The organism is Candidatus Nitrospira allomarina, assembly GCF_032050975.1.
GTDB classification, from domain to species: Bacteria; Nitrospirota; Nitrospiria; order Nitrospirales; family UBA8639; genus Nitrospira_E; species Nitrospira_E allomarina.
Genome location: NZ_CP116967.1, coordinates 922,672 through 1,153,357, shown reverse-complemented (window position 1 = coordinate 1,153,357; position 230,686 = coordinate 922,672). Strand labels below are relative to the sequence as shown.

Sequence of the window (230,686 nt, the reverse complement as noted above, 5' to 3'; positions counted from 1 at the left end):
TGGCGGGCAATATCGCGGAATGGGTTAATGATTGGCTGGGACCAGATTATTACCCCATCATGCCAGCAAGAAATCCGCCTGGTCCCAAATCGGGGCGATATAAAGTTGTACGGGGCGGATCATGGAAAAGTCGACCAGTCATGTTGCGGTCAGCGACTCGTGGAGGAGCCATTCCAGAAGAACGGTCAGCGAACATCGGCTTCCGCTGTGCTCAATCCTTCCCCTAATACGGCTAATTTTTCTCAACTTCTCGGAAACCTGTCATTAGGCCAGCGTATCAACGGGATCAGGGCAGGTAGGCCATAAAGCCTCTCTGCCCTGTATTCACAAGTGCTGAGCTATTAATGTGTAGGAGTATGAGTCACGGTAAGATTGAAATGCGCGTCTGAATATCCCCGAACTTTTACATGGACCGCGGTCCCGTTGGTGGGCACATCAAGGACGCACTTTTCTTCCGCACCCGAGAGATAAGGACGACAATCATAGGCAGTCGTTGTCGGATTCTGGTTGAACCGAACATAGAGATCGGGATCACCGGGACTAGCTTCTCCATGCATAACCACTTCCACTAATGTTCCGGGAACCACCATAAAGGGGCCATAGGTTTGCTCTGCATTCTTGGCCACACTTTGTCCGACAAACGTTTCCGTTTTTGGTCCGCAGGCTATGGGTCCCGGCGGTTCGTCGGGTCCCTGACAAATTGCGGTATCAATGGTGAATCCCTGCGCAGGGCCATACAAACACGCTGCCCCATTTTTATCGATGTTGGTCAGGGTCAAGGTCCAATCCCCTTTACCGTTACATTGCGGATAATGCATGACCGAGAAGGCATCGTAACTGGTTAGCGGTCGCCAATTACTATCTTCGAAACAGGTACCCGAATCCGGGCGGGTATGCTCATGCCGGAATCCAATCGTATGACCTAATTCATGTCGCAATATCCCCTGTAACGATAGCTTGCCATTTGGATCCAGTTGAAAAGAACTGTTATCCACCAAGACATTTCGCGAGGACCGTTGCTCATTCGGGAAAAAGGCTCGAGCCAGATATTGGCCATTCACGTTGACCGGGCGTACATCAAAAACCACATTCGGGTTAGACGCCGTGCAAGAATCATCCTCTCCTCCCACATAAATGAAATCAACGGCAGCCACCGCCTCCCATGCATTTCCGGCCGCCTCCATGTCGGACTTCATTTTTTCATAATTCGCGCCAAAGGTTTTACTAACGCAGTAGGTCAGTTGCCGTTTTTCTATAGAATTCCACACTGCGTCCTGACCATTGACTTGATGAACGGTTAATTTCGTTCGAACCCCCTCGCGAGAGTTGATCGACTCCTTTATTCGAGTTTCAAAAAATTCCTGTAGAAGTTTTTCATTGAGAATGGGGGTATCACCGTTCACAATATATTTCCCACCTTCAAATGGTTCCTTATACGTTTGGGCTTTAAACTCCTCAAAGGTTTTATTTTTCCACTCGTCTCGTTTCTGTTCTGCGTTATCCGACAAAATTTGCTTGCCCTGGTCCGGAGAATTTTTGTGCCCACTGTCAACAGCTGGTCGTGGAGTCGTATGGAGTTGGGAACAGGCAGTCAATCCGATGACCATTCCTATCACCGTCAATGTCTGATTGAGAAAAATTCGACAATTTTTCATAATTCCACTCCTTTGAAAGTAATGATGAACCTCCCTGCTGATCAACAGGAGAACCCCGGGAACCACTAGATGCCGTCTAACCCAAAAAATATTCGTGGAGAATAAAAGTTGATCATGGAGGACAGGGCTCAACCTTTACGTTGATCAAATCCACTCCCTCGCCGAGTTGTTGAATCTGCTCAATTATTGAATGAGCCGAAACCACATCAGCAAATTCCGCGCAGAGCCTCGTCTCCCCTTCTATTCCAATACGTTGCTCAACCAATCGCCGGACCTCCCCGCGTTCCTGGGCGGACTTGAGAAGTGTGCGAGAGTCGGCCAACACCTCGATGGCCTGATCAGGTACGCCTTTCCCACGCGAAAGAGCATAGACCGCAATACTTTGAGGAGCAGGAGCTAGGGTTTCAGGAGGCTTGGCCTCTGCACACCCCTTGCTGGCCCCCATCATCATGACCCCAATGGCCAACAAGGTCAGGCCCAGTCGAAGAGACCCAATTAACCCGGTTTGCCTAAAAGGAAACAGCCGAGGATCTCCCAATGGTGTGTATGTCATAAGGTATTCCTTTCATAAAGCAAGACCTATTCCCATGATAATGTAGTATGACATACATGGGGGGGTTAAGAAAAAACCTAGGGAATAGCCACCTCGTATTCTTCTTTGCCGTTCTGTCACCTTATCTTTGCCTATTCATACATTCTCTTTTTCGATACACTTTGTATCTAAATAGATAAAATCCTCAGTAAAAAATTCATTCGGGGACGATATCCCTTTGGACCATTGGCTCTCAAAATTTCCGTAAGCCTCATGACCAATTAAATAAATATCTCCCTAAGCCATTTTATTTGGACGGGCATGGACCACTACCAGGAAGTAGGCAATCCCGTCGGAATGAAATGGTTTTGAAGAAAATTCCTATTTCTAAGAACTTAAAGGAGGGGCAGGAGCACGAGTCACCAAATAGTGCAAAATCACCTGATGACTATCACAGGGCTCAAAGCCCACATCGGACTCCTGAGTAACAACAACCGCTGCAGGGAGCAGTTCCCAATGACGTAAATCCGGACGTACGGTATTCTGAAACACTGTGGGAGCAACTTGCATTAACTGCGTGCCACCCAGAATGGACAAGGCACACAAATCATCACTGCCTCTTCCTCCAAGTGACGCTGCCCCCGCACATCCACCAACAGCCACACCGACCCCAAGAGAAAAAGGCACTAATCCATAAACCACGCCGACAGGTAAACGAATCCAACTCTGAATGTTCAAAAGAGGGTGGTAAGCATGATCATGCCTGTGCGCGATTTTTGCAAACCAACTTTCCGTTGAAAGACGTAGGCCCGTTTCAGAAACACACAACTCCTGAAAAGGGGGCTTGGGATGAATCACAAAGTATCCATTGGGGGCACCAAACAATTTGAAATCCCACTCGACCTCAGGAAAGCGACCAATTCCATAGACCTCCCACCGGGGGGTAGGACGAGCACCCTGATCCAGCCTGATCACCTGTTTTTGGGCAAACGATTGAAGAGCATGAGGCACATGCAGAAGAAAAGAACTGGTGGGCTCCGCCAGCCTGAACCAGTCGGTTCTGGCATCTCCTGGTTCACCAAGGACTTCCCATAGCACGGCGGAAAGCACAAGATTGACAGGGTCTTCACCAAAATTATACAACGGGGCGAACAGTTCATGGTCCAACCGCCGTAATTCCACTTTTGCATCCTCGACATGTCCGGTCCTCAGATAACTCGCGGCAAGCAAAACGCTTAAATATGCCCGCTCATACGATTCCAACACATAATCCGTAAGCACCCCATCAGATAAAAAGACCCCGGCCATTTCACGAGAGAAAGAAAATGTTTTATCGCGAAATCCAAATTGGGCTTCTTCCGTATACTCAATGACTGCGGCATCGCATTTTTGGGAAAAGGCCAGGCTTAATAGATTCAACACCTTAATCCGATTTGACCAATCAACGTCGGAACGAAGAATCCCACATTCATCCTTAAATGTTGGTTGTACCTCTCGCATCTGGCAACCCAATATGGAAAGAAGGAGGATCACCCCCGCCCATCTCCACATACACAACCCCCGACCGAAATGCGAAGGGAAAATTACCTTTTTCGGTTCTGGGCTACTGCGAGAGTCTTTCATACTTCCGGCGTTAAGGCAGGATTCATTCAATCTGGCTTTCATCCAAAGGAAGGAATATATCAGACTACAATTGAAGATGTCGGTTAAGATGCGGTCATTTGTTAGTAGCACGGATGGAAGAATCGCGATCCAAGATCCAAACGTAGGGGGAGGGAATAATGCGGTCTTAAGGCATTGCTCATTCTGATGGGCAATCCCATAACTGAAGAGACGGTGAATTCATAAGCATTACGATTGTCATGTTCCCGGACAGTGAAAAATTTGTCCAAGATTTCCGGAAACTTTTCTCACACCTCACGAGCGTAGATACTATGAATAGACTGCCTTCTAGATTTTGATGTAGTGCCTCGCCATAGGATTCAACTTTAGAACCATCAAAAAAAGCAACATTGGCTGCCTGTGAACTGGCGGAAGAAAAAAGAAGTCGGGCGACGCCAGCAACGCGGATCATACCCAACAAGCTCACACGGTATGTGCCGGCTATTAAAGGTCAAGAGAACAAGAAGAAGCCTACCACCTTTACAAATCCAAGACCATAAATTAAATGCCAGAAAAGGGTGGGGGGTAAGTCCTTTTGATGTGATTATGGCCTTCCCCACAACTCTTCCAAACGCTGCGAACGTCCACAATTCCATTTATAAAACTTGTACCGGACGGGATTTTTTTTATAAAAATCCTGATGATAGTCTTCGGCAGAGAAGAAGACCGAAAACGGAACAATCTCGGTCACGATTGGTTGCGGAAATGATTTGGAACTCTCCACTGCCAGCTTGGATTCGTCGATTGCCATTTTTTGGTTTTCGTCATGGTAGAAGATTGCGGTTCGATATTGATCGCCATGATCACAGAACTGGGCATTCGGCGTGGTAGGGTCAACATTATGCCAAAACACCTCCAACAGACGTTGATACGTGACCTTGGTAGGATCGTAGGTCACTTCAACGGCTTCAGCATGCCCAGTTCCTCCGGCCGACACTTGCTCATAAGTTGGATGGGATAGGTGTCCTCCCGTATATCCAGAGACTACAGATACCACCCCATCAACTTTTTCATACACCTCTTCCATGCACCAGAAGCAGCCTCCGGCAAATGTGGCTTTAGCATATTGAGTCTTTTCTGTCGCAAGACTCACTTGAGAGAAGGCCGCCACTCCCCCTATCAACAGTGCCGCCAATCCAATGCTGAATGAAAAGTACCGGATTCGTTTCATCAAGGCCTCCATTTTTTCACCCATTCATTTAAGAACTGAGGGGCTTTGAGGAGTTAAAAATATACATCTTCCCGTCAAATGTGCGTACTCGTTAGTCTCAAGAAACTGAATATCATTACGGGGCCTGATTCTTTCGACATTACGAGGCTTTTCATAATCCCAAACTTCTCGCCAAACTCCCATACTTGGTGAGATGAAAAGTAGTAAAAATATGTATTCACTATTTCCCACATCCATTTTTGGGATCATACCGTTTTGAACATGCAGCCGTCGTTCGCGCCTTACAATACCTTTAGGGTAACACCATGTCATTATATCGTTTTAGGCATCCTTTGTGACTTTTGGATACAGATTTTCGATTATTTCAGGATTTCAAAAGCGAGATAGACACCTGATTCACCGAATTTCCGGGGTGGCCGCTATCTGCCTCCACTTTCTATCGTTTCTTTATCGCCACAATTCCTTTGTGGTTATAAAAGCACAGGGAACCTGTGTCTGGAATCCCCCAGATTCACTCAGGTTTCTCGCACATGGGAAAAACTTTCCAACTCCAAAATTGTTGCAATTTGAAATATTAGCAATGAGATCAACTCTCTTATTTTTCTTCTAACAAATATTTGCAATTTTGGAGGAAATTTCTGCCCATTTTGCCCTACGGCATCTGAGTTGCTAACCGATAAAGATGAGAGAAAAAACATAACGAAGGGGGCAGGTGATGGTGCGGACTGTTCTCTGGTTGGTTATGGGATGTCTACTTCTCCCATTTGCAAGCGATTCAGCCTTTTCTGCGGATACGATCCCGCACGTTGATCGATTAGGTCTGCGAACCGATTCACATTCCAATGCATGTGGCTCTCCAAACTATTCCTCTTTAGGACGTTCTTCGCCGTTCTTCTCCCCAAGCACGCCCTGTACTGTATCGAAGAATGAATATGCTCTCACTCGTTTCAACTTTAACCAAAAACGTGAACCGTTCAACCTTCAGAACGCTCGCGATATGCCCTCGCTGGTGAGCCAAGGTGGTAGCAGTTTGTATGAAGCATCAAATGATATTCCTCTTTTTCATGATGCCCTGTCCGCTGGAGTCCAGATGATGTATAGGGATCCCTTTGTAACGGACAACTCCGCAACGCCGTTAACCAACCGCATGGGAGCTCAAATCGTTCTTAAGGGGACCACAGCCAGTATGAAGTATCAAGCTCAGTATGGCTTCTCCGGGCAAGAAACCGGGAACACTTCACTGACGACGCCCAATGATCGGGTAGGAGGAAAACTGGCATGGGAATGGAATCTTCCGTTCGTCACTCCCCAAATTGAACTCAGCCGATTCACTAGTAATGTGGAGGGAGATCTCTCTCGTTCTCAAACCGTCGCTAACCAACAAAAATTTTCTTTGCTCTTGTCCGCTCCCAATTGGCCCAGCCTATCCCTTGGGTATGCCAGGCAGCAAAAAGACATTTTCACTCGTCCTGAGGGGCCTCTCTCCAATGTGATTAACACAGAAACCGTTTCCGCGAACATGTCGTTTCTCCACGGGGCGGGCAAGGGGGATTGGTCCTCTTATTATAAAACGTCTCAAAGTGAATATGGAGAGAATGGGTCAGAGGAGGAATTTGGATCAAAATTGGGTGGCACCCTGAATCTGTTAGAACCGGTAGATCTCACGCCCCAGTGGGGGTTTATCCGGCGAGTCAATTCCCGTGGCACGATGGCCAACGATCGGTTCTTTGCCAAGCTTGGTTCGAATTTTCGAGTTTCCCCAACTTCGACTCTCAAACCGGGAATTGAATTCGCCCGGGACCTGAATCGTTTTGATGCACTTCGTACTGACACGCTGGCGGCAAAACTTGGCTACGCCTACCTTGCTGTGGATGATTCCCTGCATGTTTCGATTCTTGGACAATATATCCTCAACCAACGCTCTAATATCCCCGCCAATCCTCAAATATACGACGTCTCCCTGTTATTCAAAAAAGACGTTCGGGACTACTTACATCTGAACCATCGCCAACAAACCCTCAGCCTCAAAATCGCACACAACCAGCAAATGAATAACTCTTCTTTTCAAACCCAATACGGCCAAACTTCTGCCATGTTGCTCGTGAGCATCATTCCCTGAGTACGTAGAGTCTCCCCTTACCTCACAAACCAATATTCCCATGACTTTCGAGAGGCATAGGCACAACGTATTTTCCATTCAACCCAGAATCGAAAAATGGAGTGTTCAGAATGGTCCATCCAGCAGGGCTACTCCTGATTGGACAAGCTAAGAATACTAAGAAGGAGGTGAACAGCCCTTTTTCCGAATTATTAAGACCTTTCTTAAAAATGACTTCTTTCAAGAAGGGGAGAGCAGGCAAAGGGAAAATGAGGTATACCCAGAGCAACACGACCCCATACGCAAAGCCAGAATGTCGAAATGGCATGAGCAGAAAGCAGGCCTTGCTGTTAGCCCTACAAATTTTCCAATAGGAGAGGCCCGCTTTAATTAGTATGAATAGTTCCCTGAAATTAAGAACTCTCTGCGAAATACGATTACGTAATTGTTCTGTCTTTTCTCCTTATAAATATAGAGGAGCCTATCCTGCCAATAACAGGCAAGACGGTGGAGAGAGCTTTTGGTTCGACTTTATGGGTTCAGGGGAAGAAGCATTTCTTGTTGAATATTTTTCGGTACGGGTTGAATTTTCATAGGAGGAAATCCGGTCGGAGGAATGATTTTCATCGCGGGCTCACTATTTCCCGCCGGAGTTATCGGCATGTCTCTAGTATTGGCTGGGGAAATTTGCATGGATGCTCCGGGCGCAGGTGGACGAATCTCCATAGGAACATTCCTGATGGCGAACACCTGTCCACCGAACCTTCGCTTCCCATGAGATTGCCGTTCAGATCTGGGCACATTCTTATTCATCTGACTTTCACTCTCCCTATCTAACCCATGGCTTCCTAACCCGCTTTTTGGGACTGCACTGGCCTTTTGCCCCGAAGGTTCCCGTTCCCAGTCTTTAACCTTCTTATCCGATAGGGATACTTCCGGTGAGACCTTAGCCATCACATGGAGTGTGGTGATTTGTCCAGCCGCATTCAATGTAAAGGCATAGTCCCACTGACCCAAAATTTTCGAGAGTGCCCTGTGCAAGGGTTCATTCTGTAACCTCACCGAAATGACTTTCTCCAATTCTGCATCCGGTGCCACATAGTCAAGGCCCAATTGTTTTTGCAACTGACCAAGGACTGTGCGCAGAGATACCTGGTGCAACTGACCAGTCAATCCTCCGGAATCGACATGAAGCGGAACCTGTCGATCAGTGGCCAACACCATATCCGGCAAGCCGCATAGACTGATGCCCAGAAGTACTCCGCCACACACCATGAAGAAGTGGCGTCCGCTCCCTAGCTGTCGTTGAGCTTGATATGTCATCGTTCACCCCTACATGTTACCCAGACCAATCACTTTTTGAAATTTGAGGCAACTGGTGATGTTATTCCCACCCATCTTATTTTTGTATTTCCCAGTTCACCGGGGTACTGCCCGGAAACCCCACCGAACCAATTTTCAACCCATCCATCAGCCACACTGCCACTTTGCCATTCGTTCGATTTTGCAAGATCACATCTCCCTTACCATCTCCATCCGCATCACTCACCTGCCTAATGTCCCATTCAAGAGGTATGCCTCCTATAAAACCTGCCAAGGGTGTCGTCACCCCGTTCATCAGCCACACCGACACCATTCCACTTTTCTTATTGCGCCAGATCACATCCCCTTTACCGTCCCCATTGACATCTCCAAGTAGTTGAATCTCCCAATCCAGTGAAGTGCTTGAGGGAAAGCCCACCGCGGTAATGGTCAACCCGTTCAGTAACCAGACCGCCACTGTGCCATTCGTCCGATTCTGCCAAACCAGGTCGGCCCTCCCATCGCCATTGATGTCGCCCACTTGCTCTATTTCCCACACGGTTGGAGTGCCTCCAAGAAAGCCGACAGAGCGAATCGACAGCCCATCCATAAACCATACAGTCACCATTCCACTTTTCTTATTGCGCCAGATCACATCCCCTTTGCCATCCCCATTGATATCACCGATCCCCTTAACTACCCATTCGGCTGACACACCACCGGGAAAGCCGAACGATTGTATTGTCCCCTCCTTCATTAGCCAAATACCCACCACTCCACTTATGGTGTTCTGCCAAAGGATGTCGCCTTCACCATCACCATTAATATCTCCCACCTGCTTAATCTTCCATTCTGTAGAAGTACTTCCCGGGAAACCGACTGACGTAATGGTTAGCCCATTCATCCGCCAGACAGCGACTTCACCGCTACTCGCATTGCGCCAAAGCACATGAGTAGTCGGAGGCGTGATATCGGGAGCGGGGCCCTCCGCTGGTTGAACGATGACGGAATACATACTGCCACTCCCCCCGCTGGCATTGCCCCCGAGAGTGATCGTCCCGGCCGGAAAGGCCCGAGCATAGAGGTGGAGAGTCGTATCCGAGGTCACCAGATTCTTGCCCGTATCGGTAAAGCTGCTCAACCATGACGGTTTTGGCGTGAGCCGCACGTCATAGGCCACCGTGACGGACACCGGCTGATTCACCGTAAAGCGGAGGAAGGCGGCCGTCGTGGCCGCTTTATCATTATTGGCCGTTTGAATATAGGCCGCGCCCTGCACACTCGTGGGGACCGAGGTAAATGTATAGGCGCGGTCGCGATACACCGTCCCCCCGGCTTGGAGGCCGACGGCGGACACGCTATACGCTGACCCACTAGCGACGGTCAGATTTGAAATACTGAGCGAAGAGGGCGGCGGCGGACTCGAGGAACCGGAAGAGTTGGAGGACGGTGCAATATATTTTTTCACCTCGGGGGAGGGAAGACTTTCATTGCCCGAGGCATCGAAAGCCGTAACCGTAAAATAGTGCGTTTTGTCCGTGAGTAAGTTGGTATATTGATGGGTCGTGATCTTCCCGACCGTCGTGGGAACCCCATAGACCCCGGGGTTGGTTCCTCGATAGATCCGATACCCCGCTAAATTGGCCTCTTGATTGGCGGTCCATTGGAGGGTAGCCGAATCACTGGTGGCGGCTTGTGCCCCTTGCGGGAGAAAAAGGAGACAACTGCCAAGTATACACCACGCTAGACACTTTTTTAGACGACTCGCCGCACGAACATCGGACATGGGATACCTCCTTCGCACACATACAGAGGCCCCATTCCCGCACGTCTCCCTTTCTTCGGTAACCCGGCTATCAGAAATTCTGACCCGTGGCTTTGCGTCCCCACTTCACAATGGGTTTGCCTTTATCGGAAAGAGGCCACTCGTTTATGCTGTGTTATGCCATCTTCGTTCGAATGATTCAAGCTCGCTCTTGAATGGGAGAAGACACAGGCTCTTGTTACTTCACGGGCTTTTATCGGTGGATCTCCAAAAGCCTTTAAGGCATGAACCAGGCGGGGGAAGTTGGCGAATTCTTCTGGCACTTGCCGTCCAATCATGATCGTTCTTGAACGGCACGTTTGCCAGGTCTTCTTCCTTCTCCTTGAGACGTGCGCAAGGCGTGAAGGCTCAAAGCTTACTTGACGAGGCCCTCTGGTTTGGAATACGAAAAGATCCATTCGCGAAGCTTTCCTTCACCGAAAGCCCAGACGACATCGCATCCCCTTCCAGGACCCACCTGGGATGCAGGGTTTTGATCATGGCCTTCGGCGTCGGATAGATGCGGACAACCAAACAAAAAGCTCAATAGATGGATCGAATTCTTCCAACACAACATCATTGGACCACAGGTTGGACGATGACGGAATACATGCTACCGCCCTCCCCACCGGCATTGCCCCCGAGAGTGATCGTCCCGGCCGGAAAGGCCCGAGCATAGAGGTGGAGGGTCGTATCCGAGGTCACCAGGTTCTTGCCCGTATCGGTAAAGCTGCTCAACCACGACGGTTTTGGCGTGAGCCGCACGTCATAGGCCACCGTGACGGACACCGGTTGATTCACCGTAAAGCGGAGGAAGGACGCCGTTGTGGCCGCTTTATCATTATTGGCTGTTTGGATATACGCCGCGCCCTGCACACTCGTGGGGACCGTGGTAAATGTATAGGCGCGGTCGCGATACACCGTCCCCCCGGCTTTGAGGCCGACGGCAGGCACCCCATACGCTGCCCCACTAGCGACGGTCAGATTGGAAATGCTTAATGGGGGCATGGTTGGAGTGGCAACAGTACTGGTAACGAGCGCTGAGGGTTGAACAATGACGGAATACATACTGCCACTTCCCCCGCTGGCATTGCCGCCGAGAGTGATCGTCCCGGCGGGAAAGGGCCGAGCATAGAGGCGGAGGGTCGCATCCGAGGTCACCAGATTCTTGCCCGTATCGGTAAAGCTGTTCAACCACGACGGTTTTGGCGTGAGCCGCACGTCATAGGCCACCGAGACGGACACCGGTTGATTCACCGTAAAGCGGAGGAAGGCCGCCGTTGTGGCGGCTTTATCATTATTGGCCGTTTGAATATAGGCCGCGCCCTGCACACTCGTGGGAACCGTGGTAAACGTATAGGCGCGGTCGCGATACACCGTCCCTCCCACGCGAAGACCGGCGGCGGACACGCCATACGCTGACCCATTGGCAACGATCAGGCTGGTAATCGCTAATGGGCCCGTGGTTGGATTATCGACAGTGGTAGTAACTGGCGCTGAGGGTTGAATAATGACGGAATACATGCTGCCGCTCCCAACCCCGGCGTTACCCCCGAGAGTGATCGTCCCGGCCGGAAAGGCCCGAGCATAGAGGTGAAGGGTCGTATCCGAGGTCACCAGATTCTTGCCCGTATCGGTAAAGCTGTTCAACCATGACGGTTTCGGCGTGAGCCGCACGTCATAGGCCACCGTGACGGACACGGGTTGATTCACCGTAAAGCGGAGGAAGGCCGCCGTTGTGGCCGCTTTATCATTATTCGCCGTTTGAATATACGCCGCGCCCTGTACACTCGTGGGGACCGTGGTAAACGTATAGGCGCGGTCACGATACACCGTCCCCCCGGCGCGAAGACCGGCGGCGGACACGCCATACGCCGACCCAGTAGCGACGGTCAGGTTGGTAATCGCTAATGAGCCCGTGGTTGGATTGGTTGTGGAAATAGTTGTTGGCGGCGTAGTTGGATTGGCGACGGTTCCGGTAACCGGAGCTGAGCTTGTGGTATTGCCTGCCGCATCGCGGGCAATCGCGGTCAATGTATATTGACCGGAAACCAATCCAGTCGTGTCCCATATTTGCGAGAAAGGGAGTGTCGTATCCTCCGCCCCCAGATTGCTCCCATTGAGTCGGAATTGTACACCCACCACTCCAGTATTATCTGTGGCGATGGCCGATACGGTAACGGTGCCACTCAGGGACGTCCCATTTTGGATGCCACTCAAGGCTACCGTGGGAGGCGTGATATCGGGAGCGGGGCCCTCCGCTGGTTGAACGATAACGGAATACATACTGCCACTCCCCCCACCGGCATTACCCCCGAGAGTGATCGTCCCGGCGGGGAAAGCCCGAGCATAGAGGCGGAAGGTCGTATCCGAGGTCACCAGATTCTTGCCCGTATCGGTAAAGCTGCTCAACCACGACGGTTTTGGCGTGAGCCGCACGTCATAAGCTACCGTGACGGACACTGGTTGATTCACCGTAAAGCGGAGGAAAGCCGCTGCCGTGGCCGCTTTATCATTATTAGCCGTTTGGATATAGGCCGCGCCCTGCACACTCGTAGGGACCGTGGTAAAGGTATAGGCGCGGTCGCGATACACCGTCCCCCCCGGCTTGGAGGCCGACGGCGGCCACCAGGTACGTGGCTCCACTGGCAACGGTCAGATTCGAAATACTGAGCGAGGAGGACGGCGGCGGACTCGAGGAACCGGAAGAGGGGGAGGACGGTGCGATATATTTTTTCACCTCGGGGGAGGGAAGACTTTCATTGCCCGAGGCATCGAAAGCCGTAACCGTAAAATAGTGCGTTTTGTCCGTGGGTAAGTTGGTATATTGATGGGTCGTGATCTTCCCGACCGTCGTGGGAACCCCATAAACCCCGGGGTTGGTTCCTCGATAGATCCGATATCCCGCTAAATTGGCCTCTTGATTGGCGGTCCATTGGAGGGTAGCCGAATCACTGGTGGCGGCTTGTGCCCCCTGCGGGAGAAAAAGGAGGCAACTGCCAAGCATACACCACGCTAGACACCTTTTTAGACGACTCGCCGCACGACCATCGGACATGGGATACCTCCTTCGCACACATACAGAGGCCCCATTCCCGCACGTCTCTCTTTCTTCGGTAACCCGGCTATCAGAAATTCTGACCCGTGGCTTTGCGTCCCCACTTCACAATGGGTTTGCTTTTATCGGAAAGAGGCCACTAGTTTACGTTGTGTTATGCCATCTTCGTTCGAATGATCCAAACTCGCTTTTGAGTGAGGAGACACGTGACCAATTACTTCACGGGCTTTTATCGGTGGATCCCCAAAAGCCTTTAGGCATCAACCAGGCAGGGAAGGTTGGAGAATTCTTCTGGCACTTGGCGTCCAATCATGATCGTTCTTGAACGGCACGTTTGCCAGGTCTTCTTCCTTCTCCTTGAGACGTGCGCAAGGCGTGAAGGCTCAAAGCTTACTTGACGAGGCCCTCTGGTTTGGAATACGAAAAGATCCATTCGCGAAGCTTTCCTTCACCGAAAGCCCAGACGACATCGCATCCCCTTCCAGGACCCACCTGGGATGCAGGGTTTCTCCAGCATGGAGCCCTCATGGCAGGCAAGCCTGATTCCAAGAGCTTTAAAAGATCACCCCAGCGACGTTCTACACCTGAAGAAGATAAGCCATAATCATTGGGTGGAACGATTTTGTAGAGGAATCGACCATACGGGCTTACCCGCCGTCCAAATAGGCCCGGGCAAGACCAAGCCTTTTACATTTTGACATCCACGAGCAAGGCGATGGCCTTACGGATTTGCTCACGCGCACCAAGAAGGACGAGGACATCACCTGGCTCCAGAATCGTTTCGTGAGAAGGATTGGATTGCGTCACGCCATCCCGTGTAATCGCAATCACCGAAGCGCCTGTCCGTCCATGGATATGCAACTGCGTCAATGGTTTCCCCAACGCGGGAGAATCGTTTTCCACCCGACAGGTATCGACTTGCACATCAGCCAATGTCCCAGCACGCAGATGGTGTGCTAACTCAGGGAGCTCCCCTCTCCGGAGTAGGAGATACCCTTCCCGACGAATTTGTTCAACTTTATCTTGAATCCTGTTCTTCGGCGTCTGATAGGTACGCAGAACCAAGGCAAAAATTTCAATTGATGTTTCGAATTCTTCCGGCACGACATCATTGGCTCCTAGTTCTTGAAGGTCCTGCAATTCCTTTAAATATCGTGTTCGTACGACAATATGAAGATTGGGATTCAGTTGTCGTGCTTGTTGAACAATTCGGCGCGCGCCAAAAGGGTCAGAGGTAGCCACCACGAGTACTCGCGCCAATAAGATGCCGGCTTGAGTCAACACTCTGGGATTCGTCCCATCCCCATAGAGCATGGTGCCCCGTCCCTTTTTTTGATCAGCCTGCACGACATCAGGATTGACGTCCAGCACCACAAATGGAATCTCCATATCACTTAAAACCCTGGCAAGATTCCGGCCATTTAAGCCATAACCCACGATAATGACATGGTCTTTGACTTTAATCTTGATACTTTGCCGCACATTGACCTGACGTCGAGGGAACCAATGTTTTAGGCGGTCAAGAGCCTCAGTTCGTCTAGCCAGGCGGGGAGCCCATTGAATCAAAAATGGCGTAATTGTCATGGACAACACCGATACTGCAAGAAATATATTATAGGCATGGGTATTCAATAATCCTTCTCCCTGCCCCACCCGGGCCAGGATAAAGGCAAACTCTCCCACCTGCGCTAATGCCACCCCCGTTAATAATGCAGTAGAAACGGGAACTCCAGCAAGGAATACCGCTCCGGTTCCTGTGAGGAACTTGCCTAACACGACAAGCACCAATAATCCCATCACCAAAATGGGAAATTCCGCGATGACCGAGGGATTCATTAACATCCCCACTGAGACAAAAAATAAACTATTAAAACTATCCCGAAAAGGAATGACTTCGGCCAGTGCCTGATGACTATATTCCGATTCAGAAATCACTAGCCCCGCGATAAATGCGCCTAGAGCCAATGACAATCCCGCGAGGGAAGTCAACCAAGCCGTTCCCAGCCCCAATACAATAATCGACAGGAGAAATAACTCTCGACTTCGAGTCCCCACAATAAGATGAAGAACATGAGGGACAAGAACCCGAGCAGCCAACACGATCAACCCCACAACCAAAACGGATTTCACGAGCGTTTCGACAATGACCCCGGTCTCCCCTTGGGAACCCGTTCCCAGTACCGGAGTCAGTAAAATCATAGCCACAACGGCTAGATCCTGAAAAATAAGAATCGCCATGGTCGCTTGCCCATGCAACGCATCCATTTCTCCTCGATCTCCCAGAATCTTAAGGACAATGGCGGTGCTGCTCAACGACAACAACAGTCCCCAGAAAACCGATTCTTCCCATGATCGACCCAGAAACCAACCCCCAAGTGCTACAACACTCAGCATACTTAAAATTTGCAGGGGACCTCCAACCCATAAGAGCCTTCTGGAAGCCCGTATTCGCGAAAGAGAAGTTTCCAAGCCTATGGTAAATAGCAACAATACCACACCGATTTCGGCGAGAGTTTCGACTTGGTGTAGATCGGAAATGAGGTTCAGGCCGTAAGGCCCCACTAAGGTGCCAGAAACTAAAAATCCCGCAACTGCCGGTAGCCGGAGTTTTTGAAAAACAAAAACAACCAGAACAGAAATAGAAAAAATAATGAGGACATCCCGTAGGATGTGGACTTCACTCATCTTTTGGGGGTGCGGCTCTGGGCAATGACTCCCATGCAGGGTATTTCCAGCAATATACGAGAACAGGATAAAGGAGACGGGGATGATCTCAAGAACCCATCATCCCTCGGATTGAGAATAATGTCCACTCTGCGCTGCGCCCCACTCAACGGACATGGGCCAATGCTAGTTCCGGTAAGATCGTAAGAAGAATCGAGATGGGTCCTTCCAGGCCCATCCCGATTAGTCGAGAAGATCAAGAGACGTTCACAAGCGGTCTGAAGAGGAAAAATCCTGAAAGAGCCAGGGGGCCTCCTGAGCCCTGCGTTTTTCATAAGCGGCAATTGCAGATTCGTGTTGAAGCGTGAGCCCTATTCCGTCTAATCCCTTTAACAAACAATCCTTGCGAAATGGATCCAATGCGAACGAATACGTTTCCCCTTCAGGAAGGGTGACCACCTGCTGAGCCAAGTCGACTGTGATGTGATATTGGTCGGTATGGGCTACCCGGTCAAATAAGGTTTGGATGTGTTCTCCTGGAAGCTCGACGGGAAGAATTCCATTCTGGAAACAATTATTGTAGAAAATATCGGCAAAACTCGGAGCCAGAATACAACGAATGCCATAGTCCAACAAAGCCCATGGAGCATGTTCCCTTGAGGACCCACACCCGAAATTTTCACGGGTCAACAAAATCGTGGCCTCTTGATAGCGCGGTTGGTTGACAAAAAAATCATGATCCGGAGACCCATCCGCACGTCGCCGCCAATCGGCAAACAATCCCTCTTTGAGGCCGGTGCGATGGATCGTTTTCAAATATTGTTTCGGGATGATTTGATCCGTATCGACATTTCCCCGATTTAACGGAGCGACCGTTCCCGTCAATATAGTAAACGCTTGCATATCTATCTCCCGTGTTATGCTAGAGGAAGTAATGGCCATCCTGTAGACAAAAGAATCCCCTCATGAATCTCACAGCTTCCAGTCACGAATATCCACAAAATGTCCTTCAACCGCAGCAGCAGCAGCCATGGCAGGGGAGACTAAGTGCGTCCGTCCGCCTTTACCCTGACGTCCCTCGAAATTTCGATTACTGGTTGAAGCACATCGTTCTCCCGGTGTGAGCACGTCCGCATTCATGGCGAGGCACATACTGCACCCCGGTTCACGCCATTCAAACCCCGCTTCGCGAAAAATCCGATCCAACCCTTCTTCTTCCGCTTGGTGTTTGACTAACCCTGATCCTGGGACCACCATAGCCTTGACACTTGGAGCGACGCGCTTTCCTTTGACATACCGAGCCGCCACCCGCAAGTCCTCAATTCGTGAGTTTGTGCAGGATCCGATGAAGACTCGATCGACCCGGATGTCACATATAGGGATGCCAGCTGGCAACCCCATATACGCTAAGGCCCGTTCTGTGGCCATCCGCAATTTTTCATCCGCAATGGATCCAGGATCGGGCACATGGCCATTCACATCAGTCACCATTCCAGGATTGGTCCCCCAAGTCACTTGAGGAGAAACATCTTCTCCTCGCAGCTCAACAACCTTATCAAACCTGGCTCCAGGGTCGGTTTTCAAATTTAGCCAATCCGACTTGGCCTGTTGAAACAGCGCTCCTTTCGGACTGAGGGGTCGGCTCTTCACGTATGCGACCGTCGATTCGTCTGGACTGACAAGACCAGCGCGCGCTCCCGCTTCAATAGACATGTTACAAAGGGTCATCCGGCCCTCCATTGAAAACGATCGGATCACCGAACCCGTATATTCCACGACAAAACCGTTTCCACCACCAATACCAATTTGCCCGATAATCGCCAGAATCACATCTTTGGAAGAACAATAGTCAGGAAGCCTGCCCTCCACACGAATTTCCATAGTTTTTGGTCGTTTTTGAACCAAGCATTGCGTCGCCAGCACATGCTCGACCTCTGAAGTACCAATACCAAACGCCAAGGCGCCAAACGCTCCATGAGTGGAGGTATGAGAATCTCCACACACAATTGTCATCCCCGGTAGCGTCAACCCTTGTTCAGGTCCGATCACATGAACAATGCCTTGCCGGATATCCTCCATCCCATAATACGTTATTCCAAATTCTTCGCAGTTGCCTTCCAAGGTTGAAATTTGCAAGGCACTCATGGGATCGGCAATACCCTGCGACCGGTCGGTGGTTGGAACATTGTGATCGGGAACAGCAAGCGCCGCGGTTGGACGTCGTGGCCTTCTTCCGGCTAACCGAAGCCCTTCAAAGGCTTGAGGAGAAGTCACTTCATGCACCAAATGTCGGTCAATATATAATAAGGTTGTTCCATCTGGTTCTTCACGAACCACATGTTGATCCCAAATCTTTTCAAACAATGTTTTGCTTGCCATGGAATGTATCCTTCTTTTTGAAAATTTGCGGACTCTAATTATCTACATTCATCCCCTTCTGGCAAGAGCCAGGAAGAGTTTTTTCCAGAGTTGTATTCATCTCCGCCTTTTCTTTGTGGTCTTTTAAGACTTCTGATATACTTTTCCCTGCGACAGGGGACAATCCAACCTTATGGCTCCACCTGCTAACTACTTAGGTGGAAATAAGTGAGTGCCGACAACGATTCATCCAGCCCAGAACCAAATTTAAGTGGTTTCCGGCCAATCGTGAACAACGACCAAACGTCGATACATCCATAAAGCAGCAAAGGTTATCTATTTCCCCTGGAGCGAAGAAAGACTCTAACAATCCTAATTCCGAATCCGCCATTGTCGCCCACCCTCTGAAATTAATAGGTCTCAACACTTCACATGGGTATATTCAATTATTGTATTAGCCATTTTTCCCAAGATATGGCCATCGATCTGGGAACCTCTTCTACCTTAATTTATATCAAGGGGAAAGGGATTGTCCTGAACGAACCTTCCGTCGTGACAGTTGAGACAAACTCAAAAAAACTTCTCGCGGTTGGGGAAGAAGCGAAGCGAATGATCGGTCGAACCCCGGGCAATCTCACCGCCATTCGTCCCATGCGAGAGGGTGTAATTGCTGATTTTGACATGACGGAACACATGTTACGGCACTTTATCCAAAAAGTTCATCGCGGGGGAACTCTCCTCAGGCCACGCATCATTATTGGTGTCCCGTCCAGGATCACACAAGTCGAACAACGTGCCGTCAAGGAATCGGCTGAGCTCGCTGGTGCCCGTGAAGTTTATCTCATTGAGGAACCGGTTGCCGCGGCTATTGGGGCAGGATTACCGATTACCGAGCCTTCCGGCAACATGGTCGTCGATATCGGAGGAGGCACTACCGACATCGCCGTGATCTCCCTGGGAGGCATTGTATACAGTGAATCGGTCCGTATCGCCGGCGACCAACTAGATGGAGCGATCACAAGCTATCTCAAGCGGGAATACAGCTTATTAATCGGCGAACATATGGCAGAACGCATCAAGATGGAAATCGGCTCAGCCTACCCTCTGCCTGAAAAAAAGCAAATGGCCGTCAAAGGGAGAGATGTAGTATCCGGCATCCCCAGAACGATCCTCGTTGACGACAATGAAATACGAGAAGCGTTACAAGATTGCCTCACCACCATCATCCGAGCCATCCGTCTGGCCTTGGAAAACACTCCGCCTGAATTGGCAGGGGATATTATTGACCGGGGGATCGTGCTGACCGGAGGCGGATCGATGCTTCAAGGGCTGGATAATCGACTACGTGAAGAAACGTCTTTACCCATTGTCACGGTCGATGACCCCTTAACCTCGGTTGTCTTGGGAGTAGGGAAAACTCTTGAGGAATTCAGCCTCCTTCGGAAAATTTCCTCGCATTCCAGGCTGAATCCCTGAGCTTCCCTCAATTTGCATGCCTCGATCAGAGCCAAATTTTCCCATATCCACAAGTATCCGGCGAGTCCTAGGAGTTATCTTCATTCTATTCCTCGCCCTCCTGCTGTTTCTGCCTCGACAATCTCAGGAATGGTTAAGTCATGTGGGAGGGCCTTTCGCCCGAATTCTTGAAGTCCCTCTTCATGTTGTCGCCTCGATACAGAGTTCTATCGGTCACGCCTGGGACCAATACATCGACTTACAAAATGTTTGGGAAGAAAACCAACAGCTCAAGCAGGAAGTTCAGCGCTTACAAGGTGAGCAGAATACTCTTCGAGAACATGCCATCATTGCCGTGCAATATCAACAATTGCTGGCGTTTCAGAAAACCACACCCATGACGACCCTTCCGGCTCGAATCATCGGCCGGAACGTGTCCAATTGGTATCGGGCGATGATCATCAATAAAGGTAACCAAGACGGCGTTCATCCGGAAATGGGAGTCATCACCGATGCCGGAGTGGTAGGTCGTGTGGTACGAGTAAACCCCACGACGGCCGTCGTGCTTCTGCTTTCCGACCCCAACGTCGCGATTACCGGGATGATCCAAAAAAGCCGGGATGAGGGTCTGGTCCAGGGAACGCCTCAAGGAACCATTCAAATGAAATATCTGCCTCCTCTATCGCCTGTCCAACCAGGAGATCCAGTGGTCACATCTGGATTAACGGATGATTTTCCCCGTGGACTCCAAATTGGCCGGATTCAACAGGTTACCAAAGCCGATACCGACTTATTTCAATTGGGTGAAATTGATCCAATTGTCGATTTTGCCAACCTGGAAGCGGTCCTGGTTATTACCTCATTTCAGCCTGCTCCCATTTCTTCTTTACCAAAACCGCCTGTCTCGCCTTCTCCCTAATATAATCTCGTGACTATTTTTCTCGACATCCTTTTGTGCTTTGGAGTGGTTCTGGCTCAAGCCACCTTTAGCACCCTTCTATCCGCCAAAGGAATTTACCCTGACCTATGTTTCATTCTAGCCTGTGTAATAGGATTTCACTCAGGAGAATACAAAGGACTCAGGATCGGACTGACGGTGGGACTTTTCCAAGATTTATTCAGTCCTGGCGGTATTGGGCTCAATATGATCTTAAAGGGACTCGCGGGAGCCCTGGCCGGCGTCACGACCCACACGTTTTCCACCGTCACCAGTCCCGCTATCTTGCTTGTCAGCTTTGCCCTGTCGGTAGGTTGCGGATTGGCCTCTCTCGTCGTGGCATATCCGGTTCTAGATGCTCCGATACTTTTTCAGGCTCTCTCCTCCCGACTTCTCCCACAAGGACTCTATAATAGCCTCCTGACCTTAGGAATATTCTGGGTTATTAAGTACATTGGCCCATCGCTGAGTATGGTACACTTAGGACGGGGACCACGATAAGACCCGCACAATGCTGGACACTTCCCGCCAGGCTAATGAACTTGCCGATATTCAAAATCGGTTAATATTCGTCAAAATCGGATTTCTGATGCTATTGGTGTTGCTGGGGTTACGCCTTTGGCAATTGCAGGTGCGAGACGGATTGCACTATCAAGAACTTGCCCGCGACAATCGCACTCGATCCATTGTCTTAGAACCGGCTCGAGGACTTCTATATGATCGGAATGGTGAACTCCTCGCCAATAATATCCCCAGCTTCCAACTGTATGTTTCTTTGGAAGACATACAGGACCGTGAGGCCCTTTTGGCTCAGTTACCCCATTACATAGATATTGACCAACAAGAGATTTCCAATAAACTTTCAATAAAAAGCCGAAGAGGCCGAGTCAAGATCAAAGCCGACATTACGCTAAAAGAGGCGGCACTCATAGAATCGCACCGGCTTGAACTCCCCGGTGTGGTAATTCAGCCGGAATATCAGCGTCACTATCCCCTTAACAATTACGCCTCGCACGTCCTGGGGTACGTGGGTGAAATTTCCGAATCACAGCTTAAAGACCCGGAATTTTCCCATCTTCAGGGAGGACGCATCATTGGGCAAAATGGAGTGGAGCGAACATTTGATGAATATCTTCTTGGAGAAACCGGAGAGGAAGTGATTGAAGTCGATGCCTTGGGGTATCCAAAACGATCTCTCTCAGTTCGTCGTCCCCTGGCCGGGGATGACCTGTACCTGACGATCGACATTCGACTTCAGCGCCTCGCAGAGGACCTTCTTGGACAGGAAGCGGGGGCCATTGTTGCCCTGGATCCGTGGAATGGGGACGTTCTGGCTCTGGCGAGTAAACCCGGGTTTAATCCTAATGATGTTTCAGGAGGGATTAGTGCCAAGGATTGGCAACGATTTCTCATGGATACACGCCACCCTCTCACCAATCGCGCCATTCAAGGGCAATATCCTCCAGGGTCGGTATTTAAAATCATTATGGCCGCAGCCCTCTTGGAGACTCACACCCTCAGCGCACAGGAAATGGTACCCTGCCATGGAACCTTTCCTTTTGGAAGGCGAGTCTTTCGTGATTGGAAGGCGGGAGGCCACGGTCAGGTCGACTTAACCAAAGCTATCGCGGAATCGTGCGATGTCTACTTTTACAAAGCCGGCAATCAATTGGGCATTGATCCCATCGCCACCTATGCTCGTCAATTCGGATTAGGTGAAAAAACCGGAATTGCGCTCCCTTCCGAACGGTCGGGTCTTGTTCCATCCTCAGAATGGAAAAAAAGGGTCAAACGGGAACCATGGTATCCTGGCGAAACCATTTCCATTTCTATTGGACAAGGGTTTTTAACCGTGACTCCCATTCAGATGGCCAAAGTTGCGGCCATCGTAGCAACCAATGGACGAGTGGTCCAACCCCGTTTGCTCAAAGCCTCTCGACTTCGGCGAACCGGCACACTCAAAGAAAAGCCAGAGCCACCCATTCGACAATTGGGTATTCCTCCCCAAACGTTTGCCCATATCAAGGAAGGATTGGCGGCAGTCGTCACGAAGGGTACAGCCAAACTGGCGCAATCAGAATTCGTGAGCATTGCAGGCAAAACTGGAACGGCGCAAGTTGTCGCCCTGAAACCGGATGGAGACAAGGACAAAAACAAGGAGCCTCAAAAAGAATTTCGAGACCATGCGTGGTTTGTGGCCTTTGCTCCCGTCGAACACCCGAAGATTGCCGTGGCGGTATTAGTTGAACACATGGGGCATGGAGGCTCAGCGTCCGCCCCCTTGGCCAAGACCATCATCGAAGCCTATATGGGCTTTGAGACAACCCAAGAGCCTTCTCTTTGATAAGGAATTTGCTCTCGTAAGGATGGAGAATAACGCATCTCATGTCATTAATGAACGACAATGTGAATCGCCGCGGACTGGATACCTTCGATTGGTGTTTCCTGGGTGTCATTATGGCGATTATCTCTTTGGGCATCCTATCCATTTATAGCGTGACCAACCCTCAGTCGGGGACCGGATTCCCTATTTATCTCAAGCAGGCCACATGGATGATGGTTGGTTCCTTAGCCTTTCTGGTCGCGGTCGGTATTGACTATCACAAGCTCGCCCGGCTGTCATATGTGCTCTATGGGATCGGACTGATCTTACTTATCATCGTGTTAATCGCCGGGAAAACCAGTAGGGGCTCTCAACGATGGATTCCTCTCGGCCCCTTTGCGGTCCAGCCCTCAGAATTCATTAAGATTCCATTGCTACTCATGCTGGCAGCCTACTATGGGGCCACCACCCGTGAAGGCTGGGTTCGTCGATTGATCATACCTGGACTGATCGTACTTCCAGGATTTTTGCTTATCCTCAAGCAACCTGACCTGGGAAGTAGCTTGGGCTTTCTGGCCATTTTTCTTGTGGTGATTCTCACGGTAGGCATGAAATCCAAGGCCTTTGGGTTTGTGATTCTGGCAGCCCTAATGTTGTTCCCCTTTGCCTGGGGCGGGGTCTGGGGCTCCCTTCATGAGTACCAACAGGATAGGATTCTCAGCTTTGTTGATCCCAATTCTGATCCTGGTGGCAAAGGTTATCACGGGCTTCAATCGCGCATCGCCATCGGTTCAGGCCAATTATTGGGAAAGGGATTATATGGGGGAACCCAAACCCAATTTAAATTTCTTCCTGAGGGCCATACCGATTTTGTGTTTGCAGTATTCGCAGAGGAATGGGGCTTTATTGGGTCAATAGTCTTACTTTCCCTATATATTCTCTTATTTTTAATGGGTTTAGAAATCGCGTTGAAAGCCAAAGACATTGTCGGGACTCTCTTGGCTGTCGGAGTGGTAACCATGATAGCCTTTGGAGTTGTCGTCAATATTGCCATGACATCCGGTCTGGCCCCCGTTGTGGGCATTCCCCTTCCTCTCATGAGCTATGGAGGCAGCGCCATGGTTGTGAATCTTACAGCTCTGGGACTCTTGCTCAACGTGAAACGGAGACGTCTGTCACTCCTTTAGGTATCATGTACCCTATGGCTTAATTTTGATAGCGTGGGCCAGGAAATCGCACAAAGAGGGAAACAACGGAGAATATGAATTGGAAAAGTCCCAGAGCCGTGGATTTTTTCACATACTTGCGGGAACAAGGAAGTGGGCACACAGAACCATTCTCAAATGGTTCCATAACAATATTCATTTACAATTATTGACAGAATGGGCACAAAGCTATTTCAGATTTGGACAGGCAGATCCAACAAATTGGCTCAGCCACCTCAGCGACATCTCTTCACCAAGAATGTTGACGAAAAATAGCTTCTGGTCCCTTCTGAGAATGTAGGGAGATCACTATGGGAGTAGAAATTGCGATTAGTGTCACTCGTGAAGAAACACGGGTTGCCGTGCTCGACAATCGTGTCGTAACAGAATTGTATGTCGACCGTCCAAGAAAAAAAGATTTTGTCGGGGACATTTACAAAGGCAAGGTCATTAAAGTTTTGCCGGGTATGCAAGCGGCCTTTGTCGATATCGGGCTGGATCGGGCCGCATTTATCCACGTATCTGATCTATCGGTCGGAACCGAACCGGGGGACACACTTGTGGACAGTGAAGAGGATGAACGCAGTCAGGAGGTGCCGCGCCCTCGACGCCAAACCGCACGTCCCATCGAAAACCTGTTGACAGAAGGACAAGAACTTCTTGTCCAAATTTCCAAAGGCCCCATCGGCACGAAGGGACCTCGGATTACCACGTACGTCTCACTCCCCGGGCGTTTTTTAGTGCTCATGCCCAATGTCGACCATATTGGCGTGTCGCGAAGAATAACGAACGACGAAGAACGTCATCGGCTGAAAGATCTCATGCGGCGTATCCGGAAACCCGAATATGGATACATTGTCAGGACCGTGTGCGAAGACGTACCAGAAGAGGATTTGCAAACAGACGTCAGATTCTTGAGCGCCTTATGGGAAGACACGCTTAAAGCGGCCAACAGCCAACCTGCTCCATCCCTTTTGCATACGGATCTGTCCCTCCCGCTCCGGGTGGTGCGAGACCTATTCACCAAAAAAGTCGATCGACTATTAATTGACGCTAAAGCGGACTTTGAGGAAGTGAAAGATTTTGTCCGTCGCTATCTTCCCGAACAAGCGGCGCGCGTTCATTTCTATGACAAGAAGCAGGAAGGATTATTCGATCACCTCGGGATCGAATTGGAAATTACCAGAGCCCTGAGTCGGAAGGTCTGGCTTAAGTCCGGAGGACACATTGTTATTGATCACACAGAGGCCATGACGGTGGTGGACGTCAATACGGGCCGATTTGTGGGAAAACGCGACCAGGAAGAAACCATTTTAAAAAACAATCTGGAAGCCGCAAAGGAAATTGGCTATCAGATTAAATTACGAGGCATTGGGGGCATAATCATCATTGATTTCATTGACATGGAACGGGAACGGAACCGTGAAAAGGTGTATCAGGCCACCCTGGACGCCCTAGCGGGCGATAAGGCTCAAACACGTATCTCCCGCATTTCTGATCTTGGGCTGATCGAGATTTCCCGTGAACGTGTCCGCGAAGATCTGTTACGGACGTTGTCGGAAATTTGTAGTGACTGTGAGGGGAGAGGATACACCAAATCCACCATGACGGTGGCGTATGAAATTTTTCGGGATATCCGGCGCATCGGAATGACTCGTGGACAACCACAACAAATTGTGGTTGGTGCCAACCCCAAAGTTATTGAGCTCATTTTCGAAACCGAACACAGTAGCATTGAACAACTCGAACAGGAATTTCAACAACCAATATCATTTGAGGCGGATCCTTTACTCCACCTTGAGCAATATGACATCGTCGTGGTAGGAAAATTGACGTCACGTGCCGAATCCCGCACCGCATCCTAATCACGAGAGAACGATTGAATTATGAACGATGCCCTCCATGATCCTTTCTCATTATCCCTAGCACTTGTCTCCAGGAAGAGAAAGGAAGGGGGACATAGATTTTTCCTTCAACCCTGGAAAAATCAGGAGGTCTTTATCCTTCGGAGTCCAATCCGGAGCGTTTTCTGGTTGGAGAGCCATGCAGGCAGACCATTTCACGATGATCTCCGGACTCGTATTCGCCATCCTCACAAAGGATCTGGATGACTGCACCCCTGCAAGGCTGGTTGGAACTTCTGGCAGTCAAAGGACTTGGCCCTGTTACTTACACCAGACTCATCAACAGATTCGGCTCACCAGAAGCCATTCGATCCTTGAACGCCCACACACTCGTATCAATAGGTGAAATTTCTCCATCATTGGCCAGGGCCCTTCATCAACCCATATCTGCTGAAGCACAAGATCACATTGCCAAAGAATTGCAGGCCGTGCAGGATGGGCGATACTCTATCCTGACACTCGCAGACGCTCACTATCCGCCCCGATTAAAAACCATCACGGATCCTCCTCCGGTACTCTGGTATACAGGCCAGCTCCAGGACCGCGATCAACAGGCCCTTGCCGTAGTCGGTTCAAGAAAAGGCTCGCACATCGGTCGAACATTCACGCGACAACTGAGCGGCGATTTAGCTGCACTGGGCTTTACGGTTGTGAGTGGCCTGGCCAGAGGCATTGATGCGGCGGCCCACGAAGGCGCACTCGCCACATCTGGGAGAACCCTGGCGGTCCTGGGATGCGGCATTAACCGCACCTATCCGCCTGAGCACGGTCCGCTACGACAACGCATTGAACAGCAGGGAGCTGTTCTTTCTGAATTTCCCATGGGGACCCCTCCACATTCTTACCATTTTCCTCAACGTAATCGGATCATTAGTGGACTCTCACTTGGTGTGATCGTCGCGGAAGCCACCTCACGCAGTGGGTCCCTCATTACCGCTCGGATGGCCTTAGAGCAAAACCGTGAAGTCTTTGCCGTACCGGGAAATGTGACCAATACGTTGACTCGCGGCCCTCACCGCCTTATTAAAGAGGGAGCGAAATTAGTCGAAAGTTCTTTTGATGTTGTGGAAGAAATTCTTCCTATGTTAGAACCCTCCTTCCGGGAGCAACTCGAGAAGCAACAAGGCGCGCTTCAGCCTCAGTCTTCCGCGCCTTCACTAGGGGCAGAGGAACAACATCTATTTGACTGTCTTTCACTTGAACCTGTTTCCTTAGATGATTTAATCACTCAATGCACCTATGCCCCATCTGAAGTCATGAGCATTCTCTTGTCTTTGGAGATCAAAGGGCTTATAAAGCAGATACCGGGGCTGCAATATCTCCGGATGAGCATTCGATAGTACGCAATTCATCCTTCCCCTGTGGGAAATGTGCTCGTGAATAATTCATGACTTTCATCACTGTCTATGGCTAGATCACTCGTCATCGTCGAATCGCCCACCAAGGCAAAAACCCTATCCAAGTATCTTGGGCGTAATTACCAGGTCATTGCCTCAGTCGGTCATCTCAAGGATCTGCCGAAAAGCAAACTCGGGATTGACCTTGAGCATAATTTCGATCCGCAATACATCGTCATTCGTGGAAAAAGTAAAATTCTTAAAGAAATCAAAGCCAGCGCAAAAAAAGCCAAAGAAATTTTCCTGGCGGCTGACCCCGACCGTGAAGGCGAAGCCATTGCCTGGCATATTGCCGAGGAACTCAACGGTAACGGGCAGCAAATTCATCGGGTTCTTCTGAATGAAATCACCGAAACAGCTGTGAAACGGGCACTAAAAACACCCAGCACCATCGACATGAAAAAGGTGAATGCTCAACAAGCCCGCCGGGTATTAGACCGCCTTGTCGGTTATCTCCTCAGTCCGCTGTTATGGAAAAAAGTACGCCGCGGCCTGAGTGCGGGGCGAGTACAATCCGTTGCGGTTCGGGTTATCTGTGAACGGGAGGCGGAACGAGAGGCTTTCCAACCTGAAGAGTACTGGTCCATTACCGCGACCCTTGTCGGTCAGCATCCACCGCCATTTCAAGCCAGACTCCATGAGATTGATGGGGAACGAGTCACCGTCCGAACGGCAGCGGAGACGGAGCAAATTCTTCAGGATTTAGCAGATGCCTCGTTTGCGGTTTCACACATTGATCAAAAAGAAAAACGTCGAAGTCCATCGGCCCCCTTTATCACCAGTCGACTCCAACAGGACAGTGCCAGAAAACTGCGTTTTCCCGCAAAAAAGACCATGATGTTGGCACAACGCCTTTATGAGGGCATCGAGATTGGAAAAGAGGGTCAAGTCGGACTCATCACCTATATGCGGACAGACTCTACCCGCATCGCTCCTGAGGCCATGGACGACGTCCGTGGTTACATACAAGATACATTTGGACCACCCTATCTTTCTGCCCAACCGAATGTGTACAAAACACAAAAGGCCGCGCAGGAAGCACATGAAGCTATCCGGCCCACATCTACCAAACGTGACCCGGAAAGCCTTCGAGAATTATTAGAGCCTGACCTGTACAAACTTTATAAATTGATTTGGAACCGGTTCGTCGCCTCTCAAATGACACAGGGACTCGATCTCGTCACGCAAGTTGACGTCAAGGCGAAACGGTATACCTTTCGGGCAAGTGGAACCGTTGAAAAATTCGACGGCTACCGTCGGGTCTATCGAGAAGAAATCGAACAACCCACAGAAGGGATTTCTTCCAGCGAGGAGAGTATGTCGACCGCCAGCCTCACCCTACCTGATCTTTCAGACGGGGAATCCCTGACTCTTCAGGAAGGTTCGGAAGAGGGGATCATATCGAAACAACATTTCACTCAACCTCCACCTCGATATAACGAAGCCTTGCTTATTCGAGAGATGGAAGAAAAAGGGATCGGCCGACCTTCGACTTATGCCACCATTATTTCCACCATTCAAGACCGACATTACGTGGAAAAGGAGGAGGCGCGCCTACGACCAACGGAATTAGGGAGATTAGTCAATGACCGTCTAGTGAGCCATTTTCCTGATGTGTTCGACGTGGAATTCACCGCGAGAATGGAAAATGAACTGGATAGCATCGAAGAAGGTGAAAAGGATTGGGTCACCGCGGTGAAAGATTTTTATACCCCGTTTATCAAAGATCTGGAATCCGCTGAAGTGAACATGGAGGATCTCAAAGGCAAGGAAGAGCCCACGGAAGTCCCTTGCGACAAATGTGGCAAGCAGATGGTAATCAAATGGGGTCGCAATGGTCATTTCCTTGCTTGTCCCGGCTACCCTGAGTGCAAAAATACGAAAGAATTTACCAAGGATGAGGACGGAAGCGTTCAAGTCGTGGAGACAAAAGTTGAAACGACTGATGAAGTCTGTACGAAATGTGGCAGCGGGATGGTGGTCAAGAGAGGCCGATTTGGAAATTTCCTCGCCTGCTCTCAATACCCTGAATGTAAAACCACCAAACCCTTAAAGCTGGGCGTCAAATGCGCTGTCAAGGATTGCGGGGGGGACCTGGTTCAAAAACGCACAAAAAAAGGCAAGACATTTTATTCCTGCAGCAATTATCCTACCTGCACCTTCGCGATCTGGGATCGACCCATCAATCGTCCCTGTCCACAGTGTCAGGCTCCATTCTTGATCGAAAAAATCAGGAAACAAACGGGAAGCAGAATTCTCTGTCACAATGCGGAATGCGGATATGAGGAGATAGCGGCACCAACGGAGAAAAACCCGGAACCAGCTTAAGATCCGACCGCAGGCTTGATGCCTTTCTGATGCTCAAAGACTTTGATGGGCTCACCTTTGCCGTGAATAAATTCTTCGGTCACCAACACCTCTTTCACCTCCGCCTGGGACGGCAGTTCATACATCAAGTCCAACATCACCGACTCTAAGACCGCCCGAAGTCCACGTGCTCCTGTTTTTTGCAGATGGGCTTTTTTGGCAATGGCCAATAATGCTCCATCGGCAAACTTTAATTTCACTTTATCCAAGGACAATAACTTCTGATATTGCTTGATCAAGGCGTTTTTGGGTTCCGTTAAAATGCGGACCAATGCCGGTTCATCCAATTGATCAAGAGCCGCGACAATCGGCAAACGACCGATAATTTCAGGAATCAATCCATATTGCAGTAAATCTTCCGGTTCCACTTTGGAGAATAAGTCACCAATTTGATGTTGACCACGTATCTGCACATCGGCGCCAAAGCCCATCCGCTTTTGGTTCAACCTCCGCTCAATGATGGAATCCAATCCCACGAACGCCCCACCACAAATAAATAAAATATTAGTGGTATTGACTTGAATAAACTCCTGATGAGGATGTTTTCTTCCTCCTTGAGGGGGCACATTGGCCACGGTCCCTTCAATGAGTTTTAACAAGGCCTGCTGGACACCCTCACCTGAAACATCCCTCGTAATTGAAGGGCTATCGGCCTTGCGGGTGATTTTGTCAATTTCATCAATATACACGATTCCCCGTTCTGCACGCTCAACTTCATAGTCTGCAGCCTGCAGAAGTTTTAAGATAATATTTTCAACGTCTTCACCGACATACCCGGCTTCCGTCAGCGTCGTCGCATCTGCAATGGTAAATGGTACATCCAGGTAATGGGCTAGGGTCTGGGCAAATAGAGTTTTTCCTGTTCCGGTTGGTCCGACAATAAGAATATTGCCCTTTTGAAGTTCAACATCTCCGATTTCAGTTGCTGATATACGCTTGTAATGATTATAAACGGCTACCGAGAGAACCTTTTTTGCCTGATCCTGGCCGATAATGTATTGATCAAGATGTTGGTGAATATCCACCGGTTTGCACAGTTTCGCCGAAATTTCCTGGCGAGACTCCTGCCAATCCTCGGAGATAATTTCATTACACAAGCCGACACATTCATCACAAATATAGACGGTCGGACCCGCAATGAGTTTTCGAACCTGATCACGGTTCTTGCCACAGAAGGAGCAACGAAGATTGGCTTCGGACTTCGCTTGTCTCGCCATAAGAAATGCCTCCTTTGCCCTTAATCCTTACTTTTTGAACCTGACTTGGGGTCGTCTTTGTGCCCCTTTTCCTGACTTCGGATGATGACCTCATCAATTAACCCGTACGCTTTGGCTTCTTCCCCCGACAAAAAATAATCCCGTTCGGTATCTTGAGAGATTCTATCCAGAGGCTGCCCTGTATGATAGGCCATAATTTCATTCAATTTTTCGCGGATTTTTAAAATCTCGCGGGCATGAATATCAATCTCCGTCGCTTGGCCCTGAAATCCTCCCATAGGTTGATGAATCATCACGCGTGCATTGGGAAGAGCAAAACGCTTACCTTTTGTCCCTGAGGTTAACAACAAGGCTCCCATGCTCGCCGCCTGACCTAGGCAGATCGTGTTGATGGGCGACCTCACATATTGCATCGTATCATAGATTCCCATTCCGGCCGTCACACTTCCCCCAGGCGAATTGATATACAGATGAATGTCCTTTTCCGGGTCTTCGGATTCCAAGAACAACAGCTGTGCAATAACAACATTCGCGAACACATCATCAATCGGGGCTCCGATAAAGATGATCCGGTCTTTCAAAAGACGTGAGTAAATATCATATGACCGTTCACCACGATTCGTTTGTTCAATAACCATCGGAATGAGCATTCCCTGAGACCTCCTCGTGTTGTAAATAGGTATCAAATACAGATATCAGAACAGGTGTATTCAGCAGGGTGGAACGACTTGTTAACCCTGAATGACCGCATTTTGATAAACGAACTGCAAGGCTTTTTCCGCTTTCATCCGCTCGCGGAACTCCTCCTGAGCACCCTGCCCCCCAGCCTCGACCATGCGTTGAATTTCACCAACCGGGAGTTTTAAAGAGGAGGCCAGTTTTTGAATTTCGGCGTTCACTTCATCTTCAGTGACATGAAGGCCTTCCTTCTGAACGATCGCATCCAGAATTAAACTCAGCTTCACACGCCGTTTAGCTTCCGGATGCAATTCTTGTTGGAGGCGCTTAGCCTCTTCTTGTAATCTCAAGGGTTCTTCCACGTCATCTTCACGATGAGCATGGCGGTGGTCCTTCAGCATTTTTTGTCGGATAAGCGTCTGAAGCTCACGTTCAATCAGGACCTCGGGAATTTCAAAGTGGTGCATCTGCAACAAGCGTTCAATCACCTGATCTTTATACCCTTCTTCAAGATCCTGTTTCAGGAAATTATCCAATTGGGTGTTGATGGTGGTTTTGAGATGCTCCAGTGAATCGTAGTCGCCGCAATCCTTGGCGAATTCATCATCCAGTTCCGGGAGTTTCTGCTCTTTCACCGCATCAATCGTCACCTTGAGGACCATCGTCTTTCCGGCAAGGTGAGCATCAGGATGATTGGCGGGAAAGGTTTGCGGAATATCAATCGTGTCACCGGCCTGTTTTCCGATGAGATACTCATCTAACTCCACACCCAGAATCGGCGACTTGGACCCAATGTGCAGAAGATGCCCTTTTTTCTGAGTTCCTTCCAATGGCTGGTCCTCTACAAACCCCTCGATAGACAACACCGCATGCAATCCTTCACGAAGAGGAGTTCCCTCCGGAACCACGTCAAGCTCGGCATGCTGCTCCCGTAGGCTTTGAAGAGCCTTTTCAACCTGATCATCTGTAACCGTTCGGGCATCCCGTTTCAAGGAAATAGGATTCGGTGGTCGATAATCCCCTAATTGAATAGTGGGCTTTATTTCCACAGTAGCCGTAAAGGTAAATGGGCTATTGGACTTCACTTTCATTCGTTCCAGGGGGGGAATATCAACTAGGATAGGGACCACCCCGGCTTCCTTCACCGCTCGTTGGTAATAATCAGGCACCAGCCGCTGCACGACATCTTGCTCAACAAGATCGGCATACCGTTTTTCTAATAACGCGATCGGCGCTTTCCCGGGACGAAACCCAGGGATTTTGGCTTGACGCCTCAACTGGGCATACACCTTTTGAAATTCGCTTTTGACGGCTTCTTCGGGAACTTCAATTTTTAACGACCGTTTCACCGGCCCGAGCTCTGTCATTTCTAACTTCATAAGAGCATTCATCCTTGTAAAAAAACACAATAAAGAATATAGATGTTAAGAAATGGTGCGAGAGGGGGGACTTGAACCCCCACGGTCACCCACGAGATCCTAAGTCTCGCGCGTCTGCCAGTTCCGCCACTCTCGCCCGCAACCGTTTTCTCCTCATTCCATTGAATTTGAAAGAGGTTTTCTTCCCTGGAATCTTCAGGGGAAACAAGACCGCTGCACTCGACCAAGCCTCCCTATTATAAAACGTCCATCTCCTTCAGGCCATCCTAAAATTCAGGTAGCAAAAATAGTCCTCCCGGAAGCGCCTTACCTACATTCCGAGTTGGTCGGAGGGAGATATTATGAACGATTCAATGGTCCACCTTCTTAACCCGATCGGATGCTTCATCTCCCCCTCATCAAGTAATAATGCTACTCGATTAGTATGGGGTGAAGTGTAAAAACCCCCTCACCAGCCAAACTATACCCACAATTAGAAGATTAGAACAGACTAATGACCACATGCGCATTATCATGGGGAACAAACACCACACACCTGCTTTCCCAACCTTTCTATGGATTTTCCCTCTTGATCGACTCGAGTGAGTTGGGTAAGGTACCACTCTATGACCTTAAAACAGCTCTATCACGATATTTACCAGAAATTTCTGGATAAAAAAGATAAATATCAAGGGTATGACTTTCAAGAGTCACCGGTAGGGTCCGCAACCCCTCCCTCACCCACTTTTGCGGATCACGTCAAATGGTGGACCTGGAATCGTCCTAGTCGGCTACAAAAAATCAGGCAGGACCGGGATCAGCGACAACAGGACATCATTAATATCCAATCCCCTCCGCCAAGCAAAGATTAAGAACTGCGGAGCATTCCCTCGCCTCATGCAGAGTTTCTTCCAGGCCACAGTTCGGCTGTACCATCAAGCGCTACTCGCCTCGATCCAATCCTTCACACGCGCTTGGATCCTGATTCCGGTCCTCCTCGCCTTTGCCTTAGGCCTCGTGCTTGTCACCTCTCTCATCGCTCCGCTTGGTATGATCGGAGGATTTATCCTGGGTGCCCTCAATGCCCTTGTCATTGGATCCACCCTTAGCCTGACCGAACAGGCCGTCCTGGGCGCACGTCGTGTGAGTTGGCCGGATATCCTCCCAAGTATGGGGCAATATTTTTGGGAGGTCATTTCTGTTGGATTTATGGTCTGGTTTCCATTGTTATTCCTCGAAATGGGACTTCAAACCAATCCCTACCAACCGTTGATCAGCACCGCCGTATTTTTCTTAATTTTCGTCTTACTGAATCCCGTACCTGAAGTAATTTACCAGAGCCGGAACGGATCCGCCCTCGAGGTTGTTCGGGAAAGTTATGATTTTGTCGTTGAAAATTGGATCGAATGGTTTTTGCCTGTGGCCCTCGTCTTCGGCCCATTCGGCCTGTCATTTTTCTTTGAAATGTCCAGCCAGGCGGGACGGCGGGGGGGGTTGGACTTCTGGCACCTCATCACGCTGCCTTTTTCCGTGTTATCTGAGTGGCTCTCTTTGTTAGGGATGTCCTCCGACATGAGTTTTGTTATCGTCCTCGGACTCACTCCCATTGTGACCGTTTTCATGCTCTTCTTTCGAGGCCATTTGTTTTCCGCCCTGCATCGATCCTCACGACGCCAACGAATGTTCCAATCCCGAACCTTATGATAAAGGGAAGGCATGAAACGTGAAGTTTTGAATGGCCGGAAACAGGATGGGCGTCCTCTCCCTATCCCTTCCTCGTCCTACTCATCAGTATTCCCTCTGCTTGCTTGTCGCCCTCAGACCCCCATGGTAAGATGGCAATCTTTCACCAAACAGATCCCCGGTGAAAAAGATAACGAAGATGGGATGAACAGATCCCCTCCAAAAGACAAACGGCTTCAGAGGTTCAGTCGCCGCAACGTAGATACCCATTCGCGGAGAGGTGCGAGAGTGGCCGAATCGGCGTGACTGGAAATCACGTGTGCCAGCAATGGTACCGTGGGTTCGAAACCCACCCTCTCCGCCATATTTGGTCCGACGTGAGGATCGCTGATATCCTCAAACGATGATTTTCACCGATTCGTGAGGCGATGGACCATCGAGACTGCATTTAGGGGCTGGGCCCTGTGCGACAGAATCCTGCAAACCCCGCCAGGTCCGGAAGGAAGCAACGGTACGCGGGCTAGTCTGTGTGCCGCAGGATCACCTGGCCCCGACTAACTTTATCGGCTGGCTCTCCGTGCATTGGTACCGGACGTCAGTCTTCGAGGGTACTCCAACGAACCGCTCTTTTCGTGATTAACGCGAATTATGGAATTTCAAGTTTCCGCACGGAAATACCGCCCGACCAATTTTCAGGAAGTCCTGGGGCAGTCCCATGTCGTGCAAACACTCACCAATGCAATCGACCGCAGACGGGTCGCCCATGCCTATGTTTTCTCCGGCATGCGAGGAGTCGGCAAAACCACTGTCGCGCGCATCCTGGCCAAATCCCTTAACTGTGAACAGGGTCCCACCAGCCATCCCTGTGGAACCTGCCCAAGTTGCGTCGAAATCACCCGAGGCAATTCGGTGGATGTCATCGAGATTGACGGAGCGTCGAATACTGGCGTGGACGATGTCCGTGAACTGCGTGAAAACGTTAAATTTGCACCATTTCATGGCACCTACCGTGTCTACATCATCGACGAAGTCCACATGCTGTCCAACTCGGCTTTTAACGCCCTGCTTAAAACACTGGAGGAACCCCCGAGTCATTCCGTCTTTATTTTTGCGACAACTGAAGTTCATAAAATTCCTGCCACTATACTTTCACGCTGTCAGCACTTCACCTTTCGACGCATTTCCCGCTTAGAAATCATCACGCAACTTCGCCACATCGCCACCCAAACGGGAGTGACTGTGGAGGATCGAAGCTTATCGGCACTGGCTCGAGCCAGTGAAGGCAGTATGCGAGACGCGTTGAGCCTCCTGGATCAAGCCGTTTCCTTCGGTGGAGAACGCATCCAGCATGGCGATTTGGAAATGTTGATTGGGTCCGTGCCCGACGAACTCGTCCGACTCATGATTGACGCCATCCTGGGGCACCAGGCCGCCCAAACAATGGCTCTCGTGGGGCAGTTGGTCGACCAGGGTTTTGATGTCCGGGTGTATTGCCGGGAACTGTTAGAGCGATGCCGCAATCTACTGGTGGCTTGTGTGGTACCATCACGCTCACAAGTGCAAACCCTTCTTGAATTAGGAGACGAGGAGGTTGATCAGACCATCTCGCAAGCTCAACAACTCTCCGAGCCCTATTTACAGGCCCTTTTTGCCATTTTTTCCAGAACAGAGGACAGTCTTCGAGGAAGCTCCCATCCACGGTTTCTAATTGAAGCCGCCGTGGTACGCGCAGCGATGCTTGATCCTGTGACAGTACACTCCGCCATGATTGAACAGAAGGCCGGCGCACCCCCTCAAGCATCCGTCCTACAAGCAAAGGTATTGACACCCGTTGCCTCGACTCCGCCTCCCGCACACCCTGTTAAAGTCCAAGCGCCTGCGGATAAACCGGTGACTCCTCCAAGCCAGACCCGTCCCAGGCCCGGTGGCGGTGCCACAACGATGTTTCCTTCCTCAACACCACCAGGTGCGAAAAAGTCGATACCGACAACGGCCTCATCTGCCAACAGCGAAACCTCGGTGGCCTCTCCCAAAACGGCTGCTCAACCTTCGTCGGGCCCACCCGTGACATTAAACTGGGAACTCGTCGTTGAGCGCATGATTAATGACCATCCTAATATCGGGAGCTTCCTGGAGAAGGGGAGTGTCGTAACCATGACAGCAGACTCCGTCGTCCTGGGTTATTCCAAAAAAGATTCGATTGCTCGCTGGAGGACGGACAAACCCGAAAACCGCGTGCTGATTGGTCAAATATGTGAGGAATTCGCCGGTCGGCCGATAAAAGTCCAAGTCATTGAATTTCAAGATGGCCAAGCTTACCCGCCGTCAACCGGGGAATTACGAGCAAAAAAAAAACTTGAGCAGGACCAGGATCTCATTGAAAACGTGAAAGCCCACCCACTGGTGAAACAAGCATTGGAACTATTTGGGGGAGAAGTCGTATCGGCAGAAAGAACCCCGCAAAACGAGGAGGTACGTTAATGTCTAAAAATCCATTCTCCAACATGGGCAATCTCTTAAAGCAAGCCCAGGCCATGCAGGAAAAAATGGGAAAGATTCAAGAGGAGGCTGCCACGAAAACCGTCGAGGCGTCAGCCGGAGGCGGGATGGTGACCGTGCAAGCTAACGGCGCCATGCAATTAACCAAGCTGACCATCGATCCGGAAGTTTTGAAATCCGGCGACCATGACATGTTACAAGACTTAATCGTCGCCGCCTCCAATGAAGCGTTGCGAAAGGCGAAAGAGCTGATGGCCGAAGAAATGAAATCCCTCACCGGAGGGATGGGCATTCCCGGCATGTTCTAATTTACCAAGCGAGGTTTATCATGCTGGAAACCACTCCGACCAAACACACCAGAGCCAATGGCCAACCTCAAGGGCTGGTCGCTCGCCTCAGCCGGGAACTCGTACGATTGCCAGGCATTGGGCAAAAAACGGCTCAACGATTGGCCTTTCATCTCATGAAGACGGAAAAAGAAGAGGCATTACGGCTGGCCGATGCTATTCGTGATGTGAAAGAAGGGGTCTCCTTCTGTACCCAATGCCGGAATATTGCCGAAGGCCCGCTCTGTGAGATTTGCCTGGACCCGAAACGTGACTCCACGACCATCCTCGTGGTGGAAGAACCCAGCACCCTGTATGCGATCGAACAAAGCCGGGCCTTTCGAGGCCTCTATCACGTGCTCTATGGAGCGCTCTCTCCACTGGACGGCATCGGACCCGCAGATATCCGCACCCATGACCTGGAAAACCGGGTCCAAAATGGAGCATTCAAGGAAGTCATCGTGGCCACCAACCCCACGATTGAAGGAGAGGCTACCGCCATTTACCTGACCAAGCGATTAAAACCCTTGGGGGTCAAGGTCTCCCGTATCGCCTATGGCATTCCGGTCGGCATGGATATCGAATATGCCGATGAGGTCACCCTACTCAAATCCATCGAAGGCCGCCGCGATCTCGGGTAGCCGGGACCACACTACCGTTTCGCCAAAACTTTCTGTTCAATTTGTTCGAACTGCTGGGGGAAGTAGCCCAACCACACCCCAACCTGTCTGATTTCATCCCGCCATTTTTTCTCATATCCCCCCTCCGCCAACGCAAACCGGATGAAATCCCTCAGAATCTGACTGACTTTGTCCCCTTCCACGCCATCCGCAAACAATTTGGGAATCGTGAACCCTTGCGACAAGCGAAGAAGGTTATCTTTTTCTTGCGAGGGAAGATCCAAATGACGAAACACGGCACGAAGCCGCTTGAACTCGGGATCGTTCGCTCGTTCAATCGCGCAGACAAAAAGGCCACCCAGATTATAGCGTTCCATGGGAGAGAGGGATTCTCCTCCGGTTTTCGTCTCGGCTGAACGGGTAGGGGATGGAACTGACCGACCAGGTGTCGGGGCCTGTGGATTCTTCACTTGTGCCGGCACATTCTTCTTTTGGGAAACCGAATGCTCTTCCCTGGTGGCCACAGATTTCGAAACAGAGGGCTGTGGTGCATCGATTGTTTTCTTCACCACCGAATCCTTCTTCTTGAGAGTCGGCGATTTAGGAGCAGCGGGCCTTTTGGCTGTGGGCTTGGTAACCGCTTTCACCACGTTCTTCTTTGTGGTGGTCTTCTTCAATGCAGGTTTTGTGGCAGACCCACCTTTTGAAGAAGTCGGTTTGGCTTTCGTTGTCACAGCTTTTTTAGAGCCAACCGTCTTTTTACCGGATGTTCGTTTTGAGGCAGCCTTTTTCTTTCCCAACGCGGTGCTGGCTTTTACCTGTTTTTTCGTTGCAGCAGATTGAGAAGTCACGGTCTTTTTTTTGGTTACAGATGATTTCTTCGAAGATGGCTTTAAAGCCACGCGACGAACAGATTTCTTTTGAGCCATGCAGAATCCTTTCTATGAATAAATCGATAAAGGAGCGAAAAAAATGAACCAACGGTTGGATTTCCAAAGAAATGATAGCCTTTCCATCGTGTTCCAGCAATACGTTAGGGAAGAACGAACCCAATTAAAACAACCTCCACAGGATGGACCTGGCAGCCCATTCACAAAAACCTCTTGAACATTTTGAAAATTCCTGTGATGCTCAAAGGCCATTCAAAAAGTTTCACCTCTTACAGAGCATACCTTACCCATCCAGCGGTTATCGGCCTCAAAACCCATATGAAAGTTTTCATCTCCCATTCCCATAAAAATAAAGCTCGCCTTAGCCATTCGAGAACAGGCCTTGGGGCCCACACATCCTGATGTCGCCACCAGCCTAAACAAATTGCCGGGTCTCTATCGCAGCCAAGGGAAATACCCCGGCGCCGAGCCGCTCTACCAGCACGCCTCAACATTTTGGAAGAAGCCCTGGGATTAAAACATCCCAACACACGAACTGTAAGAGAAAACTATGTATTTACAGAAAAAGATGAAGGGTGAAAATACTTAAAAATGGATGAAATCACCTAGAACAATCGATAATGCCCAGGGGCAAGCGAATTTCGCTCTCCCTCTCCCACTGTGGAGAGGAAATTCTGAGAGTTTTAAATCTGTTTTGGGACGTACCGAGACAACGGAGCGGAAACGACCAGTTGGCAGGATAGTCAAAATGGCCATTCAGCACGGCCGCAGCAATCGAAGGGACGAAACGTACTCATGTACGTTGAGTTCCTAAGTGAGGCGAGAACAAAGCTGATGGCCATTTTCACCATCCTGTCAGGGCAAGACGCCACTGGCCAGGACAATTTCGCATATATGATCCAACCGTTCGATATGCTCATACGCCGACCAGGGATCGGAAGCCATCGAGCAGACTCCGTGATTGGCCTGACCAACAATATCGTAATCGCCTGCCGGATTGGTTTCTGTGACACCTAAGGCCTTAGCCGTCGCTTCTCCAAGTTCGCTACTGATGGCAGGAAGGGCTGGCACCGTTGGGCCAATCCGGGTATAGCGGTAAATCTCGGGAAAGTCTTTGCAGATTTTCTGGAGATCGAATCCTCGATAGATCGCTCCGACCACATGGGTAGGATGCACATGTACCACCGCACGAGTTCGATTCATCCCTCTGGTCAAGAGATAATGCATATGCAGTTCACCGGAAGGATTGGTTCCGGGAGCAACCTGCAACTTCCCGTCTACGAACTTAATTTTGACCATATGCTCAGGGTGGACAATCGTCTTTCGCCAGCCTGAGGGAGTGACGTACAGATACACACTCTTCGCGCGCCGGAGGCTACAATTTCCATCCCGGGTTGTAATCCACCCGCGCTCATAACACCGCCGTAACACATCGCCTATGGCCGTAATCATAGAATCATTTCCCCTCCGTTATTGTTGAATAGGCCTTCGTTTCCTCCGGTCAAGTGTACCATCCCGTTTTCTTTTCGTCTTACCCTTTCACAGAACACAGATCTGGCTTTTATGAGACATGCTCCCGTGGGCATACAGAGAGAACTCACTGCTTCCGATGTGCAACGAAAGCAGTCCAGGAACGTGAGAACCGGGGTGGATCGCTCCGATATACGTGTCGCGTGGTATTTAATGGGTTACAATTCTTCCGGGTTTCGTCCCCAGGTCTCGGAAAACACAAACTCCCTCAAAGACTTGCGAGACCGTGGTGCCAATTCCCGTTCACGAAGCGGGACCGGGAGGGTAGATGCATCCCCCTGGTACCCGATGGCGATTCCGGTTACGGCTTCATGGCCGGCAGGAAAAGCATAGCGTTCGCGAATGGTGTGAGGAAGGATCCCGGCCATTTGATGGACCACCAGGTCCATGGCTGTAGCTTGCATGACCAGATTTCCTACGGCCAATCCGACATCATGATAGGCATGGCGGTTGACCTGTCCATTATGATCAAAATGGAGTTTTGCCACCGTGAGCAGAAGGAGTGGAGCGCGTTTCGCCCAGATTTGATTTCCCTCCACCAGACAACTCAGAAGCTTCTGATGGTTTTCGGGGTGCTCGCTTGTCGCAAGAATAAAGACCCAGGGCTGTTCGTTAAAACAGGACGAAGCCCATCGTGCTGCTTCCAACAAGCTTTGGATTTTCTCTCGCTCGACCGGTTGATCGGCAAACGCCCTTGGACTCCAGCGCCGACGCAACAGGTCATGAATGTGAAATTGAACGTCTGCTGGTTTTTCCATGAGTTCTCCTGATGAACTTTACGCCACTTCACTTGTCTTGATGATTCGGCCTTATGGAAGACGCCACTGACCACATTCTTCGGGTTCCGGAATGCGCCAGGCGGGCTCCTCCACAGGGATTAATTTGAGCTTGTCGGGATGCGGACGTAAACCATACGAGAGATCAACTTCAGACCTATCAGTGTGGTCTCCGCATAGACAGCAATCTGATTCATCCATATCAGCGTACAATAGTTCCATAAATTCATGATCCCAGAAATACCGATCCGTCATTGTGTCGAATTCCACTAGCCCAAACCGATATCCCCCCAACATGGCAAATGACAACGATTCATCATGAACCTGATCGTTGTGCCAGAGACAATAATTTTTAAGGCTTTCGTATAGTAGAAGCCAATGATAGTCCGTCAATCGATAGACCATCGATGCCTCATGGGCAATCAGCAATTCCTCAAGCGTGATGAGGGCACTATAGGGCGTAAACAACATCCCGACGGCCGGATACTCCACTAACCAGGCGTCGGTATCATTGTGAGATGCGACACGCCGTACGGCTTGAAGTTCGTAGTTAAGCGCCTGACTCACAAACGGAATAAACACGGCATCAGGTTGAGTCCGAAAATACAGCATTGCTGGTGTTACAAACAGATAAACCTTGTCTAATTTTCGTGCAGAGCTTGCGTCACGAGGTCCGTAATGGCGTGCAATTGGAAAGGCTTATCGATGGTGTGTTGAGCCCCTAACCGGCGAGCGAGGTCCAATAGATCGAGTTTGGCTCGCTCACTTCCGCCCGACATGGCAATAATTTTTACCTGAGGAAATTCACGCCGCAAATCCAATATGGTTTCAAGCCCCTCCTTTTCGGGCATAAGAATATCTAAAATAATGAGATCGGCAGGGTGGTTGCGATATTCCTTGATGCCTTCGACTCCGTTTGAGGCACAGTCCACAGTATATCCCTGGTTTTCTAGGGCTTGCTTCAACAGATCACAAACCTGCCGATCATCATCCACAACAAGAATGTTTGCCATAACTTTGTCTCTTTCCACGCCTTACTCCTGATGGTCATCTCCCTCTTCCGCAGGAAATGACACATCACGGACTGTGCGACCAACGTTGAATCCTTTATAAAATTACGGTTTGGGTCAAACTGACAACATCTCGACTGTCAAACAGGACACCAACAATAGATTATCCGTTTTTGAGATTCATGATTATTGAATAGCCATCCCGCAATGGCCTGCACTTAGAGGGCATTTTTATGACCTGCCACAAACTCAAAGAACCGTACCTTCCCCATTTATACCTTTTCCGATATCTCAAGACTCGGCTAAGGACGAAGATGTTTTGTCTAGGACGTGGCGAATAATCGGAACCAGGTCCCGGATCGCCAATGGCTTCATTAAATAGCCCTGAATACCCAATGCCTTCGCTCGTTCCGCAGAGATCACATGACTGAACCCTGTACACAATATGATGGGGAGATCCGGGCGAATTCGCAGAAGCTCACGGGATAAAGCCTCACCGGTTAATCCTGGCATCGTCTGGTCAGTAATTACGAGATCAAAACGATGAGGGTCTTGCCTAAATGTCCTCAGAGCTTCGATGGAACTCGTGTGGACTTCCACGGTATATCCCAGTTGCGTGAGAAGTTCCTTCCCTAGACGCACAATCGTCTCTTCATCATCTACAAATAACACTGATTCTTTCCCAGTCGGAATGGCTTTTTGATCATACACAGGTTCTAAGGCCTGGGTCGGAACAGTCGGGAGGTACACATCGATCGTCGTCCCCTTGTTTACAATACTATCAACGACAATAGCCCCTTTGTGACCCGTAATGATTCCATGCACCACGGCCATCCCCATACCAGACCCCTCGCCTATCGGCTTGGTGGTAAAGAAAGGGTCAAAGAGCCGTTCAAGTACCTCAGGAGTCATGCCCAAACCGGTATCTTTCACCGTCAACCGAACATGCGGACCAATATGTAATCCCGAAATTGCTCCGGTGAGTTCCTCTGTCACCTCCAGATCTTCCAGGGAGACCGTCAAAATCCCGCCGTGTTCCCGCATAGCATATTCGGCATTGGTGCATAGATTGATAATGATCTGATGCATTTGGGTTGGATCCGCAAGAATGGTGGCCTCCGTGTTCAATACTTGACGGATCTCAATGGTCGTGGGAATCGTGGATCGTAAGAGTTTTAGAGCTTCCCGGATGACCATGTGGAAAGGGGTGGGTTTCTTCCCCTGACCGGCTTGACGACTAAAAGTCAAAATTTGAAGCACCAAGTGTTTGGCTCGATGCCCCGCGGTCAGCACTTCCTGCAAATTTCGTTGAGTACGGCTTTCCTTTGGCACGGTAGCCAAGGCCAATTCGGTATAGCCCAAAATTGCCGTTAAAATATTATTAAAATCATGGGCGATGCCGCCTGCCAACGTCCCAATCGCTTCCATGCGGCTTGATTGTCGAAATTGACGCTCGGTTTTCGTCAGCGCCTCTTCCACGCGCTTCCGCTCTGTAATATCCTCGGCCACCCCCGCAAGACTTAGTAAATCTCCATTTGCTTTTCGAATAGGAACCGTTTGTATTCGCACCCACCGCATGGAGTTATCCGGTCTTACAATCCGGCATTCTCCCTGAACCCCATGCACATCCGGTGCAAATTGGGGTTTGTGAAATCGAGGTTGATCGAGATGATGAATCGCATTCCATAGGCTTTGAGGATTTTCCAAAAGACTGGCACAGCTCCGACCCCAGACGGTTTCATATTGAGGGCTGATATACCAGATCTCAGACTGGTCAGGGGCAAAGACCCAAAAAACTTCTTTTATATGGTCCACAAGTTGCCGAAATCGTTCATCCCGCTCCGCCAGCGCGATCTCCAGTCCCTTTGTGTATTCCGTCAGTTGGTCGCGGAACGTTCGACGGAGAGTACTCAGCAATTCTGATGTGGACGCTTCCCGTTTAAGATAAGCAACAGCCCTCTCACCAATGGCATCTTTAGCTGAATCCAGACTAGCAAAGGCCTGACTCAGGATCATCTGAATCTCTGCATTGTTCGTCCTAAGAAGAGAAAGCAATGACACTTCGGAAACATCCGGCGTCTGCACATCGACCACTGCGACCGCAAAGCTTCCACATTTCGCATATTCCGAAGCTTCCGCGGCCGTCCTGGCCCCTACCACCTGATAGCCTTCCTCACCTAGAACATGGACGAGCACTTCCAATTGATCAGGACGGTCTTGCACAATGAGGATTTGCAACCATTCCCTTCGCATCGTCATATATTCCTCCATTATGTCCTACCGTGCAGAACCGTGTGCGTGCCCCTGGAATTTATTCGAAGATGTATTGGGAGCTTTCTGCCTTAGAGGTGTTTGAACCATGACTTTCCAAGCCAGAATCCCCTTGGATTTTCACCTCTCCTCGAGTTACTCCGGCGCATCATACTTCCGCATCGATGACCCAGGATGTTGTTTCGCTCACAGGATTGTTCGCCGCTCATGGCCACCGGAACCAATCCCTCGTATTTCCCGATCATCCGGCCCCATCATAACAATCCCGGGATTAATGGTCACGCCCCTCCTCATCAACAAGAAGAAATAGGGGATACCGGGAAAACGAATATCGGGGAGGGGTCCACTGGCTATCCCGATCGCTCCTCCTGTGATATCCGGAAAAACGGTGCGTCACGGTCCGGTGCACCAAGACGTCACTATACAGTCGAAATTGCTCAATAGCAGAGGATGCGTATCAACAGTTGGCCATTCAGGGAGTACGGCAAGCCCCCTAGAGACAAAAGGGAGCGTGAGAAAGGTTAGACATTTTCCTAAAATTAAGGAAGGGAAAAAACGTGCAGGAAATTTAATGAAGGGCCACTTTGGTTCCTTCAAAACTCATGAGATGTCGCCACCTATCTTTCTCCAGCCAATGTCCGCTCTTTCGAACCAGCCTTGACCGCCAAGGCAATTTCCTCTTGAATCACTTCGGCCATTTTGCGTCGATTGTCCGCATCGCGAATAGGTCTCCCGACGACTAAATAATCGGCCCCGGCTCGAATGGCTTCAAATGGAGTTAACGAACGTTGATGTTCATGGGTGTTCTGTCCGGCAGGTCTCACACCTGGAGAGACAATGAGCGCCTTCCCACCAAACCGTTCTCTCAGAATTCCTACATATTTTCCTGAGGCGATCAAACCATCGCACCCTTGGGCCATCGCCATTTCGGCTCGCCATAAGACGTAGTCATCCAGAGAATGAAAACGTGCAGGCTCTCCTGGTCGCACACTCAACATCCCCAGATCTTGAAGATCCTTTTCCCCCCAACTCGACAGGAGCGGAACGGTCAAAATCTGTATGGACCCGGCGCCCCGACCCAGCACTGCAGCTTTGGCTGTGGCATGATTTCCAAATATGGTAAGAAAATCAACTTCAAGATCCGCCGCCAGATTCACCGCTCGGCGTACGGTTTCATCAATGTCATTCATCTTCAAATCTAAAAAGATCCGGCAATTTTGTGCACGTAATTCCTTGATAAAATCCGCATTAACCGCCAGAAATAATTCCAGGCCGATTTTATAAAACCAGGCGGCACCCTCTAAATCCTTCACATACTGACGGGCCTCCTCTAAGGAGGGAACATCAAGTGCGACAATTAACCGTTCCTGGATGGGGATATCCATGTTCATTCCCAATTCACCATATCCGCCAGCGCTTAAACATTCATGGGAATGAGCGGATGAGGAAACTATATACAGCCCAAGGAAAGAGAGCCGTGGGCATTATCCCAGGCTTTCATTCCAGTAAATAGCCACACACCCAATTTCCGCATGAACCTGCCATAATTCTTGTTTTATCAACAGTGGAGAGTGCCATAACCAATGGGTGAACTCAAGCCACATCACATCGAGGCCAAACCTGCCCTGGATGACTCATTGAGCCGAACCAATTCGCCGAAAATCCCTGGACCTGCAAAGGTTTCCTGGATCGATTCCCATGCACACCCTACCCCACAGGATACGTATCCCACTTATTACGGTTCTGTCATACATGGCAAAAACGCCGATTCCGGGAACGAAGCCGAATGGGGCCAGCGGTCTTCTCAATTTAACGTCTGGTGGAATCCGAATGTGGAGGTTTGGAGACAGATACTTGGTCTATTAAAGGAAACAGAGCGAAAAGTCAGGGGAAATTCGCCAGCACAGTTGTCGGTAAGTTCCATCTCCTAGAGTATACAGGTCAGAGTTGTGTATCCATTTGGATAATTGTATGTATCCAAACAGATATCAAAATTTCATTTTTTCATATAAGTAAATCAATAACACAGAAGCTTTTCCTTGCAAAATTTTCACAAAATCACATTTTTTCCAATGGCTTATCTCCGGACCGATTCAACATATACCGTAATTGGTACGTAGATTGCGTGTTCAAACATCATAAGCCCACTCTCAGGAACATCGGCGCTGAGGGGTAATTACCCCAGACATGAGGTCAAACCATGGGACACGCATCCCCGATACCATTTTCTTCCTCTTCCCCCATTCTCGTTGTCGACGATGAACAGGATATTGTCCTGGCTTTACGAGACCTTTTGGAAGCCGACGGGCATCACATTAATGTGGCTTCAACAGGCGGCACCGCATTGGAATGCGTAAAACTTCACTCGCCTAGTGTGGTAATCCTTGACGTCAAACTCCCTGACATGGATGGATTACTCGTTCTAGAGAAGATGACAAAAGCGGTGCCAGGTCTTCCCATCATTATTTTGTCGAGTTACACCACTCTCGATGATGTGACCGGCCCCCTTGAGGAACAGGGCGCCTTTGCCTATCTCCATAAACCCATCAACCGTTCAGAAATTAGAACCACGGTGCGTCAAGCACTCAAGGCTTATGCCCTGGCAAAAAAAATGGAACGCGCCCGGCACGCCTTATATGAAAGCGAAATCCGCTTTCAAGCCGTTTTTCAGGCAGCCACTGATGCCATTGTATTAGCCGACCACACCGGCCGCATCATGTCCTGGAATAAGGCTGCTGAATCGATGTTTGAATACACCGCCGAGGAAATGTTCGGAAAACCACTGACACTGATCATGCCCAGTCGCTACCGGGAAGCTCATACCCAAGGCATGAAACGGCTACAGACAACAGGCGAATCTCATGTCATCGGGAAAACGGTCACACTCCATGGATTAAGAAAAAGCGGGGAGGAATTCCCCATCGAACTCTCTTTAAATTCCTGGATGACAGGGACACATCCTTCCTATTCCGGATTTATTCGGGACCTCTCGTGGCGAGAATCAAAAAAGGAAAGGCCGTTGGAGTATCAGAACGTATGAGCCCCATGGGCATGGCTCTTTGTTTTGAGCGGTGAGGTAAAGAGAATCGGTTGCACCAGCATGAGCTGAAGAAGAGCAATCCCAAATGGGTTGTTGTTCTGGTGCGAACATTAAATGCTTCCTGCCGTGAAATCCTTCCAACATCACGCGGATTCTTAGTGGGGAAAACCCAATGAAGATTTGAATTTAGTCCCTCCCCTTTACCAATGAGACTCCTTTGGTTCACTTGCCATGCACATGTTAGCCCACTTTGGAAACACACGTTTTTTGGTCGATGATTTTCCTTACATTCAGGTTCCCTGAAAACTGGTTGAGCCTGTACATTTCCATCGCAAGATTTCCACACAATCCAAAAATTAAATGTCAGTCGGATTTTAATGTAGCAAGGGCTGGCTCAAGCCTTGAAAGATCATCATTCAAAAATCTCAGATCGGTTGAAAATATGTCGTACTTTTTTAATTCAGGCAAAGGAACGAACCGTATATTTTTGATCTCTGGAGAGCGGGGGCGTATGTGCCCGGAATTCAGTCTCGCACGGAAAATTGCGAACCCGTCCTGTGGAGCACAGCGGAAGTAAAAGTGCAATCGAAAGGGGCCGGGTTCTTCCGGAAGATAAGGAATAGCATCAATCCTAAGGAGACTGTTCACCCTAATGGCGATACCGAGTTCTTCGGACATTTCCTTGCAAAGAGCTGCCTGTATAACATCGTCAGGCGATGAAGTATTGCTTGGCCTGGTCGGATCTCCGGGAGTCGATTCGAGAGACCCGCCAGGAAGACCCCATGCCCCTTTAGGCCGATAACTGTGCTCAACTAAGAGCACCTCCGGAGGGGATGAATTTTCGTCGATCATGACGGCTATTGCCCCCACTACCCAGCTTCTGGCAAGCAACCCTTTAAAAAATCCTGCCACCCGTGGAGGAAACAGCCTCCAAATATAAAGAGCAAAACGATGGAGGTGGGGGTGATGCTCAATAAACCGTGTTAACCATGCGAACATATCTTTTTACGTAATCTATGAAAAGCCAAGTCAGCACGGAAATTTGGTGAATATTTCAAGAGATCCGTTGATTTTTTTCCAAGTACTTGTCCTTTTGTCTTATCACTATGCCTGGGGTCAATAACGCCAATACACTATGCCTAACTTTCTAAACAAATTTAATCCTCAGGTTTGGGTCAAAATTTATCCCTTGGTTTTTCCACTTCCATTTGATTCACGATAGCTATCGGCTTATATGCCACACAGCGTTGCTACTTGATAGTTTAGGGCCGCTACCGCCGATGGTACCTTTGCCCAAAGAAGAAATAGAATCTGGGCAAAATTTCTCAATCCTTTTGATTCGAATTTTTACGCTCATACGCAACAGAATGAGAGGATTCAATCCTGTAAGGATCCCCTTCCGGAGGTAAACCTTTCAGAACGAGACATTTAAAACTTTCATTGCCCGTAAAGCAGCTACAGAATTTTTCTGTACCAGGTCTTAGTTCATCCTGAACATTGAATACCCATCCTAGATGACCTAGCTGCGGGGCTATCCACCGGTAGATGGTTCAGTCGTTGGTCCTGAGAATGGTAAATCTGACTATTCGTTAAAAATAACACTTGAGCATCGGAATGGCCCCACAACAATTCGATATGCTCATCTCAGGCTCGGTTTCTAAAGAGGCAATCAACATAGGTAAGGTTGTCAGAAACTTGCCCCAAATCCTGGACCAGTGAGTCCGGCAAGCAAATAAAGGAAACTGAAGAAGTAAGTGATGTGCCTAAAAGGAAAGAGGAAATTGACTGGCTGGGGGACCAGGAATCGAACCTGGGTTCTAAGATCCAAAATCTTATGTCTTGCCCCTAGACGATCCCCCAACCGAACAGGCACTTTAAGACTTACGGGTCTAAAGCGTCAAGATCTTTCCAGGTCAGTACACACGCCCGTACACGATCCAATGCCGATCATCCGGGACATCTACCATCAAGCGGCTTAAATTAAGCTCAGCGAGGTGGGCAGCCACCTCATCCTCAGTAAAGGCCGCTAACAGGGAATGAAAGAAATCCTGCTGTAATCTTTCTGGTTCATGAGCCGCATACTGGTCAACGAGCGCCTGTGCTTCCTCGGGAGAATCCGGACGAAGGAGGTCCATGACCAGCACTAAACCGCCGGGCTTGATCAATTTTTTTATCTCATACCAAAATCGTAACGGATTAGGAACATGGTGGGCCAAACTGTTCGACATCACGGCGTCAGCTGGAGTAGCCAATCTGACGTCTTGAAACCGTTGGGAGAGAAACTCTATTCGATGAGCTAACCCGGCTTGCTTCACCGCCTGTTCCGCCCAGGTGATCATGGGAACGGAGGCATCAATTCCTGTAATCCGACAGGTGGGAAGATTCCGGGCCAGGCGGATGGCGATATCACCGGGGCCGCACCCCAAATCCACAACATGAGGGCCATCACGGTCCTCATAGAGTCGAAGAAAGGTATCCACAAACCCCTGATTTTCTTCTTGAAAATCAGCCTGGGCATAGGCCTCAACTTGCTCCGGATCATCCATAATTTCCGGTTCGAGAACCCGTTCCATCATTTCAAATTCCTTTTTTTTGGCTACGTCACGACCCACACACCATCACCTTGCCGTACTCGGCCTTCGGACAAGACTCGAGCATACAATCGGCTCCATCCGGGGTGTTGCAGGTGCGAGATCCGAAAAAAGTCGCCATTCACAAACCATTGCGCATTATGACGACACGGTTCACAATAACTTGTCAGTGTGATCTGCACCTCTTCTCCAATTTTCAGATGGTCACCTGGTTTCAGCTGTGTCCAGTTTAGTCCGGCTACGGTGAAATTTTCTCCCGAGGCTCCAGGGTGAACGGTGTGTCCCTCTTGCTGTAAGGCCTCCAGGACCTCAAACGAGAACAGGCATAAGGCCCGATCCGGGCCGCCATGCAATGCCCGATTCCGGTGTCGGTCCCCATCCATCCCTTTGAACGTGATCCACGCCTCGGGCACGGGCAGTTTGGGGAGTCCACCTGGAGAACGATTAATTTGATAGAGATACGCCACAGAACCCATAAAAATCTTGACATCACCGGCATACTCGTCCGAGACGAAGAGGATGGTAGCCATCGATCGAAAGGATGGTCAAGCAGGACTACATCAATCACGGTGACCCTTCGATTAAAGTCTGAACAAAGCTTGTGATTTTTTGAAAATAGGAGGTTCCCCCAACAAACGGCACATCATTATGTTCCGCACCCACTACCACAAACCATTGCTTAGGCTCATGTGCTGCATCATAGACCTGCCGCCCCAGTGCCACCGGAACAATGGTGTCCTTTTCGCCATGAATCACCAATAGCGGACGCCTGAGCTTGGCCAACTTTTCAGTCAGATTGAAGCTCGCATTTAGCAACCATCGGGCGGGCAATCCTAAGTAATGGTGGTCCGACATAGCCTGGATAGAAGGAAATGCCCCCTCAAGAATGACTCCGGCCGATGGCCGGAGAATGGCCACTTCACCGGCCACACAAGCGCCCAAAGACCGTCCAAACACGACAATCCGGCTCGAGGCAATACCACGTCGGTTTAAGACATAGTCATAGGCGGCCAGGGCATCCTGATACATGCCTGGCTCTGAAGGAGTGCCGGTGCTCCGGCCATAGCCACGATAATCAAAGATGAAAACAGATAATCCTCGCCGATACAGCTGACGGATATTGTCTAATCGATGACTAATATTACCGGCATTCCCATGACACCAGAGAAGCACAGGCTTGGTCGGTCCGGCGTTAACAAACCAGCCGAATATGGTAACTGACTCATCAACCGGGAGCCACACCTCTTCTAAAGGCAGTCCACTGAGACTTGCCCAATTCCGGTCTTCCCAAGAAGAGGGTTGAAATACAAAGACTCCTTCAAACATCGGCCTATTGTAACAAGACGGGGACACCAAGACGGATAAAAAATGCTAAATTAGAGTATTCTTCCAGAAGATATTTCTTTTACCATCCGAGGATCTTTCACGATGGCTACTTATGCAATTGGAGATGTACAGGGATGCGTTCAGGCCTTACACCGTCTGATTGAAAAAATTCGCTTCAATCCGTCATCCGATCGTCTCTGGTTCGTTGGAGACTTAGTCAATCGAGGACCGGCCTCCCTGGAAGTGCTTCGCCTCATCAAGAAGCTAGAGGACTCGGCCATCACCGTGTTGGGCAACCATGACCTACATCTTCTGGCGGTGTGGGCCAAGGTCACCACTCTAAGTCGAAAAGACACCTTACAACCGGTACTCTCGGCACCCGATGTGGATGAATTGCTCACCTGGTTGCGATTTCGACCCCTTGCCCACGTCGAAAATGGATATTGCCTGATTCATGCCGGCCTCTTACCTTTTTGGTCCATATCCCAAGTCCTGAAATTAACTCGTGAGGTGGAGGAAGCCCTGCGGGATGATGATTTTCACCAGCACCTACCGGCAATCTATTTTCGAAAACCCATTGTGTTTTCCCCCCACCTGAGCCTTGACGAACGGTTAGGCCTCACGACCAATGTCCTGACACGCCTGCGGGTCTGCACCAAAGAAGGAATTCCTGAGTTCTCGTTTAAGGGGCATCCCCACGAGGCCCCTCCGGGGTTTATCCCATGGTTCCAAGTTCCCGATCGAGCGACACAAGAGGACACCATTATTTTTGGTCATTGGTCAGCCTTAGGAGTCGTGGAAGGACCACGCGTGTTCGCGATCGACGGTGGATGTGTGTGGGGACGGGAACTCGTTGCCCTTCGCCTGGAAGACAAACAACTCTTTCGCGTCCCCTGCTCAAGGATATAATCAGATCACCCGACCCGCCGTATGAGCCCGGCAGTCCAGGCTTTTCCATATACGCCAGATCCCCCTGCTGTTCTATCAAAATTCCATCATTACCTTTTCATGTATCTGATGAGATACATTCTGTATCCATTTAGATACCAAGTGATTCATCCTTCCCCTCTGCCCTTGTGTGGGCCTCAAATTTTGTTAGCACCATATATTGCTGAATAATTGTTGGCATTTTCTTCCTAAGATTTATTCAAGTTCTTCAGGCACCTCTCTTGCTTGAATCCATAGGTACCACCGGGAAGCGTAATTGCGATGGAAAGTGAACAATCCTGAAGACTTAAGGGGCACCTCACCACTTCACTTCTTTTAAGAAAGGGATCCACATGATGAAATCCACTCTCCAACAGAGAACCAATTCATCCCCGAATAACCCGGCTACCGCCCACAGAAAAATTCGCCGACGACATACCCGCATCCATTTGGATTCCCTCAGACCTGATCCGCCGGCCTACTGTGCCGACACACTCGCTCAATGTCCCAAATGCCAAGGCCTTGTGCATCAAGAGGGTGGAGAAACTTCGAATGAAACCGTGGTCCGATGTCTTAATTGTGGGTGGCAACCGCATTATCAGACTCCCATAATTCGTGAAACGGCAGAATCCAGGTTGATTCGCTCACTTACCACCCAGTTTGTTTCAGAATACGAGTGGCATCGCGTACCATAAAGTTTTCACAGCCATAGTCATTCGGTGCCAGAGTGGTCTTGGGAAGAGTTGCGAACGCCAGGTATTTCTTCCAGTATTCTAGAGAGACTTTCCCATTCCACCTGAGTATCCCTCCTAGACAGTTACCCTCTAGCCCGCTCCTTTGACCCCTATCCACTTAATTTCCTGCTCATTTCTGACCAGGAAATTTCCCGCCATTTTGAGACGAACCTGCAATCGGTATTACCCTTGCTTCTTTCCAATATTTGGGTGAGACTTCAGGGTGAACGTTGCGTTTGCGCCTCCAACAGGGAAACGCTGAGAGAAAAAAGAAATCCTTCTAGATGAAAGATCACAGCCTAAATTGGCGATGAATGGAAGCCCGGAATCTACCCCTTACTAGGAGCAAAGTATAAGAAGGAAAATCTTTATACCCGGACACCCGGCAATGTAAGCACTTTTTTTATCATTTCGAATGAATCAACAATCAACCATTTCCTGACCATATGGTAGAACAAACAACCTTCTAAACGTCCCTGAGACATGATGAACCACTTGAGGGCTATTTGCCACCGATCAGCCTATTGGAGCTATGGGAGGAAGCCTGTCTGGGTAATCATTTGTGTGGGAATTTTCCTCAACCTATCCCCTGTCACCTCTGCGCAGGAAGTCGCCATTCTGAAGTCGGCAGACATCAACGCCTATTCTGAAGCCATTTCCGCATTTACATCCGCTCTCCCATCCACTATTCAAATTATCAGGGAATATGACCTCCAGGGGGATATGGCAAAGGGCCGCCAGCTAGCTCAGCGCATCCGCGCATCAAATGTAAAGGTTGTGCTGGCCGTGGGATTAAAAGCGGCTCTTGCTGCCAAACTCGAAATTCCGGATATTCCCGTCATATTTTGTTTGGTTCTTGATCCGGAAAAATATGGTTTGCCGACCACCAACATGGTCGGCCTCTCTCTGAAGGTCCCGTTTCGCCAACCCCTAAAATCCTTACACGCTTTGGCACCGAAGGTTTCACGCATCGGAGTACTTTTCGATCCGCAAAAATCACACGAGATGCATAGGCAGCTTCTCCATGACGCTAACGCATTGGGTATCCAAATCCTCTCCGAAGAAATACACCAAGAACAAGATGTCGCTTCCGCACTCAATGCCCTCAAAGATCGCATCGATGCCTTATGGCTTTTACCGGACAGTACCGTTCTCACCGAAAGCACACTGGACTTTTTGATAAGCACGACCTTGGAAGCCAATATTCCCGTCGTAGGTTTTTCCTCCGCGTTAGTGCGTAGCGGCGCCGTAATCGGTGCGTATGTCCATTATGCGGACATCGGCACCCAAGCTGCTCAGCTTACTCAACAGTTAGCCAGACAAACGCCTTCATCTGTATTGGGAACGATTATTCCTCCTAAACGCGTCCATCAATCCATCAATCAAAAGTCTGCAAGGTATTTGGGCCTGTCTCTGACCCCAGACGTCCTGAGGCAATTTGATGAGCGATTTTAGGCCCCAGCTGCCCCAAACCTCATCGCCTCTCCAAAATGACCCCACCCCAATGCCGCGGGGCTTTCTCTCATTACGAGCAAAATTTTCATTATTTGTGAGTTTGGTCATTGTTCTTGCCTGCTCTAGTCTCAGTGGATATCTCATCCAACAAGAAGCCGAAGTCATGAAAGGCGCACTTCTCAAAACCGGAACGATTCTGGTTAAAACACTGAACAAAGTCAGCGTCAATCGACTCATCATTCAAGATACCCACTATTTAGAGACCATGTTGGATGGCGCGTTATCGGCACCGGAAGTTATTTATGCCATCGCACGAGATCAGCACGGTCACGTACTAGTCGGAAAATCAAAAGGAAAATTGGTGAATACCACCAATCTGACCCGTGACGAAACGCGGCCCATATTCCCGGATGATTCCCTCACGGAAGGACTGCTTAGGCCACCTTCTCAAAATCCCAAAAACGAGCCACTTGTGACGGTCTTACATACCTCACCCCATAAGGAAGGGCTTCTTCCTGATAGGTCGGCAGAACGAAAGGGAGCAGAAAAATTCCGAATCGGATCAGAAACCATTTATGATTTGGCTCTTCCGGTCTATCGTCAAGAGAGACGTCTCTCGACGATAGAACTGTTGGCGTCAGAAACCCTTCAGGACAGTCGCAGGATTTCCACCAAACCGTCCGCCATCATCGGCATTATCCAAATCGGTATCACCACCACACACATGCAACAATCGCTCAATCAAACGGTGTGGCACATCGGGCTCCTCACCGTGGGAATCATCCTCGTGGGTATTTTTCTCACCATTCTGTTAGCTAATCGCATCGTCACACCCCTTCATCATTTAGCAGTTGCCTCTAGAAAAATCGCTGAAGGAGATTTTTCCGTGACGGTCACGACAGACACCCAGGATGAAGTGGGACAACTCACCACCAGCATCGATCGGATGGCACGGGCCCTCCAACAACGTGAGGAAGCCATCTCTCATTATGTTCACACCATCACGAAGCAGGTCACGCAACTCAGTACGTTGCACCAAACCGGAATTGTGATTACTTCGACACTCGATGTCCAAAAACTGTTTTCCACCGTCCTGAAGCTTCTTCGAAAAAATCTGGGATTCCAACGTATGATCCTCGTCCTCCAAAATCCTGCAGGCACGAAAGCCAGGGTCTCCGATGTGTCAGGGGTGGCTCTGGAATTAGAGAAGCGAATTCGACACCTTGAATTTCCCATTTCTCCTGGAAGCATAGATGAAACCCTTTTACTCCACGGACGTCCGGTCTTGGCATACGATCTGGAGGAAATAGCCCATCAGATGAGTCCTCTCATTCTCCCCATCTGTCGACAAATGGAAGTGATCTCTTTTGTGTGCGCCCCGCTGCTGAGTCATCAACGCGTGCTGGGATATCTGGGAGCCGATCGGGGCCATCAACGCTGCACGCAGGAAGACCTGGATTTGCTTTTGACCATAGCCAGTCACGTGGCGGTGGCCATCGACAACGCACAAACCTATGAGGAAGTCGAAAAGCTCGCTCAAACTCTCGAAGAACGAGTCAAAGAACGCACGCAAGATTTGCAGTCCGCCAATGAACGTCTTCAGGAATTAGACCGGTTAAAGTCTTCCTTCGTGTCTATTGTCTCACATGAACTTCGCACGCCGATGACCTCTATTAAAGGGTTGGTGGAAAACATGTTGGATGGCTTGGTCGGCGATCTGAATGACCGACAATCATTCTATCTCGAGCGGATGAAATACAACATCGAACGACTCACTCGGATGATAAATGATCTCTTGGATCTTTCCCGCATCGAAGCTGGCCGCATGGACTTGCACCAGAGCCCCGTTAACATGGGCAGCCTCGCCAGGGAGGTGGTGGAAACGTTGCAATCTATCGCGCAGGAACGTTCCCTCATTCTCGAAGCCCATATTTCCGATCCCATCGGTTTCATCCAGGGCGATCGGGATAAGCTCATTCAGATTTTTACCAACCTCATCAACAATGCCCCTCAAATTTACAGAACCTCCCGGAACTGTGAAAGTGGAAGTCAAGCAGCGGGACGACGGGATGATTCAAACATGCGTCATTGATAGCGGCTGCGGCATTCCTCTCGAGGAACAACAGACGATTTTTGAACGGTTTTACCGGGGGCAATCTTCTGAAATGAAAAATCGGGGAGCTGGGCTCGGCTTGGCTATTACGAAGAGTTTAGTCGAGCTGCACGGCGGATCGATTTGGGTGGAAAGTTTTCCCGGTGAGGGTAGTCGCTTCTGTGTTATCCTGCCCGTAACACACTCGACCACACCCTCCTAAGAATCACCAATGCGGTCTGTCAAAAACGTATCCGTTTAGATACAACAGTTATCTAAACGGATACATTTTTAATTTTTAAAGGCCCTTCTTTCTTCGAAAAACAAGCATTTACTCAAGCCTATAAATTGCAGAGCTTTTTGAATGGGTGGAGGAACGTAGGGATTTTCTAGGTGACTTTTTCTTCCAAAATTTTACAATCCTCTGATTCGCCTTTGAAGAAAGGAAACATGTCAACCTTGTCCACGAAGCCGCGCATTTTGCTCGTGGATGACGACACCGACATCCTTCTTGCCCTCTCTGACTACCTTCTCCAGGAAGGCTTTGAGGTGGATTCTGTAGGAACCGGAGGGGCCGCCCTCCAAAAAAGTTCGACATCATCCTATGATATCGTGCTTCTCGATGTTGGACTTCCAGATCGGGATGGCATTGAAGTGCTCAACGAACTCTCTCAGACGCATCCACATCTTCCCGTCATTCTGTTGACCGCCTTTACCTCCTTACGAAGGACTGCCCATCCGGACATCCTCGAGAAAGCTTTTGCTTACCTCACCAAACCCTACCAACGGCAGGAAGTTAAATCCGCCATTCATCGAGCCTGTTTGGCACGAAACATCGCGATCGCAGGGTGGCAAAGCTCTTTCGCACCTACTCAATCCATTGCCACCTTTCCTTCCCTTCTTCAACCAAGCTCAACGGGGGCTTCCCTTCATGACGCCACGCAACACCCATTGAACCTCACCGCCTATGAACAGCTAGCAGAGTATGCTCAACTGATGCAATTCGCTTTTGATCATGTACCCAATGGAATCATGGTGGCGGATTCGGATAAACGCTTACGTTTTGCCAATCAGGCGGCTTGCGACTCCTTAGGATATACACAGGAAGAACTTAAAACCCTGCGTATTCCCGACATTGCCCCCTACCATGACAATGAAAAATTCCAACAACGCCTGGAAAGCTTGCGGAAGGGTCAACCTTTATCCTACCCATCGATCCACCGTACCAAAAATGGCCAGGAGTTCCCTATTGAGATTTCAGTGTATCTACTCAATTTTCAAGGCCAGGAATTTACCTGCGCAGTGACACGTCCTGCAGTGGAGAAATCACCGAAGGCCTGAATTTTTTTCGCATTCAGGTCCTCAAACCACTCCTGACACGGCGGAGCCTGACATCATGACATTCGTTAACCAAGCTCATATGCCTGAACCTGTCCGCAAAAAAATGATAGCAAGTCAGAGGAATTGAATACGACTACTCAGGAAGGAACGAAAAAACATGAGGGTCTTTTGAGTTTAGCTGAGGAAAAAAATCGTGGGGTTAAGCAAGGCGCGACCCTCAATGATCAAGCTGGCATTCAGAATGCCTTTCAGAAGCTTACAATTTTCAGGATATCGCTGTGTCTGTTTTAAAGCCTTCCTCTGTTCGGCGGCGGATCTGAAACCCCATTTCTTCATCAATGACCGAAGCAACCGCCCACTTGGCATTCTTTCAAAAGAGGAAAAACCTCCAGCCTTCTGATATTGGGAACTTCTTTCCCCCTCATCCAACCCGGACCCACCACCACGGTTTTTACACGCCCGGCACAAGGTTTTTCAGTTGCTAAGGGCTTATGGTGTTTTCCATGTCCAACCTGACAGATTCCCCCTATGCCCATAAATTGGTTTTCTGGAAACCAGCAGGCGGTTTTTCATGGGGATATCAGTACGAATCCCAGCATTCAGACCAATTCCAAATAGGACAATGGGTCCTCATTCCCCTTTACCAGTCAATAATTGGTCGTTTGAACCTTGAGGAGTCTTTCCCCGGTTCCTCGAAATCTCAGAATGATCAGGAACTCTCAGTCTCCTGCTGAATGCCTTTTTGTTTGAGGAGCCGGGAGAGGTAAGTGCGTTGAAGCCCAAGGAGTTCTGAGGCTTTGGTTTGGCTCCAGTTGCTTCGACGCATGGCCTGCTCCAAAATGCGGGTACCGAATCGGTCCAGGGATTCATGGTAGGGGAGGTTATCGATCTCATCGAGTTCGTCTTTTCCTCCCCCCAATCCCAAGAGATCTGGAGAAATCTCTTCCTCTACTCCCAACACCACTGCTCGAGCGATCGCATTGTCCAGTTCCCGAATATTGCCGGGCCATGCGTAGCATCGCATCGTTTTAATGGCAGACTTTGAAAAACTCCGCTTCCGTTTTTTCATTTCCCGCATGTGGCGGGCTAAAAAATGTTCGGCAAGAGGAATGATATCTTCGGGACGATCTCGCAATGGTGGCAATAACAAGTTCACGACATTCAGCCGGAAATACAGGTCTTCCCGAAAGGTCCTCTCTTTAACCGCTCGCTTCAGATCCTTGTTGGTGGCCGCAATCACCCGAATGTTGACGCGGACCAATCGCGTCCCACCAACCCTGGGGAACTCATGATCCTGAAGCACCCGGAGTAATTTAGCCTGAAGCCCCAGCGGCATATCGCCAATTTCATCCAGGAAAACGGTTCCCCCATCCGCGGCTTCGATTTTCCCTTTCTGGAGAGAGTCTGCACCGGTAAACGCGCCCTTTTCATGCCCAAAGAGTTCGTTCTCCAAGAGGGTTTCCGTGAGAGCCACACAATTGATGATACTGAACGGCATATCCCTCCGGTCGCTCCATTGGTGAATGGACCGGGCAAACAATTCCTTTCCCGTCCCGCTTTCTCCCAGCAGCAACACCGTGGCATCAGCTTCGGCAGCCCGTTTTGCCAACTCCACCATTGAATGCACCTGAGAACTATTCCCTATGATCTGGCTATACCGGCTTTCCACCTCCGTGCGCAACGCCGCAACCTGCCGCCCTAATGCTTCCCGCGTTAGGACCTTTTTAAGGACAATGGCCAGATGGTCCAGCTCAATAGGCTTCGTGAGAAAGTCATACGCTCCGGCTTTCATGGCTTCAACGGCTTTGGAAATTGTGCCATGAGCCGTCATAACCACGACAGGCAACGGGAGGCACTCTCCTCCGCCAAATGTCTGAGAATCAGCCTCTCCACTCTTTTTCACACTCATTTTGGCTAATTGGTGCAACACTTCCATGCCGGCCATCTGTGGCATTTCCAAATCCAACAGCATAAGGTGAGGAAAGTCCTGCTCATATTTCTCCAACGCTTCTTGGCCATTTCCAGCGGATATCGTGTCATAACCCAAGGCCTCTAAGCGGTCTGTCAGCATGAGGACAATGTCGGGATGATCATCGACAATGAGAATTTTCTTTTTCATGAGGGTTCTCCTCCTTAAGCCCGCACCTGATTATCCCGTATCAATAAAGTCGCAGCCACCTGAGAATACCTCACCTGCCAAGCGCCTCCAGCACGGCTGCGGCCAAAAGCGGAACCATCAATTCATGATGACCGGTCAGCGCATAACCCTTTCCACCTTTTTGCGTTGGCCGTTTGACAACATTGGTCATCGGCCGGTAATGGGGGAGAAAATCCATATTCACCGTTGTGATCTGTTTTAAGGCTCGTCCCAGATTTCGCCCCAACGTTACGGTTTTGAGAAAGACTTCCGGCATCATGACCGCTGATCCCAAATTGATGTACACGCCCCCTTCCATCTTCGACACCACTGCGGCCAGCTTGCGAAAATCCAATAACGAGCCGCCACCAATCGCTTCACCATTTGCCTGGGGATGCATGTGAATAATATCGGTCCCGATCGCCACATGCACCGTGACGGGAAGACCAAGTTGCGCACCGGCCGCCAGCAAACTCCTTCCCCGATGTGGAAATTGCCTGGGATACTTCAACAGATACCGGCCGACCGCTTCTCCAATACCCAAACCCTGTTGCCATCCCTGCACAATCGCCTCATTTAATATGCGCCCCGTGTCCTCTGCCATGCCAAATCGTCCGGAATCAATTTCGGCTTCGACCTCTTCGGAGGTTTGCCCAAGGTAGGCTATCTCAAAATCGTGAATAATGACGGCTCCATTCATGGCCACGGCAGTAATCACACCCTTGCGCATCAGGTCCACGACAATGGGATTAAGACCGACCTTGGTTGGATGGGCGCCCATGCCGAGGATCACCGGTTTTCCCCGTCGTCTGGCATTCACGATCGCCGCCACCACGGCTCTGAAAGTTTTGCCTGCTAAAATATCCGGTAAGGTTTTAAGGAAGGCTTGAAAGGAACCAGCACGTTGCCAGGGTGAACCAAAATCCGCCATTTTCACTTTGGAATGACGGGTTTGAAGCGGGTAGGTGCGAAGCCGGGCGAGATTCAGCTTCGGAGACGTACCGGTCGGCAATGATTTAGCCCTGGTCACCAAAAAGACGCTCTTCAATAAATTCGCACAACACGTGACCCAGCGTAATATGACATTCTTGAATACGTGCCGTCACCGAAGAAGGGACCCGAAAACAATAATCGACGAGATCTCCCACCTTACCCCCGGTGGCGCCTGTCCAGGCCACGGTGACAAGGCCTCTGTCCGTAGCCGCTTCCACACCGCGGATCACGTTCAGGGAGTTCCCGCTGGTGCTAATGGCAATAGCCACATCCCCCTTGCGGCCATGCGCCTTTATTTGCCGGGAGAAAATATCCGTATAGTCATAATCATTTGCAATACAGGTAATGGCAGCCATATCGCAGGCTAACGCCAGGGCAGGAAGGGGATCTCGATCGCGTCGGTACCGACCCACAAATTCCGCGGCAAGATGCGAGGCATCCGTCGCACTCCCACCATTCCCAAAGAGCAAGACCTTTCGGCCTTCACGAAATGCACGGATCAGCAATTGACCAATTTCAACGACACGTTCCGCGTGGGTTCGGATAAATTCATTTTTGACATCGGCACTGGTTTCAAAGGCCTGAATGACCGCATCAATATTCATCGTGGCCGATTCTATCAGGATAGGAATCAAATTTCACACTGTGCGAAGAAAATACCGGGATTCCACGTTGAGAGCATAATATCCAGCATCGGTTTTCTTGCCGGACTCCTCAACCGATGATATAGTCGATTCATTGTGAGTGCCCATATCCCCACCAAAGCACTCCTACTCGCCATTCAAGCCGACCCTACGTCCGCCATCGCCATTGTTCGGCACTTGAATCCTGACATGGTATGTTTTTTTCTGCATGAGTCCCATAAACAGGTCGTGGAATCTCAGATCCCTCCGGCCTTGTCACGCATGCCTCAGCGTTGGGACTGGATCTTCACTCCTTCCCCTGAAAGTTTTTCTGCATGCCAGAAAGCCCTGGCTCATGGGCTTGGCCCTTTGTTAACGACCTGGAACGTGATGCCCGGGGAACTGGTGATTGATATTACCGGCGCGACCGTTGGCATGGCTTCCGCCATGGTGCTGACAGGATTTCCCTTTTCCACCAAAGTGTTGTCGTTTCCCGGCCATCCTTTTCCATCTGCTGACCAGGCCGTCGAAGCGATCACCAAATTGTTGTCGCAATCTGAAGCCTCTGCCAATCCTTGGGACGAAGAAGCGCCGCATCTGCGACACGAGACTTGCTACCATTTCAATCATGGTTCTTATGATGCGGCCGTTAAAGGGTTTCACACGTTGGAACACCGAATCAGCGGCGGGCTAAAACCATTTTATCGGGCCCTGGCCGATGTGGCACAGGGCTATGGCCTGTGGGATCAACTCCTGTATCGTCCTGCCTGGGAAAAATTAAAAGGCGGGATCAAAGCCTTGGAACTGGCTTCCGTGTGGGGCGGCCCTCCGGGCATGGATCGCCTCATTCACCTCCTCAAAGCAAACCTCACGTTCCTTGAACGAATCGTGCTGGATTCGAAAGATATTAAGCCTGCGGTGGCTCTCGACTTATTGGCATGGGCAAAACGCCGTGGAGATCGCGGGCGGGATCTAGAGGTTGCCACTCACGTCCTCCTTCGAGCCTTGGAAGCCTTTGCTCAATCCCGTTTGTATACCCAGTACCAACTGAAAAGTTGGGATGTGAACCTCGAACAACTCCCGGAGGACCTGCGAGAAACCTGTCGCAGGCAATATCTGAATGAAATTGATGGGAAATATCGCCTTCCTCTCCAGGCGCAATTTCAGGCGTTAGATGCGCTTGGAGATCCCATGGGGCAACGCTTTGTCACAGATTGGCCTAAAATGAAATCCTTATTTGATGCTGCTGACCATGCCCTACTGGGTTACGGATTTGAACCCATTAAACCGGAACGCTACCACCAGCTCTATGAACTGGTGATAAAATTAAGTGGGGTGGCTCCCACCGACCTACCAGATTTTCCAACCATGAATGTGTAGGGGAGGCGACCGGCCGGAATGGAGGTTCGGGTCTATTATGAAGATACAGATTGTGGAGGAGTCGTTTACTACGCCAACTATCTAAAATACTTTGAACGAGCCCGAACGCATTACTTCGATAGCCATGGCCTGTCGGTTGCCGCATTAATACAAGAAGGAACCGAATTTCGCGTGATACGCGCTGAACTATCCTATCGATCAGCCGCCACCTATGGAGACATCCTGGAGGTCGAGACGACGGTAGCGGCCGATCGACGAACGTCTCTCACGTTTTCCCATATCATCAAAGAACGCACCAGCAAAAGATTGGTCGTGGAAGGATCGGCAACCCTTGTGGCCGTGGATACCAACGGCAAAATCAAACGCCTCCCACCTCCTATCTTGAAAGTCCTGGGCCTCCCCTTAGGGTTCACTTCATCCTGAGATCGGATTCCTATGGCTCTCGTCGATTCTCGACAACCGGGAATGGTGCTGACGTTTCCTCGGCTACTCTATGCGGAAGCCTTGGAGCTTCAACAGTCTCTGGTTGCCCAACGTCTCGAGGACCGTCGGCCCGACACATTGGTATTGACCGAACACGAACCTGTTATCACATTGGGACGAACAACCAAGCCTGAACATTGGGAGCCTCGCTGGACCCAACTGCAGCACATGGGGGTCCACCTTCATCAGACCGGGCGAGGCGGATCTGTGACCTATCATGGCCCCGGACAGATAATTGGATATCCGATTTTACGACTTCGCAATTTCTGTCCGGGTCCCAAAATCTATGTCCAGCAATTGGAGGAGGTCCTGATTCGCACTTTAGCGGAATGGGGGATTGCCGGATGTCGTCATGAAACGTTTCGAGGGGTGTGGGTGAAAACATCCGCCAGGCGCATGGAAAAAATTGCCTCCATCGGCGTACGAATTTCCCGTGGGGTGACCATGCACGGATTTGCCTTAAACGTGAACGTCGATCTCCAACCATTCACTCTTTTATCACCATGCGGGATTGAAGGCTGTACCATGGTTTCCATAGCAAAGAACCTTGGGAGACCAATAGAATCACACAGGGTGCGGACACAACTTGCCCACCACTTTGGGGAGATTTTTGGAATCACCTGGTTGGAAAAGCATGGACCCGGGTAGGAGCAAGAAGCAGGACGAGAGGCAAGATATTGAAAGATGCTTTCCCGTTGTCCAGCATGGCACAGGGAGGGTAATTATCGAGAAAGCCTGTATTCTGCTCATTGATGACAGCTTCGAGGCTTCAGACTCCCCAGCCGCCGCTCACGTGCAGATTGGCTCCGGTCACGTATCGAGCTTCGTCAGATAAGAAATACCGAACGGCTTGGACGGTATCCTCAACCTGACCAATATATCCTGCCGGAATTTTCTTAGCCATACCATCCAGCTCTCCCGGTGACGCGCTCCCGGAATCGATAAATCCCGGTGAAATCGCATTCACGGTAATGCCATCCGGGGCCAACATTTTCGCCAGGGTCCTGGTAAGAATGAGCACGCCGGCTTTAGCAATATAATGGGCGGTCACATGCGGTTGGGCCTCCATTTTGTCCGCGTTGGCCATGCTGAACGAAATAATGCGGCCAGATTTTCTGGCTTTCATCCCCGGCGCCACGGCCTTCGCGAGATAAAAGATCGGGTGGAGATTATTGGTGAACATGTCCGACCATCCCTCAACAGTTTCCTCAAACAGTGAGATGCGATGGTAAGGCCCGGCCCCGTTGATCAGCGCATCAATCTTGCCCCAGGCATCTTCCACATGCTGAACAAGCTGTGTTGCCGCAACAGGGTCGGAGACATCACATTGAATGGCCAACGCCTTTCCACCCCGTCCCTCGATGCCACGCTTGACTTCTTCAGCTTCCTGCCGACTGGTACGATAGCAAAGAGCCACCCTCCAACCCTTCTCCCCCAAGTCCAGCGCGATACCCCGTCCAATTCCTCTGGCCCCGCCAGTGATCAACGCCACACGGTCAATCATTTCTCATCTCTCCTGTGGTACTCGTGTAGATACTCCCGTCATTCAAAAATGAGGATTATTCCCTTATTCGCGGTTGGTCAATCGCTTGGCCAACTCCTGCAACACATTTTTGGTGCGAGAAGAAAACATCTGATTCTGCCGATCTTTCGAATCCCGGATACACATGTGAAGATCCTCCACCGTATCAAGATCACGAAGTTTCGGTAGGGTTTTTAACGATAGGCCCAGCATTTTTACCTTCTGCTCTGTAATGGCATATACCTGCTCCGTGGACCACGGTATGTTCTCAAACAGTTCCGGGACGGGAGTGCGCAGCCCGATTAAATAATACCCGCCATCCATGGTGGGACCTAACACGACATCATGATCGTGAAGACTGTCTAGTGCCGTTATAAGGAGTGGACCGTTTATGCCGGGAATGTCCGTTCCAATGACCACAACCGAACGATATGGGGGAACCGAGCGCTTGTTTGAATGCTGATGCCATGCGAGTTCCCAGATCGTCCCCTATTTGATCCCAGACCGGAATCTTGAATCGAGCCTCCATGGCCCGAAAGAAGGGATGATGGGGAGAGGGCGTTCCGGCCAGGATGCGATCATAGCCCCTGAGAGATTGGCATCGCTCCAGAATATCTAAGACGAGACTTCCGTGGAGACTGGCTGCTTCATCAGGCGTGAGAGGAGGACACAGGCGGGTTTTGACTTGACCGGCAACCGGTGCCTTCGCAAATACAATAATCGCCGATGTCGCAGGCGGGAGAGATCGGCGTCTCCCACCCTGGCTCTGGTGCGAAGGACGTGATCGACGTACAGCTGGGTCTTTACCGGACGGTGTCATAATATTGCTGAAGGCGGCGCGGATCCCATCCTAGCCAATACCACGCGCGAAGCGTCCACATGCGCACGATTGTGCGGAGAGGGCCCTGCTGTTCCCACCGTCGAAACGACGTGATGACCTTCGCTCGCAGAGTCGCGATCGTGCCAACTCGCTTCAACCGGCGGCTGAATTCAATATCTTCCATAAGAGGAATATTCGCAAACCCCCCCAACTTTTCAAACACGGAACGTCGCACAAACATGGTTTGATCGCCAGTGAAAATCCCCGACCAGCGTGACCGCAGATTCATGAGCCGGCTCACCATCCATGCATAACCAGTGTCCCGTGGAAATCGTACATCAAACCGGCCACCGACACACTGCCGATCATCCATGGCGGCTGCTATCATTTGCCTGGCATTGTCTGGCAATTGGGTGTCAGCATGCAAAAATACCAAAATTTCGGAGTTGGCCAAAGCTGCCCCGGCGTTCATTTGGGAAGCCCGCCCACATGGACCGGAAATGATCCGATAGCGGGAGTCGGATATCGATTCCAACATCTTTCTGGCCACATCCACCGTACCATCCCGGCTTCCTCCATCTACCACAATAATTTCCTCAAACCCCAGCGGAATCAAGACGGGCAACAAAGCTGGCAAAACCTTCTGTTCATTCAAGACCGGAATGATCACGGCGATGCCCATGAAAAACCTAATGGTTGACGCACGATTGGAAAGACTAAGAATTAAGAACGTTGGGCTACGAGCCGGCGGGTTTCTTGGGATTTTTGAACATAAAAAACACGACGACCCCGATGGTGCCCCAGTAAATCAGATACTTATGCCAAAATAACACTTCCCCAAAATGCATAAATGCCATCGCGCAAAGCAGAGACACCGCCATCACCGTATAACGGACAGTGAGGTTGTCCACGGAGGAATAGGCCCACATGGCCATTCCTGAAAAATAAATAATCATGGGGAAGATGCTGATTTCGGCACCGGTACTGGCGGACAGAAAAACCTGCAAAAACCCGATAAAGACCATGGCGGACCCCACCATACGCATGGCCACCTGCATCTGCAGGTTTTCTTGATCCTCCGGGTCCTCATCCCTGACTGGTGGACGGGGAGGTACTGGCTTTGGGGCAACAGGGTCGGTCGACTGAGGTTGTTCGGTTTCTGTACTCATGGTTACCACTTAAAATGTTTGCTGAGTGTAAGCCCCTGCTGGTAATAGGAAGACCCTAACGCCGATCCATATAACTGCGTGGGAATATCCCGCATCTTCTCGTAAACGACCTTAAAAAACGTCTGTCCATCATGAATACGGAAAGGCACGTCGTGAGGACGGACCTCCAAGACCACCTGGGTGCCTTTCCGGCTGCGGTTGGCATAGCCAAACCCAGGATCGAAAAACCCCGCATAATGGGTACGCAATTCCCCGCAGGCGGCTTCATACGCTACCATTTCCGATGAATAGCCAGGTGGAACCTGGATTCGTTCCTTGGATGCCAGGATATAGAACTCTTCCGGCTCCAACAGCATGGTAGCGGTGGCATTGCGTTTTAGCGGTTCCCAAAAATCGGAGGCCGCATAATGGCCAACCAGACTGAGATCAATCACATGACTGTTCTTTTTTGCCCGGTACCCCACAATCGCCTCGGAATGTTCATTCGATCCTTGCAAATCGACACTTAAAAATAGACCGTTGTTTACCCGGAGTTCCTTGGCCGATAAGGCCAGATCCATTTTCCCGGAATCTCCATTGTGATACAGCAACGGGGTCTTGCGATGAACAGCTCGCAACCCTGAATCCGAGACCATGGGTTTGCCGGACATTAATCGTAATTGGTTGAGAGCCAACCCGGCCTGCACACGTATGGTAAACGACCTGGGCACAATTTCCAAAAATAACGGGCCTTCATACCCGGAGCGAATTTCATCAAAGCCCATATGGAGATCAGTCACCACGCGGGTAAAAATATCCAATCTCCCCGTGGAACTTTTTGGATTAGTTCGACCGCGGATATCTTTGGGCAGCTTCACCCTTTCCATCAAGGGCACGAGGTAGACATGGCCCTTTTCAAGAATTGCGCCATTGGTCAGATCCATATCGTACATCACCATATCGGACCGGTAGAGGTCCTCAATGGTAAACTGGGACTGCTGATCTGAGGGTTCTGGCAGAAAACTGCTCAGGAGACGGTAGGCCTTCGTTCCCAGACGTAAATCGAGACTGGCCGGTTGAATTTGCCGGGAGGTGATGGGCACATCGGCCCGGATCACCTTCTGACGAACCAGCGCACGAAGGTGTTGAAAGGACAGAATGCCGGTCTTCCTAGAATCGACCATTAATAGTCATCCATGGCGCCGGCACCGCACATATCCTGGGATGCAGGGGCGCCGACCATGGGGAGTTCACGCCCGTTTCCCGATGATGGCTGAGGATAATGATAGGTTTTATTTTCATAATTTTTTAATACGGCCCCGTTCTCATCCAAATTCAATAAATAATCGTTAGGCAATAGCGGGATCTTTCCGCCACCTCCGGGCGCATCAATGACAAAGTGGGGAACGGCCATGCCACTCGTATGCCCCTGAAGAGATTGAATTATTTTCAACCCCGTTTCTACCGGAGTCCGAAAATGATTCGTCCCCTTGGTGAGATCGGCTTGATACAGGTAATAGGGTTTTACCCTGGCCAACAACAGTTGATGCATCAGCCGTTTCATGATTTCCGGGTCATCATTGACGCCTTTCAGCAAAACGGTTTGGGCACCCAAGGGCACCCCGGCATCCGCCAATCGACCGCAAGCCTCCTTGACCTCCGGCGTCAACTCATCCGGATGGTTGAAATGCAAATTCATATAAATTGGATGGAAGCGCTTAACGATCTCACACAATTCTGGAGTAATGCGTTGAGGGAGAGTACCTGGCACTCGGGTCCCAAACCGAATCAATTCTAAATGCGGGATGGACCGAAGGCCTTTCAGAATTCTCTCAATGAGACGATCAGGCAATAACAACGGGTCACCGCCAGAAAGAATAACATCCCGCACTTCAGTATGCTCTCTAAGATACGCCACCGCTCGATCCAGCTCACCCTTTTTGAGAAACCCCGGTTTCCCCACCAGTCGCTTTCTCGTGCAAAACCGGCAATAGATTGGACACTGGTTGGTCACCATCAACAGTACGCGATCAGGATATCGGTGGACCAAATGAGGAACCGGGCTGTCCGTATCTTCTTCCAACGGATCGTCCGGGGCATCAATATCATCCAATTCGATGGCCTCGGGAACTACCTGCTTCCAGATCGCATCCCCTTTACTTTTAATCGTGGCCAGCACGGTCGGAGTAATTCGCATTGGATAGGGCCCGACGACGGCTTCCACCTCTTTGGGATCGACCCCCAGATACTTGGCTAAATCCTTGGGTTTGGTGATACTTGCGGCGAGGACCTTTTTCCAATCATCCATAGCTTAATGATTCCTTTCATCAAGGTTGCTGGAGGGTGGCTTGGTGGTTTCCCCGGAGGGAGTTCCATGGTCTTCGTAGTCGTCCAGATATGCCAGGATATCGGATGTCTCCGTCAACACCGTTTCTCCATGAACCAACACCGGGACATAATTCTGTCCCGAGACTTCATACAAATTTTTCCGGAAAGGTCGGACATCGGGCACAATTTCATCTTCGTAGGACAGACCCAACTCAGCCAACCTCTCGCGGACGACCTGGCATTCCGGGCACCATTCCGTGTGATACAGTTTCATGCGGTTAAGAGTATCAGACATGTCAACTAGGGGTCTTCCCCATGAGATGAAAAATACATTAGGACCAAAAGAACCAGGCGTTTTGGGCCTTATGAGCTGGGGTGACTAGCCATAATGGAACAAGGAGCCATGACCGCATCCCGCATTCCATGAATAATTTTTTTATCTTTGGGACACACCGTCGCCAGGACACCGCCCAACCGGGCCTGTCCCTCATCCACGAAATAATACGGAGATAAGCGCGCCCGTCCTTCCATACTGACGACATCACCGGAATGGCTGTCGTAATATTCAACCACAACCAGTCGCCCTTTGTGAAATGTTTGAAGAATCGAAGGGCTCGTCTCAAATTGATCCAGAGCCTGGGACACGACCTCTTTCCATTGGACTTGCGACATATCATGCCCGATCGAAACGCCCCGGCTTCCCCAAGCCTGGTCGGAAAATCCTGACACTTTGATGACATACTGACGTTCTTTTTGGGTAGCTTCTCCCAACCACTGCCAATCCGACACCGCACGATTTCCATGGCGTAAGCCGGGAATCACCGCAGAAGGCGGAAGGGGTCTGGGATCCAAAATCCAGGTCTCGGGAATGATGGCACGAAGACAGTCATATGTGTCGGATTTCAATTCGTGCTCCCAAAATTTCTCCAGCATCGGATGGTGGAACAACGCTAAGGCCAGCTTTTCCTCCATCCAGGGCTTATAGGGTGGGGTGACCACAATCCGGCCTTTTTTGGCACTGTAGGCAATCAATTCCCCTTTTGGAATATTTTTCAAATCGAACAATTCGTAGAACCGGTAAATCACAGAAAGAGACTGCTCCTGTCCCTCATGGTGAATGAAAAGACCCTCTTCCGTAAATCGAATATCACGGGGATGCCCGCAATAGGCCTCCCAACCTTCCTGCCGGAGTTGGGTCACCACCCATTGCATTTCCGCGCGATAGGCTTCAGCTTCATCCGAGACCACGATGGCCACTCGCGGAGGCTGCCCGTGCAACACCCCTCGTAACATACGGGAAAACCCTTGAACCAACCCGTCGGACTGCGGCCACACGGGAAAGCCCTGCTGGGCATACATCCGACTTAGACTGGCGGTTAAGCCAATCCCTCCAGGGACGGAATCAAGTTCCGTCAGGGCCATGCCGGCGTTGGTGGGAATAAGATCGGGACGAATGACACCGGGAAGTTGATTTTTGAATCGATTCATTCGTGCAAGGGCCAGAAGATCCTCCGGCTTTCCGATATCCAGGTATTCATGAACCCACGCAGGTTGCAGACCTTTCAGGCTTTCAAGATATAACCGGTTCAACGCCTGGTAGAACACCAACAAATGTTGCCCTAATGCTTCAAAAAATTTGGCTTCCTCGGTGGAAAGCGAAAAGGGTCCGCATGCCACTCGCCAATGATTATCTTGCCCGTTCACAAATAATCCGTCCTTGAGCAGCCTGTCCCGATACAGAGGATAGGGGCTGTCAGATGTTGACGGACTCAATGGCAAAATAGGGCCGGACTGTTCTACGTGGGAAGAAATAACCGATCCTGGGTTAATCGTGGAAGACGGGTGTAACGGACCAGGCACCCTGATGTCCTTCACTCGTCGATCAAAAGAGGTTGGACCTGCCCGAAAAACTTCAATTCGAGTCTTACATGAAAAGCTTGGACCTTGATGACGGCCCTTTTGCTAGAATAAGGGAGATCGTAGCACGCTCTCTTGAAACCAGACAAGGCACGCACCCGAAGGAAATGGCGGGCCGAGTCGCCATGAAAGTTATACGCTTATGCCTCAGGCCATCCCCGTCATTCCTGGTCCACAGCTCGTCCCCTCCGCCGTCTGTTTTCGATGCGACGTGTGCTGCCGTTTCCCCGAACAAGACAGTATCCTCAGACCGTACTTTACGGAAGATGAAATTCGACAGGCCGTCACGCACGGCATCTCTCCCTCTTCCTTTCCTGATCATCGGGGGAGTCAGATTGAAGTCGTCCGACATCCCAAGGAGGAAGGATTTCTCTGCCCGGCATTTGATCCCGTCACACAACACTGTGGCATTTATGAAATTCGTCCTCTGGATTGCCAATTGTATCCCTTCGCGCTCATGTGGAATGCACAACACGAGAAAGTCGTACTTGGTTGGGATACGTTGTGCCCGTTTCTTCTTGAGCAAGCCGGGGAAGAAAACCCTCTCAGAAGAGCTGGGCAAAAACCTTCGGCATTGATCCTTCCAAAGGCATTCATGGAACAGGCCCAAAGAATTGCGAACTATCTGGAATCCGATCACGTTCTAAATTCCCTTGCCGTTCATCCTCGATTAGTGACTCCGTTTCAACAGGACGTCGTCGTGTTGCATACCCTCGACCGCCTGACCGCGACTCTCCGATCTTCCAATACACACGACAAGCGGTGACGGCCACGGATTGGCTCTTTTCCCATAGATCCTCCATCCCGTATAACTATCTTTCATGTCCATTCATCTCAGTCCATTGACCATCAAGGATCAGGCTCGTCTGAACCAGGCCCTAGCCTCAACAGGTATCGGGGGAAAAACTTCCTTGAGCACCTGGTCATTTCCACCGCATTATATCTGGAAAGATCTATTTACCTTTTCCTGGACGGACATTGACGGATGGCTGTGCCTCTTCGCGGAATATCCCGATGGGATATTTATGCCTCTGCCTCCCGTGGGGCCTTATTCATCCCTCGGATCCTCTTTCTGCAGCCCTCTCAAAAACGTGCTGAATCAAGTGACCGAGTATATGGAGACCCGGAATCGTGGATCCAGCGTGACGCGAATTGAAAACATTCCCGCTGATTTAAAAGAAGAAATTCAACAATGGGGATACACCCTCCTGCCAAAGGACTTCGATTACCTCTATTGCACTGCCGATCTCATCCAACTGAAAGGAAATCCCTACAAATCCCAACGCGCCGCGTGCAATCGATTTATTCGCGGGCACCGCATCCGGATTGCCCCGTACCAGATCACCGATCGTGATGAGTGCTTCGCCCTTTTTCACCGTTGGACCCATCAAAAGGAAGATATTCCTGTTTCCCGATTAGGACCCAACGAGAATGTGGCTCGCCTGATGCTTCGTGATGCCGCCAATGCCCATCGAGTGACACTCCAGGAGTATCGTGAACTCGGCCTCACCGGGCGAATTGTCCGTGTGGATGGAGCTGTCAAAGCGTATACGTTCGGGTTCCCCCGCTCCCCGGAGGTGTTTTGCGTCTTGCTGGAGGTGGCAGATCGATCAGTTTACGGTTTAGCTCAGTATCTTTTCCGTGAATTCTGTCGCGAGGTTCAGGCATATCCATTGGTGAATACCATGGATGATTCAGGGCTACCGAGTTTAGCAAGGACAAAACTGGCCTATCACCCCTGTCAGTTAGTGCCTAACTACATTGCCCAGCCCTTATGAGTGATCAGGATCCCCTCAGGAGAAGGTTGAATCTGTCCGCTGGCGGCATGGTCGTCCCTTGGTCATGCTCACCTATCCACCTGTATGCTCCGCTTGACAACTAGCGGTTACGTCTAGTGGACGTCGCAAGCAAAGTGCAGTCTTCCCTTCTGCATGGTTCAGGGCGGGACTGAATGGACGCTTTGATCTCTCCTTTCTAGCTCTCGTTAGCTTCGTCATAAAATGATCATGAGAGGAACCGGTGAAAATTTTGAATTATTCAACAGTCTCCCATGGAAATGCATCGATCGCACATGCAGGTTGTCCTCCCTGAAATGACACCCGTATAATGCTCTCTTAGCCGTCCATGTGTTTCGCTGTTTCATTCCTAGATGTGGGTTAAATGTTATGAAGGGTCTTGAATTTGGTATTGAACAATTCCGGGTCACCGAGGAGCCGTTCTATCAAGAGGTGAACGGGGAAATCGATCTGTTCACTGTCGGTGCCAAAAACAAAATACCAGTGATGTTGAAAGGCCCTACTGGATGCGGAAAAACCCGGTTTGTCCAGCATATGGCTCATCGACTCAATCGGCCGCTGATTACCGTCGCCTGTCATGAAGATCTGACCGCCTCCGATTTGATCGGACGCTACCTCTTGAAGGGGGAAGAAACCGTATGGGTGGATGGCCCGCTCACCCTGGGAGTCAAGCACGGTGCCCTTGTCTATCTGGATGAAGTGGTCGAGGCCCGAAAAGATACCACCGTGCTGATCCATCCCTTGAGTGATGACCGACGGTTTTTACCCATTGAGAAAAAAGGGCAGATGATTCAGGCCGTGGATGATTTTTTGCTGGTGATCTCTTATAACCCCGGGTACCAAAGTGTCTTAAAAGAATTAAAGCAAAGCACCAAGCAGCGTTTCATGGCCATTGAGTTTGGTTATCCTCCCAAAGATATCGAGACCAGGATCGTGGAGCATGAAGCAAAGATTTCCAGGGACGTGGCCATTCGGTTAGTCAAATTGGGTGAAAAGGTACGAAATCTCCGGAACCATGGCCTGGAAGAAGGTGTCAGTACCCGGCTGTTGATTTACGCGGGGACCTTGATGCAACAAGGGGTGGCCCCCGACCGGGCCTGCGATGCCGCCATTACCCGCCCGATTACGGACGACACCGACATGCAACGCAGCATTCAGGAACTCGTCAAGGCAATTTTTTAATCCGAACTGCCAACACGAGACAATCCATGCCTGCGGACGGGACGGGACGCTCAAAAAAAATATAAAGTGCGTGTCCCAGGCTTTAGAAGTTTAAAAAAAATCCTTCTGATAAGACCGCCCAATTGGATCTCTTTTTAACAAGAATCCAGGAACTTCTAATCGACTGTCAAGCTATCCCCGACTAAATTCGCGATTACCAGGAATCCGCTGTTTGTCTGGGAATAGGTATCCTTTCTATTTCCTGACCTGACTTAATTCGACCGGGTTAAAGTGCTACCGGCGTTCGAGGAAAAATGGCCTTAAGGTGCTTCATTCAAGGTTTCGATCAACCGATACGGTTAATGGATTACCGAGACAAACCATCCTCAGATGACCCCGAGAGAACCAGAGATCACGGTATGAAGCCTAAACTGACCAACAACCCCATGTATACCCTGCTTCGAGACGGGAAAATTACTGAATTCAATGCCCGGTTTAAGTCCGGTGAGAAACCTGATCTAAGTAATTGCGATTTCCGGAATGTGGATCTGCGCGGCATTGAAGCGGCAGGCATGGATTTCCGGGGAAGTTATTTCCGGCAGGCCGATCTTCGAGGAGTAGATCTTTCCCAATGCAATTTAGAAGGGGCCAGCATTCACGGCACCAAGATCTCCGGCACGCTTTTTCCCAAAGAACTCAGTGCTCCGGAAATTCTTCTTTCGAACCAGCAGGGCACGCGTATGCGCTATGGCGTATAACAGTTCGTCCTTGGTCTGATCCGTCTTTCACGCAGCATCATTTCTTCTTCGACAGCATCCCACAAACGAAAAAGGCCTCCAGGGCTTTCTTTCCTCGCCCAGGCTCATTCGTTGACACCTTTCGCTCCTCAACTTACACTGCTTTTCCCAAGAATCGGTCAGGGAAGCCTCATGAATCAACCCCAGAACATTATCGCTATCGTCTATGACTTCGATCATACGTTGAGTCCGCATTACATGCAGGATCACACGATTCTGCGGCACGCTGAACTTGACCCGTCCACATTTTGGAAAAGCTGTACCGCCCTGATCGAAGCCCGGGATTATGATCAGGAGTTGGCCTATATGAAACGAATGCTGGAAGAACCCTGCATCCGGACGCTTTCCAATCAGGACCTCCGTGGCATGGGCAACCAATTGTCCTTTTTCCCAGGGGTCCCCTCATTTTTTGAAGAACTCAATGGGATCTTAAAAAAACCCAAATACGAGGAAGTGCCCATCCGCTTGGAACATTATGTTGTCAGCTCCGGACTCAAGGCTATTTTGGAAGGAAGCGTGGTCGCCAGCCAGGTCCGCGCCATTTTCGGCTGTGAGTTCGACGAGGAAGACGGGCACATCAGCTTCCCCAAACGCACCATCAGTCATACGCAGAAAACCCAATTCCTGTTTCGGGTCAACAAAGGACTGACGGATTTAAAAGAGGATGTGAACGACCATATGCCTGAGGAAAGCCGCCGGGTGCCGTTCCGACAAATGATCTATGTAGGCGATGGACCGACAGACGTCCCCTGCTTTACCGTCATGAAAAGAAATGGCGGATTCGCCTTGGCGGTCTATAATCCGGAGGATCAGACCCGTCGGTCATTCGAAAAATGTTATCAGCTTACCTTCCACGCGGACCGGGTCCATTTCATGGCGCCCGCGGATTACCGGCCTGGAAGCCATCTCCGTCTCATTCTGGAAAAACACATTGCCGAGGTTGCCGATAGAATTGTCGATAGTCGCCGGCAAGGGATTGAAGGTTCCCGTGTGCCTGCTCCTCTCCCATAATCGTTCTTTCCAATTTTTAACATTCTTTCCTTCCCGGTCGTTATTGCCGCCCGATTGCGCAACACTTGTGGCTCAAGTATTGTAAAATGAGATAAAGATTAGACAGAGAAGGCCTTCCCACCAGGAGGTGGACCATGCACATTGTCGAAAGTATTTTTATGAAATTGTTTCGTAAGGTTGTCGGCGTTTCCTGTTTTTTTCGCACTGCGACGGCCCTTGTTCTTATTGGCCTGTTCAGCAGCATCTGTTGGGCGGACGATCCGTTTGGTAACTCGACCCTGGCACCCAATAAAGACGACATGATCAAAGATATGGCGTTTGACCAGGTCAATTGGAAACGCCCGCAAGGTGTCTTTACGTGGATTACCATGGCGACGGGATACGACACACCTTGGGATTCCCTTGGACGGCCAGGATGGATGACTACGGGGGATGCGTATGTTGAGCCCGTTAACCCGGGCGTTTCGGAATTCCCATTAGACACGCAGATGTTTTACATTGTCTTCGAGGCGCAACCCTTAGACGCCCCTGGTCAATTCGCAGCTGCATGGTTTCGAATGAAGGATGGGCAAGTGACGTCGAATACGCCAGTCGGAAAAGACGTGATCGAACTGGAAATGAATCAGCGATCCGGATACTTTCTTATTTCAAAGCCGCCAGAGGGATGGGAACCGGGGAAGTATCAGGTCAAGATTTTTTATGGTTCTCCGGGCCAAGCGTTGCATGCCGTTAACGTTATCGGCACCATGGAATTTACAATCAAAGGGTAAACCCTAAACCTCCGGAACGTTTAAACGTGTTACGTGGGTATTCATTTGATAGGGAATACCTCCTTCCTCCGTTTGTAACAGACTGGTTTCCACACAAAATCACCCATGAAGATGGGGGATCTAGCCTAATCTTTCTGCAGGTTTGTTGGTTTCGCGCTCCATAAATTTACAGAAAAATCAACGCGAGGGATTGGGTTCGGGGGCAGGAGAAAGCGGCTGGGAATCGGATGGGCGGCGGGAACGAAGAATTTCTTCCAGGGTGAGCAGGGCATCACGCCCGGAATTGGTTTCAAATCCTTTCGATAGGCTTGTGTCAGCATAGGTGTGTCCCTGTTGCTGCGTGGCACTCTGGCTCAAGCTGCCAGACCAGGGACGGGGATCTTTCGAACCATGCTTCCGACCCCAGGCCGCCAGGCAAGCCTTGGCAATGATCTTATTAAGCGGCGCCGGATTGTACAGCATCTTTTTGATGTTCCAGGGCGTCAAACTGAGCGGGTTGTAGCCCTTCGATAAATACCCTTCCGACAATAATCGTTGCTCCAAATCCGTATTGGGCTGGATTCCTAGGAAAAACATCAAGGGAAACACCCGGTCTTCTCCCAATATCGAGGCCACTATTTTGTAGGACTCGATACTTTGGAGAAGCGTCTCTTCTGTTTCGTCCGGGGAATTCAAGGAATAATTGAGAATGACCCGCCCGTTGAATCCCGCTTCCTTTAGATATCGGCATCCGTCATACAAATGTTCAAGCTTGAAGCCCATATGCATGCTGTTCAGGACCTTTTGCGAGCCTGCAGTGATCGCGACCTCTAAATCTCCCACTCCGGATTGCACCATCAGTTTGGCCAACGTTGGATTAATCAGGGAGGTCCGGACGTATCCCGACCATTCAATATGTAATTGTTGAGAGATGATCCGTTCCAGGATTTCCGTACATTGGGGGTAGGCATCCTTGCCGGTGATGAACTGCGCGTCGGTAAACCAAAACCGTCTGGCTCCCCATTGATGGTAATACTGAGCAATGTCCTTCACCACATTTTCCGCCGGGCGATAGCGCACCCGTTTGCCTTCAATATAGGGATAGAGACAAAAAGCACAATCATACGGGCAGCCGCGTTTGCTCTGCACGCCGATACATTCGCCGATATATTCACGGTATTGTGGAAAGATTGACGTGAGATAAGGAATATCCACGGAGAGCGCATCTAACAGGGCCGGCGTATTTTTGGTGCCCTTGGTGACCCTTCCCTGCTCTTTGATAATGAACCGTTCTTCACCAAGAGGCTCGCCGTTCAGGACTTTGAGAATCGCGTCCTCCCCTTCTCCCAGAATACCAATGATGCCTTCCGGCAATTTTTCAATAAGCTGATCCGCAAAGGCCGTGAACGCTCCGCCGCCGATCATCATTCCGATTGAGGGAAATTCTTTCTGAATCAGCCAGGGATACGAAAGGTTATTCCGGATATCCGTGTAATAGCGATACAGATTCTGCAGGCCTTGGAAGGAGGCCACCACTCGCTTCAGGGGATTGCTCGCGTAATAAAAATTAAACGCATGCTCGAGCGAGGCATCGCCTTCATGCGGAGAAAAAATCTGGATATCCCGCCATGAGAAACACACCAATTCCGGCTGAAAAGCCTTGGTCACTTCCCGTAATTGTGCTTGACGTTGATCCGGAGGAAATAAGGAGAGATCCAGAATCTGCTGACGCACATCCGGCCGGCGCCGGTGGATGAAGTCAGCCAGGTAGGTAATCCCGGTGGGATAAACCTTTTTACAGGGGAGAAAGACGTAGAGGACAGAGTTCATCGTGCTATTTCACCGCCACATGAATGGCGACAATTCCACCGGTCAGATTGTGATAGTCCACTGATTGAAACCCGGCTTCCTTCAGTAATTGGGCGAGCCGTTTTTGGTCCGGGAAATTGCGTATTGACGCCGGTAGATATTCATACACCCCCGTACCATCGCGAGCCACCTTGGTGCCGATCCAGGGGAGCAAATGAAAGGAGTACCAGTCGTAAAGCTTTCGCAGGCCGGCTGAAACCGGACGGGAAAATTCCAGGCACACAAAGCGACCCCCCGGTTGCAATACCCGGCAGATTTCCAAAAGCGCTTGGGGAAGATTTCCGACGTTGCGAATACAAAATCCGGCCGTCACCGTATCAAATGTGGCAGACGGAAAGGTGAGATGCTCGGCATTCATCTGCAAACAGGTAATACGGTTGGCCAAGCTCTGGGACCGGACTTTATCCTGGCCCACACGCAACATGGCTAAATTCAAATCCGCTGCGATAATTTGGCTCGTATAGTGGAGATGTTGATCCACTAAGATTGCAAGGTCGCAGGTTCCCGCACCCAAATCCAACGCTCGTGTCCCAGGGATGTCAGGTATGTAGGAAATCGCCTTGCGCTTCCAGGAATGGTGCAGGCCAAAACTCAGAAGAGAATTATTCAGGTCATAAAATTTGGCAATGGCCGTGAACATTCGCTGGACGGCCTGCTCCCGAGCCGGACCGGTCCATGTGGACGCCGCTTTGCCAGGGATGTCAATTTTATTCATGACAGGAACCATTCCAAGGACCTAGCACCCGATCTTAAGTCTTGTCAAGAATTCAACCCTTCAGAAAACTGGAGGGAACAATCAAAGCCTGCCAACACATTGCGGGGAAAAACCGGAAAGGGAATTAAATAAATAGGGTGGTTTCCGCACCGGAGCAGGCAGAAATAATTGCAGGCAAGCCCATTACTTCATCGACCCCTTGAGTGACCGCCTTGGCATCGACTCCCATATACTCAAGTCCCGCACTACAGGCGACTAATTTGAACTGGCCGACCTGACGGGCTTCCTCAAACATGTCCGAAATGAGCGGAACTTTGCGTTCACGGATCAACCGGGCCACTTCGGGAGCTTGGGCGGCATATTCCGGAGGAAAATCCAATTCATTTAACCGCCCTTCCGCCAACTTTTTGATGGTCCAGAACAACAGCACCACCATCACATCTTTCCCCATCGCGGAAGCCGTTAATCCCAGCGTGGCCACTTGATGGAGCTTATCGTAGGTCGCATTATGTGCATAAATGACAAATCGTGGCTTACCCCCCATGGCGCGTCATTTCTCCACTTATGACGGAAACCACCCCAGCTTGCGGATGTGCCTCAGCAGCCCCTAACTCACAACCAACGTTTTTGAATGCCATAGTATTACCGTCTTGTGGGACGAATTAAAGGCTGTGGTTTGCGTCGAGTGAGGGTCCAATTCTCTTCCTCATATAACAAACAGCATTTCATCCGACCACAGACCCCGATCCGATGGCTATCCATGCCATTCATGGGTGCGTCAGCCCGACCGCGAGGGTAGACGGGCTTAAAATCGGTTAAAAAGCTGGAGCAACAGAGCACCAATCCGCAGGTATCGACGCCACTCAGTCGAGCGGCTTCCTCCCGGCTTGAAATCTGGCGCATCTCAATTCGGCATCCAAATCGCCTGGCCAGATCTTTGACCAGTTGGCGAAAATCAATCCGATCATCGGCCGTATAGGTGAAGGTAAGTGATCGCTGGGCAAATGAACCAAACACTTCCACTAACGTCATGCCGAGCCCCAATTCGGCAATTCGTTCCTGGCAAAACTCCTCACCCTCTTGGGCCAAACGCAGCTGGCGCACAATCTGGCGTTCATCTTCTTCAGTGGCTTTTCGAATAATCTGCCGCATCACCCGCATCGGCGGGGTAAACGGGAGGAATTGAGGAGGGAGATAGACTTTGCCAAAGGTATGGTCGTTGTCTAAATCCAACAAGACCCAATCACCGACTTTCACGGTATGATCATCGGTCCGGGTTTTTTTTACCTCTCCCAGATCCCGTACTTTGACACCAACCACTGCAACTTCTTCTATATATTCTTTTTCGTCTTCAGAATCCTGCACCATGAATCGTGGCCTCCCTTTGCTACCAAGGAATACTGTAGGCGTGAAGATCAATCATACCGGACTTACTGGAAGAGGCCAAGCAGGAATTCTGGTGGCTCAAACCTGGGTACCATACCCCGTTCCCGACTCACACCGGCTATCGATGTTTTCGCAGAAAGGGAGGAGGGGCATGATCCAACTGGTATAAACCGATTGGTGTCAGTTGATCCGCCAGATGAGACACCAGGGTTTCCCCGTTGGGGCCGGCTCCAAACACATCAAACGCCTGGCCGAAATGATAGCGACAGCCAAACGGTTCCAGTTCCTGCTTAAGACTTTCAGGAGGATCCCAATTCGCGGTGAGCAAGGCCGTACGGGCCGGGTTACGCCCACTGAACATAAAGGATAAATGATCGGGGTACCAATCCGCACCCCCTGTCGCATAGGAGACAAAGAGTTTGGCTTGAGCCGTTCGACACAACTCGGCTAAATAGGCATTGGTCAAAAAGCCGTTTTCTCCCACCTCCAACCAGGTTCCCGGAGGAGAGAGACAGGCATATGCCGCATAACTCCGGACTTCTTTGAGTTGTTGTTGCGAGGCAAAAACCAAGGGAATCGGACCGTACTTTGACACGAGATTGGCCATGACCTTGCCTTGCAAAGCCGAGCGGCCATCATTGGTCGGCCCGCTATCGGCATGCACCAGCGTGTTCCGCCCCCGGTCCGCCACCAAATAACAATTTCGTGGAAGTTCCACATCACATGGATCTTCACCGAAAAACGGTACGGATATTACCTGGGCGTCCCCTATACGCCAGCTTTCCCCATGAGCCAGCTCTCTGACCTGCGAAAAGCCTAACTCTCTCAGAAGGGACAGATAATCAAAATGCAACGCTTTCCGGTTGCGTCGACTCGGCACAAAGATCGGCACATCTTTAGGCAAATGGTACAAAGTGCGAGGATCGACATGGTCGTCATGGTCGTGAGTGAGAAAAATTCCAGCCGGGCGCGGAAGCAGGTTTGCCCACAGGGACGGAACAGGCGACTCCGCAAACCATGGCATGAGCCAGGGATCAAACCATAAAAAATTATCCTGGTGGCGATACATCAAAGCCGCATGTCCCAGGTGCACCACATCTTGATCCCGCGTGACTTTACGCCAATGTGCTTCAAGGGAGGTGTTAGGAGCGATGGCCAGACAATCATGGTCTTTCAATAAGGTAAAGAGCTGCGCCAATTGCCGTTCAAGATCTCGCCCGCCGGCCTGGGCCACGGCTTGAATCTCCCCCATCGAATGCCGGCCAGTGAGAAAACCAAGGAAATGCCCTACATTCGGCCCGATTGGCCGCTCAAACCCGAACGGGATCGCTTGCCGGGTGACGGAGTTAAAAATCCGCAACCCTCCATACGTCATCTTGGCCGAAGCTGTGGAATTTTTGGGATAGTCCCAGTGAAAGGTCCCATCGGATTTCCGTCCGCACTGAATATGCCGTTGTAGGGCAGGACGAGATTGCACTACTTCCGCATAGGCGTCCTCCAAACGACGGGGTATTTGAGGGTCATCTACGGAGGCACGTTGGGCCATGATGTCGCTGATGGCGGTCTCGATACCGCTCATCATGATCTCATGCACCTGATGAAGACTACTGACGACTTCCGGTTCCACCCCGCCCAAAAACGGGAAAGGTCCTGGCGGTTCGGTGCTCTCCAATTGAACCCAGACCCACGGGTTCAGTCCAACATGCTGCGTGGGATCAATGGTCGTCCAAGGATTCATGGCAAGATGAGAGGGAGAGAGAACTGTCTCGTATACTGCGAAGGGAAGGAACCGCGAGGGTTCGACCCTGTTCTATCGCAATTGGATTGAGGGTTCAAACAACACCTGAATGGTATTCTGATCCGGATCAGAAAGATAAAACGAATAACTGCCGTCGCGATGTTGCTTCAAGGGTTTCACAATCGTATGGCCCTGTGTTGTGGCTTCCGAAAATAGCGCGTCCACACTTGCCGGAGAATCCATTAAAAACCCCAGATGATCCAACGGGTGAACCTTGGAGAGGTTTAATTGACTCAACTCTTCAGAAGTCACTTGATGCAGTGCGAGATTATCATAGCCCGTACTCAGGTAGACATTCCCGGGATCTGGCTGCCACACAACTTTCATATCAAAAAGTCCTTCATAAAACCGCTGGGATGCCTGAACATCCCGCACCCGTAAGGCCAAATGGCGAAGTCCGAGGGTTTTTCTTTTTTCCTGCATCTCAATTCCGTCAAATGGATGAAGAGTGAGACCATATCGCCCACGAGTATTTTTGGAGAAAGGCATCATACCCAGGACCCCGGGAGGGAGCAAGTTGCCGAACAAACGTCAAGAATTCTAAGGTCTGTTGAAAATCGCACCTTTATCTGTTTTTTTCTAAAATCCCACCTGTCGATCCAACGGTTCACGATGACAACAGGTGGAATGGTCAACGGCTTCTTCTGGCGAGGCCAAAGCGGACCCTGTCGAATCTCAGTGTGGCCATATGGTTCAACTTTCCCTCCCAAACCTTTGACCTATCATTCATGATCAACCGGAATTATGGTATTTTAGTAATCGAATCATTTAAAAATTGTGGGATTGCCAGAAAAAACTGGAGGAAAAAATGGTAGGAAGGATGTGGAATCGAGGGGTAGGGTGTGTTGGGATATGGACGGGCCTACTACTCATCGCTGCAGTTTCCAGCACGGTTAGCGCTTCTGAGCCTCCGCAGGAAATTGTGGGAAAAGACGGCGCCCCGATGGTCTTGATTCCTGAAGGAGTCTTTCCCATGGGTGTGCCCAAGGCGGCCCGGGATGGGGGACTTGACGAACGGCCGAATCATGACGTGTTTGTAAGTAGTTTTTATATGGATAAGTACGAACTCACCAATGGGCGGTATCTTCAATTCGTAACTGAAACCGGACACCGGACTCCCCAACATCCCACGGATCAAAAGAAAGGACTGTGGAAAGGAAACATGATGCCCGAGTCGATCACCGACCTTCCAGTCATCAACGTGGACTGGAAGGATGCGGAAGCCTATTGCCACTGGGCCGGGAAACGCCTTCCTACCGAAGCCGAGTGGGAAAAAGCAGCAAAAGGACCCAACGACTGGCGTTTTCCTTGGGGTGACGTCGAACCCACGCTGGAACATTTGAACTTCAATCAATCGTGGCGGGGAGAGGCCACGTTAACCCAGGTGGGTATTTATGAAAAAGGCAAAAGCCCCTATGGCATCTATGATGTGGCGGGTAATGTCTGGGAATGGGTGGCCGACTGGTACGAAGCAGACTATTATGCCAAAAGCCCTGCCCGGAATCCCCCAGGACCCGAAACCGGCCAATATAAAGTATTGCGGAGTTCAGGCTGGCAGGGGGAAACCCCACAGGTACGAATTTTTACGAGGATCAAAAGTCTTCCAACGGACCGGAATAATTCCACTGGATTTCGATGCGCCCAGGATGTGCCTGCTCCATCAGGCCAATAAATTTTTCACCCCTCTGTAAGGTACCACCATGAGCGGTGAACAACTCAATGTCGGCTTTCAGGGACTCCGGGTGGGGGCTCTTGAAAGCCGGATGGCCACGGAAATGGAACGGCTGATTATCCGGCACGGAGGTGTGCCTAATGTCGCCCCGTCGATGAGGGAACTCCCACTATCGGACAATCCTCAAGGGCTGGAATGTGGCGATGCCTTGTTGGCAGGTCAGGTCGACCTACTGGTTCTACTCACCGGTGTAGGATTTCGGACTCTGCTGGATGTTGTACAAACCCGGCATACTCGCGAGGCGATCATTGCCGCCTTGCGCAACACGGTGCTCGTCGTGCGGGGTCCCAAACCAGCCCTGGTATTAAAAGAGCTTGGCCTTCAGCCGAACATTCTGGTCCCTGAACCCAATACCTGGAAAGATACTCTCGTCGCTCTTGATGCATCCTACCCGGATGGGCTCCAGGGCTTCCGGATCGCGGTGCAGGAATATGGAGTCAGTAACCCGAAATTTCTAGAAGGCCTGAGGGAACGGGGAGCGAAAGTCCGACCGGTACCGGTCTATCGGTGGACCTTACCTGAGGATCTGGGACCCTTGAAACATCTGCTTCAGGAAGTCATGGATGGGGGCATACCGGTTTTGTTGGTCACCAACGCCATTCAAGTGGAACATCTCGTTAAGGTGTTGGAAAAGGATGAGAAGATTAACCTTTTTAGAAAAGCGCTTCACCGCATGATGGTCGCCTCTATTGGCCATCTGGCAAGCGAACGGTTACGTCACTATGGCTTCCCCGTCGACCTCGAACCTTCCCACCCCAAAATGGGGATCCTGGTCAAAGAGGCCTCCCAAGCCGCTCACACCATTCTGACCACGAAGAATCCCCCGCCAATGAGGGATAATTCCTCGCCCTAATCCTCAGCGAACACCTCAAACCCTCACTTTCCATCGCTATCATTGTTCGAATGCCTGCTCGGGTGTATTGAGATGTCTGGGTATAGCAGCGCGACGATCTATAGTGATTCCAATGAATTTCCAAAGTCTTATTTGTCTGTATGCCCCTCCTTCCCGTTGACTGACGACTGCCGTTCGGTTCTCGGGTCTGATGCTCTCATGAGCAGGCGGGCTTTGTTTAAGCGTAGCGAGTTAGGCCGCCCTCCTAAGGCCCGCGTCCGCCCCACCTTAATGAGCCCGGACGGGGAGTCACTGGTTATGGGTCCTTTTGCCTCCACAACAAAAACCGCGCTCTTCGAGACGCATCAGACAAAACCTTGGCTGCCGGGCCGAACCCCGGCAACGCTTATACGTGCTCATCATCCCAGTGAGGAGAATGATGGGCTCAAACATGTCGTAAAATATTTTAAAAGATAAAAAGTGGAATGATACGCCACTCCACGTCACATCAAACCAGTCTTAAACCTCTCTTCGATCACAAACTTGATCGGCTTTATCCCACAAAAGGGAGGAGGGGCTTGGCTTAACCCCGGTAAGTTTCCTTTTCAGGGAATCGTTTCATCAGAAGAGGCTCTTCGTACAGGAGTTTGACCGAAAAGGTCATCACCAATCCCACCCATAACAGAATACTGTAGGGAAGCGGACTTCCCAGAGTCCAAGCCAGGGTCACCAACAAGACGCTGGTATATATGGGGTGCCCGATCCAGCGGGAAGGGCCAAGGACAATGAGTGTCCCCTGGCCGGGAAATTCCGGAAAGACCCTCACTTGTCGCAGCCCCATGGCCTGCAACGCCCAGAGGCCAAACACCCGCCACCAGCAAGTATGGCTTGAAGGCTCCAGCCTGGAGGCCACAGTGGCCCGGTGAAGGGGATCAACCCGATAAGGAAAAATTGGATTCCGGCCAGCGTCAGAAAAAGAGCGGAAGGCGATGCATTCCCATTGGCTTAATTCATAAACAGCTAATACAAGCTTCCGAAGCGTTTCGCCCCCCCTTTAAGAAATTCCATCAATCTTCCGAGGATTTTGAAGGAAGAGGTACAATGAATCTCACGACTCACAAATTGACTTCGACGTATACTGCGTCCCTCACGGGGACATTGGCCCAGACAATGATGCAGTGGCACTCGACATTCCTCAAACCCATTCTCCCGGCCGTCTTTTTTTTCGCCGGCGTGACCTATGATACCCTCACGTTAACACGCATCGATCGATTGCTGGATAATCTGATTATCCTCCTCTACATCACGCTCCTGGGCACTCTCATCATCCTCACCGGACGATTTCAACTGGGACTAATCCCCTCAACACCGGACATACCTGGCTGGAATGTCCTGAGCCTGATGCATCGGGCCCGTCCGCATTTTGGCAAGGCCATGCAATTTCTATTAGGTGGGCTGTTCAGTGCCTATGCCATCCTTTATTCCCAAAGTGCCTCATGGTCCACCTCCGCCATCTTTTTAGGAATCATTGTCGGGCTGCTCATCGCCAATGAATTTCTTTCCAAACGATATTCCAGTCTCAAAATGCTGGTGGGTCTCTTTGCGATCGTCACCTTAAGCTTTATGACCTTTTTCCTCCCTGTCCTGACGGGCTGGATGAATGCCGCGGTTTTTTTAACCGGTGCCCTCATCACCATAGCCATCGTATGGGAAACCGTCCGCCTCACCGTCCGCGGCATTCCCAACCTTCCTATCAGGGCCTCCTTGAGCATTTGTTTTCCGGCTTTTGCTCTGGTGGGTCTGTGCACCACGTTATATTTTTTAAATTGGATTCCTCCCATTCCCCTCTCCCTCAAATCCGGAGGAATCTATCATCACATCGAAAAACAACAGAATGAATACCTGCTCACCTATGAAGATGGTCCCTGGTACGCTGTGTGGAAACGGTCCGATGACCGTGTCGGAACGGACACACCCGTCTATAGCTTTTCATCCGTGTTTGCTCCGATCACCTTGCATACCACCATCTATCACCACTGGGAATGGAGACCACTCACCAAGTCGGCTGAATTCATCACCACAGATCGCATTCCCATTTCCATCACCGGAGGAAGAGAACATGGCTATCGCATGTACACCATGAAACAACGGATCCAGCCTGGGGAATGGCGGGTGAATGTGGAGACGGAAGACGGGCGACTCATCGGACGTATGGCGTTCTCAGCCGAAGCAAATTATTCGCCCTCCCAAGAGCTGACGACCATCACACAGTGAAAATTTTTCCTTCTTTCCTCGTGCATGTTTATGAGGTTATGTTTCGTCACGCCGACATGATTTCTGACAGACGTATTGCGTCGGGTCCATCACGACAAAAAAAATTAAAAAATTCCTGGAATTAATTGCTTAGACGTTGTAGTATAGATTCAATATCATCATGCACAACTATCGAAACACTTCTTGCTTACATCATTCCCTCTTCAATTTCGCTCCCGAACATCGCTTGGCATTACAGAACGATAGCGCCGATAAATTTTTCGCGTGACGTCCTACACTAATAACGGGCTCAAGGGTTCCTATTATTCACAGACTCACTGCTATCGTAGGAGTGAGCTATCACTGCGACTTCGACGTCGCATCTCATTTGAAAGGGGGTGAGTGTTTTGGCCACAAAGAAGAAAGCACCAGCCAAGAAAAAGGCTCCAGCCAAGAAAAAAGCTCCAGCCAAGAAAAAGGCTCCAGCCAAGAAAAAGGCTCCAGCCAAGAAAAAAGCTGCCACGAAGAAACGGTAATTTTCCCAGTGTGCGGACAAAACGCCGGATGGGGTATGCTCCATCCGGCGTTTTCGTAGGGTCAATCTGTTCTGCCGTCAATCAGAACAGGGGTCCTCTTAACGAGTCTTTTGTCGGTCTCCCTCATCTCCACTCGTTCCATCATTACTCCATCTCCTCTTTTTGCGGATCACAGCTCACCTCTCAATGAACGAGCAGGCTGCAGCTCTTGACTCCACGAACTCCACCTGGAATGATCCTGATCTCCACAGGTAGAGAATGAACACCAAACAGATGTTCTGCTTTTTAGGTTTTTAGAAGGGAATGTGATATGTCGCAACACACCGGTAATTTAGTCGGATTGATGGCTCTGTATGTATTCGTGGGTATCGGGACAGTACTCTTTTCCAATGGCTCCGGCTTTGCCTCGGGCGAAGAGCTGAACACACCCCACTCCCCAAAAAAATCTTCTGAATCTTCATCGGCCCCATCCCCTCAATCGGCAGAAACGGACGCTGCAAAAAAGTCGTTAGACAAGAAGGGTCAGGAAGAATTGGAGGCGTTACGGAAAAAACCGGATGAATTTCGTACGTTGATGACCGGAGTGCAGATTTTTCTCGGACGCTTTGGATATGGAGTCGGACCCTATACAGGAATTCTCGACCAAACTACTAAACAGGCCTTGAAAGCCTATCAGAAACATTCGGGGCTCTCTCAAACCGGGGACCTCGACTTTCCCACACTGAAACATCTCACCGAAGATGATCGCCTTTTAAATCGTGTGGTCCCATTCCTTCCCCCACAGACCTTTCAAGATCAGGAATGGGGACAATGGGTGGAAGTCCAGGGTTCCTGGATGCTCAAGGAAGGCAATACCGACGAGGTCCTGCAAACCTCGCGCGTCACCTGTATGAAAGAATTTAAACGATGTATCGACTCGACCGCATTCCTCGTCAATGCGAATGTGCCCCAACTCAAAGTACATACTCATGTTTATGATATACAGGAATGGGATGACGCCAACATCGTGTCGGCACCCTATGACGGGGAAGCCTGTGCCGTGAGTATTTTACGGATCTCACGGAATCCCCCGCTTGTCACTCGTTTTCTTTCTTTACAAAACAATCCAGGACCGTGCGCCAAGGTACAAGCCGAAGACCGACAATACGTTTTGGAAGATGGTCCCAAAATCTACCAGATTCTCCGGATGCAAAAGGCTGAGGCCATTCAACAAATCCTGCAAGTCACCAAGTAACCCGCTGTCATCTTGGGGCAATCGTGATCCTCATGGGAATAGGACATGGGATTTGAGGGAATCCAGGGTCAAATAGACCCGATATCCCGTGTCCTCAGAAATCACCCTCATGAAGAACCTCCTCACCGGATTGGAGGAAGGCCCTGGTTAGCCTTTGCCCCTAAATGCCCAGGAAAAGTACAGTCCAGCTACGGCAATCGTAAAGAGTTGAATGTTTTGGAGGATAGGGCTTCGTTGGGCCCCCTCCGAGGGGGGAGAGGTAATAAAGTGAAATCCTAAAAATTCGGGCGCCTGTTCCGGTGGTGTTTGCCAAGGAGGGAATAAGACCGCCAGGATGAGAAGGCCCACCATAATATAGAGAATACGAAGGTTGAGTGGCTCCTGCTTGGAATCCTTCACCGGCTTTCGATCCACCCGACTCCCGCATTTTGGACAGAACCGTCCCTGGCGAGGGAGATCATAGCCACAAGAAGGACACGACTTGGTTTCGCTCACACAGCACCTGGTTTCTGTTAAGATGATGTATGTCTCATGAGTATTGGATTTCTCTATCTTGCCCAATTTCCATCGATTCGTCCAGGCAGGTTCCGCAAAATAATTTGACTCACTTCCCACGTCATTTTTATAATTTCTCAATAGATCACGATTCAATCCCAACATCGACCCTCATTCGTTCCCTCAAACTGGTGCACGTTTCTCTCCCCATACATCGCTTTGCCCCTTTGGCCAATGCGCCATCTCCACCGTCATTCATGAATCATCTTTGTCAGGAGACACCGTGACACCCTCTTCCTTTCGCGTCCTCTCTGTAATTGGCGCCGGAGCCTGGGGAACGGCTTTGGCTCACCTACTGGCCACCAAAGGATTCAGCATCCGCTTATGGGCACATGAACCTGAGGTGGCGGAGACCATACAACGCACCAGAGAAAATTCCTGGTATCTCCCGGAGGTGGTCTTACCTAATTCCATCCAGGCCACGATCAGTCTTCCGGATTGCGTGCAGGGCACGGATGTCATCCTGCTCGCGGCACCATCTCATGCCATGGCCAATATGGTGAAGCAACTCAACCTGTTATTAAAGGAACCCCTTCCCATCATCATTGCCACTAAAGGCATTGAGGAAGGCACGCTGCAATTAATGAGTCAGGTGGTCGAAAGTCACCTCCCTGCCGTCTGGCATCCGTTCATCACCATTCTTTCCGGGCCCAGCTTCGCATCCGAAGTGAGCCGTTGGAAGCCCACCACCATTTTACTCGCCGGGCGCGATTTCAATCTGGTCAATGGTCTGCAACAAGCCTTCATCACTCCACAGTTTCGCGTGTATGCCGGACGGGATATGATCGGTGCGCAACTGGGCGGTGCCTTAAAAAATGTCATGGCCATTGGCGCCGGCGTGGTGGATGGGCTGGACCTCGGATCTAACGCGAGAGCCGCTTTAATCACCAGAGGGCTGGCCGAAATGATCCGGTTGGGCCGGGCCATGGGCGCCGATGTCGCCACCTTTTATGGGCTATCGGGGTTGGGAGATCTGGTGCTCACCTGCACGGGGACGTTGAGCCGGAATTACCAGGTCGGCATGCAGTTGGCCAAGGGCGCGAATATGACCACGTTACGCACAACCACCAGAACCGTGGCTGAAGGCGTTCCCACCAGCCGGGCTGCCATGGCGCTGGCTGAACGTTATCACGTGGATATGCCCATTGTGCGCGGCGTGTTTCAAATGTTGTTTGAAGGGCGCAATCCCCGGCATATTGTGACAGATCTCATGTCGCGATTAGCGAAAGGCGAAACTGATGGACTTTTTTCCGCCAGCACCGCCACTTTTGGCCCCAGGGCCCATTCATGAATCACGACCGGTTAGCGGCCCTGCTTCAACGGGTTCAAGGCGGACACGTTTCTGTCCCACAGGCCATTCGACAGCTCCGCACTCTCCCGTTTGAAGATCTCGGGTTTGCCTCAGTGGATCATCACCGGTCGCTCCGACAGGGTTTTCCGGAAGTGATCCTGTGCGAAGGCAAAACACCCGCACAAATTACGGCCATCGCTCGACAATTGTTAAAGGCCGGCGGACCGTTCCTGGCGACACGAGTTACGCCTGCGAATGCGCGTAGCCTCAAGCGATTAGCCCGCAAGGCGGTATATCATGAGATGGCCAGAATGGTCTCTCTGTCCGATAGCAAGGGAGACAAGCAGGGGTTGATTCTTGTTGTCACGGCCGGCACCTCCGACATCTCTGTGGCCGAAGAAGCCAAAGTCACCGCCGAAGTCATGGGAAGCCGGGTGCACACACTCTATGATGTTGGCGTCGCAGGCTTACATCGGCTCTTGGAACGCCAGGAAAGGCTTCATCAGGCGCGAGTCGTCGTCGTCGTCGCAGGAATGGACGGGGTTTTACCCAGTGTGGTGGGAGGGTTGGTTGATCGCCCGATTGTCGCCGTGCCCACCAGCCAGGGCTACGGGGCGAATTTTGGCGGGCTTGCCCCTCTCTTAACGATGCTAAATGCCTGCTCATCTGGAATCGGCGTGGTAAATATCGATAACGGGTTTGGAGCAGGCTGTCTTGCCCACCGCATCAATATTAACGGACAAGCGGAGGCTCTTCCCCAGACGTAGGTAACTCAGGAATCGGCTCGCTCAAAGGTTCCGATGTTAGCGGCTCTCCCATTTCAGAGATTATGCTCTCGTCTTTTTCCTCCGGACCACCGATTTGAACATCGGCCTCGGAACCATCGACCTCCTCCGGCTGAAGAACACCCGCAGCATCCAGGGGAGCCTCTTCCTCTGAAAGCACCGGATCGTCGGAAGACTTCAAATCTTCGTCCGTGTTTGGGCCACTCTCTTCAGAACTCTCTCCCTCACGAAGAATTTCAAGTTCTTCCGGAATATCCGGTTCCGGAGGAAGGGGAGGCAACACTTCACCCACATACGCCAACGCTTCGAGTGTCCCGTGGACCCGACGTGACACAATCTTCGTTCGGGGTCCATTCCCCTGATCTTCCATCAACTTGGCCTGGAGTTCATAAAAATACGAGCCATCAGCAACGAGTTGATGGTATTGATCTTTCCCATCCCAGACCAGCTCCACTGGAATGGTGAGATTCTTCCCTTTCGGCTTCAGTTCGTCCACCAATAAACGGTGTGCGACAAAACTCATGGAGCGCCGCGTCGGTGAGGTGATCATGGCAGAGACTTCCAGCACATTGGCTCCACGCAACGAAGACGGCAACTCCACGAGCAGGGTCAACTTCAACCCACTTTTTCCAATGATAAAGGGATCAGGAGAAACCACCACATCAGAAATTTTCACAGGGGAGGTGGCCGGTCCTTTATTTTTTTTTGATTCGGCCTGTTGGGAAAAGGCTAAACCCATGAATAGACTCAAGCAAAAAATTTGCAGCGTTTTCAGAGAAATTTTTAATAAACGAGGCATCTGGTTCCTTATGTGCAAAAACGTGAACTCCATTGGTCAGTCATTGGTCGCTAAATCCCGAGGGATGACAGAACGAAGCAACTTCTAAAAAGTCATGTCATTCGGAGAAAAACAAATAATCTCTCAAAATTGTGAGACCTCCAACCAGGACACAGATCCTTAGGTGATCGTTATTGAGGGCATTCTTCATCATATTGTGCCAAAATTTTCCTCTTCAGACCAATCAAATCCCAGAATTGTCTGACATTTTTTCCTTCGGGCCTTTGCGTGACCGCATTGTCTAGTCCCTTCGGCAAGCCTCAGGACAGGCTCCGCGATTGTGAGTTGCGACCGGAATTGGCGAACCGCACAGGGGCCCCGAAGGGCCACGCCACGGCCAGCATGGTTCTGGGCCAATTTGCCGAAACAAAAGGACCTGTGTGCCCGGACGAAAACCGGATAATTTAAAAATTTTCCTCCCCTTCTCAATGTCTAACTCAGCGTCGCGTTCGGGTTTTTGATATGCTACGGTTTCGCCTTTGAACTTTTTTAGGTGTAGTTTTATGACCAGACATCTTCATATCGATGCGTTTTCGGGTGTGAGCGGGGACATGTTTTTGGGTGCCCTGGTTGATACCGGTGTGCCCTTGTCTGCCCTTGAAAAAGGGCTCAAAGGCTTAGGCATAAAAGGCTATCGGCTTCGCGAACAGCAGGTGATCCGCAACAGCATTAGGGCCACCAAGGTGGATGTGGATATTCACAAAGGGTTCACCAAGCCTTTATCACTTGCCACCATCAAAAAAACTTTAAAGAACAGTCGCCTTTCCGACACCATTCGCAGGCAGGCCCTTCATACCTTCCAACTGCTGGCTGAAGCCGAAGGCAGGGTGCATGGCCAAGAACCGAATAAGGTCCATTTTCATGAGGTGGGCGTAATCGATTCGCTGGTAGATATTGTCGGGACCCTGCTGGGGTTCGCGCATTTAAACATCACAACGGTATCCTTTTCACCTATTAATCTGGGAGCCGGTACTATTTCCACAGCGCATGGGCTGCTTCCGGTGCCGGGACCGGCGGTGGCGCACATGGCCCAGGGCATTCCCATTCTCTCCAATGGACCGGCCATTGAATTCACAACACCGACCGGGATCGCGTTAGTTAAAACTCTCTCCCAGGATTGTAAACCGCTCCCACCCTTAACACCACAAACAGTGGGGTATGGCGCAGGCACGGCCAATCCTCATGGCTGGCCCAATGTGTTGCGTTTATTTGTTGGTGTTCAAGATTCTGACTCTTTGAATCACACCGAACGCATCATTCAACTTGAGACAAACATCGATGATATGAATCCGCAATTGTATGAGATGATCATGGAGCGCCTGTTCGAGGCTGGAGCGCTTGATGTCACCTTGACGCCAACCATCATGAAACGGAGTCGGCCCGGCACGATCGTGACAGTCATCGCGTTCTCACAGAATCTTCAGGCGCTGCAGTCAATCCTATTTTCAGAAACCTCGACGCTGGGAATACGAATTCAGGAAATGGATCGAGCCATTCTGCCTCGCTCCTTCCAAACAATTAGACTGTTGGGTGGTTCTGTGCGTATGAAGATTGCCGGTCTTGGACAGGGCCGTTTTAAGGTCACTCCCGAGTATCGTGATTGTGTCGCATTGGCTGAGCGTACCAGGCAGCCTGTACAAACAATCATCGACCTCGCACACCGGACGGATGTCAGCGCGAAAACCCCATCCACGCGCAAAACTTCTCCTGCCAAATTGGCCCGGCTTAAGTAATCCACGCATGTCCACCACACAACCGACCAAACCGCTACTGGCGATTACCATGGGCGATCCTGCCGGGATCGGACCGGAAATAATTGTGAAGGCTCTCCAGTTGCCGAAAATCTGGCGAATCTGTCGGCCCCTGGTCATCGGTAGCCGGACCATCCTGGAATACACCGCACAATCCTTAGGGACCTCATTGGTTCTTGTGCCGGTGAGCGGGCACGAATCATCCTCCGATTCTCGAATGTTCCGCCGGGGCTCTCTCCCGGTCTTGGATCCCTTTTCCGGGACAGTCCGTCCGGTCAGGCTTGGACGCATCACGGCACGGTCCGGGGATATGGCAGTCAGGTGCATTCAAACAGCCGTCCGGTTGGCCCAGGCCGGTTGCGTACAGGGCATCGTCACGGCACCCATTAATAAACATGCGATGCATTTAGCAGGGCACACGTACCCGGGCCATACCGAAATGTTGGCGGACCTGACGAAAGCAAAAGAATCGGGGATGATGATAGTCGGGGGTCCGTTGAAAATTTTATTTGCGACCACACACCTGGCTCTCCGTGATGTCCCGAACGTATTGAACTCCACCACAATTCTCCGAGCCATTCGATTGGCTCATCAGGGACTCACCCGCTTGTTCCACATTCAGAAACCGCGCATCGGCGTGGCGGGCCTCAACCCTCATGCCGGCGAGAATGGCCTGTTTGGCGACGAGGAAGGCCGTCTCATTCGACCCGCCATTCGGCAAGCCAAAAAACAGGGCATTGCCTGCACGGGTCCTCATCCTGCGGATACCTTGTTCGGCAAGGCGGTACGAGGATCATTTGATGGCATTGTCGCCTTATATCATGACCAGGGATTGATTCCGCTCAAAACGGTGGCCTTCGGCCATTGCGTGAACATCACGGTGGGTCTACCGATCATTCGCACCTCTGTTGACCACGGCACAGCGTATGACATTGCCGGGCAGGGCATGGCCGATCCCATGAGCCTTGTTGAGGCCATTGAAATGGCTGCCAAGTTGGCCAAACATTTCCCATGATTGGCAAGGCGTGAAGATGGGAGCGCGACAATCGACATCCTCCGCCAAACCACCGGCATCTTCGACTGGTCGTGCCTGGAGTGCGAGAAAAATCGCTGCCGCAGCCTTGCAGACAATTGAACGTACCCGGGCTTTCAGCGATGACGTGTTCGATCATATCACTAAAGACCTCGTGGTCGCCGAACGCGACCGGCACCTGGCATTTGAGTTGGTCTATGGAGTGTTACGGCATTACCTCACTCTGGATTGGCGATTAGATCAGGTCTCCCGCAAGCCCATGGTCCGTCTGCCGCTGACGGTCGCCACAACGTTGCGGGTCGCTGCTTATCAATTACTCTATCTCGATCGTATCCCGGCTTCCGCCGCGGTGAATGAAGCCGTTCAGCTCATCCGGAAACAGCCCGGCCACAATTGGTCCGGTTTCGTGAATGCCGTATTGCGCAATCTACTCCGGCAACCTGCGCCGCCCATGCCCGATCCGGCAGTCGACGCCACCCAGGCCCTCTCCATTCGCTATGCGTGTCCGCCCTGGTTGGTTGAGCGCTGGCGACAATCCTTCGGACTCACGCAAGCGGAACACCTCTGCCTACAGTCTATGGGCATTCCGCCGCTAACGATTCGAACGAATACTCTTCAGTGTTCCCGTTCCCAATTGCTTGCCCGCCTTCAATCGGAAGAAATACTTGCACAGGAAACCACTGTGAGCCCCCTCGGTTTGATTTTAAGCAAATGTGGCAGTCCCGGAGAACTGTCCGCCTTGCAAGACGGCTGGTGTTACGTGGAGGACGAAGCCGCCCAACTCATTCCCTTGCTCGTTGACCCTCAGCCCGGCGACCGGGTTCTTGATGCCTGTGCGGCTCCCGGAGGAAAAACCACGCACCTGGCCCAATTGATGAAAAACCAGGGGACCATCGTGGCACTTGATCGTCATCAGGGACGGTTAGATCGGCTCGTATCCAATTGTGGCAGGCTGGGAGTCTCCATTGTTCAGCCTGTTCACCATGATCTGAGTGCATCATCCGAACACGACAGGACAAACCATGCCTCAACGACCCGCCTCCCGGTTCCTGCCGTGCTGGCCCAACCGTTTGACCGGATTCTGCTTGATGCCCCCTGTTCTGCTCTGGGTATTCTTCGCCGACACCCGGAAGGAAAATTAATCAAATCGTTATCGACCATCCAACATGCCAAGGCTCTTCAACGTGAGATTCTGGATCGGGTTTCTGACCTCTTGAGACCAGGGGGAATCTTGGTCTATAGTGCCTGCTCAGTCGAACCGGAGGAGACCACAGAGATTATCTCCGGATTTTGTCAGGAACATCCTGAATTTTATCAGGAATCCGTCACACCTTGGGTGCCCGCTGCCGGGCAATCACTTATTACTGCCCTGGGGCATTTGTGTACGGCCTTTCAGACGTTGAACATGGACGGATTTTTTGCGTGCCGGTTGAAAAAAACTGAATAACAATGCCAGTCACACCTTTAATCTCTCCTTCAATCCTTTCTGCTGACTTTGCCCGGCTAGCAGAAGCCGTCCAAATGGTGGAAGCAGCCGGTGCGGATTGGATCCATGTGGATGTGATGGATGGCCATTTTGTTCCCAATTTGACGGTTGGTCCGCCCATGGTAGAAGCGCTTCGCAAGGTGACCTCCTTGCCGTTAGATGTTCATTTGATGATGACAAACCCGGATGATTTCATCCCTGAATTCGTCGATGCCGGAGCCGACCTGTTAACGGTGCATGTCGAAGCCTGCCCACATTTACACCGTACGGTGCAGTCTATTAAGGAACGACAAGTCAAAGCCGGAGTGTCCTTGAATCCGGCGACGTCCGTTACTAGCGTTGAGGAAATTCTTGGTGACGTGGATTTAGTCCTGGTGATGTCTGTGAATCCCGGCTTTGGAGGCCAACAATTTATCTCATCCAGCCTGGATAAGATCCGGCGAATCCGGACCATGATGAACAATTCGCGCAGTTCAGCACATTTGGAAGTGGATGGGGGAGTCAACCTGACCAACGTGGCGTCGGTGATTCAGGCCGGTGCGAATGTTCTGGTTGCCGGTTCCGCCATTTTTGGCAGCAAGAATATTCCTGAAACCATTCGGCAGATGCGAACTGCAGCTCAGACCGTGATTGTCTAATCGGGCCCATGAATTCCCCAAATAATACCGACAGCCTACATCCTCTCGAAATTCAGGTCCTCCGTGAACTGGGGAAATATCCTCAGCCACTTTCAGACCTTCAACTTGCCAGCCATACGGAGCTAGCCCCCTCACAAGTCAGTATGGCAGTCGGGTGGCTGCTTACGAAACAACTGGTGAGCCTGTCGTCCGAAACCACGACGACCTATGTCTCCCTTACCACGGTCGGTGCCCAATACCACCAGACGAACTCCTCTCCACTTGAGTGGATTCTTCAGACGGTGAAGAGTGCCGTTCATGACGGCTCATCCCCTACCGTGAAGGACCTGCAAGGCACAGGGAAATTCCAACCCTCCGAGCTAAGCCGGGCGATCGGGATTCTCAAGAAAGAAGGCGTCCTTCAGATGGGTGCAGGGGGAGTGCTGGAAATAACCGGCAAGGATAGTGACACCATGAGGGACTTGCGAAGCCTGCTTAATCAGGTTCAGGAAGGTGCACGACCCCTGGATTCGTTTGCATCCGGTCACCAGACATTGCTTCGCCAATACGCCGTCAAACGCGGCAATACGCAAGAACCCTTTCGTATCGATGATCATACCGAACGGACCTACGTCCTGACAGATGAGGGCCGGAATCTTCTGCCTCATTTACGGGAAGGAGCCGCCCAGGAAATTTCTCAATTAACCCCTGAACTCTTAAAAGACGGATCCTGGCGTCACGTATCCTTTCGCAAATACTCCATCAACCTTCGCCCTCCTCGCCTGGCGGTCGGCAGACGGCATTCCTATCGGGAATTTCTGGATACCGTGAAGTACAAGCTCACGAGCATGGGATTTCAGGAAATGCGTGGCGAACTCATTGAGACGGAATTTTGGGATATGGACGCGCTTTTCATGCCTCAATTCCATCCTGCTCGTGCCATTCATGATGTGTATTTTGTCAAGAATCCCAAGATGGCTAAGAAAATCCAAGAGCCATTTCTCAGCCGGGTAGGCCAGGTCCACCGGGATGGGGGAACGAGCGGATCGAAAGGGTGGAAATACGAGTATGACCCTGAGCGGGCGAAGCGCCTAGTCCTCCGCAGCCAAGGCACCGCCGTTTCCGCTCGGACATTGGCACAAAATCCCCCGGTTCCCGGCAAATTTTTTTCTATTGCCCGGTGTTTTCGTTATGACAATGTCGATGCCACACATGCCACGGACTTTTTTCAGGTGGAAGGGATTGTGCTTGGCTCTGATATCAATTTTCGAACACTCTTGGGACTCCTGCAATTGTTCGCCACGGAAATGGCACAAGCCAAAGAGATTCGATTTTTTCCGGCTTATTTCCCGTTTACCGAACCCTCGGTGGAATTGCATGTCCGTCATCCCAAACTTGGGTGGATGGAATTGGGGGGCGCCGGCCTTTTCCGCTCTGAAGTCACCATACCCTTAGGGGTGACGGTTCCGGTTATTGCATGGGGACTCGGGTTGGATCGAATGGCCATGATCGCCCTTGGGATACAAGATATTCGCGATTTATTCACTTCCGATCTAGAAGCGGTTCGCAATATGCGCCGTCATTTTTAGCTACGCCCCATGCCAACCATTTCCATTTTCCAAAAAGATTTCTGTGGACTTGTCGGTCGTGATGCCTCCATGTCCGACATTGAACAATGGATGCCCTATGTGAAAGGGGAGGTAAAAGACGTCTCACAGGAGGCTGGTGAAGTGCGCGTGGAACTTCAAGATACCAATCGGCCTGATTTATGGTGTGTGGAAGGGATCGCCCGACAAATTCGATCGGTGCTGAATAAAGGGATGCCCCCATACTCATTTTTTTCGGAAAAAAGGGGCGCGAAACGGCGGATTCAAGTGGCCCAGGGCATGGAAGCCGTTCGACCCTATGTCGCGGGTTGCGTCTCGTTGGGATATGCCATGACGCCGGATGGCCTCAACCAGTGTATTCAAACTCAGGAAAAATTAGCCGACGCTTTTGGACGAAAACGTGAAACCGTATCCATAGGCCTCTATCGTGCCTCCGCCATTGCCTTTCCCGTCACGTATGGCCTCGTGAAACCGGATGAGATTCGATTTACGCCATTGGGATTTGAAGAAAAAATGACCCCTCAGGAAATCCTCACCGTCCATCCTAAGGGCCTGGAATATGGATCAATTCTCGCTGGATGCGAACGGTTGCCGCTTCTTTGGGATTCAGATGGACAGGTGTTGTCCTTTCCTCCCATTATCAACAGTCGGGAGCTTGGTGAAGTGCAAATAGGAGACACCGACTTACTCGTGGAAGTCACCGGAACCGATTTAAGTATGGTTGTCTTGGCCTTAAACATTTTTGCCTGCAATTTAGCCGATCGTGGGGCCACCATCGAATCACTCGACATTAATTATCCTTACAAAACTGATTTCGGCACGACCATTAAAACCCCACTGAGCATGAATCAATCGCAACGGATTTCCATTGAGGCCATTGAACAGGCCTTGGGAATGCCACTTGGTTCTGAGGCTATTCAGGAGGCCCTTGCTTCTTATGGATATCAGGTGAAAGCGACCAGGCAGTCCGTATCCGTCACCTTACCCGCTTTTCGAAACGATTTCATGCATGTGATGGATGTCGCGGAAGATGTGGCCATTACCCGAGGCTATGAATCGTTTTCTCCGATCATGCCACAGACCTTCACCGTTGGAAGTCTCTCGATGGAAGAACAAATCAGCGATCGCATGCGGGATCTTTTGGTCGGATTTGGATTTCAGGAAATTTTTTCCAATATCATGGCTTCCCATCAGGAGTTGGTGGACAGAATGCGGATTACGGACACTGATTATGCGCGCCTGGTAGAAGTGGACAACGTCATGTCCCAAACCTATGCCTGCCTGAGACCTTCTATTTTACCGTGCCTGCTTAGGGTGGAAGCCCTCTCGCCTCGTGCCTTTTATCCCCATCTCCTATTTGAAGTTGGAGAAACCGCTCAACTGGATTTGGAGGCCAATGTGGGTTCTCGTACGACCCTGTCCGTTGCTGCGATTAGCGCCAATTCGGGAGCGAATTTTTCAGAAATTCATAGCTATCTGGATTTATTAATGTATTACATGGCGTGGCCCTACGAACTGGAGCCAGTCACTCATCCCTCATTTTTAGAGGGACGAGTCGGCCGAATCCGTTGTGAGGGATATGCGGTGGGATATATTGGAGAGTTCCACCCGGAAGTACTGGAAGCCTGGCAGATCGATATGCCGACATCCGGGTTTGAATTCGAGATCAGAAAGCCGGAAGCTTAGGCAGTGACGGGTTGTCCGTCTCCCTTGGTGAGGGACACAAGATGAGAAAAGCCTTGAGGATCGTGAATCGCCATTTCTGAAAGCATTTTTCGATTTAATAACACATTGGCTTTCTTCAGCGCATTCATGAACTGACTATAGGTGACTCCTTGCGCGCGAACAGCTGCGCTGATCCGGGTAACCCAGAGCTGCCGGAAATTACGTTTTCTCTCTGTTTTCGTCCGGTGTACGCATAGGCTTGCCCCTTATCAACCGATTCGGTGGCAGTCCGGAAAAGTTTACTTTTTCCTCCATATTGGCCACTCGCCAGTTTGAGCCGCTTTTTCCGGCGCTGTCGAGTTTGTGGCCCACCTTTTACCCTTGGCATGACACGTTCTCCTTAAATTTTGAAATGTTACTTATAAGGGAGCAATCGAGACAGTGAGGTTCGGTCTTCTTTTCTGACCTCTGCTGGACCGCTTAGTCTGGATTTTACTCCAGGTGCCTTGGAAGTGAGGATATGACGCATTCCAGCCTTCCGCCGCATCCACTTGCCAGAGCCGGATCGCTTGAATCGCTTACTGGCTCCTGAGTGATTTTTTAATTTCATTTTTGCCATTTCTTATTTCCTTTTCAACGACCATCAAATTGCCGGTTTTTTCTCAACTTAGCCCATTATTTTGGCGCGACCACCATGTAAAGATTCCGGCCTTCCATTCTAGGAGGGCTTTCAATATTTCCGGCGCCCTTTAACTCCTCAATAACCTTCTGAATCGCTTTGAACCCAAGCTCTTGATTGGCCATTTCTCGACCGCGGAACATAACCGTAACTTTGGTCTTATTCCCTTCTTCCAGGAAGTCCCGTATTTGCCGGACTTTCGTCTCCATATCGTGCTTGTCTGTCCGAGGCCGAAATTTAACTTCCTTAACCTGGGTGGATTTCTGGTTAAGTCGCATGCGATGTTCTTTTTTGCTCTGTTCATACTTAAATTTCCCATAATCCATAATACGGCAGACCGGAGGGTCCGCGGTAGGAGCCACTTCCACCAAATCATATCCAATTTCCCTCGCCTGCCGAATCGCCTCCGATGTCTTCAGGATTCCAAGTTGTTCACCTTCAGCCCCAATAACCCGGACTTCAGGATTTTTGATGAAATGATTAATACGTTGTTTGGGTGTCACCGGACGAGTCATTCGAAAAGTAAAGAACCCTTCCTAACAGCCTCGGGCATGTCTTCCCGAATTAGCGTCACCAAATCGATAATAGGCATCGTTCCCAAATTTTTTCCGTTCCTTTGTCGTACCGCAATCATCTTTGCTTCAGCTTCCCGATCCCCCACGACAATCATGAAAGGAATCTTTGCCTTTTCAGCCTCACGGATTTTAAGGCCAATCTTTTCATTTCGCAAGTCTAAGACGACGCGACAGCCTTCCTGACGAAGATTTTTTTCCACCTCTTGAGCATACCCTTGATGTTTTTCTGAAATTGGGAGGACCGCAACCTGGACAGGGGCCAACCAGGCCGGAAATGCACCCCCAAAATGCTCAAGGAGAATCCCGAAAAATCGTTCAATCGATCCTAATAAAGCCCGGTGAATCATGATGGGTTGATGGGTTTTTCCATCATCACCCACATAGGTCAGGCCAAACCTCTCGGGATTATTGAAATCAATCTGCACCGTTGAGCATTGCCAGGACCGGCCTAAGGCATCCTGAATTTTGACATCAATTTTAGGCCCATAAAAGACCCCTTCCCCCGGATCTTCCTGATATGTATAGCCTCCGTTTTTCAGCGCAGTTTCCAGCGCCAACGTCGCTTGATCCCATTGATCGATCGTCCCCACAGCCTTTTCGGGCCGAGTGGAGAGAAACATCTTGAATTCCGTAAATCCAAAAGTCCCCAGCATACTCGTAATAAATTTCAGGACCTTTTGGACCTCTTCGCCCAACTGGTCAGGGCGGCAGAATAAATGAGCATCATCCTGAGTAAATCCCCGAACCCGCATCAGGCCATGGAGGACTCCGGAACGTTCGTACCGGTAGACCGTTCCCAATTCCCCGTAGCGGATAGGCAGATCACGATAACTGCGCAAATGTGATTTATACACCATGATATGAAACGGGCAATTCATGGGCTTCAGCTGATATTCACTGGACTCGACAGGCATGGAGGCGAACATATTTTCTTTGTAGAAGTCCACATGTCCGCTGGTTTTCCATAAATCCAACCGAGCAACATGCGGCGAATAGACCAACTCATACTGATTGGCTAAATGTTGTTCCCGCCAAAAATTTTCAATCAACAGACGGATTTGTGCCCCTTTGGGGTGCCATAAAATAAGACCGGGTCCGGTTTCGTCCTGAATACTAAATAAATCAAGGTCTTTCCCGAGCTTTCTATGGTCACGGCGTTTGATCTCCTCCAAATTATCCAAATGAGCCTGCAAGGCTTCGTTAGAGGGAAAGGACGTGCCATAAAGCCGCTGCAACATGGGATTTCGTTCATCCCCTCGCCAATAGGCTCCTGCACTATTCAGAAGTTTAAAGGCTTTGACATAGCCCGTAGCCGGCAGATGGGGGCCACGACAGAGATCGACGAAGTCCCCTTGAGTATAGGCAGACACCGGTTCACCATCAGGAAACCCTTGAATAAGCTCTACCTTATAGAATTCACCACGATTTTTAAAAAATTCAATGGCCTCTTCCTTTGAGAACTCACGTCTTGAAACCGAAAGATTCCGTTTGATGATTTCCAAAGCCTTGGCTTCGATCTTTTCTAAATCTTCCGGCGTGAACGGGCGCTCAAAGGCAAAGTCATAAAAGAAGCCTTCCTCGATGGCCGGACCAATCGTTAATTGGGCGGAAGGAAAGCATTCCTTCACCGCTTGGGCCATAATATGCGTACTACTGTGCCGATAAATTTCCTTTCCTTCTGGAGAATCAAACATCAAGGGCTGCAAGATAGAATCGTTTTCCAGGGAAGCCAGGAGGTCTATTTCCACGCCATTGGCCTTCACGGCCAACACCTCAGGCGGCACGGCTCCCTTCAGCTTCTCTAGTGCCGCTTTGGCCGAAATCCCTTTGGGAAGAGCCTGGCTACTTTTTTCGCCTTCCAGTGATACCTTGATAGATTCCATTAGAGTAAAAACACCTAAAAAGAAAAGGATCTACATTCCGTGTTGAACGCAAGAAAAGGCACCATCCCCTCAAATAAGGAAGCTGGATACCTGTCAGGCTTTATTGGAGAAAGATAATGGTAGGCGCGGGCGGTATTGAACCGCCGACCTCTACCGTGTCAAGGTAGCGCTCTCCCCCTGAGCTACGCGCCTATATCTTACCGGCCATATGCTAGACTGCATTGCAGGCCTTGTCAAGAAATGGTTTATTTTTCAAGGGGAAAGGGAAAGACTATTCCAAAGAATCCGATTCGGTCTTCTTGCGTTTCCCGGCAGTAGATTGCTTTAACTGATTGACGGAGATTTGAAATTCTGTAATCTTTTTCCTGAGTGTATTGCGATTAAGTCCAAGAAGACGAGCTGCTTTAATCTGATTGCCATGCGTTTCCCGTAAGGCGAGTTCAATTAATGGCCGTTCAACAGCCCTCATTAAGGTGGGATAGAGGTTTTTCCCTGAGCCGACATTCATCGCTCGAACAAAATCCCCCAGCTTTTTTTCCACATAACTGGCCAGGCTCACATCTTTCGGATCGATAGCTCCCTCTTCCGATGGTTGATCTCCCATAACCTGCCGGATCTGATTCATGGTGCTCCAGGCAGGCAAGGGTCCGGCATAAATAAACGTCTTGGACAAATTTAATTGTCCATTCAGTGCCGACAAGGCAGGAAAAAATTTCTTTCCGGACTCATCCAGAATCACGCCGGTAAATTGTTGAGAGCGCATGGCCGCTTCTAGGGAAGAGCAGTCATCCACTACCGTAATGGTGTTCTGAAGGTCAGGAACTTGAACCCGCGACTTGAGATCGGGATCCTGGGTTAACAGAGCAAACCGTATGTGAGAAGAGTTTAAAGACACGTTATTTGGGTCAGGTGAAATGGAAGCGAGGATTATGTCGGAACATTATTTAAAAATCAATTGAGGTCTATCTCCTAGGTTGAGAAGCTCAAACAATTCCCAAAAGTGGACCCACTATCCGTAATGTGGCCCAAATTAACACCCCACCAATTGCATCCAACAACAATCCGGCCTGCACCATTCGGAGAATCGGGATCCTTCCCGTTCCATACACAATGGCATTCGGGGGAGTAGAAACCGGCAACACAAATGCCAGACTTGCAGCCATACACGCTCCCAGTACGGGAGCGACAGGAGAAAAATTGGCCGTGTGGGCAATGGCAATGAGCACCGGCACAATCATACTGGTGGCTGCCGTATTAGACGCGAGCTCCGTGAGAACCAGGGCCGTAAGAATGGCCACACCCGTTAAACCCCAGATGGACTCAATGCCAAACATAGCCACCATACCCTGGCCAATCGCTTTCGCCAATTCGGTTTCCACCATTAACTCCCCAAAGGCGATGCCTCCCCCGAATAACAGAATCGTTCCCCAATGAATATTGGCGGCTTCTTTCCATGTTAAGGTGAATTTCCCCTGACGAAAATCCAAGGGCAGGAGGAACAATAGCCCAGAGGCAAAAATAGGCACCAATTCTTTCGGCAAATGGGTGCGAACCCATTGTACGACCGGATGATTTCCTTCAAACCATATTGAGAGTAATGCCGGGAGTAGCCACAACAGGACAGCCAACATAAACACCGCAAACGTATATTGCTCCCCCCGAGTCCAGGGAAGGGGTGCCGCAATCTTGAGAACAGAGGATCCTTCATGAAAAGGCGAGTGAGGAGGGGGAGGATGTAACCAATACATAAGCGTAAACATCACGAGCAGCATTACACTCGCCAATGGCAATCCAATCAGCAACCATTGATCAAATGAAATCGTGAAATGGGCTTGCTGGGCTAACAGCCCCACTCCGATTAAATTCGGGGCGGTGCCGACGAGAGTGGCCACTCCCCCAATACCGGCGCCATAAGCCAGACACAGCAAAAACCCGGTGTCAAAGGTTTTCATATTAGGATACCCCTGCCGAAGCGCCCGTAATACACCAAGCGCAATAGGCAACATGACCGCCGTCGCCGCAGTATTGTTAATCCACATAGACAGACCGGCAACAGCCAAACTCATAGCCATCATAATTCGAATAGGATTGGAACCCACGCACTTACGTGACAACAGCCAGTTGCCAAACCTGCGGTCCAATCCATGAACGGAGAGGGCCTCCGAAATAAAAAAACTCCCGATAAACAGGAAGATGATGGGGTGGGCAAAGGCAGAAAACACGGCTTGCATGTTTCCTAAACCGGCGACGACACACAATCCACAGCCCAGCAAAGCGGTAATGGGCAGAGGAATAGGCTCCGTAATCCACATCACCACTACCCAGCTTAAAATTGTTGCCAGAATTCTCGCGGGGTCGGGTAGGGATTCGGGAAGCAGCACAAACATCAACCCGGCAATGAGCGGGGCGGCAAAAAGGCCAAATTGATACGCCGGAATTGCGGTATGGGGACCTGGACCGGATTGGCTCATGCAGCTCAAGGAATGGACGCGCTCAGCTTAGGAAATCCGGTGAGGCATGAGACCACGACCGCATATCCTGTTTTCCTAATTTGCCGAAGTGGCTTGTTGGGTAACCTCTCTAGGATTTGGCGCATGCAGCAGGTATCATACAGAAAACGGCATATGTGAGATAGGGACCCCAGGAGAGGATTCAACAATTTATCCTTATGCAATCAAAAATTCATACCTTGGACAGTCTCTTACAACGAATTTCTGTTCATCAGCAGGTGGGAGAATCCATTGTCTTTACAAATGGGTGTTTTGACTTGCTGCATATCGGACATACGCGATATCTGGCAGAAGCCAAGGAGTTGGGAGATCGATTAGTGGTCGGAGTCAATAGCGACAGTTCAGTCCGTCAACTGAATAAAGGGAAGCATCGACCAATCCAAGAGGATGCCCAACGGGCAGAGGTCATTGCCGCATTAGGTTGCGTAGATTACGTGATACTTTTTGACGAGCCGGATCCCTTGAATCTTATTAAGGCTATCCAACCCAACGTCCTTGTGAAAGGAGGAGATTGGACCTCCGAACGTATTATCGGAAAAGATTTTGTTGAGGAACGGGGAGGATTTGTGCGAACGATTCCACTTGTCTCCGATGTTTCGACCACAACGATTATAGAACGAATTCTCACCACTCATGGAATAAGCCCATCCTGCTAGTTCGCACGTCGAGAACCTTTTTCGTGGTGTATTTCAGATTATGAACGTCCCCTCCGTTTTCCATCATTTTGCAAACCAGCTGCGCACGGTCATTCCAGCGATCCCGGAACAGACGCCCCCGCCCTGTTTGCTGAGTACGCAACAGGCCTGCCTCGCCCTGGCCATGACCCTGTTCACACTTCCGGAAAAAAAGACCGCCGGCACCGACAGCCAAACCCACCTCATCATCACGCCCACACAAGAACAAGCCGAAGAATTGTATGAAGATTTGGAATTTTTCTTCTCGTTCATCAGGCGGGATCACGAGACACTGGCCTTATTCCCTCCATGGGCCAGCATTCCCTATAATCCGGCCCTGCCGGCCCACAGCGTTATTTGTCAGCGCGTTCGGTCCCTCCACCGGTTGTCTCGTGGTGAAAGCACCGTCATCGTAAGCTCACTTCCGGCCATCCTGCATAAACTCCTTCCGCCGGAGGTCTTCGCTCAAGCATGTTTTTCCCTCAAGATAGGCGAGACGTGCGAGCGTGAGGTGCTTCTTCGTTCATTAATCCGGCTAGGGTATGAACGTGGATCGTTGGTTGAAGTCCCCGGCGAGTTCAGCGTACGTGGCGGTATCGTGGATATTTTCTCCACAGCGCAGGACCATCCCGTCCGTGTTGAATTTCTTGGGGATACGGTCGAATCCATCCGGACGTTTGATTCCTCCACACAAGAATCCATCACCCATCTTAGGGAAACCTGGGTTTTACCCACTCGGGAGTTCATTCCTCCCGATTCCGGGCAAACCGATAGCGCTATCGAACACATCCAGGCAAGCATTGAATGGGATCTCCCCCGGTATTATCCCAAACTTGTCACACTGTTTGAGTATATTCAGACGCCAATCACTGTTTCTTTCTACCGCCCGGTTGATCTGGATGCTGCGGCTGCGCAATTTTGGAATGCGTTGTTAGAAACATGGGAACACCTCCAACCTGGCCAGGGGGGCACCTCCGCCCACGCTGACCCCGATCAACTTTATGAAATGTGGGATACCATTAAAACCTATACCAGCATGTGTCCAACGGTATGGTGGGATAGCGTGGCTCCTGATACCGGAACCATGCCCTGTGTGCCTGTTTCCTTACAGGCTCAGTCTCCCAGCAGTGTCGGGGTAGGCATTCGCGGGCTTCCCTTTAAGGAAACCCTTTCCAAATTGGACCAATTGCGGGCGGATTCCGAGATCTTTTTTGTCGCTCGCAGTCCGGGGCAGGTGGAACGCCTGTTATCCCTCCTGCATGACCACGGCTTCCCCGCCAATAAGTGGCAACACCCCTTCCCTCAACCCGCCACGGATGCCCGCGCACCCTTTTACTGTCTTGAAGGAGACCTCTCAGCAGGGTTTCTCTCACCTGACGGGCACATCGCGTTCGTCACCGAGGAAGAATTATTTGGGAAGGGCATCCGGCATCGCCCCCACACAAAATCCCCCACCGCCAAATTTTTCTCGTCGCTGGAGGATCTGAAAGAAGGCGATCTCGTCGTTCATCTTCAACATGGGATTGGACGATATCTGGGTTTGCGACGGTTGGAGGTGCAGGGCTTTACCAGTGATTATTTGCTCCTGCAATTCGGTGGAACCGATACTCTGTATGTCCCGCTGGACCGCCTGAACCACATCCACCGCTATCGGGGAGCGGAACAACGGTCTCCCAGATTGGATCGCCTGGGAGGCACGGCTTGGGGCAAAACCAAGGCGAAAATCAAAAAAGGCATCGAGGATATGACCGAAGAACTCGTTGAACTCTATGCCAACCGGGAAGTCGCCAGGCGAAGCGCGTACCAGGAAGACACGCTCCTGGTCCATGAATTTGAAGCGGGATTTGAATTTGAAGAAACGCCTGACCAACTTCGAGCCATTGAAGAAATAGGACGGGATATGGAATCCCCCGAAACCCATGGACCGCCTGGTCTGTGGAGATGTGGGATACGGCAAAACGGAGGTCGCTATGCGTGCCGCCTTTAAGGCGATCCAGGCCAACCGACAGGTGGCCGTCCTGGTTCCCACGACATTGCTGGCTCAACAACATTTTGAAAACTTTTCACTACGGTTTGCTCCCTTCCCGGTCAAAATCGGTATATTGTCACGCTTTCAATCAGCCAATGAGATCAAAGCGACACTGAAAGATTTGGCTGCCGGCCTGATCGACATTGTGATCGGCACACATCGGGTCGTACAGAAAGATGTCGTTTTCAAACAATTGGGCTTGGTGATTATCGATGAAGAACAGTGGTTTGGCGTCCGCCATAAAGAACGGCTAAAGCAACTCCGCACCCAGGTTGATGTGCTCACCCTTTCCGCGACCCCTATTCCCCGAACTCTGCAGATGGCCTTTTCAGGAGTGAGAGACTTATCCGTCATTGAGACCGCACCTCCTGGTCGTTTGGCGGTGGAAACTCAGGTCCTCCGGTTCGATGCAACAGTGGTACGGGAGGCCATTACCAGGGAACTCGCTCGTGGAGGGCAGGTGTACTACGTGCACAATCGTGTGGAAACCATGGAACAGACCGGCGCCTGGTTACAAGATCTCGTTCCGGAAGCACGGGTATTGATGGCGCACGGCCAAATGAATGAACAATTATTGGAACGGGTGATGTTACGATTTTTTCACCAGGAAGCCGATGTGCTGCTGGCCTCAGCCATCATCCAATCAGGGTTGGATATTCCAAGCGCGAACACCATCCTGGTTGATCGTGCGGATTTATTCGGGCTTTCCCAACTGTATCAACTTCGCGGAAGGGTAGGCCGAAGCGGGCAACAAGCCTTTGCCTACCTATTCATTCCGAACGAGGAAACCCTGAGTACCGACGCACAAAAACGCATGAATGCCATTCAGGAATTTGCGGAACTCGGCTCCGGATTTCGGATCGCAGCCGCTGACCTTGAAATCCGGGGAGCGGGAAATTTACTCGGGAAACAACAGTCCGGCAATATCGCGGCCGTCGGGTTGGATCTGTACCTACAAATGGTGGAGCAGGCTGTTCAGCAGCTTAAAGGCCAGGAAGTGGAAGAAGAATGGGAACCCACTCTTCAACTTGATGTTTCAGCCTTCATTCCCGAGGAATATGTGGAAGACGCTTCCCAGCGCCTGGGTCTCTACAAACGGTTATCGGGGAGTGACCGGTTAGGGGATTTGGCCTTATTATATGGGGAGACGCTTGACCGGTTTGGATCGCCACCTGCCGCTATGGAACGACTATTTGAAGTCATGCAAATCAAAGTGTTGGCCAAGGCCCTACAACTCGAGTATGTCGAAGTCCGGGGCGGGCTGATGAACCTTCGCTTCCATGAACGGGCCAAGCTCCCGGAACAGGGAATTCGTGCTTTGATGGACCAATGGAAAGATCGTCTGGACTGTCTTTCTCCTCGTGCCTATCGTGTGACTCTCCCCGAGCAGGATTGGGCATCCATGTACCCCAGGGCGAATACGATTTTACAAGAACTCCATCAGTCAATGGCCAAAGAGGAAGTGAGAACGTAACGTGAAGGGCATGCGTGTATGCCTGAAAGATTGGCCTTTACAGACCCTTACCGTCTTGGTGACGGCGAGCCTTCTCTTCTTTCCTGGGGTTAGCGTGAGTCTCACCGATCGGATTATTGCCGTGGTGAATAAAGAGGTGATCACGTGGTCTGATCTTGAAAAGGAATTACGCGATGAGTATAAGCGCCTGAACGCCAAATATCACGGAGAGGAACTGAACCGGCGGTATTTCCAGAAACAACGAGAAGTCCTGAACCACATGATTGATGATCACCTCATGATTCAAGAAGCTCATGCCAAGGGGCTCTCTGTCACTCAGGACGAAATCGATGAAGCCTTACGGCGAACTCCGCTGCCACCCACTCAAACCGAAGAAGAATTCGGGCATCAAATGCTCCTCAAAAAACTTTTTGACTTCGAGATCCGCCGCAACATTGTCATAGAGGAAGAAGAAATCCGGCGGTATTATGAGGCCAACTCCACGCTTTTTCTCTCACCGCCCCGGTACCGACTCCAGCAAATTCTGTTAGACGGGCAGGAAGGCTATGAACGGGAGAAAGCCAAGAACAAGGCCCAAACCATGTATGCGGCATGGACACCGAACACGACGCTGGAGGATTTCGCCACCAAATATTTCGAGCGAATTCATGAATTAGGTTGGGTACAGGAAAACGAATTAGTGGCCCCTCTGAAGCAGGTGGTCAAGGAACTGAAACCCGGACACATCTCGGCCCCTATTGAAACCCTCCTAGGATTCCACCTTATTCTGTTAGAAGAAATTCAACAACCCCAACCGCTCCCGCTTGAAGTCGTGGAACGGGATATCCGTGGGATGCTTACTAAACAACGATCCGAGGAAGCCTATCGAAATTGGCTTGCCGATATCAAACAAAAAGCCTTCATCGATGTGAAGCTTAAATAGAGGTATTCATTCCATTGCTGGATGGCTCAAGACCTACTCCCATCACAAATCCCTTTCATACTCCATCCTACACGTGGTCTAAGCGCCGATAGGTTTTTTGGGCCAGATTGTAAATCTCAATAAAACCTGCAGACGCATTCTGGTTGAAACTCGCATCCTTATTGAAGGTGGCCAAATTGGCATCGAATAAGGAATAGGGGGATGTCATCGCGACCACATCAGCTTTTCCCTTAAACAGCTTTACTTTCACCGTTCCCTTCACACGCTGGTTGGCGGAATCCTGAAACGCATGGATGGCATCCATGGACGGATCAAACCATTTAGCGCCATAACAGGTGTAGGCCCACTTTTCATCAATGATTTTTTTCAGTTCGTTTAAATCACGGGTATTGACGAGTTTTTCCAGATTAAAATGCGCTTTGATCAGAATTTCCGCTCCCGGAGCTTCATACACGCCACGAACCTTCAATCCAACCAGGCGGTCCTCCGTCAAATGCACAATGCCTACCCCATGCCTTGCCCCTACCGCATTGGCACGTTCAATAACCTGACAAAGGGGTAGATCTTCACCATTGATTGAACAAGGGATTCCTTTGTTGAACCCGACTTCGATAATCTCCGGTTCATCCGGGGCCTGTTCCGGGGGGATGCACACCTGCAGAAATTTTCGTAAATCAGGAATGCGGGCGGGATCCTCAATATCCCCTCCCTCATTAGTCGAGCCCCACATATTGTCATCATGCGAATACAGATACTCTTTAGTTTGTTTAATGGGAATATCGTGTTGTTTGGCATAATCAATCTGTTCATCCCGGCCCATACTCCATTCACGCACCGGCGCAATCACTTTCATAGTCGCATCCAAAGTCGTAATGTAATTTTCAAAGCGAACCTGATCATTTCCTTTTCCCGTGGAGCCATGAGCAATGACCTTGATTCCCCGTTCTTTGGCCACACGAACGGCAATTTCAGAGAGCGTCACTCGGGCCAGGGGAGTCGAGAGAGGATATCCCCCCTGATAATCGGCATTGGCTTTAATTGCCCGGGACAGAAGTTTTTCAGCAAATTCTTCCCTGGCGTCAATGACGACCGCCTCCTCGGCACCGAGCTTGATCGCTTTCGCTTTGACCGCCTCAAGATCCTCATGTAATTGGCCCACATCGACGGTAAGCGCCACAATGGAACAGGCATACGCTTCCTGAATCCATTTGAGCATAATGGAGGTATCCAGTCCTCCCGAGTACAGCAAAACACACTTATCAAACGTTCCCTTTTTGGCTTCGTGAGATGCAATTTTGTGATACGTGATTTTTGATTCCATGCCGTGTTCACCTAAAATGAGGTTATGTATATTTTTTTGAGCCCTCGCCATTTGTTCTAACGCAAAAGCTCACTATTGAAGTGGATAATAACCCAAGAAGATGAGGGAATTCGATGTTACGCGGTAATATATCGATCGACCACGGCGGCACCCACGGCATCCCCCCAGACATTGACTGCGGTCCGAAACCGATCGATCAGCCAGTCAATGGCCAAGAGAAGCCCCAGACCCTCGAGGGGAAGCCCGACTGCCTGAAAGACCACGACCATCGTCACAAGCCCAGCTTCTGGGATCCCTGCAGCGCCAATGGCAGACACCGTCGCCACCACAAACAGGACAATAAGCGCCTCTCCACTTAAGTCAATCCCCCAGGCTTGCGCGATAAACACCGCGGCGACCGCTTCATATAACGCCGATCCATCCATATTGACCGTCGCACCGACTGGAAGGACAAACCGGCTTGATCGACTGCTCACCCCGGCACTTTCGACCCCTTCCATGGTCAGAGGCAAAGTCGCAGACGAACTCGCCGTGGCAAACGCGCTGGTGAGGGCCGCGCCAAGCGCGCGCATATACGCCAAGGGATGACGTCGACCGGCTACATGTAAAATAAGCCCAAGAACAATTCCTGCGTGGATCGCCAATCCCAAAAGTACGGTAACCGTGAATAACCCTAAACCCACTAACAACGCGACAATACCATCAAGTCCCCCGGCACTTGCTAAACGCCCTGCCACCAAGCCAAACACGCCAATGGGACCGATCCACATCACAAGGTGAATCAACTTCATGATCGCCCCGAATATACCTTCAAAAAACTTGAGCACCAATGTGCCATTTTCCCCGACCGTTGTCAGCGCCGCCCCAAATGCCAGAGAAAAGATTACCAGTGGCAGCAATTCACCCTGTGAAGCGGACGCGAATAAATTCGGGGAAAGGAATCCCTTTATGAGATCCAGCCATCCGATGTTCACCGCCGCCGCAAGTCCGGTAGGGGCCACCGCTGCGGCAATATCGGCTCCCACTCCAGGCTTAATGAGACTGACCAGAATCATCCCCAGTACAATGGCCATGCCTGAAGTGATCAAATAATACGTAACTGTCGCTCCTCCCAACTTACCCAATTGGCGAATATCGCCAAGTGATCCAACCCCCTGGATAATCGACGCCACGATCAAGGGCACCACCAGCATTCGCAACATCCGGAGCCAGAGTTCACCCAGGATTTCCACATGGCGAGCGGCTTCCGGAGCCAGAGCCCCGAGCACCCCCCCGGCGACCGCACCGGTCACCATGAGCCACACAAGAGGACCATGGCCATTTCCACGATTCACAGAAAGGGGTTGTTTGGTAATGGGAGGAACCTGATATTAAGGGAAGGAAAAGTTACTTGGTTTTTTTAGCTACTTTCTGTTGGGGTATCCGGACTTCCTGAGTATTGGCCTTTGCCTGCCTCAAAAGGTCATCGGAACTATCGAGGGAAATAATGGGCTCAAGCTTATGATGCAAGTAAATGAGCGCCCTGGAGGGTTCCACACCAATTTGCCAACCAAGATCCTGGTCAGGCTTGAGTTCTTGAATATAGGCAATGGCTGATGCACTGATAAATGTCTGTCGTTCCCCTGTCAGTGTCGATTGCCTGACTTGTAAAAAAGACATACTCCACCACCCCTTTCTAATTTCAAATGCTCATAGGATTATAACCAGGTGAAGGCCTGCCCCCAACTTTCCTTCGCATGCGTTATCCCCTCGTTAATAATTTCGGTTGGGACGGCTTGTAAGTCTCCGACTTCCATCTGATTATAGTGAAAGGCATAAATATGAGCGGCAAAGTGCTCGAAGGGTAATGAGGATTCTCCGGGAATTTCTAAGTGACCGACCACAGACGGTTCAACCCCTTTCCCCCAGTTCTGACGCCCCTCGTTATTTGGATTGAAAAAATAGACGCGAACTTTCCCTTCTTCATCCTCGGCAACACGCTGGATGGAGACAGCGTGATAGCCTAAAAAAACCCCGTGGACGTTGGTAATGAGGAGGCCAACCGGATTCGGATACACCAAATCATGCCCCCCGTCATATAACGGGTGATGAGTGGCGTAAAATAAGCGTAAAAAATTCTCGTATCCGGAGACGGTTTGGTTAACCAGATTAATTGAAGTCAGACTGTTCGGCACCCACCGACCATACAGAGCGGGGTTCACCCATTTATGTGGGTCTTCACCCCGTAAAGCCGCGCGCCGCATCATTTCATCATAAATTCTGTCGAGATGGGGCACCAGAATGCGTGACACAGGATCCAACTTCAAATCAAATTTTCCTTCCGCGACTCCTCCCCCGATGTCTTTGGAAAAGATCGGCGAACCCTCAAACAGAAATTCGACAGTGTCGTCCCGGGCCGCGCTGGTCAGCAATTGGAGCAAATAACCGGGATCATGAAGACTCCAAAGACTCAGAGCCCGAGCACCTTGGCATGTCGGGTTGTTACCCTGCCCTACTCCCAACGGCTGCCCCAACATGGCGATAGCCCCACCCACAATGGCGGCATTAGCCGTAATGCCAGTCCCTCGAGGCAGATGTTTTTTGGTCACTTGTTGCGCAGAAGAACACAAGTCAAGATTGATCAATTTGCTGAGACCATCAGAGACCTCCGGTCGTGCCAGGAGCATCCGCTCCAACATCTGTTGGAATCCATAGATGATCCAACTGGTGGCGGGATGAATGGTCAGGCGCATCCACTCCAAAACCTTTTCTCGATATTGTTCCATATGAGCCTGGCCCACCTCGGTCAAATCCAAGGCAATCGCCAGGATTCCCGTTTCGTCATTCTTGAGGGCATGCTGGAGGAACGCGACATGGTATTCACTGGATAAACCGGTCAGCGTCAACAATTTTCCAACCACCTTGGCCTCGTTTTCAATCTCATGTCCAGTCGCATTGGCCAGGAGATTTCGATAATTGGTGGGAGAGCCTGCTTTCTTTGCGAGTGGAGTGGGAGGGCCCGTGGCCTTGAGGTATCGCTCGAGTCTGGCGGCCAGCTTGGGATCAGGATCCCCCTGAATGTTCTTGGCTTGCTCGATCATTTTTAGCGTGAGGCTCACATCAATAGGTCGCTGGGCCACTCGCGCATCGATATCATCAAGAACCTGTTCCAGCAACCCTTCCGAAGAGATCTCTTGCTCAATCCTGGCTAATAACCTGCGCGCGCGCGCGTAGACATTCGGACGCAGGCGAGACTCTTCTGTCTCACTGCCATACAATAACTCGAGATTGAGCCCCATGACCGTCCGTAAAAAGGCGAGGGCTTGCTCCGCAGAAAATTTCGGGTGTGGCGATTCTCCTGCTGCAATGGATAAGACCCGGAGTTCACTCAGCATTTCCAATGACGGATACTGCCCTTCTGCACGAAGCCCCCCGCCCACCAACTCAGGGAGGAGTCGGTCAGGATGTTCCCAGGGTCCGGCATGAAAGACCCCTGCGGAATCAAAGCGATGGGCCTGTCCTCTCACGAATTGCAGTCCTTCGTCGGTTTCAAACAAATCCGTGGCACGACGGATAACCTCAGGCTGGTATTTGGCTTTGACAAAGGGGGTCGCCTGCTCCAAGGCCTCCAAGGCGTGAAGAAAGGCTTGTTCCTGTCGACCAACGGCTACCTGCGATTCAGGCATAGAGGAGCCTTTTAGGGAATCACTCATAGAAATCATACTCCTCATAGCGCTGAACGAGCTCTCGCAGGGTCTCAGGATCTTCTCCCGCCAGGAAGACCGTACCATAATGATTTCCGAATCCCACGCGCTCTGCCACTTTGGCGGTGACAGGCTCAAACATGGTATGCCGGTCCATATACGGATGGGCTTCCAATTCCTTAGGAAACTGCAGTTGATGGACGCTGGCTTTTCGAGGATACACCATTAAGTTGGCCGCAAAAATTTTATGGTCCTTTTCTTTTGGAAAAAACCGGTCTAATTCTGTTTTGGAGGTATTGGGATCGGAGCATAACAACAGAGCCGCATACGGATTAAAGCCATGGGCACGCTGAATGAGTTCGAAAATATGGCCACCGGGAACACGGGCCGCCACCTCCCCAAAGTGCAATTCCCCCTCCTGGTCCAAGAAATATTCTGGATGAATCATACCATTTACGATGCCAAATGCCTTCAAAAGTTTTTCAATCGCCTTACGAATTTTTGTCCGCTGTTTGCTGAGCTTCGGCGTTTCCGGCACGATCTGGGAATAGCCCAGATGCACGTACTCGGTAATATTCATAAATTCGATTTTTCCCTTATGGATAAAGGCTTCGACCGAAAATTCCTGCCCGGCCAAATGGCTTTCGGCCAAACATGGAAAGGCATCGTCGGGAAGGGAGGTGATGTCTTCCCGGCTTCGAACAAACACATGGCCCACACTACCCGCCGCCGACAGGGGTTTCAGATGAACCGGTTCGGGGGCTTCCTCCTGCAAACGAAGCCTGGCCTCATTGATGTCATCAAAAAACGCGAGCGCTTCCTCCCGCGAACGAATCTCTTCAAACACCCCGACTCGAATGCCGTTCATTTGCGCATTACGCTTCATCATAGCCTTGTCACGGAACAGCAATGCCCGTTGAAAGGCACGTGGATCCTTGAGCAGACGAGTGTTGAGGGACCCGGCCCATTCCACCGTTTCTTCATAGAGGGGCACGGCATGGCTCACCCCCCGCTCCACCAATTTTTCGTAGAGTCGGTCTGAGTTCTGATTGTGGACATAAAAGTCCCAGGTCACCACATCAACCCCATCCTCTTTCAATGCAATGTCAAAACCCTCCGGCACTACCGCAACGAAGGGAATGTCGTGTTCCTTTGCAGCTTCCATTGTTTCCAAGCTATAGCCGAGCAGAGCCACCGGTGCCTTCTTCCCTACCCGGGCTTTCTTTACCACCGGATTTTTCTTTTCCATGCAGATCTCCTTTTGGTGGGGACATATCGAATAAACTCCTCCATCCTGTCCCCGCTTACAGACAAATGGAAGAAGAACCCATCAGCAATAATGAATATCTTGTTTGTGAGGAAAGGAGTGTTAGAACAGATATTGGTACAGTTCAAAACCCTCTTCATAGTAGGGTTTCAACCAACCGCCGCGCCACTCTAAGACTTGGTCACGAGTGGTCGCAATGCATTCAAAGCCGAACCGGCGGTAGGAACGCGTGGCCCAGAAGGCTTTGGGATGGGCAATTAACACCATGCCTCGTTTTCCCTCCTGCCAGACCACATCTCGGGCATGCTTAAGTAATTGAGGCCCAAACCCTTTGCCTGTTTGGTGATCATAAACATAGATGTATCCGATATACGCCATGTCTCCGACTGACTGCGTGGAGACAATACCGACCGGCGCACCCTCGGACCGTCCGATGTAAAACTGCCGCCGTGAGAACTCTTTCTCTCCCCAGGATTCATCCACCTCATGTTGAGCCATGTCTTTTTCATGAAGAAAAGGTCGGTACCACTCTGCAGAAGACCGGAGTATATTGGCCGCGATTACCATTTCATGCCGTTTGACCGGTTGAATATCTAAGCGCCGTTGGGTAATAGTCCTTTTGCCAATTCTCCGGTGTAACCTTTCTTCAATTTCCGTCTGATTTTGCATCATTGATCCTTCCAAAAAAATTTTGCCACGTTTCCATGCTCCTGTAAAAGCCTAGTCTCGGTGGTCAACACCTTATTTTTTCTTTATTTTTAATTAAAGGGAGTGAAAATTGGCATGAACATCCCGTTATTCACACCGAAATTTCAATTTTGTAAGTGTTTGAGTTCTTGCTAAAACCCACACAAACATTCACTTCGTTTTCGTCATTTAAACGGCGAATGCGAACTCACTGCATAGCCGGATTCAAAGTGCCCAAGAATGGTCATCAAGCGCAACCAGGTTTAAGGTCTTGGCTCGATCACCGGATTGAAAAACCAGATCCCCTCACAACCTTCCCAAAATTTCTCTCTGGATATAGGCCATCACAAAAACTAACCCTCACCCAGAATAGAGCAAGATTGATTCCAGAATTTAATCCCCCAAAATGGGTAATTTGTTGAATTTTGGGACTATCATGTCTCTAAATTTGGGACATACTTGACTCATTTAAGTTTTATGAGACAATAATGTCTCAATGCCAGATTACTATTCTATTCTTATCTTTGGTACTCCGGAGTTGGAACACGCCTTGAGTCGAGAAGGCCTTGGGGTCGTCCGGTTGGAAACGCCGGAAAATGTGAAGACTTTAAAAATTGGACCTCAGACCCGCCTGGTTATATTGGATGGCCAATATCTCACGGATTCGCAAGTGTTTGACATGATGACCACCATACAAGAACACAGACCCTATCTTGATGTCTTAGTGTTTAAACCGGGAGCCGATGCCGCCTATGTCCATTCGGTTTTGAAAAACGGGGCATCGGATGTGATCTATGAGGATTCACATGAAAAGTTGCATCAAGCCATAGAGGCCATTCAGACCAATCAGAAGTTTTCTCCGGAAACACCGGATTTGCGTGATACCCGTAAAAGACTGGGAAGCTTTGAAGGCATTCTCAGCCGTAACGGAGTCATGTGGGAAATTTTTGAAACCATCACCCGCACCGCGAGCTCTGACGCCACCGTATTAATTGTGGGGGAAACCGGAACGGGTAAAGACTTACTGGCTCGGGCGATTCACCGGCAGTCCGGGCGAACCGGACGATTTGTGGCGGTCAATTGCAGCACGATCAGTCCAGAAATTATTGAATCGGAACTGTTCGGCCATGAACGCGGGGCTTTCACCGGAGCCCACCAACAAAAGCAAGGGTTATTTCGGTATGCCGATGGCGGAACAATTCTTCTGGATGAGATTGGGGATATGCCGGTTCAAACCCAACTCAGTCTTTTGCGGGTATTGCAAGAACAAACCGTGAGACCGGTTGGATCTCATCATGAGGTGCCCATTGATGCGCGTGTCATTGCCGCGACGAATGCCTCATTGGCCAACGCCGTCCAAACCGGCTCTTTTCGCGAAGACCTTTTTTACCGGTTGGATGTCATCCGGTTAGAAGTGCCCCCGTTACGAGAGAGACGGGAGGATATCCTCTATATGTTCGGGCATTTTCTGAAACGCGTGTGTGCGGACTATGGAATGGACTGTCCGGAATTACACCAATCCTTCATGGATCTACTCTTGGAGCAGACCTGGCCAGGCAATGTGCGGCAACTGGAAAACCTCACCCAACGCCTGGTGTTAAAAGGGCACACCCGGGAATTGACTGCGGAAGACCTGACCGAAGTGTTGTATTCCCAGGATATCCCCGGATCCTCATCGGCTCTTCCAGCTCCTGAAACGGAAAGTGTGGACCAACCTGTCCAAACCCAAGGTGATCACACTCGATCCATCAATCCGTCCCTCACGCTGGCGGCCTACCTCGAGCCACACCTCATCACTCTCGAGAAGGAGTATTTGGAAACCGTATTATCAGAAAATAGTGGTCGCATTTCCGAGTCGGCCAATCAGGCCGGAATAAGTCGACGGACACTCCTGCGCAAACTCAATGCCTACCAAATCGACAAACAATATTTTCGAAACAAGAATTCAGCATCAAAAGAATAATCATCTTCCCTAGGATGGATGAGAGGGAAAAGACATTCAAGGATTGACATACCGCTCACGGAGATAGCTCAACAAATCTTTAACATGGTCACGGGTTCCCACGGCCTTTCGTAAAAGGTCGGGCGTCTCATGCAGGTGGCCATGGCAATGGATCTGTTCCCGCAAGAAATTCAGAATGGTCGCAAAATCTCCCTCTTCTATGCGTTGCTCCAGATCCGGGAAGTGTTCGCGTAAGACGGCAAAGAGCGAGGCCGCATAGAGATTTCCCAGAGTATAACTCGGGAAATATCCAAAGGCCCCACCTGCCCAGTGGGCATCCTGCAACACACCTTCTGCGTCATCCTTTGGTCGCACTCCCAGGAATTGCTCACTCAATCGAGCCCATTCGGTTGGAACATCCTCAACCGTGATGCGTCGCTCCAACAGAGCGACCTCCATTTCAAACCGCAAAATGATATGCAGGTTGTAGGAAACTTCCTCCGCAAAAATCCGAATGCTTCCCGACGTCACGCGGTTGGAAGAGAGGAAGACCAATTCCGGATCAAAGTCTTTGTCAGGAAAATGTCGGGCGAACAATGGCTGTAGCCACCGATAGAACCCACGGGATCGTCCAACCATATTTTCCCACAGGCGGGATTGTGATTCATGCATCCCGGTTGACGTGGCCGCATACACGGCTGATCCACCAGGTCCCTCCGGGATACCCTGCTCGTACAGCGCATGCCCGAGTTCATGCATGGTGGCCGACAACCCGCTGAGCAGATCCTCTTCGTGGACATGTGTGGCGATACGCACATCCCCGCTGCCCACCCGGCATGAAAATGGATGCTCCGCCTCGTGCAATGCTCCCCGTGTCGTATCGTATCCCACCGCCTTAACGACATCCTGGTGCATCGCCAATTGTGTAGCCTTATCGAAATAATCGTTGAAGGCAACCGATCCTTTTTTGTCCAGAGCCTGGCGCCGGATATCAGTCAAACCTTGTTGCAGCGCGCCAAACATGTGGCGTAAATCCTCGACGGTCGTCCCGGGATCATAGTCTTCAAGTAAGACGTCATAGGGATGCCGGTTGGAGTCAATGGCTTGTGCCCGCTCGAGTGCCAAATCCACATTCGTCTGGAGGCTCTCTGCAAATAGACGATAATTTTTTTCTTTTTTCGCTTTTCCCCAAGCAGCGACACCACTGGCGCTGGCCTTCGCGATCCCGCTGGCGAGTTTCGACGGCACACAAGTCGCCCGGCGGTAGGTTCGGCGCATATTGCGAACCGCGGCTTGTTGCTCAGGAGTCGAATCAGGTAGGGCGGCCACCGCCTCGATGAGTTCACCCAGTCGAGGTGATGTGGCTTGTTCATGATACAACCGTCCAATCAGCTCACTCTGTTGGGCACGCCCCGCCGCTGACCCTGAGGGCATAGATACCTGCTGATCCCAACCCAGTAGCCCGCCAATGCCTGCCAGGGTATCCAATTCGGCAATCTGCTGAGACAGTTCATCCCATACGGATATGGTCATACACTATTCCCTTCTCTAAACTAGCCAGTTGGTTTGGAGTTGCGAGGGTTTTTATGAGAGGGTCGGAAATCCGTTCCGGTAGTTTCTCCCTCAACGATTGTGAAACGCCTTTGCGAGATTCTCACCGGCTTGCTTAAGAACCTGGCTCGTTTTAGCAAAGGCAAAACGGACGAGGTGTTGTCCCAGATCCGTCGCCTGGTAATAAAACGCGCTGCCTGGAACCACTGCCACCTTCGCTTCGGTGATCAACCGGGTGGCAAACGATTGGGAATCACCCTGATGTTCCCAAGGCCCATAGCCGGCTAAAAGGTAATAGGCCCCTTGAGGTACATAGGGCTCAAACCCACTGTCGGTCAGTATCTGCATGGTGAGGTCCCGCCGCCGAAGGAATCTCGCTCGCAGGTCGATATAGTATGTCTCGGGTAAGGCCAACGCTGTGACCGCCGCGTATTGAAAGGGCGTGGGGGCACAGATCGTGAGGTAATCATGTACCGTGCGGATTGCCGTCGTCACATCCTTTGAAGCCAGGACATAACCAAGACGCCATCCGGTTGCCGCGTAGATTTTTGACAGGCCTCCGGTAATGACCAGGCCTTTCCAGTCGGGCGCCAGCGTTGCCGGGGCAATATGCCGATAGGGTTCGTAGTACAGATGATCATAAATTTCATCCGTTACCACATAGATCCCATGCTGGTCAGCCAGAGCAAGGATGGCGTTCAGTTCCTCCCGCGTGAACACATGGCCGGAGGGGTTATGGGGAGTATTCAGAAGAATGGCCCTGGTGCGAGGGTTGATGGCAGATCGCAGTTCATCCAGAGGTACCGCGTAATCAGGTGGGCGGAGCGTGACAAAACGTGGCGTCCCGCTTGCAAAATACACAGCCGGAACATAGTTTTCATGTGCGGGTTCGATGATGATGACTTCATCACCAATCTCGACTAACGCCAGCATGGCCGCCACGATCGCTTCCGTCACACCACAGGTAATGGTGATCTCTGTCTCGGGGTCAAATTTGAGACCGTGGCGTTCGTGCACATGCCTGGCAATGGCTTCCCGTAACTCTGCCAATCCCCAGGTCACGGAATATTGGTTGTGATCATTGGTAATGGCATCGATTGCGGCTTGCTTCACCACAGGTGCAGTGGGAAAGTCAGGACGGCCTTGAGCCAGGTTAATCGCCTCATGCTCCATGGCAATACGCATATTTTCGCGAATCTGCGATGGCCCGATCCGACCAAGTCTGGAGGGAGGGTTGAAGGTCATGGGTGTATTCGTCTCACCAAACAGTGGCATAGCTTTCCTTCATATTGAGAAATGAATAAATATACAGGGAGAGCCGGCTATTCCATTCGCCGGCCGTGCATGAATTGACAACATGTGAAAAATTGAGGGACCCGTCAGAATAGGAGATCCAGGGAAGTTCTTCAACTTCTCAATGAAACCAGCCATGTAGAAGCTGTTGAATGTTTCAAATATTTGGCTTTTTCATCGGCATATGTGTGACAGGGACCCAGCAGAGGAAAATGTGGGAGTGTTCAAAAATGGCGCTCAGCAAGGCCGCAGCCGTTTGGGCGAGCGGAGCATACGGAGGAGTACGTGAGCACGACCACGCGGCGACCTGCCTGCGCGAAGCCGCTCCGGCGAAGGCAGGGAACGCCGCTGGCGGCCTTTTTCAACACTCCCATTAGGGAAGGGGAGCGTCCAGAGTCAGCACCTCCCGCAACTGGTCAAGCAGCATTTGCTTGCCTTCCCCGGTGTAGGCCGACAGGAAAAGCGGGTCCTCCTCCATACCCAAACCCTCACGCAATTCCCTGAGCGCGGTCTGGCGGTGACCCCTTGTGACCTTATCCGCCTTGGTGGCCACCACCATCACGGGAATCTTCAGCCGCATGAGCCACTCGACCATCGCCCGATCTGATTCCTGTACCCGCCGGGAATCCACCAGCACCACCACACCCTGTAAATTTTTGCGTGTCCGCAAATATTCTTCAATCAGGGGACCCCAGAGCTCTCGAATCCGTTCAGGCACTTTGGCAAATCCGTATCCGGGAAGATCGACCAGCATAAAACGTGGGCCGTTCGTGGCAATCTCAAAAAAATTAATGGTTTGTGTTTTTCCAGGGGTCTTACCGACCTTGGCCAACCCTTTCTGATTCACCAAACAATTAATGGCCGAGGATTTCCCGACATTAGAACGGCCGACGATGGCCACTTCCGGAAGCGCCGGTTTCAGAAATTGCTCAACCGTCCCGCAACTCGCCTTGAATTCAGCAGAAAATATTTTAAACGCTCCCAAGAAGAGTTCCTCTTTTTCATGTACAGACTAATTGAGCAATTGACGCCAATCCTGTTTGGCTCATCATGAGGCCCCGGGCCATCATATCTTAGGAAGTCCGCCCAATTCCCTATACCATTCGTTAAACAACCGGCTGCCTGCTGAAAGCGTGGCTTCTTCATCCCGAATCCAGCGGCTGACCAGCCCCAAGGTACACAGCGTATCCGCGACAGGCTTGATCGTCGGCAGGCCAACGGCCCGCGCCACCTCTCTTGGGTTCACCGGTTTGTTTGCTCCAATCACAAAGGTCAGGACTTGATGTTCGAGAGGTTCCCGCAGTTGATTGATACAATCTTGGAAAAAGGAGGAGAGCGATTTTTTCACCTCGCTGACAATCTGTTCCGTCGGAAAATGGATTTCTTCATGCAGGAATGCAGCCTGGAATAGCTTGAAGATATAGGGATGAGTCCCGGCATAGGTGAAGACGGTGGCCTGCTGTTCTGTGGAAAGATCCGGATTGAATAACTGCTGGGCCTCCTTTTCCAAAAACACCGGCAAGGGGATCAACTTCAGTGTGTGTGGCAAATTGCCTTCTCTCACCACCTCCCGCCATGCCCGTGCTCCGGCAAAAACCGTGGAGCCTCCAGGCAAAAGATCAATGTCTGAAAGCGAACAAGTCTTCCCTTCAACCAGCCGGTCACAGTTATCAAGGAGAAGAATGGTGTCGGGATTTGGCGGGCGGGAATGGAATCGTTTCCAATCAGTCTCGTCGGCAATATCCACGTACAACGCTGGAGGCCCGGTGGACTTGGAGGATGGCCCCGCATGATTCAGTTGCCAGGCAAGGTGAAGCAATAACGAGGTTTTCCCTAACTTTGGCCCCCCAACAAGGCTCAAGGATTCCCCTCGTTCCAACCGCCGTAACATATTGCGGACTAATCCCTCACGGCCTTTGAAATCCCCAGGTCGAAAAGCCGGCGCCGCCGGATTTGGTGAAGAGAGCTGATCAAAAATGGTGGACATAACAGTGAGTGTAGAAGCTCACTTCAAGTATGGCAACGAATAGATTTTGTCCGGAGGGATCTAGAACAAGCCTTTAAACTCCGCAATTGTCGTTTTGTAAGCGCTCGTCTTTATAACCATTCCAAATACCGACGTGTTCGAGCACACAATTTTATTTACTGGAATTACTTGCATGTACGAGGGTTGCCGGGTTTCGGCCCGGCAGCCGAGCCACTTTTGTTTCGGCAAAAGTAGCCAAAACCATTGACGCCCTCCCTGGCCACATCGGATAGGACGGACGCGATCATTCGGAGGGCAGCCCAACTCGCTACGCTCGGACAAGGGCTGCCAATTGATGAGAGCGTCCGCCCCAGAGGCCAGAGAGCAGGCGTCAGAGAAATGGAAGCGGAGAGTCGTAGGATTGATATTCCTCCTCGCACATTGTCGGGGACATAGGAAAGCCAAAAATCAGGGATTTTGTTTATTTTCGAAAAAAGCTATTATCAGGAATACAAAAGAGGACAGGGGATATTGTTAGGAGATTATTTGTCCATACCTCCCAATATTTACATCGAAAAATTCCAGCCATATTAATATAAGAAACAGTGAATTGACATGCAACGCTTAGCAACGATTTCTGGAGCGATTGTCGCAATTGCAACTGTTGGGACCCTACTTATTTCTGTCTGGGAGATAAATAATACTCTTAAGAACGAAGAGATTCACAAATGGCAGAAGACAATTGTGTTTTCAATTATTTCTGGCAACCAAACAGAGGCAGGAATAAGTTTCAAAGAGATTCAAGCCGACTATCTTGCTAGTGTTCAACAATTTATGGAGTTTAAAATACCAAGAGAGGAAATTCAGGAACTGGCTTTAAAGCGCGTGCTCCTCGAACTTTTATCAGACGGGGTGATTGTTATGGATGCAAAAGGACAATTTGCCCCAGAGATTAGAACTCTTTATACCGAAGGGAAGAGGACATTAAACCGTATAAAGACAGAAGAAGGAAAGAACGCAATTCTTATAGCGGTTGGACAAGCAAACTGTAAATTTAAGTCGGAGGAAATTCGATCAAAAATTCATGATAAGATCGCGCTTACCCCTGAAGAATTAGCAGATATCCTAACTAGCCTTATCGCAGCAAAACGAATTTCCATAAACTCAGATGGATACTTATGTTCCATACTGAATGGGGACTAATTCGTATTAAGCGTACATTTCACAGCCATACGCTAATTCGCTTATTAACATAACAGGCGTTCACGAAGAATTTATTCATTATGTTTTGCAAACACCAAAACCATGATCACTCCAAAATCCCCGTCGTTGCGGCAACGGAAAATCCCACTGAACCATGGGGGCGACGTCCGTTTCACTGCCCTGATTGTTTTCAGGTCCGGCGTAAGTATAGAAACGCCATAAACTGGCATTCATACATAAGCGTGGCCGAAGCTAGGGCAGATAACCGAAAGCCCTGCAAAAACTGTTTCCCCAATTTTTCCTAAATGAAATTATCACTCTAAATGAGTAATGATCCTACAACAGGAACGCCTCATGCTTTTTCAGAAGATCTTATGGCGCAATTTCGGAAAGATTTAAAAACCTTGAGTTCCAAAGGAATGTTTAGACGCCACATTGTACTTCGGAATTCAGCTATTCTTTCAGATGATCAATACTTCAATCTCAAAGAAACCATATGTACAAAGTACAACATAAATTTTACAGATGTATTAATGGTCGGTTCTGCAAAACTTGGGTTTAGCATAAAACCAACCCGGCAATGGGGTGTATTTTCTGATGATTCAGATATAGATATTGCTATTGTAAATCGGGATTTATTCGAATCATTTTGGGCCGATTTATACGAATATTCGAAATCAGGAGCATTCTGGCCAGAATTCCACAATTTTCGAAAGTACTTTTTTCGAGGTTGGATTCGACCAGATAAGTTCCCACCAGGTCATATGTTCAGCCGATCACTTGATTGGTGGGAATTTTTCAACGAAACAGGGCACTCACGTAAATTCACCAATTATCCTATCCGAGCTGGCTTATATTACAATTGGGAATTTCTCGAAGCCTATCAATGCCTCTGCATAGAACATTGCCAAAGGAACGCAATAAGTGAAAACCTCAGCTAGCAATCGTAGACTACGAGTAATTCTTACGGCTTTAACAGATGGCACATTAGACCCACGCCCTGAATTTCAGCGACGATTGGTTTGGTCGAATAGAGATAAGGTTCAATTTATAGAGACCGTTCTTCAAGGATATCCGTTTCCTGAGATTTACATTGCTGCTGGCACAGTTGATCCAGACACAGGAAAAGGACAGGAGATGTTAGTAGACGGCCAACAAAGAATGACCAGTCTTCATCAATATTTCCAAGGATCAGCGGACCTCCAACTTGGAAGCATTATTCCGCCCTACAAAGCCCTTGATAAAAGCAAAAAAATTGATTTCCTGGAATACGAAGTCGTTGTACGTGACCTTGGCAAACTAGAAATAGATGAGATTAAGACTATTTTTGAAAAAATAAATTCCACCAGCTATGGATTAAATGCCATGGAAGTACGTAATGCCCGTTACGCTGGATCATTTAAAGACTTTTGCGAAACATTGGCGACAAATCCATTTTTTGAAAAATACCGTGTTTTTTCGGCATCAGAAGTAAGAAGAATGCAAGATATTCGTTATTGCTTAGTGCTGGTGGCAACGTTATTAAGCACCTATTTCAATAGAGATAATGACATTGAAATATTTCTAACTAAATATAGCGAAGAGTTCCCAAGGGCTGATGAAATATCAGATCTAATTAACTCCAATCTCTCGATGATCGAATCTTTGGGATTTCCTAATGACTCTCGGGTTTTCAAAAAAGCTGATTTATTCACCCTAATCATTGAATTAAGCAAACTTCCAGACTCTGTTAAAACGAAGCTCAATCCAGCGAAAATTGCAAAAGCTTTGGGAGACTTTTTTTCTACCGTTGATGCAGGACCTGAAAGCCCAAATTATAAAGGGGATGTGGCTTCTTATCATAAAGCAGCCTTGCAGGCTACCAATGATCGTGGAAATCGGATAACTAGAGGAGAAATAATTTCAGAATTGCTCATTAAAACAGTTCAATAGAGACTATTCTGATTCGATGGAAAGTTGGCTGGCGAAATCATTCAGCTAAAGACCCACAATTTCGCGGCCGGCTTTCCGCTTTTTGATGGTGTCCCGTCGGTCGTAGTTTTTCTTCCCACGCCCAAGGGCGAGTTCCAACTTGACCCGCCCCCTGTCATTGAAATAGAGACGAAGTGGAACGAGGGTGAGTCCTTTCTGTTGAACTTTTTCGGTCAGTCGCTTGATCTCTTTTCTTGTGCCAGAATGTTAAGTATGGTCTTTCCAAATAAATTCCGAAATCTTGTTTGTGGGTGAGACACCATTGTTCACTGCAGTTAAACCGGTGAACGTCCACAACTCCCCTAGCATATCTTGAAATGCGATATGGGTCTCCCTATGCCCCTCAAGCCATCCTTTTTCCCCTTTGACTGACGCCTGCCGCCCTGGCCTAGAGACGAACGCTCCCAGCAACTGGCGGGCCCTGTTTGAGCACAGCGAGTTGGCCCGCTCTCGAGACCTACGTTCGTTTCATCTGATGAGTCTGGGCGGGGCGTCAATGGTTTTGGGTCCTTTTGCCGAAACAAAAGGACCTCGGCTGCCGGGCCGAAACCGGGCATCTATCGTATATCCACATTATTCCAAGTAAGTAAGATATGGGTGGAAGCAGGCATAGCTTTGCTCCAAACGCAGAGGTGGTTTATGGGGGCTATTTGCGTTGAGAATAACCCGGTAGACTCTTAGGAGCGTGATTCCTTCATGGCGCGGTCGATTTCGCGACCGGCTTCACGCTTTTTGATGGTGTCCCGCCGGTCGTAATTTTTCTTCCCTCGCCCAAGGGCGAGTTCTAACTTGACCCGTCCTCTGTCATTGAAATAGAGCCGTAGCGGGATGAGGGTGAGTCCTTTCTGTTTGACTTTTTCGGCCAACCGTTCGATTTCTCTCTTATGCAACAGCAGGGTTCTGGCGCGTAGCGGCTCGTGATTCATTTGATTGCCGTGGCTGTAGGTGCCGATATGGCAGTTATGCAGAATGGCTTTGCCATTGATGATGGCGGCGTAACTTTCCTTCAAATTCAGCCGGCCCTCCCGTAAGGCTTTGACTTCGGTCCCGACCAGGACGATACCGGCTTCGACCTTCTCTTCTATCATGTAGTCATAGAAGGCTTTCCGGTTGGTGCTGAGGACTTTACTGGATGGGTCTGTTTTTTGTTTGACCATAGCTAATTATATCTTGATGAATGGAATGATTTGGCTGTCATTTTCACTTTTCGTTTCATTGCCTGCCTCGTGTCAATGATCCCTTCCTAGGGTCAAGTAGACACAACGTGTCAGTCTTAGGCGGATGAATCACGCCGTGCAATACGGTACAATATTTTCACGATGAGTTATTTTGAGTCGATCCAGAGTCTTATTCAAGATTTTTCCAAGGGTAATCCGCTCGGCCTCAAACTGTCTGAGGTTCAACTCCAACAGGAGTGGGAACATCTTGTGGGTGAGACGATGGCCAAACATTCCTACCCTGAGAGTATCCGCTTTAAAAAATTGCATCTGGTGGCGGATAACTCGATTTGGCTTCAGCAGCTCATGTTTCTAAGACCGGCCATTTTGGAAGCCATTCATTCAATGATGCCGGAACTGGGCTTAACCGAGGTCGTTTTACGCATCGGTTCCATTCCACAAGCGCCGCCTCAACAGGATCCACTACCCCAGGACCCTCCTGATTTTGTCGGTGAACCGTCGCCTTTTGCCACCGGCTTAGCCAAACGCCTGAGTAATCCTGACCTCCAAACCATCCTCTCTCAGACTATCACTAAAGCCCTTGCTGAATCATCGCCCTCGACTAGGGAGCCGGGGAAGACGTCTGAGCATGAGGACTTGCCTCCTCCCACGTCTCTTGAAACACCCACTGCATCGTAAGCGTTCGATCTTTTGACCCGCTCCGGTTCCAGGGGCCGATCCATCCTGCCTGCCCGTCCGCATCGGCACGATACCCAGCTCGCACAGCCGCTTCAAAGTTTTTCCGAAAGGTTTTTTCCGAATCATCATCGACCTCATTCGCGACATACCGATGAAGGTTATCCGGCTCCGTCCAGAATGGATCCGAAAAGATGATGACTTGTAGAGTTTGATATCGTCCGCGAGGATCATCCGGAGTGGTGGGGCGGATTTTCATGTCAGCGAAATCACGGGTGGCCCTGCCGACATCGCCAAACCGCCTAACCAGTGTTTGTATTTCGGGATCACTGGTATAGGGAGGCACGTGGACGGCCACCAGCGACCCCTCCTGAGCTCCGATACTATAAGGCGGGATGGACCGGTCCGGCCGGGAGAGAAACATGCCGAGGGAGATGACAAAAATCCCTCCGATCAAAATGCCTAATCCCATTAGGACGATAGGATCAAACTTTTTGCGCCTTGCTGGTTGGCCAGGGTCTTTGTGAGGGGAATCCAACCTAAGACCTTCCCTCAGGCAATCGCTTTTTTCTGCTTCCTCCCGTGAGCCGGGGAAAATGTAATCGGGGGAGAGATTGAGGAAGAACACGCAGGTGAGATGACCGTTCATTTTCTCTGGTCATCTCGGAACACACCGGCGTCTTCGGTTTGCTGTTTTGAGAAGTTCGCGTGAACTTATTCGGTTGGGGCGGCCGGTTCATCTGGCATCCCGCCATTAAGGTCATCCGTTTCGGGTAGATCGCCTTCATCTGTCTCGGCGAGTTTGGCGACGCCCACCACCCGATCGTCATCGGGCAAGTGGATCAGTCGTACCCCTTGGGCATTGCGTCCGATTTCTCTGATATCTCCCATCCGGGTGCGAAGGATCATGCCCTCTGCGGACATGAGCATGATTTCATCGGATTCCCAGACTTGATGGAACGAAATGGCCGGCCCGTTTTTCTCCGTGACTTTGACGCTGATGACGCCTTTGCCCGCCCTTGATTGAAGCCGGTACTCCTCCACCTGGGTCCGTTTCCCATACCCGCGTTCGGTGACGGTCAGAATGGAGGATTGCGTTTGACTGGTAATCGTGACCATCCCGATGACCTCATTGCCCGTCGCCAATGTGATGCCCCTGACTCCACGGGCTGTTCGTCCCACCGGACGGACATCTTCCTCACGAAAGCGAATGACAATGCCCATTCGGGTGCCCAGGAGAATTTCTCTCGTGCCGTCCGTGATATCCACGCCGATGAGCCGGTCGCCTTCCTCCAGGGTCAACGCAATAATCCCGCCCTGCCGGGGATGGCTGAATGCAGCCAGATCGGTTTTTTTGATATAGCCCTTTTGGGTCGCCATCACGACATACTGGTCTTCGGCAAACACCCGGACCGGCAGGGTCGCGGTGACCCGCTCGCCCTGGCTGATGGTCAACAAATTCACAATGGCTTTCCCTTTGCTGGACCGCCCGACATCCGGCAACTGGTACACTTTGAGCCAGTACACGCGACCGGCATCGGTAAAGAACAACAGGTAATCATGCGTTGAGGCGGTAAAGATTTGTTCAACAAAGTCCTCTTCTTTGACCCCCATGCCGACTTTTCCTTTTCCACCACGGCGTTGGGCCCGATAGATGGAAACGGCATTCCGCTTAATATAACCGGCATGCGTAATGGTGACGACGACTTCTTCCTCCGCGATGAGATCTTCCATTTGTAACTCGGCTTCGGCAGGAAGGATCTGTGTTCGTCGTTCATCGGAATATTGTTCTTTGATTTCGACTAATTCCTGTTTCACGATTTGTCGCACCATCGCATCGGACGCTAATATGGTGCGCAAATGGGCAATGCGGGAGACCAGTTCGTTATATTCCTGTGTGAGCTTGTCCTGTTCCAGTTGGGTTAAGCGTTGCAACCGCATTTCCAGGATGGCCGTGGCTTGCACCTCGCTCAAGGTAAACTGGCTCATCAGGCCCTGGCGGGCGGTTTCCGGAGAAGACGCTCCACGGATGAGAGCAATGACCTCATCCAGGAACTCCAGGGCTCGTCTCAAGCCTTCTAAGATGTGGGCGCGTTCTTCGGCTTTGCGAAGATCGTACGCCGTCCGGCGAATCACCACTTCTTTACGGTGCTCAAGGAACGCAGCCAAAATCTGTTTGAGGGTCAGCACCTCAGGACGGTTCCCCACCAAGGCCAACATGATGACTCCGAAGGTCGTTTGCATCTGGGTGTGTTTATAGAGTTGATTCAGTAAGACCGCCGCATTTTCGTTTCTCTTGAGTTCTATCACCACGCGAAGTCCATCCCGGTCGGATTCGTCGCGAAGATCGGAAATCCCTTCCACCCGTTTTTCGTGGATGAGTTCGGCGATCTTTTCTATCAGCTTGGCCTTGTTGACCTGGTACGGCAGCTCCGTCACGATGATACGCGACCGCTCGGTACGTTCATCGACCTCTATTTCCGCTTTTGCCCGAAGAGACAGGAGACCTCGTCCCGTTTCATAGGCGTCTTTGATCCCTTGTGTGCCATAAATAAAACCGGCGGTGGGGAAATCCGGCCCCGGAATGTATTCCATGAGTTCGCGAATGGTCACCTCGGGCCGTTCAATAAGGGCAATCAGCGCGGCGACGACTTCGCCTAAATTGTGCGTGGGAATATTGGTGGCATACCCGACCGCAATGCCTCCTGCTCCATTCACTAACAGATTCGGAATACGAGCCGGCAACACGATGGGCTCTTGGGACGACTCATCGTACGTCGGGGTGAAATTGACAGTCTCCCGGTCGATATCGACCAGCATTTCCTCGGCCAGCTTGGTTAAGCGGGCCTCGGTGTAGCGCATGGCTGCGGGCGGATCGCCATCAACCGAGCCATAGTTTCCCTGGCCATCCACCAAGGGATACCGCATATTGAAATCCTGGGCCATACGAACCAACGTGTCGTAAATGGCTGAATCACCATGCGGGTGATAGTTACCCATGATTTCGCCGACAATTTTTGCGGATTTCCTGTAGGGCTTCCCGGCAGCCAGACCCATTTCATTCATGCCATACAGGATGCGCCGATGAACCGGCTTGAGCCCGTCTCGCACGTCCGGCAACGCCCGCCCGACAATGACGCTCATAGCGTAGTCCAAATAGGACAAACGCATTTCATCTTCGATGGCGACTTGCGTCAGACGTGGTTCAACCGGCATACGTCACTCCTCGAAAGGGCTCATCACCCTTCATGTGCTGCACTTTGACTTGATGTACTCTGGCTCAACATTCGGGGTCACATAACCAAACGCAGGCACCTGCTAGACATCCAAATTTCGAACTTCCAGGGCATGCTTTTGAATGAAATTCCGGCGGGGCTCGACCTCATCACCCATCAAAATGGTAAAGATTTCATCCACTCCCGTGGTATCTTCCAAGGTCACCTGAAGGAGACTCCGGGTCTCTGGATTCATCGTGGTGTCCCACAATTGTGTCGGATTCATCTCGCCCAATCCTTTGTATCGCTGAATGGACATGCCCTTTTTCCCGGTTTCTAAAAATTCTGTCACAAGCTCCTGACTGGTGGAAAATTCCGTTTCGATCTCTTTGCGTTTTAAGCGGTAGGGGGGTCGTCCCAATCCCAAGGCCGAAGGAGCGATCTTTTGTAATTCCCTGAAATCTGCAGATCCCACCATGTCGTGAGTTAGATTCAAAAATTTCTGACTGCCATTCCCTGCCACCCGACACAGGATATGGTGGGCCTGGTGCTCTTCATCGGTTTGAATCGTCAGATCCACGGTTCCTTCGGGGAATGCGAGGCGAAGCCGGCGTGTGGCCTCCTCGATCAATACTTCCAAGTCGCCACGGTTTTTTAACAAATCTTTGGTTAATTCCGGAAAATCCACTAACACGCGGAGCAGCGCTGGCTCTACTTGCTTTTGCCCCTGACGGATTAAGAGCCCTTCAAATGCCACCAGCTTATCCAATATCGGAATGAGTTCATCCCTGGTCACAAATTCGTTTTGTTCCGGAAGAAAGAGCTGGGTATCCTCCACGGCGAGATTAGACAAATAGGTATTCATCGCCGCTTCATCTTTGAGATACTTCTCGCCTTTCCCTTTTTTGACCTTAAACAAGGGAGGCTGGGCAATGTAGATATAGCCCCGCTCGATTAGTTCCGGCATTTGCCTGAAAAAGAAGGTCAGGAGAAGAGTCCGGATATGACTGCCATCAACATCAGCATCGGTCATGATAATGATTTTGTGATAACGGGCTCGATTGATATCAAAGGCATCCTTATCTTCCTTGCCTTTTTCTGCATCCTCCCGTGGCCGACCGATTCCGGTCCCGATGGCCATGATGAGCGTTCGAATTTCCTCACTGGCGAGCATTTTATCGAATCGAGCCTTTTCGACATTCAGAATCTTGCCTTTGAGAGGAAGGATCGCTTGCGAACGTCGATCACGCCCCTGCTTCGCCGATCCGCCGGCCGAATCACCCTCCACAAGATAGAGTTCACTGAATTGGGGATCTTTTTCGGAGCAGTCAGCCAATTTTCCTGGCAGTGATCCGCCATCCAAGGCGCCTTTTCTTCGAATCAGTTCTTTGGCTTTTCTTGCGGCTTCCCTGGCCCGTGCGGCATCCACAGACTTCCCGACGATTTTTTTGGCCACCGAGGGATTTTCTTCCAAGTACGATCCCAAGGCTTCATTGACGGCCGACTCCACAATGCCCTTGACCTCACTGTTTCCTAATTTGGCTTTGGTCTGGCCCTCAAATTGCGGATTGCGGATTTTCACGCTCACTACGGCGGTTAACCCTTCTCGAACATCTTCTCCACTCAGCGATTCCGAATCTTTTTTAAATAAATCATTGGCAGTGGCGTAACTATTGATGGTACGCGTCAAGGCCGACTTAAATCCGATGAGATGCGTGCCGCCCTCACGGGTATTAATATTATTGGCAAAGGAATACAAATTCTCTGAATACCCTTCGTTATATTGGAGGGCCAACTGGAGAATCATCTCGGGTTTTTCCACTTCCACAACAATGGGAGGATGAATGGGGGATTTGGCTTCATTCAAATGTTCCACGAAGGAGACAATCCCTCCTATGTAACAAAACACCTGTTCTTTTTCTTTCCCCGTCCGGTCATCCCGTAAACAAATCTCCAAGCCTTTATTGAGAAAGGCCAACTCCCGAAGTCGTTGAGCCAGGACATCAAAACTGAATTCGACGGTTTCAAATATGAGGGGATCCGGTTTAAAAATGATTTTCGTTCCGCGTTTTTTGGTGATCCCTGCAACGGTTAACGGGGTCTGCGGCTTCCCACGTTGATACTGTTGTTCGAAGACTTCCCCATTTTGCCAAATTTCCAATTCCAACCATTCCGAGAGGGCATTCACAACCGATATGCCTACGCCATGTAACCCACCCGAGACTTTATAGGCACCCTCCTCAAATTTTCCGCCCGCATGGAGGACGGTCAATGCGACTTCAGCGGCCGATTTTTTCTGGGTGGAATGCATGCCGGTGGGAATCCCTCTTCCATTATCCGAAACCATGACACTGCCATCCACTTGGAGCACAACCTGTATTTCATTTCCATAGCCGGCCATGTGTTCATCCACACTATTATCAACAACCTCATACACCATATGGTGCAGACCATCGACTCCCGTGCTGCCGATATACATCGCCGGTCGTTTTTGAACCGCTTCCAGTCCTTCCAAGACGCGGATCTGATCGGCATCGTACCGAGCATCCGAATGTTGGCGGTCTGCAGTGGGGGCAGATTCTTGGCTAGGATTTTTTGCGGATTCCATACAATTTTAGGCTTTGACTGCGTGTGGAAGAAGGAATGTCTGTTGGGTCAAATCCGTCAAACCTTCACGGGCATCACCACGGCTTTGAACGTGGGATTTCCCTGCTCTTGAATCAAACACGGGCTTAAGGGTGTTTCCATTTGAAGGGTCAGCGTTTCCGTTTCAATGACGGATAACACATCCAGGAAATACCTGGCGTTGAATCCCGTGGAAAAACTTTCTCCAACAAATTTAGCCGGGATGTCTTCATCTGCTTCCCCTAAATCCGGGCTTTTTGAAGAAAGATGAATGTGATCGGAATTGATGGACAGTTTTACGGCATGGGCTTTATCTTTCGAAAGGATTGCCACCCTTCGAAGGGCACCCTCCAAATCGGATTTGTTGACGGTAACTTTTTTGGGGCTTTCTTTCGGTACCACCTGCTGGTAGTTGGGATACGTCCCCTCCATGATTCGTGAGGTTAACACCAACCCGCTTTTCCGAAAGATCAACATATTTTTTGTAAACCCAAGGAACGGTTGTTCGTCGTCTTCTTCCAAGAGTCGCCGGATTTCTATGGCGGCTTTTTTAGGAATAATGACCTTAATTTCTGCTGAGGGGATGGCCGCTTTCTCGGGAGTCACTTCCTGCTCAGCCCAGGCTAATCGATGTCCGTCGGTTCCCACCAAACGAAGTGTCACTGTGGCTCCCGAAGGAATCAGGGTGAGAAGAAGACCGTTTAACACATATCGCGTATCTTTTTCCCCCACGGCAAAGACGGTCTTTTTCAGAAGCTGCAACAATCCTTGGGCGGGTAGCGCCATTAACCCTTCCCGTTCAATAGTTGGTAGGGCAGGGTAATCCTTACTGGGTAAGCCCACCACACGAAATTGGCTTTTTCCCGCCTTCACGGTCACCCAATTATTTTCCCCTACGACCAATTCAATGTCGGAATGCCGGATTTCTTTCAAAATATCAAAAAGCGTTCGTGCGGAAAATGTGACCGACCCGGGCTCATGGACCGTGGCTTTATAGAGGCCTCTCATGCCAATTTCTAAATCAGTGGCCACAATATCCAGACCTTCCGGTTTGGCCTCCAACAGAATATTCGCCAGGATGGGCATGGTATTCCGCTTCTCCACCACTCCCTGTACCCGTTGGAGTGCGGTTAACAAATCCTCCCTGGTTATTTGAATTTTCATAGGTGTCCTATAAACGGTGGTGTTATCCCTTGCCGATTTCTTCTTTCAGGCTTTCGATTGTGGCTCGAAGAGTGGAATCCGTTTCCTGAGCCTTCTGCATTTGCTTACAAGCATGAATAATTGTTGTATGGTCTTTCCCCCCAAAGTCTCTTCCTATTTCCGGAAAGGAGGAGTCCGTCATATCGCGGCTGAGAAACATCGCAATTTGGCGAGGAAACACTAAGGTTTTCGTTCGTCGTTTCGACTTCAAGTCGGATATCTTGACATGGAACCGGTTGGCGACCACTTCTTGTATATCCTCAGTTGTGATCACTTTCCGTTTTCCACCAAGAAGATCACGGAGGATGTGTTTAGCCATGTCCGCAGTGATTTTTTGACCCGTCAACGATGCATAGGCCCCAAGTCGAATCAGTGCCCCTTCAATTTCACGAATATTGCTTTTTAAATTCGCTGCCAACAACTGGATGACTTCCTCATTGATGGCAATGCCTTCTTCCTCCGATTTTTTTCGGAGAATGGCGATTCGAGTTTCGACATCAGGTGGTTGAAGATCGGCAATCAATCCCCACTCAAAGCGTGACCGAAGCCGTTCTTCCATTGAAGGCATTTCTTTGGGAAACCGATCACTCGACAATACGATCTGTTTCCCAGCTTCATAGAGAGAATTAAATGTGTGAAAAAATTCCTCTTGTGTCCGCTCTTTCCCTGCTAAAAATTGAATATCGTCAATGAGCAGCATGTCCACATTTCTGTATCGCCTTCTCAATTCAATCATTTTGTCATAGCGGATGGAATTTATAACCTCATTCGTGAATTGCTCTGTCGTGACATACGCAATACGGAGATCGCCATGATCAGCAATATAATTGCCTATTGAGTTGAGAAGATGCGTTTTCCCCAACCCCACCCCGCCATAAATGAATAACGGGTTATACGCTTTCGCAGGTGATTCTGCGACAGCGAGACAAGCGGCATGTGCAAATTGATTACTCGCTCCCACGACAAAATTTTTAAAGGTATATTTCGGGTTGGGAAGAGGTTGACGTCTCACCCGTTGAAGTTGAGCGGGCACGCGGTTTTCTCGAACTTCTGTTTTGAGCTGAGGCGATGGCTCTCCGTCTCCATCCTGCTCTTTCATGACAAAAATAATCTCTGCCGGATTCACCCCTTCGACATGATGAAAGGCCTCTTTGAGTAAATCTTTATAGTTTCTGCCTAACCATTCCCCAAAAAATCTATTTGGAACCCGGATATGAACTTGGTCTTCCGTAAGACTCTCTAAAACCAGAGGTTGAAACCATGTTTCAATGGTGTCATCTCCCACCCGAGGGCTGACAAAATTTAACACGTCCACCCAAACTTTATCATTGTTAATATTAGGTAAATTCAACTTATTCACAATATTATTCACAGATGTTAATAGTAACGGCACCGAGTATGAGTCTGCCCTATCTTATTAGACGCTCCCTAATTCCTATCAACACCCTCTACCATAAACTTCATGTCCTCTATCCACAACTTCCCCGCCGATAAATTCAAACCTCAAACCACTCTCTTTACCCACATTCAAAGGTGTTTGGAATTTCAAAAGCCGTTATCCCCACTATTCCCTATCCCTACTACCACTACTCCTACTATTTCTTTGTCTTCTTTTATAACAAAGAAGAAGAGGGATAGTTATATCACCAAAGCCAAATCTGCAAGAAATATTTTTTCCAAAAACTCCTGGTAGGAAATCGGCTCATTTGATCTGGAATCTTCTCCACTTTCTCCTTCACTGCGTAAAACAAAAACCTTGGAGCTCGGAAAATGCTGTAAATCCAGTCCATTTTGAAGAAGCAAAACGGATGGATCCATTTCCGATACAGCGGAATCTGTTTCCGGAATGAACGTATTCCAGTCGTACTGGTTTTTCGTACAGATATATAAAATGTTTCTCATTGGTGGCACCGTTAAAAGGTTAAAACGCGATCAGCATGAGAAACGAGTGAAGCTATTTGAGATGGAGACGACTCTTGAATGGTAAATTCCTGATCAAGGGCAAAAGTTTTCCCGCTTCCTATAGGGACAATAATCGGCAATTCTAAATTTTTGATAGCCGGGAGATATTTTTCTAGAATTTCGCCATCAGGAAGATCATCGACTTCATCAGAAATTAACTGTCTGGCATTTTCTAAAAGAATAATCTTTATCGGATTGGGACCGGTAGATAATCCCAACGCAATTCGCATAGCTTCGGAGGCCCGATGAGTGCGGGTGGGGTCTTCTCGAATAAGGATAACCAGATTTTTTGGCATCCCTTATTGATACCTTGGATTAATACGTAAAATGCTGGATTTGTTAATGAAATTTATGGAGGATAGTTTTTGAATAAAAAAATATCGTTTCCTATTGAAAAATAAGAAAAAAACCCTAACATCAGGTAGAAAAAATGTCAAGAAAAAACCCAAGATATCTTGTCCCACTTTTTATAAGGCTAAGGATTGAATTTTTTGAGAAATTTCTTTTAGCTTCACGGATTCCTGGACTTTGGTTGTCATGTTTCGGATGATGGCCGTTTCTGAGCGGGCTTCATCGTCCCCGATGATAATGGCATAACCGGCTCCAAGTTTATCTGCGGATCGAAGGAGAGATTTTAAGTTGACACTTTTATAGTCTGTGTCTGCCCGTATGCCTAGCTCTCTTAGTTCGTTAAGAAGATTAAAAGCAATGGGTTTGGCTTCCTTTCCAAACCCAGCCACAAAAAATAAAGGAATTTTTGGGGAGGCTATTTGTTCAGGAAGAAGGAGGGCCACTCTTTCTAGCCCAACAGCAAAACCGATAGCAGGGGTGGACGGCCCCTGGAGTAATGCGACTAATCCGTCATAGCGGCCTCCGGCCCCAATGGTGCTCTGAGCCCCTAAATGTGGAGAAGTGATTTCAAAGGTGGTGCGGGAGTAATAATCCAGACCTCTCACTAAACGGTAGTTCAAGGAATACGGAATGTCTATGGACGTGAGTCCATCGAGGACACTTTGAAAATGAGCGGCCGATTCGGGGGAGAGGTGGTCGAAAAGTGTGGGGGCGTCCTTTGTCGCTTCCTGGCAAATCGGGACTTTACAATCGAGAATCCGTAAGGGATTCGTCGTGTACCGACGCTGGCAGTTACCGCAAATCTTTTCTAATCTAGTAGAAATGAACTGTTTGAGTTCTCGAATATAGTTTTCACGATCTTGAGTATTGCCAATTGAATTCATTTGCAAAGTGAGATCTTTGAGTCCCAGCGAACAAAAAAACCTCCATAAAAGGGCAATCACCTCGACATCCATGAAGGGATCTTCGGTCCCGAACGCTTCAACCCCAAATTGGTGAAATTGCCGGTATCGCCCTGCTTGCGGTCGCTCATGACGGAACATCGGTCCAAGATAATACAGTTTTCGTGTAGAGGGTGATTCCAGAAGATGGTGCTCCAACACAGCTCGCACCACCCCCGCAGTACCCTCGGGACGTAATGTCAGAGAACTCCCATCTCGATCGGGAAAAGTATACATCTCTTTCTCTACAATATCGGTTTCTCCTCCTATACTCCTGGCATAGAGTTCAGTGGACTCGAATATCGGAATACGTATCTCAGAAAATCCGGATTGGGCAGCAAGGGTATGGGCCAATGTTTCCATATAGCGCCATTGCGGTGTTTGTTGAGGCAAAATGTCCTTAAGACCCTTAATGGAGCGTAACACGGCAAGCCTTATTCTGTTGAAGAAATATTGGGGAAAAGAGAATCCGACTATATCTTTCCGCCAGAATCCAGTCAACGAATCAATGGGTTGGTGTTTTAGATTTGGAGGGAGAAAATACGTTTGACTCTTGCCATTTCCCCCCATAAAATGGCGTGTTCATAAGAAATTGGCTAAAAGGAGAACAATGCCGTGTCAATGACCTATCGACAGCCCTCTAATTTAAAGAGAAAACGAGATCATGGCTTTAGAAAGCGCATGAGCACTAAGAATGGGAGAAAGGTCCTTGCCCGTCGACGAAAAAAGGGCAGGTACCGCTTGACGGTTTCTGATGAGTAAGGGGAGGGCTTCCCTTTTTTTTAAAGAAAAAATATGAATATGATGGAGTGAAGGCCAATGGGTCTGTTGTGCGGAACCCATTTTTTACCCTCCTTGTTAGTCCTGTACCCAATCATGATCCGTCTCGAATAGGAATCGTCGTCGGGCGACGAGTCGGCAAAGCCGTAACGAGAAATCGGCTGAAACGGATTTTTCGTGAACTCGTCAGAGAATCGCAATCCGGAATGGCCGGTGGTTTTCATTGCATCGTGTACCCAAAAATCATGGTTTTGGGGGTGAAGTACCAAAGGATAGGGGAAACCTGGAAGAACACATTAGCCAAAGCCGGTCTTCTTAAATAATAAATGATAGCTTCGGTTTTAAAAAAAATTATTGCAGTCTACCAATATGGAGTTTCCCCGTTTATGGGAACCTGTTGCCGTTTTGAACCGACATGTTCTCATTATGGCTTTGAGGCTATCCATAAACATGGCGCGATGAAGGGTGTGGTCTTAATGGCTGGTCGAATTCTCAAGTGTCATCCATTCCATCCTGGGGGGCTGGATCCGGTTCCCTGAACACTGAATATTTTGCCTCCGTTTGATAGTTAATTACCACCAGCTTTATGGGACTCACGAGTTAGAAAAATGGAAAAGCGCGTCGTCCTTTTCCTTATTCTTTCCTTAGGGATTATCTTTGGGTATGACCTGCTCCTGAAGGAGTTGGGATATTCTCCATTCTCTACCAGTCCGATCATCGATCAAGAGCTAACAAACAGTTTGCCGGAAAAAGGGGCGGATGCTAAGACCACCTCCTCTTCTTCTTTATCTGAACCCTCTTCAATATCCTCCTCCATTCCTTCTGCTGAGTCACCGCTTACTGAAGAGATCGTGGTTGTTGAAACCCCGCTTTTTCGAGCTGATATTTCAGGTCAGGGAGGAGTCATAACCTCCTGGGAGTTAAAAAAATATCTCACTCAGACAGAGGAGAATGTTCCCGTCCAATTGGTGTATCCAAATGGACAGTTTCCCGAGCCACTCACGGTGCAGATCAAGGGAAACGAAGGGGAGACTCGGCGTCTTCGTCAAGGGAACTTTCAGATCCAAAAGGATTTTAACGAATTAGATGAATCGCATCCTACCGGAAGAGTGCTTTTAACCCATTCGTCTTCTGAATCCGACCTGTGGCTCCAAAAGGAACTTACATTTCATTACGATTCCTATGTGGTGGATATCATTATTCGCACCAGGGGGATTTCAGGTGACATTGATGTGCTTTTGGGCACCAATTTTGGTGTGGTGGAATGGGGTCAGGGATTTATTGGATTACTGGGATCTGCCTGGATGGTCGGGGATGAATTGGAAAAATTGTCTCCCGATGCAGATGCTCCGATCCTGCGACGCGATGGTCCGGTCAGGTGGTTAGCCCTTCAGGATAAATATTTTATGAGTGTATTTATCCCGGAAAATGCGAACGGCCTGTATTCTAAGCTTGAAACCGAAATGGTTGTTTCTGCGGGCATGTCTCTTCCAGGGGGATCTGGGGAACAAACTCATAAGACAAAATTGTACGCTGGTCCCAAAAAATACGATGTCCTGAAGTCTTTCGAGATCGGGTTGGAAGATACCATTGATTTTGGATGGTTTATTTATGGCAGTTGGAGCATTGTGAAAGCCGTGGCGAAGCCGCTGTTTTCAGTTTTACGGTTCATCTATGACTATACCCATAATTATGGTGTGGCCATTATTTTACTGACCTTAGGGATTAAATTGCTATTTGTTCCCTTGCAATACAAAAGTTATAAATCAATGCAAGGGATGCAAACCATCCAACCCAAGGTTCTGGCACTACAGGAGAAATTTAAAGATAACAAGGAAAAACTCAACCAGGAGCTGATGAAGCTCTATAAAGAGCATAAAGTGAATCCAGTCGGTGGATGCCTCCCCATGGTGTTGCAGATGCCGGTGTTTGTTGCCCTCTTTAATATTTTGTATATGACGATCGATCTTCGCCAGGCCCCGTTTATGCTGTGGGTTACAGACCTTTCTGCCCAAGATCCGTATTATGTGCTGCCTGTGCTGATGGGGATTTCTATGGTCGTCCAACAAAAAATCATGCCCACCACGATGGATCCCACTCAGGCGAAAATGATGATGATTCTTCCTGTAGGGTTGACCTTTTTGTTTGTAACCTTTCCCGCAGGTTTGGTGTTATATTGGGTCACTAATAATGTGCTGACCGTGACGCAGCAGTTTGTGACCGACAGGTATATTTTGAAAAAACCGAGAGGTGGGTCTACGGATCAATCTCCCAAAGGGAGCGAACCTGCTTTGGAATCCGGAAAAAAGAAACGTTCGTCATCTCCCTCGGGCTCTTCCTCTAAATCCTAATCCTGCCTCGGTCTAACCTTATGGGCTCTTTAGACGACACCATCTGTGCCGTAGCCACCCCTATGGGCGAAGGGGGAGTGGGGATTGTTCGAGTCAGTGGAACTCACGCCCTTCCTGTGGCCTCAAGTATTCTTCGATTACGTTCGGGTAAACCTCTTGAACAGATCAAGCCCTACCAGTTGTACCTGGGTCAATTTGTATGGAACCCTCGTCAACCTGGGGAGATTGTGGGAAGAGAGATTTCTTCGGCATTGGATGAGGTGCTGGTTGTGATGATGCGAGCCCCACGATCTTATACGGGAGAAGATGTCGTTGAAGTGCATGCCCATGGAGGGCCGGTCATTGTGAACGCCATTTGCGAGGCCTTAACGCAGGCTGGCGCCAGGTTGGCTGAACCTGGAGAGTTTACAAAGCGGAGTTTTTTGAACGGACGGATGGATTTAACACAAGCGGAAGGGGTCTTAGATACTATACGCGCCAATTCTCTTCAGAGTTTAAGGATGGCCCAGGAGCATCTACAGGGTCGGCTATCCATGGTCATCCAACATCAACGGGACCGCCTCGTGAAACTTGTTGCCCACTTGGAAGCCGGAATGGATTTTGTGGATGATGATATCCAGTTTATTGACCAGAGGGAGCTCAAGCATAATACAGAGGAGGTCTTGCGAGAAATCTTCCAACTATTGGAGTCTGCCGAAGAGGGCCGGATGATTCGAGAAGGCATTCGTACTGTCATTATTGGGCGACCCAATGTAGGAAAGTCCAGTTTGTTAAATGGCATACTGGGAACCAATCGAGCTATTGTATCTCATATTCCTGGGACCACGCGTGATGTACTCGAAGAGGCTATTATGGTTGAAGGAGTCATGATACGGCTCTTTGATACTGCCGGATTACGAGAAACGACGGATGAATTAGAGAATGAAGGTATGAATCGCGCCACTCAGGCTATTGAAGAAGCTGACGTGTTGATTATGGCATTTGATCGAAGCTCAGCACTTAATGATAAAGACGTATTTTTTATTGAAAAATATCATGAACAACCCTGTGTTATGGTGCTCAATAAAATCGATTTACCGGCCAAATTTTCTCAGAAAGAACTGCAGGATATTGTCAGGCAACCTATGAAAAATTCTGAAAATAGTTCTGTGGGAGAGAAAAGATATGTCGAAGTCTCAGCATTAAGCGGTGAAGGTCTTGATAATTTAAAAAAAGCCATCAAAAGCCTGGCTGTTGGTCGTCAATATGAGGCCGGTGATTCAGTGCTCGTTTCACGGCTGAGACATAAGACGTTACTTCAGAATGCGGGAGAGGCCTTGAAAAACGCGTTATTGGCCATAGATGATGGCCTTTCAGCCGAATGTGTGGCATTAGAATTACGGATGGCACTGAATTCTCTTGGAGAAATCGTCGGTGCCATCACGAATGAGGATATTTTGGATCAAATTTTTCGAGAGTTTTGCATTGGGAAGTAAAAGCCATACCCGGAAAAGTGTTCATAACAATACGGATTAGAACCAATGAGTATGGAATGTGACATTGTCGTCGTCGGAGGAGGTCATGCCGGGTGTGAGGCTGCCCTTGCGGCCGCCAGGATGGGATGTAGGGTGGTGATGCTGACCATTGATTCCCAAAAAATCGCCACGATGCCATGTAATCCCGCCGTAGGAGGGATTGGGAAGGGCCATCTCGTCAAGGAAATTGATGCTCTCGGTGGAGAAATTGGATGGAACACCGACCAATCCGGCATTCAATTCCGTGTGCTCAATATGCGGAAAGGACCGGCCGTGCGTGCCACGCGAGTCCAATGTGACAAACAGCTTTATGCCAATCGAATGCAGGAGACGGTAAGCAGACAGGATAATTTATCAATTATTCAAGGCACAGTGAATCGGATTCTGACGCAGGGCGGGGCGGTCAATGGTGTCATGACCAATAGCGGGGAAACTATTTTCACGAAAGCGGTTGTCCTGACATCGGGGACCTTTCTCAAAGGTCTTATGCATATTGGATTGAATCATCTTCCCGGCGGGCGAGCCGGTGAGCCCTCTGCAGAGAATCTATCGGATTGCATGAGAGACTTTGGATTTGAAATTGGACGATTAAAAACAGGAACCCCTCCGAGGATAGATAGAGATTCAATCGATTTCAGCGTCATGATTCCGCAGCCGGGGGATTCGGTTCCTCGACCATTTTCTATTAGAACCACTCACATTCCCAACCCACAAATTCACTGCCATATTACCTATACGAATGATGAAACTCATCGAATTATAAGGGAAAATCTTGATAGATCACCGATGTACTGCGGAATCATTGAATCAACAGGGCCGCGCTATTGCCCCTCGATTGAAGATAAAGTGGTCCGGTTTTCTGACAAAAACAGGCATCAGATTTTCATGGAACCTGAAACCCTTGAGTCACGCTCATTCTACCCCAATGGGATTTCTACCAGCCTGCCGGTGGATGTACAGCAGGCCTTTGTTCGAACGATACCGGGTCTTGAACGATCGGTTTTTCTTAGACCAGGCTATGCGATTGAATATGATTACTTCCCGCCACGACAACTTCATGAAACATTGGAAACGAAACTCGTCAAAGGACTCTTTCATGCCGGGCAAATAAATGGGACATCCGGCTATGAAGAAGCTGCCGCGCAGGGAATTATGGCGGGGATTAACGCTGCTCTTCAGGTGAAGGGCGAGAGTCCGCTTATTTTAGATAGGTCACAGGCATATATTGGTGTTTTAATTGATGATTTAATCACAAAAGATGCACGTGAACCCTATAGAATGTTTACCTCAAGAGCTGAGTATCGTTTGCTTCTTAGAGAGGATAATGCTGACTTCCGTTTAACCGAACAGGGATATCGTATCGGGCTTGTGCCTGAGAGAACATTTAATACCTTTCAGGAAAAAAAGGGAAAGATCGAGCGGGAAATACAGAGACTTCATACCACTGCTCCAAGATCATCAGGTTTGGTCCTTGAGGACATGATTCCAATGGAAAGCTTTGCCCCCAATTCGTCGCTCGCACAACTTCTTCGAAGGCCCGAAGTTTCCTATCATCATTTGGCTCAGTTTTTAAATGGAACAAAAGAAGATAATCCTGACGTGGTCGAGGCCATTGAAATAACCATCAAGTATGAGGGGTATATTAAGCGACAGGAACAACTGATTGGGCAATTTAAAAAGCTTGAGCATCGTCACGTTCCAGATAACTTTAACTATGACGATATCAAAGGGTTTTCACATGAAGTTATTGAAAAACTCAAGAAAGTGCGCCCTTCATCCATCGGTCAGGCTTCACGAATTTCTGGAATGACTCCTGCCGCCATGTCACTTCTCCTTGTTGCCGTGGAAAAACATAAAAAGGCCAGCTAGTTCTATTGCCTTATCTTCAGCCCAGCCGTGGCTTTGTTTCTTCACTATTCCAATTTAAAAAGCCCAATGGAAATTCCTTATTTTATGTTTCATGAAAAATGAGATGTTCCACGTGGAACAAAGCGATCAATCTTTTAATTTTCTAGATCATTTCGTTCAGGGGGCTCATAAACTTGGGCTTACCTTCTCCAATGAAATACTTTGTAAATTTGGTCTGTATTATGATGAACTGCGTCGTTGGGACCGTTCGATCAACCTGACAGGTCTTCGCACAGAAAGCGAGCGAACCGTTTTATTATTTGTCGATTCGTTGGCGGGACATTTGGCGCTTGGAAATAATCCTAATCTCAGGATTGTTGATATTGGAACGGGTGGTGGTTTCCCTGGGATACCACTTAAGTTGGCTTTGCCTGCTCTTGATGTTGTATTAATGGAACCCAGATCGAATAAGACAGCTTTCCTCCATAACATTATTGGGAAGCTTGATTTACACAAAATTTCTGTTGTCCCACGTCGGTTGGAAGACTTTGATTCGATGGCGGTGCAGGAAGAAAAATGTGATGTCGCCATTTGTAAAGGGGTTAATGTAGACCACATCCTGCCGCATCTTGACCGTATTTTGAAAAAAAATGGAAAACTAGTTGTATTTAGATCGAAAAATATTGACAATCATTCTCGTCTCAACGGGATGGTAGTATTTGAAGAATTTTCTTATGATTTACCGTTTGGGTATGGAAGCCGTGTCTTGTCGGTTTTGAAATATGAATCATAACAGGTACTTGCCATGTTCCACGTGGAACGATTGCTAATAATGATGTTTATTTGATTATGTTGAAACGAACCATTGCTATTGCCAATCAGAAGGGCGGAGTTGGAAAAACCACGACGTCTATCAATCTTGGCGCGGCTTTGGCTATATCTGGAAAATCTGTTTTATTGATTGATTTGGATCCACAGGCCAATGCGACCAGTGGATTGTCAATTGAACCTCAAGGGGCAACTATTTATGAATGCTTAATGGATAGGCGCTTGGTTGAAAGCGTAATTTTACCTACTAATATAAACGGACTTAGTGTGGTGGCCTCAAAGGGCGATTTGGTCGGGGCGGAAATCGAACTGTCCAATCTCCAGGACCGTCAAACTATTCTAAAAAACGTGTTGGAGGGAGTTGTGGACTTCGATTTTATCATCATTGATTGTCCACCTGCCTTCGGCCTCTTAACCATTAATGCTCTTGTTGCAGCCTCTGACCTGATCATTCCCGTGCAATGTGAGTATTATGCCATGGAAGGATTGGGTCGTTTATTGGGAAATGTCGAAAGAATTCGGGAGTCATTTAACCCGGAGTTAGCTATTCAAGGCATTGTGTTGACGATGTATGATTCAAGAATTAATCTTTCGCGGCAGGTGCAAGATGAAATTCGAGGATTTTTTGCAGATAAAGTCTTTCAGACTGTTATCCCCAGGAATGTGGCGTTGGCTGAAGCACCGAGTCATGGGAAGGCGGTTTTATCCTATAATGCCGCGTCTAGTGGAGCTAAGGCCTATCTTGACCTCGCCAAGGAGATTTTGAGGAATGGAAAAGAAAGCGTTAGGTAAAGGGCTTCAGGCCCTACTTCCTGAAAAAAAGACTCTTGTCTGGAAAGTGGAGCAGGATGGTCAGGCGGTCTCCATGATACCATTGGACCAGATTCTCCCAAACCGCTATCAGCCCAGAACGACATTTTTGGAGGCGGAATTAGATGAGTTAGCGCAATCCGTCAAAGAGCATGGCGTACTGCAGCCTATTGTGGTCAGGAGAAAAGGCGATGGTATGTTCGAGCTCATTGCCGGGGAACGCCGGTTTCGAGCGGCAAAAATTGCCGGGCTGCAAACCATTCCTGTCCTGGTGAGGAATTCCAACGATGAAAAGGCCTTAGCGATTGCGTTGGTAGAAAATATTCAGCGTGAAAATCTCAATCCTATGGAGGAAGCTAAGGCCTATTCCCGATTAATGGGGGAATTCGGCTTAACCCAGGATCTGGTTTCACGCTCTGTGGGTAAGGATCGTTCCTCCATCGCGAATATTGTGAGGCTGCTCACGCTGCCAAAGGATGTCCAAGAGTATATTGAGGCGGGGGTCATCAGTTTAGGTCACGCGAAGGTATTAGCGGGCCTGCCGACTCCAGCAGCACAAATCCAGCTTGCACGGAAAATTGTTTCCGAGCAACTCTCTGTTCGCCAAATTGAGCAGATGATTACCGAGCAGAGAAAAGGCAAAGGCGCCAAATCCAAAAAAGAGGAACCCAATAGATTTCGAAACCTGGAAGAGCAATTTCGAAAACGCTTGGGTACTAAAGTCCAGGTGAAGGCGGGAGTCAGGGGAGGGCAGGTCGTCATCCATTATTTTTCCGATGATGAACTGGATCGGATTGCTTCATTGGTTATGGAATAGAATTTGAATAATCCAACGGATGGCTTCTGAGCGAATGGGCTCTCCTTTAAGATGTTAAAGGATCATGATGATGGCAAATGGTCGAGCTAATATTACCGGGTATCGAGTCAGCCATGAAGGAATTGGAGCACACAGTTATCGAGGAGGGAGAGGCTCATGTTTTTCAAAAAAAGCGAAGAAAGCACTCAGGATATGGGAGAAATGAGTCAAGGGCAGGAGAAGGAACCAGCTGTGGTGGATAGTCCGGTGACTTCGGCTGGTCAGCAGGAATCAGGAGATATTATCGCCTTTGTTGGTGAGGAGGTGACCTTTAAGGGAACCATTCGGTATCAGGGCACGGTTCGAGTGGATGGCCGGCTGGAGGGTGAAATATATACCGACGGGAATTTAATTATTGGGCAAAAAGCGGTCATTGCTGCCAAGATCCATGCAGGAACCATTATGTGTCAGGGGCAATTGACGGGGGATGTCGAAGCCAAGCATCGCGTTAAACTGTTATCCCCAGCCGTCTTTGAAGGGACCATTACCTCCCCCCTTCTTTCGATGGATGAGGGAGTGGTGTTTAATGGGACCTGCAATATGCCCCAAAAACTGGAGCGAAAAGGCAAAGAAGCCAAACTTGTGATTTCGGTAGAAGAAGCCGTGAAGGTGAAATAAAAGCAATCTTCTGCAAAAAATAGGCGGCTAGTTCCCAGTTGGACATGGAGATCCTAGCGTGCAACTTGAGGGCTCTTTACTGGATGAGAGGAGGAACGATCTATGTGGGGTGAAAAAGAAAAGAAAAAGGAATTAGGATTTGGTCAGGAATTTTATACATTTCTGGGGAAGGGTGTTGATTTTAAGGGCAAAGCTCAATTTGAGGGCACGGTGCGGGTGGATGGTAACTTTGAAGGAGAAATCACGATTGATGATACCCTCATCATTGGTGAAAGTGCCGTCATCAAAGGGACCATCACAGGTGGAACTATTGTGAACAGTGGCCGGATTGAGGGCGTGATTACCGCAAAATCAAAAATCCAACTCCTTAAGCCGGCGGTTCTTATTGGAGATGTCCATACCCCCATTTTTGCCATGGAAGAAGGCGTGTATTTTCAAGGGGAATGCGATATGGGTTCCGCTCCAAAATTAGAAGCGCCATTGGACAATAAGATCCTTTCCAATGGACAAGGCAAGACGATTCCCAAGGTTGAGCAAAAATTAGAAAAAAAATTAGAAACAGAGCCGTTGAGTCGCTAATGCCTGTCTCTGATTCCAAAAGAGTTGTCTTGGGTATGAGCGGTGGTGTGGATAGCTCCGTGGCTGCCAAATTATTGAAACAGCAGGGGTACGATGTTATCGGGGTCACATTGAAAGTCTGGGAGGAAGAAGATGCCACCTCCGTTTCCAAGCGTTGGCAGGAACGGGGATGCTGTAAGGTGGGAATGGCCAGACATGTGGCAGAATTATTAGGGATCTCTCACAGGGTCATCGATACCCGTGAACGTTTTCAAAAGGGAGTCATTGATGATTTCATTGGGGGGTATCTCCAGGGAACCACCCCTAATCCCTGTGTTCGGTGTAATGAACGAGTGAAATTTGAAGGTCTCTTCCAGGTGGCCGATGCCCTTGGAGCTGACTATATTGCGACCGGCCACTATGCCAATATCAAACACGATGAAGGAGGGACCCCTCTCCTGGTTCGTGGGAAGGATGCCAAAAAAGACCAATCATATTTTCTCTATCGAATACCGCCCAGTTGGCTCTCAAAAATGATGTTTCCTTTAGGGGATATGGAAAAACCTGACGTCTGGAGGGAAGCGGAGGCTATGGGCCTGCCGGTGGACGAACTCAAAGAAAGCCAGGAAATTTGCTTTGTGACGCAGGGTGATTACCGACAATTTCTCAAGCAGCATGCACCGCAGGCTTCGACTCCCGGTACATTTGTGGATGAAACGGGCAAGGAGCTTGGCCAGCATCAAGGCGTGGCCTTTTATACACCAGGCCAACGAAAAGGATTGGGTATTGCCGGAGGAAGCCGTTTGTATGTGCAGCGCGTGCTTCCAGACATGAATATGGTGGTCCTGGGTCCTGCCGAAGATTTAGATTCCAGAGAATGCCTGGTTTCAGACTTGAATATTTTCTCTCCAGAGTCATTGCAGCATGCAAACAAAATTGATGTGAAATTTCGTTATAGTTCCCCGCCAGTCCCAGCTACGTACCGATGGTCAGATTCCACATCGATCACAATAAGGTTTGATGCGCCTGTTCGGGCTTTGAGTCCTGGCCAGTCAGCGGTTTTTTACCTTGGAGATCGTGTATTGGGAGGAGGAATAATTCAAGGGCCAAGCCCAAAGAAAAATATTCAGATGTGCGTAGAAACCGACTCAGCCGCCCGCCCCCAACGCTAATTGGGAATCAGAAAAAAATCCCTTTACATCCGCTCTTTCCGGTTGACAGGCTGCATCACTCATGCTAGTTTCACCCGCTTAACACACGCCCAAATCCGTTCAACACGTGGCTGCCTGGAATCTCTGTAAACTGTGAATAAAAGCACCATTGGGCGCCGGTACGCATCGGCGCTTTTCCAACTGCTCGATAAATCGGGTATTGAACCCGCACGAAGTGCCTTAAGCGCATTGCAACAAGGCTTGGAGGAAACTCCTGCCCTGAAGCATGTCCTCGCATCACCAGTCTTTAATTTTGAGGAAAAACAAGCTGTCCTGAATGAATTAAGTCAAAGGATGGAGGCCCCTCCGGTCATGCGGGATTTCCTCACGCAACTGTTGAAAAAGAATCGAGCCATGTTGCTCCCTGAAATTTCAGAGGCCTTTGCGGAATTGGCTGATCAACAACAGGGAGTTCAGCAAGTCTGGGTGAGCTCGGCCAAACCATTTCAAGCGGCCGAAAAAGAACAGATCCAGCAAGATTTGTCTCAAACGCTGCACCATGGAGTCGAAGTGGCTTTTGAGGTAGAGCCCCATCTTATTGCGGGATTGAGAATAAAAATTGGCAGCCGGGTATTTGATAATACGGTGTCGGGTCGACTAGCCGGTATGCATGATCAGTTGACGAAGGGATAATCCATGCAGATCAAAGCAGAAGAAATCAGCTCCATCATTAAGGAAAAAATCAAAGGATTCGAGCAACGGGTTGATGTCAAAGAAATGGGCTACGTCATCCAGGTGGGTGACAATATCGCCAAGGTTTATGGTTTGGAAGGGGCGATGGCGGGAGAGTTGTTGGAATTTCCTGGTGGAGTGTACGGAGTGGCTTTGAACTTGGAAGAAGATAGTGTCGGAGCGGTGCTCCTGGGCGAGGATGTGGGAATTCGTGAAGGAGATCCGGTGAAACGCACCGGACGAATTGCCGAGGTCCCGGTTGGGGAAGCACTGGTCGGACGGGTTGTGGATGCCATCGGGATGCCTATTGATGGGAAGGGTCCAATCAATACCACGGAGACACGGCTTATTGAAATTCGTGCACCAGGTGTGGTTGATCGGCAATCGGTGGGAGAACCCCTTCAAACGGGGCTCAAGGCCATTGATGCCATGATTCCGGTCGGTCGAGGCCAACGGGAGTTAATTATTGGAGACCGTCAGACTGGGAAAACCGCTATTGCGGTTGACACGATCATCAATCAAAAAGGCCTGGGTGTGTTTTGTTTTTACGTGGCCATCGGACAAAAACGATCGACGGTAGCTCGAGTGGTGAAAACCCTGGAGGATCATGGAGCCATGGAGTACACGACGGTGGTGTCCGCCACCGCTAGCGATTCGGCGTCGTTGCAATTTTTTGCACCGTATGCCGGTGTGACCATGGCCGAATATTTCCGTGACAATGGGAAGCATGCGCTTATCGTGTATGACGATTTGTCCAAACATGCCACCGCTTACCGCCAGCTTTCTCTGCTTCTTCGACGTCCACCAGGACGTGAAGCCTATCCGGGCGATGTGTTCTTTTTGCATTCCCGGTTATTGGAGCGGGCCGCGAAGATGAGTGATGAAAAAGGCGCCGGCAGTCTGACGGCATTGCCGATTATCGAAACACAGGCAGGTGACGTCTCCGCCTATATTCCCACGAATGTGATTTCTATTACTGATGGACAGATCTATCTGGCAGCTGACCTGTTCTATTCCGGTATTCGGCCGGCGATTAACGTTGGGCTATCAGTTTCCCGGGTTGGAGGGGCTGCGCAGATTAAAACGATGAAGCAGGTGGCTGGAACTCTCCGGCTCGATTTGGCGCAGTATCGGGAAATGGCAGCCTTCGCGCAATTTGGCAGTGAATTGGATAAAGCTACGCAAGCTCAATTGGCTAGAGGTGCGCGCATGGTCGAACTGCTGAAACAGGAACAGTATAAACCCCTGGCTGTGGCCGATCAGGTGTTGTCAATTTATGCCGGGGTGAACGGGTTTCTTGATAATGTTCCCGTGAATAAAATTCGGGAATTTGAGCAAGGTTTGTTAGCCTATATTAAAGAGAAGCACCCCAATGTGCGGGAAGAAATCGTGACCAAAAAGAAGATTGATGAGGAATTTGGCGGTAAGTTGAAAAGCATTATTTCCGAATTTAAACAGTCCAAAGGCTACGATCAAGCCGTGTAAAGTTTTTTTGCTATGCCAAGTCTTCAAAGCCTCCGACGAAAAATTGCGTCTGTCAAAAACACGCAGAAGATAACCAAAGCCATGAAAATGGTGTCTGCGGCCAAGTTGAAACGCGCGCAGGATCGTATCTTAGCGGCTAGGCCCTATGCGCATCAGTTACGGGAAGTCATGGGACACCTGAGCGAACGGGTCAATCGTGCCTCCCATCCTCTCCTTCAGCGCCGGGACGGGAATGCGATGGAACTTCTGGTGGTGACAAGCGACCGCGGGCTTTGCGGGGCCTTTAATACCAATATTCTCCGTCAGGCCGTTGAATTTTTGGAGGAGCAGACCAGACAGGGGAAACATGTGTCGGTCAGTCTCGCCGGAAGGAAATCGATTGATTTCTTCCGACGACGAAATTGGAAGATTCGTCAGCAATGGGGGGGAGTCTTTGATCGCCTTAGTTTTGAGCATGCCCTGGATATCGGGCAGGACATTATCTCTCAGTATCAAGAAGGCACCTTTGATCACTTATATGTGGTCTACAACGAATTTAAATCGGTCATGCAGCAGCAGGTGATCATTGAAAAGCTGCTCCCCATTGAATCGGTCCAGGAGCCTGGTGGAAGAGAGAAGCCGGTGGCAGCCGGGAGTTATCTGTATGAGCCAGATGAAAATGAATTGTTGGCCACCTTATTGCCGAAACATTTTGAAATACAAACGTATCGGGTCTTATTAGAATCGGCTGCCGCGGAACAGGCTGCACGAATGACGGCCATGGATGGGGCCACACGGAATGCCGGAGAATTAATCAAAAAGGTCACGTTATTTTATAACAAGACGCGCCAGGCCGCGATTACCAAAGAATTGATGGATATCGTGGGAGGCGCAGAGGCCCTGAAATAAATCGAAGGTTGATCCTGGCCGGGCACGGAAGACCGTGTGCCGTTCACCAATCTTTTTCAACCAAGGAGTCTATGGTGGGTACGGATGTCGGAAATGGAAGAGTCATTCAAGTCATTGGACCGGTGGTGGACGTGGAGTTTCCTCCAGGGAAACTTCCTCATATTTTTAATGCCATAACGATCACTCATCGCTCGGACGGTCAGAGCGGACAGTCGGACATCCAGGTCACCTTGGAAGTGGCCCAGCACCTTGGGGAAAACCGGGTAAGGGCCGTGGCAATGTCTTCGACCGATGGATTGGTCCGGGGTTTAGAGGTGAAAGATACCGGTGCGGCGATTTCTGTTCCCGTTGGACGGGAAACCCTCGGACGGGTCGTCAATGTTTTGGGTGAACCTGTTGATGGCTTCGGTGCCGTCAAAACGGAAAAACGATGGTCCATTCACCGTCCGGCCCCTGCGTTAGAAGATCAGGAAACCAAAACTGAAATATTGGAAACCGGAATTAAAGTTATCGACCTGTTGGAGCCCTATGCCAAAGGGGGAAAGGTCGGGTTGTTCGGTGGTGCCGGCGTAGGTAAAACCGTCATCATCATGGAACTTATCAATAATATCGCCCTTCACCATGGCGGTTTTTCAGTTTTTGCCGGCGTCGGTGAACGGACTCGTGAAGGTAATGATCTTTGGCATGAAATGCAGGAGTCCAAGGTCATTGATCCTCATGATTTTTCAAAATCGAAAGCTGCCTTGGTTTATGGGCAAATGAATGAGCCACCAGGAGCTCGCCTCCGGGTGGGCCTTACCGGACTGACTATCGCCGAATATTTCCGCGATGAGGAGCATCAGGACGTTCTGCTTTTTGTCGACAATATCTTCCGGTTTACTCAGGCCGGATCCGAGGTATCTGCCTTGCTCGGTCGAATGCCATCAGCCGTGGGGTACCAACCGACGTTGGGGACGGAGATGGGGACTTTACAAGAACGGATCACGTCGACCAAGAAGGGATCCATCACTTCGGTTCAAGCGATTTATGTGCCGGCTGACGACTTGACTGACCCAGCCCCGGCAACGGCGTTTGCCCATTTGGATGCCACCACCGTGTTGTCACGACAATTGGCCGAGTTGGGCATCTATCCTGCGGTCGATCCATTGGATTCCACCTCAAGAATTTTAGATCCCCATATTTTGGGTGACGAGCATTACCAGGTAGTGCAACGGGTACAAGGCACTTTGCAACGGTATAAAGATCTTCAGGATATCATCGCCATCTTAGGCATGGACGAATTATCGGAAGACGACAAGCAAACGGTGGCCAGGGCGAGGAAACTCCAACGGTTTCTTTCTCAGCCCTTCCACGTGGCAGAAGCCTTTACTGGATCCCCGGGTAAATATGTGAAACTCGTTGATACCGTTCGAAGCTTCAAAGAAATCGTGGATGGTAAATACGATGACCTTCCCGAGCAAGCCTTCTATATGGTTGGACCAATCGAAGAAGCCATCGAAAAAGCTGAAAAACTCGGATACAAACGATAATGGCAGGTGCTGGTGTGGGGACGTCATCAGGGAAAATTCTTTTAGAGGTGGTCACCCCCGATCACCGTTTGCTCAGTAAGGAAGTCGACTACGTGTCAGCTCCTGGGAGTGAGGGAGATTTCGGTGTCCTGCCTGGCCATTGTCATTTTCTGACTACCTTGCGAATTGGCGAACTTCAATACCGTATTGGTGAACAGACTGAATACATGGCTGTGCTCTGGGGGTTTGCTGAAGTGACGCCGACCAAGGTGACGATTCTGGCCGAAATTGCCGAAAAGGCTGAAGACATTAATGTAGAACGGGCCGAGGATGCCGTTCGAAAAGCGGAAGAACGTCTGGAGCGTGGTGGGTTACCCTCGGAAGTTGAGGAAGCTCGCGTCAGTTTGGAAAAGGCCCGCCTCCGGCAAAAAATTGCCGGTCGCCACCGCCAACAGGCCGGTTCCCGTCTTATATAAAGTAACCGATCGCCCCGTTTTTTTATCTGCCATGCCGCATATCGCTACGCGGACGGAGTTCATCGTCACCGCAGGCGAATCGCCCAAACGCCTTGATCATTTTCTTGCCAATCGCGAACCCTATTTTTCCCGAACAGCCCTCCAACGATTAATTGAAGACGGCCATATAACGGTCGGTGGTCAGGTTGTGAAACCCAGCCACAAGGTCAGGCCTGGTGATTGCGTTGTGCTGGTCGTACCGCGTCCAGAGCCCGTGGCGATCAATCCTGAACCAATTCCCCTTGTCATCCTCTATGAAGATGAATTCCTATTGGTTCTCAACAAACCGGCCGGCCTTGTGGTTCATCCGGCTCCGGGTCATTGGACCGGGACCTTGGTTAATGCGCTCCTGCATCACATGCAACGCGGGGAAGGGCATCTTTCAACTATTGGAGGAAAGGAACGTCCGGGATTGGTGCATCGACTTGACAAGGAAACGACAGGGATTTTAGTCGTGGCCAAAAATGATCAGGCTCACCGGATATTGGCGGGACAATTCAAAGCCCACTCCATCATTCGGGTCTATGAGGCGTTTGTGTGGGAAGGGCCCAAGACACGGGAAGGCCGGATTGAGTTGTCGATCGGACGAGATACCAAAGATCGGAAAACCTTTTCCGCACGCACAACCAATCCCAAGGAGTCACTGACCAGTTACCGGGTGAAAGAACGATTTGGGGCAGCGGCGGCACATGTGGAATTATTCCCTGGTACAGGACGCACGCATCAGCTACGAGTTCACCTCAAGGCTATCGGATGTCCGATCTTGGGTGACCAAACCTATGGAGGGAAAAAAGTTATGGTTGTTGGAGGGATTGGCATTCCCCGTGTGATGTTGCATGCCAAAGTTCTTGGTTTCGTACATCCTGTTTCCAACAAAATGGTGACATTTTCAGCGGAGTTGCCTGAAGATATGATGACCGTACTGAATGCCTTGAAGGGCAAGGAAGACGAATGATTGTCTTGACAAGCAGGCAAGCGATTGGAGTAGATTTCAACATATGAATAAAGAGGCAAAACTTGAACCTGGGCAGGTGGTTGACACATTGGGAGAACTGATTGCCAGTTTGGCGGCTTTTGCCGCGAAGGTACCGGCCAAGTCCATGCTGGCATTGTCTGGTGGAATTCGTCCGACACCTGAGGCAGTCGATGCGTATGAAACCACGGTCTATCGATTTCGTGACCGAGTAGGAGTCACGTACAAAACTCTCCCTCCATTATTTGTCGAATCCTTAGAAGCCTTCGAGACGGGAAAAGTATTTGATGCCGTGCCTCCCCTGTTGCAATGCGTTGAACAGTTGGTGGAATTGCACAATCAGGAAACTATTAAATTCTCTCCACCTCAACAACAACGTCTTCGTGACTATCATCGCCGCTTAGAAAGACTAGTCCCTGAAGCCACCCAATCCGAAATCGATCTCCCTGCCCCTGAATCGTATTAGTCATTTCATAATCACTACGCAGGATACCAATGCTTATCCAGGGGGGCACTGGGGAATAGTCGCAGAGAAATTTCCTGCGGTATTAATCGGAATGGTGCCTCCGTTTTTTTTTGAGGCAACTTCATCCTTCCATCATACTTCCAATTTATGGACGGAGCTCTATTTCCAAAAATATGAGCGATTTTTGGGGCGTCGGTCTATAGGGATTACACAATGCGGGATGGCTTGAATTTTGGGTAATTAGCTGAATTCTAAGAAGATTAGGGAAAGAGTCGGTTCGAGCCCTTTTTTTTATTCAAGAACGTTGGCGATTGGATCTCTTTTAGAGAAGAGTAATTAATTCAAGTTTGCGGGAAGAAGAAACTGAAGACTTGTTCGGAGGATAAGTTGGTTTCCGCTGGAAAAGGGCGGGGAAATTACTCGCCAATTTCTTCCTTTATCTCGTAATCCTTCTCCAATCAAGGTCAGTTGGGAATAAGCCTCCTTATCAAACGCCTTGGCCAGGCTCAGATTGCAAAGGAAGGTTTTACACCCTGAGTGGTAAGAACGAAAGACCAACAAACCCAATTCTTTGGCAACTTGTTTATTAAACTGTCCTTGCACATGAAACATGATGGTATCAGAGGCCAACTGTTCGGTACGTATCATTTGATTCCTGACGGTCAGAAATAGGAAAAAGTATCTTGCTCAAGCCCATTTCAACCCAATAGGAGTTTCCGTGACTATTCCCCAGAGGGGTGGGCCCAAGAGGTGAAAGCTACGAACTGGTCACCTACCTTAAAGGGAATATGAAGACGCGAGAATTAGCCAGGGGAAGCCTGACTAATTAAGAGATTGGTTGACGGGGACCTTGGTGGGATGTATAAATCAATTCTTCATGCGTCCGTAGCTCAATTGGATAGAGCATCGGCCTTCGGAGCCGAGGGTTGGGGGTTCAAGTCCCTCCGGGCGCACCATTCAGATTTCCCCAGTTGCCTTTTGCCTTGATGATGGTAGTATCCCCACTCCCCACTCGTAGGGCATTACGTGTATACGTAATATTGAAGCCGATCACACACCAGGAAACGTCGATTCTTCTGTTGTATTTTTTCCTTCCTCCTAATGCATGGCATATCTTCAATTAGGGCAAGCATAAAAGCATTGATGCCCATTCACCAGATCCAGTTTAATACCCCTTTCCGAAATTCTAAGAAATGAGTTGGTCGAATAGTCGCGTGAGTTAACAAATCCAGGGTTTTTGTTGTAGGGTGTGCCAACACATTGTCGGTAATGATCATCATGGGCAGTGGGATATCTTCTCTTTTCTAATGAATACCTCCTGGATTGCGTTCCTTGAACGCCCCGCTATCCATATTTCGCTTCTTTTAGTCATTGGTTTTTTGGCGTTTAGCTCCAATGCATCTATTTCTCTGTTCGGGGAAACCGAGGGTTTGTACGCCATTATCACCCACACCATGATGGCGGCCGAGGATTATGTGCATCTTTGGTTACGGGGAGAGCCGTATTTTAGTAAACCGCCTCTTTTCTTTTGGCTTCAGGCGGGATTCATTCATGGTTTGGGATGGAGTGAGACCGCCTTACGGTTGCCGTCGATTCTATCCAGTTTGGGAACAATGATAACGACCTATTACTTAGGCCGCCTGTTGTTTTCAGAAAGGGCAGGATTTTGGAGCGCGTTGGTATGTGCGACCTGTTATGCGGGCTTATGGTTTGGTCCATTGGCCATAATCGATCCTGTGTTAACTTTTTGTATGACATTGGGGATGTATGCCTGGGCCCGCGCGTATTTTCAAGAATCTTCACAGTGGTGGTATTTAATCGGTTTTGTGGCGTTGGCGTTGGGCTCGATGGTTAAAACGTTACATGCCATGGCCTTGCCGGTTCTGGTAATGGGAATATTCTTATGGATGCGCCGTGATGGGCGAGTATTTCGGGAATGGCATTTTTGGGTTGGAGCCGTATTGAGTGGCTTGTTACTCGGTGCCTACTACCTGTTGCTTGGCCCCGAATTCAGGCAGCATTTTTTCTTTGAAGAAAATCTCAAACGCATGATCAGCGTATCCGGCGATCAACAATATTCTGCGTGGGAGGCCTATTGGGGCAAACGTCCCATTTTTTGGTATGGTCTCGTAATCTGGTTCGACTTTTTCCCCTGGTCGGCCTTACTTCCCTTTGGCCTTTTTCTCATATGGAAGCGTCGTCCCTGGCTTGAGTCGCCCAAAGAATTGTGGGTATTTCTCTGGGTCGTGGCGTACTTTGTGGCGATGAGTTTGGGGCCCGAAAAGCATGAACGGTATCTTATACCTCTCCTACCGGCATTCGGTTTGTTGGTCGGCTATGTGTACCATCGACTGCTGCATGAAGCACCAATCTCAGAAGGAAAGGGTATGTTGAGGGGCTTGTTAGCATGCTTAGGGGGCGTTTTTGTGGTTTCGGTATTTCTTGGACCTATTCTGTTGCAAAAAAAATGGCATGTCCCGTTGGACATCATTCCTTTGGCTCTTCGTGTTGGATTAGGCATGTTAGGCCTGATAATGATTGGCCTGGCTGTCAAGAATTATCTGCGAATGGGTCTTGTGGGTATGGGAGTGTTGGGCGTGGCCCTTATGGTGACGGTGACCGGATTTATTATTCCTGGTATTCAAGCGGAAGGCTCTCCCAGGCTGGCATTTGACGAAAATCAACGGCGACTGAATAATCAAACTGATCCCATATCGGTATTTCAGTCATGGGATTGGCGGGGGGATGAAGATGAATTTTATTGGGATTATCTCCACGGTCGTTCACGAATCGTGGGAAAGGGTCTTAAAGATTCCTTGGCGCTGGAAGAACTAAAAAAGGACGTTCAACAATCTACGCGTTTGGTGATGATGACTAAGGACCAGTATCAAAAAATCATTTCCGGTGCCCCGAATTTAAGTGCCAATGTGTTATTTGAGTTCTATCGTTCAAAAAAGAATATTGTGCTTCTTTCTCTCGGTTGGAGAGCACAACTGGCGGATTCTTTGGAGACACAAAAACAATGAATTCAAAAAAAATTGCTAAATGCTGAATTTACCGTAAAATTTAGTATCTGACCATTTTTGAAGCGTTTTGGTTAATGACTGGAAGAAATAGTACTAAATCGAAATCATGTCATAGTCTGCATACCGGTCCGAATTCTTACTGAACCATTAAAGTGAAGAAGCAGAAATCATGAATTATTTCCATCGATCAGGTCTATGTCTTCTCATGATTGCGTGTGTATGGTCTTCGCAAGTGGACGCGAGGGTGCAGATCACAACTGTCCCTTACAATCATGGGAAAGTTGTTTTGGAAGGAGTCGTGGCCTGGGATGATGAGATAAAGGGTAAACGTCCGGGAATTTTGGTTGTTCACGAATGGTGGGGCCTAAATGAATATGCTCGAACTCGTACGGAACAATTGGCGGCCTTGGGATATGTGGCGGTGGCGGTGGATATGTATGGAAAGGGAAAAGTGACCACTCATCCAGATGAGGCCAGGCAATGGATGCTACAAACTACAGCCAATGTTAAGATATGGCAGGCCAGGGCGAAAGAGGGATTACGGCTTCTTCAGACAAATCCCCTGGTAGATCAAACCCGTTTAGCAGCTATTGGGTATTGTTTTGGAGGGGCGACGGTTATGCAAATGGTGTATGATGGAGCACCGGTCAAAGGAGTCGTAAGTTTCCACGGGTCGCTCCCTCTCCCGTCCGCATCTTCTGCCATAAAGAGTTCAGTCAAAATGCTCATTGCCCATGGAGAGGCCGATCCGTTTCTTAGCCAAGACCACATTACGAAATTTAAACATGCTTTAGACGAGGCTGGGTTAGATTGGCACATGGTGATTTATGGAGGTGCCCAACATGGATTCACCAACCCTTCGGCCAATCAATATGGGATGACCGGGGTGCAATATCAGGAGCAAGCTGATCGACGGTCATGGGAGCACATGAAATTGTTTTTTGATGAACTGTTTCAATAAGTAGAATAAGTCCGGTAGGAGGTTTTCAATCGATCGAAGGGGAAGCAGGGAAGAATCGTTAGTAAAGTTCTTCTTCATTTTCACCGAAAATTTAGAGTTTACGGGTTTTCTGTCTGGGCATGACATCCAACATGCCAAAGGCAAGCTCTTATTGTAAGGAAAAACATGACAACGCCAAACAGGAAATTAACATCAATTCTGGGTGTTTCCGCCTATTACCACGATAGCGCGGCTTGTCTCATCCAGAATGGCAAGATTGTGGCGGCTGCTCAAGAAGAACGGTTCACGCGAAAAAAGCATGATGCCGGGTTCCCGAGCCATGCGGTGGAGTATTGTCTCCGGCAAGGCGGGGTTGGCATGCGCGACGTCGATTATCTGGTATTCTATGACAAACCTTTCGTCAAATTTGAACGTTTGTTGGAAACGTATTTGTCCTATGCGCCGAAGGGACTAGGATCGTTTCTAACCGCCATTCCTGTGTGGATCAAAGAAAAGCTGTTCCTGCGAAACTTACTAGAAAAAGCTTTTCGTCAGGTAGGGAGTCTCGAAAAAAAAGAGAACTTGCCCCCTTTGCTTTTTGGGGAGCACCATGAATCACATGCGGCCGGGGCCTTTTTCCCTTCTCCTTATGAGGAAGCGGTTGTTCTATGTATGGACGGTGTGGGCGAATGGGCGACCACTTCGGCCTGGATCGGGCGGGGAAACCAATTAACACCTTTATGGGAAATTCCCTTTCCGCATTCCATCGGGCTACTGTATTCGGCCTTTACCTACTATACCGGGTTTAAGGTCAATTCCGGTGAATATAAAGTGATGGGTCTCGCTCCCTATGGAGAGCCCAAGTATGTGAAAACGATTTTGGACAATGTGGTGGATGTGAAGCCGGATGGTACCTTCCGGCTCAATATGGACTATTTTGATTACTGTACCGGATTACGGATGACCAATAACAAGTTCGACGCCATATTTGGTGGTCCTCCGCGTCAGGCGGAAAGTACTCTCACTCAGCGGGAAATGGATCTGGCCCGGTCTGTACAGGAAGTCACCGAGATGGTCATGCTCCGTCTGGCTAACAGCCTTTATCGAGAAACGGGCCTTTCCCATCTTTGCCTTTCCGGAGGGGTGGCCTTGAATTGTGTCGGAAACGGAAGAGTGCTGCGGGAAGGTCCTTTCAGCGGGCTGTGGATTCAGCCGGCCGCAGGCGATGCGGGGAGCGCGTTGGGGGCGGCCTTAAATGTGCATTACAGCTATCTGAATCAGCCTCGGGTATGCCAGGGCCCTAGTGATTCGATGCGAGGCAGTTATTTAGGGCCACGCTTTTCCAACGAGGACATTGAATCCAGGCTCCAACAGCTTGAAGCCAGGTATGAGCGCGTGGAGGATTCGGACCTGTATCGTCGAGTGGCGGAGTATTTGGCTGAGGGAAAGGTCATTGGATGGTTACAAGGGCACATGGAATTCGGTCCTCGGGCTCTAGGAGGACGAAGTATCTTGGGCGACCCTCGTAGCGAGAAAATGCAATCGGTCATGAATTTAAAAATTAAATATCGGGAATCCTTCCGTCCCTTTGCGCCATCGGTTTTACGAGAACGGGTGTCCGAGTATTTTGAAATGGATACCGATAGTCCTTACATGTTACTGGTGGCCCCGGTTGTCGAGAAGCGACGACGAGCGGTACAACCGGATCAACAAAAACTTTGGGGAATTGATCTACTCAATGTTCCCAAATCGGATATTCCAGCAGTGACCCATGTGGATTATTCCGCCAGGGTTCAGACGGTGTCACCTGATACCAATCCTCGCTACTATCAATTATTGCAAGAGTTTGAAAAGCAAACCGGGTGTGCAGTGTTGATCAATACCTCGTTTAATGTTCGAGGGGAACCGATTGTCTGTACGCCTGAAGATGCCTACCGGTGTTTCATGCGGACGGAGATGGATGTCCTTGTGCTGGAAAATTGTCTCGTTTTGAAGGAACACCAAAAGCCGGTGCAAAAGGATGAGACGTGGATGAAAGAATTTGAATTGGATTAAGCCTGAAAGAATAACGACATGATATCAACGATTAATCAACCAACGACCAAGGATCTTCGCTCGTTCGGCCTGTTAATGGGCGGAGTCTTTTTAATAGTAGCAGTATGGCCATTGGTCATTCATGGAGAAAGTATTCGAGTGTGGGCAAGTCTTTTCGCCGGGGCCTTTGGAGCAATGGGTTTGATTTTTCCAAAAGGTCTGAAGCCCATGCATCGAGTATGGATGAAGATCGGGGAAAAATTAGGGTGGATTAATTCCCGGATAATCTTAAGCCTACTGTTTTTTGGGATGTTTACTCCCATGGCATTTGTCATGGGATTATTAGGCAAACGACCATTGCAACTTGGCTATGACCCCAAGGCCAACAGCTATCGCGTGGTCAAAAAGGCCAGAGCCGCAGACCATGTGCTGAAACCCTTCTAAGGAGGAACAACAGATGACAGGTTTTCTTGGGGAATTGTGGGACTTTATGCGGGAACGAAAAAAGTTCTGGCTTGCCCCCATCATCATCATGCTCTTATTACTCGGCGGTCTTATAATCCTGAGTGAGGGTTCAGCCGTCGCCCCCTTCATCTATACTTTGTTCTAACTCCAGGGGGTAATTGGTGGATCTTTGGACATTCATTTGAGCGACAGACAAAAGTAATCCTGCTGAAAGAAAAGGAGGGAGTTTTTAGCTCCCTCCTTTTGACACCCCCTGGCGTTCCCAATCGTACGGGGACACATTGTGGACGTATCACTTACTTCGTGGAATTACTCTTTGTGTCCATGGATTTTAATGCTCCAGGCGACACAATATTCGGCCGTTCTTCCTTTCCAGGATTCATGGCATGCGCATCATGAAATCCCGCAGCTTGTTGGAGTGATTCATCCCGGCTTGGTTGAGTTTGTCCCGGGTCATTAGCTACCGATTGCCCCGTCACGGGAGACTTCGCGTCTCCCATGGGATACCCTGGATGGTTTGGCAACATGTCTGGATTTCCCAGGGCTAATGTACTTCCTAAAAATACACTTCCTATTACGTAAATGGCGCATAGTTTACGGTTCATGATCATCCCCTCCTCTTTATTCGATACGATTGGAAATCAAGGGGTGCAGAACAAAAACCTAGCCCAGGTCTCTTTGTTGGAAACCTCTTCCGTTGTCCTTTACTTCCTGTCCCTCCTGTTTTAATTGTGAGTTTTACCGACTTCGTGTGAACAGGTAATTTGGCCAAAGATGCGGTTCAGTCCGGCACTTGTCTGTGCCCTATCATTAGAAAGGGATGAGGAGGATTTCTGTATGGTGTACAATACAGCATAGGTCACCGCATTGATTGACGGGAGGATTGAGTTTATGCCTTTATGGTAAAACTGAAATACGACAATGGGCAAGTGGCGCAAAATGGGGGAGGTCTGTTGAGCGAGGCAGATAAAAAACTATCCTGGTAAAGGGAGAATGTTGCGATTGTTTTTAAAATGAAAAACCCCAAATATTAAATCAAATCAATATGAAATGAACAGTGATCACAATAAAATTGATTGCATAGGAATAATGAAACTGCCGGAAGAAAATATAAGACATCACCAGTTTGTAAATGAAAAAAAGTATGATGGTTGGCGGCAAGCCGTGGACGAAAGTTCTTCTGGGATGACGCTTGTGAATGTGCACGCCGTGGGCGTGGGGAAGTTCCAACCCAATGAAATCTTACATTGAAGGATTTGCGCCGTATTTTTCTCCTCAATAGACTTTCGTGAACTCAGAATTACGTGTTGTATGGGAGAAATCCACGGCTACCCCTGCATATGAATACGCATGACGGCTGCAAAGCGGCTGGAGCATGTGCCTTTGGGGTACGTGCCATTCGTCCGGATGAAACATTTGAAATAACGGGTCTTTCTCCCTGAACATATCCCTATCATTGCACACGGCACTCCATCATGGGGGTATGGTGGAAGGCATTCCTCTCGCGAACCCATCCATCTGACTTTCAAGGGGTCGTTGAGAAGATAAATGGATTTGGAGGTTCTTTGGGTAGGGACCATTTTTCCGCCAAAACCCTTGACTCTCAAAAATGGTAAATTATTATAAAAAAGAGGCTCTCAGAATATGCAGCATAACAAGTTGAGATTGCCCCATTTCCATGGAAGAAGGGGAATCAGTAATATTTTGAATATGGGAACCCACCGGGTTCATATCAAGACAGATGTCTGGATCTGAACACGAGCAGATAGCAAGGCTTCGAGCCTTTTTGAATCAACAGGTGATTGGACAAGAGGGTCTTACCCTCAGGCTTTTGATTGCCTTATTGGCTGATGGACACCTTCTTGTGGAAGGTGCGCCAGGTTTAGCCAAAACTACCGCTATAAAAACGTTGGCCTCCGGGATTGAGGCTGATTTTCACCGGATTCAGTTTACCCCGGATTTACTCCCCGCTGATATTACCGGGACCGATATTTATCGTCCTCACGACGGCTCTTTTCGCTTTCAACCGGGACCGATTTTTCACAATCTTGTCTTGGCCGATGAAATCAATCGGGCCCCCGCTAAGGTTCAGGCCGCCCTCTTAGAGGCCATGGGAGAACATCAAGTGACAATCGGGCGAACAAGTTATCCCTTGCCCGAGTTGTTTTTAGTCATGGCCACCCAAAATCCCATTGAGCAGGAAGGAACGTATCCTTTGCCTGAAGCGCAATTGGATCGTTTCCTCCTCTATGTCCGGGTGCAATATCCTGCTGTGGAAGGAGAGCGGAAAATTGTCGAACTTGTTCGTCGACAAGCCAGGGCAATTTCTGGGGATGGAACGACAGCCCCCACGCCCGTTCCTCAAAAGGTGATTGTGGCGGCTCGACGACAGATGTGGGATTTATATGTCGCGCCAGCACTAGAAGAATATATCGTCCAATTAGTCATGGCCACGCGTGAGCCTGGACCGTATAGCGCCATGCTGAAGCGATGGATCCGGTTTGGAGCCAGCCCCCGGGCAACCATTGGAATGGAGCGTTGTGCCAGAGCTCATGCCTGGCTGGAAGGACGCGATTATGTCTCCCCGGAAGACATACAAGCCGTGGCCCATGATGTGTTGCGCCACCGGGTCTTACTGACCTTTGAAGCGGAAGCGGAGGGGATCAGGACTGATCAGGTGATCTCAGAAATTTTGAATCATGTGGCCGTTCCGTAAACAGACAACCCCATTAGAATCCAGGCAGAACCGTCCTACAGGATTTCAGGGTGTAGAAATTCGGCTTGCCGATCTCATCAACATGCGTCACCAGACAGGGATATTGGGAATCAAAACCAGGAAGCGGGTTCATACCCTTTTGGCTGGCGGAGAGCGATCTCCGTTTAAAGGCAGAGGCATGGATTTTGAAGAATCTCGCCGGTATCAACCGGGTGATGATGTGCGCCTCATGGATTGGCGGGTGATGGCGCGAACTCATGAACCCTACCTCAAGGTCTTTCGCGAAGAACGGGAGCGACCGGTCTTCATCGTAGTGGATAATAGAAAGGCTATGCGATTCGGGACCAAGGTGGCCTTTAAGTCGGTCATTGCCGCCCATGCGGCGGCATTACTGGGATGGGCATCGCAAGAGCGGGGAGACCGGGTTGGGGGAGTGGTTTTTTCAGATGTGGACCATGTGGAACTCCGACCCAGGGGAGGAAGAACCGGAGTGCTACAATTTCTCAATATCCTGGCTCAAGATAGTGCCAACGCGTCACAGATGATTGAGCGCCAGATTTCTAATACCTCACCTTTTCAGTTGGCCTTAAATCGAGTCCAGGCAACCGCGAAGCCCGGAAGCCTCATTTTTCTCTTAAGTGATTTTCGCGATTGGGACCATCAAGCCAAACAGACTCTCATCCGATTGGGCGGACACCAGGATGTGGTGGCGATCTTTATGTATGACCAATTGGAACAAGAGCCCCCCCCTGCCGGGCAATATCCTGTGACGGATGGCACACGCATGGGAATATTGAATACAGGATCTGCCAACATCATCCAATCCTATTCAGCCTGCTTTAGGGAACGTTATGAAGATGTCCGGACTCTGTGCCTGACCCGTGGAATCGGATTCATTCCATTGGGAACCCACGACGATATTCTTTTCCAATTGCGGGGTGGGTTACAGGATCTTGGACATCGCCGAAGCGCCCATCACAGTATGGCATGACGGAAATGGGCTAACATGCCGACAGCAAGTTCTCCCTTACAAGAGCTCCGGGATGTGCATCTGCCACCTCCGATTTCTCTGTGGCCTCCGGCTCCAGGTTGGTGGATCATCTTCGGTTTGGTCATGATGGGAGTCATTCTGTGCCTGTGGATTCTGAGGAATCGACGTCGAAAACAGACGTGTCGCCTTGCGATGAATGAACTGCATGCGATCAAACAGCACTATGAAACCCATCGAGATGATCAATGGCTGATTCAACGCCTTTCAGTCATGATCCGTCGCTATGCCATGGCTACTTTCCCTCGAACTGAGGTCGCAGGGCTAGTTGGAATCTCCTGGCTGCAGTTTTTGGACCGGTCGGGTCGAACCAATCAATTCACTGACGGGGTTGGCCATCTGTTAAGTTCAGGGCCCTACCAACAGCAGTCGGCCGTGTCGGCCGCCGAACTGGTGCCCTTGGTTGAACAATGGATTCAGCAGGTGACTCCATCCACAGGGAAGGGCACGCCATGATGACGTTGGCCTGGCCATGGGTATTGGCGCTTCTTCTGTGTCCCTGGATGGTGCGTCGTTGGGCAACCCCTGTCTCCAATTCATCCGGCCGGGCTATGAAGGTGCCGCATTTCGACGACATTATGGCCCTTCAGACCAACCAGCTGATTGGGCCGACTCGTTCAGGGCATTCAACGTTGTTTTGGGTTGGGATATTAATCTGGGCCGCTCTGGTTCTTGCGGCTGCCCGTCCACAGTGGAGTGGCGAACCTGTAGGATTGCCAACCAGTGGACGTGATCTGATGTTGGCAGTCGATGTCTCCGGCAGCATGAAGATTCCGGATTTTTCGGTAAAAGGACAGGAAGTCACCCGCTTGGAGGTGGTGAAAGCCGCAGCCGGGGAGTTCATCGCTGGCCGAACTGGCGATCGTATAGGGTTGATTGTATTTGGTTCCCAGGCCTACGTGCAGACACCTTTGACATTCGATCGGGATACCGTCAAGGCCATGTTGACGGAAACAGAAATCGGCTTGGCGGGACAGGAAACCGCCATTGGCGATGCGATCGGCCTTGCTGTGAAACGGCTCAGAGAACAACCCGCCGGAAGCCGGGTTTTAGTGCTATTAACTGATGGGGCCAATACCGCGGGGGAAGTCTCGCCCACACAAGCGGCGGCCTTGGCTGAGGAACAAGGTATTCGAATCTATGCTATCGGAGTTGGCGCGGATCGAATGGAGATTGAATCATTTTTCGGCACACAGACGGTGAATCCTTCTCGCGATTTGGATGAAGATACCCTTCGCCACCTTGCCCAACGTACCGGAGGGTTGTACTTGCGTGCCAAAGACACCGAGGGACTTACGAGGGTGTATGAAGAATTAGATCGTCTTGAACCGGCGGCTACGGAAACGGAACTGTTTCGACCGACGACCGAATTATATATATGGCCGTTAGGATTCGCGTTGGCCCTTTCCTGTGCAATGGCCATGTCTTTCATCTGGAATAGAAATTGGGTTCTCCGATCGAGATGGAGAGCGGAAGCGATCTCCGCACAAGCAGGAGCCGGACGATAAGATGGAAATGTTTCATTTTCTACGACCGGAATGGCTATGGGGATTACTTCCATTATTCGGACTCTTTCTACTAGTCGCCAGGAAGGGGACAACGGATCAGATATGGGAATCAGTGTGTGATGCCCATCTACTCCCGCATTTGTTGGTGGGAACGGAGGGAGCTAGGCATCGCATCCCTCTTATGCTTCTCGGATCAGGTTGGATTGTGGCGGTCTGTGCACTGGCCGGGCCGGTCTGGTCCCAATTACCCCAGCCCGTGTTCCGGGCGGAATCGGCGTTGGTGATGGTCTTGGATTTATCCCGTTCAATGGATGCGCAGGATGTGACTCCTTCACGGTTGACCCGAGCCAAACACAAGATTCTTGATATGCTTATGGCGCGGAAAGAAGGACAAACGGCTCTTGTGGTCTATGCCGGTGAATCGTTCGTCGTCTCGCCATTAACCAATGATGCCAACACCATAGTGACCCTTGTGCAATCTCTCGAGACGGAACTCATGCCGCTCCAAGGTAGCCGTACCGATCTTGCCTTGCAGAAGGCCCATGAACTCCTTCAGCACGTCGGGCAGGCGCGCGGAGATGTGCTATTGCTGACGGACGGCGAGGGAGATCCTGCCACATTAAAGGTGGTAGGTGAGTTACACCATCAAGGGGTGCGTGTGTCGGTGCTTGGTATTGGGACGGTCGATGGGGCTCCTATTCCGGAGACAGGCGGATTCCTCAAAGATCAGGACGGAACGGTGGTTATTCCCAAATTGGACATTCCGTCTCTTCAAGACATTGCTCGAGTAGGAGGAGGTCATTATGCCACGGTGACGGCTGACGACCAGGATATCAATCGGGTCTTTCCTTCCGTTGTGCCAACGAGGGCGCTATCCTCTTCAACATCTGAACAGCGAGCAACCGACCTGTGGCGAGAAGAAGGACCCTGGCTCGTCCTTCTGCTTCTGGTTTTGGCGTTGCCCGCATTTCGACCGGGATGGTTAGGCATGCTGCTGGCCTTCCTGCTTATTCCTCAGGTCAGCGAGGCCTTTTCCTGGGAAAATCTCTGGGTTCGTCCCGATCAACAGGGGATTCAGGCATTAGAGCGTGATGCTCCGGAAGAAGCGGCAGCCTTGTTTCAAGACCCCGGCTGGAAGGGCATAGCCCATTATCGGTCAGGGAAATATCAGGAAGCAGAAGAAGCCTTTTCCATAGTGGATACGCCGGAGGGTCATTATAATCGAGGTAATGCCTTGGCTAATCTCGGTCGCTATGAAGAAGCCCTGGCCTCGTATCAAACAGCCCTCACTCAGCAGCCGGACCATGCGGACGCCAAACATAATCTAGAAATCATCAAACAACTCTTGGATAAATCATCATCTGCGGAACAGACAGGAGAATCACCCCAACAATCGGATGGCTCCTCTGCCAAACAGAACGATAATGAGAATGAGGCAGGAGGTGAAGGAGAAAAATCAGAGAATCCTTCAGACCCAACGCATAAACAATCCGATTCGAACACAGTTGACTCTCAAAAAGAGAAACAAGAAGAAGCCGGGTCCGTTTCAGATTCTGTCAGGACCTCTAAGCAGTCGAATGAAGATCAGAAATCTTCTGAAGAAAATATTGAGAGAAAGGCGCAAGGGCTGGACCCTTTAAAAGCCGAACAATCTAAGAAGCCGCTGTCCGCACCAACTACAATGGAAGAAAAGTCGGAAGATCAGGCAGAACATTCAGAGGTATCTTCTGCGGGGGACGGTGCCCACTCACCGGAAATAGAGAAGTCTGAACAGGTCCTCCAGCAATGGCTTCGGCGTATCCCTGATGATCCCGGAGGATTGTTACGCCGAAAGTTCCTTTTGGAGCATCAACGCCGTGTAGAGGCTGGAAGGTCCACGATTCCTCAAGGAAAGCGCTGGTGAAAATTTTAAGATGGATATGGGTGATGGTGTTCTGCCTTGGATTTATGGGGCTTGATATCCCTGTTTCGGCCCAATCAGTCAGGGCCTATGTGGATCGGAATCCCGTCATGGCAGATGAGACCTTCCAGCTTATCGTGGAGACGGATCAGACGTCTTCGGGTGAATCCCCCGAGTGGCAGATCTTAGACGCAGACTTCGATGTATTGGGCACGACCCAAAGTCAACAAACTTCGATCATCAATATGCAAACCACTTCATTGGTCCGATGGATTGCGACCCTTGCGCCAAAGCGAACAGGAACAGTGATCATTCCTCCTATCCCTGTGGGCGCTCATCAGACCAGCCCCATTCAACTGGAGGTCAATGAGCCGAATCACACTAGAGAGGCCAACGAAAGCCAGGACATTTTTCTCGAAGCCGATGTGGACTCACATGTTTCCTATTTACAAGGGCAAGTCCTTCTGACGCTGAGGTTAGTCAGCGCCATTTCCGTGCAGGAAGGCCGTTTAGATGAACCCGAAATGGATTGGGGAATTGTTGAACGCGTGGGCAAGGACGTCTCGTACGAGTCGACTCGAAACGGACGACGATATCATATCACCGAACGACGTTATGTGATCACACCACAACAAAGCGGGAGGCAGGTCATTCCTCCGATCCTCTTTTCCGGAACCGTGCAGGAAGGCCGAACCCGTGGAACGCTCTTTGAGGAATTATTTGGCAATCGACCCGGGAGTCTGGGGCGTGATCCTTTCAAAACTTCACGCTCGATTCACAGGCGAAGTCCGAAAATTGCGATCAACGTCAAAAACTTTCCATCAGATTTGAATGGGCGATTTTGGCTGCCGGCGAAAAATCTCACTCTCACAGAAACATGGTCTGGTGATACCGATACACTTCAGATAGGGGATTCTCCCACTCGCACGATCGTGATGCGTGCGATTGGTCAGCGGGGAGAACAATTGCCTGAAGTGACCGTGCCCCCACAACCCATTGTGAAGATCTATCCCGACAAGGCAAAAACCCAGACAGATTTTGACGGGAAATGGATTGTGGGGTCCAGGGAGGAAAAATATGTGTTCGTGCCCACACAGCCGGGGACAGTGACGTTGCCCGCGATTCATGTTCCCTGGTGGAACATTGTGACTGGCCAGTGGGAAGAGGCCACTCTCCCTGCTAAGGTTCTGACGATTCTCGGCACGCGTCAACCTGTCTCCTCAGGACAGACTACCACGTCCGTTCCGGACCTGCCTGTTTCTTCAACAGAGAGTGATCGTCAGCAGAGGGATGCCCAATTCGGCACCTCTGATAGTGACAGGCCGTTACCATGGCCGTGGATAACAGGGGGATGTTTCACGTTGTGGTTGGTGACCCTGGTGGCCTGGTGGAGGGATCGCCAAAAACGGAAGGGACGAGGTCAAGATATGGCAAAAAGGAATGATGGGAAATTCCAATCGGAACGAAATGCCATTCAAGGAGTGAAGGCTGCTTGTTTCGAACAGTCAGCGGAAAAAACGCGAGCCGCACTATTACAATGGGCTTCCCTCAAGGAAGCAGGGCGTCCCTGTCGAAGCCTGAAGTCAGTGGAACGTCTGTTGAGTCACCCGGTTCCTGATCCGGCAGCAATTTCTGCGGCCATTTGGAACCTTGACCGGACCTTATACACGACCTCGGCAGAAAAACAGAACTGGGATGGGCGGCAGTTTTGGGAAACAGTCAAGCCGGCCATAACAGCCAAGCCACCGGAATCTCACAAACATGTAAAAGAGTTGCCCCCATTGTATCTCCATTGATTTTAGAGGGGGTTGAAAAAATCAAAAAGCGAGAGCACAGCAGGTCCCACAGATCACTTCATGAAATTATTGAGATAAAGAGGGTAGCATGGAAATCATGGTTAAAATTGAAAACTTGCGAAAAACATTTGGGCCGATTGTCGCAGTGGATGGTGTGTCGTTTACCGTAGGAAAAGGAGAAGTGCTCGGGTTCTTAGGGCCGAACGGAGCAGGTAAATCCACAACCATGAAAATGATCACAGGTTTTCTCACGCCGACCAGCGGCGCAGTGCATATTTGTGGGCATAATATTGACGTTCAACCCATCGATGCCAAAAAGCGTATAGGGTATCTGCCAGAGGGAGCTCCGGCCTATCAGGATATGACTCCAGCCTCGTTTCTTACGTTTATTGGGGAGATGCGAGGATATCGTGGAGAGACGCTAAAGCGAACGGTTTCGGAAACGGTCGAGAAGGTAAATTTGCAATCGGTGTTGAACCAATCGATTGAAACCTTGTCGAAAGGGTTTAAGCGCCGCGTGGGACTGGCTCAGGCGATCCTTCATGACCCGGAAATTTTGATTTTAGATGAACCGACCGATGGATTGGATCCCAATCAAAAGCATGAGGTTCGAACGCTGATTCGGGCCATGGCGAAAGAGAAGGCCATTATTCTCTCAACGCATATCTTGGAAGAAGTCCATGCACTCTGTACGCGCGCAATGATCATTGCGAAGGGGAAAGTGGTGTTTGATGGCACACCTGCGGAATTGGAAGGAAAATCTCCTACTCACCATACGGTCCTCGGCACGATAGCCGGCGTGGATCCCATGGTCTTACATCATCACCTGATGACGGTGAAAGGGGTCAAAAAGATTGAAGAGTTGGGCCGGGACGGTGACTTAGTGCAATTTCGTATTTATCCGAATGACGGACAGTGGATCCTCCCGGATATTGGACATTGCGCGCGAGCACAGGGGTGGGAAGTGAGGGAACTCTATCCCGACCGGGGGCAATTGGATGAGGTCTTTCGTTTGTTGACGACTCCCAAGCAGACGATTTCGTAATAGAGCCTGGTTCAGAAGGGACGAAATCTGTCGGCCGGAGGCTCTTTCGGCAGTACGTCCTTGAACGAACGTGATCTCATCCTAATGCGTTTCGAAGAGCCCAATGGTATTAAAAGAGGGTAGCTGAAAGACATTTCCGAGAGTGAAGGAGGAATTGTGGGACGAATTCGAGTGATTTTTCAACGGGAATTGGCTGGCTATTTTGCCACGCCGATTGCGGCGGTGTTCATTGTCATATTTTTGTTACTCAGTGGGGCCTTCACGTTCTATCTGGGAAATTACTTTGCGCGCGGCCAGGCTGACCTGGTGCCGTTTTTTGATTTTCATCCATGGCTCTATCTGGTGTTAATCCCTGCGTTGGCAATGCGCTTATGGGCGGAAGAGCGTCGTTCCGGGACGATTGAGCTGCTGCTGACTCTGCCCGTCACCATGTGGGAGGCGGTCGCAGGGAAATTTCTGGCCGCATGGTGTTTCACGGGAATCGCCTTGGCTCTGACCTTTCCCATGTGGCTCACGGTGAATGTACTGGGCGATCCTGATAATGGTGTTATCCTTGCCAGCTACCTCGGCAGTCTGCTGATGGCCGGGGGATTTTTAGCTATCGGCTCCTGCATCTCCGCTCTCACCAAAAATCAGGTGATCGCCTTTGTGATCAGCGTGGTCATTTCTTTGGGGTTCATCTTGAGTGGGTTTCCACTCGTTTTGGAATTATTCAGCGGGTGGGCGCCACAATTTCTTCTGAGTGCCATCAGCTCTTTTAGCTTTTTGACGCATTTCCAATCGATCAGCAAAGGTGTCCTGGATTTGCGCGATATTTTCTTTTTTCTTTCGCTGATTGCCTTTTGGTTGTTTGCGACGGCCACGGTCATTGATATCAAAAAGGCCGAATCGTAAGAGGACGGTTTAAAGGATCCGGTGTGAAACTTTGCAAGTGAGGAGTGATGATGAATAAAAAAGTACTCACGGGAAGCGGTCTCATCCTGGCCGCCGTTCTGTTCGGCGTCTTCAACATGGTGAGTAATGCCGCGTTCAGTTCTGCACGATTCGATCTGACAGAACATGGCCTGTATACCTTGTCTGAAGGCACCAAGAATGTTCTTGAGAGTTTGAAGGAACCCATTACACTGCGGTTTTATCTCTCCAAAGCCTTGGCAACCGGCTTGCCGGGCATTAAAAGTTACGCAACACGCGTTCAAGAGATGTTGGAGGAATATGCCCAAGTCGCGGGAGACCAACTGTACTTGGAGGTGATAGACCCTGAACCGTTTTCAGAAGAAGAGGACCGAGCAGTCGCGTTTGGTCTGCAGGGTATCCCCCTGGATGGTGGGAGCACCCAATTTTATTTTGGATTGGCCGGGACCAGTTCGACGGATGAGCTGGAAGTGATTCCTTTTTTTCAACCAGAGCGGGAAGAGTTTTTGGAGTATGACTTGACCAAGATGGTTCACACGTTGGCCAATCCCAAGAAAAAAGTTCTTGGCCTGCTGAGCACTTTGCCCATTGATGGGAACGGGGGGATGTCGTTTATGGCACCGCAGGGAGGAAGCCAACCCTGGCTTATTCTTTCTCATATCGAACAAATGTTCGAAGTGAAAAAAATTGAAACGACGGCCACGGCTATCCCTGAGGAGATTAGTGTCTTAATGATTGTGCATCCTAAGTCTCTGAGTGAGGCCACTCTCTATGCAATCGATCAATATGTGTTGAGAGGCGGGCATGCCATGATTTTTGTGGATCCTCTTGCGGAATCCGATAGCGGAGGAGGAAACCCCATGAACCCGATGGGCGGCGGCGGCCCCCGGAATTCGGATATGCCTACGTTATTTGCCGCCTGGGGTTTGGAGTTGGTGAAAGGGCAAGTGTTGGGAGATTTGCCGTTGGCCAAAAAGGTGCAAGTCCAACAGCAAAACCGTCTACAGGTGGTAGATTATCCAGTCTGGATTGATTTCCGCCAGGAACATTTCAGCGACAAGGATATTGTCACGGCTCAAGTGCCGTCGATCACGGTGGCATCAGCAGGCATCATTCAAAAGAAGGGGGAGACGGGGACCACGGTCGAACCGCTCATCCAATCGGATGAAGCCGCCATGCAGATTGAGGCCTCACGTTTATCAGTCATGCCTGATGTCAGCGGCTTACTCAACAGTTATCGGCCTGAAGGAGAAAAATTTATTGTGGCCGCCAGGGTAACGGGAACCGTGAAAACGGCATTTCCTGAGGGAAAGCCTAAAGCGGCGGGGAATACCAGTGAGAATCCGGATATGCCTTCAGAAGCCGAGACCCAGACCAAAGATCACCTCACAGAATCAAAAGGTTCCATCAATGTGATTGTGGTGGCCGATACGGATATCTTGCAGGACCGGTTTTGGGTTCAAGTCCAAAACTTCTTTGGCCAACGGATAGGCATTCCCAATTCTGGCAATGGCACGTTTGTGACAAACGCCTTGGATAATCTGACGGGAAGCAATGATCTTATCAGTGTGAGAAGCCGGGCGGGATATTCCCGGCCATTCACGCTTTTGCGAATGTTGCAACAGGAGGCGGAGCAGCGCTTCCGGCAAAAGGAGCAAGTGCTCCAGGAACAGCTCAAGGGGACGGAACGTAAAATTCAGGAACTGCAGAGTCAAAAGCCTGAGGGAAATGCCATGATCCTGAGTGATGAACAGCAGGAGGCCATGGGACAATTCCGAAAGGAATTGCTTCAGGTTCGCAAGGAGCTGCGTGGCGTGCAGCATGAACTTGGCAAAAACATTGAGAGTGTGGAGCGTTGGGTAAAATTTATCAATATCGGGCTTGTTCCGTTGCTGATTGGTATTGTCGGGGTATGGATCAGTTCTTCGGGGATCAGAAAGAAGGGGCCCCCAAAAAGCTAAGTAACTCAGGTATCGATCAACCAGGACCTCATCCGACTATTCAAGAATATTAAGGGAAGCATATGAAAGCCAAAACTCTAGGCATCTTAGCCGCCATAACCATTGCTGGGAGTGTTCTAGCCATTTTCGTGAATCAAAAGCCGGCCTCTCAGTTTCCACAGAGTGGTGAGCTGTTGTTCCCGGAATTATTGTCGGTTGTCAATGACGTGAACGAAATAGTTGTGGAGACTAAGGATCAGGCCGTAACGCTGGTGCGTGGGGAGAATATCTGGCGGGTTAAGGAGAATTCCGGGTATCGCGCTGATGTGGAAAAGGTCAAACAGACTCTCATCGGGTTGGCGGAGTTGCGGATATTGGAACCCAAAACGAAAAATCCGGAGTTATACGATCGGTTGGGGTTACAGGACAAAGAACAAGAAGATTCACTTTCGACAACCGTGACGTTGAAAACTCCGAATAATCCTGAGGCGGCAGTGGTGATTTTAGGGAATCAACGTCCTGCCAAGGGGAATCCACGGATGAGTGAAATCTATGTGCGGAAACCAGGAGATCCCCAAAGCTGGTTATCAATAGGGAATTTGCCGTTGGAAAAAGTGCCGGGAGAGTGGCTCGATAAGGAAATTACGGCGCTGACGACTAAGCGCGTGCATCGAGTGACGGTCAGGCATCCAGGCGGGGAAACTCTTCTTGTCTCAAAGGATAAACCTGAGGATCTTGATTTTCAATTGGATTCAATCCCTGCAGGTTCCAAAGTGGCTTCCCAGTTTAATGTGAATAACGTGGTGGGAACTCTCGTGCAGCTCTCACTAGAGGATGTGAAAGAAGCAGAAGAGGTGAATTTTCAGGACGGCTCCGGAGTGACCGCTGTACTGGAAACCTTTGACGGGCTCAGGCTTCACGTTCAAACGGCCAAACAGGAAAATAAAATTTTTGGAAAATTTTCTGCGGAATATGATCAAAAACTGCTTCAACCTGAGGATGCTACCCCTTCCACAGAAAATGGGGAAATGGTTCCAGCGCAAGATTCTGCTCAAGACGAAAAGGCCCCTGAATCTTCAGAAGCCAAGAAAACAGCAGAATTACAAGAAGAGCTTTCTTCCAAAGAAGACTCAATATTAAAAAAACCGGAAGAGGTTCAGCGAGAAGTTGAGGATTTCAATCAGCGTGTGGGAGGCTGGGCGTATGAATTGCCAACGTTCCGGGTCGAGAACTTTTCAAAAGCCAAGAAAGATCTTCTTGAAACACTTCCCTAAGCTAAAGCATTCAGGGCTGCATGTAGAGTTAAGAGGGTTGTCATTGTGTTTGGGAAGCTTTTTAAGGGGTCGCCGACTTATCCGAATCTTTCAAGGGAGGAGTCAAGACGTCCAGTAATTCCTGATAAACCTGAGTCAGGCGGGAATCCTCAAGCCGGTAGGCAAACGACAACAGAATCAAGCCTCCTGCCAGCACTAATAAGCCCAAGGCGGTCATCCCGACCACCCAAAATACTCCTCCGACGGTGCTTATCCCTCCATCAAGAATAAACAGAACGACAAACGTGAGAGTGCCTCCAATGACAAAGAGTAACCATAAGAGGGTGAGAATTGCTGATGACCAGGGAATACGCTTGGACAAATGCAGCAGGAGTTGGTTGTCATCTGAACTTACATCGATGGTCCCCTTTAATGGCCATGCGGTGCGAAACCGCAGGGAAAAGAGTTGATAGTATGGGCGGATCACGATGACCTGTCGGTCTGCGACCCAGCGGGCAATTCCGTGAGGCAAGGCAAGGGCTCCAGTTTGAAAGACAGTGGCAATCGAAGAAGCAGATTGAGAGTCCAGGGCGTTCTTCCTGTGAGCCAATGGACAGCCATATTGGCAGGCCCAACTTTTCAAGGTGGTAAATTGATACCAATCGCCAATGATAAGACCAAGAAACAGCAAGATGGCAATAATTCCGGCAAAGGTCATAGGACGGTGAAGATACCATAGTGTCTTCTTCTGCTACACTCCTGTTTTTGCATTGACTTCTCAGCCGCCCCTCCTCTACTATCGACTCGCGGGGTGGAGCAGCCTGGTAGCTCGTTGGGCTCATAACCCAAAGGTCGAGGGTTCAAATCCCTCCCCCGCAACCACCTCGATTCCCCATCAAAGAACTCTCATAGTTCCATTATGTTCTCCTACAGATTATCCTGTTTTGAAAATAAAAAAATGTGTTACCCATGAGCCGGAGGACTATGACCTTTCTTGTCCGATAAGTACCCATTTTTAGAGGATAGTTGCTTATTTCTCTTGGGTTTACGTTCTGGCAACCGATAAAGATTTTGTGAGGTTGAAAAGCAACCCTATTGAGGACTGGTCGCTAGGTAGATGAGTTATGGGTTCCCTCAATTGTTGACATCAATTTGCGCAAGTAAAAGAATTGACCATCAACACCCCTTTCATTTTGGCTCGGATCCTGCCATTCCTGAAATTTCGGGGTATTTGCCCACATTTTTGGACTTAAGTGTCTGTGAGGTGCTTTCACCGAGACAGTTTCGTTGGTCAGGCCAATTAGGCTTAAGATATGAACAAGATTTTTCGAAATGACGAAGAGCAGAAAGTCAGTGGTACGTTGAGATCTTCCTTGCCGGAAATATCTATTTCAATTGTTGTTCCTGTGTACAACGGGGGCGAGGCCTTTCGTCAATGCCTGATAAGTCTGGCTGCTTTACAGCCGCCTCCAATGGAAATAATCGTTGTTGCCGATGGTGACTCCGATGGATCCTGGCAAGTAGCGAAACAGTTTGGAGCTCAGGTCATTCGACTTCCTATTACTTCAGGAGGACCGGCATACCCCAGAAACATTGGGGCACTTCAGGCCAAAGGCGAATATCTCTTCTTTGTCGATGCCGATGTGTGTGTGCATCCCGATACTCTGGGCCGGGTGGCAGAAACCTTTCACAATAATCCAGACCTCACTGCGTTGATCGGGTCGTACGATGACACTCCTGGCGAACCAAATTTCTTGTCCCAATACAAAAACCTCTTTCACCACTACGTCCATCAAAAAGCCCAAAGGGAAGCTTCGACGTTTTGGGGTGCTTGCGGGGCCATCCGCCGTGATACTTTCCTGGAAATAGGCGGGTTTGATGAAAGTTATCGTCGTCCTTCCATTGAAGACATTGAGTTGGGCTATCGATTGAAAAAAACCGGCCACCGGATTCAGTTGTGTAAAGATATCCATGTGAAACATTTGAAACGATGGGGCATCTGTTCAATGCTCAAAGCTGATTTTTTTTACCGCGCAATCCCTTGGACAGAATTAATTCTTCGGGATCGTAGGTTCACCAATGACTTAAACATCCGGCATTCCGAGCGCCTTTGTGTCGTGTTGACATATGGGCTCGTGGGGGCCTTGCTGGGAGCGATCTGGTGGGGTCCATTGCTGGCGGTGGCGGCCTTAATCATGGCTTCGCTGGTGATCATTAATGCGCCCCTCTATCGCTTCTTTCAAAAAAAGCGTGGGTTCCGGTTTGCCCTGCAGAGTGTTCCCTGGCATTGGCTGTATTATTTGTATAGCGGTTTGGCGTTTGCCATAGGCGTGGCACGCCATGTTTTTTATGGGGGCAACCGGAAGGGGTCGACAATGCCTGCTCTTGTCCCTGAATCCTTCGACATCAATAGAACGTCAGGGAGGCAGTAGTGGCATCTCATCCTGTAGTGGTAATTGGCGCCGGTCCTGCAGGCCTTACGGCGGCCTATGAACTTGGGAAGAACAGTTCTTCCTCTCTTATCCTTGAGGCCGGGAAACAGGTAGGAGGCATATCACAAACGGTCAACTATCGGGACTTTCGTTTTGATATCGGTGGCCATCGATTTTTTTCGAAAATGCCGATGGTGACAGAGTTATGGAATGAAATTCTTGGTGACAACTTTCTCCTTCGACCTCGTATAAGCCGGATCCATTACAACCAACATTTTTTTGACTATCCACTTAAAGCCACTAATGCGTTGGCCGGACTGGGGGTCGTGGAGGCTCTTCTGGTCTGTTTCAGTTATGCCAAGGTCAAGGTGTTTCCCAATGACCAGGAAGAAAATTTTGAACAATGGGTTATTAATCGTTTTGGATATCGCCTGTACCAGATATTCTTCAAAACCTACACGGAAAAAGTCTGGGGAATTTCCTGTACTGAGATATCAGCCGATTGGGCCGCGCAACGAATCAAAAACCTCTCGTTGAAAGAAGCGGTTCGAAATGCCCTACTTGGTCAAAGGGGTGGGAAGAAGGGTGAAATCGTGACCTCGCTCATTGAGCAGTTTCATTATCCTCGCTTAGGTCCGGGGATGATGTGGGAGCGGTGCGAGGAATTGGTGGCTGGGTTTGGATCTCAGACATTAAAAGGCATGAAAGTCGAGCGTATCAGGCACCGCCATGGGCGCGTAGATTGTGTTTCCGCCCGAGCCTCATCAGGGGAGCATGTGGAATTCCAAGGAAGCGATTTTGTGTCCACCATGCCTCTGCGCGAGTTAATCGAGGCCATGGATCCTCAACCCCCTGAGAAGGTTGTAGAGGCCGCGCTTGGCCTGCGGTATCGGGATTATTTAACCGTGGTCCTGGTGGTTAACCGCGAAGACGTATTCCCTGATAACTGGATCTATATCCATTCACCTGAAGTTAAAATGGGACGAATTCAGAATTATAAAAATTGGAGCCCGTATATGGTCCCGGATCCCTCACGAACTTCGCTGGGCCTTGAGTATTTTCTCTGGGACAAAGACGATGAGTGGACATGGTCGAACGATCGGTTGATCGAATTCGGCACACGGGAATGCGCCCAACTCGGGCTCATTAATCCTCGCGAAGTTGAAGACGGGACCGTGGTTCGTATGGAAAAAGCCTATCCGGTATACGATCATCACTATCAGGATCACGTCCGGACGATTCGACAGTATCTGGAAACATTTTCAAACCTTCAGACCATTGGACGAAATGGTCTGCATCGCTATAACAACCAGGATCATTCCATGGTGACGGGGTTGTATGCCGCGAGAAATATCATGGGTGAATCCCACCATGATGTATGGGCGGTGAATACCGAAAAAGCCTACCATGAGGAAGACCGTACAATTTCAGGCAATGGCGGCGATCGAATGGTGCCTATGCGGGTTCAGGTGAGCAAGGATGCACTCCCGATAGATAATGAGGAAGAGTTAATCGAGATCGTGTTTGCCAAGCTGGATCCTGTCGCCATGGGTGTAGCGGTCGGTACCATCAGTGGTCTCCTCATCTTGATTGGGACGGTGATTTTGGTCCTCAAAGGAGGACCGGTAGTGGGGCCCAACTTGTCTCTGCTGGGGAATTTTCTATTTGGTTTTCAAGTGACGTGGGGTGGTTCATTGATAGGTTTCCTAGAGGGAGGGGTCGGGGGATTTGCGATAGGATACTCAGGAGCCTCACTCCGAAACTGGAGCATGAAGGCCTATGCGAAATTCATCCGGTGGCGAGAGGAAGCCAACCGTCGTCGCAATCTTCTAGATTAGCTATAACCAAGAGGCCAAGGCCTGGAGGGAAAAATGGAAACGGATTTCAAGGGTGATGAAGAGCTTAGCCGGGTTGTGGCCAAAATTCAGGGAGGGGTGTTGGCAGTGGTGTGTGGCCTGATGGGTGGATTAGGCCTATTTATTATGACGGTCTGGCTCCTTCTCGAAGGGGGGCCACAGGTTGGTACCCATCTTCAGTTACTTTCCAACTATTTCATCGGGTATTCAGTCACATGGCCAGGGAGTCTGGTAGGTCTTTTTTATGGGGCCCTGACCGGTGGGGTTCTGGGTTGGGCTATCGGGTTTATATATAACAGAGTAGTGGGAATCCGATACCGATAAGCGAGAGCAATAAGTAAAACTCAGGCCGTTTATGTCGAGGTGTTACCCGGGTGAGTCCCTATGATCGGCAAGGCGCTGAAAATTTTTGTCGTCCTCTACTTTCTGGGCGTCGCTGTCTGGATCGGGGTTTGCTAGGAAAATACGTGTAGACCAGACCTAAAGGCTTTACATCCCATTAATCAACCATGAAAGACCCATCGTGATAACCGAAGGGAAGAGATACTGGGATTCCATTGCAGACGAATGGATAATGACCCGCCCGGATCAGCTTTGGCGAAAACATAGCGATTCAATCAACCAATCTCTTCTCTTCCGTTGGCTTCCCGAACAACCAGTAGGTCGATTGTTAAAGACGGACATGTTTGACGAATTGGTGGGGAGAGGGCCTCACGCCCTTTTTGCAGGCCAGAGCTCATAGCGTCATAGGGATGGATTTGTCCTTCGGGAATGCGCACTTAACCTGTCGGACCCAGGCAAGCGTTTGTGGAGCCTGTGCGGATGTTCGCGACCTCCCGTTTGGAAACGAGTCGTTTGAGGTGGTGGTATCGAATTCGACTCTGGACCATTTTCAAACCTCAGATGAGATTATCGTGAGTCTACGTGAATTGCACCGGGTTCTTCGCAAGGACGGTCAGCTAATCCTGACATTGGATAATCCTGCCAATCCGATTATTGCGGCGCGGAATGTGCTTCCGTTCAAACTATTAAACCGGTTGGGTATCCTTCCTTACTATGTTGGTGCCACCTGCGGCCCCTGGCGGCTACAGAAATGGCTGCGGGAAATAGGTTTTGACGTGAGGGAAGTCACGGCTGTGCTCCATTGTCCACGGATTTTTGCCGTGCTCGCTGCCAAAATCTTGTGCTCCTGCGCGAACAGTTCAGTGCAGCAAGGGTTTTTGCGATGGATGCAGGTATTCGAAAACATGTCGCGCTGGCCTACGCGTTACCTGACTGGGCATTTTATTGCTGTTAGAGCTGAAAAGAGATAGAGCCAGCCTTCGGTGTGCCTACGAGAATGAAAGATTGTTCATTCGGATGCTTGAAAAATGCAACGTATGGGCGAATGTGGCTGGTCAGCGGGTATGCTTATTGCCCACACGCATTGTTAAATGAAAAATGATATCAGAACAGACACGCAGCATTGAAACGAATGATGTTGTTGAATGGATGGAAAACGGTTCGGTTGATTCGCCAAGCCCTAGCTTCCAGTCACTGGAGATTTGAGGATCTACGGCAACGACAAGAGGAGCAACTTCGGAACCTCCTCATGCATGCTTATCAGAACGTTCCGCTCTATCGAGGGCTTTACAAGGAGGCAGGGTATCATCCTGATGAATTCCGTTCGTTGGATGATATAGACAAAATCCCTATCCTTCAAAAGTATCGTCTCAAGCAAGCAAGTCCAGAAGAAGTCGTTGCACAGGGGATTGATCCCCACCGATGTGGAGTTGTTGAAACGAGCGGTTCGACAGGAACTCCGTTGCGTATCTTTCTTGGGGCCTTAGATCAGCAGTGGCAGCGTGTGGTTGCCTGGCGCATTCTTTTCGAACATGGGTTCCGCTGGACTGACCGAACACTTGAAATTCGCATGACTTTTGGCCAGCAGTTTTTCGTCCAACGTCTTGGTATCGCTCCCAAAGAATGGTGCTCGATTCTGGACCCACCAGAGTTTTGGGCACAACGCATAATTGAGACGCAGCCGGACGTGATCGTTGCAGGGGCGGGTACGCTGCATGCCTTGGCGGAAACTGTCAAAACGCTGGGGCTCAATCTGCCTTCGCTCCGACTCATCGTCTCCGATAGTGAAACGCTTTCGCCGGCCACTCGCCAACTGGTTCGGGGTGCGCTCGGAAGGGATCCTGTCGATGTGTACGGGTTGGTTGAGCTTTCGAATTTCGCGTGGGAGTGCGAGCGTCGTTCTGGATTTCACGTAAGCGCTGATAGCCACATTGTGGAGGTTGTTGCGGCTTCAGGGGAGCCTGGCCCAATCATCACCACAGCATTAGGCATGTGGACCATGCCGATGATTCGCTATGAAACAGGAGATCTGGCCGAGGTTGAGACCACACTATGTCCCTGTGGGCGCACTCTTCCCCTTCTTAGACGAATCTATGGACGCAGGGTAGATTCAGTCGCTATGCAAGACGGCAGGCGAATCTTCTGGCCATTTTTTCACGAGGTCCTTGGCCGCTATGACGAGTTGCGCCAGTGGAGAATTTTGCAAGATGAGATAAATGAAGTCCACCTCCAAATCGTTGTGGCCAATCACACTCAGGGTCTTCTTCCGAGGATAGAATCGGATCTTCAAGCTGTCTTGCCCGGTGAAGTCCATCTGCGCGTTGAGCAAGTCGAAGCGATCCCGGTAAGCCCGGGAGAGAAAACCAGGATGATCATCTCGAAAGTCGGGACTGCAAATGAGCCGCATCCAGTCTCCCGAAGAGGAGGGCTCTAGATGGAAATTTTGCGCACATGGAAGTGCCTAAGGGATCTGAGGGCGAACGTCACACGCTCTCCCGCAAATCTCAGTTCGTTGCAAGATCGTTTGTTCTGCGACGCTATCATCCATGCCTACGGCAATGTCCCCTTTTACCGGCGTGTTTGGGACGAAGCGGGTGTAGATGTCCAAGCCATTCGAGGCATTCAAGATCTGGAACGAATTCCAATCATCACCGCTCCTCTGGTGCGGGAATCTGCAAAACGTGGTGAGTTGCTGGCGCGGGGAGTGGACACCTCATCCTGCACCTATCTTGAGACCAGTGGCTCATCAGGTGCGGCCCTACGGATTTGGAAACGGCCGCTCGAGGAACGGGTGCGAAGAGCCGTGGGACTGCGGATATGGTTTGAACACGGATTCCGCTGGCGCCATAACACGGCGCAATTTCAGATAAAGCCGGGTCCCTCGCACATCCTGCAACGCTTCGGTATTTCTCGGAAGACGTGGATCTCGACGGAACGATCCATCGAGGACCAGCTGGCACAGTTGTTGGAGGCAAAGGCTGATGTAGTGGTTGGCACGGCGACAGCCCTTCGCCGCATTGCGCGAGCGAGCGAAGCGGTTCAGGTCGCACTTAAGCGGCCAACTGTGGTGTTTTGCGCAGGAGAGTTGGTGGATGCCGAAACCCGTCAATTGGTCACCAGAGTCTTCGGCCGTGAACCGGTCGGGCTGTATGGCCAGACCGAGGTCGGGTATATCGCCTGGCAATGCGAACACCGTGGGTCGTTCCATGTGAATGCGGATACACATTTTGTTGAAGTATTGCGGGATGGGATACCGGCACCTCCGGGCGAATTAGGGACAATTGTCGTGACAGATTTGCGCGCCCGGACCATGCCACTCATACGCTACAACACGGCCGATCTGGCCATAGCTGGATCAGGTGGATGTTCCTGCGGTCGGCAACTCCCTTTGATGGGTTCAATTGAAGGGCGGGAACGAGCCTCAATGTTACTCGGAGACGGGCGTCTCCTTACAACCCGAAAGATACTTGACCACCTCGCGGGAACACTCCACCTCGGAGAGTACCGACTGTATCAGGAAAGCCTAAAAAAGTTTCGGCTCGAGCTCACCTGTCACGCCCTCGTCGGCCATCCAGGGATCGAGGACGTAGACCCCGGTTCGCATGTCCATCTGACTGTTCTGGGTCATATCCGCAAGCTCCTTGGTGAGGTCGATCTGTCGATCAAGATTGTTAAGCCGTGGCCGGCTGATGGCACGGGCAAGACCCATGCAATTTTTTCGAGGGTCAATCTTAACGAGGGTTCTCTCAGAGACACCACGGGAGCAGCATCTTGAAGCGCGACATTATCATGATTGTGTTGAAACTACGACAGAGGGAACCTCGCGAATGTGGTTGCGGCCAGTCGAAACAAAAACAGTGGGCATGGATAGGATGAATCATTTAAAAAACATGATGATAGAGTGGGTCATCTCCCGCCTTTCCGGCAAGGCACAAGCCTTGATTCCGCGATATGGTTTTTACGCGTGGGCGTGCCTGGGGTTAGGTAGGGTTCCAGTTGTGTTGTTGAGCGGGCCCACCCTTCCATCCGGGCAAATCGGGACACTATTGGTGGCGGGCCATGATCCCTGGGTTGCCTATTTGCCCAATAGGTTTTTCATGGGGGAGCCCCAACGCGAGCTGGTAGGAAATGTGCCATTTCGGGACCTGCCGGCTCTACTGGATCGCCTGCATGAAGCAGCCGATCTGACTATCGTTCGTGCAGACCGATTGTCAGCGGAAAAATTCTTCGGAAGGGATTATCTCGTGGTTCCTGAATGGATTGACATGCGGCTCGCCGTTCCTGGGGATCTCGATGAGGTAGTGCGTCGGAATCGAAGTATCCGCGAGGATATGCGTCTGGTCCGCAAACATCAGTTGCAGCCATTGGTCACCGAAGGGGAGGAGCGATTTGACGAGTTTTTTGATTCCATGTACGTCCCTTTCTCGAGGGACCGTCACGGAGCCATGGCCATCATCAAAGGCCGGCAGGAATTACGGCGCTTTATTCAAAAAGGGGGAATCCTCTGGGTTATGAGAGATAATCAGCCACTTGCCGGTGTTCTCTATGAACGAAATCAGGACACATTTAACCTTTTGGCCATAGGCATGGCTTCGGATGAACTCCCGCTGAAAAAAAGAGGAATTATGGCCGCGCTCTACTATTACAGCATCCAGCATGCCCGCCAGTTGGGGTTTGCTGAGGTAAATTTTAGAGCCGCTCGGTCTTCCCTGCATGACGGATTACTTCGCTATAAACGAAAATGGGGAAATGCTCTGTTTGACAATCCAAATTCGTATTTTGATCTGTTGATCCGTTGGAATAGCGTAAACGGCGTAGTGAAGAACTTCTTCTCACACACGGGCCTTATCTTTCGGGACGGAGGACGCTTGTCTGCAATCCATGCGGACGAATCACAGAGTCGCCGATCTCTCTGGATTGAAGGGCTACATCGGCTCTACCTCCTGACTGAGTCCGGTCGCCAACCGATGATAGATGAGGGATTTCTGGCAAAGCGTAGCCGGAGCCACACCCGATTCTCATCGACCCTTTCATAATGCTTGGGGAGGCATCGAGGGCCCTATCAACATTCCCGCTTTTTGCGCCGATGATCAGTAAGGGTACCTGTTGTGGCGAGATGCGAGGTTCGAAAACCTAGCCTTTGGCTAGACGATAGTTTCTGACCATAGAAATGCGCTTATTCAATCGTTAATTTGAAACCCATCAACTAGGACCCGGAACAAACCCATTTTACCGAGGGTTGGCTAAGAGATACCCGACACACAAGAGTAGGAGTATCTATGTGCGGATTGTGCGGTGTGGTGTACTCCGATCCTAAGAAGCCGGTCGATCGGGATATGCTTCATCATATGACAAACATGATGTCCCATCGTGGACCGGATGGGGATGGGTACTTTGTTGAACCGGGTATCGGTCTTGGCTTCCGTCGACTGAGGATCATAGATTTGGAGACCGGCGATCAGCCAATTTCCAATGAGGATAACTCTGTCACCGTGGTTTGCAATGGAGAGATCTACAACTACAAAGAATTGCGGCAAGATCTAGAGGCTGCAGGTCATCGTTTCAGGACACATTCGGATGCCGAAGTCCTTGTCCATTTATACGAGGATTATGGGGTGCATTGTGTGGATTTTCTGAGAGGTATGTTCGGCTTCGCCATTTGGGATTCCCGGTATCGTCGTCTCATGTTGGCCCGAGATCGGTTCGGTATCAAACCCCTCTGCTATGCCATCAAACCCGGTGCTCTGTTTTTTGGATCGGAGTTGAAGTCTATCCTTGCAAGCGGGTGTATTGACCGTCAGGTTGATGCCGGTGCGATGAAAGAGTTGTTTGCGGTCGGATTTGTTCAAGCGCCGAAAACCCTCTTGCGTTCAATCAGGCGGCTCCCATCCGCGCATTATCTTCTCCATGAAAACGGGAAGATTGCGATCCAGCGTTATTGGGATCTCTCCTTTCCATCAATGGGTGAGGAAGGCTTTCAACGAAGCGCCCAGGAATGGGCTCAGGCGGTGCGGGAAAAACTGGAAGAGTCCGTTCGCCTCCACCTCCGAAGCGATGTGCCATTAGGTTGTTATTTGAGCAGTGGAATCGATTCCAGTGCTATGGCGGGATTGATGAGCCGAGAAATCTCAGATCCTATCCACACTTTTTCTGCGGCGTTTGAAGATCCGTTGTTTAATGAGATAGGTCCGAATAGGATTCTCACAGATTTCTCGGGCTACAATCTCCGCAATCACATCATCACCTGCAGAACCGCCGATTTTGATCTGTTGCCGGATATGATTTGGCATCGCGAAGATCCCAATATCTCATCGGGGGGCATCCCTCATATGTTGCTCGCCAGGATGGCGGCGCAGCAGGTGAAAGTCGTCTTGACCGGGGAGGGCTCGGATGAAATATTCGGGGGCTACCCTTGGTACCGGGTTGAGCGGTTGCTTGAACCATTCATCAATCTTCCACTCAGTGTGCGTCAACTCATCGCAAACATCCCGTTCCTGAGGAAAAAATATTCTCGATCAAGCCGGGCATTCGCCGCCCACGCCACGATGGACCTGTCTCGATACACCCAAATAATCGATAATGCCTCCCACCGAAGTTACGAGGATCTTTTTTCCGATCACCTCAGAAACATCCCAAGTTCTTTCAACGATTCAGAACCGCATTTCCTTCTTCCGAAGGATTTTGAAGGTTGGTGTCGTTTTGCTCAATTACAGTACTTGGATATCAATGTACGTCTTTCGGACTTCATTACGAGAACCCTGGATGCCGCCTCCATGGCTTATGGCCTGGAGGCACGCGTGCCATTCCTCGATCATGAATTTGTCGAATTATGCAGCCGGATTCCATCCGACTTGAAAATGCGAGGGCTTCAGGAAAAGCATATTCTTCGACGGGCCCTGGAAGGTGTCTTGCCCGCGGAAATTCTGAAAAGAAAGAAAAGGGGGCTTTCCGCCCCATTCTGGCCATGGCAAGGTCGTTTGCCGGAATTTGTCGCAGATGCTCTGTCCGAAAGCAGGCTCTACACCAAAGGGTATTTCAATCCTCAGTCTGTTCGACACATGCTTCAGCAACATCAAAACGGCAAGGCGAATTTTGGAAGAGAGTTAATCGGTGTCCTCAATATTCAATTATGGGATGACCTATTTGTCCAAGGGTGCCGTCCGTCGTGAGATGCACGAGTGTGTTGACCTCCAATCCTGTGTCCACGCTCTATTCCATGCTTCGCCATCCGCATGTCGGACGGGAGCAGCTTGTGGCCTTTCAAAACGAGCGAGTTTGCCGGTTGGTCGCACATGCCTATCGCCATGTGCCCTATTACCGTGAGCTCTTTGATCGACATGGACTGAAACCCCAGGATATCCGGACGGTCGAGGATCTGGGGGCCGTGCCCATCACCTCCAGGAGTGATTTGCAAGCCTTGCCGGTCGATGAAATCATCGCTCGGAATGTGGACCCGGGGTCTTTGATCACCCGCGCCTCCAGCGGGTCCTCCGGGCGACCATTTATTGTGCGCCGCACTTGGCTGGAGGAACGTCTTCATGGGGCCTTTCGGTGGCGTGCGCTCCATGCGTTGGGCCTCCGCGCGAGCGACAAGATTTGTTATGTGATGGGGAACTGGAATATCCAACGACAGGACCAGCTCACCAAGCGTATCCTGGACACCCTCGGGATGGCCCGGCGAAAGGTTATTGATGCCCTGCAGCCACCGGAGGACATTGTCCAGGCTCTGCAGGAATTTAAACCTACCGTCGTGGGGGGGTATCCCGGCGTGTTGGCCAGGATAGCGCAGACTGTGAATTGCGACGTACTACGGTCCCTTCGACTCCACTTTGTGAATCCCGGTGGAGAAGTTTTGACACCACTCATGCGCCAACAGATTCAGGACGGGTTTTCCGCGCCAGTCTATGAAACGTATGGAAGTATCGAATTTTACCTTCTGGCCTGGGAATGCCCAACAACCGGGGAATATCACTCATGTGACGATGGCTTAATTATCGAAGTACTGCGGGATGGGGCTCCGGCGGGTGAAGGAGAGAGGGGAGAGCTTGTTGGAACCGATTTGCATTCGTTTGCGATGCCGCTGATCCGATACCAACTTGGCGATGTCGTCACAAAGGGAAGCCAAACCTGTGGATGCGGACAACCGTTTTCGACGATTCGATCAATCCAGGGACGTATGATCGATTATTTCGTCCTTCCCGGCGACAGGGTTGTCCATCCCTATGAGTTGGGTATCAGAAAGGTCCCCTGGATTCGAGAGTTTCAGGTGACCCAGGAACGCTTGCAATTCATCATGATGAAAGTCGTCCCGTTTCATACACCCTCAGCCCAGGAGATGGCAGCGTTGGTTCAACCGGTGATGGCGTTGCTGGGGTCGGACGTGCAGTTCCAGGTAGTGTTGGTGGACACAATCCCGAGGGAGGCAAACGGGAAATTTCGCGTATATCGTTCTCATATTCGATCGGCTTATGACGCATTTGCGTGGCCGGATCAAAAAATGGTTTCTCCTGTAGTCAACGACGACCGCTAATTCTCATAGGGCGGGGGATATGGAAAACCAGGTGACTTTTGCTTGCAACCTATCATGACATTTCCAAGGAATCCGGATATCCTAATTATCAAGCGATGACAATGTCTCCACAGGCTCGTATTGAAAAGTCTGGTCATGTTGTCCGCATAGGCCGCCGGAAAGGACAGAAGGGATTCTTTGGGATACCTCATCGGGTGATGGGTACCTGAGGAGCTTTTTCGATCCAGCGGCGGCTCTCATTCATATCCAAACGTCCGAAGTGTGTGCTGATCTCTGTGAAATATTTCAACACTGTTGCGTTGTACCATCTCGATGAGAAAGAACGGTTTGTTCCGAGACGTATCGAACGTCAGGAAACGGAGGCATCTTACCGATTGACGAGCGGATGAGTTGCTCCGGTCATCCACCCATTACCAATAACCGAGATGCCCTAGGTAGTGTTTGGTTGAAAATCCAAAAAAATGCACCGGGCATCATTTTTGGCTTTTAGAACAGGAACGCCGGTGACGTCGCCCTTGTTTGCTTGAGGTTGGTCATCGGCGTAATGAGTCTCTGGGAGTTGGAAATGGGCATGGCTAATCAGAAAATTCCCCGCTTCAACGACTGGGCGTGGTGGCTCTATGAGCATGCGCCAGCCGGCCTGGACCATGCAGCCAAGAGATGTGCCCCGTGGGTCTTGCCATGGGTTGCGCTTCGCGTACCTGTCGCTATTCTGCGAGGGCGAACCAGACATTCCGAGCGATCGGGAAACATCGTAGTGGCAGGCCTTCAACCCTGGGCCGATTACCTGCCGCGTCGCTTCTTTGCATGTGCGCCTCGGCGAGAGGTCGTTGGAGCCGTGCCTGTATGGTCCCTTCCTTCGTTCCTAAAACGTTTGGCTGTCGATACGGACCTTATTGTTGCGCGCGTCGATCGTGTCTCTGCCCGCCTCTTTTTTGAAGACGGTTACCTTGTGGTTCCCGAAAGCATCGGCTGCCGACTTGTACTGCCGGTCGATTTTGACAAGCTTGCACGTGCCAGCCGCAGCGTAAAGGAAGATTTGGTTACCCTCCGGCGTGAGGGTTTCACGATGGAGGTCTCACATAGGGAGGCAGACTGCGAAACGTTTTACTCATCAATGTATCTTCCTTTCGTCCAGAAGCGGCACGGAGAGTTCGCCGTGATCCATAACGTGCATCAGCTCCGTCGAAAGTTTCGTCGTGGGGGACTCATCTGGCTGCGGCGGGGCGACCATCGCATTGCCGCGGCGTTGTTTGAGCAGGAAGGTGAGGTCTTCCGTGGAGTGGCTTTGGGAACAGCAGGGGGGGATCTCACGCTGATGAAACAGGGGTGCCCTTGCGGCACTCTACATTTTTGAAATTAAGTGCGCCCAAGAGAGTAGATGTGCAAGCATTGACTTCGGTGGCACTCCGCCGATTCTCAATGACGGACTTCTTCGCTTCAAGAGGAAGTGGGGAGTCCAGCTCATGGATGAAAACCAGACTCCCTATGATTACCTGATCCGGTGGGAGCGACCGAATGAGCAGGTCCTCGAATTTCTTGCTGATGTGCCGTTAATTTTCAAGAACCACGGTCACCTGGCGGGGCTGACTGCTCTCAGGCTCAATGGCATAGCCCACGAGGACCAAGCGTCTATGATGCATCGCTCGTTGTGGATCGCAGGGCTGCAGCGACTCTTTGTGGCGGTGCCAACCGGATGTGGTTCACAGGAGATGGGTGCGCTTCCCAGCCAGAATAGAGGCGCGATATCTCCTGTTGGCGGGACGGAGTTCTGCGATTTTGAACAGATTCTTTCTACGTTAGGGGGGAATCAGCGGACATCGTCAAAATCGCATGGGAATCCCGAGGTGGGCAAAAAGATTACGAGGTGATTACATGTTTTCGGAATATCGCGCAATTTTCAAAAAACGAGGCCATCTATATCATCAGGCAATGATCCGGTACCCCAATGCTCGTGCAGAAGAATTTCTTCATATCGTTCGTATGGCCGACATGAAAGACGGAGATATCGTTTGTGATATTCCTTCCGGCGGTGGGTACTTAAGGCACTATGTGGATCGGGCCACGGCTCTTTGCCATATCGAAACCTCAGAGGTGTTTGCCGCTCTCTGCAGAGCGAATGGCGCCCTCCACGTGTTGCTCTCAACTCTTGAGGATATTCCTGTCGAGACCGGGGCGGTGGATAAAATTATCAGCCTCGCGGCCTTGCACCATGTCGATGAAAAAACCCGGTTCTTCTCAGAAGCGTATCGAATGTTAAGAAAGGGCGGGACGCTTACCATTGCTGACGTACAAGCGGGTTCGGCCGTTTCCGAATTTCTGGACGGTTTTGTCAACGAACACAGTACAATGGGACACAAAGGCACTTATATCTCCGCCGAAACTCAAGATGAGATTGAACGATGGGGATTTACTGTGAGGGAGTCTTCGTTGATCCCCTTTCACTGGGAGTTTGACTCTCCCCAGGCCATGGGACGATTTTCTCAACTGTTGTTCGGGATCGATAAAGCAGACTCTGCTCAGGTAGTAGAGGGTATCCGAAAGCACCTGGGCCATGATCTCGACAGCAACGCGTGTCGCATGAATTGGGAGCTGTTATTCCTCAATGCAAAAAAGCCCTAGACAGCAATCGTGTCCGGCGATATTGGGTATCTGTGAGAAGATCCTCTAAAACCAATGTCGGATCTTTGATGATTTTTTAAGAACATGAAGTTTGGAATTTATTTCATAAGCCTCGGGCAAGAAACGACAACCGGTTCTTGCGTGAGCAGGTTTTTTGCACCTATCAAGATATCCCGCATGCTATCTCATCGGCCACTTCATGGTTGTTCGAGTATTGAAGTCTTGAAAGGGATTCTCGATGGCCTCTTTACTCAGGGTAGGTGACTGCGTGGATGTGCATCGGGAGTTGAGGGATGACAACCAACTTGTCTGCACGGTTGCTCGAGGTTCAGAAGTCATGGGGTGCGTCGTCGTTGACTCGACCGTATGTGGCATCTCGCGAGGGGGGCTTCGCATGTCTACCGATGTGAGCGAAGCAGAAGTGCGTGGTCTGGCCCGTACCATGACACTCAAGTGCGGATTCTTAAGACAACCACAAGGTGGCGCGAAAGCAGGCGTAAGGTTCAACCCGGAGGCTCCGCTCGCAGAACGTCGGCAGCACTTGGAAGCGTTTGGGCGAGCGATTGCTCCGCTTCTGATCCACCGCATCTTTATTCCGGGCCCTGATATGGGTACGGATGACACAGACATCCGCGCGATGCTCGATGCGGTTGGAGTGAAGCTCAAAAGGCGGGAATTGCGCGACACGCAATCGGGTCAGTACACGGCGGCGACCGTGTTCATCAGTGCCAAACGGGCGATCCAGCATTTGGGCCTGACGCTCCCTCGCTGTACGGTAGCCATTGAAGGCTTCGGCAAGGTGGGGAGTGCCTTGGCCAGCCTGTTGGACGAAGCCAATGTCAAGGTGGTGGCAATCTCCACCGAGAGGGGAGCGATTACGAACCCGCATGGTCTGAATGTGAAACAGCTCAACCAACTCGCCGACCGGGTCGGCAGCCGCGTGGTGGATTATTATGCCGATGCCGAACGTATTTCCTGCGCTGAATTGTTGGAATTGCCAGTGGATCTGTTCTGCCCTTGTGCGACCCATCACAGTCTCCATGCTGACAATGCTCATCGTGTGCTCGCGCGCATTATCTGCCCCGGAGCCAACAACCCAGTGACGGCCGAAGCCGAGAAAATTCTGTTTGAACGGGGATTGGTGTATCTTCCCGATTTCGTCGCAAACTGTGGCGGGATACTCGGTAGTACGATGGCCTTCGCCTCGATGAAAAGGGAGCAGATCATCTCGACCATGGAACGTTATCTCGGCGATCGAGTCGCCTGGTTGCTGAAGGAGGCGAGGCTCCGGAAGGTATCGCCGCGCAAAATTGCCGAACCGTTTGCGAGACAACGCTTTGAGGAGATTCAGCGAACCGCTGCCCACCCGTCGCTCCGTGGAAAGCTCGTTGCCGCCGGGGTAGAGCTCTATACTCGGGGTTGGGTCCCCGGTGTTCTTGTGGCGGCTCTGGCGCAACCGTACTTTGCCAAGAGGTTGGCTTGAATGGCTCGTGGATTTTGACGGTGTGCTAAGGGGATGTGGTCCTCCGTTGGTGGTCTCCGATACTTACCGTCTGTCTGCCCGTGCACGGCACGGAGATACTTTTTGACACTTCCATTATTAAGAATACTTGTAGACAGGCGAAGGGGATCATTCGGGCTCAGAACGGTTTTGGGTGGTATCCTTTATAAAGGCTCATGAAAAAAAGGCGAAGGTGAATAAAGTGAACGACCAACAAGTTCCTACACGTGATATGGACCGGGGAAAGGCTCCGCTTCTTTCCGTGATTCTGGCAACTCCTGCGGGGTATGGCACCATCCGAAAAACGGTTTCGCATCTTCGGTCTCAAACCGCACGTTCGTCATTGGAACTAGTAATCGTGACGCCTTCGAAGGTGCAGTTGAACCTGGAGGTGGATCAATTGAATGAGTTTGCCTGTTATCAGGTGGTCGAGATCAAGAAATTTCAGTCCATTGGACAGGCAAACGCTGCGGGAATTCGTCAAGCGGCAGCCCCGATTGTGGCATTAGCTGAAGACCATTGTTTTCCCGATCCGCAATGGGCGGAGAATTTTATTACCTCCCATCAGGGCCCCTGGGTTGCCGTGGGACCCGGGGTCAGAAATGCCAATCCCAATACTGCCGTGAGTTGGGCAGATCTGTTCATTGGCTACGGTCCCTGGCTGGCACCTGCACCTTCCAGGGAAGCTGATTTTTTGCCGGGGCATAATACCAGTTACAAGCGAGAGATTTTGCTCGGCTATGGCGATCAATTGGATGCCATGATGGAAGCCGAGACAGTTCTCCACTGGGATCTTCGTGGAAAGGGGCATCGATTGTATATGGAGTCGACAGCGAGTGTCGCCCATACGAATTTTTCTCTATGGTCTTCCTGGGTGCCAGCTCAGTTCTATAATGGCCGTCTCTTCGCCGGAGCCAGAGCCCGGCAAAAGTCTCTGCCATGGCGCTTCATGTTTGCTCTGGGGTCGCCTCTTATTCCAATTGTCCGGCTGTGGCGGATTTGGACGGGACTCTCTTCTCAGGACTTAAAGATTCGATTTCTGTCCTGTCTTCCTGCCTTGATAATTGGGTTGGTGATTGATGGAATGGGCCAAATGGCTGGCTATGCGTTAGGAACAGGAAATGCCCTGGACAAGGTAGCCAGATTTGAGGTTGATCGGTTCAAACACATTCGAGAGCAGGATCGATTGGAAATTCTGGGGTTTTAAAACAGTGTGGAGGATGTATGAAATCCGATGAAAAGCCGCCAGTCAGAATAGGAATGGTCGGTTGTGGGCGGGCCACGACGGTGCTTCACCTGCCCGCATTACAATTTGTGCCTGGTGCAAAGGTGGTGGCGTTAGCCGATCCCAATCCAGAGGCACTTCATCGCGCCTCCCATCAACTCGCGGTAGAACAGTGTGTTTCTGACTATAGAGCCTTGCTTGAGAACCCGACAATTGAGGCGATCGCCATTTGTTCCCCGGTGCAGTTCCATGTTGAGATCGCCCTGGCAGCATTGGATGCTGGTAAGCACCTCTTTATCGAGAAGCCATTGAGCTTGACCCTTGAGGAATGTGATCGACTCATCGATCGGGCAGCAGGGTTACCTCTTCAAATCATGTTGGGCTTTAATACCCGTTGGCATCGGTTAACCCGACAGGCCCGGATTTTGTTTCAGCAAGGTACTGTTGGACCCCTTGAAGTTGTTCGCAGCAATCTGTTGACGAATTACAATAAAGATCTCCCCGAATGGAGAAAGAGGCGAAATTCAGGCGGGGGCGTTCTGCTTGAGATGGCAATGCATCATTTCGATCTCTGGAAGTATGTATTAGATGAAGAGGTGGAGGAAATCAGTGCACACAGTCGGTCGGGAACCTGGGAGGATGAATCGGCGACGGTTACCGCTCGCTTGGGTTGCGGCGCCCTTGCTTCGGCGACTTTTTCCGAATGTGCAATTCAAACGAACAGTATGGAGATTTATGGACGAAATGGAGCACTAGGAATTGACTTTTATCGTTTTGATGGGTTGGAAACTTCCACCACATTCGAAAATTCGGGGAATATTCAAACACGAATTAGAAGTTTGAGGAAGTTTGTTAAAGAATTCCCCGAAGCGATCGCCACGAATCGGCAGGGTGGAGAATGGCGCCGATCTTATATAGAAGAATGGCGACATTTTATCGGCTCAGTCCGTGGGGGTGGCCGAATCGAATGCGGTTTAGAAGATGGACGGCGTGCCTTGGCTGTTGCCTTGGCTGCGTTGGAGTCTGCAGCCACGGGAAAGGCAGTTACCGTTGCCAAGGGATAGCAAGGTATTGAAGTACGCTGGCCTGGGTAGTTTAACAAGCTGGTCCATTGCCTACTGCAAGGATGTTCGCGGATTTTATGGCTCCTTGTTGCAAAGAAATCCTCGCGTATGCCCTTAGATCCGGTCACGCAACCTGGCAGCCAGTTCCTTTCGTAATTCTGACAACATCCGGACACGTCGTAGGCCTTTACTGCATGCGTGAGGCGTGTTTTCTCATCCTCCGAAAGTTATAGAAGAGATGCTTTAATGAACAACCATGCCACGTGCTAATCTTCATCTCGTGGCCATGCCGTTGCGAACTGAGAATTATCCAGATGATTGCTTCGAAACAACCGGTCGGCCAGAAACTTGTCATCACATTCTGCTATCGGGGTTTTGCTGCAAGATATGGGACTCCCCCTCGTGTAGTGGTTTCCATTCTTGAAAAGGCCGGGCATCAGGTAAGGCAGATCAAAGATGGGCCATTGTATCTTGCACCCGATAGTGTCCTTTGGGTCTGGGGAAATACGAATTGGTATCCTGGACTCTTTGCGCAACTCACGGCCATCAATCAAGCGCAAAGGCCTCTGGTTATACTCTGGCACACGGAACCTCTCCCACCTCCGAGCGCGGCTGGTTTGCCATGGCCGCGATTGAATTGGTGGGAGACGCCAAAGCTCATCCTTCGCAGTTCCGAAGCGACGGATGTCTACACGAATTATCTTGTATTGCGTCGTTGGGTGAGGAATGGACTTCCGGATATCCTTGTGGCTGCTACATTAGGACGCAGGGATTTTCTTTCTGAGCGAGGCATAGAGGCCGATTGGGTTCCACTAGGATACGAGCCCTCATGTGGGCAGGACTTGGACCTGCCCAGGGATATCGACGTGCTGTTCCTTGGAGCCCAGGATGTCCCCCGCCGGAATCGTCTCTTGGAGCGCCTGCGGAAAAGCGGAATTCGGATACATGTAGTGGGTAGTTATACGAATCAGGGATGTTGGGGAAAGGATAGGACTGAATTACTGAATCGGACGAAAATACTTCTCAACCTGTCAAGAACACCTGGAGAGTTTCCGGATCTCCGCTTGATCCTGGGGATGGCAAACAAGGCGCTGGTTGTATCCGAACCGATATACCGCCCAGACCCTTTTGTGCCCGATCAGCATTTTATCAGCGCCTCGATAGATGAGATGCCTGAAATGATTCGTCACTACTTGGCTCATGATGAGATGCGTGCTTCAATCAGTGAACGGGCTCATGGACTGATCACTCGGGTGGTGACAATGGAACGATCGGTAAGCCGAATCGTTGAGCTCATTTCCAATGCCACCGAGCATTCATGAAGACGTCTGTACCTATCTTTTCTATCGTGATTCCTACCTACAATAGACCGAAGCAACTTGCTGCCTGCTTACAGTCCTGTGGACGGCTTGACTATCCACATGACCGGTTCGAGATCATTATCGTGGATGATGGGAGCCCGGATCCCGTCGAAGTGCACAAGAAGGATGGGTCCAATCTTCCGAAAATTACCTGTCTGCGTCAATTTAATGCCGGTCCGGGTTCGGCTCGCAATATGGGGGCGCAGCATGCACGGGGAGACATTCTGGCTTTTACGGACGATGACTGCGCACCGACCAAACAGTGGTTAAGGGAACTTGCCCAATCCTTCAATGATGTTCCAACAGGGCTTGTCGGCGGGCGGACTGTTAATGGACTGGTCGACAATATTTTTTCGATCGCTAGCCAAATAATTATCGATGAGGCCTATGCATATTTCCTCGGTAGGGATAGTGGCCTCGGGTTTTTCGCGGCGAACAATATGGCGGTTTCTAGGAAGCTCTTTCAGGAAAGCGGAGGGTTCGATTCATCCTTCCGTACTTCAGAAGATCGAGAATTTTGTGACCGGTGGACACGGCAAGGACACCCCCTTGTGTATACTACTAGGGCCATTGTCCATCACTATCACCAACTCAACCTGACGGCATTCTGTCGACAACACTTTTCCTATGGGCGTGGTGCATATCAGTTTCATCGCACGCGAGCACGATGCGCTCCTAGTCTTTTGAAGCCTGATCCACGGTTCTATGCTTCGGTATTCCGCCGTGCGCTTTCAGGAAAGAAGCCACTCCACATGACCGGGTTGATGATCCTTTGGCAGATGGCGAATCTGGCAGGATTTTTATGGCAGGCCGCTCATCACGCACCTGTATCTACCAAAAGAGCCTCTTGTGAGTAAAACCAGTGCCTTAAAACCAATCACGTGGCGGCCATCCATCGTCATGATCCAGGAACGACAAGCACTAAATGACAAACAAACTACCCTATCAATCATCGTGGATTGGGACTACGCAGCAGGGGAAGAGAAATTGTGACATGACCTTCACCGAGGCTTGCGTGCAAGTGTGGGCCAAGAAGGGCTGCCTGCCGACCGTTTTATGCTCGTCGAGTCATGACGATTCCAAGGCCGGCTTTTGGGTACTGTGATCGAAATATCCCCTCTATGAAGGTCCTATACATCGATCTTGAATTATCCTACGAATTGAAAAACCGGGCACAGGGAGCGCCACAAGGGATTGGGTAGCGTTGTCCTTTATTTTGAGGCCTGCATCCAAAAACGGATGACAGAGGTTAAGCAGGTCAGCGATTTCGCCGAAAAACTGGCTTACGGGGCTATCTGATGCGCTTTTGTATGGTCACCACCTTTTATCCGCCTTACCATTTCGGTGGGGATGCCATTTTTGTGCAGGCACTGGCTCGCGCATTGGTCTCGGAAGGGCATCATGTGGAAGTGGTGCATTGCGAAGATGCCTATCGCCTGCGTGGCAGGAAACAGACTGCTGAGCAGGCTGAGCAGGACGGGGTTGTGGTGCATCGTCTTCGCAATCCTTTCGGGATGCTGTCTCCGATGATTACCCAGCAATTAGGCATGCCGGGGGTCAAAGCCGCACAACTTCGGACGCTTCTCGGATCTGAGTATGACGTGGTGAACTTTCACAATATCTCATTGATCGGGGGACCCGGTGTGCTCCAGATGAGTCGAGCACCTGTGACGCTGTATACCTTGCATGAACATTGGCTGGTCTGTCCAATGCACATCTTCTGGAAAAATAACCAACGAGCATGTGATAGCCCACAATGTATTCGCTGCTGCATACGTTCGAGAGTTCCGCCTCAATTTTGGCGATACACCAGACTCATTGAGCGAAGCTTGGCTAATGTTGATGCCCTCCTTGCGCCAAGTACCTACACGGCAGAGCGGCATAAAAATCTCCTACAGACGCCACCGATACATGTCTTGCCAACCTTCTCCGGGTTGGACCCGACATTGGACGGGAACCCTCTCTCTCAAAACCGAAAATGTTTTCTGTACGTGGGCCGGGTCACGGCTTCGAAAGGCATTGCCAACCTTCTGAAAGAATTTGTGGGGTTCAGCGAATACGATCTTGTGGTTGTTGGAGGTGGGGACTTATTGCTCACGCTCCAACGGCAATACGCCGAGCACCGTCACATTCAATTTCTAGGCCATCTTTCTCAAGAACAACTCGGGCCTTGGTATCAAAAGGCCACGGCCCTGGTTCTCCCTTCGCTCGCTCCGGAGGTGTTCCCCTTAACCATACTGGAAGCCTTTGCCCATGGCACGCCGGCCATCGTTCATCATGCCGGTGGGAGTCGTGAAGCGGTTGATAAGACAGGCGGGGGAGTGGTGTATCACTCCCCTGAAGAGTTACATGATGCCGTTACGTTGCTGGGAAAAAATTTCCAGCTTTGTAAGAATCTCGGACAACGGGCGCGTTTAGGCTATGAACAATGGTATTCCCAGAAAAAATACTTGGAACGCTACCTGCAACTCATCCAAGAGATAGGTAAGGAAAAATTTTTAACTTGGCAGGAAGCACCAATTTATGAGCAACGATGAATCACGAAAGGAGCCTTCGGGCCCTAGAGGGTACCCTCTTCTCGGCCATATCCCTGGTTTTCTATGGGACAGACTCGGGTTTCTCTCACGTTGCGCGGCTGAATATGGGGATGTGGTGAAACTTAAAATCGGAGAGCCCACCTTCCTGCTAAACAATCCTGAAGACATTAAACATGTGCTGGTGACCCATTCCGACAATTTTGACAAAGGGCCACGCCTTACCAGTCCAAAAGGCAAGCGATTATCCGGCGACGGGTTGCTGACCAGTCTGGGATCGGTCCATCTCAGGCAGCGAATGATGATGCAACCGGTGTTCTATCGAACATCTATTAACGTCTTTGCGGAGACGATAATCAGTGGTGTTGAAAAGATGATTGCTGAATGGAAAAACGGCACCGAGCTCAATATCGGGCAGGCAATGATGGAACTGGCGCAAGACAATATTATCAAGACGGCCTTTGGTCGTCGCTTTGATGATTCCTCCGGCGCGTTGGCCACCGCCATTACCATCAGGAAGAGGTATGTTGAACATGTGCAATTTTCACTACTCCCATTTTCTGAATACCTTCCTCCAATGTTATGGCGTGAATATCAGCAGGCGATGAAGCGAATCAATGATACCATTGCCTGGGAGATTGACATGCGCCGCCGGGCCCCTGAGCCGTCTCACGATTTGTTGTCCCTGCTTATGCATACCAAATACGCAGATGGAACCGGAATGACGGACAAGCAAATCCGTGACGAATTCTTAACCCTCTTTAGTGCAGGATATGAAACTATCGGGGAAGCTTTAACCTGGACGTGGTATCTGCTCTCGCAGCATCCGGAAGTGGAAGCCAGACTTCACGAGGAACTTCGCGAAGTGCTAGGCGGTCGTGTCCCAGGTGCTGATGATTTATCTAAGCTTCGTTATACCGGTATGATTTTAGCCGAGTCGATGCGTCTGTATCCCCCAACGTGGATTTTTATCCGCATGGCTCGACAAGATGCTGTCCTTCCAAGCGGCTTCACCATTCCTGCCGGTTCAAAACTATACCTCTGTCAGTATGTCATGCATCGGAATGTCCGGTATTGGCCAAATCCGGAACGCTTTGATCCGGAACGTTTCACCGAACAAGCCATAAAAGCACGAACCAAATTCGCGTATTTTCCGTTCGGCGGGGGGATCCGGGTCTGTATCGGCGAAGCGTTCGCCAAAATGGAATGCATCTTGGCGCTGGCCTATATGGCTCAGCGGCTCGCTCTCATGTTAATGCCGGGACAGAAAATTGTACCAAAACCCCATATGACTTTACGTCCCAAAAAAGAAATTATGATGCGGGTACAAGAGCGGGATCAACGAGAGCTCATATCCCAGGTCCAACGATAAAACGGGAAAATGGTGAATACGCCTTGATGTCCCAATTGCACTTTCCGGAAGACCAACCAAACATGTCTGTTGAGGGACGAAATGTCACTCTGACCCAACTCAAAATTCTCTTTGTCATTGATAGTTTAGGTACGGGGGGAGCTGAGCTTGACCTAGCTGAAAAGTTGCCTCATCTTCGTTATCTTGGGGTGGTCATCATCGTAGTAAGTTTTCGTCACCGGCAGGAAGGAGTTCAGTCGGCGCTTCAAGGGCAGGGATTTGATGTGAGAATTTTGCCTGACATGGGGCTTATCAGGCGGACCGCAGCATTGCGACACATTATTCGAACTGAACAACCGGACCTGATCCAGACAGTGTTGTTCCACGCCGATATCGCGGGCCGGCTGGCCGCGATCGGAACTTCCGCCAGGGTTGTCAGCCGGCTTGTCAACACGGATTACGATTTGGTGCGGCTTATGGATCCAAACATCAACATACTAAGATTCCGGCTGGCTCGATTTATCGACGGTTGGACGGCCCGACACCTGACGCATCATATTTACGCCAATTCGAATGTGGTGAAAACGGCGGCCATGAGCCATCTGGGCATTCCATCGGAGAAAATAACGGTGATCAAAGAAGCTCGTGACGCAGTACGTTTGGGGAAGCCGTCCATTCAACGGAGAAATCGAGCGCGATTAAGTTTAGGATTGGATGAAGATCAGAGAGTGATCGTTACCATAGGACGACAGGACTTCCAAAAAGGTCAGCGATATTTGCTGGAGGCCATGGCCATGCTGGTCTCGAAGCACCCGAATCTCGTTCTCCTCGTGGCCGGCCGGTCGGGAGACGTCTCGGGTGAACTTGAAAGTCTCCGAAATCGCCTTGGGTTGCAAAATCGGGTGCATTTTCTTGGACACCGGGAGGATGTCCCCGAAATCCTGGCAGCAGCGGATCTTTTTGCCTTTCCATCCTTCTATGAGGGGCTTCCCGGGGCCGTGATTGAGGCAATGGCATTGGGATTACCCATCGTAGCTTCGGATATTGACCCAGTCCGGGAGACGGTGGAGGTGGGCCAGAACGCGATTCTGGTGAAGCCCGCCTCACCTGTCGAACTCGCGTCTGCGATTGAAGATATTCTGATTGACCCCCAGAGGGCGCATGTCTTGGGTGTGCGAAGCCGGGAGATCTATGAAAAACGGTTTACTCTTGAGCAGAGCCTGGGTCGTTTGATGGAGTTTTATCGACAAGTCGTGTCCATAATCTGAAGAAACTCATTTATTAACGAGAAAGATGGGTACAAAACGTCAGGGCCGATTGAAAATAGATTTGATTGATTGTGGACTATTGGAGTTAAGATCATGACTCAGCACTTTGAGCCGGTCATGTCGGTAATCCTCGCCACCCCGGATTGCTATGAAACTATCCGAAAAACCATCAAACATCTTCGCACTCAAACAGTCAGGCACCAACTTGAGGTCATCATTGTTGCCCCGTCTATCTCTTTGCTGAACCCGAATGAGTCCGAACTCAAGGAGTTTTGTCGGGTTCGTGTTGTTGAAGTGGGTCGAGTGTCCTCGATCGGTTCGGCAAACGCCAAGGGCATACAACAGGCAAGCTCGCCTTTAGTCGCCTTAGCAGAAGATCATGCTTTCCCCGCACCGGGATGGGCGGAAGCTCTGATTTCCGCGCACCGTCATCATTGGGCGGGAGTAGGTCCGGTGATTCACAACGCTAATGCACCTAAAAACGTCATTGCCTGGGCTGATTTCCTGATTGGATTTGGGGAATATGTTGTTCCTGGTGTATCAGGAGAAGTGGAACGCCTACCAGGAAACAATAGTAGCTATAAACGAGAAATTCTTCTCGATTACGGCCCTAACCTGGAAACTATGATGGAGACTGAGACCCTTATCCACCAGGACCTTCGGAAAAAGGGATATCGGCTTTTTCTAGAATCTTCGGCACATGTCTCTCATCTCAATTTTGAGCGAATGAGTTCGTTTATTTCTGTCAAATACCTAAGTGGGCGAACTTTCGGGGCTGCTCGAGCAGGAGGTTGGAGTCTATTTTACCGACTGTTCTACGCGTGTGGTACCCCCTTGATCCCTCTGGTTCGATACTGGCGGTTAAAAAAGCGATTGAAAGTTTTCCGTGAACACTACCAATTACCTTGGGGAGTATTGCCAATGGCCTGGTGTGGATTATTGGTTAGTGCCACTGGGGAGATGATCGGTTGTTGTTTCGGAGCAGGACAAGCTGTAGAAAAACGGGCCAAATTGGAATTTCATCGTCTTCCGCATTTGAAAAAACCACGCAGATCTTTAGAAATACCCGTATGACTCTACTTTTAACATTCCCCCATGGCATGTCTATTGAGAGGCCTTGAGTGGCGTCATGAAATATTCCCTACTTTTCAACCAATAAATACAAAAATACAAAGAAATTTCAAGAAATGGTAGGCCCCTTGGAACAAAATTTAGGGACACGCAATTCCGATGTCAGCGTGGTTATTGTATCCCATTGCGTTGCTGGAGGTCCGAAAATATGGAATGATCTGAGACGACTTCTAGATGCGCTGCCAAATAGGATATAAAGGGGATACGGAATTTCTGCTTTGTGAAAATGTCAATTTGAAAGGGAATCATTCTTTTGGATCTCATCGACCTTCTTCATGGTCTGCGGATGGCGCTCACCGAAGACCCCGCGTCCTATCTGCTCAAAAACGCTGGTATATAGGTCGCCCTAGTGGATCTGGCGGAAATGCTTGATGCCGATTGTGTTCCCGAGCCAGATTGGTTGCGGATGTAAGTGAATTCCAAAACCGAGGATCATCAATCTCCTGGTATCAGTTAAAAAAACCACGTCGAACCCCGTCAGGGGAGTGACCCGTTTCATCTCCAAAAACTATGCTGCTTTGGGACGAGCGGTTTATCTGGGTCACCCATTGGCAGCCGTAATCGGGCATTTTTCGGGAGGAATGCAGTCGGAGGCCATTCACCGTACTGAAGGGCAACTGCTTTTTGATCCACGAATGCGAGGTATGCATGATTTTAAAGGATGGTTGATGCGCGTCGATATCCGACGCAACTGCGGGTATGGCACAGTCATCGTACGACCGAGCAACACCTTTTGCATGGATAACCTTCTTGGGGGCGTTCTCTATTTCTATGCTTGTGGTCGGAAAGACAATTATAAGTTGAAGGTGACCGGTATCGGCAAGAAGGGTTTGCACGAGCTGCCGTATTTCCCATGGGAGGACACGGCGCGGCGTACTCTACAATGTTATCAAGAGATCGCACGGAGTTGTTCGTCGAAAACAAGGGATTCCTAATCATGCAAATCGAATCAAGTTCTTCGCACAGCCACACGACAGCCTCAACCTCAACCATACCCCTCTCAATCGTGGTTGCAACGACGAAAACCCTGGCCGGAAATACGCGCTTGTTTAGACTCTCTTTTGGGCCAATCCAAAAGGGTCGGAGCTGGAATTCTGATGGCGGACGGTCATGGCCGAGGGCTTCCTGATATGGGCAAAGCGTCCTATAAGGAACTCATGTGGTTCAAGAACCCGGGCGCATCCGTTTTCGGTCTCCGGAAGCTCGGCATGTCTCACACACAAGGAGAAATCATAGCCATTACGGAGGATCATTGTCGGGTTGCCCCCAAATGGTGTGAGCTGGTCATTCAAGTCCACAAGGATTATCCCGATCCTACTGGAATTGGTGGGGTGGTTGAAAATGGAGCCATCACTTCACTAATGGATTGGGCAAATGTTTTTCTAGTGTTCGCGCCATTCGTATCTCCGATTAGAAACGGACCTTCCGGGCGAATTTGTTTACAGGCAAATATCTCTTATCAGCGTCGGGTTGTTTCGCGATTGGCTTCCCAACTCGGGGTGATGGAAATGTTGTGTACCCGACAACTTCGCCAAGAAGGGGAAGTGAATATTGCTGCTGACCGCCTCCTTGTTTCCCATGTTCAGTCACATGGTTTTGGGGGGACCTTCACCGCTCATTTTCACAACGGGCGATCTATCGCAGGACTTCAGCCTGAAAAACTGGGGGGGTTGGGCCGTATGCTTCGTCTTGGCTTTACCGCAATTCTGCCTCCTTATCTTTTGGGGTTCACTCTTCGGTCTCTAATGAGCACACAGCAGGTCTTGGGGAAAGTCTTTGCAAGTCTGCCTCTACTCGCACTCCTCGTGTGTTGTCATGCAGCCGGGGAATTTATAGGCTACATGATTGGGGCTGGCCAAAGTCCGCAACGGATGGCTTGAAGATGGCAGCATCAATGCCAAAACGATTGAAAGGAACTCTTTTTTATGCTGGGTATCTGCTTCTCGTAACCTTACCCCTCTTGGAAGTTGGGGTTAGGATCTGGGGATATTCGGAGCATCATATTCATGATCCGATCTATACCTCATTTGAACCGAGCGAGGACATTTCCTACATACATAAACCTAATCTTATGCAGGCCAGAGCTCGAGGTCGTGTTTTCATTAACACGGATAGCCTGGGATTGCGTTCGAAAGTCCCCGGAATGGTCTATGGCACCAAACAACCCCAGGAATATCGTATTGCAATCGTGGGTGATTCCGTCACATTTGGGGAGGGTGTTCCCAAAACTGAGGAAACGTTCACCGAAGTTCTGGAACTTATGCTGAATCAACACCAGAATCTCTGGACCGTGAAAGTGTTTAATTTCGGTGTATCGGCGTATAGCGTCAAAGAGATGGCCGCCATGCTAAAACACCGTATAGTGAATATACAGCCGGACCTGGTTGTTATGGCTATCATTCCGCCTGATCTGAATCTCGACCGGACTCCCACCATTGACTCGGCTGGTTATCTGGTTGGTCAAAAAATCGCAAGTCTTCTTGATTCTCCGGTTGGAGAGGCCTTAAGAGGAATCCGCCTTCTGTATGTGCTCCGGGATATAGGGTCACGGTGGGTTTCTCCACCTCAATACCTTGACCCACTGCTTTCACGCGGGGAGATTCCCCACTCCTACCGTTACATTCAACAATTCAACGAGACAGCAAATCAATATGATCTTTCCTCATTGATTGCGCTTCTTCCACGAATGGAGGAAAACGCCTGGGGTCCTCTTCCTGACAGACTGATACATGACGGTATCAGGTATCTTGATTTATCCTACCTCGGTAAAGAATTTACCACTGAAGAATATATGGCAAGTCGATTTGACCGGCATCCCTCTCCTGCGGTTCATCGTCGAATCGGGGAAGCATTAGCCCTGTATGTGGAACATCAACCAGAGTATTCCCAGTGAGTCCCTTGTCGTCCCAACCAGGCCGTCATCTTGTTGATGGGACAGTCCGAGTCTTTCTCGCCGGGCTCCTGTTTCCCCTTACGGGCCTCATTACCGCCGGGTTCCTCACCCGACGACTCGGAACCGATGGCTATGGCTTATTGGTCCTCTCTGCGACGTTGTTTGGATGGGTGGAGCTCGGGATCAACTCATTTTTTGCACGTCCGGCGATTAAGTTTATTGGGGAAGCCAAAAACTGGCTTCCAGTTGGTAGCACCCTCATCCGGTTGCAATTCGTAGCAGGGGTTGGCGGAGGGGTGTTACTAGGACTGCTCTCATTTCCTCTTGCCTGGCTCCTCGACGAACCGTTGCTTGCGCCATATCTCGCCCTCTATTCCCTCCACATCCCAATCAGTAGCCTGACTCAAGCCCACCAGAGCATCCTTGTGGGAATTGGTAGTTTCCGGCAGAAAGCCGTGACTAATGCCTACCGTTGGATTGCCAGGCTGCTGTTGATTCTGTTCTTGGTTGAAATGGGCCTGTCTGTTTCTGGCGCTATACTTGGAAGCCTTGGGGCGGCCCTGGTCGAACTCACTATCACCCGTCGTTATGTTTGCCCTCCCTTCTTTGGCAAAATTGTCATCCCCATCCGCCCATTTTATGACTTCGGTATCCTTCTGTGTGTCTCATCCATATTGTTCCTTATTTTCTCCAGCATGGGTTTGGTTATGCTGAAAATCCTTGGCGGAACCCTGGAGCAGGCAGGAGTCTATGGTGCGGCCCAGAATTTGTCGATCATTCCCGGTCTGTTTGGGGCATCTTTTTCCCCGCTGTTGCTCTCGACGGTGAGCCGTCTCCTATTTGAAGGAAAAACTGATCAGGCAAAAAGCATGGGATTTGGTGCGATGAGAATGGTTGTGGGTTTATTTCCGTTTGGAGCTCTCATTGCGGGCGCTGCTCCTGAGATTGTCACATTGGTGTTTGGTCAGTCTTTCGAGCTTGCTGGTCCAATCCTGGGGGTGTTGATTATGGGAGCCATCGCGTTTGTGATGGTCTCAATAGCCGTGGTCATTGCGACGGCTTCAGGTGCTCCACTATTCACCTTATATTTAAGTATCCCGCTGGTCTTCCTGGTGGTGATCGGGAACTTGGTGATGATTCCCGGATTCGGTGCCCTTGGCGCCGCTATGGTGACTGCCTTGTGTCAGGGAATTGGTGCCTTGGCTTCCGTTTTTGCGATCTATCGGCTTTGGGCTATTTTCCCGCCAATTGGGACCTTGTGGCGTAGTGCCGTCATCAGTGTATTGGCCTATACCCTGGCAGTGATGTGGCCAACTGCTGGTCTTTTGCTTGTGATTAAAATCGGGTCTATCGGAGGGGTGATTATTCTGGCATATCTGGTCTTGCGGGAATTCAGTTACGACGAAATTGCACTCGCACGTTCGTTTGTCACACGAAGAGCAGTGCCTATCGAACAACAGAAGGAAAGATAAATTCGGTTCATGGGTAATCGAGGTATGGTGAACCCTGTCTCTTCCAGGGGAATATTCAATGGGTTCAGTTGCAGAGCATGCGAATTGGGGCCCTTTGACCTTTCGGCCGTGTTGTTGGTCTCAGCTGGCCTGGGCTCAGCAGGGGGTAAAGAGGTGTGCAGACAGACTCTAAAATGAAGATTGAAACCTTAAATGAGAAAACATGTTAGTGTGTCATGGTTGCTTTGTGGTTAGCGCCGGTTTTATGTGCGCATTCGAAAGGTTTGCAGTAGACTGAGGGAAGTGTGTCCTGCACCAATTTTATAGGTTTTTTACATCGGGGTAACTCGGATTACCTCCTTAATGAAATTTTCCAGCTTTTCTCTATGGCGGTCGGGAGAAAATTGTCGGCTTAATTCCTCCGATGGGACTTCGGCGGCGAGCAGATCAGCCTGCGATGAACTTAAGAAGGCAACCCACTCCTCAGCACTATCCATGATCGTCAGGCCAGGTCCGGAGGGGCATTCGAGGCCCCGTACCGCCAGGGTGGTCGCGAGAACCGGCATTTGATTGTATAGACTCTCCGCAACCTTGATGTTCACGCCGGCACCTTCGTGAATGGGGCAAATCATGATATCAACCTGTTCCCATACCTCCCTTAGGTTTTGGACAAAGCCATGGGAAATAACTCTGCCACGAGTGGGTATCTGGTCACTCTGTCGTCCAAAAACGTGAACCGTGATTGGGCGGCCCACCTTGGGAAGAATCTTATCCATGAGCCACTTCCAACTTTGGCGATTGGGCCACCATGCGAAATCGGCAAGGAATCCAAGTCGTAGATGGCCGTTGGGCTTCGGGTGACGGGCTATAGGAGGATTGGTAAACATCGGCGGAACATGAAGAGTTCGCAGTCCTGTGACCTGGTTACAACCCCAAGCCATTTCAGCCGCAGAAAGAAATATAACCCCTCGGGAGCGACGGAACCCCTCGATCTCATATCGACGTTGCTTGATAATTTCTCGTTTGAGGACATGTGAAAGGAATGGGTAGTTGGCCAGTTTTTGAGTCAGCACCTGGTGCTCCAGATTATGCGCGATGAGCACTGTGGGGATTTCAGGCGGTAACTCATTGACGGCCCATAACATGTCACCGCCGTTGATCAACACCGCATCGAAATGCTGGGACCGCGCAATTTTGCGAATTCTCAGCTTAAACTCGGGCTGACGGGTAAACAATGTCAATGCTGGAAGTTCAGAAATGTAGGATTGAGCCAACGACAATACTTGGCGCGACCGATACCATGGGCCTGGGGGGGGGTGAAGAGGAGCTGCCAAATTGACTACGTGGCTACTCCCCAGCGCGGCAAGGAGTCCGCGAGTGTAGGTTCCTGCACCACCCGGGTGCGAAGCCGGGTCAACCAGCGAAGCAATGAAAAGCTTGGCCATAATGGTCAGCGATATTTCGTTTTGTCTACTCGCTGGTGCCGGAATGCTAAGAGCATACCGTTGATTTCGAGGAAATGTATCCAAAACGTGAGGACCAGTGCGACTGGATAGTCTGTCAGTCGCAGACCGTATTGTTGGCCAACTCGAAAACATGTCCCCAAGCTCTCAATTACTCTGCCTATGAAAAATATAGGAATTGAAGCCTGTCCGAGCCGTAGGAGCCAACTGTATCGCAACCCGGGATCGAGCTGACGGATACGGATAGTGGCCCATCCGATATGGCAACGAATATCGCGCTCCATTGACCAGCCCTCGAAGTCGTGTATCACGGTCATGGCTGGCTGAAAGAGAAAACGGCCGCCGTCCCGCATGATGGCAGCAGATTGTAGCTGTGCTGCGTAAGGTCCTTCATTTTCCGGGAGGGGGAACCGTTCGTAAACCTTTCGGAGAAAACCGGAGTTGTTATTGGAAATGAAGCGGGTCGGGCCTTCTTTCCCTGGGTCGAGAAAGCCGCGGGATAAGACTGAGAGGCATCGTTCGGTGGCGGTTTTGCCCTCATACATGGTGCGGCCGCTCACTGCAACATATTGGGGGTGAGACCGAAATGTGGTGATCAGTGACTTGAGCCACCCGGGAACCGGAATGCAGTCTGCATCCAAGAGAGCTATGATTTTACCCTGAGCTGCCTGAGCGCCAGCGTTCTTTTGCTCGTAGGTAGCATCTTTGGGCACTCCGATCACCTTTAAGCTGGGTAACTCGGCCAACAAGTCGGCTGGAATTTTCCGTGCACGCTCTTCCGTTTCAACGAGTAAAAACTCAACGGGTTCGTCCACTTCCTGTGTGGCGAGTGCTTGAAGGCAACTGCGGAGATCGGCAAGTTCTGCATGGCGATCTGTGTCATGGTCGGCCACAATCAGCACACTAACCACCGGCTCGGAATTGTGGCCAGTTCCAGAGCGTTCATTATCAAGCATGGGTATACCTCCAGTTGCTTTGTTTTATAAAGGATCGAATTTGAATGATTTAACTGCCTAAATCCTACAGTCAACCAGACAATTATTACTTAATGGAAATTTTTTCGCAATTTTTACTTAAGAATTTTCGGCTAAACGCATATAAAGACGAGCGTGTCGGCGGGCGCTTTCCTCTTTGGTATATCGCTTGAGCACTGCAGCTCGAGCCTCCTTCACCTTGACCAATGCTGGGGCCGGGTTACCGATCATATCGATGGCAGCTTCTGCCAAGGCTTCAGGATTGGATGGGTCCACCAATGTACCATATTTTCCGTTGTCAAGAATTTTTGGGAATGCACCGCTGCGACTTCCCAATAAGGGTACCCCCGCCGCAATCGACTCTAACACCACTAAACCAAACGCCTCATTGTATGAAGGGATCATCAACAGGTCCATATGGGACATGATCTCGCAAATCTGAGTCCGGTGACCAGAGAATTCGACGTGGTCGGAGAGTCCTAATGCCACGACTTGTTTTCTGAGTTCCCTTTCCAAGCTGCCGGCACCGACGATCTGGAGGCGAGCGCCGGGTACCACATCGACGATATTCCGCATGGCCGCGATTGCCACCCTATGCCCTTTTTCGAATTCGAGCCGTCCGACAATGCCGAGTAATGGATGGGCAGGATCGGTTAGGGCTCGGATTTTCGGCAATTTGGTGCGGCCCGCCAGAAAGCGGTTTAGATCGAAAAATTGGTCAATAATTTCGGCACGACCCCATTCGTAGGGCTGCAACTGTTCCTTCATCAAATGTTCGGCGATACAGACGTAGGCTTTGGTGCTCGTCGCCAACCAGTGGTGCATGGCATTTATCAGCGGCCGCAGAATCCATCTCGGTTGTGGTTCATCAAAATTAACCGTCATGATAATGACGGGCACACCCGCCAGTTTGGCTGCCAGGCGAGCCCAGACGTTGCAAAAGCCTGATTGTGTTTGAACAATGTCCGGTTGAATTCTGCGGAACGTCTGATAAAAGGCCTTGATAACCTTGATGATGTGGATTGGTTCCGTGATGCGGGGAATGCCCAGTCCGAGTTCATGGATGGTGCAACCGGTTGCCTGTACCGCAACGCCGATTGTAGAGGTGGTCGGCATCAAAGTCACCATCTCGAAACTGAAGCGCTCGCGATCAAGTTCCTCGGCAAGGCCCAACGGAGAATGTTCCCCACCGGCATCGCGGTAAAAACCAAGATAGGCATACAGTATCTTTATTTTTTTCATTCTAGCCGAAACTGTCGGGATGTTTGGTTTCAATTCCTAAAATTTAATAGCATCTTAAGGGTAAAAATCCACGTAAATAAATAAGATATAGTTTATTACCTAAACAGGGAAAGGGTGATCAACGAGGGAAGTGGGAGGGACCAATATCTGAGCCGATAGAAAAGAATTACATATGAGTGTGGATCTCAAGGGATAGCGTAGTCTAGGATTAATTCATTTTCCAAACTTTCCCAAAGAAATCAGGATGGAGGTCGATCTCGTCAAACAAGCATTTCCCGGACCTTCCTCACTGAAAAGCGTATAGCGCAACTCCGGCATGAGCCTCTTTACGCTCACGGCTGAATTGCGGGTTTCGTCGATTACTCTCTTTCCCCCAAAAATAGGGATGACTTATGTAACATAGTACGAATGACTTTATGAGAAAATTATAGTAATGTCAGCGAAATTTGAGAAATTAAATCTATTTTTGAAGTCGATTTTATTTGGTTTGCAAATGGAGGATTGCCAGTCTGTTTTTTTAATCCAGAATGACATTTGGCAAGAAGGAAAGAATGCAAGTCATAATCTGCTGAATATTGGATATATGAAGGATCAGAATTGATGTTTAGGTATTTGCTGCGAAGCATCCGAGAACCCGACACCCTCCGGAACATTTTTGTAGAGCGACTTTCGGAACCACTACACTTAAATCTTATTTCAGGGTTTGTGGCTCTCTTGGGAAGCTACAGAACCAAAATCGATTTCGATTTGATTGAACGGCGATATCACGCATTTGGGCTACTCAGAGCGGCCGACATTGCACGAGAAATTAATGTTGATCGTCTGACGGTGCTGGAATTTGGGGTCGCTAATGGGTCGGGACTGCTTAACCTATGCGAAGTAGGCAGGAGAATCACTGAAATAACGGGGGTGAAGTTCAATATCGTCGGATTTGATACTGGGTTGGGGTTGCCCTCCCCAAAAGACTTCCGTGATCACCCGGAGTACTATAGTCAGGGTGATTTTCCTCTCCAGGATAAGGATTTGTTGTTAAGAAAGCTTCCTGAAAATGCGCGCATCAATTTCGGAAACCTCGAGGATACTATAAAAGGTTTTTTGAATGATGTCCGAGCTCCAATTGGTTTCATCTCTGTGGATCTGGATTACTATAGTAGCACAGTGGACGCTTTGACTATATTTGATGGGCCTTCCGATTTGTTTCTTCCGATGGTGGTCATGTATTTTGACGATGTCAAACGAGAATTACACAACCCATATTGCGGCGAACTCCTGGCCATTGAGGAATTTAATAATGGACATGACTTCAGAAAAATTACCAAGTTCAATTTTCTCGAAAAAAGGCGAATCTTTCGCAATGCCGAGTGGATAGAGCAAATGTATTTTTGCCATATATTTGATCATGCCATTCGAACCAATGCCTTAAAGGCTAAACGGGGAGAGATTCTTACACGCCCCTAACTCTACCAGAGTCTGTTGACCCTCCAGCCTCCGGTAGTTCTCCATCACATTCAAGGATGTGTGCCCTTCCAAATAACTCTTCGAATAACATACTTGAAAAGGCCCGAGGCCAGCATATCCAATGCATTGTATCTGGGTAACGCATTTCTGCAGAAAATGGTGCCGGGTGCAATCATTTTCCCCTGGTAAAAGGAGGTTGGATCTCCATAATCACAGATTTTCATCGATATACGAGAAATGACTGGCCGGGAAGGTCTTTGTGGGGCACGCCCGCTGCTGCACAGACTGTCGCACTCAGATCAACCAGATGAGGGTTTCGGCCATTGATCGCCTGATACGCTCCCGATCGTGGGACGATGATCGCGCCGGCGCCCGGTATGTGGTTTCCCGACCGTCCTGACCCCGCACCTCCGCGCAAGACTGTGCCGTATATCGGGGAAGTCACGCCGCGCAGGTTCGTAGATTGTTCGCCAGTCCATCGGATTACCAGGTCGGGAAGCCTGTCTAGTTTCTCCCCGGGAGGTAAATGGTCTTCGGGTCGTTCAATGCCCACGATGCACTCTTTCCCATCGATGTCGCTAAAGGTTCGGAGGCCCTCGGCGATCACGTCGCAGAGCACTTTTGCTTCGGATTCCATGACAATCCCATTCCGCTCACGCCCGCGGATGTTGAGCCGAACCAATCCAGGGCCGTCTGAAGGGAGCGAAAAGGCCCGTACCACTTTCCAGTCCTTCCCAATCGTTCCCAGTCGAGCCGTGAGTTGGAGCGAAAGTGAGTCCGGTAAGGCATCTGCGACTTTAGAACGAAACGAGGTGGGTACAATCGCACGCAGCTTCGTCAAAATGTCATTTCCTGATGATGCGCGGACCGAGGAGGGAGGGGTCAGAATCCGTTCCAACATTTCGGGAAGAAGATCGGACCGACAAGTCTCCGGACCCATTCCCTTAGCCCAGAACACAAGGAGATCTGCATTGTCAGGCAGAATTTTTATTATTCGACCGAGTGCTGCGTCGGCTGCTAGATATACGTCAATTAAGGAGTTCTCCAACAGAGCCGTTCCGGTTGGGGATTGCCCGATGACGTCGACGGACGCTGGATCCCAAAGCTGGTGACCCGCAAGGTGGATCGCAGCCATGTGCAACCAGAGGACATCGGGAGCCCTCTCCTCCATCAATCGTTCAACCCCGCTGGCTAGGCGGCTAGGCGCCTGCAGAAGAATTTTCCGTAGGTGGAGGAGATGGTGCTGCGCAGGTTGACCAAAGGTCTCCTCACCTCTCGGAGTCTTGCCAAGATGTTTTAAAAGTTCCTTGCCCAAGCTCGGAGGATGCGACCATTTGGCCAAGTGGACGCGTGATCGAAACTGACATCCACACACCACATTACCGTTGGCCAGCTCTTGCATGGGGTGTTCGGGTGGATCGATGGCAAGGACTCGTTTACCTGCTCGGTCCAGACGTCGGAACAGAGTCTCATCTGATAGGAGTTCGTGAGACAGTCGAAGCCTTTGCTCGGGAGCAGACCAGGTAAACAAGGAATAAATTCCGTGCTCCGAGAGATGCTGCCCGGTATAGAGGGTGGCGTAAACTGCTCCATCAAGAAATGGGGGGTCGAGGTTGACGACCTCGCCTTCTCGTTGAAGAGCCGCGAGATTTGGCATTCGGTTGTCAGCGATTAACTGCTGGATAAGGGGCAGCGAAGGGGCCTCTAAAGAGATGGCCGCAATCATGTTTTGCATTCTATGACAGAACAGATCAGATAGATGTAACTCTGGCTCTGGCACATGTGGGTACTCCCTCGAAAAAGAACAGGGGGGATATGTCCAGGGATTTCGGCGCCTCAAAAATCATTGATTGTTTTAGAGATCACCTAGTCTGATTTAACCATTCTAGATTTATTTCAAATTTTAAAGATGCCAGGTTTGAAGTAGTAAAATCAATCTAAAGGTTAACCGGGTTTGCCTACGGGGCCAAAAAAATCTAGGCCATGCTTCAAAGATCTTCAATGAACAGCTTGCACAAGAGTATTACTGTGTTGACGACCATGTATTTGGAGTGTTAATTGCCTTCTTTCAGAAGCAAGTGTAAGTATAGCGGGGATAGAGCTAATACACGATATTTAGCCAGACGAACATTCACGAATTGCCCATCCCTTCAAAATAATGGTTGTGAGTTGTACTCTGGAAAATTCATCATTGCTATGTATGATCGACCCGTTGAAATGTTCATGCTTCATGACACCCAATCGAGTTACCCAGCCAGCCGTTGGAGTAAGGGACCATAATCTAGCTTCCCCTTTCTAAGAATGATCGGTTGCAGCATGGATTACGAGGAATCATGTATAAATTATCCGACTAGCCATCGTTATTCCCCAAAAAAAATGCAAAAGACAATGGTTTCCACAAGCCTTTCGGCTTCATTATCGAGGAGAGAAAAAAGGCAAAAGCGCTGACAACCATCCAAAACCCCTACAGGGATTCTAGGGAGATCAATCGTCTTACCCCACCGGCAGTTGCTCAAAAACGGTCTCCCTTTAATGGTTAATGGTGGGCGATGGTTTTATAGGACAAATTAGTCCCAACTATCACTATCACCATTTATCCTACCGTCGGCAGAAAACAGCGTGTTTCACAGGAAGAGCCAACCGAGGACATGAGGCCTCGTCTAACGTTCTCAACTTGGCTTAATGGGACCTATGCGTAATCTGAACGGCCGCTATCGGTTACGGTCCCCCCAGTGGTTCGTTTTTTTAACTTTTTTATTACAGCCAGTAATTTTGGCCTTCGATTATAAGCAATACGGAACAATTCTTGCTTAAATGCCTCAAGGAATTCTTGATGGCAAGAATGGTGTTTTTGAACAATCATCCAGTACCTTGATGGATATAGGTATTTGCCCACTACATATCGTTTTTATGGGCTTTTGAGAGTCAATTTTTCAATAACCATTTTTCTGATTATGGGGAGTAGACTGTTTCGTGAAGCTGGTTCACCCGATTCGTGCTGTTTTGCTCGATATTGACGGAACCCTCTATCATCAGCAGTCTCTACGGGGTCTGATGGCCTTTGAGGTATCTACCGTTCCGTTTACATTAGGTTCTATTCGTAAGGCTCTGCGTGTCTGGCGAATTTTGAAATGTTTTCGGGAAGGACGTGAAGCGTTACGAACCATGGAAGATCCAAGTACCCCCTTGGTGAATTTGCAATATTCCCTTGTTGCCGAACGAGTCGGTGTGACCCCCAATGAGGTGGAAATAGTGGTGAGTGAATGGATGTTCCGTCGCCCCTTGAAATATCTCAGGATTTGTCGGCGTCGTAACATGAACGAATTTTTTCAATTAGCGGCTGATAGGGGCCTGCGAACCGGCGTGTTTTCTGATTACCCTGTAAGAGAAAAATTGCAAAGGCTAGGGATTCATGCTCCGCTAGAGGTGGAACTATGCGCCACGGATCCGGAAATTAATGCGTTTAAACCCAACCCCAAAGGGTTTCTCTATGCCTGTTACCTCTGGAATCTTGATCCTCGGGAGGTGTTGTATGTCGGTGATCGGTATGACGTCGATGCGTGTGGTGCCAAAGCCGCCGGAATGCCTTACGTGATATTTTCCCGCCGACCGCCTCGCGAGTTGGACGCGAGTGCAAAAACAGAATATCGTTTGATTACTAATTTTAGAGGTCTTTGCGATGTTATCCACTCAACCATCTAATTTTTTTCGGGTACTCTGGCCTTATGTCCAGATCGCCAGGATCGACCACTGGTTTAAAAATGTCTTTATGATTCTGGGCATCGTGCTGGCCCTGTTTTATGAGCCGGAACTCTTTGCCTGGGCTAGTCTTCCCCCATTGCTTCTGGCTGTTGTAGCTACCTGTTTGGTTGCCTCAAGCAATTATGTGGTAAACGAGCTTCTTGATGCCCCTTATGACCGTCTCCATCCAGTGAAAAAAGACCGTCCCGTTCCTTCCGGGAAGGTCAAACCTAATTGGGCCTGGCTGGAATGGTTTTTATTGGGGACTTCAGGGATCGTTCTTGCTTTTTCCCTAAATGCGTATTTTGGAACCACAGCCCTCGTTTTTTTGTTGAGCGGCCTAATTTACAATATTCCGCCGATACGGACGAAAGAACTACCTTATTTAGATGTACTTTCTGAGGCACTGAATAATCCGATTCGGTTGTTGCTTGGGTGGTTTGCACTTGTAACCAACAGCATCCCTCCACTATCCCTGGTATTGGCATACTGGATGGTCGGCGCATTTTTCATGGCCACTAAGCGATTTGCCGAGTATCGACGTATAGGTGACCCGATACGTGCACGGGGGTATCGTAAATCGTTCGGGTATTACACAGAAAACCGTCTATTGCTCAGTATGTTCTTCTATGCGATGGCCTGTTCTTTTGTGTCTGGAATATTTCTTGTCCGATATCATATGGAATTAATTCTTTTTGTCCCCATAGGTGCCGGGTTTTTGACGTATTATCTTAAAGTTGGTTTGTTGGAGGATAGTCCCGTTCAAAATCCCGAAAAATTATACAAGGAAGGCGGCTTTGTTCTTTATGTTGGATTGAGCACGATGCTCTTTCTCCTGCTTATGTTTTCTGAGATCCCGTTTTTGTATGAGTTGTTTAATGTTAATCCGGCTCTCATTCCACCTCTTTGGACTATTGGTGAAAAGTAAGTCACCGCTATCTGACTAAAAAATGAGTCAAGGATATCTGAGGAGTTAGTTTGTGTATATATTTTCGTCTGGCGATGTCCCAGTAGCCACCAAACATTCCTTCAGTCTTAAGCAGAATTTCCGAATAAATAAACAAAATTTTGTGACCCGCGTGACCAGCCGAGCGTTGGGGGACATTGAAGTCATTAAAGCGTCAAATGCTTCCCCGAGCAAAATATTCTGGCATGGGATGATATTTTCACGATGTGGAATCGTGTTGACCGCTGAGACGACTCTGCCCCCAATACCTGGCGAAATTACGAAGGGTTTTTGAATGTTGAGATTCAAGCATGAGGAAATCACGACCTTTGAACATTAGGACTTTTCGTGTGGAGCTCCCGGCGTTGGGAAGCATCCGGAGTGCTGGTTATGAATGAATGTAAGGGGGCAAAAAGATGATGAGATTACGGAATGCGAAATCCCGAACCGTATTTGAGATAAAAATTGGAGGAAGGGCCCGTTTAGGAGCCGTCTGTTTTCAGAGAATTTTACTAAAAATGGGTATGTCTAATGGGTGAGATGAGTCGGCAAGACATCTCCAAGGCCAGTTTCGGCTTCTTTATTCTTCAGATTGTGTTGCTGTTGTGGGCTGGTTGGGTCAATCAGGATTGGATCAGTACCGATGGGATTTCCTATATCAGAATTGCCCAATATTATGCATCCGGACAGCTTGATTTAGCGGTTTCCGGTTATTGGGGGCCCATGTTGAGTTGGATCATGGTCCCGTTGCTTGGTTTTGTGGACGAACCATTGTCCGCTGCGCAGATGGCCATGGCACTATCGGCGATTGTGTACCTTGTGGGCTGTCTGGCGATCTTCCGGATTTTGGGGATCCGGTCCTCCGCGGTCCTTGTGGCTCTTGGAATCGTTGCCTTTTTTAGTGTCCACTGGGCGGTTCAAGGGATCACTCCGGATCTCCTGATGAGTGGAATGCTTTGTTTAGCCATAAGCCGAACTTTGCATCCCGATTGGTGCAATAAACCATCCGTCCAATTTTCTGCCGGGATATTATTCGGAGCTGCCTATTTAGCAAAAGCGCCTGGGTTGCCATTTGCATTTATTCTGATTGTGGCGGCAGGGGGGTTATGGACCGTTTGTCAGCAGGCCAGCCCGATTCGTGCTCTACGTAGCGCCGCGATTACCTTTTTCGGGTTAATGCTTGTTGCCGGGCCTTGGATTTTCGTATTGTCTCTCAAGTATGAAAGGCTGACCTTTTCGACTAGTGCAGGAATTAGTCATGCCGTCATGGGGCCGCCTGGTGTTGGGCGAGGACACCCCACTTTTACTGACTTTCTTATTCCCGAACAGGGCCGAGTTTCCTCCTGGGAGGATCCAATATCGAAAAAGTACTCACACTGGTCCCCGATTGAAAGTACAGAGAATTTTCGGCATCAATTGCGGATTGTCCATAGTAATGTGATGAAAACTATACGCCTGTTGAAGGACTTTGACTGGCTTGGCATCGGGCTGGTCTCGGTCATATTTGGATTCTTGTTTCATGCTCCATGGACACAGAATATCCGGTCGGATCGCTGGCGATGGGCAGCAATATTAATCGGGTGTCTGGTGGTGATTTATTTACCGGGTTATGGAGGAGAAAGGCGATATTATTATTCTATTTACCCGTTTCTTCTTGGCGGGAGTTTAGGCTTTGTGGGACATCTGGCCAAGGGTCGGTCCGGTCAAGAACAGATTCTTCATATCATGGGCTTGGTTCTTGTCTCTTTATCCTTTCTCCTTCCCCTCGTTAACGGACCCTTTTTCCCGGAGAGACCAAGTTACCAGGCGGCCAAAATCCTGAAGGAAAAATTGATCGCCCTTCATATCAGCGGCCCAATTGCTTCGACAAGCGAGTTGGAAAACCTTGATTCCTATACCGCCTTCCTGATGCAAGTGCCCTATCATGGGAGGTCGAAAAGGTCTCAAACTGTCGAAGAGGTGGAATCATCTCTAGCTAAAATTATCATCGTTGACCGGGGGACTTTAGCGGATGAAAATCTTCATAACGATACGAGTTTCATCAGCCTGGATGAAAAAATGTTCGATTCCCTTGGGAAGGATTTCGATCCTGGAGTAAAAGTCTACATCAACACAAAAATATAATTTTGCCAATTGAGTTGTTGTTCTGCGTCCCATTTGGCATTGTTGGCAGTTTGAGGATCTTCAGAAAATGGGACAATCCCCATTGGGCCTTCCAATGAGAAAGCGAGTCTTCTGTTGATTTTTTGGAATTTTGCATCCCATCTTCATGCCTAGCTTGAGGAGCCTGATTAATCTTGTGACTCTAATCTGGATGGTGGATAAATAATGACGGATAGGGCGTTGTGATCGCTAAGGATGCCTTTGAGTGGAAGGGATTGTGAGTGCTCTGTGCGGATTCCTCTGACGGCAATCAAATCCGGCCCGCTTTGGTGCACAAGGGTTAAGGCATTCGACGTAAGAAATTCTTCCAAAATTTCTGCATCGCGTTCTTCCTGGTCTGGTCGAAGATTCGCATCCATGCCGACAAACAACGGTGCATCAGGAACAATGAAATGCCTAATGCCGGCAGTAAGCTGTCTAAACTGTAGCGCTCTGGCCCTAATGCTGGCTTCTCCACGACCGGCGTCCATATGACTATTCAATACCCAAAATGTTGGGAACTGAACAAGCTGAAAACCCTTCGAAAAGAAATCATCGGCTTTATTCAGGTCGGTATTCCAGCCAGCAAAGGCCTCATAGGGTTCTGAATGGACAGACGGAGGTTGTTCACGAGCGAGCATCAGGAGTCCGGGGCTCAAACATATGTGGCATATGTCTCGAAGAGGCCACCAGTCACCTCCACCCCCTTCGGTGAACAATGGGTGATATGACCAGGCATGTTTGGTGTATTGGGCGAGTTGTGCCGGCCGGACAAAGGCTTCTTGAAACAGCACAAGATCGAACTTGGAGGCTAAATCCCCAATGCATGCCATCTCTTCTTCAGTATGGGCCTCACTCGAGAAGAATGAGTCGGAAAGAAGGCGGTCATGGATATTAAATACCAAAACCGGGAGGCCAGGGCTCCCAGTTGAATCAGGAAGATCGACTTCGGAGAGGCCCGCTTGCTGTTGCCAATCCAGGCGACACGGTTCGGTCAATATCGGTTTCGTTTCAAACTTTCCCAGGCATGCACTCACCATGGTGAGTGCAATCAGGGGCAATACAACCAAACCACCCTTCAACCAGCTTGCTTTGAATATGGGCATCGGCAATCTCCCTTTCATTCAAATGGCAGTCTTCAGTCCCCTACCTTTGTGATTCAAATCTCGCCACATAACCGTATTTGCTATGCCTTCCATATACTCATGTGGAGGTCTGAGCGAGGACTCATAATTTTGGCTCTCAATAGAGAAAAAGGTTTCTGCGCTCCTTATTTCCCTTAATCAACCTTCCTGCTCCGGCGACGAAACTGTAAAACAATAGCGGAACCAGGACGGAGGTTCACGTTCGTTTCGCCTTTTCGTGTATAGATAAAATATTTAACCTATGGCGAACGGTCTCTAGCCGGCTTCCGTTTTGCTGTTTGCTTTGACGATGATCTAAGGCGACTAGGAGGTATATTTCTTCCTGGGCCTATCTTCTTTGTGGGATGTAAAGATCAAAATTTATTGGACTTTGTCATTGACGGGCATTGTTTCACGGTTAATTAAGAGATTATTGCTCAGACAGTTGAGCGGCTCCCCTGTGTTTTTTGAAAATGGAAAACCAGAACTTAATGATTCCTATGTTGTCCTCAAAGGCCAGATGTTTAAACCTGGGAATCTGTTCCAAGTAAGCTTGGTACTGCAGTTTTAAAAAAACTCATCCCGGGCTCGACTCCCGTCCGGCTGTAGTAATTTCGACCAGAAAAGGCGATGTTCGCGGAATTGGGAAGTTGGGTAAGATCGCACAACTATTGAGAGTGTCTGGGGTGATTAGGGAAAGGAGTGATTACATTTGGCTTCTTGTGGCTTCTGGCTCGCGCTGCACGTCCTATAAGATGCCTCCCGCTAGGGCGTAATGAGGACGTCGACAAATGCAGGTAGACTGTCGGCACCTTGAATGTCCGTAACTCGGAGCGTGAAACGGAAGAGGCGTTCTTCGACGACAAACGGGGCCAAAAATTTGGCTTGTGCGGAATACGGGTCGAGCAAAGGGACTTTACTTCCTCGTACTTGTTCCCAGTGGTACTGGAGGGAGCCGCCGTCGGGATCATAACTCCTTAAGCCATTCAAGGTGACTCGTGTTCCCGAAAGGACCGTTTGCGTTTTGCCCGGATCCGAAACCGGTGGCTGGTTCGGTTCATCGTTAACCTCAACCAGAATGCCGAGGGTGGCCTCTTGATTGCGGTTTTTAACGGTGAGCGTGGTTTCCCCATTCCCCACCAGCCGGACCACCCCATTGGGGTTGACCGAAATGATTTTTTCGTTAGCAGACTGATAGGTGGTTCCTGTGCTTTGTGCCCGAAGGGAACGGGAGATTCCATCTGAGAATCGCCCAATCACTGGTAATTCAAACGTTTTTCCGAGAAAGTCTACTTGTTCATATACACGAGTTCCGCTGGCTCGTCCCAATTTCAGGGGCTTGTCCGTTTGAAAGTCAATTTCCAGGAGTTCAGCGGCCGGCTCGATTTGAATCAGGATTTCATCGAAGATGGCCAAGGATTCATGTTGGGATTGTCTTCCACCCTGTTCGGCCACAGCCAGAAGCCGATAGGTGCCCATCATTTCATTGGGTATCGGGATCTTTCCACCAAAGGGAGGATTGTTTTTGGCCGAGGCAACAAGGGCTAGTTTTTCTTCGACAAATTCTCGCAGCATATCGTCAAATTCACCATACCAATAGTAGTTCACCTTGGTGACTCCGGGGAGACCCTCTAAATCCAAGGCGACCGAAATTTGATCACCTGACTGATGAACTGTGGATTCTTTCGGTTCAAGTATGGAAAAGGGCCAGGACGTTTGATATCCAAGCAAAAGGGTGAGAAGGGTTACGAGGACTACCGTCATCAGAGCGACAAAAGGGCGGAACATGTTCGTACCTCACAGGGCATCAGCAGCCAATAGTCTTATCATACATCACCCATCCAAGTGGGTGCATCCCTCATGATTAATGACGAATTCTGGGTTTGTGAGATGTAGGAAAGTGAAAAAGGGAAGGCCTGGAGAGAGAAATTTAAAAAAGGCATGAATGAATGGCCGGACACTTTAAAGAGGCATCCCTGGGACCAATGGTGTATCTACATCGCCATCTTTTCGGCAGAATCAGTATCCTCGTCCACCTGTTCAAGACTTGGGTGATTCAGTACCCATGCGGGGACTGGTCGAATATCCCAAATGATCCCGAAAAGTTGGAGTCCTTCCAGCAGGTAATAGGTGACATCGATTTCCCACCATCGAAATCCTTGCCGGGCGGAGCTGCAATATTGATGATGGTTATTGTGCCATCCTTCACCTAGGGTGATGATGGCCAGAAGGAAGTTGTTCCGGCTATGGTCCGATGTTGGATAGCGTCGGCTACCGAAAAGGTGGGAAAGTGAGTTGATGGTGAAGGTGCCGTGCCAGAGGACAACGGTTGAAATCACGAAGCCCCACACCAGCATTTGCCATCCACTTGTTCCCAAATCCGGATAGGCACTGCCGAGCCATTTCCCCAAGAGAAACAGGAGGACTGCCAGCCCGATTGGCACAAGGGTGTCGAAACGATTCAGAAATCGTAATTCAGGATATCGCGCAAAATCTTTGATGCGGTTCAACTTTGTTGCAAGTTGGTCATGAGTTAAAAACCAACCTACATGGCTCCACCAGAGCCCCCGGAGAACAGGAGAATGGACATCTGCCGGTTTGTCGGAATAGGCATGATGGTGGCGATGGTTAGCGGCCCACCATAAAGGACCTCGTTGGGCCGCGCTGGCCCCAAGGCAGGCAAACAGGAACTGCATCACCCGTGAGGTGCGAAAGGTTCGGTGGGAGAAGTAGCGGTGATAAAAGCCGGTAATGGCGAACATTCGTACAATATACAAGGACACGGCAACCCCGACCGCTATAGGACTCCAGCCCACCCAAAAGACTGCGAGAACGGCAATATGTAGGGCCAAAAATGGGATCGTTCGAACCAGGTCTATCTCGCGACCGTTTTTATGGGAAGCCAGCGCTGACGCTTCTTGGGTGTCAAAAAGGGACTTAAACAGCTTCCATGGGCCCAATATGATCCGCTGGATTTCTGGCATCCTTATCGCTCCTCTCTCATGTGTAGGGAATTTCGAGATATCTATAGCTTACGATTCACAAAACTTCATCGAAGCCTTTTTGTAAAACGGAGATCCTCAACTTTCTTATTATAAAGGGGAAAGATACGAACTCTACAAAGTAAACCAGAAGGAGGCCTTCTGGCAAATACAATTTTACCGGAGTATGGCTTTTAATATGTGATGGGAGGCTTGATATTCCAAAAGAACCCGTTAAAAAAGGCCGACTCGGGTGTCCCTCATGGTGATATTGAATTCGAGGAATGATCATAGCCATACAAAATTTTTCTTTAAAACTAAAATCCCATCATTTTTCTGCTGATTGGGTGCGGAAGGGAATTGGTTTCGTGACTTGGCATATTGTTATGGATGCGGACGGTAACCTGGCTCTGGTTGATAGATTAAATGCCCCGATGCATTGGTTCGATCATGGAAAAGTTCCTCGAAACAATAGAATGAATGCTAGAGAATGACTATCCACTTCGAAAAACGCATAAATGTTTTTATTGGAAGGTGGAGGGCAAACCCGCGAAAGATGCCCAAGCTGTTATTGGCACCTACTGAGTAATATGTATGGGCATAGACTAACAAAAACGCCCCGATTTTACCAATTTGTTTTCCGTGACAAACCTGTGGCAGCTTGGAAGTTCTCATTTAGTATCTCCTATATCAGAAGGTCATGAACTATAGGAGTCTCAGATCATCCACCTGGGAATATGATGCTATGTTTGGGGTATTTCATGTGGACTCTGTTTTTCGATCAGCACTGCTGCTACCCGTTTGGCAATTTTGGCTGCATCAGGTTTTTGCGACACTTGGGCTGTCACGATTGCTCCTTCCAATAAGAGCGAGAGTTCTTCGGCTAAATGCTGAGGATTCCGCGCTCCCATCTGAATGCATAGCTTGAGGATAAACTCCGTCATCATCCGCTTGAAATCCCTGCAGACGTAACGCAGTAAGGTGTCGGGGGTGGAATGCTCACCAACGGCATTGATGAACAGACATCCATAAAAACTCTGTTGCAAAAACCAGGTTTCGGCCACATCGAAAATGGCCAGCAGGCGAGTTTTTGGAGTGCGCGCCTTGGTCTCCACTTGCCGCATGAACGAATTTCTAAACTGTCCGTCATAGTGTCGCAATGCCGCGAGCACCAATTCCTCTTTGGAGCGAAAGTGCGCATACAAGGTTTTTTTTGTCACCCCCGAGTGTTCAACAATCGTATCGATCCCGGTGGCGTGAATCCCGTTTTGCGCAAATAAGGTCACGGCTGTGTTGATGAGTTGCTCCCGTTTTGAGGGTCGAGCGCTTTCTTGCTTCATTTTACTAGACATTCAGGTCTACCAATATTTTTGGAATTTTTGTAAATACACAAATATCTCTGGAAGAGGTTTGTCAGATTTCCTTCTATATTCCAATGGTATGAATGGTTTCTGCAATGTTTACGCGACTGGAAAAGAAGTGTAACGAAACACGAACTTCGCTGACTAGACTTTCAAAAAGGATACAGATCTGTATACCGTGCCTTACTAACCATTCTACCTTCAAAAAGGAGATCCATCATGAAAATGATGAAGACAATCTTCAGTTCCCTGTTTGTCATGTTCCTGGCCATCGCGGCTACACCCGCCTCCGCGGGGGATGTTACCAATAGCACTCCAGGAATCAGCGGTTATGATCCGGTTGCGTACTTTACGGATGGAAAACCGATGAGGGGCTCCGGTTACCACGTGGTCGAGCACCAGGGAGTAACCTATGCCTTTGCTACCAAAGAGCACAAAGAAATGTTCGAGGCCGACCCCGGGAAGTATGTGCCAGCCTACGGTGGCTATTGTGCCTATGGTGTGGCGGTCGGGAAGAAATTCGTTTCCGATCCTGAAGCGTGGAAGATCGTTCAGGGCAAACTGTATTTGAATCTGGATCGGGATATCCAAAGCAAATGGGCCAAGGACATTCAGGGCTATCTCAAAAAATCCGAGGCCAATTGGAAAGAAATCAAAGATAAAGCGGCGTCGGATTTATAAAGTAACCAGGCCGGGGCCCGTCATGGTTTATGTGGCGGGCCCCAGCCGTTTTTTGGATGCCACCGTTGATAGGAGAGGTCTATGAATCGGTTTGTCACCATAGGGACGGTCCTCATTCTGGGATTGGGAAGTTTGGCAGGATGGGCGATGACGAATGAAGAGAAATCTTTTGCTCCTAATGTTCACCCCAAAACCGGGGCCATCAGTGTCCCTGAAAATTACCGGGAATGGCCCACGCTTGGGACCTGGGCCCACGCAAAGGTTGAAGGTGCGCCAGGCTTGCAAGAATATCACGTCGTGTATACACAATCGGACACGATCAAATTTTACAACGAGAAAAACCGGTTTCCCGACGGAGCGGTGTTGGTGAAAGAGCTCCTAAACGCCGACACCATGCCGATGACCACCGGGCCGGCAGTCGGTCACGCGACCACCATCAAAGGCTGGTTTGTGCTGGTCAGGGATACGAACGGGCGGTTTAAAGAATCCAACTTATGGGGTGATGGTTGGGGTTGGTCCTTCTTTAATCCGGATGATCCTCAACACACGGTGTCTAAGGATTACAAAATAGATTGTCTTCCCTGTCACACCCCGGCCAGAGAGCTGGCGCGGAAAAATACAGTTGAGGCGGAAAAATGGATTTACTCGTTTGGTTACCCTGTGCTTCAAAGGAACTGACAGAGCAACTTACATATGAAGATCCATCCATCGGCACTGTTCCCTAAAAAGCTCCACTCGCCTGACATTTGTTCTTTTGGACAAGGGTTATTATTTGACTTTGGCTATTGGAAAAAGCGGGTTCGGGTTCGGAAGCCGAGGTTCATTTCATTGGGTCAAAGCAAACGGACGCAAAGCCATTTCCATCCGAGTTTGCCCATTGAATCGTTCTAACGCATACCGTGGAGGAGTGGGCCAACTCGTCTGGCTCAACTAGGGTCTATTCCTGGGTTTGAACGTTAGCCCGGTTAGCTTATTCATATGTGGTGGTCATTTGATCCTCTGAGTCGTAGGTCAAGCCTGTAGTTTTGGTTTTCATTTCTTCCCACTCTGCTCACCCACCTTCTATAGGCCCGTTTGCGTGCTCCTTTCCGGGTCTTCTATATTCGTGAACGGAAAAGAGGATGAACTAGGACGTCAAAACAGCATTTAACCTTTTTTAAGCCTCTATTTTCTGAGCCGATTTTTTGGTGTCATTGACACCTTACGGCTCCTTTGCTACTTATCGGCCTGTCCCCCAGGGCCTGTACATTTCCTATTCCTAGTGAGTGCGACACTTTATCTTTCGCCGGAAGAACTCCTTTCTCAAAATGCGCAACACCATGAGGAGGTTAAACGCTTTGAAATTTTTAATCTATCTCGTCTTTTTATCGTGCTCATGGTTGGGGTTGACCACACAGCCATTGGCTGCAGTCGGAGACGTGAATTATATTTCGGACGTGGTAACTGTGCCGCTACGCAGTGGGCCCACTACTGCCCATCGCATCCTACACCGTGGCCTACCCAGCGGCACCCAACTGACCATTCTCGCGATAGACGAGGAGGCCGGGTTTACCCAGGTCAGGACCACCGATGGGATGGAGGGCTGGGTCACGTCTCAGTACCTCATCGGGGAACCCATTGCCCGGGTCAAGCTGACTGCAGCCGAAAAACGCCTACAAAGTCTT

The 230,686-nt window shown here is 49.9% G+C and carries 201 protein-coding genes, 6 tRNA genes, 1 other RNA gene, 3 pseudogenes and 2 riboswitches (2 of these 213 running past the window's edge); of the genes and pseudogenes, 126 read left to right on the top strand and 85 right to left on the bottom strand.

Annotated elements, in window-relative coordinates; genetic code table 11:
- On the top strand, positions 1–227 hold the 3' portion of the coding sequence (locus PP769_RS05020; RefSeq protein ID WP_312645813.1) for a formylglycine-generating enzyme family protein. Its footprint begins 700 nt before the window's first position; only the last 227 of its 927 coding nucleotides appear in the window; its start codon lies off the left edge, out of view; it ends in the stop codon at positions 225–227.
- Positions 228–341: 114 nt separating this feature from the next.
- Here the strand turns inward: PP769_RS05020 and PP769_RS05015 are convergent, their stop codons facing one another.
- From PP769_RS05015 to msrA, 4 genes are all read right to left on the bottom strand, one after another.
- Complete coding sequence (locus tag PP769_RS05015) at positions 342–1,655, bottom strand: matrixin family metalloprotease (protein WP_312645812.1); 1,314 nt, start codon at positions 1,653–1,655, stop codon at positions 342–344.
- A gap of 112 nt (positions 1,656–1,767) precedes the next feature.
- On the bottom strand, positions 1,768–2,208 hold the full coding sequence (locus PP769_RS05010) for a hypothetical protein (protein ID WP_312645811.1): 441 nt from the start codon (positions 2,206–2,208) through the stop codon (positions 1,768–1,770).
- Positions 2,209–2,574: 366 nt separating this feature from the next.
- On the bottom strand, positions 2,575–3,738 hold the full coding sequence (locus tag PP769_RS05005) for a COG3014 family protein (protein WP_312645810.1): 1,164 nt from the start codon (positions 3,736–3,738) through the stop codon (positions 2,575–2,577).
- Between the two features lie 655 nt (positions 3,739–4,393).
- Positions 4,394–5,020, bottom strand: coding sequence for a peptide-methionine (S)-S-oxide reductase MsrA (msrA, locus tag PP769_RS05000; protein ID WP_312645809.1), 627 nt, complete (start codon positions 5,018–5,020; stop codon positions 4,394–4,396).
- 715 nt (positions 5,021–5,735) lie between these two features.
- Here msrA and PP769_RS04995 point away from each other — a divergent pair.
- Positions 5,736–7,139, top strand: a complete 1,404-nt coding sequence (locus PP769_RS04995; RefSeq protein ID WP_312645808.1) for a hypothetical protein — start codon at positions 5,736–5,738, stop codon at positions 7,137–7,139.
- 510 nt (positions 7,140–7,649) lie between these two features.
- Here PP769_RS04995 and PP769_RS04990 read toward each other — a convergent pair.
- The 7 genes from PP769_RS04990 to leuC form a co-directional block, all read right to left on the bottom strand.
- Positions 7,650–8,441: a hypothetical protein gene (locus PP769_RS04990; RefSeq protein WP_312645807.1), complete on the bottom strand. Its 792-nt coding sequence runs from the start codon at positions 8,439–8,441 to the stop codon at positions 7,650–7,652.
- Positions 8,442–8,517: 76 nt separating this feature from the next.
- Positions 8,518–10,206, bottom strand: a complete 1,689-nt coding sequence (locus PP769_RS04985) for an FG-GAP-like repeat-containing protein (protein WP_312645806.1) — start codon at positions 10,204–10,206, stop codon at positions 8,518–8,520.
- 54 nt (positions 10,207–10,260) lie between these two features.
- Positions 10,261–10,337, bottom strand: a riboswitch (cyclic di-GMP riboswitch).
- Positions 10,338–10,800: 463 nt separating this feature from the next.
- Entirely contained in the window at positions 10,801–12,819 is a 2,019-nt protein-coding gene (locus tag PP769_RS04980; RefSeq protein WP_312645805.1) for an Ig-like domain-containing protein, read from the bottom strand.
- Positions 12,743–13,282, bottom strand: coding sequence for a fibronectin type III domain-containing protein (locus tag PP769_RS04975; protein WP_312645804.1), 540 nt, complete (start codon positions 13,280–13,282; stop codon positions 12,743–12,745). The genes PP769_RS04980 and PP769_RS04975 overlap by 77 nt, the downstream gene beginning before the upstream one ends.
- Positions 13,283–13,336: 54 nt before the next feature.
- Positions 13,337–13,413: riboswitch (cyclic di-GMP riboswitch) on the bottom strand.
- A 556-nt stretch (positions 13,414–13,969) separates the two neighbouring features.
- Positions 13,970–15,967: a monovalent cation:proton antiporter family protein gene (locus tag PP769_RS04970; RefSeq protein ID WP_312645803.1), complete on the bottom strand. Its 1,998-nt coding sequence runs from the start codon at positions 15,965–15,967 to the stop codon at positions 13,970–13,972.
- 246 nt (positions 15,968–16,213) lie between these two features.
- On the bottom strand, positions 16,214–16,849 hold the full coding sequence (gene leuD, locus PP769_RS04965) for a 3-isopropylmalate dehydratase small subunit (RefSeq protein WP_312645802.1): 636 nt from the start codon (positions 16,847–16,849) through the stop codon (positions 16,214–16,216).
- Between the two features lie 69 nt (positions 16,850–16,918).
- Positions 16,919–18,325, bottom strand: coding sequence for a 3-isopropylmalate dehydratase large subunit (gene leuC / locus PP769_RS04960; protein WP_312645801.1), 1,407 nt, complete (start codon positions 18,323–18,325; stop codon positions 16,919–16,921).
- A 411-nt stretch (positions 18,326–18,736) separates the two neighbouring features.
- Between leuC and PP769_RS04955 the strand changes: the two genes are divergently transcribed.
- From PP769_RS04955 to topA, 8 genes are all read left to right on the top strand, one after another.
- Complete coding sequence (locus tag PP769_RS04955; RefSeq protein WP_376753394.1) at positions 18,737–19,780, top strand: rod shape-determining protein; 1,044 nt, start codon at positions 18,737–18,739, stop codon at positions 19,778–19,780.
- 16 nt (positions 19,781–19,796) lie between these two features.
- Positions 19,797–20,678: a rod shape-determining protein MreC gene (mreC, locus tag PP769_RS04950; protein WP_312645800.1), complete on the top strand. Its 882-nt coding sequence runs from the start codon at positions 19,797–19,799 to the stop codon at positions 20,676–20,678.
- 9 nt (positions 20,679–20,687) lie between these two features.
- A complete protein-coding gene (gene mreD / locus PP769_RS04945; protein ID WP_312645799.1) occupies positions 20,688–21,197 on the top strand; it encodes a rod shape-determining protein MreD in 510 nt (169 codons plus the stop codon).
- Between the two features lie 10 nt (positions 21,198–21,207).
- Positions 21,208–23,040, top strand: coding sequence for a penicillin-binding protein 2 (gene mrdA / locus PP769_RS04940; RefSeq protein ID WP_312645797.1), 1,833 nt, complete (start codon positions 21,208–21,210; stop codon positions 23,038–23,040).
- A 41-nt stretch (positions 23,041–23,081) separates the two neighbouring features.
- Positions 23,082–24,206, top strand: coding sequence for a rod shape-determining protein RodA (gene rodA, locus PP769_RS04935; protein ID WP_312645796.1), 1,125 nt, complete (start codon positions 23,082–23,084; stop codon positions 24,204–24,206).
- A 329-nt stretch (positions 24,207–24,535) separates the two neighbouring features.
- Positions 24,536–26,089 (top strand): Rne/Rng family ribonuclease, encoded by a 1,554-nt coding sequence (locus PP769_RS04930; RefSeq protein WP_312645795.1) that lies wholly within the window; start codon positions 24,536–24,538, stop codon positions 26,087–26,089.
- A 242-nt stretch (positions 26,090–26,331) separates the two neighbouring features.
- Entirely contained in the window at positions 26,332–27,468 is a 1,137-nt protein-coding gene (dprA, locus tag PP769_RS04925) for a DNA-processing protein DprA (RefSeq protein WP_312645794.1), read from the top strand.
- 66 nt (positions 27,469–27,534) lie between these two features.
- Entirely contained in the window at positions 27,535–29,853 is a 2,319-nt protein-coding gene (topA, locus tag PP769_RS04920; RefSeq protein WP_312645793.1) for a type I DNA topoisomerase, read from the top strand.
- Here the strand turns inward: topA and clpX are convergent.
- The 4 genes from clpX to PP769_RS04900 all read right to left on the bottom strand — a co-directional run bounded on the left by clpX (position 29,850) and on the right by PP769_RS04900 (position 33,302).
- Complete coding sequence (gene clpX, locus PP769_RS04915; protein WP_312645792.1) at positions 29,850–31,109, bottom strand: ATP-dependent Clp protease ATP-binding subunit ClpX; 1,260 nt, start codon at positions 31,107–31,109, stop codon at positions 29,850–29,852. The genes topA and clpX overlap by 4 nt on opposite strands.
- Positions 31,110–31,129: 20 nt before the next feature.
- Positions 31,130–31,759, bottom strand: a complete 630-nt coding sequence (gene clpP / locus PP769_RS04910) for an ATP-dependent Clp endopeptidase proteolytic subunit ClpP (protein WP_312645791.1) — start codon at positions 31,757–31,759, stop codon at positions 31,130–31,132.
- Positions 31,760–31,840: 81 nt separating this feature from the next.
- Positions 31,841–33,166, bottom strand: a complete 1,326-nt coding sequence (tig, locus tag PP769_RS04905) for a trigger factor (protein WP_312645790.1) — start codon at positions 33,164–33,166, stop codon at positions 31,841–31,843.
- A 53-nt stretch (positions 33,167–33,219) separates the two neighbouring features.
- Positions 33,220–33,302: transfer RNA gene (locus PP769_RS04900), tRNA-Leu, on the bottom strand.
- Positions 33,303–33,771: 469 nt separating this feature from the next.
- Between PP769_RS04900 and PP769_RS04895 the strand changes: the two genes are divergently transcribed.
- From PP769_RS04895 to recR, 7 genes are all read left to right on the top strand, one after another.
- Positions 33,772–34,017 (top strand): hypothetical protein, encoded by a 246-nt coding sequence (locus PP769_RS04895; RefSeq protein ID WP_312645788.1) that lies wholly within the window; start codon positions 33,772–33,774, stop codon positions 34,015–34,017.
- A gap of 25 nt (positions 34,018–34,042) precedes the next feature.
- Positions 34,043–34,849 carry a hypothetical protein gene (locus PP769_RS04890; RefSeq protein WP_312645786.1) on the top strand — a complete coding sequence of 269 codons (807 nt, stop codon included), beginning with the start codon at positions 34,043–34,045 and terminating at the stop codon, positions 34,847–34,849.
- 253 nt (positions 34,850–35,102) lie between these two features.
- Positions 35,103–35,192, top strand: a tRNA-Ser gene (locus PP769_RS04885).
- A gap of 89 nt (positions 35,193–35,281) precedes the next feature.
- Positions 35,282–35,381: signal recognition particle sRNA small type (gene ffs / locus PP769_RS04880), an RNA gene on the top strand.
- 95 nt (positions 35,382–35,476) lie between these two features.
- On the top strand, positions 35,477–37,309 hold the full coding sequence (dnaX, locus tag PP769_RS04875; RefSeq protein ID WP_312645784.1) for a DNA polymerase III subunit gamma/tau: 1,833 nt from the start codon (positions 35,477–35,479) through the stop codon (positions 37,307–37,309).
- The gene (locus PP769_RS04870) at positions 37,309–37,635 is read left to right on the top strand and encodes a YbaB/EbfC family nucleoid-associated protein (RefSeq protein ID WP_312645783.1); all 327 of its coding nucleotides are present in this window, start codon (positions 37,309–37,311) and stop codon (positions 37,633–37,635) included. The genes dnaX and PP769_RS04870 overlap by 1 nt, the downstream gene beginning before the upstream one ends.
- Positions 37,636–37,655: 20 nt before the next feature.
- Positions 37,656–38,294 carry a recombination mediator RecR gene (recR, locus tag PP769_RS04865; RefSeq protein WP_312645782.1) on the top strand — a complete coding sequence of 213 codons (639 nt, stop codon included), beginning with the start codon at positions 37,656–37,658 and terminating at the stop codon, positions 38,292–38,294.
- Between the two features lie 11 nt (positions 38,295–38,305).
- Here the strand turns inward: recR and PP769_RS04860 are convergent, their stop codons facing one another.
- Positions 38,306–38,743 carry a hypothetical protein gene (locus PP769_RS04860; protein WP_312645780.1) on the bottom strand — a complete coding sequence of 146 codons (438 nt, stop codon included), beginning with the start codon at positions 38,741–38,743 and terminating at the stop codon, positions 38,306–38,308.
- Positions 38,744–38,789: 46 nt separating this feature from the next.
- Between PP769_RS04860 and PP769_RS04855 the strand changes: the two genes are divergently transcribed.
- Both PP769_RS04855 and PP769_RS19710 read left to right on the top strand, forming a co-directional pair.
- Entirely contained in the window at positions 38,790–39,116 is a 327-nt protein-coding gene (locus tag PP769_RS04855; RefSeq protein ID WP_312645778.1) for a hypothetical protein, read from the top strand.
- A 384-nt stretch (positions 39,117–39,500) separates the two neighbouring features.
- On the top strand, positions 39,501–39,680 hold the full coding sequence (locus tag PP769_RS19710) for a tetratricopeptide repeat protein (protein WP_376753422.1): 180 nt from the start codon (positions 39,501–39,503) through the stop codon (positions 39,678–39,680).
- Positions 39,681–40,018: 338 nt separating this feature from the next.
- On the opposite strand, the gene PP769_RS04850 is transcribed toward PP769_RS19710, so the two are convergent.
- The 5 genes from PP769_RS04850 to PP769_RS04830 all read right to left on the bottom strand — a co-directional run bounded on the left by PP769_RS04850 (position 40,019) and on the right by PP769_RS04830 (position 44,738).
- Positions 40,019–40,615 (bottom strand): class II aldolase/adducin family protein, encoded by a 597-nt coding sequence (locus PP769_RS04850; protein ID WP_312645776.1) that lies wholly within the window; start codon positions 40,613–40,615, stop codon positions 40,019–40,021.
- Positions 40,616–40,851: 236 nt separating this feature from the next.
- Positions 40,852–41,451 carry a nitroreductase family protein gene (locus PP769_RS04845; RefSeq protein ID WP_312645774.1) on the bottom strand — a complete coding sequence of 200 codons (600 nt, stop codon included), beginning with the start codon at positions 41,449–41,451 and terminating at the stop codon, positions 40,852–40,854.
- Between the two features lie 51 nt (positions 41,452–41,502).
- The gene (locus PP769_RS04840; protein ID WP_312645772.1) at positions 41,503–42,081 is read right to left on the bottom strand and encodes a hypothetical protein; all 579 of its coding nucleotides are present in this window, start codon (positions 42,079–42,081) and stop codon (positions 41,503–41,505) included.
- A gap of 29 nt (positions 42,082–42,110) precedes the next feature.
- Positions 42,111–42,482, bottom strand: coding sequence for a response regulator (locus PP769_RS04835; protein WP_312645771.1), 372 nt, complete (start codon positions 42,480–42,482; stop codon positions 42,111–42,113).
- A gap of 288 nt (positions 42,483–42,770) precedes the next feature.
- Positions 42,771–44,738, bottom strand: a complete 1,968-nt coding sequence (locus PP769_RS04830) for a hybrid sensor histidine kinase/response regulator (protein WP_312645769.1) — start codon at positions 44,736–44,738, stop codon at positions 42,771–42,773.
- 219 nt (positions 44,739–44,957) lie between these two features.
- Between PP769_RS04830 and PP769_RS04825 the strand changes: the two genes are divergently transcribed.
- The gene (locus PP769_RS04825; protein ID WP_312645768.1) at positions 44,958–45,194 is read left to right on the top strand and encodes a hypothetical protein; all 237 of its coding nucleotides are present in this window, start codon (positions 44,958–44,960) and stop codon (positions 45,192–45,194) included.
- A gap of 173 nt (positions 45,195–45,367) precedes the next feature.
- Here the strand turns inward: PP769_RS04825 and pyrF are convergent, their stop codons facing one another.
- Entirely contained in the window at positions 45,368–46,135 is a 768-nt protein-coding gene (gene pyrF / locus PP769_RS04820; protein WP_312645767.1) for an orotidine-5'-phosphate decarboxylase, read from the bottom strand.
- 815 nt (positions 46,136–46,950) lie between these two features.
- On the opposite strand from pyrF, the gene PP769_RS04815 reads away from it, so the two are divergent.
- On the top strand, positions 46,951–47,790 hold the full coding sequence (locus PP769_RS04815; RefSeq protein ID WP_312645766.1) for a PAS domain S-box protein: 840 nt from the start codon (positions 46,951–46,953) through the stop codon (positions 47,788–47,790).
- Between the two features lie 363 nt (positions 47,791–48,153).
- Here the strand turns inward: PP769_RS04815 and PP769_RS04810 are convergent, their stop codons facing one another.
- The 5 genes from PP769_RS04810 to PP769_RS04790 form a co-directional block, all read right to left on the bottom strand.
- Positions 48,154–48,789, bottom strand: a complete 636-nt coding sequence (locus tag PP769_RS04810; protein ID WP_312645764.1) for an NUDIX hydrolase — start codon at positions 48,787–48,789, stop codon at positions 48,154–48,156.
- 787 nt (positions 48,790–49,576) lie between these two features.
- Positions 49,577–49,650 (bottom strand) — tRNA-Gln (locus tag PP769_RS04805).
- Positions 49,651–49,703: 53 nt separating this feature from the next.
- Complete coding sequence (locus tag PP769_RS04800; protein WP_312645761.1) at positions 49,704–50,402, bottom strand: class I SAM-dependent methyltransferase; 699 nt, start codon at positions 50,400–50,402, stop codon at positions 49,704–49,706.
- Entirely contained in the window at positions 50,387–50,911 is a 525-nt protein-coding gene (locus tag PP769_RS04795; RefSeq protein ID WP_312645759.1) for an MOSC domain-containing protein, read from the bottom strand. Before PP769_RS04795 ends, PP769_RS04800 begins: the two co-directional genes overlap by 16 nt.
- A gap of 34 nt (positions 50,912–50,945) precedes the next feature.
- Entirely contained in the window at positions 50,946–51,707 is a 762-nt protein-coding gene (locus tag PP769_RS04790; protein ID WP_312645758.1) for an alpha/beta hydrolase, read from the bottom strand.
- Between the two features lie 102 nt (positions 51,708–51,809).
- Here PP769_RS04790 and PP769_RS04785 point away from each other — a divergent pair, with 102 nt between their 5' ends.
- The 6 genes from PP769_RS04785 (at position 51,810) to PP769_RS04760 (ending at position 58,256) form a co-directional block, all read left to right on the top strand.
- Positions 51,810–52,616: a symmetrical bis(5'-nucleosyl)-tetraphosphatase gene (locus PP769_RS04785; RefSeq protein ID WP_312645756.1), complete on the top strand. Its 807-nt coding sequence runs from the start codon at positions 51,810–51,812 to the stop codon at positions 52,614–52,616.
- Between the two features lie 371 nt (positions 52,617–52,987).
- The gene (locus PP769_RS04780) at positions 52,988–53,329 is read left to right on the top strand and encodes a hypothetical protein (RefSeq protein ID WP_312645754.1); all 342 of its coding nucleotides are present in this window, start codon (positions 52,988–52,990) and stop codon (positions 53,327–53,329) included.
- A gap of 603 nt (positions 53,330–53,932) precedes the next feature.
- Positions 53,933–54,823, top strand: coding sequence for an ABC transporter substrate-binding protein (locus PP769_RS04775; protein ID WP_312645753.1), 891 nt, complete (start codon positions 53,933–53,935; stop codon positions 54,821–54,823).
- A complete protein-coding gene (locus tag PP769_RS04770) occupies positions 54,810–56,915 on the top strand; it encodes a sensor histidine kinase (protein ID WP_312645752.1) in 2,106 nt (701 codons plus the stop codon). Before PP769_RS04775 ends, PP769_RS04770 begins: the two co-directional genes overlap by 14 nt.
- Positions 56,893–57,138 carry a sensor histidine kinase gene (locus tag PP769_RS04765; protein ID WP_312645750.1) on the top strand — a complete coding sequence of 82 codons (246 nt, stop codon included), beginning with the start codon at positions 56,893–56,895 and terminating at the stop codon, positions 57,136–57,138. Before PP769_RS04770 ends, PP769_RS04765 begins: the two co-directional genes overlap by 23 nt.
- 227 nt (positions 57,139–57,365) lie before the next feature.
- Positions 57,366–58,256: a response regulator gene (locus PP769_RS04760; protein WP_312645748.1), complete on the top strand. Its 891-nt coding sequence runs from the start codon at positions 57,366–57,368 to the stop codon at positions 58,254–58,256.
- A 709-nt stretch (positions 58,257–58,965) separates the two neighbouring features.
- Here the strand turns inward: PP769_RS04760 and PP769_RS04755 are convergent.
- From PP769_RS04755 to PP769_RS04745, 3 genes are all read right to left on the bottom strand, one after another.
- Entirely contained in the window at positions 58,966–60,375 is a 1,410-nt protein-coding gene (locus tag PP769_RS04755) for a sigma-54-dependent transcriptional regulator (protein ID WP_312645747.1), read from the bottom strand.
- 70 nt (positions 60,376–60,445) lie between these two features.
- Positions 60,446–61,423 (bottom strand): GSU2086 family protein, encoded by a 978-nt coding sequence (locus tag PP769_RS04750; protein ID WP_312645745.1) that lies wholly within the window; start codon positions 61,421–61,423, stop codon positions 60,446–60,448.
- Entirely contained in the window at positions 61,410–61,991 is a 582-nt protein-coding gene (locus tag PP769_RS04745) for a D-sedoheptulose-7-phosphate isomerase (protein ID WP_312645744.1), read from the bottom strand. The genes PP769_RS04750 and PP769_RS04745 overlap by 14 nt, the downstream gene beginning before the upstream one ends.
- 135 nt (positions 61,992–62,126) lie before the next feature.
- Between PP769_RS04745 and PP769_RS04740 the strand changes: the two genes are divergently transcribed.
- From PP769_RS04740 to lipB, 3 genes are read left to right on the top strand one after another with little or no spacing between them, the layout of a single operon-like run.
- Positions 62,127–63,389 (top strand): TIGR02710 family CRISPR-associated CARF protein, encoded by a 1,263-nt coding sequence (locus PP769_RS04740; RefSeq protein WP_312645742.1) that lies wholly within the window; start codon positions 62,127–62,129, stop codon positions 63,387–63,389.
- Positions 63,390–63,407: 18 nt separating this feature from the next.
- Positions 63,408–63,812 carry an acyl-CoA thioesterase gene (locus PP769_RS04735; RefSeq protein ID WP_312645741.1) on the top strand — a complete coding sequence of 135 codons (405 nt, stop codon included), beginning with the start codon at positions 63,408–63,410 and terminating at the stop codon, positions 63,810–63,812.
- Between the two features lie 12 nt (positions 63,813–63,824).
- Positions 63,825–64,520: a lipoyl(octanoyl) transferase LipB gene (gene lipB, locus PP769_RS04730; RefSeq protein WP_312645739.1), complete on the top strand. Its 696-nt coding sequence runs from the start codon at positions 63,825–63,827 to the stop codon at positions 64,518–64,520.
- 121 nt (positions 64,521–64,641) lie between these two features.
- On the opposite strand, the gene PP769_RS04725 is transcribed toward lipB, so the two are convergent.
- The 9 genes from PP769_RS04725 to PP769_RS04685 form a co-directional block, all read right to left on the bottom strand.
- Positions 64,642–65,376: an SDR family NAD(P)-dependent oxidoreductase gene (locus tag PP769_RS04725; RefSeq protein WP_312645738.1), complete on the bottom strand. Its 735-nt coding sequence runs from the start codon at positions 65,374–65,376 to the stop codon at positions 64,642–64,644.
- Positions 65,377–65,439: 63 nt separating this feature from the next.
- Entirely contained in the window at positions 65,440–65,814 is a 375-nt protein-coding gene (locus PP769_RS04720) for a TIGR04282 family arsenosugar biosynthesis glycosyltransferase (RefSeq protein WP_312645737.1), read from the bottom strand.
- Positions 65,738–66,214, bottom strand: a complete 477-nt coding sequence (locus tag PP769_RS04715) for a TIGR04282 family arsenosugar biosynthesis glycosyltransferase (protein WP_312647073.1) — start codon at positions 66,212–66,214, stop codon at positions 65,738–65,740. Before PP769_RS04715 ends, PP769_RS04720 begins: the two co-directional genes overlap by 77 nt.
- Complete coding sequence (locus PP769_RS04710; protein ID WP_312645736.1) at positions 66,198–66,896, bottom strand: TIGR04283 family arsenosugar biosynthesis glycosyltransferase; 699 nt, start codon at positions 66,894–66,896, stop codon at positions 66,198–66,200. The genes PP769_RS04715 and PP769_RS04710 overlap by 17 nt, the downstream gene beginning before the upstream one ends.
- A 55-nt stretch (positions 66,897–66,951) precedes the next feature.
- Positions 66,952–67,383, bottom strand: coding sequence for a hypothetical protein (locus PP769_RS04705; protein ID WP_312645735.1), 432 nt, complete (start codon positions 67,381–67,383; stop codon positions 66,952–66,954).
- Positions 67,384–67,385: 2 nt separating this feature from the next.
- Positions 67,386–68,546, bottom strand: coding sequence for a 2'-deoxycytidine 5'-triphosphate deaminase (locus PP769_RS04700; protein ID WP_312645734.1), 1,161 nt, complete (start codon positions 68,544–68,546; stop codon positions 67,386–67,388).
- Positions 68,546–69,670 carry a KamA family radical SAM protein gene (locus PP769_RS04695; RefSeq protein ID WP_312645732.1) on the bottom strand — a complete coding sequence of 375 codons (1,125 nt, stop codon included), beginning with the start codon at positions 69,668–69,670 and terminating at the stop codon, positions 68,546–68,548. The genes PP769_RS04700 and PP769_RS04695 overlap by 1 nt, the downstream gene beginning before the upstream one ends.
- 3 nt (positions 69,671–69,673) lie before the next feature.
- Positions 69,674–69,985, bottom strand: coding sequence for a glutathione S-transferase N-terminal domain-containing protein (locus PP769_RS04690; RefSeq protein WP_312645730.1), 312 nt, complete (start codon positions 69,983–69,985; stop codon positions 69,674–69,676).
- Between the two features lie 68 nt (positions 69,986–70,053).
- Positions 70,054–71,550 carry a hypothetical protein gene (locus PP769_RS04685; RefSeq protein ID WP_312645728.1) on the bottom strand — a complete coding sequence of 499 codons (1,497 nt, stop codon included), beginning with the start codon at positions 71,548–71,550 and terminating at the stop codon, positions 70,054–70,056.
- A gap of 199 nt (positions 71,551–71,749) precedes the next feature.
- Here PP769_RS04685 and PP769_RS04680 point away from each other — a divergent pair, with 199 nt between their 5' ends.
- From PP769_RS04680 to PP769_RS04655, 6 genes are all read left to right on the top strand, one after another.
- A complete protein-coding gene (locus PP769_RS04680; protein ID WP_312645726.1) occupies positions 71,750–72,373 on the top strand; it encodes a YkgJ family cysteine cluster protein in 624 nt (207 codons plus the stop codon).
- A 55-nt stretch (positions 72,374–72,428) separates the two neighbouring features.
- A complete protein-coding gene (locus tag PP769_RS04675; protein ID WP_312645724.1) occupies positions 72,429–73,385 on the top strand; it encodes a DUF2156 domain-containing protein in 957 nt (318 codons plus the stop codon).
- A gap of 387 nt (positions 73,386–73,772) precedes the next feature.
- On the top strand, positions 73,773–74,585 hold the full coding sequence (locus tag PP769_RS04670; RefSeq protein ID WP_312645722.1) for a CbbQ/NirQ/NorQ/GpvN family protein: 813 nt from the start codon (positions 73,773–73,775) through the stop codon (positions 74,583–74,585).
- A 398-nt stretch (positions 74,586–74,983) separates the two neighbouring features.
- Positions 74,984–75,322, top strand: coding sequence for a pentapeptide repeat-containing protein (locus PP769_RS04665; RefSeq protein WP_312645720.1), 339 nt, complete (start codon positions 74,984–74,986; stop codon positions 75,320–75,322).
- A gap of 171 nt (positions 75,323–75,493) precedes the next feature.
- Complete coding sequence (locus PP769_RS04660; RefSeq protein WP_312645719.1) at positions 75,494–76,372, top strand: HAD family hydrolase; 879 nt, start codon at positions 75,494–75,496, stop codon at positions 76,370–76,372.
- A 134-nt stretch (positions 76,373–76,506) separates the two neighbouring features.
- On the top strand, positions 76,507–77,142 hold the full coding sequence (locus PP769_RS04655; protein ID WP_312645717.1) for a hypothetical protein: 636 nt from the start codon (positions 76,507–76,509) through the stop codon (positions 77,140–77,142).
- A gap of 177 nt (positions 77,143–77,319) precedes the next feature.
- Here the strand turns inward: PP769_RS04655 and PP769_RS04650 are convergent, their stop codons facing one another.
- From PP769_RS04650 to PP769_RS04625, 6 genes are all read right to left on the bottom strand, one after another.
- On the bottom strand, positions 77,320–78,951 hold the full coding sequence (locus PP769_RS04650) for a B12-binding domain-containing radical SAM protein (protein ID WP_312645715.1): 1,632 nt from the start codon (positions 78,949–78,951) through the stop codon (positions 77,320–77,322).
- Positions 78,952–78,955: 4 nt separating this feature from the next.
- Positions 78,956–79,705: a methyl-plastoquinone biosynthesis methyltransferase MpqE gene (gene mpqE / locus PP769_RS04645; RefSeq protein ID WP_312645712.1), complete on the bottom strand. Its 750-nt coding sequence runs from the start codon at positions 79,703–79,705 to the stop codon at positions 78,956–78,958.
- Positions 79,706–79,829: 124 nt separating this feature from the next.
- The gene (locus PP769_RS04640; RefSeq protein ID WP_312645710.1) at positions 79,830–80,249 is read right to left on the bottom strand and encodes a hypothetical protein; all 420 of its coding nucleotides are present in this window, start codon (positions 80,247–80,249) and stop codon (positions 79,830–79,832) included.
- A 98-nt stretch (positions 80,250–80,347) separates the two neighbouring features.
- Entirely contained in the window at positions 80,348–81,073 is a 726-nt protein-coding gene (gene ricT, locus PP769_RS04635) for a regulatory iron-sulfur-containing complex subunit RicT (RefSeq protein ID WP_312645707.1), read from the bottom strand.
- Positions 81,074–81,209: 136 nt separating this feature from the next.
- The gene (locus PP769_RS04630; RefSeq protein ID WP_312645705.1) at positions 81,210–82,829 is read right to left on the bottom strand and encodes an MBL fold metallo-hydrolase; all 1,620 of its coding nucleotides are present in this window, start codon (positions 82,827–82,829) and stop codon (positions 81,210–81,212) included.
- Positions 82,830–82,901: 72 nt separating this feature from the next.
- Positions 82,902–83,381, bottom strand: coding sequence for a VOC family protein (locus PP769_RS04625; protein WP_312645703.1), 480 nt, complete (start codon positions 83,379–83,381; stop codon positions 82,902–82,904).
- 328 nt (positions 83,382–83,709) lie between these two features.
- Here PP769_RS04625 and PP769_RS04620 point away from each other — a divergent pair, with 328 nt between their 5' ends.
- Together PP769_RS04620 and PP769_RS04615 are read left to right on the top strand one after the other, a co-directional pair.
- The gene (locus PP769_RS04620; RefSeq protein WP_312645701.1) at positions 83,710–84,561 is read left to right on the top strand and encodes a formylglycine-generating enzyme family protein; all 852 of its coding nucleotides are present in this window, start codon (positions 83,710–83,712) and stop codon (positions 84,559–84,561) included.
- 28 nt (positions 84,562–84,589) lie between these two features.
- Positions 84,590–85,474 carry a uroporphyrinogen-III synthase gene (locus PP769_RS04615; protein WP_312645699.1) on the top strand — a complete coding sequence of 295 codons (885 nt, stop codon included), beginning with the start codon at positions 84,590–84,592 and terminating at the stop codon, positions 85,472–85,474.
- 562 nt (positions 85,475–86,036) lie between these two features.
- Here PP769_RS04615 and PP769_RS04610 read toward each other — a convergent pair.
- Positions 86,037–86,294, bottom strand: a complete 258-nt coding sequence (locus PP769_RS04610) for a methyltransferase family protein (protein ID WP_312645697.1) — start codon at positions 86,292–86,294, stop codon at positions 86,037–86,039.
- Between the two features lie 260 nt (positions 86,295–86,554).
- On the opposite strand from PP769_RS04610, the gene PP769_RS04605 reads away from it, so the two are divergent.
- From PP769_RS04605 to PP769_RS04595, 3 genes are all read left to right on the top strand, one after another.
- Positions 86,555–87,727, top strand: coding sequence for a DUF2914 domain-containing protein (locus tag PP769_RS04605; RefSeq protein ID WP_312645695.1), 1,173 nt, complete (start codon positions 86,555–86,557; stop codon positions 87,725–87,727).
- Positions 87,728–88,058: 331 nt separating this feature from the next.
- Positions 88,059–88,301, top strand: coding sequence for a hypothetical protein (locus PP769_RS04600; protein WP_312645693.1), 243 nt, complete (start codon positions 88,059–88,061; stop codon positions 88,299–88,301).
- 251 nt (positions 88,302–88,552) lie between these two features.
- On the top strand, positions 88,553–89,476 hold the full coding sequence (locus tag PP769_RS04595; protein ID WP_312645691.1) for a peptidoglycan-binding domain-containing protein: 924 nt from the start codon (positions 88,553–88,555) through the stop codon (positions 89,474–89,476).
- 147 nt (positions 89,477–89,623) lie between these two features.
- On the opposite strand, the gene PP769_RS04590 is transcribed toward PP769_RS04595, so the two are convergent.
- Positions 89,624–90,136 carry a hypothetical protein gene (locus PP769_RS04590; protein ID WP_312645689.1) on the bottom strand — a complete coding sequence of 171 codons (513 nt, stop codon included), beginning with the start codon at positions 90,134–90,136 and terminating at the stop codon, positions 89,624–89,626.
- Positions 90,137–90,254: 118 nt separating this feature from the next.
- On the opposite strand from PP769_RS04590, the gene PP769_RS04585 reads away from it, so the two are divergent.
- Together PP769_RS04585 and larB are read left to right on the top strand one after the other, a co-directional pair.
- Complete coding sequence (locus tag PP769_RS04585) at positions 90,255–91,322, top strand: NAD(P)H-dependent glycerol-3-phosphate dehydrogenase (protein WP_312645687.1); 1,068 nt, start codon at positions 90,255–90,257, stop codon at positions 91,320–91,322.
- Complete coding sequence (gene larB, locus PP769_RS04580; RefSeq protein ID WP_312645685.1) at positions 91,319–92,089, top strand: nickel pincer cofactor biosynthesis protein LarB; 771 nt, start codon at positions 91,319–91,321, stop codon at positions 92,087–92,089. Before PP769_RS04585 ends, larB begins: the two co-directional genes overlap by 4 nt.
- On the opposite strand, the gene PP769_RS04575 is transcribed toward larB, so the two are convergent.
- Complete coding sequence (locus PP769_RS04575) at positions 92,055–92,846, bottom strand: hypothetical protein (protein WP_312645683.1); 792 nt, start codon at positions 92,844–92,846, stop codon at positions 92,055–92,057. The genes larB and PP769_RS04575 overlap by 35 nt on opposite strands.
- A gap of 602 nt (positions 92,847–93,448) precedes the next feature.
- Here PP769_RS04575 and larC point away from each other — a divergent pair.
- The 6 genes from larC to pheT are packed head-to-tail and all read left to right on the top strand — an operon-like array spanning position 93,449 to position 101,125.
- Positions 93,449–94,678, top strand: a complete 1,230-nt coding sequence (gene larC, locus PP769_RS04570; RefSeq protein WP_312645681.1) for a nickel pincer cofactor biosynthesis protein LarC — start codon at positions 93,449–93,451, stop codon at positions 94,676–94,678.
- A gap of 7 nt (positions 94,679–94,685) precedes the next feature.
- Positions 94,686–95,711: a 4-hydroxythreonine-4-phosphate dehydrogenase PdxA gene (gene pdxA, locus PP769_RS04565; protein WP_312645679.1), complete on the top strand. Its 1,026-nt coding sequence runs from the start codon at positions 94,686–94,688 to the stop codon at positions 95,709–95,711.
- A 16-nt stretch (positions 95,712–95,727) separates the two neighbouring features.
- The gene (gene rsmB / locus PP769_RS04560; protein WP_312645678.1) at positions 95,728–97,176 is read left to right on the top strand and encodes a 16S rRNA (cytosine(967)-C(5))-methyltransferase RsmB; all 1,449 of its coding nucleotides are present in this window, start codon (positions 95,728–95,730) and stop codon (positions 97,174–97,176) included.
- Between the two features lie 2 nt (positions 97,177–97,178).
- A complete protein-coding gene (rpe, locus tag PP769_RS04555) occupies positions 97,179–97,853 on the top strand; it encodes a ribulose-phosphate 3-epimerase (protein WP_312645677.1) in 675 nt (224 codons plus the stop codon).
- An 8-nt stretch (positions 97,854–97,861) separates the two neighbouring features.
- Positions 97,862–99,421, top strand: coding sequence for a phenylalanine--tRNA ligase subunit alpha (pheS, locus tag PP769_RS04550; protein WP_312645676.1), 1,560 nt, complete (start codon positions 97,862–97,864; stop codon positions 99,419–99,421).
- Between the two features lie 9 nt (positions 99,422–99,430).
- Positions 99,431–101,125: a phenylalanine--tRNA ligase subunit beta gene (gene pheT / locus PP769_RS04545; protein ID WP_312645675.1), complete on the top strand. Its 1,695-nt coding sequence runs from the start codon at positions 99,431–99,433 to the stop codon at positions 101,123–101,125.
- Here the strand turns inward: pheT and rplT are convergent.
- The 7 genes and pseudogenes from rplT to PP769_RS04505 all read right to left on the bottom strand — a co-directional run bounded on the left by rplT (position 101,122) and on the right by PP769_RS04505 (position 106,712).
- Positions 101,122–101,492 (bottom strand): annotated as a pseudogene (gene rplT, locus PP769_RS04535) (50S ribosomal protein L20). The gene pheT and the pseudogene rplT overlap by 4 nt on opposite strands.
- A gap of 27 nt (positions 101,493–101,519) precedes the next feature.
- Complete coding sequence (gene rpmI, locus PP769_RS04530; protein WP_312647028.1) at positions 101,520–101,714, bottom strand: 50S ribosomal protein L35; 195 nt, start codon at positions 101,712–101,714, stop codon at positions 101,520–101,522.
- A gap of 65 nt (positions 101,715–101,779) precedes the next feature.
- Positions 101,780–102,298: a translation initiation factor IF-3 gene (infC, locus tag PP769_RS04525; protein WP_376753393.1), complete on the bottom strand. Its 519-nt coding sequence runs from the start codon at positions 102,296–102,298 to the stop codon at positions 101,780–101,782.
- A complete protein-coding gene (thrS, locus tag PP769_RS04520; protein WP_312645672.1) occupies positions 102,295–104,241 on the bottom strand; it encodes a threonine--tRNA ligase in 1,947 nt (648 codons plus the stop codon). The genes infC and thrS overlap by 4 nt, the downstream gene beginning before the upstream one ends.
- Positions 104,242–104,358: 117 nt before the next feature.
- A tRNA-Val gene (locus tag PP769_RS04515) sits at positions 104,359–104,433 on the bottom strand.
- 79 nt (positions 104,434–104,512) lie between these two features.
- Positions 104,513–105,136, bottom strand: coding sequence for a helix-turn-helix domain-containing protein (locus PP769_RS04510; RefSeq protein WP_312645671.1), 624 nt, complete (start codon positions 105,134–105,136; stop codon positions 104,513–104,515).
- 88 nt (positions 105,137–105,224) lie between these two features.
- A complete protein-coding gene (locus PP769_RS04505; RefSeq protein ID WP_312645670.1) occupies positions 105,225–106,712 on the bottom strand; it encodes an SLC13 family permease in 1,488 nt (495 codons plus the stop codon).
- A gap of 197 nt (positions 106,713–106,909) precedes the next feature.
- Here PP769_RS04505 and rfaE2 point away from each other — a divergent pair, with 197 nt between their 5' ends.
- Genes rfaE2 through PP769_RS04485 form a run of 4 tightly spaced genes read left to right on the top strand, consistent with a single transcriptional unit; the run spans position 106,910 to position 111,850 of the window.
- Positions 106,910–107,407 carry a D-glycero-beta-D-manno-heptose 1-phosphate adenylyltransferase gene (gene rfaE2, locus PP769_RS04500; RefSeq protein ID WP_312645669.1) on the top strand — a complete coding sequence of 166 codons (498 nt, stop codon included), beginning with the start codon at positions 106,910–106,912 and terminating at the stop codon, positions 107,405–107,407.
- Positions 107,408–107,447: 40 nt separating this feature from the next.
- Positions 107,448–109,412, top strand: coding sequence for a CarD family transcriptional regulator (locus tag PP769_RS04495; RefSeq protein ID WP_312645668.1), 1,965 nt, complete (start codon positions 107,448–107,450; stop codon positions 109,410–109,412).
- Entirely contained in the window at positions 109,396–110,928 is a 1,533-nt protein-coding gene (locus PP769_RS04490; RefSeq protein WP_312645667.1) for a TRCF domain-containing protein, read from the top strand. Before PP769_RS04495 ends, PP769_RS04490 begins: the two co-directional genes overlap by 17 nt.
- A gap of 10 nt (positions 110,929–110,938) precedes the next feature.
- Positions 110,939–111,850: a peptidylprolyl isomerase gene (locus PP769_RS04485; RefSeq protein WP_312647027.1), complete on the top strand. Its 912-nt coding sequence runs from the start codon at positions 110,939–110,941 to the stop codon at positions 111,848–111,850.
- A gap of 67 nt (positions 111,851–111,917) precedes the next feature.
- Here the strand turns inward: PP769_RS04485 and PP769_RS04480 are convergent, their stop codons facing one another.
- The 6 genes from PP769_RS04480 to PP769_RS04455 form a co-directional block, all read right to left on the bottom strand.
- Positions 111,918–113,171: an argininosuccinate synthase gene (locus PP769_RS04480; RefSeq protein WP_312645665.1), complete on the bottom strand. Its 1,254-nt coding sequence runs from the start codon at positions 113,169–113,171 to the stop codon at positions 111,918–111,920.
- 116 nt (positions 113,172–113,287) lie between these two features.
- Positions 113,288–114,505: a dicarboxylate/amino acid:cation symporter gene (locus PP769_RS04475; RefSeq protein ID WP_312645663.1), complete on the bottom strand. Its 1,218-nt coding sequence runs from the start codon at positions 114,503–114,505 to the stop codon at positions 113,288–113,290.
- Positions 114,506–114,557: 52 nt separating this feature from the next.
- Positions 114,558–114,830 carry a hypothetical protein gene (locus tag PP769_RS04470; protein ID WP_312645662.1) on the bottom strand — a complete coding sequence of 91 codons (273 nt, stop codon included), beginning with the start codon at positions 114,828–114,830 and terminating at the stop codon, positions 114,558–114,560.
- A gap of 38 nt (positions 114,831–114,868) precedes the next feature.
- Entirely contained in the window at positions 114,869–116,863 is a 1,995-nt protein-coding gene (locus PP769_RS04465) for a hypothetical protein (protein ID WP_312645661.1), read from the bottom strand.
- Entirely contained in the window at positions 116,856–118,103 is a 1,248-nt protein-coding gene (locus PP769_RS04460) for an ATP-grasp domain-containing protein (RefSeq protein WP_312645659.1), read from the bottom strand. The genes PP769_RS04465 and PP769_RS04460 overlap by 8 nt, the downstream gene beginning before the upstream one ends.
- 120 nt (positions 118,104–118,223) lie before the next feature.
- On the bottom strand, positions 118,224–118,793 hold the full coding sequence (locus tag PP769_RS04455; protein WP_312645656.1) for a GNAT family N-acetyltransferase: 570 nt from the start codon (positions 118,791–118,793) through the stop codon (positions 118,224–118,226).
- Positions 118,794–119,304: 511 nt separating this feature from the next.
- Between PP769_RS04455 and PP769_RS04450 the strand changes: the two genes are divergently transcribed.
- Positions 119,305–120,771, top strand: coding sequence for a sigma-54 interaction domain-containing protein (locus PP769_RS04450; RefSeq protein WP_312645653.1), 1,467 nt, complete (start codon positions 119,305–119,307; stop codon positions 120,769–120,771).
- A 36-nt stretch (positions 120,772–120,807) separates the two neighbouring features.
- On the opposite strand, the gene PP769_RS04445 is transcribed toward PP769_RS04450, so the two are convergent.
- The 4 genes from PP769_RS04445 to PP769_RS04430 form a co-directional block, all read right to left on the bottom strand.
- Positions 120,808–122,283 carry a carboxypeptidase M32 gene (locus PP769_RS04445; RefSeq protein WP_312645651.1) on the bottom strand — a complete coding sequence of 492 codons (1,476 nt, stop codon included), beginning with the start codon at positions 122,281–122,283 and terminating at the stop codon, positions 120,808–120,810.
- Positions 122,284–122,373: 90 nt separating this feature from the next.
- Positions 122,374–123,576, bottom strand: coding sequence for a pyridoxal phosphate-dependent aminotransferase (locus tag PP769_RS04440; RefSeq protein ID WP_312645650.1), 1,203 nt, complete (start codon positions 123,574–123,576; stop codon positions 122,374–122,376).
- Positions 123,577–123,967: 391 nt separating this feature from the next.
- Entirely contained in the window at positions 123,968–124,579 is a 612-nt protein-coding gene (gene yihA, locus PP769_RS04435; protein ID WP_312645649.1) for a ribosome biogenesis GTP-binding protein YihA/YsxC, read from the bottom strand.
- An 81-nt stretch (positions 124,580–124,660) separates the two neighbouring features.
- A complete protein-coding gene (locus PP769_RS04430; RefSeq protein WP_312645648.1) occupies positions 124,661–125,581 on the bottom strand; it encodes a hypothetical protein in 921 nt (306 codons plus the stop codon).
- Positions 125,582–126,175: 594 nt separating this feature from the next.
- On the opposite strand from PP769_RS04430, the gene PP769_RS04425 reads away from it, so the two are divergent.
- From PP769_RS04425 to PP769_RS04415, 3 genes are all read left to right on the top strand, one after another.
- The gene (locus PP769_RS04425) at positions 126,176–126,763 is read left to right on the top strand and encodes a hypothetical protein (RefSeq protein ID WP_312645647.1); all 588 of its coding nucleotides are present in this window, start codon (positions 126,176–126,178) and stop codon (positions 126,761–126,763) included.
- 323 nt (positions 126,764–127,086) lie between these two features.
- Positions 127,087–127,704 (top strand): hypothetical protein, encoded by a 618-nt coding sequence (locus PP769_RS04420; protein WP_312645646.1) that lies wholly within the window; start codon positions 127,087–127,089, stop codon positions 127,702–127,704.
- Positions 127,688–128,695, top strand: a complete 1,008-nt coding sequence (locus PP769_RS04415; protein WP_312645645.1) for a DUF262 domain-containing protein — start codon at positions 127,688–127,690, stop codon at positions 128,693–128,695. Before PP769_RS04420 ends, PP769_RS04415 begins: the two co-directional genes overlap by 17 nt.
- Positions 128,696–128,740: 45 nt before the next feature.
- Here PP769_RS04415 and PP769_RS04410 read toward each other — a convergent pair.
- A pseudogene (locus PP769_RS04410) lies at positions 128,741–128,932 on the bottom strand (SsrA-binding protein); the annotation flags it as partial.
- A gap of 479 nt (positions 128,933–129,411) precedes the next feature.
- Positions 129,412–129,891, bottom strand: a complete 480-nt coding sequence (smpB, locus tag PP769_RS04405; protein ID WP_312645644.1) for an SsrA-binding protein SmpB — start codon at positions 129,889–129,891, stop codon at positions 129,412–129,414.
- Positions 129,892–130,053: 162 nt separating this feature from the next.
- Here smpB and PP769_RS04400 point away from each other — a divergent pair, with 162 nt between their 5' ends.
- Positions 130,054–130,590: a DciA family protein gene (locus tag PP769_RS04400; protein ID WP_312645642.1), complete on the top strand. Its 537-nt coding sequence runs from the start codon at positions 130,054–130,056 to the stop codon at positions 130,588–130,590.
- Here PP769_RS04400 and PP769_RS04395 read toward each other — a convergent pair.
- The 7 genes from PP769_RS04395 to hisS all read right to left on the bottom strand — a co-directional run bounded on the left by PP769_RS04395 (position 130,514) and on the right by hisS (position 141,310).
- A complete protein-coding gene (locus tag PP769_RS04395; protein ID WP_312645640.1) occupies positions 130,514–131,236 on the bottom strand; it encodes a hypothetical protein in 723 nt (240 codons plus the stop codon). The genes PP769_RS04400 and PP769_RS04395 overlap by 77 nt on opposite strands.
- A gap of 65 nt (positions 131,237–131,301) precedes the next feature.
- The gene (gene gyrA, locus PP769_RS04390; protein ID WP_312645639.1) at positions 131,302–133,803 is read right to left on the bottom strand and encodes a DNA gyrase subunit A; all 2,502 of its coding nucleotides are present in this window, start codon (positions 133,801–133,803) and stop codon (positions 131,302–131,304) included.
- Between the two features lie 102 nt (positions 133,804–133,905).
- Positions 133,906–136,410 carry a DNA topoisomerase (ATP-hydrolyzing) subunit B gene (gyrB, locus tag PP769_RS04385; protein WP_312645637.1) on the bottom strand — a complete coding sequence of 835 codons (2,505 nt, stop codon included), beginning with the start codon at positions 136,408–136,410 and terminating at the stop codon, positions 133,906–133,908.
- A gap of 56 nt (positions 136,411–136,466) precedes the next feature.
- On the bottom strand, positions 136,467–137,591 hold the full coding sequence (gene dnaN / locus PP769_RS04380) for a DNA polymerase III subunit beta (RefSeq protein WP_312645636.1): 1,125 nt from the start codon (positions 137,589–137,591) through the stop codon (positions 136,467–136,469).
- 22 nt (positions 137,592–137,613) lie between these two features.
- Entirely contained in the window at positions 137,614–138,981 is a 1,368-nt protein-coding gene (gene dnaA, locus PP769_RS04375; RefSeq protein WP_376753421.1) for a chromosomal replication initiator protein DnaA, read from the bottom strand.
- 562 nt (positions 138,982–139,543) lie between these two features.
- Positions 139,544–139,888: a DsrE family protein gene (locus PP769_RS04370; protein WP_312645634.1), complete on the bottom strand. Its 345-nt coding sequence runs from the start codon at positions 139,886–139,888 to the stop codon at positions 139,544–139,546.
- 171 nt (positions 139,889–140,059) lie between these two features.
- On the bottom strand, positions 140,060–141,310 hold the full coding sequence (hisS, locus tag PP769_RS04365) for a histidine--tRNA ligase (RefSeq protein ID WP_312645632.1): 1,251 nt from the start codon (positions 141,308–141,310) through the stop codon (positions 140,060–140,062).
- Between the two features lie 195 nt (positions 141,311–141,505).
- Between hisS and rpmH the strand changes: the two genes are divergently transcribed.
- The 19 genes and pseudogenes from rpmH to PP769_RS04270 all read left to right on the top strand — a co-directional run bounded on the left by rpmH (position 141,506) and on the right by PP769_RS04270 (position 158,765).
- On the top strand, positions 141,506–141,646 hold the full coding sequence (gene rpmH / locus PP769_RS04360; protein ID WP_376753392.1) for a 50S ribosomal protein L34: 141 nt from the start codon (positions 141,506–141,508) through the stop codon (positions 141,644–141,646).
- Between the two features lie 32 nt (positions 141,647–141,678).
- Positions 141,679–141,987 (top strand): annotated as a pseudogene (gene rnpA / locus PP769_RS04355) (ribonuclease P protein component); the annotation flags it as partial.
- Between the two features lie 6 nt (positions 141,988–141,993).
- A complete protein-coding gene (gene yidD, locus PP769_RS04350; RefSeq protein WP_376753420.1) occupies positions 141,994–142,203 on the top strand; it encodes a membrane protein insertion efficiency factor YidD in 210 nt (69 codons plus the stop codon).
- A 69-nt stretch (positions 142,204–142,272) separates the two neighbouring features.
- Positions 142,273–144,015 carry a membrane protein insertase YidC gene (yidC, locus tag PP769_RS04345; RefSeq protein WP_312645625.1) on the top strand — a complete coding sequence of 581 codons (1,743 nt, stop codon included), beginning with the start codon at positions 142,273–142,275 and terminating at the stop codon, positions 144,013–144,015.
- A 20-nt stretch (positions 144,016–144,035) separates the two neighbouring features.
- Positions 144,036–145,490, top strand: coding sequence for a tRNA uridine-5-carboxymethylaminomethyl(34) synthesis GTPase MnmE (mnmE, locus tag PP769_RS04340; protein ID WP_312645623.1), 1,455 nt, complete (start codon positions 144,036–144,038; stop codon positions 145,488–145,490).
- A gap of 45 nt (positions 145,491–145,535) precedes the next feature.
- The gene (gene mnmG / locus PP769_RS04335; protein ID WP_312645621.1) at positions 145,536–147,398 is read left to right on the top strand and encodes a tRNA uridine-5-carboxymethylaminomethyl(34) synthesis enzyme MnmG; all 1,863 of its coding nucleotides are present in this window, start codon (positions 145,536–145,538) and stop codon (positions 147,396–147,398) included.
- 112 nt (positions 147,399–147,510) lie between these two features.
- Positions 147,511–148,170, top strand: a complete 660-nt coding sequence (rsmG, locus tag PP769_RS04330) for a 16S rRNA (guanine(527)-N(7))-methyltransferase RsmG (RefSeq protein ID WP_312645619.1) — start codon at positions 147,511–147,513, stop codon at positions 148,168–148,170.
- 59 nt (positions 148,171–148,229) lie between these two features.
- A complete protein-coding gene (locus PP769_RS04325; protein ID WP_376753419.1) occupies positions 148,230–148,997 on the top strand; it encodes a ParA family protein in 768 nt (255 codons plus the stop codon).
- Positions 148,975–149,832, top strand: a complete 858-nt coding sequence (locus PP769_RS04320; protein WP_312645612.1) for a ParB/RepB/Spo0J family partition protein — start codon at positions 148,975–148,977, stop codon at positions 149,830–149,832. Before PP769_RS04325 ends, PP769_RS04320 begins: the two co-directional genes overlap by 23 nt.
- Positions 149,833–149,988: 156 nt before the next feature.
- On the top strand, positions 149,989–150,489 hold the full coding sequence (locus tag PP769_RS04315; RefSeq protein WP_312645610.1) for a bactofilin family protein: 501 nt from the start codon (positions 149,989–149,991) through the stop codon (positions 150,487–150,489).
- Positions 150,490–150,591: 102 nt separating this feature from the next.
- Positions 150,592–151,068: a bactofilin family protein gene (locus PP769_RS04310; RefSeq protein ID WP_312645608.1), complete on the top strand. Its 477-nt coding sequence runs from the start codon at positions 150,592–150,594 to the stop codon at positions 151,066–151,068.
- Positions 151,068–152,219: a tRNA 2-thiouridine(34) synthase MnmA gene (gene mnmA / locus PP769_RS04305; protein ID WP_312645606.1), complete on the top strand. Its 1,152-nt coding sequence runs from the start codon at positions 151,068–151,070 to the stop codon at positions 152,217–152,219. Before PP769_RS04310 ends, mnmA begins: the two co-directional genes overlap by 1 nt.
- A gap of 132 nt (positions 152,220–152,351) precedes the next feature.
- Positions 152,352–152,891, top strand: coding sequence for an ATP synthase F1 subunit delta (gene atpH, locus PP769_RS04300; RefSeq protein ID WP_312645604.1), 540 nt, complete (start codon positions 152,352–152,354; stop codon positions 152,889–152,891).
- 3 nt (positions 152,892–152,894) lie between these two features.
- The gene (gene atpA / locus PP769_RS04295) at positions 152,895–154,415 is read left to right on the top strand and encodes a F0F1 ATP synthase subunit alpha (protein ID WP_312645602.1); all 1,521 of its coding nucleotides are present in this window, start codon (positions 152,895–152,897) and stop codon (positions 154,413–154,415) included.
- Positions 154,416–154,427: 12 nt separating this feature from the next.
- The gene (gene atpG / locus PP769_RS04290) at positions 154,428–155,303 is read left to right on the top strand and encodes an ATP synthase F1 subunit gamma (RefSeq protein ID WP_312645600.1); all 876 of its coding nucleotides are present in this window, start codon (positions 154,428–154,430) and stop codon (positions 155,301–155,303) included.
- A 71-nt stretch (positions 155,304–155,374) separates the two neighbouring features.
- Positions 155,375–156,832: a F0F1 ATP synthase subunit beta gene (gene atpD, locus PP769_RS04285; RefSeq protein WP_312645598.1), complete on the top strand. Its 1,458-nt coding sequence runs from the start codon at positions 155,375–155,377 to the stop codon at positions 156,830–156,832.
- Positions 156,832–157,287: a F0F1 ATP synthase subunit epsilon gene (locus tag PP769_RS04280; protein WP_312645597.1), complete on the top strand. Its 456-nt coding sequence runs from the start codon at positions 156,832–156,834 to the stop codon at positions 157,285–157,287. Before atpD ends, PP769_RS04280 begins: the two co-directional genes overlap by 1 nt.
- Positions 157,244–158,281, top strand: a complete 1,038-nt coding sequence (locus PP769_RS04275) for an RluA family pseudouridine synthase (protein ID WP_312645595.1) — start codon at positions 157,244–157,246, stop codon at positions 158,279–158,281. Before PP769_RS04280 ends, PP769_RS04275 begins: the two co-directional genes overlap by 44 nt.
- A gap of 43 nt (positions 158,282–158,324) precedes the next feature.
- Positions 158,325–158,765, top strand: coding sequence for a hypothetical protein (locus PP769_RS04270; protein WP_312645593.1), 441 nt, complete (start codon positions 158,325–158,327; stop codon positions 158,763–158,765).
- A gap of 336 nt (positions 158,766–159,101) precedes the next feature.
- On the opposite strand, the gene PP769_RS04265 is transcribed toward PP769_RS04270, so the two are convergent.
- Positions 159,102–159,413: a hypothetical protein gene (locus PP769_RS04265; RefSeq protein ID WP_312645590.1), complete on the bottom strand. Its 312-nt coding sequence runs from the start codon at positions 159,411–159,413 to the stop codon at positions 159,102–159,104.
- Positions 159,414–159,644: 231 nt separating this feature from the next.
- On the opposite strand from PP769_RS04265, the gene PP769_RS04260 reads away from it, so the two are divergent.
- From PP769_RS04260 to PP769_RS04235, 6 genes are all read left to right on the top strand, one after another.
- A tRNA-Arg gene (locus PP769_RS04260) sits at positions 159,645–159,721 on the top strand.
- Positions 159,722–160,072: 351 nt separating this feature from the next.
- Positions 160,073–161,791, top strand: coding sequence for an ArnT family glycosyltransferase (locus tag PP769_RS04255; protein WP_312645588.1), 1,719 nt, complete (start codon positions 160,073–160,075; stop codon positions 161,789–161,791).
- 169 nt (positions 161,792–161,960) lie between these two features.
- Entirely contained in the window at positions 161,961–162,752 is a 792-nt protein-coding gene (locus PP769_RS04250; protein WP_312645586.1) for a dienelactone hydrolase family protein, read from the top strand.
- Positions 162,753–162,917: 165 nt separating this feature from the next.
- The gene (locus PP769_RS04245) at positions 162,918–164,786 is read left to right on the top strand and encodes a carbamoyltransferase family protein (protein WP_312645584.1); all 1,869 of its coding nucleotides are present in this window, start codon (positions 162,918–162,920) and stop codon (positions 164,784–164,786) included.
- A gap of 18 nt (positions 164,787–164,804) precedes the next feature.
- A complete protein-coding gene (locus PP769_RS04240; protein ID WP_312645582.1) occupies positions 164,805–165,209 on the top strand; it encodes an SxtJ family membrane protein in 405 nt (134 codons plus the stop codon).
- A 13-nt stretch (positions 165,210–165,222) separates the two neighbouring features.
- The gene (locus PP769_RS04235; RefSeq protein ID WP_312645580.1) at positions 165,223–165,375 is read left to right on the top strand and encodes a DUF5989 family protein; all 153 of its coding nucleotides are present in this window, start codon (positions 165,223–165,225) and stop codon (positions 165,373–165,375) included.
- Between the two features lie 151 nt (positions 165,376–165,526).
- Here the strand turns inward: PP769_RS04235 and PP769_RS04230 are convergent, their stop codons facing one another.
- A complete protein-coding gene (locus tag PP769_RS04230) occupies positions 165,527–165,835 on the bottom strand; it encodes a hypothetical protein (protein ID WP_312645577.1) in 309 nt (102 codons plus the stop codon).
- A 1,136-nt stretch (positions 165,836–166,971) separates the two neighbouring features.
- Here PP769_RS04230 and PP769_RS04225 point away from each other — a divergent pair.
- The 10 genes from PP769_RS04225 to PP769_RS04180 all read left to right on the top strand — a co-directional run bounded on the left by PP769_RS04225 (position 166,972) and on the right by PP769_RS04180 (position 179,369).
- Entirely contained in the window at positions 166,972–167,946 is a 975-nt protein-coding gene (locus PP769_RS04225; protein ID WP_312645575.1) for an AAA family ATPase, read from the top strand.
- Positions 167,930–168,937 (top strand): DUF58 domain-containing protein, encoded by a 1,008-nt coding sequence (locus PP769_RS04220; protein ID WP_312645573.1) that lies wholly within the window; start codon positions 167,930–167,932, stop codon positions 168,935–168,937. The genes PP769_RS04225 and PP769_RS04220 overlap by 17 nt, the downstream gene beginning before the upstream one ends.
- Positions 168,938–168,952: 15 nt before the next feature.
- On the top strand, positions 168,953–169,450 hold the full coding sequence (locus PP769_RS04215; RefSeq protein ID WP_312645571.1) for a DUF4381 domain-containing protein: 498 nt from the start codon (positions 168,953–168,955) through the stop codon (positions 169,448–169,450).
- Complete coding sequence (locus PP769_RS04210) at positions 169,447–170,502, top strand: vWA domain-containing protein (RefSeq protein WP_312645569.1); 1,056 nt, start codon at positions 169,447–169,449, stop codon at positions 170,500–170,502. Before PP769_RS04215 ends, PP769_RS04210 begins: the two co-directional genes overlap by 4 nt.
- Position 170,503: 1 nt before the next feature.
- Complete coding sequence (locus PP769_RS04205) at positions 170,504–172,405, top strand: vWA domain-containing protein (RefSeq protein WP_312645567.1); 1,902 nt, start codon at positions 170,504–170,506, stop codon at positions 172,403–172,405.
- Complete coding sequence (locus PP769_RS04200; protein ID WP_312645565.1) at positions 172,402–174,198, top strand: BatD family protein; 1,797 nt, start codon at positions 172,402–172,404, stop codon at positions 174,196–174,198. The genes PP769_RS04205 and PP769_RS04200 overlap by 4 nt, the downstream gene beginning before the upstream one ends.
- A 97-nt stretch (positions 174,199–174,295) precedes the next feature.
- Entirely contained in the window at positions 174,296–175,243 is a 948-nt protein-coding gene (locus PP769_RS04195; protein WP_376753418.1) for an ABC transporter ATP-binding protein, read from the top strand.
- A gap of 156 nt (positions 175,244–175,399) precedes the next feature.
- Positions 175,400–176,137 carry an ABC transporter permease subunit gene (locus tag PP769_RS04190; protein ID WP_312645561.1) on the top strand — a complete coding sequence of 246 codons (738 nt, stop codon included), beginning with the start codon at positions 175,400–175,402 and terminating at the stop codon, positions 176,135–176,137.
- A gap of 47 nt (positions 176,138–176,184) precedes the next feature.
- Positions 176,185–178,116, top strand: a complete 1,932-nt coding sequence (locus PP769_RS04185; protein WP_312645559.1) for a Gldg family protein — start codon at positions 176,185–176,187, stop codon at positions 178,114–178,116.
- Positions 178,117–178,178: 62 nt separating this feature from the next.
- The gene (locus tag PP769_RS04180) at positions 178,179–179,369 is read left to right on the top strand and encodes a DUF4340 domain-containing protein (RefSeq protein WP_312645557.1); all 1,191 of its coding nucleotides are present in this window, start codon (positions 178,179–178,181) and stop codon (positions 179,367–179,369) included.
- Positions 179,370–179,430: 61 nt separating this feature from the next.
- Here the strand turns inward: PP769_RS04180 and PP769_RS04175 are convergent, their stop codons facing one another.
- Positions 179,431–180,066 (bottom strand): hypothetical protein, encoded by a 636-nt coding sequence (locus PP769_RS04175; RefSeq protein WP_312645555.1) that lies wholly within the window; start codon positions 180,064–180,066, stop codon positions 179,431–179,433.
- Between the two features lie 87 nt (positions 180,067–180,153).
- Here PP769_RS04175 and PP769_RS04170 point away from each other — a divergent pair.
- The 26 genes from PP769_RS04170 (at position 180,154) to PP769_RS04045 (ending at position 210,930) form a co-directional block, all read left to right on the top strand.
- Positions 180,154–180,230: transfer RNA gene (locus PP769_RS04170), tRNA-Met, on the top strand.
- A 431-nt stretch (positions 180,231–180,661) separates the two neighbouring features.
- Positions 180,662–181,780, top strand: a complete 1,119-nt coding sequence (locus tag PP769_RS04165) for a glycosyltransferase family 2 protein (RefSeq protein WP_312645551.1) — start codon at positions 180,662–180,664, stop codon at positions 181,778–181,780.
- Positions 181,780–183,618: an NAD(P)/FAD-dependent oxidoreductase gene (locus tag PP769_RS04160; RefSeq protein WP_312645549.1), complete on the top strand. Its 1,839-nt coding sequence runs from the start codon at positions 181,780–181,782 to the stop codon at positions 183,616–183,618. The genes PP769_RS04165 and PP769_RS04160 overlap by 1 nt, the downstream gene beginning before the upstream one ends.
- Positions 183,619–183,651: 33 nt before the next feature.
- Positions 183,652–183,960 carry a hypothetical protein gene (locus PP769_RS04155; protein ID WP_312645546.1) on the top strand — a complete coding sequence of 103 codons (309 nt, stop codon included), beginning with the start codon at positions 183,652–183,654 and terminating at the stop codon, positions 183,958–183,960.
- Between the two features lie 362 nt (positions 183,961–184,322).
- Positions 184,323–184,949, top strand: a complete 627-nt coding sequence (locus PP769_RS04150) for a class I SAM-dependent methyltransferase (protein WP_312645544.1) — start codon at positions 184,323–184,325, stop codon at positions 184,947–184,949.
- 161 nt (positions 184,950–185,110) lie between these two features.
- Positions 185,111–186,412 carry a phenylacetate--CoA ligase family protein gene (locus PP769_RS04145; RefSeq protein WP_312645541.1) on the top strand — a complete coding sequence of 434 codons (1,302 nt, stop codon included), beginning with the start codon at positions 185,111–185,113 and terminating at the stop codon, positions 186,410–186,412.
- A complete protein-coding gene (locus tag PP769_RS04140; RefSeq protein ID WP_312645539.1) occupies positions 186,413–187,753 on the top strand; it encodes a phenylacetate--CoA ligase family protein in 1,341 nt (446 codons plus the stop codon).
- Positions 187,754–187,850: 97 nt separating this feature from the next.
- Positions 187,851–189,014: a GNAT family N-acetyltransferase gene (locus PP769_RS04135; protein ID WP_312645537.1), complete on the top strand. Its 1,164-nt coding sequence runs from the start codon at positions 187,851–187,853 to the stop codon at positions 189,012–189,014.
- Between the two features lie 243 nt (positions 189,015–189,257).
- On the top strand, positions 189,258–191,147 hold the full coding sequence (asnB, locus tag PP769_RS04130; protein ID WP_312645535.1) for an asparagine synthase (glutamine-hydrolyzing): 1,890 nt from the start codon (positions 189,258–189,260) through the stop codon (positions 191,145–191,147).
- Positions 191,144–192,508 carry a phenylacetate--CoA ligase family protein gene (locus tag PP769_RS04125; protein ID WP_312645534.1) on the top strand — a complete coding sequence of 455 codons (1,365 nt, stop codon included), beginning with the start codon at positions 191,144–191,146 and terminating at the stop codon, positions 192,506–192,508. Before asnB ends, PP769_RS04125 begins: the two co-directional genes overlap by 4 nt.
- 571 nt (positions 192,509–193,079) lie before the next feature.
- Positions 193,080–193,865, top strand: coding sequence for a hypothetical protein (locus PP769_RS04120; protein ID WP_312645532.1), 786 nt, complete (start codon positions 193,080–193,082; stop codon positions 193,863–193,865).
- A gap of 109 nt (positions 193,866–193,974) precedes the next feature.
- Positions 193,975–194,379 carry a hypothetical protein gene (locus PP769_RS04115; protein ID WP_312645530.1) on the top strand — a complete coding sequence of 135 codons (405 nt, stop codon included), beginning with the start codon at positions 193,975–193,977 and terminating at the stop codon, positions 194,377–194,379.
- Positions 194,380–194,383: 4 nt separating this feature from the next.
- Entirely contained in the window at positions 194,384–195,130 is a 747-nt protein-coding gene (locus PP769_RS04110; RefSeq protein ID WP_312645528.1) for a class I SAM-dependent methyltransferase, read from the top strand.
- Positions 195,131–195,368: 238 nt separating this feature from the next.
- The gene (locus PP769_RS04105) at positions 195,369–196,613 is read left to right on the top strand and encodes a Glu/Leu/Phe/Val family dehydrogenase (protein WP_312645526.1); all 1,245 of its coding nucleotides are present in this window, start codon (positions 195,369–195,371) and stop codon (positions 196,611–196,613) included.
- 220 nt (positions 196,614–196,833) lie between these two features.
- On the top strand, positions 196,834–197,838 hold the full coding sequence (locus PP769_RS04100; protein WP_312645523.1) for a glycosyltransferase family 2 protein: 1,005 nt from the start codon (positions 196,834–196,836) through the stop codon (positions 197,836–197,838).
- 17 nt (positions 197,839–197,855) lie between these two features.
- Entirely contained in the window at positions 197,856–198,920 is a 1,065-nt protein-coding gene (locus tag PP769_RS04095) for a Gfo/Idh/MocA family protein (protein WP_312645520.1), read from the top strand.
- Between the two features lie 314 nt (positions 198,921–199,234).
- Complete coding sequence (locus PP769_RS04090; RefSeq protein WP_312645518.1) at positions 199,235–200,242, top strand: glycosyltransferase; 1,008 nt, start codon at positions 199,235–199,237, stop codon at positions 200,240–200,242.
- Positions 200,239–201,138, top strand: a complete 900-nt coding sequence (locus tag PP769_RS04085) for a glycosyltransferase family 2 protein (protein WP_312645516.1) — start codon at positions 200,239–200,241, stop codon at positions 201,136–201,138. The genes PP769_RS04090 and PP769_RS04085 overlap by 4 nt, the downstream gene beginning before the upstream one ends.
- 453 nt (positions 201,139–201,591) lie before the next feature.
- Entirely contained in the window at positions 201,592–202,818 is a 1,227-nt protein-coding gene (locus PP769_RS04080; RefSeq protein ID WP_312645514.1) for a glycosyltransferase family 4 protein, read from the top strand.
- Positions 202,805–204,187, top strand: a complete 1,383-nt coding sequence (locus tag PP769_RS04075; protein WP_312645512.1) for a cytochrome P450 — start codon at positions 202,805–202,807, stop codon at positions 204,185–204,187. The genes PP769_RS04080 and PP769_RS04075 overlap by 14 nt, the downstream gene beginning before the upstream one ends.
- A 62-nt stretch (positions 204,188–204,249) precedes the next feature.
- Positions 204,250–205,434, top strand: a complete 1,185-nt coding sequence (locus PP769_RS04070) for a glycosyltransferase (RefSeq protein WP_312645510.1) — start codon at positions 204,250–204,252, stop codon at positions 205,432–205,434.
- A 93-nt stretch (positions 205,435–205,527) separates the two neighbouring features.
- A complete protein-coding gene (locus tag PP769_RS04065) occupies positions 205,528–206,508 on the top strand; it encodes a glycosyltransferase family 2 protein (RefSeq protein WP_312645508.1) in 981 nt (326 codons plus the stop codon).
- A 542-nt stretch (positions 206,509–207,050) separates the two neighbouring features.
- Positions 207,051–207,500, top strand: a complete 450-nt coding sequence (locus PP769_RS04060; protein ID WP_312645506.1) for a hypothetical protein — start codon at positions 207,051–207,053, stop codon at positions 207,498–207,500.
- Between the two features lie 273 nt (positions 207,501–207,773).
- Complete coding sequence (locus PP769_RS04055; protein ID WP_312645504.1) at positions 207,774–208,445, top strand: hypothetical protein; 672 nt, start codon at positions 207,774–207,776, stop codon at positions 208,443–208,445.
- Between the two features lie 14 nt (positions 208,446–208,459).
- Positions 208,460–209,458, top strand: a complete 999-nt coding sequence (locus tag PP769_RS04050; RefSeq protein WP_312645502.1) for an SGNH/GDSL hydrolase family protein — start codon at positions 208,460–208,462, stop codon at positions 209,456–209,458.
- Positions 209,455–210,930, top strand: coding sequence for a lipopolysaccharide biosynthesis protein (locus PP769_RS04045; RefSeq protein ID WP_312645500.1), 1,476 nt, complete (start codon positions 209,455–209,457; stop codon positions 210,928–210,930). The genes PP769_RS04050 and PP769_RS04045 overlap by 4 nt, the downstream gene beginning before the upstream one ends.
- Positions 210,931–211,241: 311 nt before the next feature.
- Here the strand turns inward: PP769_RS04045 and PP769_RS04040 are convergent, their stop codons facing one another.
- The 3 genes from PP769_RS04040 to PP769_RS04030 all read right to left on the bottom strand — a co-directional run bounded on the left by PP769_RS04040 (position 211,242) and on the right by PP769_RS04030 (position 214,588).
- Complete coding sequence (locus PP769_RS04040; protein ID WP_312645498.1) at positions 211,242–212,354, bottom strand: glycosyltransferase; 1,113 nt, start codon at positions 212,352–212,354, stop codon at positions 211,242–211,244.
- Positions 212,355–212,359: 5 nt separating this feature from the next.
- The gene (locus tag PP769_RS04035; RefSeq protein ID WP_312645497.1) at positions 212,360–213,328 is read right to left on the bottom strand and encodes a glycosyltransferase family 2 protein; all 969 of its coding nucleotides are present in this window, start codon (positions 213,326–213,328) and stop codon (positions 212,360–212,362) included.
- A 117-nt stretch (positions 213,329–213,445) separates the two neighbouring features.
- Positions 213,446–214,588 carry a glycosyltransferase family 4 protein gene (locus PP769_RS04030; RefSeq protein WP_312645495.1) on the bottom strand — a complete coding sequence of 381 codons (1,143 nt, stop codon included), beginning with the start codon at positions 214,586–214,588 and terminating at the stop codon, positions 213,446–213,448.
- A 600-nt stretch (positions 214,589–215,188) separates the two neighbouring features.
- Here PP769_RS04030 and PP769_RS04025 point away from each other — a divergent pair.
- Complete coding sequence (locus PP769_RS04025; RefSeq protein ID WP_312645493.1) at positions 215,189–216,046, top strand: hypothetical protein; 858 nt, start codon at positions 215,189–215,191, stop codon at positions 216,044–216,046.
- A 220-nt stretch (positions 216,047–216,266) separates the two neighbouring features.
- Here PP769_RS04025 and PP769_RS04020 read toward each other — a convergent pair whose 3' ends face one another.
- Entirely contained in the window at positions 216,267–217,772 is a 1,506-nt protein-coding gene (locus PP769_RS04020; protein ID WP_312645491.1) for an alkaline phosphatase family protein, read from the bottom strand.
- Positions 217,773–219,019: 1,247 nt separating this feature from the next.
- Here PP769_RS04020 and PP769_RS04015 point away from each other — a divergent pair.
- The 3 genes from PP769_RS04015 (at position 219,020) to PP769_RS04005 (ending at position 222,857) form a co-directional block, all read left to right on the top strand.
- Positions 219,020–219,748, top strand: coding sequence for an HAD family hydrolase (locus tag PP769_RS04015; protein ID WP_312645490.1), 729 nt, complete (start codon positions 219,020–219,022; stop codon positions 219,746–219,748).
- The gene (locus tag PP769_RS04010; protein WP_312645488.1) at positions 219,726–220,715 is read left to right on the top strand and encodes a UbiA prenyltransferase family protein; all 990 of its coding nucleotides are present in this window, start codon (positions 219,726–219,728) and stop codon (positions 220,713–220,715) included. The genes PP769_RS04015 and PP769_RS04010 overlap by 23 nt, the downstream gene beginning before the upstream one ends.
- Positions 220,716–221,264: 549 nt before the next feature.
- Positions 221,265–222,857, top strand: coding sequence for a glycosyltransferase family protein (locus PP769_RS04005; RefSeq protein ID WP_312645486.1), 1,593 nt, complete (start codon positions 221,265–221,267; stop codon positions 222,855–222,857).
- Between the two features lie 167 nt (positions 222,858–223,024).
- On the opposite strand, the gene PP769_RS04000 is transcribed toward PP769_RS04005, so the two are convergent.
- The 4 genes from PP769_RS04000 to PP769_RS03985 all read right to left on the bottom strand — a co-directional run bounded on the left by PP769_RS04000 (position 223,025) and on the right by PP769_RS03985 (position 228,320).
- A complete protein-coding gene (locus tag PP769_RS04000) occupies positions 223,025–223,981 on the bottom strand; it encodes a hypothetical protein (protein ID WP_312645484.1) in 957 nt (318 codons plus the stop codon).
- 783 nt (positions 223,982–224,764) lie between these two features.
- Entirely contained in the window at positions 224,765–225,787 is a 1,023-nt protein-coding gene (locus PP769_RS03995) for an Ig-like domain-containing protein (protein WP_312645482.1), read from the bottom strand.
- A gap of 206 nt (positions 225,788–225,993) precedes the next feature.
- Complete coding sequence (locus tag PP769_RS03990) at positions 225,994–226,983, bottom strand: acyl-CoA desaturase (RefSeq protein WP_312645480.1); 990 nt, start codon at positions 226,981–226,983, stop codon at positions 225,994–225,996.
- Between the two features lie 740 nt (positions 226,984–227,723).
- A complete protein-coding gene (locus PP769_RS03985; RefSeq protein ID WP_312645478.1) occupies positions 227,724–228,320 on the bottom strand; it encodes a TetR/AcrR family transcriptional regulator in 597 nt (198 codons plus the stop codon).
- A gap of 240 nt (positions 228,321–228,560) precedes the next feature.
- Between PP769_RS03985 and PP769_RS03980 the strand changes: the two genes are divergently transcribed.
- From PP769_RS03980 to PP769_RS03970, 3 genes are all read left to right on the top strand, one after another.
- Entirely contained in the window at positions 228,561–229,022 is a 462-nt protein-coding gene (locus PP769_RS03980; protein WP_312645476.1) for a YHS domain-containing (seleno)protein, read from the top strand.
- 81 nt (positions 229,023–229,103) lie between these two features.
- Positions 229,104–229,700: a cytochrome P460 family protein gene (locus tag PP769_RS03975; protein WP_312645474.1), complete on the top strand. Its 597-nt coding sequence runs from the start codon at positions 229,104–229,106 to the stop codon at positions 229,698–229,700.
- A gap of 659 nt (positions 229,701–230,359) precedes the next feature.
- A protein-coding gene (locus tag PP769_RS03970) for a TIGR04211 family SH3 domain-containing protein (RefSeq protein WP_312645472.1) crosses the window boundary here: on the top strand, positions 230,360–230,686 show its start. The gene runs 363 nt beyond the window's last position; only the first 327 of its 690 coding nucleotides appear in the window; it begins with the start codon at positions 230,360–230,362; its stop codon lies off the right edge, out of view.

Coding starts and splice junctions, on each gene's coding strand:
- PP769_RS04080 (WP_312645514.1), top strand. CDS start 201,592: ATGGTCACCACCTTTTATCCGCCTTACCATTTCGGTGGGGATGCCATT.
- PP769_RS04145 (WP_312645541.1), top strand. CDS start 185,111: ATGATGTTGTTGAATGGATGGAAAACGGTTCGGTTGATTCGCCAAGCC.
- PP769_RS04605 (WP_312645695.1), top strand. CDS start 86,555: ATGAATCTCACGACTCACAAATTGACTTCGACGTATACTGCGTCCCTC.
- PP769_RS04135 (WP_312645537.1), top strand. CDS start 187,851: ATGAATCATTTAAAAAACATGATGATAGAGTGGGTCATCTCCCGCCTT.
- PP769_RS04155 (WP_312645546.1), top strand. CDS start 183,652: ATGGAAACGGATTTCAAGGGTGATGAAGAGCTTAGCCGGGTTGTGGCC.
- PP769_RS04845 (WP_312645774.1), bottom strand. CDS start 41,451: ATGGAAAAACCAGCAGACGTTCAATTTCACATTCATGACCTGTTGCGT.
- PP769_RS04140 (WP_312645539.1), top strand. CDS start 186,413: ATGGAAATTTTGCGCACATGGAAGTGCCTAAGGGATCTGAGGGCGAAC.
- PP769_RS04815 (WP_312645766.1), top strand. CDS start 46,951: ATGGGACACGCATCCCCGATACCATTTTCTTCCTCTTCCCCCATTCTC.
- PP769_RS04890 (WP_312645786.1), top strand. CDS start 34,043: ATGCAGAGTTTCTTCCAGGCCACAGTTCGGCTGTACCATCAAGCGCTA.
- PP769_RS04595 (WP_312645691.1), top strand. CDS start 88,553: ATGTCGCAACACACCGGTAATTTAGTCGGATTGATGGCTCTGTATGTA.
- tig (WP_312645790.1), bottom strand. CDS start 33,166: ATGAAGTTAGAAATGACAGAGCTCGGGCCGGTGAAACGGTCGTTAAAA.
- PP769_RS04655 (WP_312645717.1), top strand. CDS start 76,507: ATGCACATTGTCGAAAGTATTTTTATGAAATTGTTTCGTAAGGTTGTC.
- mpqE (WP_312645712.1), bottom strand. CDS start 79,705: ATGAATAAAATTGACATCCCTGGCAAAGCGGCGTCCACATGGACCGGT.
- PP769_RS05005 (WP_312645810.1), bottom strand. CDS start 3,738: ATGTGGAGATGGGCGGGGGTGATCCTCCTTCTTTCCATATTGGGTTGC.
- PP769_RS04790 (WP_312645758.1), bottom strand. CDS start 51,707: ATGTTTGAAGGAGTCTTTGTATTTCAACCCTCTTCTTGGGAAGACCGG.
- PP769_RS04085 (WP_312645516.1), top strand. CDS start 200,239: ATGAAGACGTCTGTACCTATCTTTTCTATCGTGATTCCTACCTACAAT.
- PP769_RS04695 (WP_312645732.1), bottom strand. CDS start 69,670: ATGGATGATTGGAAAAAGGTCCTCGCCGCAAGTATCACCAAACCCAAG.
- PP769_RS04810 (WP_312645764.1), bottom strand. CDS start 48,789: ATGTTCGCATGGTTAACACGGTTTATTGAGCATCACCCCCACCTCCAT.
- leuD (WP_312645802.1), bottom strand. CDS start 16,849: ATGCAAGCGTTTACTATATTGACGGGAACGGTCGCTCCGTTAAATCGG.
- PP769_RS04235 (WP_312645580.1), top strand. CDS start 165,223: ATGACAGGTTTTCTTGGGGAATTGTGGGACTTTATGCGGGAACGAAAA.
- PP769_RS04745 (WP_312645744.1), bottom strand. CDS start 61,991: ATGAATATTGATGCGGTCATTCAGGCCTTTGAAACCAGTGCCGATGTC.
- PP769_RS04955 (WP_376753394.1), top strand. CDS start 18,737: ATGGGTATATTCAATTATTGTATTAGCCATTTTTCCCAAGATATGGCC.
- PP769_RS04825 (WP_312645768.1), top strand. CDS start 44,958: ATGGCCACCGGAACCAATCCCTCGTATTTCCCGATCATCCGGCCCCAT.
- rpe (WP_312645677.1), top strand. CDS start 97,179: ATGCCAGTCACACCTTTAATCTCTCCTTCAATCCTTTCTGCTGACTTT.
- PP769_RS04430 (WP_312645648.1), bottom strand. CDS start 125,581: ATGTCCACCATTTTTGATCAGCTCTCTTCACCAAATCCGGCGGCGCCG.
- ricT (WP_312645707.1), bottom strand. CDS start 81,073: ATGGTGCAGGATTCTGAAGACGAAAAAGAATATATAGAAGAAGTTGCA.
- PP769_RS04650 (WP_312645715.1), bottom strand. CDS start 78,951: ATGAACTCTGTCCTCTACGTCTTTCTCCCCTGTAAAAAGGTTTATCCC.
- PP769_RS04470 (WP_312645662.1), bottom strand. CDS start 114,830: ATGTCTTTTTTACAAGTCAGGCAATCGACACTGACAGGGGAACGACAG.
- PP769_RS04050 (WP_312645502.1), top strand. CDS start 208,460: ATGCCAAAACGATTGAAAGGAACTCTTTTTTATGCTGGGTATCTGCTT.
- PP769_RS04505 (WP_312645670.1), bottom strand. CDS start 106,712: ATGAGCCAATCCGGTCCAGGTCCCCATACCGCAATTCCGGCGTATCAA.
- PP769_RS04835 (WP_312645771.1), bottom strand. CDS start 42,482: ATGGCAAACATTCTTGTTGTGGATGATGATCGGCAGGTTTGTGATCTG.
- PP769_RS04770 (WP_312645752.1), top strand. CDS start 54,810: ATGAGCGATTTTAGGCCCCAGCTGCCCCAAACCTCATCGCCTCTCCAA.
- clpP (WP_312645791.1), bottom strand. CDS start 31,759: ATGCTCATTCCGATGGTTATTGAACAAACGAATCGTGGTGAACGGTCA.
- asnB (WP_312645535.1), top strand. CDS start 189,258: ATGTGCGGATTGTGCGGTGTGGTGTACTCCGATCCTAAGAAGCCGGTC.
- gyrB (WP_312645637.1), bottom strand. CDS start 136,410: ATGGAATCCGCAAAAAATCCTAGCCAAGAATCTGCCCCCACTGCAGAC.
- PP769_RS04975 (WP_312645804.1), bottom strand. CDS start 13,282: ATGTCCGATGGTCGTGCGGCGAGTCGTCTAAAAAGGTGTCTAGCGTGG.
- pheS (WP_312645676.1), top strand. CDS start 97,862: ATGAATTCCCCAAATAATACCGACAGCCTACATCCTCTCGAAATTCAG.
- rodA (WP_312645796.1), top strand. CDS start 23,082: ATGTCATTAATGAACGACAATGTGAATCGCCGCGGACTGGATACCTTC.
- leuC (WP_312645801.1), bottom strand. CDS start 18,325: ATGGCAAGCAAAACATTGTTTGAAAAGATTTGGGATCAACATGTGGTT.
- PP769_RS04690 (WP_312645730.1), bottom strand. CDS start 69,985: ATGTCTGATACTCTTAACCGCATGAAACTGTATCACACGGAATGGTGC.
- PP769_RS04610 (WP_312645697.1), bottom strand. CDS start 86,294: ATGGGGCTGCGACAAGTGAGGGTCTTTCCGGAATTTCCCGGCCAGGGG.
- PP769_RS04055 (WP_312645504.1), top strand. CDS start 207,774: ATGTCTCACACACAAGGAGAAATCATAGCCATTACGGAGGATCATTGT.
- PP769_RS04065 (WP_312645508.1), top strand. CDS start 205,528: ATGACTCAGCACTTTGAGCCGGTCATGTCGGTAATCCTCGCCACCCCG.
- PP769_RS04460 (WP_312645659.1), bottom strand. CDS start 118,103: ATGGAAAAGAAAAATCCGGTGGTAAAGAAAGCCCGGGTAGGGAAGAAG.
- rpmI (WP_312647028.1), bottom strand. CDS start 101,714: ATGAAATTAAAAAATCACTCAGGAGCCAGTAAGCGATTCAAGCGATCC.
- PP769_RS04255 (WP_312645588.1), top strand. CDS start 160,073: ATGAATACCTCCTGGATTGCGTTCCTTGAACGCCCCGCTATCCATATT.
- PP769_RS04490 (WP_312645667.1), top strand. CDS start 109,396: ATGCGTGCCGCCTTTAAGGCGATCCAGGCCAACCGACAGGTGGCCGTC.
- PP769_RS04495 (WP_312645668.1), top strand. CDS start 107,448: ATGAACGTCCCCTCCGTTTTCCATCATTTTGCAAACCAGCTGCGCACG.
- mnmA (WP_312645606.1), top strand. CDS start 151,068: ATGCCTGTCTCTGATTCCAAAAGAGTTGTCTTGGGTATGAGCGGTGGT.
- PP769_RS04420 (WP_312645646.1), top strand. CDS start 127,087: ATGAGTAATGATCCTACAACAGGAACGCCTCATGCTTTTTCAGAAGAT.
- PP769_RS04675 (WP_312645724.1), top strand. CDS start 72,429: ATGTCCATTCATCTCAGTCCATTGACCATCAAGGATCAGGCTCGTCTG.
- PP769_RS04765 (WP_312645750.1), top strand. CDS start 56,893: ATGATTCAAACATGCGTCATTGATAGCGGCTGCGGCATTCCTCTCGAG.
- PP769_RS04310 (WP_312645608.1), top strand. CDS start 150,592: ATGTGGGGTGAAAAAGAAAAGAAAAAGGAATTAGGATTTGGTCAGGAA.
- PP769_RS04095 (WP_312645520.1), top strand. CDS start 197,856: ATGAAATCCGATGAAAAGCCGCCAGTCAGAATAGGAATGGTCGGTTGT.
- PP769_RS04195 (WP_376753418.1), top strand. CDS start 174,296: ATGGTTAAAATTGAAAACTTGCGAAAAACATTTGGGCCGATTGTCGCA.
- PP769_RS04280 (WP_312645597.1), top strand. CDS start 156,832: ATGGCAGGTGCTGGTGTGGGGACGTCATCAGGGAAAATTCTTTTAGAG.
- mnmG (WP_312645621.1), top strand. CDS start 145,536: ATGAGTATGGAATGTGACATTGTCGTCGTCGGAGGAGGTCATGCCGGG.
- PP769_RS04895 (WP_312645788.1), top strand. CDS start 33,772: ATGACCTTAAAACAGCTCTATCACGATATTTACCAGAAATTTCTGGAT.
- PP769_RS03980 (WP_312645476.1), top strand. CDS start 228,561: ATGAAAATGATGAAGACAATCTTCAGTTCCCTGTTTGTCATGTTCCTG.
- PP769_RS04220 (WP_312645573.1), top strand. CDS start 167,930: ATGTGGCCGTTCCGTAAACAGACAACCCCATTAGAATCCAGGCAGAAC.
- PP769_RS04230 (WP_312645577.1), bottom strand. CDS start 165,835: ATGAACCGTAAACTATGCGCCATTTACGTAATAGGAAGTGTATTTTTA.
- PP769_RS04850 (WP_312645776.1), bottom strand. CDS start 40,615: ATGATTACGGCCATAGGCGATGTGTTACGGCGGTGTTATGAGCGCGGG.
- PP769_RS04615 (WP_312645699.1), top strand. CDS start 84,590: ATGAGCGGTGAACAACTCAATGTCGGCTTTCAGGGACTCCGGGTGGGG.
- yidC (WP_312645625.1), top strand. CDS start 142,273: ATGGAAAAGCGCGTCGTCCTTTTCCTTATTCTTTCCTTAGGGATTATC.
- topA (WP_312645793.1), top strand. CDS start 27,535: ATGGCTAGATCACTCGTCATCGTCGAATCGCCCACCAAGGCAAAAACC.
- PP769_RS04660 (WP_312645719.1), top strand. CDS start 75,494: ATGAATCAACCCCAGAACATTATCGCTATCGTCTATGACTTCGATCAT.
- mrdA (WP_312645797.1), top strand. CDS start 21,208: ATGCTGGACACTTCCCGCCAGGCTAATGAACTTGCCGATATTCAAAAT.
- PP769_RS04640 (WP_312645710.1), bottom strand. CDS start 80,249: ATGGGGGGTAAGCCACGATTTGTCATTTATGCACATAATGCGACCTAC.
- PP769_RS05010 (WP_312645811.1), bottom strand. CDS start 2,208: ATGACATACACACCATTGGGAGATCCTCGGCTGTTTCCTTTTAGGCAA.
- PP769_RS04840 (WP_312645772.1), bottom strand. CDS start 42,081: ATGCTGTATTTTCGGACTCAACCTGATGCCGTGTTTATTCCGTTTGTG.
- PP769_RS04665 (WP_312645720.1), top strand. CDS start 74,984: ATGAAGCCTAAACTGACCAACAACCCCATGTATACCCTGCTTCGAGAC.
- pdxA (WP_312645679.1), top strand. CDS start 94,686: ATGTCCACCACACAACCGACCAAACCGCTACTGGCGATTACCATGGGC.
- PP769_RS04210 (WP_312645569.1), top strand. CDS start 169,447: ATGATGACGTTGGCCTGGCCATGGGTATTGGCGCTTCTTCTGTGTCCC.
- PP769_RS04175 (WP_312645555.1), bottom strand. CDS start 180,066: ATGACCTTTGCCGGAATTATTGCCATCTTGCTGTTTCTTGGTCTTATC.
- PP769_RS04120 (WP_312645532.1), top strand. CDS start 193,080: ATGGCTAATCAGAAAATTCCCCGCTTCAACGACTGGGCGTGGTGGCTC.
- PP769_RS04000 (WP_312645484.1), bottom strand. CDS start 223,981: ATGCCCATATTCAAAGCAAGCTGGTTGAAGGGTGGTTTGGTTGTATTG.
- dnaN (WP_312645636.1), bottom strand. CDS start 137,591: ATGAAAATTCAAATAACCAGGGAGGATTTGTTAACCGCACTCCAACGG.
- PP769_RS04725 (WP_312645738.1), bottom strand. CDS start 65,376: ATGATTGACCGTGTGGCGTTGATCACTGGCGGGGCCAGAGGAATTGGA.
- PP769_RS04370 (WP_312645634.1), bottom strand. CDS start 139,888: ATGCCAAAAAATCTGGTTATCCTTATTCGAGAAGACCCCACCCGCACT.
- PP769_RS04245 (WP_312645584.1), top strand. CDS start 162,918: ATGACAACGCCAAACAGGAAATTAACATCAATTCTGGGTGTTTCCGCC.
- PP769_RS04995 (WP_312645808.1), top strand. CDS start 5,736: ATGGTGCGGACTGTTCTCTGGTTGGTTATGGGATGTCTACTTCTCCCA.
- PP769_RS04005 (WP_312645486.1), top strand. CDS start 221,265: ATGGGTGAGATGAGTCGGCAAGACATCTCCAAGGCCAGTTTCGGCTTC.
- PP769_RS04705 (WP_312645735.1), bottom strand. CDS start 67,383: ATGAGTACAGAAACCGAACAACCTCAGTCGACCGACCCTGTTGCCCCA.
- larB (WP_312645685.1), top strand. CDS start 91,319: ATGAATCACGACCGGTTAGCGGCCCTGCTTCAACGGGTTCAAGGCGGA.
- PP769_RS04670 (WP_312645722.1), top strand. CDS start 73,773: ATGAAGGGTCTTGAATTTGGTATTGAACAATTCCGGGTCACCGAGGAG.
- PP769_RS04440 (WP_312645650.1), bottom strand. CDS start 123,576: ATGCCACTGTTTGGTGAGACGAATACACCCATGACCTTCAACCCTCCC.
- PP769_RS04715 (WP_312647073.1), bottom strand. CDS start 66,214: ATGACACCGTCCGGTAAAGACCCAGCTGTACGTCGATCACGTCCTTCG.
- PP769_RS04115 (WP_312645530.1), top strand. CDS start 193,975: ATGGATGAAAACCAGACTCCCTATGATTACCTGATCCGGTGGGAGCGA.
- PP769_RS04450 (WP_312645653.1), top strand. CDS start 119,305: ATGCCAGATTACTATTCTATTCTTATCTTTGGTACTCCGGAGTTGGAA.
- PP769_RS04180 (WP_312645557.1), top strand. CDS start 178,179: ATGAAAGCCAAAACTCTAGGCATCTTAGCCGCCATAACCATTGCTGGG.
- atpD (WP_312645598.1), top strand. CDS start 155,375: ATGGTGGGTACGGATGTCGGAAATGGAAGAGTCATTCAAGTCATTGGA.
- PP769_RS04110 (WP_312645528.1), top strand. CDS start 194,384: ATGTTTTCGGAATATCGCGCAATTTTCAAAAAACGAGGCCATCTATAT.
- PP769_RS04215 (WP_312645571.1), top strand. CDS start 168,953: ATGCCGACAGCAAGTTCTCCCTTACAAGAGCTCCGGGATGTGCATCTG.
- PP769_RS04970 (WP_312645803.1), bottom strand. CDS start 15,967: ATGAGTGAAGTCCACATCCTACGGGATGTCCTCATTATTTTTTCTATT.
- PP769_RS04590 (WP_312645689.1), bottom strand. CDS start 90,136: ATGTTGGGATTGAATCGTGATCTATTGAGAAATTATAAAAATGACGTG.
- gyrA (WP_312645639.1), bottom strand. CDS start 133,803: ATGCCGGTTGAACCACGTCTGACGCAAGTCGCCATCGAAGATGAAATG.
- dnaX (WP_312645784.1), top strand. CDS start 35,477: ATGGAATTTCAAGTTTCCGCACGGAAATACCGCCCGACCAATTTTCAG.
- PP769_RS05015 (WP_312645812.1), bottom strand. CDS start 1,655: ATGAAAAATTGTCGAATTTTTCTCAATCAGACATTGACGGTGATAGGA.
- PP769_RS04870 (WP_312645783.1), top strand. CDS start 37,309: ATGTCTAAAAATCCATTCTCCAACATGGGCAATCTCTTAAAGCAAGCC.
- PP769_RS04265 (WP_312645590.1), bottom strand. CDS start 159,413: ATGATACGTACCGAACAGTTGGCCTCTGATACCATCATGTTTCATGTG.
- PP769_RS04630 (WP_312645705.1), bottom strand. CDS start 82,829: ATGAATCCTTGGACGACCATTGATCCCACGCAGCATGTTGGACTGAAC.
- PP769_RS04250 (WP_312645586.1), top strand. CDS start 161,961: ATGAATTATTTCCATCGATCAGGTCTATGTCTTCTCATGATTGCGTGT.
- PP769_RS04070 (WP_312645510.1), top strand. CDS start 204,250: ATGTCTGTTGAGGGACGAAATGTCACTCTGACCCAACTCAAAATTCTC.
- atpG (WP_312645600.1), top strand. CDS start 154,428: ATGCCAAGTCTTCAAAGCCTCCGACGAAAAATTGCGTCTGTCAAAAAC.
- PP769_RS04755 (WP_312645747.1), bottom strand. CDS start 60,375: ATGAAAAAGAAAATTCTCATTGTCGATGATCATCCCGACATTGTCCTC.
- PP769_RS04395 (WP_312645640.1), bottom strand. CDS start 131,236: ATGAACGGTCATCTCACCTGCGTGTTCTTCCTCAATCTCTCCCCCGAT.
- PP769_RS04985 (WP_312645806.1), bottom strand. CDS start 10,206: ATGTCCGATGTTCGTGCGGCGAGTCGTCTAAAAAAGTGTCTAGCGTGG.
- PP769_RS04090 (WP_312645518.1), top strand. CDS start 199,235: ATGATTGCTTCGAAACAACCGGTCGGCCAGAAACTTGTCATCACATTC.
- PP769_RS04485 (WP_312647027.1), top strand. CDS start 110,939: ATGCGTGTATGCCTGAAAGATTGGCCTTTACAGACCCTTACCGTCTTG.
- PP769_RS04760 (WP_312645748.1), top strand. CDS start 57,366: ATGTCAACCTTGTCCACGAAGCCGCGCATTTTGCTCGTGGATGACGAC.
- PP769_RS04795 (WP_312645759.1), bottom strand. CDS start 50,911: ATGGCTACCATCCTCTTCGTCTCGGACGAGTATGCCGGTGATGTCAAG.
- pheT (WP_312645675.1), top strand. CDS start 99,431: ATGCCAACCATTTCCATTTTCCAAAAAGATTTCTGTGGACTTGTCGGT.
- PP769_RS03995 (WP_312645482.1), bottom strand. CDS start 225,787: ATGTTCCGCCCTTTTGTCGCTCTGATGACGGTAGTCCTCGTAACCCTT.
- rfaE2 (WP_312645669.1), top strand. CDS start 106,910: ATGCAATCAAAAATTCATACCTTGGACAGTCTCTTACAACGAATTTCT.
- PP769_RS04400 (WP_312645642.1), top strand. CDS start 130,054: ATGAGTTATTTTGAGTCGATCCAGAGTCTTATTCAAGATTTTTCCAAG.
- rsmB (WP_312645678.1), top strand. CDS start 95,728: ATGGGAGCGCGACAATCGACATCCTCCGCCAAACCACCGGCATCTTCG.
- msrA (WP_312645809.1), bottom strand. CDS start 5,020: ATGAAACGAATCCGGTACTTTTCATTCAGCATTGGATTGGCGGCACTG.
- PP769_RS04625 (WP_312645703.1), bottom strand. CDS start 83,381: ATGATGCCTTTCTCCAAAAATACTCGTGGGCGATATGGTCTCACTCTT.
- PP769_RS04205 (WP_312645567.1), top strand. CDS start 170,504: ATGGAAATGTTTCATTTTCTACGACCGGAATGGCTATGGGGATTACTT.
- recR (WP_312645782.1), top strand. CDS start 37,656: ATGCTGGAAACCACTCCGACCAAACACACCAGAGCCAATGGCCAACCT.
- PP769_RS04990 (WP_312645807.1), bottom strand. CDS start 8,441: ATGACATATCAAGCTCAACGACAGCTAGGGAGCGGACGCCACTTCTTC.
- PP769_RS04020 (WP_312645491.1), bottom strand. CDS start 217,772: ATGATTGCGGCCATCTCTTTAGAGGCCCCTTCGCTGCCCCTTATCCAG.
- PP769_RS04165 (WP_312645551.1), top strand. CDS start 180,662: ATGAACAAGATTTTTCGAAATGACGAAGAGCAGAAAGTCAGTGGTACG.
- mreC (WP_312645800.1), top strand. CDS start 19,797: ATGCCTCGATCAGAGCCAAATTTTCCCATATCCACAAGTATCCGGCGA.
- PP769_RS04785 (WP_312645756.1), top strand. CDS start 51,810: ATGGCTACTTATGCAATTGGAGATGTACAGGGATGCGTTCAGGCCTTA.
- PP769_RS03985 (WP_312645478.1), bottom strand. CDS start 228,320: ATGAAGCAAGAAAGCGCTCGACCCTCAAAACGGGAGCAACTCATCAAC.
- atpA (WP_312645602.1), top strand. CDS start 152,895: ATGCAGATCAAAGCAGAAGAAATCAGCTCCATCATTAAGGAAAAAATC.
- PP769_RS04270 (WP_312645593.1), top strand. CDS start 158,325: ATGAATAAAGAGGCAAAACTTGAACCTGGGCAGGTGGTTGACACATTG.
- PP769_RS04035 (WP_312645497.1), bottom strand. CDS start 213,328: ATGCTTGATAATGAACGCTCTGGAACTGGCCACAATTCCGAGCCGGTG.
- PP769_RS04105 (WP_312645526.1), top strand. CDS start 195,369: ATGGCCTCTTTACTCAGGGTAGGTGACTGCGTGGATGTGCATCGGGAG.
- PP769_RS04735 (WP_312645741.1), top strand. CDS start 63,408: ATGGAGGTTCGGGTCTATTATGAAGATACAGATTGTGGAGGAGTCGTT.
- lipB (WP_312645739.1), top strand. CDS start 63,825: ATGGCTCTCGTCGATTCTCGACAACCGGGAATGGTGCTGACGTTTCCT.
- PP769_RS04465 (WP_312645661.1), bottom strand. CDS start 116,863: ATGAGTGATTCCCTAAAAGGCTCCTCTATGCCTGAATCGCAGGTAGCC.
- PP769_RS04030 (WP_312645495.1), bottom strand. CDS start 214,588: ATGAAAAAAATAAAGATACTGTATGCCTATCTTGGTTTTTACCGCGAT.
- PP769_RS04010 (WP_312645488.1), top strand. CDS start 219,726: ATGTTATCCACTCAACCATCTAATTTTTTTCGGGTACTCTGGCCTTAT.
- clpX (WP_312645792.1), bottom strand. CDS start 31,109: ATGGCGAGACAAGCGAAGTCCGAAGCCAATCTTCGTTGCTCCTTCTGT.
- thrS (WP_312645672.1), bottom strand. CDS start 104,241: ATGGAATCTATCAAGGTATCACTGGAAGGCGAAAAAAGTAGCCAGGCT.
- infC (WP_376753393.1), bottom strand. CDS start 102,298: ATGACTCGTCCGGTGACACCCAAACAACGTATTAATCATTTCATCAAA.
- PP769_RS04185 (WP_312645559.1), top strand. CDS start 176,185: ATGATGAATAAAAAAGTACTCACGGGAAGCGGTCTCATCCTGGCCGCC.
- PP769_RS04575 (WP_312645683.1), bottom strand. CDS start 92,846: ATGGGTTTAGCCTTTTCCCAACAGGCCGAATCAAAAAAAAATAAAGGA.
- PP769_RS04075 (WP_312645512.1), top strand. CDS start 202,805: ATGAGCAACGATGAATCACGAAAGGAGCCTTCGGGCCCTAGAGGGTAC.
- PP769_RS04700 (WP_312645734.1), bottom strand. CDS start 68,546: ATGGTCGATTCTAGGAAGACCGGCATTCTGTCCTTTCAACACCTTCGT.
- PP769_RS04455 (WP_312645656.1), bottom strand. CDS start 118,793: ATGATGCAAAATCAGACGGAAATTGAAGAAAGGTTACACCGGAGAATT.
- smpB (WP_312645644.1), bottom strand. CDS start 129,891: ATGGTCAAACAAAAAACAGACCCATCCAGTAAAGTCCTCAGCACCAAC.
- PP769_RS04225 (WP_312645575.1), top strand. CDS start 166,972: ATGTCTGGATCTGAACACGAGCAGATAGCAAGGCTTCGAGCCTTTTTG.
- PP769_RS04830 (WP_312645769.1), bottom strand. CDS start 44,738: ATGACGATGCGAAGGGAATGGTTGCAAATCCTCATTGTGCAAGACCGT.
- PP769_RS04445 (WP_312645651.1), bottom strand. CDS start 122,283: ATGACCATATCCGTATGGGATGAACTGTCTCAGCAGATTGCCGAATTG.
- PP769_RS04780 (WP_312645754.1), top strand. CDS start 52,988: ATGATGAAATCCACTCTCCAACAGAGAACCAATTCATCCCCGAATAAC.
- PP769_RS04240 (WP_312645582.1), top strand. CDS start 164,805: ATGATATCAACGATTAATCAACCAACGACCAAGGATCTTCGCTCGTTC.
- dprA (WP_312645794.1), top strand. CDS start 26,332: ATGACTGCACCCCTGCAAGGCTGGTTGGAACTTCTGGCAGTCAAAGGA.
- PP769_RS04480 (WP_312645665.1), bottom strand. CDS start 113,171: ATGGAATCAAAAATCACGTATCACAAAATTGCATCTCACGAAGCCAAA.
- PP769_RS04315 (WP_312645610.1), top strand. CDS start 149,989: ATGTTTTTCAAAAAAAGCGAAGAAAGCACTCAGGATATGGGAGAAATG.
- PP769_RS04710 (WP_312645736.1), bottom strand. CDS start 66,896: ATGGGCATCGCCGTGATCATTCCGGTCTTGAATGAACAGAAGGTTTTG.
- PP769_RS04425 (WP_312645647.1), top strand. CDS start 126,176: ATGCAACGCTTAGCAACGATTTCTGGAGCGATTGTCGCAATTGCAACT.
- PP769_RS04025 (WP_312645493.1), top strand. CDS start 215,189: ATGTTTAGGTATTTGCTGCGAAGCATCCGAGAACCCGACACCCTCCGG.
- PP769_RS03975 (WP_312645474.1), top strand. CDS start 229,104: ATGAATCGGTTTGTCACCATAGGGACGGTCCTCATTCTGGGATTGGGA.
- PP769_RS04930 (WP_312645795.1), top strand. CDS start 24,536: ATGGGAGTAGAAATTGCGATTAGTGTCACTCGTGAAGAAACACGGGTT.
- PP769_RS04620 (WP_312645701.1), top strand. CDS start 83,710: ATGTGGAATCGAGGGGTAGGGTGTGTTGGGATATGGACGGGCCTACTA.
- larC (WP_312645681.1), top strand. CDS start 93,449: ATGACCAGACATCTTCATATCGATGCGTTTTCGGGTGTGAGCGGGGAC.
- PP769_RS04040 (WP_312645498.1), bottom strand. CDS start 212,354: ATGGCCAAGCTTTTCATTGCTTCGCTGGTTGACCCGGCTTCGCACCCG.
- PP769_RS03990 (WP_312645480.1), bottom strand. CDS start 226,983: ATGCCAGAAATCCAGCGGATCATATTGGGCCCATGGAAGCTGTTTAAG.
- rpmH (WP_376753392.1), top strand. CDS start 141,506: ATGACCTATCGACAGCCCTCTAATTTAAAGAGAAAACGAGATCATGGC.
- PP769_RS04320 (WP_312645612.1), top strand. CDS start 148,975: ATGGAAAAGAAAGCGTTAGGTAAAGGGCTTCAGGCCCTACTTCCTGAA.
- pyrF (WP_312645767.1), bottom strand. CDS start 46,135: ATGGATATCCCCATCCAGGAACGGTTAATTGTCGCACTTGATGTTCCC.
- mnmE (WP_312645623.1), top strand. CDS start 144,036: ATGGGCTCTTTAGACGACACCATCTGTGCCGTAGCCACCCCTATGGGC.
- PP769_RS04680 (WP_312645726.1), top strand. CDS start 71,750: ATGCCTCAGGCCATCCCCGTCATTCCTGGTCCACAGCTCGTCCCCTCC.